At 47.0% G+C, this 230,686-nt stretch carries 167 protein-coding genes, 2 riboswitches and 1 other annotated feature (2 of these 170 running past the window's edge); of the genes, 41 read left to right on the top strand and 126 right to left on the bottom strand.

Features of this window, described 5'->3' with window-relative positions; genetic code table 11:
• The 23 genes from ACM1ND_RS06305 to thpR form a co-directional block, all read right to left on the bottom strand.
• On the bottom strand, nucleotides 1–769 hold the beginning of the coding sequence (locus tag ACM1ND_RS06305) for a glycosyl hydrolase (RefSeq protein ID WP_418027311.1). It extends 806 nt beyond the left edge of the window; 769 of the gene's 1,575 nt are visible here — the first part of the coding sequence; it begins with the start codon at nucleotides 767–769; its stop codon lies beyond the left edge, outside the window.
• A 13-nt stretch (nucleotides 770–782) separates the two neighbouring features.
• Nucleotides 783–863, bottom strand: a riboswitch (cyclic di-GMP riboswitch).
• Between the two features lie 155 nt (nucleotides 864–1,018).
• Nucleotides 1,019–2,395 (bottom strand): sugar phosphate nucleotidyltransferase, encoded by a 1,377-nt coding sequence (locus tag ACM1ND_RS06300; protein WP_013309163.1) that lies wholly within the window; start codon nucleotides 2,393–2,395, stop codon nucleotides 1,019–1,021.
• Nucleotides 2,396–2,650: 255 nt separating this feature from the next.
• Nucleotides 2,651–2,797, bottom strand: a complete 147-nt coding sequence (locus ACM1ND_RS06295) for a hypothetical protein (protein WP_155613653.1) — start codon at nucleotides 2,795–2,797, stop codon at nucleotides 2,651–2,653.
• A gap of 257 nt (nucleotides 2,798–3,054) precedes the next feature.
• Nucleotides 3,055–4,383 carry a UDP-glucose dehydrogenase family protein gene (locus tag ACM1ND_RS06290; RefSeq protein ID WP_023987425.1) on the bottom strand — a complete coding sequence of 443 codons (1,329 nt, stop codon included), beginning with the start codon at nucleotides 4,381–4,383 and terminating at the stop codon, nucleotides 3,055–3,057.
• A gap of 5 nt (nucleotides 4,384–4,388) precedes the next feature.
• Entirely contained in the window at nucleotides 4,389–5,489 is a 1,101-nt protein-coding gene (locus ACM1ND_RS06285) for a glycosyltransferase (RefSeq protein ID WP_076264387.1), read from the bottom strand.
• A gap of 28 nt (nucleotides 5,490–5,517) precedes the next feature.
• Nucleotides 5,518–6,666 (bottom strand): glycosyltransferase family 4 protein, encoded by a 1,149-nt coding sequence (locus ACM1ND_RS06280; RefSeq protein ID WP_023987423.1) that lies wholly within the window; start codon nucleotides 6,664–6,666, stop codon nucleotides 5,518–5,520.
• Nucleotides 6,663–7,850 carry a glycosyltransferase family 4 protein gene (locus ACM1ND_RS06275; RefSeq protein WP_076264388.1) on the bottom strand — a complete coding sequence of 396 codons (1,188 nt, stop codon included), beginning with the start codon at nucleotides 7,848–7,850 and terminating at the stop codon, nucleotides 6,663–6,665. Before ACM1ND_RS06275 ends, ACM1ND_RS06280 begins: the two co-directional genes overlap by 4 nt.
• Nucleotides 7,837–8,676, bottom strand: coding sequence for a glycosyltransferase family 2 protein (locus ACM1ND_RS06270; protein WP_023987421.1), 840 nt, complete (start codon nucleotides 8,674–8,676; stop codon nucleotides 7,837–7,839). Before ACM1ND_RS06270 ends, ACM1ND_RS06275 begins: the two co-directional genes overlap by 14 nt.
• Nucleotides 8,677–8,698: 22 nt before the next feature.
• Entirely contained in the window at nucleotides 8,699–10,078 is a 1,380-nt protein-coding gene (locus tag ACM1ND_RS06265; protein WP_013309157.1) for a lipopolysaccharide biosynthesis protein, read from the bottom strand.
• Nucleotides 10,079–10,083: 5 nt separating this feature from the next.
• On the bottom strand, nucleotides 10,084–11,526 hold the full coding sequence (locus ACM1ND_RS06260) for an O-antigen ligase family protein (protein ID WP_023987420.1): 1,443 nt from the start codon (nucleotides 11,524–11,526) through the stop codon (nucleotides 10,084–10,086).
• A 5-nt stretch (nucleotides 11,527–11,531) separates the two neighbouring features.
• The gene (locus ACM1ND_RS06255; RefSeq protein ID WP_028543109.1) at nucleotides 11,532–12,302 is read right to left on the bottom strand and encodes a WecB/TagA/CpsF family glycosyltransferase; all 771 of its coding nucleotides are present in this window, start codon (nucleotides 12,300–12,302) and stop codon (nucleotides 11,532–11,534) included.
• 4 nt (nucleotides 12,303–12,306) lie between these two features.
• Nucleotides 12,307–13,644 carry an O-antigen ligase family protein gene (locus ACM1ND_RS06250; RefSeq protein ID WP_068938670.1) on the bottom strand — a complete coding sequence of 446 codons (1,338 nt, stop codon included), beginning with the start codon at nucleotides 13,642–13,644 and terminating at the stop codon, nucleotides 12,307–12,309.
• 10 nt (nucleotides 13,645–13,654) lie between these two features.
• The gene (locus ACM1ND_RS06245) at nucleotides 13,655–14,590 is read right to left on the bottom strand and encodes a glycosyltransferase (protein ID WP_013309153.1); all 936 of its coding nucleotides are present in this window, start codon (nucleotides 14,588–14,590) and stop codon (nucleotides 13,655–13,657) included.
• Nucleotides 14,590–15,288 carry a sugar transferase gene (locus ACM1ND_RS06240; RefSeq protein WP_013309152.1) on the bottom strand — a complete coding sequence of 233 codons (699 nt, stop codon included), beginning with the start codon at nucleotides 15,286–15,288 and terminating at the stop codon, nucleotides 14,590–14,592. Before ACM1ND_RS06240 ends, ACM1ND_RS06245 begins: the two co-directional genes overlap by 1 nt.
• A gap of 16 nt (nucleotides 15,289–15,304) precedes the next feature.
• Nucleotides 15,305–16,198 (bottom strand): UTP--glucose-1-phosphate uridylyltransferase GalU, encoded by an 894-nt coding sequence (gene galU, locus ACM1ND_RS06235; RefSeq protein WP_013309151.1) that lies wholly within the window; start codon nucleotides 16,196–16,198, stop codon nucleotides 15,305–15,307.
• A gap of 39 nt (nucleotides 16,199–16,237) precedes the next feature.
• A complete protein-coding gene (locus ACM1ND_RS06230; protein ID WP_418027306.1) occupies nucleotides 16,238–16,876 on the bottom strand; it encodes a CpsD/CapB family tyrosine-protein kinase in 639 nt (212 codons plus the stop codon).
• Nucleotides 16,860–17,603, bottom strand: a complete 744-nt coding sequence (locus tag ACM1ND_RS06225; RefSeq protein ID WP_418027304.1) for a YveK family protein — start codon at nucleotides 17,601–17,603, stop codon at nucleotides 16,860–16,862. The genes ACM1ND_RS06230 and ACM1ND_RS06225 overlap by 17 nt, the downstream gene beginning before the upstream one ends.
• 281 nt (nucleotides 17,604–17,884) lie before the next feature.
• Nucleotides 17,885–18,523, bottom strand: coding sequence for a response regulator (locus ACM1ND_RS06220; RefSeq protein WP_013309148.1), 639 nt, complete (start codon nucleotides 18,521–18,523; stop codon nucleotides 17,885–17,887).
• Nucleotides 18,524–18,639: 116 nt separating this feature from the next.
• On the bottom strand, nucleotides 18,640–20,277 hold the full coding sequence (locus ACM1ND_RS06215) for a sensor histidine kinase (protein WP_028543112.1): 1,638 nt from the start codon (nucleotides 20,275–20,277) through the stop codon (nucleotides 18,640–18,642).
• Between the two features lie 321 nt (nucleotides 20,278–20,598).
• Nucleotides 20,599–25,197 carry a glutamate synthase large subunit gene (gene gltB / locus ACM1ND_RS06210; protein WP_068938671.1) on the bottom strand — a complete coding sequence of 1,533 codons (4,599 nt, stop codon included), beginning with the start codon at nucleotides 25,195–25,197 and terminating at the stop codon, nucleotides 20,599–20,601.
• 463 nt (nucleotides 25,198–25,660) lie between these two features.
• A complete protein-coding gene (locus ACM1ND_RS06205) occupies nucleotides 25,661–26,344 on the bottom strand; it encodes a metal-dependent hydrolase (RefSeq protein ID WP_418027302.1) in 684 nt (227 codons plus the stop codon).
• 217 nt (nucleotides 26,345–26,561) lie between these two features.
• Nucleotides 26,562–27,374, bottom strand: a complete 813-nt coding sequence (locus tag ACM1ND_RS06200) for a cell wall hydrolase (RefSeq protein WP_418027300.1) — start codon at nucleotides 27,372–27,374, stop codon at nucleotides 26,562–26,564.
• A gap of 111 nt (nucleotides 27,375–27,485) precedes the next feature.
• Nucleotides 27,486–28,052 (bottom strand): RNA 2',3'-cyclic phosphodiesterase, encoded by a 567-nt coding sequence (gene thpR / locus ACM1ND_RS06195; protein ID WP_418027298.1) that lies wholly within the window; start codon nucleotides 28,050–28,052, stop codon nucleotides 27,486–27,488.
• Between the two features lie 217 nt (nucleotides 28,053–28,269).
• Here thpR and ACM1ND_RS06190 point away from each other — a divergent pair, with 217 nt between their 5' ends.
• The gene (locus tag ACM1ND_RS06190) at nucleotides 28,270–29,226 is read left to right on the top strand and encodes a D-2-hydroxyacid dehydrogenase (RefSeq protein WP_076157882.1); all 957 of its coding nucleotides are present in this window, start codon (nucleotides 28,270–28,272) and stop codon (nucleotides 29,224–29,226) included.
• A 4-nt stretch (nucleotides 29,227–29,230) separates the two neighbouring features.
• Here the strand turns inward: ACM1ND_RS06190 and ACM1ND_RS06185 are convergent, their stop codons facing one another.
• From ACM1ND_RS06185 to ACM1ND_RS06085, 21 genes are all read right to left on the bottom strand, one after another.
• Nucleotides 29,231–30,217 (bottom strand): RNA methyltransferase, encoded by a 987-nt coding sequence (locus tag ACM1ND_RS06185; RefSeq protein WP_418027296.1) that lies wholly within the window; start codon nucleotides 30,215–30,217, stop codon nucleotides 29,231–29,233.
• Nucleotides 30,218–30,230: 13 nt separating this feature from the next.
• Nucleotides 30,231–31,175 carry an MsnO8 family LLM class oxidoreductase gene (locus tag ACM1ND_RS06180; RefSeq protein WP_418028013.1) on the bottom strand — a complete coding sequence of 315 codons (945 nt, stop codon included), beginning with the start codon at nucleotides 31,173–31,175 and terminating at the stop codon, nucleotides 30,231–30,233.
• A gap of 69 nt (nucleotides 31,176–31,244) precedes the next feature.
• Complete coding sequence (locus ACM1ND_RS06175; RefSeq protein ID WP_053324845.1) at nucleotides 31,245–32,660, bottom strand: deoxyguanosinetriphosphate triphosphohydrolase family protein; 1,416 nt, start codon at nucleotides 32,658–32,660, stop codon at nucleotides 31,245–31,247.
• Between the two features lie 242 nt (nucleotides 32,661–32,902).
• On the bottom strand, nucleotides 32,903–33,814 hold the full coding sequence (nikC, locus tag ACM1ND_RS06170; protein ID WP_023987407.1) for a nickel transporter permease: 912 nt from the start codon (nucleotides 33,812–33,814) through the stop codon (nucleotides 32,903–32,905).
• 35 nt (nucleotides 33,815–33,849) lie between these two features.
• Nucleotides 33,850–34,854, bottom strand: a complete 1,005-nt coding sequence (locus ACM1ND_RS06165) for an ABC transporter permease (RefSeq protein ID WP_023987406.1) — start codon at nucleotides 34,852–34,854, stop codon at nucleotides 33,850–33,852.
• A 29-nt stretch (nucleotides 34,855–34,883) separates the two neighbouring features.
• Nucleotides 34,884–36,539: an ABC transporter substrate-binding protein gene (locus ACM1ND_RS06160; protein ID WP_023987405.1), complete on the bottom strand. Its 1,656-nt coding sequence runs from the start codon at nucleotides 36,537–36,539 to the stop codon at nucleotides 34,884–34,886.
• A 452-nt stretch (nucleotides 36,540–36,991) separates the two neighbouring features.
• Nucleotides 36,992–40,861 carry a non-ribosomal peptide synthetase gene (locus tag ACM1ND_RS06155; RefSeq protein WP_418027293.1) on the bottom strand — a complete coding sequence of 1,290 codons (3,870 nt, stop codon included), beginning with the start codon at nucleotides 40,859–40,861 and terminating at the stop codon, nucleotides 36,992–36,994.
• Between the two features lie 4 nt (nucleotides 40,862–40,865).
• Entirely contained in the window at nucleotides 40,866–52,184 is an 11,319-nt protein-coding gene (locus ACM1ND_RS06150) for an amino acid adenylation domain-containing protein (RefSeq protein WP_418027291.1), read from the bottom strand.
• Between the two features lie 33 nt (nucleotides 52,185–52,217).
• Nucleotides 52,218–53,465, bottom strand: a complete 1,248-nt coding sequence (fabD, locus tag ACM1ND_RS06145) for an ACP S-malonyltransferase (protein WP_418027289.1) — start codon at nucleotides 53,463–53,465, stop codon at nucleotides 52,218–52,220.
• A 13-nt stretch (nucleotides 53,466–53,478) separates the two neighbouring features.
• Nucleotides 53,479–60,612 (bottom strand): amino acid adenylation domain-containing protein, encoded by a 7,134-nt coding sequence (locus ACM1ND_RS06140; protein WP_418027287.1) that lies wholly within the window; start codon nucleotides 60,610–60,612, stop codon nucleotides 53,479–53,481.
• Between the two features lie 36 nt (nucleotides 60,613–60,648).
• Nucleotides 60,649–62,283 (bottom strand): carbamoyltransferase N-terminal domain-containing protein, encoded by a 1,635-nt coding sequence (locus ACM1ND_RS06135; RefSeq protein ID WP_338533343.1) that lies wholly within the window; start codon nucleotides 62,281–62,283, stop codon nucleotides 60,649–60,651.
• 41 nt (nucleotides 62,284–62,324) lie between these two features.
• Entirely contained in the window at nucleotides 62,325–66,359 is a 4,035-nt protein-coding gene (locus ACM1ND_RS06130) for an SDR family NAD(P)-dependent oxidoreductase (protein ID WP_418027285.1), read from the bottom strand.
• Between the two features lie 3 nt (nucleotides 66,360–66,362).
• Complete coding sequence (locus ACM1ND_RS06125) at nucleotides 66,363–68,387, bottom strand: non-ribosomal peptide synthetase (protein ID WP_418027283.1); 2,025 nt, start codon at nucleotides 68,385–68,387, stop codon at nucleotides 66,363–66,365.
• 5 nt (nucleotides 68,388–68,392) lie between these two features.
• Nucleotides 68,393–69,604, bottom strand: a complete 1,212-nt coding sequence (locus ACM1ND_RS06120; protein WP_028543127.1) for a pyridoxal phosphate-dependent aminotransferase — start codon at nucleotides 69,602–69,604, stop codon at nucleotides 68,393–68,395.
• A gap of 31 nt (nucleotides 69,605–69,635) precedes the next feature.
• Entirely contained in the window at nucleotides 69,636–74,555 is a 4,920-nt protein-coding gene (locus ACM1ND_RS06115) for a condensation domain-containing protein (protein ID WP_418027281.1), read from the bottom strand.
• Nucleotides 74,552–82,165, bottom strand: a complete 7,614-nt coding sequence (locus ACM1ND_RS06110) for an amino acid adenylation domain-containing protein (RefSeq protein WP_418027279.1) — start codon at nucleotides 82,163–82,165, stop codon at nucleotides 74,552–74,554. Before ACM1ND_RS06110 ends, ACM1ND_RS06115 begins: the two co-directional genes overlap by 4 nt.
• 83 nt (nucleotides 82,166–82,248) lie before the next feature.
• Nucleotides 82,249–83,397, bottom strand: coding sequence for an archaeosine biosynthesis radical SAM protein RaSEA (locus tag ACM1ND_RS06105; protein ID WP_028543130.1), 1,149 nt, complete (start codon nucleotides 83,395–83,397; stop codon nucleotides 82,249–82,251).
• 2 nt (nucleotides 83,398–83,399) lie between these two features.
• Entirely contained in the window at nucleotides 83,400–84,806 is a 1,407-nt protein-coding gene (locus ACM1ND_RS06100; RefSeq protein ID WP_418027277.1) for a condensation domain-containing protein, read from the bottom strand.
• A gap of 14 nt (nucleotides 84,807–84,820) precedes the next feature.
• On the bottom strand, nucleotides 84,821–85,852 hold the full coding sequence (locus tag ACM1ND_RS06095; protein ID WP_069081230.1) for a class I SAM-dependent methyltransferase: 1,032 nt from the start codon (nucleotides 85,850–85,852) through the stop codon (nucleotides 84,821–84,823).
• A complete protein-coding gene (gene uvrA / locus ACM1ND_RS06090) occupies nucleotides 85,849–88,764 on the bottom strand; it encodes an excinuclease ABC subunit UvrA (protein WP_418027275.1) in 2,916 nt (971 codons plus the stop codon). The genes ACM1ND_RS06095 and uvrA overlap by 4 nt, the downstream gene beginning before the upstream one ends.
• Nucleotides 88,765–88,802: 38 nt before the next feature.
• Nucleotides 88,803–91,898, bottom strand: coding sequence for a cyclic peptide export ABC transporter (locus tag ACM1ND_RS06085; RefSeq protein ID WP_418027273.1), 3,096 nt, complete (start codon nucleotides 91,896–91,898; stop codon nucleotides 88,803–88,805).
• Nucleotides 91,899–92,475: 577 nt separating this feature from the next.
• Here ACM1ND_RS06085 and ACM1ND_RS06080 point away from each other — a divergent pair.
• The gene (locus ACM1ND_RS06080; protein ID WP_418027271.1) at nucleotides 92,476–96,969 is read left to right on the top strand and encodes an amino acid adenylation domain-containing protein; all 4,494 of its coding nucleotides are present in this window, start codon (nucleotides 92,476–92,478) and stop codon (nucleotides 96,967–96,969) included.
• A 117-nt stretch (nucleotides 96,970–97,086) separates the two neighbouring features.
• Here the strand turns inward: ACM1ND_RS06080 and ACM1ND_RS06075 are convergent, their stop codons facing one another.
• From ACM1ND_RS06075 to ACM1ND_RS05990, 18 genes are all read right to left on the bottom strand, one after another.
• Nucleotides 97,087–98,052: a glycoside hydrolase family 25 protein gene (locus tag ACM1ND_RS06075; protein WP_028543136.1), complete on the bottom strand. Its 966-nt coding sequence runs from the start codon at nucleotides 98,050–98,052 to the stop codon at nucleotides 97,087–97,089.
• 158 nt (nucleotides 98,053–98,210) lie between these two features.
• Complete coding sequence (locus ACM1ND_RS06070; protein WP_023987387.1) at nucleotides 98,211–98,657, bottom strand: phage holin family protein; 447 nt, start codon at nucleotides 98,655–98,657, stop codon at nucleotides 98,211–98,213.
• 87 nt (nucleotides 98,658–98,744) lie between these two features.
• Nucleotides 98,745–99,011: a hypothetical protein gene (locus tag ACM1ND_RS06065; protein ID WP_069081224.1), complete on the bottom strand. Its 267-nt coding sequence runs from the start codon at nucleotides 99,009–99,011 to the stop codon at nucleotides 98,745–98,747.
• 59 nt (nucleotides 99,012–99,070) lie between these two features.
• The gene (locus ACM1ND_RS06060; protein ID WP_418027268.1) at nucleotides 99,071–99,682 is read right to left on the bottom strand and encodes a hypothetical protein; all 612 of its coding nucleotides are present in this window, start codon (nucleotides 99,680–99,682) and stop codon (nucleotides 99,071–99,073) included.
• A 14-nt stretch (nucleotides 99,683–99,696) separates the two neighbouring features.
• Nucleotides 99,697–102,246, bottom strand: a complete 2,550-nt coding sequence (locus ACM1ND_RS06055; protein ID WP_418027266.1) for a hypothetical protein — start codon at nucleotides 102,244–102,246, stop codon at nucleotides 99,697–99,699.
• A gap of 1 nt (nucleotide 102,247) precedes the next feature.
• The gene (locus tag ACM1ND_RS06050) at nucleotides 102,248–102,922 is read right to left on the bottom strand and encodes a YmfQ family protein (protein WP_418027264.1); all 675 of its coding nucleotides are present in this window, start codon (nucleotides 102,920–102,922) and stop codon (nucleotides 102,248–102,250) included.
• Nucleotides 102,915–104,066 carry a baseplate J/gp47 family protein gene (locus ACM1ND_RS06045; RefSeq protein ID WP_418027263.1) on the bottom strand — a complete coding sequence of 384 codons (1,152 nt, stop codon included), beginning with the start codon at nucleotides 104,064–104,066 and terminating at the stop codon, nucleotides 102,915–102,917. Before ACM1ND_RS06045 ends, ACM1ND_RS06050 begins: the two co-directional genes overlap by 8 nt.
• Entirely contained in the window at nucleotides 104,066–104,536 is a 471-nt protein-coding gene (locus ACM1ND_RS06040; RefSeq protein ID WP_081047455.1) for a DUF2634 domain-containing protein, read from the bottom strand. Before ACM1ND_RS06040 ends, ACM1ND_RS06045 begins: the two co-directional genes overlap by 1 nt.
• The gene (locus ACM1ND_RS06035; RefSeq protein WP_418027261.1) at nucleotides 104,523–104,930 is read right to left on the bottom strand and encodes a hypothetical protein; all 408 of its coding nucleotides are present in this window, start codon (nucleotides 104,928–104,930) and stop codon (nucleotides 104,523–104,525) included. Before ACM1ND_RS06035 ends, ACM1ND_RS06040 begins: the two co-directional genes overlap by 14 nt.
• On the bottom strand, nucleotides 104,923–105,900 hold the full coding sequence (locus tag ACM1ND_RS06030) for a phage portal protein (RefSeq protein WP_418027259.1): 978 nt from the start codon (nucleotides 105,898–105,900) through the stop codon (nucleotides 104,923–104,925). The genes ACM1ND_RS06035 and ACM1ND_RS06030 overlap by 8 nt, the downstream gene beginning before the upstream one ends.
• Nucleotides 105,897–106,541, bottom strand: a complete 645-nt coding sequence (locus ACM1ND_RS06025; protein WP_028543147.1) for a LysM peptidoglycan-binding domain-containing protein — start codon at nucleotides 106,539–106,541, stop codon at nucleotides 105,897–105,899. Before ACM1ND_RS06025 ends, ACM1ND_RS06030 begins: the two co-directional genes overlap by 4 nt.
• 36 nt (nucleotides 106,542–106,577) lie before the next feature.
• Nucleotides 106,578–108,608: a hypothetical protein gene (locus tag ACM1ND_RS06020; RefSeq protein ID WP_418027257.1), complete on the bottom strand. Its 2,031-nt coding sequence runs from the start codon at nucleotides 108,606–108,608 to the stop codon at nucleotides 106,578–106,580.
• A gap of 176 nt (nucleotides 108,609–108,784) precedes the next feature.
• A complete protein-coding gene (locus ACM1ND_RS06015; RefSeq protein WP_007429164.1) occupies nucleotides 108,785–109,219 on the bottom strand; it encodes a phage tail assembly chaperone in 435 nt (144 codons plus the stop codon).
• Nucleotides 109,220–109,295: 76 nt separating this feature from the next.
• Complete coding sequence (locus tag ACM1ND_RS06010; RefSeq protein WP_013309122.1) at nucleotides 109,296–109,703, bottom strand: phage tail tube protein; 408 nt, start codon at nucleotides 109,701–109,703, stop codon at nucleotides 109,296–109,298.
• Between the two features lie 122 nt (nucleotides 109,704–109,825).
• Nucleotides 109,826–111,292, bottom strand: a complete 1,467-nt coding sequence (locus ACM1ND_RS06005) for a phage tail sheath family protein (RefSeq protein ID WP_160789420.1) — start codon at nucleotides 111,290–111,292, stop codon at nucleotides 109,826–109,828.
• A gap of 2 nt (nucleotides 111,293–111,294) precedes the next feature.
• A complete protein-coding gene (locus ACM1ND_RS06000) occupies nucleotides 111,295–111,513 on the bottom strand; it encodes a hypothetical protein (RefSeq protein WP_160789421.1) in 219 nt (72 codons plus the stop codon).
• A gap of 10 nt (nucleotides 111,514–111,523) precedes the next feature.
• Nucleotides 111,524–112,384, bottom strand: coding sequence for a hypothetical protein (locus ACM1ND_RS05995; protein WP_418027254.1), 861 nt, complete (start codon nucleotides 112,382–112,384; stop codon nucleotides 111,524–111,526).
• Nucleotides 112,385–112,854: 470 nt separating this feature from the next.
• Nucleotides 112,855–113,331 carry an ArpU family phage packaging/lysis transcriptional regulator gene (locus ACM1ND_RS05990; RefSeq protein ID WP_013309118.1) on the bottom strand — a complete coding sequence of 159 codons (477 nt, stop codon included), beginning with the start codon at nucleotides 113,329–113,331 and terminating at the stop codon, nucleotides 112,855–112,857.
• Between the two features lie 332 nt (nucleotides 113,332–113,663).
• Here ACM1ND_RS05990 and ACM1ND_RS05985 point away from each other — a divergent pair, with 332 nt between their 5' ends.
• From ACM1ND_RS05985 to ACM1ND_RS05970, 4 genes are all read left to right on the top strand, one after another.
• Nucleotides 113,664–114,137 carry a helix-turn-helix domain-containing protein gene (locus ACM1ND_RS05985; RefSeq protein WP_028543151.1) on the top strand — a complete coding sequence of 158 codons (474 nt, stop codon included), beginning with the start codon at nucleotides 113,664–113,666 and terminating at the stop codon, nucleotides 114,135–114,137.
• An 11-nt stretch (nucleotides 114,138–114,148) separates the two neighbouring features.
• Nucleotides 114,149–114,574 carry an ImmA/IrrE family metallo-endopeptidase gene (locus ACM1ND_RS05980; RefSeq protein ID WP_013309116.1) on the top strand — a complete coding sequence of 142 codons (426 nt, stop codon included), beginning with the start codon at nucleotides 114,149–114,151 and terminating at the stop codon, nucleotides 114,572–114,574.
• 194 nt (nucleotides 114,575–114,768) lie between these two features.
• Entirely contained in the window at nucleotides 114,769–116,670 is a 1,902-nt protein-coding gene (locus ACM1ND_RS05975; protein WP_209941200.1) for a 5'-nucleotidase C-terminal domain-containing protein, read from the top strand.
• A 243-nt stretch (nucleotides 116,671–116,913) separates the two neighbouring features.
• Nucleotides 116,914–117,585 (top strand): 3'-5' exonuclease, encoded by a 672-nt coding sequence (locus ACM1ND_RS05970; protein ID WP_023987369.1) that lies wholly within the window; start codon nucleotides 116,914–116,916, stop codon nucleotides 117,583–117,585.
• A gap of 40 nt (nucleotides 117,586–117,625) precedes the next feature.
• Here ACM1ND_RS05970 and ACM1ND_RS05965 read toward each other — a convergent pair whose 3' ends face one another.
• The 3 genes from ACM1ND_RS05965 to ACM1ND_RS05955 form a co-directional block, all read right to left on the bottom strand.
• A complete protein-coding gene (locus tag ACM1ND_RS05965; protein ID WP_023987368.1) occupies nucleotides 117,626–118,609 on the bottom strand; it encodes a helix-turn-helix transcriptional regulator in 984 nt (327 codons plus the stop codon).
• Between the two features lie 71 nt (nucleotides 118,610–118,680).
• The gene (locus ACM1ND_RS05960) at nucleotides 118,681–119,448 is read right to left on the bottom strand and encodes a hypothetical protein (RefSeq protein WP_028543153.1); all 768 of its coding nucleotides are present in this window, start codon (nucleotides 119,446–119,448) and stop codon (nucleotides 118,681–118,683) included.
• A 223-nt stretch (nucleotides 119,449–119,671) separates the two neighbouring features.
• Nucleotides 119,672–119,827: a hypothetical protein gene (locus ACM1ND_RS05955; RefSeq protein ID WP_023987366.1), complete on the bottom strand. Its 156-nt coding sequence runs from the start codon at nucleotides 119,825–119,827 to the stop codon at nucleotides 119,672–119,674.
• 313 nt (nucleotides 119,828–120,140) lie between these two features.
• Here ACM1ND_RS05955 and ACM1ND_RS05950 point away from each other — a divergent pair, with 313 nt between their 5' ends.
• From ACM1ND_RS05950 to ACM1ND_RS05920, 7 genes are all read left to right on the top strand, one after another.
• Nucleotides 120,141–120,581, top strand: coding sequence for a hypothetical protein (locus ACM1ND_RS05950; RefSeq protein WP_023987365.1), 441 nt, complete (start codon nucleotides 120,141–120,143; stop codon nucleotides 120,579–120,581).
• Nucleotides 120,582–120,606: 25 nt separating this feature from the next.
• On the top strand, nucleotides 120,607–121,311 hold the full coding sequence (locus ACM1ND_RS05945; RefSeq protein ID WP_013309110.1) for an AIM24 family protein: 705 nt from the start codon (nucleotides 120,607–120,609) through the stop codon (nucleotides 121,309–121,311).
• Nucleotides 121,312–121,390: 79 nt separating this feature from the next.
• Nucleotides 121,391–121,434: riboswitch (PreQ1 riboswitch) on the top strand.
• A gap of 134 nt (nucleotides 121,435–121,568) precedes the next feature.
• A complete protein-coding gene (gene queC, locus ACM1ND_RS05940) occupies nucleotides 121,569–122,252 on the top strand; it encodes a 7-cyano-7-deazaguanine synthase QueC (protein ID WP_340958551.1) in 684 nt (227 codons plus the stop codon).
• On the top strand, nucleotides 122,245–122,736 hold the full coding sequence (gene queD / locus ACM1ND_RS05935) for a 6-carboxytetrahydropterin synthase QueD (RefSeq protein ID WP_023987364.1): 492 nt from the start codon (nucleotides 122,245–122,247) through the stop codon (nucleotides 122,734–122,736). The genes queC and queD overlap by 8 nt, the downstream gene beginning before the upstream one ends.
• On the top strand, nucleotides 122,729–123,592 hold the full coding sequence (gene queE / locus ACM1ND_RS05930; RefSeq protein ID WP_028543154.1) for a 7-carboxy-7-deazaguanine synthase QueE: 864 nt from the start codon (nucleotides 122,729–122,731) through the stop codon (nucleotides 123,590–123,592). Before queD ends, queE begins: the two co-directional genes overlap by 8 nt.
• Before the next feature lie 318 nt (nucleotides 123,593–123,910).
• Nucleotides 123,911–124,408, top strand: a complete 498-nt coding sequence (gene queF / locus ACM1ND_RS05925; protein ID WP_013309106.1) for a preQ(1) synthase — start codon at nucleotides 123,911–123,913, stop codon at nucleotides 124,406–124,408.
• A gap of 403 nt (nucleotides 124,409–124,811) precedes the next feature.
• Nucleotides 124,812–126,545, top strand: coding sequence for a hypothetical protein (locus ACM1ND_RS05920; RefSeq protein WP_418027249.1), 1,734 nt, complete (start codon nucleotides 124,812–124,814; stop codon nucleotides 126,543–126,545).
• Nucleotides 126,546–126,805: 260 nt separating this feature from the next.
• Here the strand turns inward: ACM1ND_RS05920 and ACM1ND_RS05915 are convergent, their stop codons facing one another.
• Nucleotides 126,806–128,575 (bottom strand): phosphatase PAP2 family protein, encoded by a 1,770-nt coding sequence (locus tag ACM1ND_RS05915; protein ID WP_418028011.1) that lies wholly within the window; start codon nucleotides 128,573–128,575, stop codon nucleotides 126,806–126,808.
• Between the two features lie 210 nt (nucleotides 128,576–128,785).
• Nucleotides 128,786–130,777 (bottom strand): copper amine oxidase N-terminal domain-containing protein, encoded by a 1,992-nt coding sequence (locus ACM1ND_RS05910; RefSeq protein ID WP_053324807.1) that lies wholly within the window; start codon nucleotides 130,775–130,777, stop codon nucleotides 128,786–128,788.
• Between the two features lie 355 nt (nucleotides 130,778–131,132).
• Between ACM1ND_RS05910 and ACM1ND_RS05905 the strand changes: the two genes are divergently transcribed.
• On the top strand, nucleotides 131,133–132,401 hold the full coding sequence (locus tag ACM1ND_RS05905) for an MFS transporter (RefSeq protein ID WP_053324806.1): 1,269 nt from the start codon (nucleotides 131,133–131,135) through the stop codon (nucleotides 132,399–132,401).
• A 103-nt stretch (nucleotides 132,402–132,504) separates the two neighbouring features.
• Here the strand turns inward: ACM1ND_RS05905 and ACM1ND_RS05900 are convergent, their stop codons facing one another.
• Entirely contained in the window at nucleotides 132,505–133,419 is a 915-nt protein-coding gene (locus ACM1ND_RS05900; RefSeq protein WP_069081212.1) for an EcsC family protein, read from the bottom strand.
• Nucleotides 133,420–133,551: 132 nt separating this feature from the next.
• Between ACM1ND_RS05900 and ACM1ND_RS05895 the strand changes: the two genes are divergently transcribed.
• The gene (locus ACM1ND_RS05895) at nucleotides 133,552–134,028 is read left to right on the top strand and encodes a GNAT family N-acetyltransferase (protein WP_418028009.1); all 477 of its coding nucleotides are present in this window, start codon (nucleotides 133,552–133,554) and stop codon (nucleotides 134,026–134,028) included.
• A 66-nt stretch (nucleotides 134,029–134,094) separates the two neighbouring features.
• Here the strand turns inward: ACM1ND_RS05895 and ACM1ND_RS05890 are convergent, their stop codons facing one another.
• Nucleotides 134,095–134,520 carry an Lrp/AsnC family transcriptional regulator gene (locus tag ACM1ND_RS05890; protein WP_023987353.1) on the bottom strand — a complete coding sequence of 142 codons (426 nt, stop codon included), beginning with the start codon at nucleotides 134,518–134,520 and terminating at the stop codon, nucleotides 134,095–134,097.
• A 158-nt stretch (nucleotides 134,521–134,678) separates the two neighbouring features.
• On the opposite strand from ACM1ND_RS05890, the gene ACM1ND_RS05885 reads away from it, so the two are divergent.
• Complete coding sequence (locus tag ACM1ND_RS05885; protein WP_076264424.1) at nucleotides 134,679–135,431, top strand: MBL fold metallo-hydrolase; 753 nt, start codon at nucleotides 134,679–134,681, stop codon at nucleotides 135,429–135,431.
• Between the two features lie 119 nt (nucleotides 135,432–135,550).
• Here the strand turns inward: ACM1ND_RS05885 and mmsB are convergent, their stop codons facing one another.
• The 8 genes from mmsB to ACM1ND_RS05845 form a co-directional block, all read right to left on the bottom strand.
• Nucleotides 135,551–136,714 (bottom strand): multiple monosaccharide ABC transporter permease, encoded by a 1,164-nt coding sequence (gene mmsB / locus ACM1ND_RS05880; RefSeq protein WP_023987351.1) that lies wholly within the window; start codon nucleotides 136,712–136,714, stop codon nucleotides 135,551–135,553.
• Nucleotides 136,698–138,248: a multiple monosaccharide ABC transporter ATP-binding protein gene (gene mmsA, locus ACM1ND_RS05875; protein ID WP_209941190.1), complete on the bottom strand. Its 1,551-nt coding sequence runs from the start codon at nucleotides 138,246–138,248 to the stop codon at nucleotides 136,698–136,700. Before mmsA ends, mmsB begins: the two co-directional genes overlap by 17 nt.
• A 32-nt stretch (nucleotides 138,249–138,280) precedes the next feature.
• Nucleotides 138,281–139,366 (bottom strand): multiple monosaccharide ABC transporter substrate-binding protein, encoded by a 1,086-nt coding sequence (gene chvE, locus ACM1ND_RS05870; protein WP_061831190.1) that lies wholly within the window; start codon nucleotides 139,364–139,366, stop codon nucleotides 138,281–138,283.
• 499 nt (nucleotides 139,367–139,865) lie between these two features.
• Nucleotides 139,866–141,671, bottom strand: coding sequence for a hypothetical protein (locus ACM1ND_RS05865; RefSeq protein ID WP_272640053.1), 1,806 nt, complete (start codon nucleotides 141,669–141,671; stop codon nucleotides 139,866–139,868).
• Between the two features lie 299 nt (nucleotides 141,672–141,970).
• Nucleotides 141,971–146,533 (bottom strand): hypothetical protein, encoded by a 4,563-nt coding sequence (locus tag ACM1ND_RS05860; protein WP_418027244.1) that lies wholly within the window; start codon nucleotides 146,531–146,533, stop codon nucleotides 141,971–141,973.
• Nucleotides 146,534–146,777: 244 nt separating this feature from the next.
• Nucleotides 146,778–147,086 (bottom strand): hypothetical protein, encoded by a 309-nt coding sequence (locus ACM1ND_RS05855; protein ID WP_272640051.1) that lies wholly within the window; start codon nucleotides 147,084–147,086, stop codon nucleotides 146,778–146,780.
• The gene (locus ACM1ND_RS05850; protein WP_272640050.1) at nucleotides 147,061–147,294 is read right to left on the bottom strand and encodes a hypothetical protein; all 234 of its coding nucleotides are present in this window, start codon (nucleotides 147,292–147,294) and stop codon (nucleotides 147,061–147,063) included. Before ACM1ND_RS05850 ends, ACM1ND_RS05855 begins: the two co-directional genes overlap by 26 nt.
• Nucleotides 147,295–147,492: 198 nt before the next feature.
• Nucleotides 147,493–147,696: a helix-turn-helix domain-containing protein gene (locus ACM1ND_RS05845; RefSeq protein ID WP_010345194.1), complete on the bottom strand. Its 204-nt coding sequence runs from the start codon at nucleotides 147,694–147,696 to the stop codon at nucleotides 147,493–147,495.
• Between the two features lie 171 nt (nucleotides 147,697–147,867).
• Here ACM1ND_RS05845 and ACM1ND_RS05840 point away from each other — a divergent pair, with 171 nt between their 5' ends.
• Nucleotides 147,868–148,155 carry a hypothetical protein gene (locus tag ACM1ND_RS05840; RefSeq protein ID WP_340858953.1) on the top strand — a complete coding sequence of 96 codons (288 nt, stop codon included), beginning with the start codon at nucleotides 147,868–147,870 and terminating at the stop codon, nucleotides 148,153–148,155.
• 469 nt (nucleotides 148,156–148,624) lie between these two features.
• Here the strand turns inward: ACM1ND_RS05840 and ACM1ND_RS05835 are convergent, their stop codons facing one another.
• Nucleotides 148,625–148,951, bottom strand: a complete 327-nt coding sequence (locus ACM1ND_RS05835; protein WP_340858954.1) for a nucleoside triphosphate pyrophosphohydrolase — start codon at nucleotides 148,949–148,951, stop codon at nucleotides 148,625–148,627.
• A gap of 75 nt (nucleotides 148,952–149,026) precedes the next feature.
• Complete coding sequence (locus tag ACM1ND_RS05830) at nucleotides 149,027–149,566, bottom strand: hypothetical protein (protein ID WP_418027242.1); 540 nt, start codon at nucleotides 149,564–149,566, stop codon at nucleotides 149,027–149,029.
• Nucleotides 149,567–150,018: 452 nt separating this feature from the next.
• Between ACM1ND_RS05830 and ACM1ND_RS05825 the strand changes: the two genes are divergently transcribed.
• Entirely contained in the window at nucleotides 150,019–150,366 is a 348-nt protein-coding gene (locus tag ACM1ND_RS05825; RefSeq protein ID WP_023987345.1) for a helix-turn-helix domain-containing protein, read from the top strand.
• Between the two features lie 41 nt (nucleotides 150,367–150,407).
• On the opposite strand, the gene hcp is transcribed toward ACM1ND_RS05825, so the two are convergent.
• The 4 genes from hcp to ACM1ND_RS05805 form a co-directional block, all read right to left on the bottom strand.
• On the bottom strand, nucleotides 150,408–151,700 hold the full coding sequence (hcp, locus tag ACM1ND_RS05820) for a hydroxylamine reductase (protein WP_071559084.1): 1,293 nt from the start codon (nucleotides 151,698–151,700) through the stop codon (nucleotides 150,408–150,410).
• 145 nt (nucleotides 151,701–151,845) lie between these two features.
• On the bottom strand, nucleotides 151,846–153,147 hold the full coding sequence (locus tag ACM1ND_RS05815) for a response regulator (RefSeq protein ID WP_071559085.1): 1,302 nt from the start codon (nucleotides 153,145–153,147) through the stop codon (nucleotides 151,846–151,848).
• Nucleotides 153,107–155,089, bottom strand: a complete 1,983-nt coding sequence (locus ACM1ND_RS05810) for a cache domain-containing sensor histidine kinase (RefSeq protein ID WP_418027239.1) — start codon at nucleotides 155,087–155,089, stop codon at nucleotides 153,107–153,109. The genes ACM1ND_RS05815 and ACM1ND_RS05810 overlap by 41 nt, the downstream gene beginning before the upstream one ends.
• 37 nt (nucleotides 155,090–155,126) lie before the next feature.
• Complete coding sequence (locus ACM1ND_RS05805) at nucleotides 155,127–156,134, bottom strand: substrate-binding domain-containing protein (RefSeq protein ID WP_316243395.1); 1,008 nt, start codon at nucleotides 156,132–156,134, stop codon at nucleotides 155,127–155,129.
• 218 nt (nucleotides 156,135–156,352) lie between these two features.
• Here ACM1ND_RS05805 and ACM1ND_RS05800 point away from each other — a divergent pair, with 218 nt between their 5' ends.
• Nucleotides 156,353–157,579: an acyltransferase gene (locus tag ACM1ND_RS05800; protein WP_418027237.1), complete on the top strand. Its 1,227-nt coding sequence runs from the start codon at nucleotides 156,353–156,355 to the stop codon at nucleotides 157,577–157,579.
• Between the two features lie 265 nt (nucleotides 157,580–157,844).
• On the opposite strand, the gene ACM1ND_RS05795 is transcribed toward ACM1ND_RS05800, so the two are convergent.
• Nucleotides 157,845–158,030: an aspartyl-phosphate phosphatase Spo0E family protein gene (locus tag ACM1ND_RS05795; RefSeq protein WP_069079717.1), complete on the bottom strand. Its 186-nt coding sequence runs from the start codon at nucleotides 158,028–158,030 to the stop codon at nucleotides 157,845–157,847.
• A gap of 226 nt (nucleotides 158,031–158,256) precedes the next feature.
• Nucleotides 158,257–159,654, bottom strand: a complete 1,398-nt coding sequence (locus ACM1ND_RS05790) for a helix-turn-helix domain-containing protein (protein ID WP_069079716.1) — start codon at nucleotides 159,652–159,654, stop codon at nucleotides 158,257–158,259.
• Between the two features lie 198 nt (nucleotides 159,655–159,852).
• Here ACM1ND_RS05790 and ACM1ND_RS05785 point away from each other — a divergent pair, with 198 nt between their 5' ends.
• The 3 genes from ACM1ND_RS05785 (at nucleotide 159,853) to ACM1ND_RS05775 (ending at nucleotide 162,015) form a co-directional block, all read left to right on the top strand.
• Nucleotides 159,853–160,299 carry an AbrB/MazE/SpoVT family DNA-binding domain-containing protein gene (locus ACM1ND_RS05785; protein WP_226887788.1) on the top strand — a complete coding sequence of 149 codons (447 nt, stop codon included), beginning with the start codon at nucleotides 159,853–159,855 and terminating at the stop codon, nucleotides 160,297–160,299.
• Between the two features lie 214 nt (nucleotides 160,300–160,513).
• Nucleotides 160,514–160,969 (top strand): MarR family winged helix-turn-helix transcriptional regulator, encoded by a 456-nt coding sequence (locus ACM1ND_RS05780; protein WP_418027234.1) that lies wholly within the window; start codon nucleotides 160,514–160,516, stop codon nucleotides 160,967–160,969.
• A gap of 167 nt (nucleotides 160,970–161,136) precedes the next feature.
• Nucleotides 161,137–162,015 carry a hypothetical protein gene (locus ACM1ND_RS05775; RefSeq protein ID WP_028543180.1) on the top strand — a complete coding sequence of 293 codons (879 nt, stop codon included), beginning with the start codon at nucleotides 161,137–161,139 and terminating at the stop codon, nucleotides 162,013–162,015.
• Between the two features lie 56 nt (nucleotides 162,016–162,071).
• Here the strand turns inward: ACM1ND_RS05775 and ACM1ND_RS05770 are convergent, their stop codons facing one another.
• Entirely contained in the window at nucleotides 162,072–162,584 is a 513-nt protein-coding gene (locus ACM1ND_RS05770; RefSeq protein ID WP_025723192.1) for a hypothetical protein, read from the bottom strand.
• Nucleotides 162,585–163,032: 448 nt separating this feature from the next.
• Between ACM1ND_RS05770 and ACM1ND_RS05765 the strand changes: the two genes are divergently transcribed.
• From ACM1ND_RS05765 to ACM1ND_RS05750, 4 genes are all read left to right on the top strand, one after another.
• Nucleotides 163,033–163,218 (top strand): hypothetical protein, encoded by a 186-nt coding sequence (locus tag ACM1ND_RS05765; protein WP_418028047.1) that lies wholly within the window; start codon nucleotides 163,033–163,035, stop codon nucleotides 163,216–163,218.
• 82 nt (nucleotides 163,219–163,300) lie between these two features.
• A complete protein-coding gene (locus ACM1ND_RS05760) occupies nucleotides 163,301–164,374 on the top strand; it encodes a polysaccharide deacetylase family protein (RefSeq protein WP_418027232.1) in 1,074 nt (357 codons plus the stop codon).
• A gap of 177 nt (nucleotides 164,375–164,551) precedes the next feature.
• Nucleotides 164,552–165,487 (top strand): hypothetical protein, encoded by a 936-nt coding sequence (locus ACM1ND_RS05755; protein WP_418027230.1) that lies wholly within the window; start codon nucleotides 164,552–164,554, stop codon nucleotides 165,485–165,487.
• A 75-nt stretch (nucleotides 165,488–165,562) separates the two neighbouring features.
• A complete protein-coding gene (locus ACM1ND_RS05750; protein ID WP_013309068.1) occupies nucleotides 165,563–165,799 on the top strand; it encodes an NHLP leader peptide family RiPP precursor in 237 nt (78 codons plus the stop codon).
• A gap of 99 nt (nucleotides 165,800–165,898) precedes the next feature.
• On the opposite strand, the gene ACM1ND_RS05745 is transcribed toward ACM1ND_RS05750, so the two are convergent.
• A complete protein-coding gene (locus tag ACM1ND_RS05745; protein WP_028543185.1) occupies nucleotides 165,899–167,788 on the bottom strand; it encodes a sensor histidine kinase in 1,890 nt (629 codons plus the stop codon).
• A 132-nt stretch (nucleotides 167,789–167,920) separates the two neighbouring features.
• Complete coding sequence (locus tag ACM1ND_RS05740; protein WP_023987328.1) at nucleotides 167,921–168,208, bottom strand: hypothetical protein; 288 nt, start codon at nucleotides 168,206–168,208, stop codon at nucleotides 167,921–167,923.
• A 183-nt stretch (nucleotides 168,209–168,391) separates the two neighbouring features.
• Here ACM1ND_RS05740 and ACM1ND_RS05735 point away from each other — a divergent pair, with 183 nt between their 5' ends.
• Nucleotides 168,392–168,652 carry a hypothetical protein gene (locus ACM1ND_RS05735; protein WP_069079713.1) on the top strand — a complete coding sequence of 87 codons (261 nt, stop codon included), beginning with the start codon at nucleotides 168,392–168,394 and terminating at the stop codon, nucleotides 168,650–168,652.
• A 360-nt stretch (nucleotides 168,653–169,012) separates the two neighbouring features.
• On the opposite strand, the gene ACM1ND_RS05730 is transcribed toward ACM1ND_RS05735, so the two are convergent.
• From ACM1ND_RS05730 to ACM1ND_RS05720, 3 genes are read right to left on the bottom strand one after another with little or no spacing between them, the layout of a single operon-like run.
• Nucleotides 169,013–169,684: a GNAT family acetyltransferase gene (locus ACM1ND_RS05730; RefSeq protein ID WP_076264440.1), complete on the bottom strand. Its 672-nt coding sequence runs from the start codon at nucleotides 169,682–169,684 to the stop codon at nucleotides 169,013–169,015.
• Between the two features lie 24 nt (nucleotides 169,685–169,708).
• Complete coding sequence (locus tag ACM1ND_RS05725) at nucleotides 169,709–170,380, bottom strand: GNAT family N-acetyltransferase (RefSeq protein WP_023987324.1); 672 nt, start codon at nucleotides 170,378–170,380, stop codon at nucleotides 169,709–169,711.
• Between the two features lie 16 nt (nucleotides 170,381–170,396).
• Entirely contained in the window at nucleotides 170,397–171,257 is an 861-nt protein-coding gene (locus tag ACM1ND_RS05720; RefSeq protein ID WP_076264441.1) for a carbon-nitrogen hydrolase family protein, read from the bottom strand.
• A gap of 161 nt (nucleotides 171,258–171,418) precedes the next feature.
• Nucleotides 171,419–171,690: a binding site (T-box leader), on the top strand.
• Nucleotides 171,691–171,780: 90 nt separating this feature from the next.
• Here ACM1ND_RS05720 and ACM1ND_RS05715 point away from each other — a divergent pair.
• Nucleotides 171,781–172,863 (top strand): bifunctional 3-deoxy-7-phosphoheptulonate synthase/chorismate mutase, encoded by a 1,083-nt coding sequence (locus ACM1ND_RS05715; RefSeq protein ID WP_013309063.1) that lies wholly within the window; start codon nucleotides 171,781–171,783, stop codon nucleotides 172,861–172,863.
• Nucleotides 172,864–173,099: 236 nt separating this feature from the next.
• Nucleotides 173,100–174,722, top strand: coding sequence for a DUF1593 domain-containing protein (locus ACM1ND_RS05710; RefSeq protein ID WP_071559094.1), 1,623 nt, complete (start codon nucleotides 173,100–173,102; stop codon nucleotides 174,720–174,722).
• Nucleotides 174,723–174,808: 86 nt separating this feature from the next.
• On the opposite strand, the gene ACM1ND_RS05705 is transcribed toward ACM1ND_RS05710, so the two are convergent.
• Nucleotides 174,809–175,669, bottom strand: a complete 861-nt coding sequence (locus ACM1ND_RS05705) for a TrmB family transcriptional regulator (protein WP_028543189.1) — start codon at nucleotides 175,667–175,669, stop codon at nucleotides 174,809–174,811.
• Between the two features lie 155 nt (nucleotides 175,670–175,824).
• Between ACM1ND_RS05705 and ACM1ND_RS05700 the strand changes: the two genes are divergently transcribed.
• Entirely contained in the window at nucleotides 175,825–176,727 is a 903-nt protein-coding gene (locus ACM1ND_RS05700; RefSeq protein ID WP_028543190.1) for a DMT family transporter, read from the top strand.
• Nucleotides 176,728–176,843: 116 nt separating this feature from the next.
• Here the strand turns inward: ACM1ND_RS05700 and ACM1ND_RS05695 are convergent, their stop codons facing one another.
• Both ACM1ND_RS05695 and ACM1ND_RS05690 read right to left on the bottom strand, forming a co-directional pair.
• Entirely contained in the window at nucleotides 176,844–177,023 is a 180-nt protein-coding gene (locus tag ACM1ND_RS05695) for an aspartyl-phosphate phosphatase Spo0E family protein (RefSeq protein WP_025723205.1), read from the bottom strand.
• A 150-nt stretch (nucleotides 177,024–177,173) separates the two neighbouring features.
• Nucleotides 177,174–178,406, bottom strand: coding sequence for an MFS transporter (locus ACM1ND_RS05690; protein WP_023987318.1), 1,233 nt, complete (start codon nucleotides 178,404–178,406; stop codon nucleotides 177,174–177,176).
• Nucleotides 178,407–178,537: 131 nt separating this feature from the next.
• Between ACM1ND_RS05690 and ACM1ND_RS05685 the strand changes: the two genes are divergently transcribed.
• A complete protein-coding gene (locus ACM1ND_RS05685; protein WP_023987317.1) occupies nucleotides 178,538–178,795 on the top strand; it encodes a YqkE family protein in 258 nt (85 codons plus the stop codon).
• Nucleotides 178,796–179,125: 330 nt separating this feature from the next.
• Entirely contained in the window at nucleotides 179,126–179,803 is a 678-nt protein-coding gene (locus tag ACM1ND_RS05680) for a peptidylprolyl isomerase (protein WP_023987315.1), read from the top strand.
• 226 nt (nucleotides 179,804–180,029) lie between these two features.
• On the opposite strand, the gene ACM1ND_RS05675 is transcribed toward ACM1ND_RS05680, so the two are convergent.
• Together ACM1ND_RS05675 and ACM1ND_RS05670 are read right to left on the bottom strand one after the other, a co-directional pair.
• The gene (locus ACM1ND_RS05675; RefSeq protein WP_053324781.1) at nucleotides 180,030–180,701 is read right to left on the bottom strand and encodes an MgtC/SapB family protein; all 672 of its coding nucleotides are present in this window, start codon (nucleotides 180,699–180,701) and stop codon (nucleotides 180,030–180,032) included.
• A 122-nt stretch (nucleotides 180,702–180,823) separates the two neighbouring features.
• A complete protein-coding gene (locus ACM1ND_RS05670) occupies nucleotides 180,824–182,197 on the bottom strand; it encodes an N-acyl-D-glucosamine 2-epimerase (RefSeq protein ID WP_418028007.1) in 1,374 nt (457 codons plus the stop codon).
• A 258-nt stretch (nucleotides 182,198–182,455) separates the two neighbouring features.
• Here ACM1ND_RS05670 and ACM1ND_RS05665 point away from each other — a divergent pair, with 258 nt between their 5' ends.
• Entirely contained in the window at nucleotides 182,456–183,247 is a 792-nt protein-coding gene (locus tag ACM1ND_RS05665) for an SDR family oxidoreductase (protein WP_023987312.1), read from the top strand.
• A gap of 112 nt (nucleotides 183,248–183,359) precedes the next feature.
• Here ACM1ND_RS05665 and ACM1ND_RS05660 read toward each other — a convergent pair whose 3' ends face one another.
• Nucleotides 183,360–184,142 (bottom strand): TIGR02206 family membrane protein, encoded by a 783-nt coding sequence (locus tag ACM1ND_RS05660; protein ID WP_264454085.1) that lies wholly within the window; start codon nucleotides 184,140–184,142, stop codon nucleotides 183,360–183,362.
• A gap of 140 nt (nucleotides 184,143–184,282) precedes the next feature.
• Here ACM1ND_RS05660 and ACM1ND_RS05655 point away from each other — a divergent pair, with 140 nt between their 5' ends.
• Complete coding sequence (locus ACM1ND_RS05655) at nucleotides 184,283–184,495, top strand: hypothetical protein (RefSeq protein ID WP_013309048.1); 213 nt, start codon at nucleotides 184,283–184,285, stop codon at nucleotides 184,493–184,495.
• Nucleotides 184,496–184,588: 93 nt separating this feature from the next.
• Here the strand turns inward: ACM1ND_RS05655 and ACM1ND_RS05650 are convergent, their stop codons facing one another.
• The 7 genes from ACM1ND_RS05650 to ACM1ND_RS05620 form a co-directional block, all read right to left on the bottom strand.
• A complete protein-coding gene (locus ACM1ND_RS05650) occupies nucleotides 184,589–185,860 on the bottom strand; it encodes a methyl-accepting chemotaxis protein (protein WP_023987309.1) in 1,272 nt (423 codons plus the stop codon).
• Between the two features lie 263 nt (nucleotides 185,861–186,123).
• Nucleotides 186,124–187,464 (bottom strand): hemolysin family protein, encoded by a 1,341-nt coding sequence (locus ACM1ND_RS05645; protein ID WP_023987308.1) that lies wholly within the window; start codon nucleotides 187,462–187,464, stop codon nucleotides 186,124–186,126.
• 141 nt (nucleotides 187,465–187,605) lie between these two features.
• A complete protein-coding gene (locus tag ACM1ND_RS05640) occupies nucleotides 187,606–188,265 on the bottom strand; it encodes an SGNH/GDSL hydrolase family protein (RefSeq protein WP_179085432.1) in 660 nt (219 codons plus the stop codon).
• A gap of 168 nt (nucleotides 188,266–188,433) precedes the next feature.
• On the bottom strand, nucleotides 188,434–189,351 hold the full coding sequence (locus tag ACM1ND_RS05635; RefSeq protein WP_023987306.1) for a PD-(D/E)XK nuclease family protein: 918 nt from the start codon (nucleotides 189,349–189,351) through the stop codon (nucleotides 188,434–188,436).
• A 131-nt stretch (nucleotides 189,352–189,482) separates the two neighbouring features.
• On the bottom strand, nucleotides 189,483–190,778 hold the full coding sequence (locus ACM1ND_RS05630; RefSeq protein ID WP_418027223.1) for a galactokinase: 1,296 nt from the start codon (nucleotides 190,776–190,778) through the stop codon (nucleotides 189,483–189,485).
• A gap of 189 nt (nucleotides 190,779–190,967) precedes the next feature.
• On the bottom strand, nucleotides 190,968–192,491 hold the full coding sequence (locus ACM1ND_RS05625; protein WP_418027221.1) for a copper amine oxidase N-terminal domain-containing protein: 1,524 nt from the start codon (nucleotides 192,489–192,491) through the stop codon (nucleotides 190,968–190,970).
• Nucleotides 192,492–192,592: 101 nt separating this feature from the next.
• Complete coding sequence (locus ACM1ND_RS05620; RefSeq protein WP_418027219.1) at nucleotides 192,593–194,257, bottom strand: PucR family transcriptional regulator; 1,665 nt, start codon at nucleotides 194,255–194,257, stop codon at nucleotides 192,593–192,595.
• 244 nt (nucleotides 194,258–194,501) lie between these two features.
• Between ACM1ND_RS05620 and ald the strand changes: the two genes are divergently transcribed.
• Nucleotides 194,502–195,632, top strand: coding sequence for an alanine dehydrogenase (gene ald / locus ACM1ND_RS05615; RefSeq protein WP_023987303.1), 1,131 nt, complete (start codon nucleotides 194,502–194,504; stop codon nucleotides 195,630–195,632).
• A 91-nt stretch (nucleotides 195,633–195,723) separates the two neighbouring features.
• Here ald and ACM1ND_RS05610 read toward each other — a convergent pair whose 3' ends face one another.
• The 4 genes from ACM1ND_RS05610 to ACM1ND_RS05595 all read right to left on the bottom strand — a co-directional run bounded on the left by ACM1ND_RS05610 (nucleotide 195,724) and on the right by ACM1ND_RS05595 (nucleotide 199,992).
• Nucleotides 195,724–196,260 (bottom strand): mismatch-specific DNA-glycosylase, encoded by a 537-nt coding sequence (locus tag ACM1ND_RS05610; RefSeq protein ID WP_028543200.1) that lies wholly within the window; start codon nucleotides 196,258–196,260, stop codon nucleotides 195,724–195,726.
• Between the two features lie 14 nt (nucleotides 196,261–196,274).
• Nucleotides 196,275–197,138 carry an aldo/keto reductase gene (locus tag ACM1ND_RS05605; protein WP_028543201.1) on the bottom strand — a complete coding sequence of 288 codons (864 nt, stop codon included), beginning with the start codon at nucleotides 197,136–197,138 and terminating at the stop codon, nucleotides 196,275–196,277.
• A 12-nt stretch (nucleotides 197,139–197,150) separates the two neighbouring features.
• Nucleotides 197,151–198,392: a hypothetical protein gene (locus tag ACM1ND_RS05600; protein WP_341058038.1), complete on the bottom strand. Its 1,242-nt coding sequence runs from the start codon at nucleotides 198,390–198,392 to the stop codon at nucleotides 197,151–197,153.
• Between the two features lie 145 nt (nucleotides 198,393–198,537).
• A complete protein-coding gene (locus ACM1ND_RS05595) occupies nucleotides 198,538–199,992 on the bottom strand; it encodes a PstS family phosphate ABC transporter substrate-binding protein (RefSeq protein WP_068938477.1) in 1,455 nt (484 codons plus the stop codon).
• Between the two features lie 99 nt (nucleotides 199,993–200,091).
• On the opposite strand from ACM1ND_RS05595, the gene ACM1ND_RS05590 reads away from it, so the two are divergent.
• A complete protein-coding gene (locus ACM1ND_RS05590) occupies nucleotides 200,092–200,364 on the top strand; it encodes a hypothetical protein (RefSeq protein WP_023987298.1) in 273 nt (90 codons plus the stop codon).
• 58 nt (nucleotides 200,365–200,422) lie between these two features.
• Here the strand turns inward: ACM1ND_RS05590 and ACM1ND_RS05585 are convergent, their stop codons facing one another.
• The 8 genes from ACM1ND_RS05585 to ACM1ND_RS05550 all read right to left on the bottom strand — a co-directional run bounded on the left by ACM1ND_RS05585 (nucleotide 200,423) and on the right by ACM1ND_RS05550 (nucleotide 213,059).
• Complete coding sequence (locus ACM1ND_RS05585) at nucleotides 200,423–201,187, bottom strand: methyltransferase domain-containing protein (RefSeq protein ID WP_418027215.1); 765 nt, start codon at nucleotides 201,185–201,187, stop codon at nucleotides 200,423–200,425.
• Nucleotides 201,188–201,394: 207 nt separating this feature from the next.
• Complete coding sequence (locus tag ACM1ND_RS05580; protein WP_068938476.1) at nucleotides 201,395–203,491, bottom strand: multidrug ABC transporter permease; 2,097 nt, start codon at nucleotides 203,489–203,491, stop codon at nucleotides 201,395–201,397.
• Nucleotides 203,466–204,368 (bottom strand): ABC transporter ATP-binding protein, encoded by a 903-nt coding sequence (locus ACM1ND_RS05575; RefSeq protein WP_279832059.1) that lies wholly within the window; start codon nucleotides 204,366–204,368, stop codon nucleotides 203,466–203,468. Before ACM1ND_RS05575 ends, ACM1ND_RS05580 begins: the two co-directional genes overlap by 26 nt.
• Nucleotides 204,361–204,750 (bottom strand): GntR family transcriptional regulator, encoded by a 390-nt coding sequence (locus ACM1ND_RS05570; RefSeq protein ID WP_418027213.1) that lies wholly within the window; start codon nucleotides 204,748–204,750, stop codon nucleotides 204,361–204,363. The genes ACM1ND_RS05575 and ACM1ND_RS05570 overlap by 8 nt, the downstream gene beginning before the upstream one ends.
• A gap of 161 nt (nucleotides 204,751–204,911) precedes the next feature.
• Nucleotides 204,912–207,587, bottom strand: a complete 2,676-nt coding sequence (locus ACM1ND_RS05565; RefSeq protein ID WP_023987293.1) for a PAS domain S-box protein — start codon at nucleotides 207,585–207,587, stop codon at nucleotides 204,912–204,914.
• 164 nt (nucleotides 207,588–207,751) lie between these two features.
• Entirely contained in the window at nucleotides 207,752–208,687 is a 936-nt protein-coding gene (locus ACM1ND_RS05560) for a nucleoside hydrolase (RefSeq protein WP_053324774.1), read from the bottom strand.
• 174 nt (nucleotides 208,688–208,861) lie between these two features.
• The gene (locus ACM1ND_RS05555; RefSeq protein WP_081047454.1) at nucleotides 208,862–211,015 is read right to left on the bottom strand and encodes a glycoside hydrolase family 6 protein; all 2,154 of its coding nucleotides are present in this window, start codon (nucleotides 211,013–211,015) and stop codon (nucleotides 208,862–208,864) included.
• Nucleotides 211,016–211,559: 544 nt separating this feature from the next.
• Nucleotides 211,560–213,059 carry an alpha-glucosidase/alpha-galactosidase gene (locus ACM1ND_RS05550; protein ID WP_418028005.1) on the bottom strand — a complete coding sequence of 500 codons (1,500 nt, stop codon included), beginning with the start codon at nucleotides 213,057–213,059 and terminating at the stop codon, nucleotides 211,560–211,562.
• Between the two features lie 263 nt (nucleotides 213,060–213,322).
• On the opposite strand from ACM1ND_RS05550, the gene ACM1ND_RS05545 reads away from it, so the two are divergent.
• The 5 genes from ACM1ND_RS05545 to ACM1ND_RS05525 all read left to right on the top strand — a co-directional run bounded on the left by ACM1ND_RS05545 (nucleotide 213,323) and on the right by ACM1ND_RS05525 (nucleotide 219,883).
• Entirely contained in the window at nucleotides 213,323–214,168 is an 846-nt protein-coding gene (locus ACM1ND_RS05545; RefSeq protein WP_023987289.1) for a Cof-type HAD-IIB family hydrolase, read from the top strand.
• A gap of 334 nt (nucleotides 214,169–214,502) precedes the next feature.
• On the top strand, nucleotides 214,503–215,501 hold the full coding sequence (locus tag ACM1ND_RS05540; protein WP_279832069.1) for a sugar-binding protein: 999 nt from the start codon (nucleotides 214,503–214,505) through the stop codon (nucleotides 215,499–215,501).
• A complete protein-coding gene (locus tag ACM1ND_RS05535) occupies nucleotides 215,498–216,943 on the top strand; it encodes a sensor histidine kinase (protein WP_209941087.1) in 1,446 nt (481 codons plus the stop codon). The genes ACM1ND_RS05540 and ACM1ND_RS05535 overlap by 4 nt, the downstream gene beginning before the upstream one ends.
• Nucleotides 216,918–218,255: an AraC family transcriptional regulator gene (locus ACM1ND_RS05530; protein WP_071559104.1), complete on the top strand. Its 1,338-nt coding sequence runs from the start codon at nucleotides 216,918–216,920 to the stop codon at nucleotides 218,253–218,255. Before ACM1ND_RS05535 ends, ACM1ND_RS05530 begins: the two co-directional genes overlap by 26 nt.
• Before the next feature lie 227 nt (nucleotides 218,256–218,482).
• Nucleotides 218,483–219,883 (top strand): sugar porter family MFS transporter, encoded by a 1,401-nt coding sequence (locus tag ACM1ND_RS05525; protein WP_023987284.1) that lies wholly within the window; start codon nucleotides 218,483–218,485, stop codon nucleotides 219,881–219,883.
• A 108-nt stretch (nucleotides 219,884–219,991) separates the two neighbouring features.
• On the opposite strand, the gene ACM1ND_RS05520 is transcribed toward ACM1ND_RS05525, so the two are convergent.
• The 10 genes from ACM1ND_RS05520 to nifN form a co-directional block, all read right to left on the bottom strand.
• Nucleotides 219,992–220,903, bottom strand: a complete 912-nt coding sequence (locus tag ACM1ND_RS05520) for an AraC family transcriptional regulator (protein ID WP_068938471.1) — start codon at nucleotides 220,901–220,903, stop codon at nucleotides 219,992–219,994.
• A gap of 149 nt (nucleotides 220,904–221,052) precedes the next feature.
• Nucleotides 221,053–221,712 (bottom strand): TetR/AcrR family transcriptional regulator, encoded by a 660-nt coding sequence (locus tag ACM1ND_RS05515; RefSeq protein WP_053324767.1) that lies wholly within the window; start codon nucleotides 221,710–221,712, stop codon nucleotides 221,053–221,055.
• Nucleotides 221,705–222,904, bottom strand: coding sequence for an MFS transporter (locus ACM1ND_RS05510; protein ID WP_028543215.1), 1,200 nt, complete (start codon nucleotides 222,902–222,904; stop codon nucleotides 221,705–221,707). Before ACM1ND_RS05510 ends, ACM1ND_RS05515 begins: the two co-directional genes overlap by 8 nt.
• Nucleotides 222,905–223,047: 143 nt before the next feature.
• Entirely contained in the window at nucleotides 223,048–223,704 is a 657-nt protein-coding gene (locus tag ACM1ND_RS05505) for a DJ-1/PfpI family protein (RefSeq protein WP_023987280.1), read from the bottom strand.
• A gap of 212 nt (nucleotides 223,705–223,916) precedes the next feature.
• The gene (locus tag ACM1ND_RS05500) at nucleotides 223,917–225,755 is read right to left on the bottom strand and encodes an ABC transporter ATP-binding protein (protein ID WP_069079697.1); all 1,839 of its coding nucleotides are present in this window, start codon (nucleotides 225,753–225,755) and stop codon (nucleotides 223,917–223,919) included.
• Nucleotides 225,736–227,472: an ABC transporter ATP-binding protein gene (locus tag ACM1ND_RS05495; protein WP_080751604.1), complete on the bottom strand. Its 1,737-nt coding sequence runs from the start codon at nucleotides 227,470–227,472 to the stop codon at nucleotides 225,736–225,738. The genes ACM1ND_RS05500 and ACM1ND_RS05495 overlap by 20 nt, the downstream gene beginning before the upstream one ends.
• 244 nt (nucleotides 227,473–227,716) lie before the next feature.
• Complete coding sequence (locus tag ACM1ND_RS05490) at nucleotides 227,717–228,853, bottom strand: homocysteine methyltransferase (RefSeq protein ID WP_076264452.1); 1,137 nt, start codon at nucleotides 228,851–228,853, stop codon at nucleotides 227,717–227,719.
• Nucleotides 228,831–229,595 carry a HesA/MoeB/ThiF family protein gene (locus ACM1ND_RS05485; RefSeq protein ID WP_023987276.1) on the bottom strand — a complete coding sequence of 255 codons (765 nt, stop codon included), beginning with the start codon at nucleotides 229,593–229,595 and terminating at the stop codon, nucleotides 228,831–228,833. Before ACM1ND_RS05485 ends, ACM1ND_RS05490 begins: the two co-directional genes overlap by 23 nt.
• A 92-nt stretch (nucleotides 229,596–229,687) precedes the next feature.
• Complete coding sequence (locus ACM1ND_RS05480; protein ID WP_028543220.1) at nucleotides 229,688–230,077, bottom strand: NifB/NifX family molybdenum-iron cluster-binding protein; 390 nt, start codon at nucleotides 230,075–230,077, stop codon at nucleotides 229,688–229,690.
• Nucleotides 230,074–230,686 carry the final stretch of a nitrogenase iron-molybdenum cofactor biosynthesis protein NifN gene (gene nifN / locus ACM1ND_RS05475; protein WP_053324762.1) on the bottom strand. 695 nt of this gene lie beyond the right edge of the window, so 613 of the gene's 1,308 nt are visible here — the last part of the coding sequence; its start codon lies off the right edge, out of view; the stop codon is at nucleotides 230,074–230,076. Before nifN ends, ACM1ND_RS05480 begins: the two co-directional genes overlap by 4 nt.

Below are 230,686 nucleotides of genomic sequence, written 5' to 3'. Positions count from 1 at the left end.
CCGGGTATTTTGGGGTATACGGGACAGTATACGAATTGGGCGCATTCGGACTCCATACCCACAGCAGATTGTTCAATTGATGTGTGTTTGTAAAACGGTCATACATGATATTCCATAGCTGATTGAAATTAGTTTTGTTTCCCCACCAGAACCAGTCACCATTCATTTCGTGGTAAGGTCTCCACAAAACCGGAACCCCTGCATCACGAAGCTGCTTTAACGATACAGCGACCTTATCCAGATCGGCAATGAGGAGGTTATACTGCGTAGTACCTGGGGTCACGTATTTGTTGAACTCCGCCTGACTTACTTTCGCCTGTACATTGGCCCAAGTCAGTGGCCTACCTGGTAGCGCTTCATGAAAAGTCATCGTCACAATTCCACCGGATCTGTCCCAACGGATAGCACTATCGACGACATTTTTACGTTGTGCTGCTTCCGTAGCGTCAGATTGACCAGAGATAGCTCCCATCTCATAGCCGTGTACACCAACATATGCCTGACTGATTTTTTGGACCTTGTTACTTAATTCATCTGGACTTTCCAAATAATCATGCTGACCGGTGACTATTTTTTTCCCTGAGATGTTGAGTAAATAATTGTATAGTTCACGGGCCTGAGTAGAAGCGTCCGAATTAACAGGTTGTAATGAAGCGGCATTCGCCACCGACAGAGAATCTCCAAAACCGACGGGCAACAATGAAAAAAGCATAACAACGGGGAGTACATGACGTATCAGTCGATACAGAGGAATAAAATTGAATCTCACTTTCGCTCTTCCTTTCGGTAGCCAGGCTGCCATCCTTGTGGAAGGCCCTTTAGCTTTGCGTACCTGCCTTTCGACAGGGCTGCGTTTATCGTTGGAAGGAGTTTGGATTCCTTCTTACCCTAAGTATCGACTTTTTTTTACCAAAATTTAATAGGTCATGTTCATGAATTTACAGGTTTTCGCCCAATTTCGACAGTTTAGGCTATGAATTTTCATGAATTCGTCTTTTTTTCGTTTTCACGAAAATAATTAGGAGATAAATTGGTGACGGGAAATTTCATTCCAATCCATACAAAAGCGGACAATATCCTCTTCAACCAACTCAGAGCCAGTCTGCACCTCAATAAAATCCACATCGGTCACTGCCAAAATGCTATGCTTCGTCCCTTCAGGGATACGTACTACGTCACCAGCCTTCACTTTGTGCAGCTTCTCATTCAAAATAATTTCCGCTTCACCGCTAATAATGGTCCAGATTTCACTTCGTTTGAAATGAAGCTGGTAGCTGATATTTTTGCCTTTCCGTACGCGGATTCGTTTGGTCAATACCTCGTTACCCTCGTCATACTTGACATAATCCACAACCCGATACTGTCCCCAACGACGTTCTTCATACATTGGACGCTGATCATGAGCCTTGAGCACTTCCTTAATGCGAGGACTTTCTGCCTTATTGGTCACAAGAATGCCATCCGGGCTAGCGGCTACGATCAGATCATTCGTTCCAATGATCGCCACAGGAATGTCTAACTCGTTAATAAGGCTCGTATTGACGCAATCCTCCGTTACTACACCTCTGCCCACTTGTTGATTAGACATTTCTTCTGTGAGCGTATTCCAGGTACCCAAATCCTTCCAAAAACCATCATACGGAAGAACTACGATGTCCTTTTCCTTCTCGACTACTTCATAGTCAAAGCTGATTTTTTCCAGAGATGCGTATTGCTTTTGCATTTCTTCATAATTAAGCGGCAACCCCTTGGATGCCAAGATATCCAGCAAATAACTTAATTTGAATGCAAAAACCCCGCAGTTCCATAGAGCATTGCGTTCAATCAGACGCTCCGCCTGCTCCCGGTCGGGTTTCTCTTGAAAATGGCTCACTTCACGGTAGCCTGTGCTACCTTGAGTGGCATCGTTTTTCGGAATAATGTAACCATATTTCTCTGAAGGATAGGAAGGGACAACCCCGATTAAAGCAAGCTTGCCTTCACTCTCCTGAAGCGTATGTTCCAGCTGGGCTACGGAAGCGAAGAAAGCATCCTCAACATAAGGATCTACAGGCAATATTGCTATAATTTCATCAGGTGAAACACCTGCAATGGAATATAGATAAGTCGCTGTCAGCGCAATCGCAGGAAAGGTGTCTCTGCGTTCCGGCTCAACAATAATGCGCGTATTCGGCCCGACCTGACTCTGGATCATTTCGACCTGTGCTCTCCCTGTCGCAATAAACGAAGATTCTGATAATCCGTTGTCTCCCAATTGTCTCCATACCCGCTGTACCATGGATTCCGAAATCCCCTCCGGGCTCTCCAGCACCTTCAAAAATTGTTTGGAACGGGAATCGTTGGACAAAGGCCATAATCTTTTACCGGAACCACCAGACAAAAGTACGAGCTTCATAACTCTCCACTTCCTCTCTATATTGGTTGGATGATCGTTCTGATGATGAGTTGACTACCCGCTACGGTATGAATTTAATCTTATGATCGCTGTTGGACCGGGATTCATTCGATTGTATAAAATCGTATAAAGGTTTGAATCCCGGTCCAAAGGCGAACACTATCGCTTCTCCAGATTCAAATCCAACCCTTCGCTACTCAAAAAATGTATCATATCGATCATACCTTGTGGTGCAAAAGGCACGACCGGACATTATTAAGTCCGGTCAGCCTGTAAAAATCTCACGCCTTCGGCAACAGCAATGGCGTCTTTGCGTCGCAGGAGCAGCATAGCGTATCCGCATGGTAGTGCTTGCTCCACAGGGGCGGCGCAGCGCCGCTTGATCGGAAGGAGCGGCATCAACCGCGCCGCTCCTTCCGATACGCCCTTCCTACTCCCACCCCATAAGGTGGGAGATTAAAAACCGTGACTCTATGCGGGAAAAGCAGCGGAGCGGTCCATTTGAATCTGGAGAAGCGCTAGCGTTCGCCTTTGCAGTGGGATTCTTACCTTGGAATGTTTTATATAATCCAAAGAATCCCACTGCAACAGCGATCGGAAGATCGAATGGAACGCGCAGCGCCTCCAACCCGCCACAGTCACTTTTTAATCTGTCACTTTTAAACCTCTACCTTATCCCGATTCCACCCACTCATCCGCGGACGACCCACGGAGTAGTATTCCAGCCCGGAGCCTTGGATCTGTTCCTCAGCGAATACGTTACGACCGTCAATGAGAACCGGTTTGTGCAGAATGGAGGCCAGTTGTACGAGATCAACTTTTTTGAACTCTTCCCAATCAGTCAACAGGCACACAGCGTCGCTACCTTCAGCGGCTTGCTGTGGGGATGAGCACCACATAATATTCGGGTGATCCACGCGCTCCTTGAATTTATCCATCGCAATGGGATCATACAGCTTGACAATAGCGCCTGCCTGAATGAGCGTTTCTACGATTTCCAGTGCTGGAGCTTCGCGGATGTCATCTGTATTTGGCTTGAAGGCGAGGCCCCAAATGCCAATCGACACACCGTTCAGTTGACCCAGCGATTCGCGCAGCTTGGATACAATCATAAAGCGCTGGTCGGTATTCACCTCGACCACCGATTTCAACAACTTAAATTCATAGTCTACATTACCTGCAATTTGGATAAGCGCATTTGTGTCTTTTGGAAAGCAAGAGCCACCATACCCGATCCCTGCTTGTAGAAAAGAGGAGCCAATCCGTTTGTCCATACCCATACCGTCAGCCACACAGGTTACATCGGCGCCAACCTTTTCGCAAATATTAGCGATTTCGTTAATGAACGAAATTTTAGTTGCCAGAAACGCATTGGACGCGTATTTGATCATTTCAGCACTACGGATATCCGTCACATAGATTTTATCCGTGAAGACCTGATGCAGAGTGACCATGGTTTCACGCAATCCTGTATTGTCCAAACCAATAATGATGCGATCCGGATGAAGCGTATCATTGATGGCTGAGCCTTCTCTCAGGAACTCCGGCGCGGAGACGATATCGAAAGACAAGCTCGTGTGACGAGCCAACACGTCCTTAATCTTTTCGTTCGTTCCGACAGGTACAGTACTCTTGGTCATAATAATCTTATACCCGTTCATGGCTTTCCCAACATCAGCGGCCGCCTGTTCAATGTACGACAAATTCGCCTCGCCGTTAGCCAGAGAAGGCGTACCTACCGCCAAAATTACGATATCCGAGCGGCGTACCGCATCGGCCAAATCCGAGGTGAACTCCAACCGGCCCGCTTCCAGATTCAACGCGATCAATTCCTCAATACCCGGTTCATAAATCGGAGATTCTGCCCGGTTCAACATGTCGATTTTGTGCTGCTCCAGATCGACACAAATCACCTCATTACCTTTTTGCGCAAAACATACACCCGAGACGAGCCCAACGTATCCAGTACCGATTACAGCCAGCTTCATTCCGTTCATCCTCCTTTTAGAAAGTTCACATAGGCTTGTTCTACATACTTTTTTAATTGATCCTTGAAGTTTTCTTCATCAAATTTGCGGGCATGGGTAATGATATCGTCCACATTCCATGCATGTTGCTCAACCTTTTCGACGGCCTCCAGCACATCCTCTACTTGATGCTTGCGGAAAAATACGCCGTTCACATGAGGAACAATCGTATCCAGCGCTCCCCCACCCTGAAAAGCGATGACAGGCCGTCCGGCCGCATTCGCCTCCAAAGGCGTAATACCGAAGTCCTCTTCACCCGGAAAAACGAGCGCTCGGCATTCTGCCATCAGCTTGTTAACCTCTTCATCCTCAAGCCTGCCGAGGAACTCAATGTTCGGGGCAGCCATACCTTCGAGTCGTTTACGGTCTGGTCCTTCACCCACAATGCGCAGCTTGAGACCGTTACGTTTGAATGCTTCGATCGCGAGATCGATGCGCTTGTAGGACACCAATCGGGATACGATCAGGTAATAGTCACCGATGTTTGTAGCGCGTTTAAAACGGGATGTATTAATAGGTGGGAAAATCACATCCGAATCCCTTTGGTAATAGTGCAAAATTCTTCGTTTAACAACCGAAGAGTTGGCAACAAACTGGTCTACGTTGCGAGAAGTTTTGGCATCCCATGTTTTCAACCGGTTCATGTACAGCTTGAGCATGTTTTTGAGCAGGTTGGATTTGGACTGCCGGGCCATATATGTATCGTAATCCCAGGCAAACCGCATCGGTGTGTGACAATAACAAATGTGAAACGTATGTTTGGGTACCTGGATGCTTTTCATAAATGCACTACTGGAGCTTAAAACAATGTCGAAATCCCTAAAATCAAAATCACGGATAGCAATGGGATACAGCGGCAGCACTCCTTTGAAGTTGTCCTTCACCCCTGGGACTTTTTGTAGCCAAGTGGCTCTAATATCCGCATCCTTCAAGTTATGCGACAGGCGGTCGTCGCTGAACACCGTTGTGAAGATAGGAGCCTCCGGATACATATCGTGGAATACCTCTACTACCCTTTCCGCTCCGCCCATTTGGATTAAGTAATCGTGTGCTATCGCTATTTTCATCTGAATCATCCTTTAACGCGAATGTCGGTCAGACTCCTGCCAACAAACCCTTATAGTAATGAACTATATCCTTAACTGTGTTCTCGATGACAAAATGCTTTTTGACCCGTTCCATCCCTCTCTCACCCATCTGCTGACGTTCTTGTGGATGCTCCAACATCCAGCGGATGGCTTCTTCCAGCTTAGCCGGATCACCCGGTTCAATAAGCAGCCCGGTTTCATGGGGTACCACCGTTTCCTTGGGTCCACCCTCATTGGAAGCAATCACTGGGAGACCCGCAGCCATGCCTTCAATAATGACCTGACCGAATGGTTCTGGTGTAATAGAAGTATGAATCAGCAAATCACAACGCTGCATCAGGCCTTGAATGTCATCGACGTGTCCCAGCAGATTGACGTTAGCCAACCCGTATTCGCGCATCGTGGACTCTAATCGTTGCTTGTATTCCTCTTCTCCGAACAACGCATCTCCAGCCAGCCAGAATTTCACGCGCTGATCCGGTAAAAAGGAGCGTGCTGCTTCCAGTAAAATATGCTGTCCCTTCCATTCCGCCAATCTGCCGACCAATACGACGTTAAACGAGTCATCACCACGTACATGGGCAGCCGTGTCACGTGCTGTAATTGCTTTGGCAAAAGCGGAATAAACGACAAGCGTCTTTTTGTCCGGGGGTAACTCCAACGCACTCAGCGTGGACTTGGAATTAGCAATCACTCCGTTGGGCAAAAAGCGGGACATCAGCCGAATCCCTTTGGCCACAATCGGCTTCAGATACGGCGGACCGATGTGGTCACGGATATGCCAGATCAAGGGCAGCTTCGCCGATTTGGCGGCTACTGTACCATACAGTGCAGACTTGAGCGAGTTCGTGTGAACGCACACGACCTTTTCCTCACGCAGCAAGGGCGCAAGTTTTCTACCGTAAGCCAGCAAACGAAAAGCTGCTGCAGGCGCACCTAGATTCACGGCATTCCGTCCCCGATTGCGAATCGAATCGTCCAATGGAACGATGCGCACATCAATATCACGCTGCCGAAGCCGATCTGCTAAATCGCCCTCCTCTGCCAAAATAACGAGCGGGTCGATATGTTCCCCGATATTCGTCAGTATGTTGTACAAAGCGACTTCGCCGCCGCTCCATCTTGCCGTATGGTCAATATAAGCTACTCTCATCATTTCGCCGCCGCCTTTCTATCAAGGACCTGTCGGAACACCTCTTCCACCTGCTCCGCTACATGTCCCCATGTATATCTGCTCAGGACATGGTCCCGGCATTCCCTTGCATTCGGTAGAAGTTCACGATGATCCAGCACACGCAGCAACCCTTCAGCAATGGCTTCACTATCCGTTCCCTTGAACAAAAGCTCGGGACGGAATCCTCTTAAAATCTCCTTATTGCCACCCACAGGAGTCGCCAGCACCGGCAGTCCCGAGGCCATCGCCTCCACTGTGATCAGACCGAAACCTTCCAGTGCCTGTGTAGGTACAACGAACAAATTCGATGCTTGGTGGTACAGTGGAAGCTCCTCATCTGACACATAACCGAGCAGCCTTACATGGTTATGAAGATTGTATTCCGCCACCTTGGAAGCCAATTCCTCCATCAAGGGACCCTTCCCTCCAATCAGCAACACATGATCAGGATGACGCTCGGTGACTCGTCTCCATGCTTCCAGTAGCTGTAGCAGTCCCATTCGATTAACAAGACGACGAACGGTGAGCACAATCGTCGCATTTTGCGGCAAATTCAGGCGCTTCCGCACCGCTTCTTGATCCTCTGCCGGGTGGAACCTTTCTACATTCGCCGCACCAGGAATAACATGAATTTTGCTGAGTGGAACCTTATAGTGCTCATGCAAAATATCCCGAAAGGTTTCGCTTAGCACTATAAATTTATCCGCCAATCCGTAGGCCTTCATTTCAATGGATTTGGCCAACGTCGTTTTTAGCAAATGCTTGATGCCCTGTCCTTCAATCTTCATTTCCTCCGTCCACGGTCCGTGAAAGGTGGTAACTACCGGGATTCCTCTTTTTTTCGCCTCCAGCGCCGGTCCGACACCATAGGGAGCAAAATGGGAATACAGTACATCCATCGGTTGCTTATCGAACAGCTCTGCTGCATATTTTTGCATTAGCTCTCGACGCTTCCACATGGATTGCTGCTTGCTGCCAATCGAATGAATTCGAATACGGTCGGGCGCCTGCGGCTGCTCTTCACTACAGATTAGAGCATCCAGCGTATTGCGCTCTAACGTAAGCTGCTCGCAGATGGATTTGAAATATGTGTTGAGGCCTCCTGGCTGCAAGGACGGCCAGCTAAGCCCCGTTGCCGCAATACGAAATCCGTTATTGTACGACATAGCTGGTTTCTCCTTTCTGCTCGGTATGTCCGTCATCCACGATTTCTATCTTTTTTCGCCGCTTGGTTAGCTCATAATGCTTGAAGCAGACGAGAAACTCATACATCACCCAGAATACTGCTACGGCAAAACCCGCCAATCCCTTGCGGTATAAGCCTTGGACAAAATACTTCTGCACAAAGCGGGCAGGAGGCCGCCACAACAGTCTGGTAATCCGAAAGGATCTTCCTTTGTTAAATGCCGTCTCTGCTTCCAGATCTGTATATTTGTTAAAACGGGTCATATGATCACTGATGCTGCGGAAGCCGTAGTGCCATAACACGCCCTCCAGATTGACAATCTGGGAAGAGGCTACATCCGGCATTTCATGAACAAGACTATTCGTAATGCCATAAATACGCCGATTGTACAAACGAACCAGGTATTCGCCTTTGTTCATCCATTTGCCGAGAAAATCTCCAATCCGGAATACGGAATATGCTTTGGCCGGATCGTGGAGCGTTTCCTTTACTTTCAACAAGTCTCCAAGCAACTCTGCATCCACTACTTCGTCCGTATCAATCAGGAATATCCAATCAAATTCCGCTTTTTCAACACCAAACATGCGCTGTTTGGCATAACCGGGCCACGGGTTAGAAAACACCCGACAGCCCAAGGATTCAGCTACCTGAATCGTATTGTCCTTGCTCCCTCCGTCAATGACGACGATATCGTCCGCAAAGGGCTTGCAGGATTTAATGGCGGCTGTGATTCGAGTGCCATCATCCTGAGCGATAATAACTACGGATATCCGGTTGTCCGCGGGAACGCTAGACATGTGGTTCATTAGCGGGTGCCTCCTTCTTTATCTAACCGTTAACTGGCTTTTTCCGGATGTAGTGTGACATCGTTGATCGGAGCCATTGAAAATCTTGTTTGGAAATAAGCAGTCTTGGAATCTTCATTTTTAGAACGAATTTAACATTACATAAAATGAAAATGAACCGTAGAATCCCCGAAGACAGCATTGCTATCCCTGCACCCGTCAATCCATATTTCGGTACGAGTATGGACAGCAATGGAATGACGAGCGCCAATCCGACACCCTGTAGAATGGTAACCAGTTTGGGCTTACCCAACGCCATAAATTGTTGTGCCAGCACCATGGTTCCCCCACTGATAGCAACCTCAAGCACCAGGAACCGGAATACCGTAAGCGCTTGTTTAAACTCTTGACCATATAACAATGTAAATACGAACGGAGCAATCAGCATCAGCATCACCGCAGCCAGAAAGGTTGCCGTTGATGTCACTCGAAATGCCCGAAATGTTATGGCCACCGCCTCTTCCTTATTCAGACCGGAGGCTTTGGGAAACAGCACGACAATAATCGAGGTAGAAAATACATTCACCATCCTGGCCAAGCTGACCGCTACTGCATATAAACCGAGATCAGCGGGTCTGAGCAGACCCGCAATCAAAATCTGATCAATATAAGTGGAAACCTGCCCCATGAGATCATTTCCGTATGAACCCATACCGTAGGTAAAGAGATTTTTAAATTGCGTCCAGCTGTTCTTTACCTTTGGTTTGTACAGCCGAATCATTCGTATCGTGACACCAATATAAATCGGCAAGCCCGGCAGTAAATAGGCCAATGCCGAGGTGTACGGATTCATATTTCCGGTTAAGATCAGAATCGCCAGACCCAGCAGTGTACTTAGCGGTACCAGATACCGGAATAAATTGTACTGCTTATATTCCGAGCGAACTTGAAGCAATGCATTATTGATCTGTGAAATCGCTATGAGCGGACACATCATCATGGAGCACTGCGCGAAAAGTATGACCGATGAAGAAAAAGAGCGCAGCCAATAAGGAATTAGAAAAACTCCGACGAGTGTCGCCAAGCCCCCGAACATGGTAGCCAGCAGCAAGGCCAGACCATACAGCTTGCCCGTTTCCTCCGGTTTCCTTTTCGCATTGTAAATTAATGCAGATGGGACACCGAAGCTCATGCAGAAGGCGAGAAATTGGGACCAGTTCACCATCGCTGTCTGTTCCCCGCGTCCAGTAGGACCCAGGAATCGTGCCGTTAGCACACCAGTCAGCATATTCACGACGAGAATCAGCATACTGAATATCATCGTTTTTACTGCTGCAGAGCTGTTATCCTTGCTTTTGGCAAACCGAATCACCGTGGACCATAGTGTCCGGACAGGTGCGGATAATGCTTGTAAGTTTTGCACAGCCTTTACCTTCTTTCCGCGATGACATCTTTTGCCCATAGTCCTATCCCGATCATCATCCAGATCAGATAGCCGCGCATACCGGGGAAACCATTATCTGATATGAGACTGGCTACAGCTCCGGCCCACGTAGCCAACGCCAGTCTGATATAAGGCTGACTGGCATCTCGTGCGGCAATACGGGCGAGAAGGCGCTTGATGATAACGAAGAGACCACCGAAGAAAAAGAATGCCCCGAAAATACCGAAGGTGAGGAAAATGGCGATATATCCATTATCCATAATCCCAAGTTCGCCGAGATCGCCGCCGTTATCAAGCTTGGTTCCGATTCCTACACTCCCAATCCCCTGCCCGACCGGATTGCCAGCAATCGCCGGAAGCATCGTATGCAGTAAATCCAAACGTTCATTGTACGAATGATCCTGCTGAATATCCGTCAGCGTCTGCATGCGAGCCACCAAACCTTCTGCCCCTGGAAGTTTTGGAACAATGATGTAGAGAAGAAGGCCAACTATAGCTAGTTGAAACAAGGTTTTCCACTTTCCCTTGGAAGATGAACTGAGAATGTAAGCCAGTAACATGACGAATGCAATTAGCCAGGCTGAACGTACCAGCGTGATTAAGAGACAAACGACCGTCAGCAGGATTCCGATCCATCCCAAAGTGCCACGCCAACGTTTTTCCATTAGCATGGGTACAAGTGCCATCGCCAGGAAAATAGCGCAGGGACCAGGCGAGTTCATGGAAGAAAATACTCTGATTTGAAGTGGTTCTGGAACACCAATGGAATTCATTTCTACATGATTCATCCAAAATGCATCCCACGGAGGCACCGTCAAGTACTGGATAATGCCGTAAATTGCCACAAGAACAGCAATGTTGGCATATGAATACAGCAGTCGGTCCAGCTCCTTCGCCTTCATGGGCTTAATCGCAAGATAAGGCAACAGGATCAAAGGAACCACATAATTGGCTAAATCATAAGCAAAAACAATACCATTTTTGAATAACCCGACCACACTTCCGTAGGCCAATTCTATGCCGAAAAATACAGCAATTCGGGTCAAGGGTTTTTCGGCCTGATGAATGCCTCGCAACACAGGAATAATCAACATACTGCTTACCAGCAGCGGTGCCACGCTCAACAAGGAAACCGAGTGATACGTTCCCTCCATCCAATCCGCAATGCGGCGGATTTCCGGGCCTACTGCCCACACTGCCAGTGTGTAAGGAATCAGTAGCCGCGATTGCAAGATCGCCAGCAGGAAGGCCGGAAAAACGAGCGCCAGCAATATGGCTCCCTGCTGGCTCATGGTGGGATTCATCTTGGCGCTGACAAATCCGATGGCGAGTGGCAGCATACAAGCCAGCAATCCCATGCCGATCATGCTGATTCCACGCCGATTTCCTAGCCAAACGGAAATCTGCTGATCTGCCAACCGACTCATGTTTCTCACCCCTGACCTCCCTTCATCCGCTTCCGCTTGAACATCTCCTTAAACAGCAGAACGAGAAATTGGGAATCCTCAATCAAATATCTTTTCCACAATCGTTTAGGCTCCTGAGACAACCTCCAGAACCATTCAAATCCCGTCTTCTGCATCAGCTCCGGTGCTCTTTTCACATTTCCCGACAGGAAATCAAAGGTCGCTCCCACCCCAATCGAAATCGGAGCGCGGTAAGTCTCGTAATATCTGTAGATCCATTTTTCCTGTTTAGGGGCGCCTACACCTACAAAAACGATGTCCGGGCGAGCCTCTTGAAGCAGTTGGATAATGTGCCTATTCTCCTCCTCGTTTTTCTCAAAACCATAAGAAGGAGAGTAACAGCCCACCACATTCATGTTCGGATAAGATTCCTGGAGATTGAGCATAGCCTTCTCAGGAATACCGTCAGCTGCACCCAGAAAAAATAAACGATAGCCTCGATCCTCAAAAGCCTCTCCCAGCCGAGTGAACAAATCTGACCCGGACACCTTTTGTTTGAGGGGTTTTTTCAGTAACTTGGACGCCCATATGATAGGCATCCCATCGGCCACTACAGCTCCGGCATCCGAATACACCTTGCGGAATTCATCATCCTTGCGAAGCTTGATCACATGATCGACATTACAGGTCAAAATGTAGGAATGACGCTGATGTTCAATAGAAGTATCTATAAATTCGAGTAGATCATTAAAATCGTAATTATCAAAGTTGACATCGAACATGTTCACTCTGCTCATCGTATCACTTCTCTTTGCGAAAATCGGTTTGAGTAGATGTCTGGTATAACGCGTTCAAATACCAGCAAAATGGAATAATCATCTGAACCGTCGACAACGTATTATCTGAAAACGAGTAGATCAGAAAGCCTGCAATTAAGCTTACAAAATAAGGTTTGATAGACTTGGCAAGCGACCGGTAAATGAGAGCGAACACGATCAGCAATGAAAGCATTAATAGCCCGCAACCGATATATCCCGTGTCAAAATAAAAGCGTATATACTCGTTATGCGGTACAACAAAGCCATTGAATAATGTCCCATCGTTCGCGACCGTTACCGCGCCAAGACCTCTCCCTGACCAAGGGTAATCATGTACTCTGTTCAAAAAATATTCCCATGCCTCCGAGCGTCCCGACAGGTCAATGCCTGTATCGGTCTCCCGTTCGAAGGAGCGTTTTTTTAAATTGTTCCATTGCAGGGCCACCGCCCCCAGAGCAACCAAAAACGATCCGGCCAGCGGTAGCAAATAATTGACTTTCCCCTTGAGGTACTGACGGGCAATATCAAACAGATATACAGCAAACATTAATAACAAAGCCAGAATCGGTCCACGTGTACCGGTAGCGATCAGAATCAGAAAGTTCAGTGCCAACACAGTGTAATAAAAAGCGGCTTGCTTGGGTCTGCGCTTGACCTCAATTAGAGAGACGGCAATTCCGAGAAAGGAGAGCATTGCCAGATGCGGCGGTATATTCGCTCCTTGTACTCTGACTGCGCCCGTAAATTCTACATCCGTAAACGAATGCAGCCCTAGAACCTGCAAACCCAATCCAATGACCACACTAATAATTGGCAACAGACTGATCAGTCGGATATGCTTTTCTGCTACATCCTTTTTCCACTGGATCAGTAAAAAAAAGAAAGGGAGTGATAAACCGACGAACGCCTTAACGGCAATCGAGGTCGTTAACAAAGGCAGCCATGCTGAAAATCCAAATGTGATCCCCAGCATGATCACCAATGCCCAGACCGGATAGCTGAACTTGAGACGTATGCCATACACGAGCATGCACGGCACCAGCAGAGCCAAAATGCCCAATTTGTACAATGACAAAATCTCAATACCGAACACGCCACCCTGATACAGAGAATCGACTGAGACTGCTGTACTTAGCAAAACAGCGTAGCTGATGCGCTCTGGATGATGGATAGAAACAGCCAGCAAGAGCAGTAAACATACCGCCGCAATACTGACCACCGGCTGATAGGTAGCCGCAATTCCTACAGCAAGAGCGCCCAGTAGAAAAATAAAAACATGCTGTATGGTGTTTATTCTAGTAGTCCAAGGATAGTTACTCATGTTCCATCTTTCACCCCGCAGCTGACTCGCTTTTCCGGTTGCGCAGTGTATCCAGTGTCCCACGGATACTTTCAAGCCTGCACCGGTTCAACAGCTTCCTGCCCTCACTACGTGCCAGCAGGGAATCCAAAGTGATGTATAACACTTTGGCTGCCGTCTTCGCCATCAGCATCGCGTTGCCGCGCAGACCTACGGCCTGAGCAGCGTTAGACATGCCCTGACAATAGTAGCGGTTCATGATCCATTCTTTCGTTAACCGTGAAGCCGGCACAAAATGTTCCACAGACATGTGTGGATGATACATAATCGTTCCACCATTTTTACGGATTTGCTCGAATACCCACGATTCTTCACCTGATAGAAGGATATCTCCCTTTCTGCCTAGATGAAGCGGGAACATAACGGCGGCAAAAGCCGTTTTGCGCATCGCCATATTCGCTCCAAATGGATTCAGTCCAGACGGATATTCACGAACGGCTTTGCCCAGATCAATAATCGTGTAAGGCAGTTCAAGCGGGCCTGTTAGCCAACCCGGTCGTTCCGTCTCAAACATAGGGTCAATTTTCCCACCCATAGCCGTCAGCTCAGGATTGTTCCCGAATGCTGACATAATCGTTTGCAACCATGTAACACACGGAATTGCATCATCATCGAGAAAAGCAATGACTTCCGCTCTTGATAACGTAATGCCTGCATTGCGAGCAGCAGACAGTCCTTGTTCGCGCTCATAATGATATCGGAGATGGATATTCTGACCATGGGCGACGGTGAACCTTTTGATCGTCGCTGCTGTATGATCGGTGGATCGGTTATCGACCACAATGATCTCAGCCAGTGCAAGGTCTTCCAGCTCCAGCAGGGACATTAACGTTTTCTCCAGCAGGTCCGCCCGGTTATAGGTGCAAATAACGACGGACACTGCGGGACATCGCTTGAATGCATCCATCAGTAAGCATCCTTGGAGAACAGCATTTTAACGCCTGTTTTCATGATGATTTTCAAATCGAGCCACGTATTGCGAACATGAATATACTTCAAATCCATTTGCACCATTTCTTCGAAGCCTACACTGTTACGTGCGCTCACCTGCCAGTAACCCGTACATCCCGGTGTTACAATCAGGCGTTGCTTATCATAATCAGAATATTGCTCGACCTCGCTGGGCAACGGCGGACGCGGACCGACTAAAGTCATGTCGCCGACCAACACGTTCCACAGCTGCGGAATCTCATCAATACTCGTCTTGCGCAGAAAACTGCCAATTTTCGTGATCCGAGGATCGTTTTTAATTTTAAACATGGCGCCGCTCACTTCATTCAGCTCCATCAAGTCCTTTTTCAGTTCCTCTGCATTGGACACCATTGAACGGAATTTATACATATCGAATAACTTCTCATTCTTGCCCACCCGAGTTTGCTTGAAAAACACGCTTCCCTTTGGGTCTTCAAGCTTAATCAAAACGCCTACCACTACAAAAAGCGGAAGCAAGACGATCAAGCCCACAAACGACAGCAGCATATCAAGGAGGCGTTTTGTGACCAGGTAGGACGTTTTATCCTGAATTTGTGTATTTCCGTATGGCATGTAAAACGCTTTACCTGACATGACAGCCTCGCCGTCCTCCGGTAAATTTTCCATGCTCATGCTGACGTACCCCCTCTCAACCTGCCGTGGTTGCTTTCTCGGTCTTTTTCAACCATTCATTCATGGCCTCCATAACCGGATACTTCAAATCATCGCTGGCAAGTGCAAATTCAAGTGTGGTTAAAATATATCCAAGACGCTCACCCACGTCATAACGTGTGCCTTCAAAATCATAGGCGTACACACGCTCACTCTGATTCAGCTTTTGGATCGCATCCGTCAGCTGAATTTCGCCGCCAGCTCCTTTTTCCTGAAGATCAAGATATTTGAAAATTTTCGGCGAGAACACGTAGCGACCCATAATAGCCAAATCGGATGGCGCTGTGCCTGGAGCCGGTTTTTCTATAAAATTATTCACTCGGTACAAGCGTCCGTCCTGCTGATCCGGTTCAATGATGCCGTACCGGTTCGTAAATTCCTGCGGTACCCGTTGCACACCGATAACCGAATTTTGAGTTTCCTCATACTGATCCATCAGCTGGCGCAGGCAAGGTTTCTGACCTGTTACGATATCATCGCCCAGCAGCACACCAAACGGCTCGTCCCCGATAAAGCGTCTTGCGCACCATACCGCATGTCCAAGACCTTTGGGTTCTTTTTGGCGAATGTAGTGAATTTCCACTCCCGAAGAACGCTGTACTTCCTCCAGAAGTTTCAGCTTACCGTCCTCGAGCAGTTTGGATTCCAGCTCAAATGCGTTGTCAAAGTGGTCCTCAATGGCACGTTTGCCTTTACCCGTAACGATAATAATGTCCTCAATACCCGAAGCAATCGCTTCTTCCACGATATATTGAATCGTAGGCTTATTGATAATTGGAAGCATTTCCTTAGGCATCGCTTTTGTGGCAGGGAGGAAGCGCGTACCTAACCCTGCTGCTGGAATAATGGCCTTTTTCACTCTTTTCGTCATCGCACTCATTCTCCTTGCTTCATCGAATTTTGGTGTTGCTTACTTCACCTGATTCATCACAATTCCAACCAGCGTCGCATTGGCCTGCTCCATGAGTTGCTTTGTTTTGCGTAGATCTTCCCGTTTGGTACGACCATGTCTAGCAACGAGAATCACACCATCCGTCAAGCCTGCAATCAAGCGAGCATCCGTATAATTCAACGCCGGAGCCGAATCAAGCAAGATGATGTCATATTCACGTTTGAGCTCTTCCAGCAGCTCAGCCATACGTTCGCTACCGAGCAGATCTGCTGCGTTGTACAGGGTGTCTCCACCGGGAACAACCGATAGCTCCAGCCCACCATGCCTAACGATAGACTTGGAAGAAGCCCCACCGCGCAAATAAGCCGATAGACCTCCGGTATTCTCCATTCCGAATATCTCGTGCAGCGCTGGTTTATGCAGATTGCAATCCACCAGAGCCACCTTCTTGCCTTCTTGTGCAAAGGAAACTCCGATGTTGGCGAGCAGTGTAGTTTTACCCGCTCCGCTTTCCGGCGAGGTCAACAATAGAACCGTTCCACGGTCCTTTTGCCCAATCACCTGCTGCCGGATGTATGTACGGAGGGATCGAAATGATTCCGAGATATACGATGATGGATTACTTTCTGTAATCAACATGTCATTCAATCGCAGCATATTTACGCTCCCCTACCCGTTCTTTGGAATTTCCGGCTGCTCCATCGACGTCTTTCTTGCGAATGACTGGAATCGATGCGATTACCGGAATGCCGATGTCCGCGTCCGCTTCTTTCTCCGAGCGCAGCGTGTCGTTAATGCTTTCCAGGAACACAATCGTGCCCAATGCAATCATCAGCGATACGAGAAAACTAATCGCAATATTCATGAGCGGGTTCCCATTAATCGGGTCAGGATTGGCCTGAGGGTCCGCTTCATTTAAAATTTTCACATTATTCAATTCCATCAATCCCGGAACCGTCTGTACGAATTTCTGGGTTACCGCGTTTACAACCGCTGCGGCCTGTGGATAGCTCCCTGCCTCAAACGTCAAACCGATAACCTGACTTTTATCCGAGGATTTAATCTGCAGCTTCTCTGCCAACTTCTGCTGCGTCAAACCGAACTCGGGATGAGCCGCTACAACAGCGTCCATAATTTTAGGTGAAGTAAGAATTTGCTTGTAGCTTTCCACCAAATTAAGACTTGTGTTGACGTCGTTCAGATTGTTACTCCCCTGCTTGGCGGAAATATGATTAACCAGCAGTTGGCTTGAAGCGGAATAGACTGGCTTCACAACATTGTCGCTCACAAAGTATGTTGTTACACATGAGAGAATGACAAAAATTGCGATCAGCCACAATCTTCTTTTGATCAGGACTAGATAATCCAAAATGGTTTTCTCCACAAAAATCCTCCCTCCTATACAATTTCTCTTCATATTTAAGTATGACTTTATTGTAACAATTGGCTCTGTGAACGACATGGAACCGAATGGCACTTTCTCCCTCACTATGGGGGGAGGGAAATGTATACTTTCGGATACGGCATGGTATACTTTTGTACCATGCTTTGTCGATTATGGAAAAAGAAATCGAAAAAAGCCTCAAAATCACAAAGCTTGGTGATTTTGAGGCTTTTCTTTCCACTCGCATATAAAAGTGCAGCGCAGCTTATAGAGTCAGCGCATCATACCATGTTTGTTGGCTCGTACTTCGCCAGACCAATGGCATTGGCATACAATGCTGCCTGCGTACGATCCGCCAGCCGCAGCTTGGCCAAGATCTGACTGACATGCTTTTTGACTGTGAACTCACTGATAAATAACCGCGATGCAATTTCACGATTGCAGGCTCCTTGTCCCAGCTCGACCAGCACTTCCTTTTCCTTTGGCGTCAGGTCGTCCGACAGATTGCCCGCATCTTCACGCAGCTTGTTTTCGAGAATAGCCGGATCATAATATTTGCGTCCTTTGTTGACAAGATGAATCGCGTAAATTAATTCCTCAGGCAATGCTTCCTTAAGCACATAACCATCCACGGAAGCTTCCTCTGCTTTCAGAAAATCTTCACGTGTTGCGGAAGAGGTCAGCAAAATAAATTTGCTTCTGAAACCACGTCCGCGCGCTATCTTGATAATATCCAGCCCCGATTCATCAGCTAGTTTCAAATCCAGCAGCACCAGATCCGGATCTGTTTCCTCGATCACCACAAGTGCTTCCTGTTGATTCTGGGCCTCTCCCGCAAACTGAACATTGGGCTGCATGGATATAACCGCAGCGAGTCCTTTCCGTACTAAAGGATGATCATCGACAATGACAATTTTCATGATTCGGCCTCCTGTCTACAGTTCAGGATTTGCATAATCCCTATGTATCCGATTGTTACCGCAGATTTTGTATTGCAGAATGTTCACGCATTTTATTCGAGGATTTTGCAAAATCCTCATTCATAAGCATTTACCGGAATGGACAATCGGATCTGTGTTCCCTCTCCGATTCGACTTGAAATATCAAATTCGCCTCCCATCGATTGAGCTAAATATTCCATATTCATCATGCCCAGGCCCCCGCCTGCACTGACCGCCTCACCTCCTGCTACCATTCTCGCCGTCTCAAACCCTACTCCGTCGTCATGAATAGACAGTCTAATCACTTGGGGCGTCAATTTTAACTTCACATCAATTCGCTTGGCCAATCCATGACGGATTGCGTTCCCCGCCGCTTCGGAAATGATGCGGAACAAAGCTTTTTGGTACAAATACGGAAGTGAATAATGATCACCATGAATGTCAAAATCAATTTGTACATGGTTCAGCTTGGAGAGTGTATGGAGATGACTTTTCACCGTCCCTAACCAAGTTGAGCCTCCGCTTTTTTTCGAGCTTAGACTATGAATCGCCCCTTTCAGCTCTCTAACCGCTTGGTTAGCAGATTGCTGAATTAGATCAATTTGCTCCTCCACCTGCTCCTTTGGCTGATGACACCAGGTTTGCCGGAGAGAATGCGTTGCGTACACAATACCAAAAAGACTTTGAGAAACATTGTCATGCATTTCATTTGCAATTCGGTTCTGCTCATTCGTCACAATCAGCTGATTTTCAATACGCTCCAGCTCATAGCGCTCCAAGAACACAGCGCTCAGCTCAGCCAAGAATATCAGTTGTTGCACGAGCCAGCGTCTTCCTGTCAGACTTTGATCCGGGCCCAGCTTGAGGCCAATCGTCGCTACAAAACGGGTCGTCATCGGTACTGTGATCATGAGGAAATCGCCCCATTCTGGCAGATGTCTGAAAAATGGTTCACGCTCTTCCCTGAATTCCTCCCGATAATTCCCCAGCTCCTCGAATAGCTGCTCCTCCTCCTCTACCGTCCAGCCTGTCTGGCTGCTTTCCGGTGCATCCTCCTCCTGACTATCTAGCCAGAAAAATGCACGGCTCTGCTTTGTTAGCTTGACAGTATAGTCTGAGATGACCTGACCGAGATTTAAAGCCTCATTGTGGCTGGTCGTCTCCATGATGTGGTAAATCGACTTGATATGATCCATCGTCTCATTGGCTTGTTCTTTAGCCACCTTCAGTTCGTCCTTCATGACGCCGATAACCTGCATTGCCATCGTAGTTACGATCAGTACCAGAAACAAATTGATATTCTGCAATATAAGATCCCACAAAAAATATTGACCTGGTGTAAAAAAGATATAACAAAATGTAAGCACCAAGCCGATATAAGAAAGGAGGAGTGTCCAACTGTATCTCATAGACAGATGAGCACAAGCCACCAGCATGGGGGTAATCACATACCATTTGAACGGGCTATCCATCCCTCCGGTTGGGAATAACAACAAAATGATCCCTGCTGTTTCTAGTGCAATGCTGCATTTCAATACCATATCATGAAGTCTGTATTTACGGTAAATCCAAGTAAATGCTGTAACGGATAAAAATAGAAAACCAATCAGTAATAGCTTCTGCCACACGATTAACCTAGATGATTCGAACAGAAAAACAAGTGACGTTAGAGATAGTGATACATAACGGTATAAAAAAATCATTTTGTCTTCTGCTGACTTCCTCAACTTCATCCTGTCACCCTATTCTGTGTTTTGAAGGGACGATGGGCATATTAGGTTTGTTTGTGTACTCTAAAAAAATCATAACCAATCCAAAAATAAATAACAAGACATAAACTCTTACGTAAACGGTTACATTCCAAAAAATTTGGTACTTTTTATAACATATTTACCGTTTCAGGAAAACATTTTGGGGGTAATGTCAGAATTTATGACGTTTGTCAAGGAAATGAATCACATTTTTAGCAACCTAAAAAAGACTTGCTGGTACCACCGTGATTATAACAGCGGTATTCAGCGAGTCCTTTTTTAGTAAATTTGGTAGTCTACATTTTAGCCCCCGGCACGCGCCAATTCACGCATATTGGCTTCAAATGCTGCCAACAGAGCTTCATCTCCGCTCAAACCAGTTGCCTCTTCTTTTTGGATCTGTTCAACCATACGCTTGTAATCCTTTGGAATCACCCGTACAAACTGCTGAATCGCAGTCTGCCAATCATCCAAAATACGTTGTCCCGCTTCACTACCCGTGTAAGTGACATGGCGTTGAATCAAGCCGCGCAAATCCGCTGCTTCTGCAGGTTCTTCCACACCTTCCAGCAACACCATTTCCAGATTACAACGGCTCAGGAACGTCCCCTCAGGGTCATAGACATATGCAATACCTCCGGACATTCCGGCTCCAAAATTCCGTCCGGTTCCACCCAATACCGCTACACGTCCGCCCGTCATATATTCGCAACCATGATCCCCAACGCCCTCAACTACAATACGTGCGCCGGAGTTCCGAACGGCAAAGCGCTCGCCTGCGATTCCGCTAATGTAAGCTTCACCGCTGGTCGCTCCATACAAGGCTGTATTTCCGATAATAATGTTCTCTTCTGCCTTAAAGGTTGCTTTGTGAGACTTTTTCACTATAACCTTACCGCCAGATAGCCCTTTACCGACATAGTCATTGCTATCGCCTTCCACGCTCAGCGTGATGCCTTTCGGAATAAATGCCCCGAAGCTCTGACCTGCCGATCCAATAAAGTTAAAGCGAATCGTATCCTCTGGCAGACCCGCCGCTCCATACTTACGGGTGACCTCGCTGCCCAGAATCGTTCCTACCGCCCGATTTACGTTTGTAATAGGTAAGGTACCCTCAACAGGCGTTCCGTTCTCCAGCGCTTCCGCAGCCATCGGTACGAGCTGCTGCATGTCGAGTGTTTCTTCCAGACCGTGATTTTGGCGTTGTACGCGGTAACGTACACTACCTTCTTCCAACTCAGGAACATGCAACAGCAAGCTCAGGTCTACGCCCTTCTTCTTCCAATGCGAATCGGCGTTCACGGTATCCAGACAATCCGTACGTCCAATCATTTCCTGAATTGTACGGAAGCCCAATTCCGCCATAATTTCACGGACATCTTCTGCGATGAAACGCATAAAATTCACCACATGGGCAGGATCGCCCATATAATTTTTGCGCAGCTCCGGATTCTGCGTAGCCACACCAACCGGACATGTATCCATTTGGCATACCCGCATCATAATACAGCCCAACGCCACGAGCGGCGCTGTAGAGAAGCCGTATTCTTCCGCGCCCAACAGGGCAGCTACTACCAAATCGCGGCCAGACAGCATCTTGCCGTCTGTCTCCAATACCACGCGGTCGCGCAGGTTGTTTAACATCAGCGTCTGATGCGTCTCCGCCAGACCCAGCTCCCAAGGCATACCTGCATGGCGAATGGAGCCTTGCGGGGAAGCGCCTGTACCACCGTCGTAACCGCTGACCAGAATAATGTCAGCACGGCCTTTTGCTACCCCTGTAGCAATCGTGCCTACGCCTACTTCTGACACCAGTTTCACGTTAATGTCAGCACGCGGATTGGCGTTTTTGAGATCATAGATGAGCTCTGCCAAATCCTCGATAGAATAAATATCGTGATGCGGCGGTGGTGAAATCAAACCTACTCCTGGCGTAGAACCACGTACCTCAGCAACCCAAGGGTATACCTTACGTCCTGGCAGTTGTCCACCTTCACCCGGCTTCGCGCCTTGCGCCATTTTGATCTGAATTTCGTCGGCATTCACCAAGTAATTCGATGTTACACCGAATCGGCCTGACGCTACCTGCTTAATCGAACTGCGACGAGAATCGCCATTGGCATCCGGAATGAAACGTGCAGGGTTCTCCCCACCTTCACCCGTATTGCTCTTGCCACCGATCCGATTCATCGCAATCGCCATATCTTCATGCGCTTCCTGACTGATCGAGCCAAAGGACATGGCTCCTGTCTTGAAGCGACGCATAATGGATGCAGCGGATTCCACTTCTTCCAGCGGCACAGGCTCACCCGTAGGCTTCAACTGAAGCATCGAGCGGATCGTTAAATGCTGTTCCGTTTCGCCCTGCACCAGCTTGGCGTATTTCTTGTATAACTTGTAGTCTCCAGAGCGAACCGACTGCTGGAGCAAATGCACCGTTTGCGGGTTAAACAAATGCTCTTCCCCGTCGTTACGCCATTGATAGTCGCCGCCCGAATCCAGCACTTTGTCGTTGCCGTCCTTGTCGGTGAAAGCACGGTTATGATGAACGAGCGCTTCCGTAGTCACTTCCTCCAGACCGATACCGCCAATGCGGGAAGGTGTCCAGGTGAAATAACGGTCAACAAAATCCTGTTTCAGACCTACAGCCTCAAAAATTTGTGCTCCACGGTACGACTGAATCGTGGAAATACCCATTTTGGACAATATTTTAACGACACCCTTTGTTGCCGCTTTAATATAATTTTTAACTGCCTTTTCGTGCGAGATGCCGCGCAGCAAGCCCTGCTGAATCATGACATCCAGCGTTTCAAAAGCCAGATAAGGATTAACCGCGCTCACACCGTATCCAAGCAGCACCGCATAATGGTGAATATCCCTTGGCTCCCCGGACTCCAGCAAAATGCTCACACGTGTACGTGTACCCTGCTTAATCAGATGGTGATGCAGGCTGGAAACAGCTAGCAACGCCGGAATGGCCGCATTTTCCGCATCCACTCCACGGTCGGACAAAATCAGGATGTTATGACCTTTGTCAATGACACGGTCAGCCGCCTCAAACAATCCTTCCAGCGCCTTGCGTAAGCCCTCAGCACCTTCCTTCGCTTCAAAGAAGATCGGAATTGTCATTGATTTGAAGCCCGGACGGTGTACGTGGCGAATTTTGGCAAACTCCTCATTCGACAACACCGGCGAATCCAAACGAATCTGACGACAGCTTTCCGGTTCTGGATGCAGTAAATTGCGCTCTGGCCCAATCGTAGTTGCGGTTGACGTTACAATCTCTTCACGAATGGCGTCAATCGGCGGGTTCGTGACTTGGGCAAACATTTGTTTAAAGTAATTGTACAAACGTTGCGGACGATCAGACAGCACCGCCAATGGTGCGTCGTACCCCATTGAGCCAATCGGTTCTGCACCTGTAAGTGCCATCGGCTCCAGAATTTTGCGCAGTTCTTCAAACGTATATCCAAAAGCGAGCTGAAGCTGATTTACATTTTCATGTTTAGGCTCCGGCTGTTCTAGTGCTTCTGGCAGCTCATCCAGATCAACCAAGTGCTCATCCAGCCATTGCTGATAAGGTTCCTCGGAAGCGATGCGTTCCTTTAACTCTTCGTCAGAAACGATACGGCCTTCTTGGGTATCAACCAACAGCATACGACCCGGACGGAGACGATCCTTATAGAGCACATTTTCAGGAGCAATATCCAATACACCCGCCTCTGAAGACAGTGCGATCAGATCGTCCTTGGTCACATAGTAACGTGCAGGACGCAGACCGTTGCGGTCGAGAATGGCTCCGATTTGGATACCGTCTGTAAACGCCATCGCAGCAGGTCCGTCCCACGGTTCCATCATGGTGCTGTGATATTCATAAAATGCTCGCTTCTTCGGGTCCATGGTTTCATGCTTGTTCCAAGGCTCCGGCACCATCATCATGGCTACATGAGGAAGGGAACGTCCGCTCAGATACAGAAACTCCAGCGTATTATCAAACATGGCTGTATCGGAGCCATCTGGGTTAATGACTGGTTTTACCTTCTTGATATCTCCACCAAACGCTTCGCTTTCAAACTGCGCCTGGCGAGCATGCATCCAGTTCACGTTGCCGCGCATAGTATTGATTTCACCGTTGTGAATCATAAAACGATAAGGATGCGCACGGTCCCAGCTCGGGAACGTATTCGTGCTAAAACGGGAATGGACCAGCGCGATCGCCGATGTCACCCGCTCATCCTGCAAATCCAGATAAAATTTGCCTACCTGCTCGGTTGTCAGCATTCCTTTGTATACAACCTTGCGACATGACAAACTTGGAATATAGAACGACTCACCGTTCTCATCCTCTTGGTTATAGCGAATAGCAAGCTCTGCACGTTTGCGAATGACATACAGTTTCCGTTCGAAGTCCAGCTCTTCCTTTAGATCGCTACTGCGACCGATGAATACCTGACGCACGCCCGGTTTAGCTGCTTTTGCCGATTTCCCCAGCATTTCGTCATAAGTTGGAACATCGCGAAAACCCAAACAATTTTGACCTTCGTCCACGATGATATCTCTTAGTTTCTGCTCATGTACCTCACGAACTTTGGGATCATTGGATACAAAAAGCATACCAACGCCATAATGTCCGGCCTTTGGCAATTTGAAACCCAATCGCTCCGCTTCCTCTTGAAAAAACAGATGAGGGACCTGAATCATAATCCCTGCTCCGTCACCGGAGTTTGGTTCACTTCCCTGACCGCCCCGATGCTCCATATTCACGAGCATGGTCAAAGCCTGACTTACAATATCGTGCGATGGTTTTCCCTTGATGTGGGCAACAAAGCCCATGCCGCAGGCGTCTTTTTCGAATTGGGGATCATATAGTCCCTGTTTGGGTGGTAAACCTGTCTGTCTCATGGAACGCAACCTTTCTGTTATAAAGTCATGCTGGCCTGAAATACAGGCGGCCGAATAGAAGACAGTGGCAACAAGAGGTAACTCAAAGAACAACTACGAGGAATGGGGGACAAAACATGTGACGTATTCAAGGCGGTACGGTCCGCTGAATGCATATGTTTTTCAATAATTATGCAATGGCTTGACTTGAAAAATACGTCGATTCCACTGATGAATCTAATTAGTTCTATCATTTTATCATTGACCTATCATGTTAGCAATTCAAAGTTTTTATGATTGTGATAATAAATCTTTTACATTATAGCTTCAACGTATCAATGCAAAAATATCTCATTTTTATGTATAAATATTCACTTTTAAAAAACAGCCTTTCCTATTCCTCTAAGGAACAGAAAAGGCTGACAAAGGAGATTTGATGAGTTTATAGACCATCAAGTGTATTCCCGCAAATCAGATATCCGTATTAAAATTCGAGACTTTCGCCGGGCTTCAATGCTTTCCCTTCAATGCCTTCTTTGTGTAGACGATCACAGAAGCCGTCTCCGTCCTGCTCAATACCCGGGAACGTATTGTAATGCACCGGTATTACGCGGCTTGCACGCAGCCATTTTGCTGCCAGCAGTGCATCCTCCGGTCCCATCGTATAACCATCTCCGATCGGCAATACCGCAGCATCGATGGAGTTAGTTTCCCCAATGAGACGCATGTCGCCAAACAGGCCAGTATCCCCTGCATGGAAAAAGGTTTGGCCTCCCATGGTCAATAAAATCCCCGCCGGCTCTCCCATGTAAACGGTTTGTCCGTCCACCGTCAAAGATGAGCTGTGGAACGCAAGCGTGAATTTCACATGGAAACCGTCAAAGTGGTGCCCCCCACCCAGATTCATACCGTGAGCTTTGGCCCCCAAGGATGAACAATATTCAGCCAGTTCCGCGACCGCGATTACTGGACAATCATTGCGCTTGGCAAGTTCAACAGCATCTCCAAAATGATCAGCATGACCGTGTGTCAACAACACGGCATCCACCTGAATATCCTCAGCTTTTACGGTTGCCTTAGGATTTCCCGTCAAAAAAGGATCAATAATAATCCGTTTCCCCTCTGCCTCTACCAGTACAACTGAATGTCCATAATATGTGATTTTCATATCATCTACGCCTCCTTTGTCACTTTCATTATTTTGGTTACTTTCCTTTACCTATTATACCTCTTTTGCATACTGGCTTCACCTGTACCACAAAATCCGTTCACAAAGCTGAACCCTATTGTTTAGAAAGGGCTGTTATTTGTAGAAGGCTGCCAACTAAACCGTTTCAATCTATACATTACTGATTTGAAACGCTCATGGGTTTTATGCCAAATGCTCATTTATAAAAGGTATGATGACCGATAGTTTTCACCTTGGTACGCGAATGATGAACCGTAAGGTCCTGGGCTAACGTAAGCGACAGGAAAAAACAGGTGTTATCAGGCACGGCTTTATGGCCGTTCAAAGCAGCAGTAACCGCACGGATGCTGTCCTGGTTGGGCTGAACACGACGAAGACGCCCGTTCGCGACCGGACTAAATTGCGCTTTTTGATAAATCACTGCCTGAATCGTATCGGGAAATGGGGCTGACCGCAGCCGGTTTAAGACAACGTTGGCAACTGCCACTTTGCCTTCGTACGGTTCGCCTTCTGCTTCTGCCATCACTATTTTTTGCAGCAGGAGCAGTTCTTTAGCGGAGACAGGATAGCTCCAGGTAGACAACGCCTTGTCATCCTGAGTGAGCATTTTTGTCTTCGTAAAGTAGATGGTTGTAGGAGGGGTTAGGATTGCGGACTTGCTATGCTGGACCTCAGGCTTTTTCTTGCCTGTAGCAACGTTATTCCGAGCTTGTTCCGCCTGCTTCATCTGGGAAGCGGGTAACGGTGTCGGCATGATTTCTTTCCAGCTTGGCTGCCCATGAGCAGCGACAAAGATGGGGCTTGTCCTGTTTGACCCGTTATGGGTCCCCATCCTGTCGCCATATGAAGGAGCCGAAGAGTTCCCTGACCAGCTCAGAGATTGCACAGGTGTATTTTTATGATTTTTCTGTGTTTGCTGAACCTCAGCGTAGAGGCCTATCCCCAATATACAAACAAGCAGCACACTCAAAAGAGGTGCAAACCAACGATGTTCTTTAACGATTTCCATAATGTTCCTCCCGTTAACTTTAAGCACATTCCTCAGATATGTAACCCAAAATGCGCCTTTTGAATAACGCTGAAACACTATATCACTAAATTCGCTGATAGATCAAGGCTTTCACCTCATTAATGGGAATGTTTGAATTATTTGGTACATTGGTTTTTGACCCATTCGGGTTGCATATAAAACAAATTCTCCCACTTCCCACGGCTCGCTGCATCGGTCATTTGACTGCCAAATAGACGGTGGAATAGGCTGTTCTCCTGTGTACGAGCGTGCTAGGGTGATATGAGGTCGATAAGGTCGTTCCTCGGGTTTAAAACCCAGCGGTTCCGTAGCCTGGAGTATGGACTGGTACAATTGATCCAGTGACTCACGCTGCCCAGTCACTCCCCTCCACAGTACACGCGGAAATTCTTCACGGCCAAAAAAACCTGCTTCTCCAATGCCGAGTGTGAACGGGCCATGCTCAGCTGCAGCTTGAACTAAAACCTGCTCAAGTTTCGGTATAACCGAGGTCTCCACATCACCCAAAAACTGAAGTGTCACGTGGTAATCTCTAAAATCACTCCAATTGCGAAAAGTCAGGTCTTTTAAATCCTGCTCCACCCAATCATGTAATTTCTTCTTATGCTCATTTGGGAGAGCAATAGCTGTAAAAAGTCTTTGCGATTCATTTTTCATCAATCTATACCTCCTTTCCTAATAGATCTTGGTGGATATCTCAAAGAGTAGCTGTTTGGATTATCCCTAATCAGGGTAAAGCCATTTGTTGTTATATATAGTGACACCGCGAGCTCGCTTTTACCCTAATTATGCAATTTTTTCGGCAATCTGTTATTCTTGAAAGGATGGTTCGCCAGAATATATTGGAAACTCCAAATCGAGGAGGCTATGAACTATGGGAAACATTTTAAGCTTACATCAACTTACGGAAGAGCAAAAAAAACAAGTTCGTGCAACAGCTCCGGGCTACGAGTTGATTATTGGCAAAGCTCAAGAATTGGAGTCTAAACAAATCCGGGAGGCCGAGGTTATTCTAGGCTGGTCAAAGCATATTGCCGAAGAGGCGTTACACCCAGACAGCAAACTGAAGTGGATACAAACCTGGTCGGCTGGAATTGACAAGCTACCGCTTACCGAATTGGAAAAGCGTAACATTTTACTCACGAATACGAGTGGTGTGCATGCAATTCCAATTACAGAGCAGATCTTTGGCATGCTGCTATCGCATACACGTTATTTACAGCAAGCAGCTCTCTTGCAACGTCAGAAAACATGGCAGCCACCGAAAGGCCAACTGACGGAATTACGTGGCAAAACGCTGTTGATTACAGGCGTTGGCGAAATCGGCCGCGAAACAGCGCGGATTGCAGAAGCCTTTGGCATGCGGGTGATTGGCGTCCGACGTTCCGGCAAGGAAGCTCCCCATGTAGAGCACATGTATACTAACGAACAACTACACGAAGCATTGGGAGCAGCGGATATCGTGGTAAATATATTACCATTCACCAAGGAAACCCATCACTTCTTTGACGAAAAAGCATTTGCAGCTATGCGTAAGGGAGCCTTCTTCATTAATGTAGGCCGCGGTGGCACCGTTCATACGGATGCACTTGTACGCTCTTTGGAGCAAAAGCATATTGCCTTTGCCGGACTGGATGTATTCGAGGAAGAACCGCTACCTGCTTCACATCCGCTATGGAGTCTGGACCATGTCTTGATCACACCGCATATTGCAGGCGATACGGACCGATATGCCGAACGGGCGGTAGATATTTTTCTTACTAATTTGAATGCCTATGCCGCTGATCAGGAACTGCCGCTGAATGTGGTTAACTACAAAACTCAGTATTAACACACTACTTACAGATCCAGATTTCCCGACTCATACCTGTCTTATGTATGCGGCATTGCTCCGTAAGGGTCCAACCTGAGTCGGATAACAATGTTTCCATCGGCTCCGTGCTCACGACCACTGCCCGCGCGGCCAAGCGTCTCAGACTGCGCAGCATCTTCTTTTGTTCATCAGCCGGGAGCACGGAGCACAGGTTATAGGGCATATCCAATATGGCCGCATCGTATGTGCCTTCGAGCATATTCATATCCCCCAGCTTCACTAGATCTTCTTCATATCCAAAATGACGCAAATTCACTCGTGCCCCACGCACCGCCAACGGGTTGATATCACAACCGCGAATATCCTTTCCCATACTCAATGCCTCAATCATTACATTGCCCATACCACAACACGGGTCTAGCAGCTTCAATGAGCCTGACTCTCCCTTTGCTGCTGTTAGATCAGTTGCTGCCAAATTCACAAGTGCTCTGGCAACCAGAACGGGTAGTCCAGTAGAATAATTTTGCGGCTTCTGACGACGCTCCTGCCACGATCTGTCGCTATACTGACACGTGCCCAGTAGCCACCGTTCTCCTATCCGAATAACACCAAGGGTGATATCCGGTGTCTTCATTTGCGCCTGCCCATGAATGCGTGCACCCATTCGGCGTTCGATCCCGCGCCGCTCGTCATAGTCAGCCTCATGGTCACCTTCTTTAAGGCACAACACCTTGAAAGTCTTTCCTTCCTCAAGTTGTAACATAGAAGCTGCTTCGCATAGCTCTTCCAGCGTTCCCGCATCTGTCATTACATCCAGCCTAAGATGAATAAACGGGCTCGTCCCCGGCTCCAGACGCCGATGGGACAATAGGATGGAGTCCTGCACGGGCGGCTGACCGAACAAGCATTTTAATTCCAAAAAACACAACTCACGCTCTGTTTCATGACACGCATAGGTATATATGTAGCTTGGTTTCATTTCTTCGATATTCGTTTTCTGTTTATTCATGTCATATCTCTTTTCATTTGGAATCAAGGTTAGAATTTACAGCCTCCGCTATTAGACGGTAGGAGTGAAGCCGCTGCTCATAATCGGGAATCGGTGTGACCAACAGAAACTCATCATTATCATATTTAATCTGCAAGCCACGTAACCGTTCGGCAATATCCGACGGCGTTCCCACCAGCCAGCTGGCTCGCATTGCCGGGTCGCCCAATGAAATCTGACCAGCCCATTGCTGCGCCAGTTCATTCGTCAAGGCACATACTGCTCCTACAGCAACCATGGTACGTGGCTTGTCCATCCGGTTGGATGGCTGAAAGCTGGAGCGGTAAATGCTTAGCATTTCTTCCGTTTGCTGTTCACTCATAAACTGACCGAATACATAGCCTGTTGAATACTGGGCGGCATATTCGGCACTTTTTCGGTTTGTACCCAGCATCCACACTGCTGGCGGCTGTTCAGGCATCGGCCGGGCAAACACAGGCACCTGTTCATATTCGTATGTACCTTCCAGCAAAGCCAATAGAGCTTCCATCGCCTGTGGCAGCTCCGTCACATGTTGAAGAAAATTACCGCTCAGTGCCATTGAAGCATGAGGTCCACCACCAGGTGCTCTCCCCAGGCCCAATTCGACTCTGCCAGGATATAGAGCAGCCAGCAAATGAAACCATTCCGCGACCTTGACTGGACTATAATGCGGGAGCAAAATAGCACCCGCACCCAGTTTGATTGTCTTCGTCACCGCCCCGATATGAGACAGCAGCACTTCCGGGCTGGAGGAAGCCAGCCCCTTCATATCATGGTGCTCCGAGGTCCAGTAGCGTGTATATCCCCATGCTTCTGCCTGTCTTGCTAGTTCACCAGCTCGTTGAACCGCCTGCTCCGGACGGTTACCGGGCAGCAACGGCACCATATCGAGCACACCGAGATTCAACCTTTTCGTAGATAAAGACTGAGATTGCATAGACACATTCCTCCCTCCTGCTATCCATTACAAACCAGTTCCTTCTACTATATAGGGGTAATTTAAAGGTCAATCCAGATCATAAATCGAACCCACCTTCAGGCCGTATAACTCATTATAGATTTTTTCAGCAAAAGCATCGGTCATGCCTGCAATATAGTCTATGACCATATGCTCCCATGTCCAGATCGGTTTCGCCTTGGCTTGGTCGCGCTCATAGCGCTGGAGCCAGTCGCTTGGAATAATAGATTTGGACGTTTCCGGGTCTAGAAAAGCTAACCACAGCCGTCTGAGCATCCACTCACTCCGTTTTTGCAGTCGCTGTACGCGCAGATCGCGGATCATCGTAACCCAAGCAAAGCTTTTCAACACACTCACAGTGCGCAGCATATCCAAATCTTCGCTTCCATCTCGTACGAAGGTCACCTTTTTCCAATTTCCATCCTCAATTACACCCAAGCTGCTGACAAACAGGCTGACCCAGTATGCCTTCACTTCACGGCGGGTACGGGAATAATCGTGTTCACACATCGGCATCTTGCCGTTCCACACCTTCAAAAATTCGCTCAGCACAGCCGCTACCTTCTGCTCAATCTGAGCCAGTTGCCAGCCTTGCCAGAAGCTATCCTCCAACGTGGTGATTTTCTCCGTAATCAGACGAATTAAATACGGATCATATAAGAAGTGCTCATGTACCTCGATTTTCCCAGCCTTAATCCCGTCCTCCAGATCATGCGCAGAATAAGCGATATCGTCGCACAGGTCCATAAGCTGGGCTTCCAACGTTTTTTTACCATCAGGGATACCCCAATCCTCGCGGATGGAACGTATGTATTCCCACTCATGCAGGTACAACCCTTTTTTGTTCAGAATCCCCGGGTACGGGTATTTGTTGATCCCCAGTAACACAGCGTCCGACAAATTCAAACCATCCACGTTCTCACGCTTCTCCAAAAACATAATCAGCCGGAAATTGTGCGCGTTCCCTTCAAAATGCTCATAAATTTGTCGCTCACGCGCATAGGCCTCCTGTCCACGCTTGGACTCCGGTGTGAAGCCTCCGGCAGAGGATATCTTTTCTACCTTTGTTTCAATCAGTTGATCCAAAATCCCGTCCAGCACCTCTTCTCCCTTGTGTCCGAACGGGGGATGCCCAAAGTCATGTGCAATGGAAGCACATTCTACCACCTCAGGGTCAATGATCAGTCCTGCGTTATCTGCCTGTTCCAGCTCTACTTCGGGATGGCGGCGCAGCAAGCTTCGGGATGCTTCACGTGCAATTTGCGCTACCTCCAAAGAATGCGTCAGTCGTGTGCGGTAATAATCGCCCGTGCCTGCGCCAAATACCTGTGATTTACCCTGCAACCGACGGAAAGTCGGTGAATGGATTAAACGGGAGTAGTCCCGTTCATATGCGGCCCGTGAAGCGTCGCTTCGTGTCTGTTCCGCAAATTGCCGATGCTCTCTCTTGTCCTGCCATGTCATAAAGCCCACTCCCTACGTACTCAATTGGAGTGATTATACATTTTTTTCGCGCCTCAGGAAAGTTCACATGACTTTCAGCTGTAAAAGTTACTTTTAGCGTCACTGCGCAGTCGGATTGTGCTTTCGAAGCGAGTATCCTACGGAAAGCTCTTAATGTCATATAAAAAAGGTGTTCCCCAGCCATTTGATTCAGGCCAGAGAACACCCCTTTACTCAACTTTATATACCTCACCACTTTTGCTCTAACGCTTCGCCCTCGGGTCAAGCACATCCCGCAGGCCGTCCCCCATTAGGTTAAAGCCCAATACGGTCAGCATGATAGATACCCCCGGAAAAATAACTGTCCACGGCGCGTTCTGGATATATTGCCGCGAATCGGACAACATTTTACCCCACTCTGGCTCAGGAGGTTGTGCACCCAAGCCCAGAAATCCAAGCGCTGCCGCTTCAATAATGGCCGTTCCGATCCCCAACGTTCCCTGTACGATGATCGGTGTCAGGCTGTTAGGCAAAATATAACGGAGGATGATTCGTGTATTATTGGCCCCAAGCGCTCTGGCAGAAGTGATATACTCCTCCGTTTTGACACTCAGCACCTTAGATCGAACCAACCGTCCATATGTTGGCACATTGACAATGGCAATGGCATACAACGCATTTTCCAATGAAGGTCCTAGAATGGCCACAATGGCAATGGCCAGCAAAATCCCCGGAAATGCCAGTAAAATGTCGAATAGCCGCGAGATGACCATATCTGCCCATTTTCCGTAAAATCCTGCAATTAAACCTAAGGCTGTTCCTACAATCATTGAACCAATAACAGACAAGAAACCGACCCACAACGAGATTCTGGCTCCATACAGCGTGCGAGTCAGTAAATCTCGACCGAGATCATCCGTACCGAACCAATGCTCCGCAGAAGGAGGCTGCAAACGGCTCACCAAATTTTGCTCTTTATAGTCAAAAGGAGCAATCCACGGCGCGATCAAAGCAATGATGACAAAGAAGATAATAATGCTCAGGCCGACGAACGCCATTTTATTGTGACGGAAAGCCCTCCATGCGTCTCTCCAAGGGCCAGTCACAACAGGCAAATGCGCCAATGTGCTGCGTGTCGTCGGTATGTTGTTGGGTTCCATTGAAAATTGTGACATCGGACAAGCTCCCCCTTGAACAATTGGCGACTTGATTACTGATAACGGATACGCCGGTCGAGCACCGCGTACAGCAAATCGACAATCAGATTAATGATGACGAACAGGAACGCAATGATCAGAATTCCGCTTTGAATAACCGGATAGTCGCGCGAGCTGATCGCTTCAAAAATGTACCGTCCGATGCCAGGCCAGGCAAAAATGGTTTCTGTCAGTACCGCGCCTCCCAGTAGTGAGCCAGTCTGAAGACCGATGACAGTAAGTACGGGGATCGCAGCATTTTTAAGCGCATGTTTGTATACGACTTGAAAAGATGCCAGCCCCTTCGCCCGAGCTGTACGGATATAGTCCGCATCCATAACCTCCAGCATGCTGGAACGGGTAATGCGCGCAATGACCGCCATTGGAATCGTTCCCAGTGCGATACTGGGCAGGATCAAATGCTTGATGACGGTCCACACCTGATCCATACGTCCACCTATGATCGCATCAATCACGGCTAAATGTGTCACAGCTTCCACCGGATCACGAGAATTCATGCGTCCGATGGAAGGAAGCCAATGCAGTTTATTTGCAAAGATCCATTGCTCCATCAAGCCCAGCCAAAAAATCGGCATCGATACTCCGACCAGGGCAATGACCATACTGACATAGTCAAACCAGGAATTTCGCTTCCAGGCACTCACGATGCCGGCGTTCATTCCGACTACTACAGCAAAAAACATGCTTGCTACTGTCAACTCCAGCGTAGCCGCCAGATAAGGAAGCATTTCCCGGGCAATCGGCTGCCTGGTGCGAATGGAATCGCCCAAGTCCCCTTGTGCCAGCTCACCTAAATAGGTCCCATATTGCTGTAACCACGGCTTATCCAGCCCCAATTGCTCACGTAGCGCCTGCTTGGACTGTTCCGTAGCCTTATCTCCCAGTATGGTTTCCGCCGGATCTCCCGGAATGGCATGAATAATGGAAAAAACGATGAGCGTCATGCCCAGTAATACAGGAATCAATATAGCCAGTCTTTTTACAATATATGAGTTCATATCCTATTCACCGCCTGCTTGCGTTTGGGCTATTCAAAATAAATATTTCCGTACGCTTCAATACCTGCCGGAGAAGGTACAAAACCCTTGAGGTTCGCTTTACCTGCCATCAGCGGTGTGCTATGAACCAATGGAATCCACGGCGCATCCTGTTTAATAATCACTTGTGCTTGTTTATACAGTTCCCCACGCTTGTTCTGGTCGACCTCAACCTGAGCCTTCACCAATATTTTATGAAGTTCCTCATTCACATAAAAACTGCGGTTATTGCCTGGAATCGTATCCTTGTCCAGCAATGTATAAAGAAAATTATCCGGGTCACCATTGTCCCCGTTCCATCCCAGCATATACAGATCATCCTTTTCCCCCGCCTTAACATCATCCAGATACGTAGCCCATTCCGGGGATTGGATGTTTACTTTGACGCCTATTTTTTCAAAATCGGCTTGAATGGCCTCTGCCACCTTTTTGCCGTCAGGCATATAAGGACGAGATACGGGCATTGCATAGAAGGTTAACGGCTCGGGAAGCCCGTTAGGAAAGCCCGCTTCCGCTAGCAAAGATTTAGCCTTATCCAGATCATAGGCGTAGTCCTGAATACTATCGTTGTACCCCCATAACGTAGGTGGCATCGGATTGACCGCAGGCTTAGCCTGCCCTGCAAACAATGCATCAATAATGGCCTGCTTGTTCACTGCGTGATTCAGTGCCTGCCGCACCTTGGGATTATTGAAGGTTTTTTTCTTTAAATTAAAGCCAATGTACGCCACATTAAAGGAGGGACGTTCAATTTTCACCAACTCGCTATTACCGTCTAACTGCTTTGCATCATCCGGGTTCAAATCCTCCATCAGGTCAATTTCCCCGTTTTGCAGAGCATTAAATCTCGCGGTATTGTCGGGTATGGAACGAACAATGATCTTAGCCAGCTTCGGCTGCCCCTCTTTCCAATAGTTTGGATTCTTCTCCAGCGTGATGGTATCGTTCCGTTTCCATTCCTTAAATACAAAAGGACCCGTGCCGACCGGATTACTCTTGAAATCAGCCTTTTTCTCCTGAATAGCCTTGGGACTTGAAATACTAAAGGATGGCATAGCGATATTTTGTAAAAACGGCGCCTGCGGCTTGTTTAGTGTAAACTGGACGCTGTTCGCATCTACCGCTTTAACCTCCTTAATCACCCTACTTCCTTCAGGACCGAACATAGAATCATAATAGTCAAACGAGTCACCTTCAAATTTGTATGGACTTTTCGGATCAGCCCAGCGGTCAAAGTTAAACACAACCGCTTCTGCGTTAAAATCACTTCCGTCATGGAATTTTACACCCTGACGCAGCTTGAACGTATAGACCAGTCCATCCGGTGATACTTCCCAGCTCTCTGCAAGCCCCGGTTGGATCTCCGTTGTGTTTTGCTTATATTCCAGCAGTGTGTCGAACACTTGCATTCCGATTTTTAGCGACTCGCTTTCAGTCACAATGGCAGGATCTAGCGCCACGGAATCTCCGCCGCGTCCATAAATGAGTGTGTCCTGCACGCCCTCTCCTGCTCCGCTTGGTGTTTTCCCTGCCTCTGGCTTTGCTCCTTCACCTGATCCCCCACAACCGGAAAGCGCCAAAACAGCTCCTAGCGCAAGCACCAGCAGAACGGTCCAGATTTTGTGTTTTGCATACTTTTTGCTCATGCAGCAAACCCCTTTCACACCTTATATATTGTTAATTCGTTGATACCGGATGAATGCCAATTCCTTTGGATTGACATGACAAGCTTGTCCTCAAGCTGTGGTCCCAAGTTCCGAGTTCATCAAATAGGTGTAGTAGGACAGAAGTTTTCATAATCTAGTGGTGTAAGAGATGCTGTAGGGTAATGAATAGATGTGATGTAATAAATAGAAAGAGGAGTATGTGAGGTCGTGGTGAAAGTGTGATATATACTCACAAACAGTGAATATTATGCTCAAACAAAGTTGATTATTGGATACTTTACTATAAAATCTGGAAGCATACAAGGGGGTTTTTCATACATTACGATATGTTTTTATACATCATGTCAATTAATATTACAAACCAACTTACACGATCATATCAAATAAATACTCCTGCTTGGGGTCTTCAACCTCCAAGCAGGAGCATAATCTTACCTCAAAAATGTATTCAGCACCAAACCTACAGACACGGCTTGGGCTCCTTTTACGATAGAGAAATGATCGCCAGGCACTTTATGCGTGAACATTTCCCCCTTACAATACAATTCCCATCCTTTATATCCTAATTCCCAGGTATGTTCTGAAATAAACAAACATACAGGGGCCTTTACAGCTCGATCGGGCTGGTAGACATGCTGCATTTTCACCCAATGATTCACACTTTTAAAGCGTTCTAGTAATTCACTTCGTCCCAACTCATTAAATTCTGGTAGCAAGGGGAGTACACTGGCTGGAAATGCTCGCTTCCACTGCGAAAAATCCAACGTTTCTTCCATCCTCTCCAGTTCCTGAATATGGTGGTCCCAGTGATCTTCCTTGCCATACTTCAAAGGTGGCAGTGTGTCCAGAATGGCCAAAAGTTCGACACGTTCTTCTTGTTCTTCCAATTGTCGCGTCATTTCGAAAGCAAGCGTTCCCCCCATACTCCACCCCGCAACATAATACGGGCCTGTTTTCTGAATACTTTTCAATTGATTCACATATCGGTGTGCCGCTTCCTTCATCCCGGCTGTTTTATTTTCAGCAAGAATCGAAGCATCCATTTTTATGCCCCAATAATTCCAAGTAGCTGTAAGTCCGTTGACCAATTCCATGTAGCAACTGACATCCAAGCTTCCATCATGGATGAAAAAAAGGTGCTTATCCTGCGCTGTGCCGGGCTTTAAGAGAACAAGCGTGTCTGCTCTGGCTGGAAACACACTTCTTTCCTTTCCCTGCAATGCACTTGCCAGTAGGCGGATAGTAGGAAAAGTAAATAATTTGGTGAGCGGCAGGTCTATCCCTAACTCACGCAAAACTAGTGAAACCAGCTTGGTAGCCTTGAGCGAGCTTCCTCCCAGGGTGAAAAAATTGTCCGTTACACCAATGCGTTCCGTCGGCAGGTTCGTGGGCAGAACCATCGACCAGATGCGAACCAGCTCCTGTTCCAGTTCATTGCAAGGAGGGACATATTCATTCTCCCGCAGTGCTTCAAGATCAGGCTCTGGCAACGCGTTCCGATCAACTTTGCCATTCACATTCAGTGGCAAACGCGGAAGTCGGATCAGACAGGCAGGAATCATATAATCCGGCAAATATGTAGCCAGCTCCAGCCGGACTTCTGCCTGTGACATTTCAACGTCGGAAACAAAGTAAGCACAGAGGTATTTGATCCCGTCGCTGTGCTGACGAACAAGCACGACTGCTTCCTGAATCCCCTCTATATGTGCAAGCCGTGCCTCAACTTCGCCGGTTTCAATACGAAAGCCCCGAATTTTGACCTGGTGATCCATGCGACCCAAAAATTCAAGCGTTCCGTCAGCCAGCCATCGGGCACAATCTCCAGAACGGTACATACGCTCTTCTGGGAGCCAGGGATGAGAAACAAATTGGGCTGCCGTTAATTCCTCCCGAGCCAAATAGCCACGCGCCAATCCTTCACCTCCAATGCACAGCTCACCCGGTACTCCAATGGGCTGAAGTTGATTGGACGCGCTCAGGATATAGACCTGTGTATTGGCGACAGGCTTGCCAATCGGCACGTTATGGTCATAGTCCTCCTGAATCGTATGGAACGACGTAAAAATAGTATTCTCCGAAGGACCGTAGGCATTGACAATCGTTAAATCCGGCTGGGCGGCGCGAAGGAGCTTCATATGCTGCGGAGACAAGGCGTCTCCCCCGGTCATGATCAATCGAAGTCCAGTAAAGATGGAAGGTTTCTCATCAATCAGCTGATTTAGCAAAGGAGCCGTGAACCATGCCATCGTGATTCCATACTGTGCCATCCTCTTGCCGAGTATGTCGGCAGATAAAAGCTCTTCTTTTTCAATGAGATACAAGGTTGCCCCGCTCAGCAGTGTTCCCCACAGTTCAAAAACCGACACATCAAAGGCCAGGGAACACGTCTGCAATATTCGATCCTCTTGCGTAATAGCCAACGGCCCTGGCTCTAACACTAGGCGAGCAAAGGATTGATGCTCAATCATTACACCCTTTGGTTGTCCTGTAGACCCTGAAGTATAAATGATGTACATCACATTGTGCGCCTGATTGCTGTCCTCCAGATTACGGGGTTCTCCCGTATAGAGACTCGGGTCTGTGAGCAGTAACATGTCCACCCCAGGAAAGCGTCTGGTGCTGGCAGTCGGTAGAAGGCATATTTTCGCCTGACTATCCTGTAATAGATATTGAATCCGTTCATCTGGGGAGAGCGGATCAATCGGTAAATAAGCGGCCCCGGCCTTCAAAATAGCTAAAATACCAACAATCATCTCCAACGCAGGCGTAGCTAAAATACCGACGACATCTTCTGCCTGAACTCCCTTTTGCCGTAAAACCCGCGCCAATTGATTGGCACGTTCATTTAATTCATCATACGTTAGTTGCTTTTCTTTCCACCTCACGGCTGGATGGTCAGGCGTCCGTATCACTTGCTGTTCGAACAGTCGATGGATGGTTACCCCATGCGAATTTTTTTCGTATGCATTTTTGCTGTGGGTCTGATTAAAAGTATGAAGTAAAACGGTGCGCTCTTCTTCTGTAACCATATCAATGTCTTCAATCCGAATATCGGGTTGTTCGCCAATGATTTCGACAATTCTGGCAAAATGTCGTAGCATCCGGCGGGCGCTTTCCTCCGTAAACAACGCTTTGCGATATTCCAGTTCCAGCCCGATACCCTCCTGCATTTCGTATGCATACAAGGTGATATCAAATTTAGCGATTTTATGTTCAAAAGTATAAGGAGAAAACGTGACCTCTGTTGCCTGCACGACAGGCTGCGGTACATTTTCCAATACAAAGCAAGCATCAAATAAAGGATTACGACCACTGATTCGTTCAGGATTGACCTGCTCCACCAGCATATCAAAGGGGTAGTCCTGATGCTCAAACGCAGCAAAAGTTCGGTCTGCCACTTCTTCCAGAAAATCAGAGAACCGCTTGGTTCTCTGCGGTTTCTGACGCAAGGCGAGCGTGTTCACGAACATGCCCACAATCCCTTCAAACTCGGAATGAGTCCTTCCGGCGACAGGTGTTCCGATGACCAGATCCTCCTGTCCGGCATATTTGGACAGAAGGATGCTGTACGCGGCGAGTAGAACCATATACAACGTAACATTGTGCTGCAAGCATAATGCACGCAAGGAGTGAGCCGTGTTAGCTTCAATCGAGTACGATACGATCCCACCGCTGTAATCAGACCTTAAGCCTTTTTCATCCGTAGGCAACGACAGCAGAGGAACATCCTCTGTAAATTGGTTCAGCCAAAATTCACCCTGTTTCTGAATATGAATATCGCTTAATTGATCGTTTTGCCAGATCGTATAATCGACATACTGAAACTCTAATGGAGCAAGCTCCTGTCCCTGATATAGAGCCATCAGCTCTTCAAATATAATGTTGATGGTTACCGCATCCGCGATGATATGGTGGATATCAAACAGGAACAGAATCTCCCCATCAACCAAAGGTACAAGCTCAGCCCGCCATAGAGGGGCCTCGTTCAGATTGAACGGACGGATAAACTCGTTAACAAGCTTATCCGTACTCTGATCCGAAAGTTCTCTATAGGGAATCGATACATCGATGGATTCATGGACGAGTTGTAAAACCTCGCCGTCCTTTTGAATAAAGGACGTTCGCAAGCCCTCATGACGTTCTGTCAGCCTACACCATGCTCTGTACAGCCGCTCTGGCTCCAGCGCTCCTTTGATGATTCGAATGCTGGGCATGTTATAGATGATGTTAGGTCCGAGAAGATCATGAATCAGATATAGCCGTTTTTGCGCCGAAGATGTTTCATATCCTTCATAATGCATGATGCTAAATCTCCCTCCGTCGGCGTTCTTTTTTCTCTACTTTTACTGATGACAGTGCATGCTGCTGAACTGGGATGACTTCTCTCATAAGCTTTCCATCGCCCCGAAGTATGTTGCTAATCTCGGTTTCCTCTGTTCTGAAAAACTCAATGGCAAACGGAACAGATTCATGAATAAGCTGAACAATCTCGCCGTTGATCACATCAAATGTGGTCCTAAAAGCGTCGTGACGCTGAATAAGCGCTTGGAAGGCTCCCTCAAGTCTGGCCAGGTCCAGTTCTCCTTCCAGCATCATGGCGCCCGGTAGATTATAGCTTAGATCCTCTGGATTCAGCTCGTGCATCATAAAAAGACGCATTTGAGCAGACGAGGCCGGATAATGGGCGCTTGGAGTCGCAGCAGGGATCAAGGAACGGACTGTCGCTTCATCCTCGTGATGACACTCAACTCTTCTGGAGCTTATGTGATCTGAAAGTTGTCGAATAGTCGGAGCTGCAAAAAGTTCCTTTAAAGTAATCTCGATGGCCAACATTTGACGCACACGCAAAATGAACTGGTAAGCGAGCAACGAATCTCCGCCAAACTCAAAGAAATGATCATCTATACCTACTGCGCCTGTTTTGAAAATGTCCGCCCACAACAGGAGCAGTTGCTGTTCCATTTCGTTGCGGGGCGGTGTATGTTCTTTGCCGGAAGGCAACTCTACCCCCAAGGTATTTAACGCCTTACGGTCCAGCTTTCCGCTTGAACCTAGAGGCATCGTCTCCACCTTCACAAAACGTAAAGGAATCATATATTCCGGTAATCGTTCCAGCAAAAATGCCCGCAGTTCTCGAACTGTACAGTCGGTTTGCACAACCAGATAAGCACACAAATACTTGTTGCCCTGCTCATCTGTCAAATCAAGTACAGCCGCCTGCTGTATGTCGTTATTTTGCAAGAGGGCTGTTTCAATTTCACCTATCTCAATTCGGTAGCCCCCGATTTTCACCATTTGATCCAACCGTCCCAAGTAAACAATCTCGCCGCTAGGCAACATCCGGGCAAGATCGCCTGTCCGATAGATTCGCTCACCTGGTACAAAAGGATTGGGGATAAAACGCTCTGCCGTAAGTCCATCCAGATGTACATACCCGCGTGCCAGATGGCACCCTCCCAGACAAAGCTCTCCTACCTGCCCCAAACCAACCAACGCCAGCTCCTGATTTAAAATATACGCCCGGGTGTTGCCCACAGGCCGTCCGATCGGAATCGGACCTTCGGAAGATACAGACGTACACGTATAGGCTGTTGCAAACACACTGGCTTCAGTAGGCCCATACAGATTAAGTAATCTCGCTTCCGGGAACTTCAGATTAAAACTTCGCACCTGCTCCTGGCCTATCTGTTCGCCACCCGACATGACCCAACGCAAAGTGGCTGCTTGGATCGTATCCTCGACTGAAAGCTCTGACAAAAACATTTGCAGCACGGTAGGAATGAAGAAAGCCACTGTAACCTGATGCCTGTGAATGGTATCCAGCATTTGACGGGTATCCGTTTCTGCACCTGCCTCCAATAACACCAATCGTCCTCCGCCCATGAACCAGCTGAAAAGCTCGACGATGGAACCATCAAAGGTATAGGATGCTTTTTGCAGCACCGTATCCTGCTCCCTTAAACCAAGCTGTTGTGCCAGCCATACCACTCGCGCACTAAAGGCGTGATGCTCCACCATCACCCCTTTGGGCTGCCCGGTTGAGCCGGAGGTGAAGATGACATAAGCCAGATGATCAGGCTGGATGACAAGCTCTGGATTGTCTCGTTCTTGCTGATCCTGACACAGTAAGTCGACGTCGATGACCTGCTGGATTTCTTCATCTATCCAGTTGGCGTGGCATTGCTGATGGGTCAGAATCCATTCGGCCCCAGCGTCTGCCAGGATGTAGCGAATCCGTTCCTTTGGATCGGCTGGATGAATGGGGAGGTACGCCGCCCCTGCTTTTAACACACCCAATAAAGCAACAATCATTTCCGGTGAGCGCTCCATGACAATAGCTACTACTTGCTCTGGCCGGGTACCGGAGTCCAGTAGGCTATGTGCGACCAGATTCGCCCTTCGATTTACTTCTCCGTAGCTGATCTCCTGTTGACCGGAAATGAGAGCGATCTGCTCAGGGTTACGGCTTGCTTGATCCTCGAAATATTGATGTAACAGCTTTACGGACCCCGGGTCCATATCTGTTTGATTGAAATCATGGACGAGTGTCTTCCATTCCGCCTCGTTCACCGATTCCGAAGCTGCTATAGCAAGCTCACTCACCCAGTCCTCTTCCTTATGGACGCTTGCTGACTCAGGTACTTCCTCTCTGTCCCGCTGATTCGGGTCAACTGCCACCTTTTCTATCCGAAGCTCTCCAATCTTTTGCTGTGGATTGACAAGGACAGTGTGTAAGATTTGAAGGAATTCCCGGCTCAAGCGTTCCACCGTCTCCCCGGTAAAGAGATCTACATCGTATTGAAAAATACATTCGATATGCTCGTCGGTCATGGCTGCGGTAAATGTTAAATCGAATTGTGCTCCTGTATACTCCGCTTCATCACATGGAGTCAGTTTCAGGCCGGGTAATTCTACGATGGTACGGGAAGATTCGTTCAATAATGCAAACATGGTATCGAACAGCGGATTGCGGCTTGTTTTGCCAGCCAAATTCAACTTCTCAACCAGTTGCTCAAATGGATAGTCCTGATGCTCAAAAGCCTGGAGAGAGCGTTCCTTTACCTGCATTAAAAATTCGTGCACTGTCATGTCCTTCTTCGGCGTGTTGCGAAGGGCCAACGTATTGACGAACATGCCGACAAGAGGACTCAGGCTCGCATGAGTTCTGCCGGATACCGGAATGCCGACGATAATATCTTCCTGCCCACTGGCTTTGGCCAGCAATAGGTTATAGGCCGCCAGTAGAACCATAAATACCGTGACATTTTGTTGCAGGGCAAAGCGTTTTAACTTCCACGTCCATTCCTGATCCAGCTCAAAATGAACGGCTTGCCCTTCACCTCTTCTCACATCGGGACGTGCATAATCCGTAGGCAATTCCAGCTCTGTAATTTCCCCTTGAAAAAGCTCCAGCCAAAACTGCTCCTGCTGACGGAATTCCACACTGTTCAAAAACTCACGCTGCCACACGGCATAGTCTTTATACTGGATCGTCAATTCCGGTAAGCTCATGCCCCCGTATAAACGAGCAAATTCCTCGACGATTATCTCCTGGGAAAGACCGTCCGTAATAATATGATGCATATCAATGAACAGCAAATGACGGTTGGCAGGCTGATGAATAACCTGAACGCGGAACAATGGCTTTTGCCGGAGATTAAAGGGCTTGATTAATCCGTCCTGTTCCACTAATATTCCACGTTCACGGCCCGATTGAATTTCTTCTATCCAGGTCGCTAACCCTTGAACCGTACCTGCCCGGAAGAAATCGCGCAGTGTCAGATTTACATTCCATTCCTTGTTAATAAGGTAGACCAGCTTGGTTGCCAGCAAGGATTGACCGCCCAGCAGGAAGAAGTCATCCTGTGTGCCAATCTGCTCCCGGTGCAGGATTTCCGACCAAAGCTCAACCAAGCGCTCTTCCAGGGGTGAAGCTGGATGTACATAGGCCGTACCGACCTTGATACTTTCATTAACCTGCGGTAAAGCATGACGGTCGATTTTTCCGTGATGTGTTAACGGGATCTCATCGACTCGAACAAAGTAAGACGGAATCATATATTCAGGCAAGGTTACCGACAGATGGGTCTTCAGTTCTGCCACCGACAATTCCTGATCTGTAACGATATAGGCGCATAGCTCATGCATACCAGGCTGGACTTCCTGAACCAACACCACTCCATCCTGTATACGCGGGTGCTGGAGCAACGATTTTTCAACCTCGCCCGGCTCAATGCGGTAACCCCGCACTTTAACCTGCTGATCGACTCTTCCTAAAAATTGAATTTGCCCATCTTCAAGATATCTGCCCAGATCACCTGTTTTGTACATCCGCTCGCCCGGTATCCACGGATTTGCTACAAACTGCTGCTGCGTCAGTTCGGGGCGGTTCATATAGCCGCGTGCAACACCCCAGCCTGAAATGCATATTTCACCGGGTACCCCGATAGGCATAACATCCGTACCCCTGCGATTCATGATGTATACCTCAGCATTGGCTACAGGCCGTCCGACAGGCAATGGATGGACAGCTGGAATATCCGGCACACAATAATAGGTAGCACAGACAGTCGCTTCTGTCGGTCCGTACGTATTGTAGACCTTTGCGGAACGCAACAACTGGGTGACATATTCGCTTTTCAGCACATCCCCCCCGCTAATGTAAGTGCGAATATGCGGGAAAGGGGGCAGTTGATTTAGCTCATTTAAAATAAACGGCGAGGCGCTGACCACGGTCACTTGCTGCTGGCGAATGAATTGGTTCAGCAATTGGATGTCCTTCAGTTCATCCCGTGAAACCATAGCCAGCGTTCCCCCTGCTGCCAATGTAGGGTATATTTCCTCCACGGATGCATCAAAGGTAATGGCTGCCTGCTGGAGCACTACGTCCTCAGCCGTTAAGTGGAATTTATGCTGGAAAGCCGTGATGTAATTCGTTACATTTCTATGCTCAACCATGACTCCTTTGGGCTTACCGGATGATCCTGACGTGTACAAAATATAAGCCAAATGGTGAGATGCCAGAGACTCCTTGCCTGCAAATGCAAAAGCTAGATTATCAGCATCTACGCTGTACAAGGCCGGATCACTTACATCCATGACAGATCCTGTAAAGCGCAGCGTGTCGATGCTGGCGGTACCCGTAGAAGTTAGGAGCAGAGACACGCCGCTGTCCTCCAGCATGTAGGCCACCCGCTCCGTCGGATGTTCCGGGTCCATAGGGACATAGGCTGCTCCTACTTTGAGTACGGCAAGCATGCTGGTCAGCATATCCAGCGAACGGGGAACCAGGATACCGACAGCTTGGTCCGGTACCAAATGATAAGTTAGCAAGTGCCGGGCAAGCTGATTAGCTCTGATATTCAATTGGCTGTAAGTCAGCGAATGCTCTCCGTAGACGGCAGCAATCCGCTCAGGATGCTGTTCGGCCTGTTCTTCAAACCACTGGTGAACCAGCTTTTCCTGTGGGTAATTCACCCGGGTTTCATTCCACTCGTACAGGGTTCGCTGCTGTTCTTCCGCCTGATTCATGGAAATGAGGCCAATCGGCCGCAAAGCATCAGCACAAACTTCTTGTAAAAGATTCTTGTAATAGCTCGCAAGCCGACGTATGGTCTCTCCCTTGAACAGTTGGGTCGCATACTCAAAGTGAAAACGCAGCTTGCCTTCATTTTCAACCCATATGACTGTCAGATCGACTTGTACAGCCTCCATCTTAGCTTCCAACGGAGTAAAGCGAAGCCCGTTGATGCTCATCGGCTCCCCCCGAAAGTTCTGGGAAATAAACTGAACATCAAAAAGTGGGTTCCGGCTTCGGTCTCTCGGTACGTCAAGCTGATTCAGCAGCATTTCAAAGGGATAATCCTCATGCTTATAGGCTTCAAGCGCGTGCTTCTTAACCTCCTGCAAATATGCTGCGAAAGGCTTATCTTCAGCTGGCGCAGTTCGCAGGGCCAGCGTATTGATGAACAGCCCAATCATGTGCTGGACCTCTTCCGACTGGCGACCTGCGCTTGGAATGCCAATAATGATATCTTCCTGATTCGCATATTTGGCCAATAAAGTACTATAGACAGCGTACAGAAGCATAAAGAGCGTAACCCCATGCTGTACCGCTGTTTTTTTAGCCAAAGCTGTTAATTCCTCACTCAGATCAAATGTATAGACATCCCCGGCATTGCTCATTTGCGCTGCCCGCGGCTCATCTGTAGGCAAATCAAGTACAGGCAGCGTCCCCTTAAATACGTCCAGCCAGTATGCCTCCTGCTTTTTCATTTCGGCACTGTCCAAACGCTGATTTTGCCACAATGTAAAATCGGTATATTGCATAGGCAGTTGCGGTAGATCCTGTCCAGAATAGCCCTGTATCATTTCACTTAATAAAATACCAATCGAGGCTCCATCGGCTGCAATATGGTCAACATCGCACAGAAAGAGGTGGGAATCGTCCTTCAGCCGGATCAGCTTCGCCTTTAACAGCGGCGCACGATTCAGGTCAAAGGGACGGATAAATTCATCCACATACGCTTCCAGCTCGCGCCCGTCCCCTTCGCTATATTCCAGCGAAAAATCTACCTCCGGGTACACTCTCTGTACCAGTTCGTTATCCCGCAACTCAAAAGCGGTGCGCAGCGAGCTATGACGACGAATTACCGCATATATGGCTTTCTCCAACCGATGATGATCCAGATTACCAGTGATGGTCATCGCACTGCATAGATTGTTCAAGGTGCTATATCCTGCCATTTGACGCATCATATAAAATCGACGCTGCGTCGAGGAAGCTGGGTACACCTCACGTTGTTCCACCGGATGAATGATCAGATTTTTGTCAGCTGATTGGGGTGCAGGCAGCTCCGTTTCCGTCAGAAGAGGTTGCTTCGCTTCTCCATCCGTATACAGGGCTAATTCGCTGACCGTCATATAGTTGAAGATATCGCTCATATCTACTTTTTTGGACAAGCTTTGATTCATCTGCCCCACCATTTTACTAGCAATCAGGGAGTCTCCTCCCAGCTCATAAAAGCTGTCATAGATGTTCAGCTCATCAAGCCCCAACACTTCCGCCCATATGCTTGCGATCACCTTTTCAGATGAGCTATATTGTTCTGTTGCCCGACCACGCAACTGCACAGGACGGCGCACGGCAGCAGATGACGTGACCGCATGGTCATGCAGAAGCCGACGATGACGGTCCAGAATAGCCCGCATTTCATGAGAAAATCCGAAAGGAATGGCAGCGGAATCCAGCGCGGCCACCTGAGCGTAATTCAAGCCACCCACAATGACACGCGGAACGGGATGAAGCAATAATTGTTCAAGAGCGGCCAGTCCCTCTTGTGTGGATAGAGCCTGAAATAAGCTCTCTTGGAAATCAACCTTATGCTCAAAAGCCATCCCAACTTCCTGCCAAGGAGCCCAGTTGATGGCAAGCGTACGTCGGCCGGAGTGATTCCGCCACTCGGCAAAGGCATCCAGATAGGCGTTGGCTGCCGTGTAGTCGCTTTGGCCTGGTCCACCCATCAGTGAAGTCACAGATGAAAAAAGAATAAAAAAGTCCAGTGTATCCGCAGTGGTGATTCGGTCAAGCACATGTGTGCCTATTACCTTCGGAGCCAGTACCTCGGTAAAGCGGTCCTGGCTCTTGAGAGCCATAAAACCGTCTCCAGCCACACCCGCAGCATGGATGATACCGTGAATAGCCCCATACTTGTGGCGAAGTTCATTCAAGGCTTGCTTCATAGCGGTCTCGTCAGCTACATCGACAGCATAATATTCTACCTGCGCTCCCTGCTGCTCCAATTCCAGTAAGGCGGTAACCGTATTCTGCATCCTTGTATTCATGTCTGGATTTGAGTTCTGTCTTATGTTTTTTGGGCTCCCGTTGGAATCGGCGTTTGCAATGGCCTCCCATTGCTCCTTGGGTGGCAAAGGCTTGCGACCTATCAATCCCAGTGTGACCTGACCTTTAGAAGCAAGCCATTTACCGATTGCCAATCCCAGCCCGCCAGTACCACCAGTTATGACATAGGTTCCCTGCGGTCTGATCGTAATCGGGTCAACTTCGCTTTCCGTCAGATCCACAGGTTCAATCTGCTCTACATAACGTTCGCCGTTACGCCAAGCGACCAGAAATGTATCATCATCGTGCCGTAGGGAATGAATGAGTTCTGAAGGCTGGGTGCTTGTATCTATATCGAGGCAACGGCAGCTCAGATCAGGGTATTCCTGACCGATGACACGGGCCAGCCCAAACAAGCCCGCATGTTCTGGTTTTAATTCATTTTCCAATTCATTCACTTTATAAGCCTGCTCAGCGATCACCGTCAGTTCCTTAACAGCTGACTTGGTCTCTGCGATTGCCTTAGCCAGATGAAATAGCTGAACCATAGACTGCCCGTTCCAGAGGTATATCAGTTTCTTAGCATTCTGACATCGCATCTCTGTTAACAAGCGTCTATGATCTTCCTCGGAACCCGTAGAGAAGTAAGCATGGTCTGACATTTTAGTAAAGGTGACTCCCCGCTTCACTTCAACCACATCATACCCTTCGTGCGCTAACAATCCACGCAGCGTTACACCGATCGGACGGTTATCTGTGAATAATAAAACTGTTTCCAGCGGTGTGGATAACACTGAATCATTTGCGGTCCGGGTTACTGTATCTTCTTCATATTCGGAGGGTGCTTGTTCTTGCTTTTTCCATACAATCTGATGATATTTATGATGTTCTGTATAGCGGGTTCGTTTAAGATCCGCCTCGTGTACACGTTTGACTGCATAATCTTCAATTTCTACCAGTACCTGACCTTCGGCACCCAGAATGAGCACATCTACCGTTAAAATTTCTCCACTTTCCCTGACCTTGCTTTTTTTGCGCAGATAGCTGTAGCAAAGCCGTGGAAGGGAGTCGTAAATGCGCAGCTTGTGATATGAAAATGGCAGGAACAGGCCATTTCCTAAACTCTGGCTTGCTACCCCGACGGCCACATCCAACAAAGCGGGATGCAGCACGTATTGACTTACATCCATTTGATAGGCTGCGGGCAGCTCCAGCTTAGCCAACACTTGATCTGTTCCAATTGCAATCGTCCGTAGCGTCTCCCACCGCGGCCCGAATGAAAATGCAGCAGCAGCTTCGGCATGATTCTCACCGACTACTACTTCCTGATCGTTGCACTCAGTCCGAATATCGCCCAGACTCATAACAGGATGGGCTGCCTTTACAAATACCGCGCGCCCCTGTGCATGCCTTACCCAATTCTGCTCCCACGGCTGAACTGAGGGTCCCGTCCGGCTTAATACCTTAAACGAAAACGTCTCACCCTCCCGTTGCAAAACGGTGTGTACTTCTCTTTCTTCCTCTGCATCCACGATGAGCGGAGAAATAAACTGGATATCATATAGCTCCAGCACCTTGCCTGGACGCTTGTATTTTTCCAACCCTGCCCTAACCATTTCCAGATAAGTGGTTCCTGGTACAATACAGTTTTCCATAATCTTATGCTCGCTTAGTACCCAATGACGCCCAACAGAGAAACGGGTCAGGTAAATATCCTGATCCTCGGTTTCTGCCAAACAATAGTCCAAAAGCGGATGTGTCTTTTCCATCTCTGTGAAATCTCGAACTTGGGAAGCCTGAGAAACGACTTCTGCCTTCTCCTCTACCTCCACCCAGCATCGCTTAGGCTCAAAAGGATAGGTGGGAAGGCTTCGTCTGCGGCACGCTTTGCCTTCATACAAGCTCTCCCATTCCACATCTGCTCCCTCAACATACATACGGCACAGAGAATCCAGCGTATCGAACTCGAATGAAGACTGGGTCAGTTTCTCTTTGGCTGATGCTGTCAGTCTTCTGGATTCCTCCAGCGTAAGCTCCCCTGCTTCTTTTTCCTTCTGCGCAGATACAACCTTATGACATCCAAAATACACACCCGGTATGAACTCTTCTTGTTTCGCTTGTCCGCTGAAGCCTGAGGTCTGAATTTGAGTCAGCTTTGCTCCTAGATCATCCCAATCCCGGCACAAAATCGCTAGACGAAAGCCGTACTGCCCTCGTCCGGTATTGGCGGTATAACAAAGATCGCGTAACGGATAGGTTTTGGGTTCCATGACATATTGCTGATATTGCTTCACATAGGCTGCAAGCACTGTTTCATTTTTAGCAGATAACGTAAAAAGCTGAACCGTTTCCGGTGTTTCCTGCTCCAACTGGCCACCATCCTGCATTTCAGCCCACACCGGGGCCTCTTCCAGAACGACATGGCAGTTCGTACCGCTGAGCCCGAAGGAACTGACTCCGCAGCGTCGCGGAAAATCCTCCTTGGGCCAAGGCTGCAGCTTGTCATTCACATATACAGGCGAATCAATAAAGCTAATATCCGGGTTTGGGCAGGTAAAATGTAGGCTCGCCGGAATTTCTGCATGCTCCAAAGCGAGCACTGCCTTTAAAAAGCCCGTGATTCCCGCACTGTTATCCAGGTGACCTACATTGGTTTTGACCGAGCCTATGGCACAAAATTGATTCCGGTCGGTATACTGCCGAAAGGCTCTCCGTATACCATCAATCTCCACTGGATCACCCAGCTTGGTGCCTGTCCCATGAGCTTCAATATATGTAATGGTATCCGGGTCAATCCCAGCATCCTTCCAGGCCCGTACAATGACATCCTCTCCTGCCAGCGAATTGGGAGCCGTAATCCCGGCTGAAGTCCCGTCATTGTTCACAGCACTGCCTTTAATGACAGCATAAATATGGTCCTGATCCTGAATGGCCCGCTTCAAGGGTTTGAGCAGAACAGCGGCTACACCTTCTCCTCCGCCTGTGCCATCTGAAACGCTATCGAACGTTCTCGTCCGGTCATCCGAGGAGCCTACACCCAGCCCCCCGCCCTTTCCCTCTTTTATAGGTACGAGTGTGACCTTTACCCCGCCGGCAATCGCCGTATCGCAATCGCCGTGCCGCAAATCCCGGCAGGCCAGGTGAATGGCCACCAAAGATGAAGAACATGCGGTATCCACCAACAGACTGGGCCCTTTTAAATCCAGCAGATAGGCGATCCGACTGGCAATCATGGAATGAATATTACCTGGAATCGCCGAAGAAGCTGATGAAGGAGCCATTTCTGCTATAAACCGCTTGTACTCCTCACCAAAATCACTGCTGTAGCCGACATAGACTCCTGTCCGACTACCGGAAAGCTTTTTACCACCGTACCCCGCATCTTCAACTGCCGCCCAGGCAGACTCCAAAAACAGTCGCTGGTTTGGGTCCATCAATCGCGCTTCAGCCGGAGAAAGTTGAAAAAAGGGATAGTCGAACTTATCAATTTCTTCTAGAAATCCACCTTCATTTAATGCCGTTTGTTCATTCAACAGCCCGGCTTGGAAGAGGCTCTCCAGCTCCCTTTTTCGTCGGGCAGGAAAAGGGCGTATAGCGTCCTGCCCCGCCCGCAGAAGATCCCAAAACTGAGCCGCATTTTCACTTTCGGCAATTTCACAGCTAATCCCGATGACTGCAATATCCGAATCTCGCAGCTCATTAACCGCGATCGGACCCGCGTCCTGAAAATCCTGTTCATTGAATTGAAGAGCCGCCAGATTGAATCCTGTTTTTGTCATCATCGTACTCCCTTCCGTTCCTCGTGTTCGCTGCGATTAGCTGACCTGAAACGCGGGAAATAATTCGCGTGTATGCGTATTGCTGAAAATCTGCTCAAACCGTTCAGCCCGTAGTTCCGTTGGTGTTAATTTGGTTGCAAAAATGGACTTTAGCTTGTCCAGAGCTTGCTGCATTTGTTCCAACGTTGGTTCTGTTCCGGTTGTGATCAATTGTTCGCGCAGGTTTTGCAATTCTTTGTATGGAACGACTACACCCTGCTCATACTCATCGTTATTCCAGTTCCGGTTCTGGGTTGAAACCGCAATCGCAATACAGGAGGTCACCAGACCCAAACCATCTGGTTTGCTCTCGATATCAGCATTCCGCAGCAATTCCAGAGTGGTGGGATGCTCAAAAGCAAAGGAATGAGCCGTAGAGGTGATACCAGCCATTAAATTTCTCAATACGGTTTTGGGGCCGATTTCTATAAAATGATTCACACCCTGATTCAGCATGTATTGAACGCTTCTGTGCCATTGCACAGGCCGTGCCATCTGGGACGTCAGGTTAAATAGGATATAACGACGATCCGCATAGGGTGTCGCTGTAACATTAGAGAGCACAGGCCATTGAAAACGGCCATAATCATATTTCTCCAGCTCCTCCCGAAATTTGCCCGCAGCGCTCCGCATTAAATTCGTATGGAACGGAAAGCCCACCTTGAGGCGAATCGTCTTGATTCCTCTATGGTTCAGTTCCTCTTCTGCCTTCTCCAGTGCAGGAGTATGACCCGAAATGACGAGCTGCTCAGAGGAATTATAATTCGCAATGCCGACCGATACGCCGGCTGTCGAGGCTTTCTGGCACACCTCATCCACCTCACGCTCATGACTCCCGACTACCGCCAGCATCGCTCCTGTACCGGGAGCAACAGCTTCCTGCATCAGAATGCCCCGCTGACGTACTATTTTCACCGCATCCGAAAAAGCAAGCGCTCCTGTACTGACCAATGCCGAGAATTCTCCCAGACTGTGACCCGCTACCAGAGATGGAGCAAGCTTCAATTCCTGCATCAGCACACGAAAAGCTGCGATGCTCACGGTCAAAATGGCAGGCTGGGCATTAGCGGTCAGAGTCAGCTCATCCATGGAACCTGTGAAACAAAGCGTCTTTAGATCAAACCCTAGCGCATCCTCGGCCTCTTCAAAGGTTTCTCTTGCTACTGAATATTCATCGTATAAGCTTTGACCCATGCCTACATATTGAGAGCCTTGCCCCGGGAATAAAAATCCTAATTTTTTCATCGTTCCATCCTCCTTATAGTAGGTCTGCAATCTTGTGCAGTACGTGGACATAGGCCTTCATCATCTGTTCCGCCCAAGTCTTCTTCAGTTTTCCAGCTTGATATTCGCATAGGAACCGTACCTGCTCCGCGCGCACATCCATATGAAGCACCCAGTCAAATTGTCGGGTCACCTCATGTCCCGCCGGCGTATGATTCAAAAACACACAAGGGAGAAAAGCAGATGGATTGGCGTTTCCTGTCCCATTTGGCAACATAACTGGGATCGGGTAAAGGTCGGTCTCTTTCGCTTTTTGACGATGACCAGCAACCTCTATGCACAGGGCGCTAAAATCATCATTTTCCGTCAATCGTACACGCAGCGGATACAAGCTCTCCCCTGTCAGTTGTGATGCGAGGAAAGAGGACTGTCCATGGTGTATGAACTGTTTATGTGGTAATGGGTGTCCTTCACCGATGAGCAATACCAGTTCGGACTGACCTGTCATTTGTGACAAAACATACGTATAAACGGCTAGTAACAAGTCTGTTAGGGCAAAATCCTGACTCCAGACTGCTTTCTGTAACGTGGTCAGCAGGTCCGCAGGTAAGGTAAAGGTGAACGTAGCCTGCCCTTCGGCTCCTCCATCTGTCCGCATCGCCTCATTCCACGGAATAAAAGATAGCGATTCAGCCAAGTAAAGACGCCAGTATTGCTCCTGACGCTCATATCGTTCCTGTTCCGCATCCGTCCATGCTTGTTCTCCTTGCTGCTGCTCCAGAAAACCGGAAAGTCTCGCAATCGTCGGATAGGCAAAGCAGTCTGCAACGCTGATTTTCCCTGGAAAGATTTGCTGAAGACGAACATTCATTTGAATGAGCAGAACCGAATTGCCCCCCAGCTCAAAGAAATTATCGTGAATGCCAAGCTCACTTCTGTGCAATACCTCTTCCCAAATTTGGCTGACCTGCATTTCCACCTCTGTAGCAGGTGCTGTATACTCCACTCCAAGAAGAGGACGACTATGATCCGGCTTGGGCAGCATTCGACGGTTTACTTTTCCGTTCGGCGTTAAGGGCATCTCCGACAAGGTAATAAAATGCGAGGGAACCATATATTCTGGCAGTCGGGCAAGCAAATGATTACGTAGCTCACTCACTGATAAAGTCTGCTGGCCTACCCAATAGGCACAAAGGGAGTGGTTCTCCTGTTCATCTGATCGGTCCTGTACCACCACAGCTTCCCGAATGGCAGGATGAGCCAGCAGCGCCTGTTCAATTTCCCCCAGTTCCACCCGATAGCCACGGACCTTGATCTGATCATCCATCCGGCCCAACACTTCAATCTCGCCGTTATGCAGCCACCGTGCCAAATCTCCGGTCTTAAACATTCGCTCACCGGACCGGAACGGATTGGCTTTGAACTTCTCGGATGTTAGCTCAGGGCGCTTGTCATAACCGGATGCAAGTCCCTTGCCTCCAATCCAGAGATCACCCGCTACAAGATCCGGTACAGGCTGGAGCTGCCCATCCAGAATATATACTTGTGTATTCGCTATCGGCGTACCTACTGTCACCCGCTCGTGCTGGGTAAGCTCCTGCACAGTTGACCAGACTGTAGTTTCGGTTGGGCCGTACATATTAAAAATACGCGCAGTGGTCATCTCCTGCGTCTGACGAAGCAATGGTTCTGGTAAAGCCTCGCCTCCCACCATCACGACCTGCAACGTGCGCATACTCTCTTTTGCTTCCGGGTGCATAAGCAAAAGCTGAAGCCGCGAGGGTGTCATTTGCAGCAAGTGCGGACCTGTTCGGCAAATGGCTTCCAACAGCAGTTCAGCATTCGCCTGCTCTTCTCCCGTAGATAACACTACCCGTAGCCCCTTCGCCAAAGGCAGTAGCGTTTCCAATACAAAAATATCAAATGCAGCAGTAGTTACCGAGAAGAAGGTCTGACCTTCAAGAAACGGAATTCGCTCGGTAATCCCGTAGATCAGGTTAACGATGGCTTCCTGACGGATCATCACGCCTTTTGGATGTCCGGTCGAGCCTGAGGTGAAAATCATATACGCCAAATCATGGGGTCTCGGCTGTGTGATCTCCAGCCTTTTTCCATCCTGAAGGTATATACTCTCGTCATTCAACGAAATGACTTCGCCTCTAAAATCCAGTCCATCCAGCAGTGTGTCCCGACTAATCAGCCATTGCGCTTCACTCTCTTCCAGCATGTAGGAAATACGCGCCGCAGGATAGTCGGGGTCGATCGGCAAATAGGCAGCACCTGCCTTTAAAATGCCGAGCATCGCCGTCAGCAAATCTACCGACCGTTCCAGCAGCAAGGCAACCACCGTATTCACGTCCGCACCTTTGCTGCGCAATGTTCTCGCCACCCGATTGGACAGGACATCCAGCTCGCCATAGGTCAAACACTGGCTCCCACATTCTACCGCTATGGCGTCCGGCATCCGTGCAGCCTGTTCTTCGAACAGGTGATGCATCAGCTTGTCAGCCGGAAACGCAAGCTCAGTCGCATTGCGGTCGACAAGGATGCGTGATTGCTCCGCAGGAGTCAGCAGGCTGGCAGCATACAGGGGGCGGTCTGGCTGCGAAGTCAGTTGGGCCACCAGCTCTATGAAATGCTGCGCCATCTGGCGAACCGTATGCTCGCGGAACAGTTCCGTGCTGTATTCAAAGGTACAATGCAGCCCATTACGGCTAATATTACTTGCACCTTTCTCAGTCGGCATCTCAACCACGGTCAGCATCAAATCAAATGAAGCAAAAGAATTTTCCAACGGATAAGGCTTCACCTGTAAACCCGGCACTTCCCTGCTGCCATCCATAAAATTTTGCAGCCGAAACATCGTGTCAAACAGCGGATTACGACTCAAATCCCGCTGGAGATGCAAGCGATTGACGAGCATATCAAAGGGGTAATCCTGATGCTCAAACGCATTCAACGCATTGTCTTTGACCTCGTCCAGAAACTGTCGGAAGGTCTTCTCCTGTACGGGAGCATTTCGTAACGTAAGTGTATTTACGAACATACCGAGCATCCGCTCCAGCTGAACATGCGATCTTCCGGCTACTGGCGTACCCACCACGATGTCCTCCTGCCCACTGTAGCGTGACAAGAATACATTGTATGCTGCAAGCAAAACCATGAATAACGTGGCACAACTATCCGTTGCCAGCTTCCGCAAACTTGTTGCACAGTCTGACGACAGACTAAATTCCAGCGAGCCCCCGGCAAAGCTCCGTTGTCTTGGTCTTGGATAATCTCCCGGCAGATTCAGAAGTGGAATTTCCTTTCCAGTGTGCTGTTCGTCGAACATCTTCAGCCAGAACGCTTCCTGTTCTTTCAGATGTTCCCCGCTGAGCTGTGTATGCTGCCAGGCGGCAAAGTCTTTATACTGAATGTGCAATTTTTCCAGAGTGCTTCCTTCCATTAGGGAGATAAACTCATCAATAAGCACTGTCGCAGAAATTCCATCAAAAATAATATGATGCACGTCCAGCAGCAGAACATGGCTCTGCTCCGCTAATCGAACCAGCATTACCCGTAAAAGCGGTGGCTGTTGCAAATCAAAAGGACGCAAAAATGATTGCTGAATCTGCGGCATATCGGCCGCCGTCCCTTCGGTATATTCCATTTTCCAAGCTACATCCGAATGAATCTGCTGTACTACCTCATCCTCCAGTAGGGTAAAGCCCGTTCGAAATACTTCATGCCGGAGCAGTAATGTTCGAAACAGACGTTCAAGCTGCTCTCGTTGGACACTGCCTTCCAAATGCCATGCAGTGAACACGTGATTGCTCAGGCTTTCTCCTTCCAATTGATGCAAAACAAATAATCGTCTTTGAGCGGCGGAAACTGGGTAATACTCCTGCTCAGGCAACGGTTCGATAGAAGCTGCATGAACAGAGGTCTTTTGACGAAGCAAATCTGCCAGCTCACGAATGGTTTGATGATCAAAGAGTTCTTTGAACGTCACTTTCACCTGCAAGCGTTCCTGAATCCGGTAAATCATTTTTGCCATCTTGAGTGAATGTCCACCCAACGCAAAAAAGGGGTCCTGTACACCCACTTGCGCTATATCCAAAATTTCTGCCCAAATAGTCGATAGCTCCTGCTCCATACCGTCCCTTGGAGGTACATATTCTGTTCCTGCAAGACTTCTTCCCTCAGGTTTTGGCATATGTTTACGGTCGATTTTACCGTGTGGGGTCAAAGGCATGGCTTCGAGCGGGACCAACAGACCGGGAACCATATAGTCGGGAAGCCGTTCTTTTAGATGTTGGCGTACCCCTTCTGACGTCATTTCTGGCGACTGTAATGTGTAATAGCCGATCAGCCCGGTTAATCCCGTTTCCTCCACATGTGCAATCACCGCTGCCTCACGAATAGATGGAAGACTGACCAGCGCCTGCTCAACTTCCTTCATTTCGACGCGAAATCCCCGCACCTGAACCTGATCGTCCTTTCGCCCAAGATACTGAAATTGCCCGTCCGGGGTCTGACAGCCTAAGTCTCCCGTTCGATAAAGCCTTTCTCCAGTCAACGGATGCGTAGTGAAGGCTCTGGCTGTCAAATCCGGCTTGGCCCAATATCCGCTCGCCAGTCCTGTCCCGCCGATACAAATTTCGCCTTGCACTTGGAATCCGGCAAGCTGTCCATCCTGATCCAGCACATACACATGAGTATTCGCAATCGGCAGCCCCAGAGGAATACGTAATGTTCCTGCATCCGGCTTGTGCTGAATGATATGCTGGGTCGCATAGATGGCCGATTCGGTCATGCCGTATAGATTGGCGATTTTCGCTGTGCGAAAAAGAGTGTACCATTCCTGCACGATATTCACCGGAAGCGCTTCGCCCCCGTTAAAAATCCACTTTAGATCAGGCAATGGATGAGATTCCCCCGCATTTCGTACAGCACTTAGGAAAACATTCATGAGCGCAGGAACAAATTGAGTAACCGTCACTTTTTCCCGCTCCATAAATGGGTATAGCTGTGCAGGGTCTTTGACGATATCCGCAGGTACAATCGTTAATTTGGCTCCCTCCATCAGCGGCCAGAACCATTCCCACACCGAGTCTGTAAAGCTGGTAGACGTCTTCTGCGCGATGACATCGTCTGCTCCCAGAGCAAAGGTATCCTGCAACCAAAATAACGTATTCAGCACAGCCTTATGGGTCATCATCACCCCTTTGGGCTGTCCCGTGGAGCCAGATGTGTACATGATATACGCCAGGTCTTTTTCATTAGGAATATTTTGCAGACTCAGATCATCCGTAGACATCCCTTGTGCTTTAACAGGAATAAAATAAGACTCATCCCCTCGCATCTCCCGCAGTCTAACGATCCACTCCGACTCTCCCCATACCGTTTCATCCAGACAAATGACAGTTTTAATACAGTCTGGCAAATGATCTAACGTCCGCCCGAAATAACGTGAATTCGTAACAAGCACGCGGCACGAACTGTCGTCAAGCATATATTGGATTCGGGATTGCGGATAATCAGGATCAATCGGTACATAGGCACCACCAGCCTTCATAATCCCTAAAATAGCGGTAAGCAATGGGACATTCCTATCCCCCATAATGGCAACCAGCGAGTTCGGACGAACTCCATAGCGACTGAAAAGCTGTCCCAATTGGTTGGAGCGAAGGTGCAGCTCCTTATAGGTGACAGCCATGTCGCCGTCCAGAACCCCCACTGCATCAGGGGTACGGAGCGTCTGCTCCTGAATACGAGACGTAATTGTGACTCCAGCCGGATAAACCTTCTGCGTATCATTAACACGATGGATGACCGCGCGTTCCTCTACCCCCATGTAATCCATTTTCCACACAGACTGCTCCGGGTCCTGAATGGCACCCGCAATAATGTTACGGAAATACGCTCCGATCCTGGACATCGTTAAGGCTGTAAACAAATCTGTTCCATAGCTAAGCGATATGACCAATTCGTCATTTACGGATTCCACAATTACGGTCAAGTCAAACTCGTTCGCGTCGGCACCATTTCCCAGCTTGATTCTTTCCATCGGGATTCCCCCGAAGTTCTCCTCATTTTTGGAGCCGGCTGCAAAATTAATTAGAACGTCAAACAGTGGGGCACGATTTAGGCGGCGCGGACGGTTCAATACCTGCAATAGCTTGTCAAAAGGATAGTCCTGATGGGCGTATGCTCCTGCGCACTCATCTTTAACTTGTTGTAACAATCGGGAAAAAGAAACGTCTCGGGAAAGTCGATTCCGCAGCACGAGAGTATTCACAAAAAAACCCATCAGGTTTCGAACCTGCTTTTGATTCCGTCCCGCCACAGGAGTACCCATAATAATGTCCTCTTGCTGAGTAAGCCGGGCTAATAACACATTCAGACTGGCAACGATCGACATGAACATGGTGGTTCCGTACGTGCGGTTCAACCGCTCCAAGCCCGCGCATAATTCCGCATCCAGAATGACCTTTTCCACCGCCGCCGGAGCATTTCGGATGGTCGGACGCGGAAAATCCAAAGGCAATTGAAGACTTGGCAATTCACCATCCAATCGGGATTTCCAGTATTGCTCCTGCGAGCTTAGTTTTCCAGTAAGCACCTGCTGATTTTGCCAATGTGCATAATCAATATACTGGATCGGCAATTCTGGCAAATGGGGGCTTGTTCCTTGCTCCAACGCCTGATAAATATGAAACAGTTCTTGAAAAAACAGATCCATAGACCAACCATCTTCAATGATGTGGTGCATACAAATATGAAAAACATAGTCGTTTGCCGCCAGCATGTAGATCTGTGCCCGCCATAATGGACTCTGCTCCAGATCAAAAGGCTGATTCATCACAGTCTGTATTTCTTTTTGTACCTCTGCCCACGCTGTTTCTTCCCCTGTATCCGATACATCCACAACAGGCACGTTTAAGGTCAATTGCTCCAGCACCACTTGCTTCGGTACACCTTCGACCACCGTGAACACTGTACGAAGGATAAAATGTCTTTCAACGATGGTATGGAGGGCCTGCTGTAAATACGCGGTATTCACAGCTTGTCTGATTCGAACGGCTACCGACTGATTTAAGGCGCTGCTCTGAGCGTCCAGCTGGGACTGAACCCAGAACCGTTTCTGCCCATGAGACAGATCATAGGTCTGCTTCTCTCCCATGTGTAAACCTCCATCTGTACATTATTCGAGGATATGCTACTGCTTTTCGTATAACGTTTCATTGCACCAGACATACCGGGTTCCGTTCCATTCGGTTGCAGAACGTACATCCGGGAAAAAGCCGCTGCCGAGCAGATTGGCGCTAGTATTGCACAGCACTGGAATACCGCTCAAATTCTCGTACGCATGCAGCAATTCATAGATCAGCGGATTATCCTCCCGACTCACCGTCTGCAGGCGTGCCGTTCCATCGAGATGACGGATCGCAGGAATGCGTTCCACCCATTCATCACGCAACATATGATCAAAAAGCATATACGGATCACGTGTTCCCGGTGAAAAAATAGCAGGTGCATGCTCCTCCATACAAATCGGTGAGACCGGACGATAGTCTTCCCGCTGCTTGATGGCATTCAGGCGGTCTTTCATATCCGGTTGAACGGCAGCTGCCAGTATACTCCGGTTGCCCAAAGCACGTGGTCCCAGTTCCGCCCGATCATGCAGCACCACGACAGGTTCATCTGTCGTATGCAGCAGCTCCGCGAGCTGTGCTACCGTACAAGCACGTGATTCCCAACCTTCTGCTGGCTCATTTTGAATGACCATGGGTCCGCTGTACACAGACCAATTCAAATGAGGATGACCTGTCTGATGAATCATTTCACAACAGGCAGCACCAATAGCCGAACCTGTATCATTGGTAAACGGAGAAACAAACACATCGTCAAATAATCCGCTTTCCCGAATCGCACTGTTCCATTTGATATTCAGAGAACAGCCTCCTATAAAGCAAAAGTTTCGTGTTTTCCGTCCATGCTTGGTCACACTCGCCTCCAGCGAGGTTACGAGAAGCTGCTCCAAATACTGATGGAAAGACGCCATGGCGTCTGCATGCGGAATATGATGCTCATCTACATATCGCTTGATTTCCTGGGAAAAGGTCCAGTTAAACTCCAGCGAGGGTGAAAAATGCCGTGCATACGTTAATTCAAACTGTTCGAGCAGCTCTGGACGTACCTGTCCCTTGGCAATGTAGGCCATGACCTTGCCCGCTACCGAAAGATCATCCACACGTGGTCCTTGCCCTCCGCGCAGAAATGGCTCAAAGTGCAGCGAAAACAGTGAATAAATGTTGCCAATGTACATGAAGAGAGGACCCAGATTTTCTAATTTTCCGTTCGCTGGATCAAAGTAATAAAAACGCGGATACATGCCGCCATCGTACACAAGCGCGTAAGACGGCTCCTTGGTCACCGCATAAGGACTTGCACAATAGGTGCTGGCGATATGTGTGGTTGAATGCATATAGCTGGTATAGTCGTAGGTTCTTCCGCCAATGGCAAGACCACTGCCCGAATAGGCTTGGAGCGCGTCGGCTGATAGCGATACTTCGCGGTAAGGTGCAACCGTGAGAGACAGCTCCTGTCCATGGGAACGCGTGTCCACCTTGCTTTCCTTCAATCCGGCCCAGCCGTCGATGACAAACCGATCCACATCTGCCGAGGTATAGCCATGCAGGTTAAGCACTTCCTCGACAAAATCCAAATCAGGAATTTCGCTGTAGCGTTTGTTGTTATTGAATTTTTCAACCTCGTAGCTGAAAATAAGCTTGTTATCCTCAATCAAGGCCACACTACCATCATGCGTTAATTTCAGTCCGCAGAATAACATGTTCCTTCACTCCTCACCTGTTAGCCCAACACAAAGCCGCTTTATTGTTCAGCCTCAGCAAAATGACGTGGTAATACCGGAATGATATCGGATTCCTCGAAATCGACACGATTGGATTCATCTATCCAGCTTCCCAGCCCGGCCACCGTTGGCTCCTGAAAAAAGACCTGAATCGGTACATCTATGGCCAGCTGGTCTTTAATTTTAGCAATGACACTCATCAGCATCAGCGAATCTCCATTTTCAAAAAAGTCCTGGTGTATGCTAATTTCCTCATGCCCCAGTACCTCGCCCCAAATCTGACCTAGCTGCCGTTCTGTTTTCGAATACGCATCTCCATCACGGCCGATCAAGGTCACTTGAATGTGAGAGTTCATGTGCACTCCAGTGTCCGTAGCCTCCGACTTGGGCTGTAGCGTACGAAACAGCTCTTCCTCGAAGGAGACAAATTTAGCACCCAGCTTCACATTTCGCTGGATCATATCGTTCAGTGCCTCATTAGAGGTAATGAACTGCTTCAGCTCTTGATAGGACTCCAGCAGATGACTGTAGGCTTCAGACTCTTGATCGTTGTGTCCCTGCGCTTGCTCTGTAATTTCCTTTGTTAAGTCTGGGGAAAAGCGAACCTTGAGCAGCGTCAACACTTGAGCCAGCTCCTGGCTGCGAATGTTGGCAATGACCGTTTGGGTCAGTTTATATTGCAAAAGCCGATCAAACAGCTTGCCATAGTCCTCCGACGAAATCGGCTGAGATAACATCCGTTGATCCATCAGCTCGTCCGATGTAGCCCCCATCTCCAGATGCGACCAGTTGATCGCCATCATCTCCATGCCACGACGGCTCTGATAGTGGGCATACTGATCCAGAAATGCATTTGCAGCAGCGTAGCTACCCAAGCCTACACCTCCCAGCTGCGAAGCCACTGACGAGAAAAGAATCCAGAAGTCCAGCGTCTGATCCTTAGTCACCTCGTTTAACACCCATGTTCCTATTACCTTGGCTCCCATGGTTCGCTGGAACCCCGCTGCATCCATCTGCTCCAGACGAATTTCCTCCAAATGCATCGCGGCATTCATGACCCCATGAATCGGGCCATAACGTGCATGTACATCATCCACGACCTTCTTCATTGCATCCAGATCCGTGATATCTGCCGCATAGTAGCTCACCTCGGAGCCGAGCTTTTCAATCTCCAACAGTCCACGGATTTTCTTCGTAATTTCAGAGGTATCCAGCCCCGCAGCTGGTTCCTGCCAGCTTTCCCGGTCCGGAAGCACAGTACGGTTCACCAGCACGAGCTTAACCTTCGCCTGCCGGGCAAGATAGCGGCAGGTTTCCAGTCCAACTGAACCGGCTCCCCCGGCAATCAGATAGACGCCACCCTCACGGATTGTAATCTTCCGATGTGGATGAGCTGTAAGCTGCATCCGTTCCAGCTGCTGCGTATACCGCTGACCGCTTCGCCATGCTGAACTTTGATCTGCTTCGTCCCGATCCAATTCCAGCATGATTTCCTGAGCAATGTCGGAATTGTCGCGTCCGATCGTTTCTACATCCATACAGCTACAACGATGCTGACTATATTCCTGCGAGATGACCTTCATCAATCCCCACAGAGGCGCTTTTTCCGGGAACACATATGTATCCTCCGCTACGACCAGCTGTGCGTAGTTCGAGACGACTTTGATTTCCAACAGGCGATGAATCGAGCTTGCCTGAACAGCCTTCATCAAATAAAAAAGACTTAAAGCCCCTTGCTCCTGACTTTCATTCAAATCATCGAGTTGTCGCATGCGACTGCGAATTTCGGTGCAGGTCCACAAGTGGACGATACCGGAAAGCTCTGCTCCCCCTCGCGTCTCAACCTCGGTCACGGCTGCAAGCAGCCTGTTATAATCCTCCGCATAGCCGGGACGAATCTGATAATGGCTCGGATCTATGGCAGCATAATCAGATGCAGCCTCTACGATAATAGGTGTGAGTCCTTGATCCTTCATAAACTCGCTTAGTGAAGCAGCTACGCCTTCTTCATCCGCCAGAATAAGCCATGACTTGCTGGTAACCGACCGTTCTTGGGAGGCAGAAGCCGTCAACGGACTGGCTACCCAATTCAGTTCATAGAACCACTGGTCAACCTGCTTCTCCGGTACCGATCTCAAGGCTGGGGAATCTGCTACACGCTCCATCGCATGCTCCGGGATATAATTCACCCAATGTCGTTTGCCTGCAAATGGATATACAGGTAAAGTAACACGATGTCTTTGATCCAAATCATGCAGAGCTGTCCAATTGATCTCGCTACCTTGCATATATTCATCCACAACCCGATCTAGGCTGGTGTCAGGCTGTACCTTGAAGCTTTTCTCCTCACGGGTCGTTAGGCGGGTATAATATATCCCCTCTCCCGCTAAAGCTGGACGTGCAGCTTCATCTGCATTTGCAAAACGCTCCAGCCCTTCCTTCAATTCTTCAAGACTTGTAGCTACAATCGCAAGCCGATAAGCATAGTGCCCCCGTCCCTGATTGCTTGTAAAACAAATATCTGGCAGCGCATGAGCGGTGCGATCCAAAAACGTACGATAACGGTCAACCAAAGCATCAAAGGAAGCTTTACTCTTGGCAGACAACGTAAATACATACGGTACGTTTTCTCCACTGGCGGACTGGCTCTGCTCGTCCTGCTCATATTCCTCCAATATGACATGACAGTTAGTTCCTGCTAGACCAAAAGCACTTACTCCTGCCCGCCGTAGCACTCCTGCCTCCGTCTCCCATGGAACCAGCTCTGTATTCACATACACAGGCGATTCAATGAAATTAATGTGCGGATTCGGCTCGTTAAAATGGAGGGTTGCCGGAATCTCCTTCTTTTGCAATAACAGCACTGTTTTGATCAGACCTGCAATACCGGCTGCGGTGTCCAGATGACCTATGTTCGTTTTCACCGCGCCCAAGGCACAAAAATGCCGCTTGTCCGTGTAGCTGCGGAAGGCGTTGGTAATGCCTTCAATCTCAATCGGATCGCCTAGGCGGGTTCCTGTACCGTGAGCCTCAATATAGGTTACCGTTTCCGGGGAGATGCCCGCATTTCGCCAAGCTTCCTTCATCAGCTCCGTCTGAGCCAAGGCACTTGGCGCGGTAATTCCATTTGATTTTCCGTCCGAATTCATGGAGCTGCCTTTAATGACAGCGTAGATATGATCCCGATCCTTTTTAGCCTTTTCCAGCGTCTTCAGTACGATGACCCCGAATCCCTCGCCCCATACCGTCCCATTCGCTGCGGCATCGAAGGTGCGCGCAACAGAGTCGGGAGAAGCAATGCCGATATCGACCAGCCCTTCATCTACAGGAAACAGGGTCAGGTTCAGCCCGCCGGCTACAGCCATGTCACAATCGCCAGTAATCAGTCCTTTGACCGCATGATGCACAGCAGCCAAAGATGCCGAGCAGGCGGTATCAATCAGATGGCTGCCGCTGGCGAGATTCAGCAAGTAGGCCACCCGACTGGCTACGACTGAAATGGTATTGCCGGGTAAGGCATACGGTTCCATGTTCTGAATCAGTTGCAAGTAATCGGCATCCGTATCCCCTACGTATACCCCGGTTCGTGAGCCGTACAATTCCTTTTCGGCATAGCCGGCATCCTCCAGTGCTTCCCAGGTAACTTCAAGGAAAATGCGCTGCAAAGGGTCCATACACCGGGCTTCTGCGGGAGTAATGTTAAAATATTCTGCATCAAAACGATCAATATGGTCCAAATATGCTCCTCTGCGATACTTGATCTCCGGCGCATATCGTTTACCTTTAAAATAGTCCCGAATAGGCTGGTCCACGTCTGCCTTGCGGCTTTCTGGGAAGTCCCTCACGGCATCCATGCCGTTCACGAGATTATCCCAAAACTCATCTGTTCCATTTGCGCCCGGAAAACGACAGGCCATCCCAACCACGGCAATATCATCAACCTTCACCGTTTTGGCCTCATTTTCGAATAGCTCTTTTAGCATCGGCAGAGCTTCTATCTTGGAGAGATGTTTTGCGGCAACCTGAGCTAGCAAATAATTCTGAACCCGTTTCATATGTTATCCCTCCTTCAGATGGTCCAGCGCCCGTATAGACTCGCTTACATCCAGTGAGCCATCTTCAATTTGATCCAGCAGGCTCATAAGATCCTGATCCAGCTGTTCGTCATCCTTCGACTGATTTTCAAAGTGATTCATATACGCCGCAATCGTAGGATAGGAAAACAGCTCGGCTACTGTTGCCTCACTGCCCAGTGCGTGCTTCATCTTTCGATGAAGCCGAACAATCGAGATGGAATTGCCGCCGATTTCAAAAAAGCTGTCATGGATGCCGACGTCCTCCGGGCTTATATTTAAAATTCCGGCCCAGATTTTCGTCAGCATATGCTCTCTTTCATTGCGAGGCGCCACATATGCGGTTGAACGATGAACTCGGCCCTCCGGCTGTGGCAGATTTTTGCGATCAATCTTCCCGTTCGGAGTTAACGGCATCTCCAGCAGTTCCATGAAAAATCCCGGAATCATATACTCAGGTAATATTTCACGCAGGTGTGTTGTCAGATCATCCACTTCGAGCCCTTTTTCCAGCGAAGTAAAATAACATAAGAGATTGGTTACACCAAACTCATCCGTTTGGGCAATCACAGCGGTTTCCTTGATCCCTGGAAAAACGGATACGGCCCGCTCCACTTCTTTGAGTTCTACGCGATACCCCCGCACCTGTACCTGATCATCCTTGCGGCCGCTATACTCTAGAATGCCATCCGGCCGTAACAGGCCCAAATCACCTGTACGATATAGCCTTTCTCCTGTTTTGGGATGCTGAGTAAAAGCCTTGGCAGTTGCCTCTGCCTTATTCCAGTACCCCTCCGTCAGACCAATCCCGCCGATGCATATTTCGCCTTTGACCTCAAAGGGGCACAACTGCCCCTCCTTGTCCAAAATATAAACATGCGTGTTCGCAAGGGGCCTTCCCAACGGAATGCTCAATTCTCCCTCTGCCGGAGATGCGTCAATCAGGTAACAGGTTGCATAAATAGCCGACTCGGTCATACCGTAAATGTTGGCAATCTTGGCTTGCTGGAATGTGCTGTACCAGTCCCGCACCCCATTGACGAGCAAGGCTTCGCCTCCATTGAATACCCATTTAAGTTCCGGTAGCGGATGATCCGTCTCTTCGGTCGGAACCGCATCCAGAAAGAGACTCATCTGGGCCGGAACGAACTGGGTAATGGTAATCTTGTCATCCCGGAGCTGTTCATATAGCCGTTGAGGATCTTTGACCGTATCCGAGCTGAATATAGACAGCTTGGCTCCGTATATCAGAGGCCAGAAGAATTCCCATACCGAATCGGTAAAACTGGCAGAAGTCTTCTGCGCAATCACATCTTCTGCGGTCAAACAAAAGGTGTCCTGCAACCAAAAGAGCGTATTCAGCACAGCTTTATGCGTCATCATGACTCCTTTGGGATCTCCCGTAGAGCCTGAGGTGTAAATCAAATACGCAAGATCATTTTCACCGGCAGGACACGCCCATGAGCCCTGCTCCTGGCGCTCCCAATCCGACCGCTGATACACCGTCAGACGATCTGCTCGCATCTTCGTTTCGTCAAGACAAACAACCGTCGTCATGCTCTCCGGCAAATCTCCCAGCATCGTTTGCAGCTTGGCAGACTCGGTGATCAGCACACCGCAAGCACTGTCGCGCAGCATATATTGAATCCGCTTTTTCGGGTAGTCCGGGTCAATAGGCACGTAGGCTGCACCTGCTTTTAATACGCCGAAAACAGCCACTAAAAGCTCAATTCCCCGTTCCGCTACCACTGCTACCCGCTGGTTAGGCCGCACACCTGCTGCGTGCAGCAGGCGGGCCATTCGGTTCGCTTGTTCCTCCAATTGGGCATACGTAATGGAGGAGCCGTATTCATAAATAGCGGTTTGCTGTGGTGTGATTGCGACCTGACGGGCAAACAAATCAGGAATCGTAACATAATCGTCATAAAGTTTTGCAGTCTGATTCATCTCCGCAATGACGCGTTCCTCTTCTGCCGATAGAATTTCAAATGCATCAAAATCCAGATCCATAGGGTCTACTCCCGAACCGGAATTGCAGCAGATACAGCCGATTGACCTACCAAGCTGTTTGTGAAAAAGTCCACTAAGCGATCTATGCCTTCGTTGTATCGCGTTGTAGAGTAGGACAGGCGCAGCATTTTCGGCAATCCAAAATCAGAACCTGGCACAGTCGCCACTTGTTTGGCTCTCATAATTTGTTCAGCCAGCTCCAAACTCGTTTCGATGCCGTGCTCGTCCATGTACTTTTCACAATCGAGTGTGAAGTAAAAGCTACCTTGTGCAGGGATAGCACGTACGAGCGGAACCTCATTGAATCGCTCCACCGTATAATCCCGTCTTGCTTTATACAGGCTGACCAGCTGCTCAATCTCTTCGGGATGTGCCAATGCTTCCAGTGCGCCAAATTGCACGACAGGGTCGGCTGTCAGCAATGTATGATGCTGTATGACCGTGAGCGGTGTGACTAGCTCGTCAGGAACGATACAGTAGCCCACGCGCCGACTGTACATCCGGTACCCTTTGGAGAAAGCATTCGTTGTAATAAAGGCTGATTTGGTATCCTTCAGCTCCAGTACCGAAGTGCTTCGTTCATCAAAGCAAACATTGGCATAAATCTCATCATTAATGACCACTGCCTGACCGTTGATAATTTCATCAATGGCATACAGCTCGTCTTTCGTTAAGATGTTGCCTAGCGGATTACCAGGCGAATTAATGACTACAATTCTGGTTTTATCCGTGAAATTTTCCTTAAAGGAATCCAGATCCAGTGCCAACGTCTCCAAATTGATATCATAGTAGCGAACATTCGCCCCTACCAATTGGGCGCAAAAATGATACAGAGAATAGTACGGACGCGGTAAAAGAACCTCATCCCCCTCTTTTGCCAGCAAATAAAACAGATTTCGGAATAAGGCGCTGGTGCCTACATTAATCAGGATATTGTTAGGGTTAATGTCCAGATCATATGTTTTCTTGTATTCCTCCGCGAGCGCTTCCTTTAATTCCGGCAAGCCCGGCGGAAATACAAGCGAGCTTTTTTCAAAGGTGTCCAACGCATCCTTCATCGACTGAATGATATCCTCATGCAAAGGTAGCTCGGATTTTCCCAAGGTCATTCGAATGACCTCTTTGGAGCCGTTTTTCTCAAATTCATAAGCCATTTGATCCAGAACGAACATTAAAAACCGATTGTCATAAAATTCAATAGATGATCTTAATTCCATTTGTAATTGCCTCCTTTGAATGAACCGCACGTTAATGGGATACCTTAGACAGGTTGGACACACTACTAGCAATGGTCTTGATTATTTTGTGATACCTTTCCAGCATAGAGTGGACATAGGAAGATTCCAGCAAAGCGGTATTCCACCTCAGGGAACAGGTCAGTCCGGTTGTTGATTTCACGACTGACAGTTGCAGTGCTGCTGGCTCTGAGAGGTATACACGCAATCCCACTTCCCCTCCCTCGGGTAAAGATCTCGTTCCATCCTCTGTGCAAAAGACGACGTTATAACGTGATGAACCCTCCCTCCCGCTCTTCAACTCATTAGGGTCCAGCAGCAAATGAAACGGATATAAAACAGCTTGAAGCGCAGCTTGATGTTTGTCCTTCACTTTTTCTAGCAAAGGATTAAACGACGAAAGCCCCTCCATCGAAACTCTGACTGGCACAGGATGCTGGATACATAAAGGTACTCCGCTGCCCTGAACTGGATGTCCTTCGGGATGCATGACATAGATCAAAAGCTCCTCCGCATGCGTTAATTGCCGCAGCAGCAGGAAATAACAGGCGAATAGAACGTCCGTAACAGAACCTTCATGACTGGAGGCAAAAGCTTTTAGAGCTTCAGTCTCCTCTGTGGCGAGAGGCACTTCAATAGAAGTCCACTCGGGTGTTACAAAAGCTTCTTCCCCGCGTTTGAACGGCAATCCGATCGGAGGAAGCGGCTTTTGCAGTGCCTCAGTCCAATACGCCTTTTGAGGCTCCAAATATCCTTCCTGCAGCAACCGTTGTTGCCAATAAGTAAAATCAATCTGCGAGATGGACTGAAATATGTGGTCTGTATCCACTGCCGAATCCGTAACAGCAGCGGAATAGCGAATAAACAGTTGTTCCAGCCAACCTTTCAGATCGAGGCACTCCGTTAGTAATGGATGAACAGCGACGATCAATTGGCATCGTTCGTTGCTGTCACAACCCAAGCGTATCCGGTACAGCGGACCTTGTCGTAACTCGAACGGGTTTTGATACTCCACAGCCACACGGTGTTCCGCCCAAGAAGCTGCATCCCCCTCTATTACATCTGTGAATTTGTAATCCAACGGAAGATACGCCTGCACCTGCTGAGTCGGCCCAGCTGTCTCTTCCCTGAAGGTTGTTCTGAGCGTGCTGTGTTCGGCTTGCAGTTCTTCCAGCACTCTGACAAATAACGTCTGATCCACCTTGCCTTTCCACGTTGCATGAACGATCACATTATTAGTTGATCCTCGATGTCGCCATATCTGCTTTTGGTAAAAAGACAAAGGGTGCTGCTCAGCCTCCGGTGCCGGGCAGATCGCAGGAAGCGCAAAAGTAGAGTCCTTTCCCTGCCGTTTCTGTTTCATCTTCTCCGCTTCCTCAGGTGAAAAAATCCGGTACTCCGCTAAAGCTTGCTCAGGCTGGTCCACAATCTGGTCGATCAGGCTGAGCAAATGTCCTGCCAGCGCAGTGATCGTCTGTTCGTGAAACAAACGGGAATAATACTCAAAGGTACATTTCAGTTCCCCTTGCATTCCCTGAAAAATGTCGAGCTTTAAATCCATGGTTGAACTGTGCTTGGCCCAGTCCAACATGTTCAGCTTCAAATCTCCCATCGTAAATTGGGTTCTCTGCATCCCCTGATTATGTAAAATAAGCATGGTGTCAAAAATAGGGTTGCGTGAAAGATCGCGCTTCTGATCCAGATGCTCCACCATTTTTTCAAATGGATAATCCTGATGATCATACGCGGCTATGGTGCGATGAGCCACCTCCTTTAAGAAGTCCGCAAAGCGCCGCTCACCCGCTGGAGTATTACGAATAGGCAAGTAGTTGGTAAAAAGTCCTATCGTATGCTCTACACCCGCATAACGTCTGCCAGCAATGAGGGAGCCTACAATGACATCCTCCTGCCCTGTGTATTGATAAAGCAGCACATTGTATACAGCAAGAAGCGTCATATACAGCGTAGCGCCATGCTCCTGTCCCATCGCTCGCAAGCGTTCAGCGACCACTTTGTCAATCGTGAACGAGTACACCCCCCCTTCAAAAGTCATCACAGGCGGCCGGGGATAGTCACTTGGCATTTTCAGAACAGGCAATCCTGACTCCAGTCCTTCCGTTAACGTCCTCAGCCAAAATTGCTCCTGCTGCAGCATCTGCTCACTTTGCAGAAAAGCATTTTGCCATACCGCATAGTCCTTATATTGGATACGCAGCGGCGGCAGGTCCTGTCCGGCATAAAGACTGGTAAATTCCCGAATGAGGATCTCCATGGAAACGCCATCCGAAACAATATGATGCATATCAAACATCAGCAAATGCTTGTCCTCTTCATCACATTCCTCCGTTAGTCGCAGCAAGCGTACCCGAAGTAAAGGAGCCTCTCCCAGGGAAAACGGCTGGACAAATTCCTCCATCAGCTTTTGCACATCTGCTCCCTTTGGAGCCACTCCCAGTGATATAGCAAGCTCAGCCTGCGGAAGAACACTTTGCACAATTTCATCCTCCGCAACATCAAACACCGTCCGAAAGGATTCATGGCGACGAATGATCGCAGCAAAAGCAGCTTTAAAGCGTTCCACATCCAGGCGTCCCGTGATCGTAGCCGTTCCGGGCATGTTGTAGCTCAAATTACCTTCTGCCAGCTGTTTCAAAATAAACTGACGGCGCTGCGCATTGGATACGGGATAAAATGCTTGTGGAGACACAGGTTCGATGGACTGGTAATCCGATTTTTTTTCGCCTGAAATAAGCTTGGCCAGCTCACGAATGCAGGGATGTCCAAACAAATCAACCAATGTAATTCGTGTATGGAATACCTGGCTTATGGCAGTAATCAGATCTGTTGCCAGCAGAGAATCCCCGCCAAGTTCGAAGAAATCCGCATCCACAGACAGTTCGTCAATGCCTAAAATTCGGCCCCAGATACGTGCCAGCCTGTCTTCTGTTTCCGTCGGAACATATCCGTCACCAAAGGAAATGCGTGCTTCGCTATAAGCTGACACCTGTCCATCGCGTTTGCTGCTTCTACGTTGGATCGGCGGCTCCACCCAATATCGTTGCTTCTCCCAAGCGTATGCAGGCAAGGGTACTTTGGCACACCCACCTGCCGGATAATCCTCCGACCAGCGCCTGTTCTCCCCAGCAACATATCGCCGGGCAATCATCAGGGCATCATCTGTATCCAGCGCCATTTCTACCAGGGACTCGCTGCACATGGAACAGAAAATCCCCTGCTGCTCCAGCCCTGTTCCATCCTGACGAACCAAAGCATCATAAGCCTGTTTGAGCTTTGTCCAAAGGCTGCGTCGATCCGTGACCGGAATCGCCAGCCGATAAGCATGATGCTCTCTGCCCGTATTCAGGACGTAACAGATATTTTCCAAAGGCGGAATATCGTCATTCTCCAAAAAATCAATATATCGGGCAGTCAATCTTCGCAGTGAATCCTCACTGTATGCCGAAAGGGTAAATACACGCTCCCCACCGCAGGGTAGATCGGAGGACGAAGAAAGGGAGGGCCTGCTTCCCTGATAATCCTCCAGCACCACATGACAATTTGTACCGCTTAACCCCCATGAACTGATACCCGCCCTCAGTGGTATTCCGTCCTCACTTCGCCATTCGGTTAGCTTCGTATGGATATAGACCGGAGAGCTATGCAGGTTCATCAACGGATTCGGATAAGCAAAATGCAGGGTGGGCGGAAGCTGCTTATGCTGTAAAGCCATGATCATTTTGATTAATCCTGCCATGCCTGAAGCGGAATCAAGATGACCGATATTGCTTTTAACCGAGCCGATTCCGCAAAATTGTCTGTTTTGCGTATACCTGCGAAAGGCATTCGTAATCCCCTTAATTTCAATCGGATCTCCAATTTTGGTCCCCGTTCCATGAGCCTCGATGTAAGAGATCGTCGAAGGGTCAATGCCCGCACGCTTCCACGCCTCTACAATCACTTCTTCCTGAGCTCGGGCATTCGGGGAGGCCAATCCGTTGGAGGCACCGTCCTGATTGATGGCACTTGCTTTAATCACAGAGTAAATATAATCGTGATCCCTCTCGGCTTGCTCCAGTGGCTTGATCAGAACAACGCCACAACCTTCGCCCCATCCCGTACCGTCGGCATCCGCGTCGAAGCTGCGTGATTGTCCTTGCGGAGAAGTAATCCCCAGCCCGCCCGGCTCCATCCTGGTGGGTAACGCACCAATGGCTACCCCACCCACCAAAGCCATGCTGCAATCTCCAGCGCGTAATCCCTCACATGCAAGATGCAAGGCAACCAGGGAAGACGAGCAGGCGGTGGCTACACTCAATGCAGGACCGGACAGATTCAGCGCATAAGCGAGACGGCTTGCGATAACTGGCGGGAAATTCCCGACAAAGGCGGTGGACGACTCGCTTTCGATCAGCTCCTTGTATCGCGCTTCACTATAGCCGACATATACCCCCACTCGTGAGCCACGAATGCGTTCCCCGCCATACCCTGCGTCCTCAATGGCCTCATAACCGGTTTCCATGAACATACGCTGCTGCGGGTCCATGTATTTGGCTTCACCCGGAAGAATATTAAAAAATGCCGCGTCAAACGTATCAACTTCCTCCAAATAGCCTGCCGGCATATATGGCCCTTGATTCTGTTCATCCAAAAAGGGACGAATCTGCTCCAAACGTGAGCTTGGAAACGTTCGTATCCCATTCAAACCGTTGACCAGATTACTCCAATATTGTTCCTTGTTATCTGCTTGCGGGAACCGTCCGGCTACGCCGATGATGGCTATATCCCTGTTGCGGTTTATTCCATCGTGGGCTGCGGACGATGAAGCAGTTTTGAGCCGAACCTGATATTGCTTGATCAGAGAATACGCATGCTCTTCGGATAATTCCTGTTTGGCTACAAGCTGCAAAATGGCTTCAACAAACGTATCCCTCATATGCTTTCATATCCTTTCATAGCTTCATCCACTGAAATAGCGTCCTCCTTTACACGCTTGATCAGGCTTCGTAAATCCTCGTCCGCGCCGGAAACTTCGACCTGTAAGTGCGGTGCTACGTCCGTCACTTCTCTTGTGCTGGCGGCATGCCTGTTTTCCATAAATTGCGCCAGCTGTGCAACTGTACCGTACGAGAACAAATCCCCAGCCTCCACTTCGGGATCAATCCGTTCATTCAGAAGACTCAGCACTTTCAAAATAAGCAAGGAATCCCCGCCGATTTCAAAAAAATGTTGACCTACATCAATTTCCTCGTATCCCAGCACCTCTGCCCATATTTGAGCGATCTGCTGTTCCAGCTCTGTGTAAGGCTCTGTTGTTTTCCCTTTCAGACTGACCTTCACATCTGTCACCAAACGGTTAGGCTCGACAGATGGCAGAGCTCCTGTTTCCTTGGTGGATTTAGCTACAGCTCGGCGTCGACTCGTCAACATATCCGGCGCAAGCTGAATTTTCATCATCGGCGCCCATTCACGCAACTTCTGTGTATCAAACTTGCCGATGGCCACCTGATCCAGCGGATAAGACAAACTCATGCGGAAAGCAGCTAGAGCATCTGATACAGGCATATAGTCCATGCACCCTGGTCCAGTGAGTCCCTCCCACGCATACCAGTTGATCGCAAGCGTCGTTTGCCCCCGCATGTTACGCTGTGCGCTGAAAGCATCCATAAACACATTGGCAGCCGCATAATCTCCACCGCCAGCTCCGCCCCATAGCGAGGCTACCGAGGAGTACAGAACAAAGAAATCTGTCTCTTGCTCCGCCAGAAGCTTATCCAATACCAGCGTTCCGTGAATTTTGGGGCGAAGCACCTTGCCAAAATCGTCCAAATTCTGAATCTCCAGCGGACGGCTGGTGTCGCCGCTAGCTGCCGCACAATGAACCACTCCCTTAACGGGGCCATAACGAGCTTGTACATCGTCAAAAATGTGTTGCATCTGCCTATAATCAGCCACATCTCCCGCGTAATAATGCACCTTTGAGCCGTGTTTTTCCATGTCTGCAAAGGCCGAAAGCTTACGGTAAATTACGGTATCAGCCTTCCTTTGCACCGGATCATTTATGATGTGTGACCATTGCGATTTTTCCGGCAGCTCCGTTCGGTTCAGGATGACTAGATGGATCGGAGCTTGCTCGGATAAATACCGGCTAACCTCCAGTCCTAATCCCCCTGCGCCTCCAGTCACGATATATACGGCACCCGGACGAACGGTGATGGAACGCCGGGGTGGAATACCCGGATGATTCCGATTATCTGGAGTGCTTACCGTATCCGATTCGAGACGAGACATACCTTGGATGTAACGCTCCTGACGGATGACAACGAATGAATCCGTTTTGTTTTCTTGCAGCTCGGTCATGATCAGATCCGCCACTTGCTCGTTGGTGTGGTGGAGCGTTTCGACATCCAGTCCGAAGCATTGCAATTGTGGATGCTCCTGAGAAATAACTTTGACCAAACCGTGAATCGCCGCTTTTTCAGGTGATACTTGTTGCTCGTCCGATATCCGCTGGGTAAAGTTCGAAACCACCCGCAAGTCCAGCGTTTCATGCAGACCCTGATGAAGTAATGCTTTAGTCAGAAAATAAAGACTATAGACACCTGACTCCAAACCTGCATCCACTGTTTCAATGTTCACTTGGGTTGACGGGGTGGCTGTGCAGGTCCAGAGATGAACGATACCGTTCAAGCGCTGATTACGTTGTCCCAGTTCATTCATGAGTTGAATATAATCTGCTTCTACACCCGGCTGGATGGTGTACTGATGATCGTTCCGTTTTTCAAACCTTTGCCCAGCCTCTACAGTCACCACATGATGACCGGAGCGCGTCAAGCGTTGCACCAGTTCCTCACCAATCCCCAGCTTGTCTTGGAAGATTAACCAGTTTCCTTGAGCTAGCACGCCTTCTCTTGTCTTCTTCAGTTCTTTTTTAATCCACCGAACACGGTACATTAAATCTTCAACCCTGCTCACTTGTTCTTGCTCGCTCATTCGACCGATAATCAGCGCGGTTTCAGCCTCGGCACGGTTTGGCAAATGCATAGGAAAGGTTCGTACCTCCGTGAATCGCTCCTCCTTCAACAACTGCCCCCATGTTTCCGTCGGAACCAGCGGAGAATCCTTCCGTATGTCCTGATCCTCGAACAGCCACCATCCCTCCGTCATGCCCCAGACGAGATTTTCCGCAGGCTCGTTCTGCACTTTTTCGATCATAAACAGGGCTCCACCAGGAGCAAGCACCTTTTTCAACTGGGACAAGGACGTTCGTAAACGGCTCGTGGCATGAACTACATTCAGGCCAATAATGATATCAAACTGTTCTGGCGCAAAGCCTTGTGCCAAAGGATCTTCTTCAATATTAAAAGTCTGATATCGAACAAACGGGTAGGCTGCAAACTGCTTTTGCGCTTCCAAAATGATGCCCCGGCCCAAATCGGTGTAGCAATACTCGACTTGACGATTTGCTATGGCTGGGAAAAGAACCTTGCCCACCGTTCCCGAGCCAGCCCCGACTTCCAGAATGCGGAGCCGTTTTCCCGCTTGCGCTAAAATATGCTGCTTTAATGCGTCCAGCGCCATCGTCTCACACAGATCGCCCAGCGTACGTCCCTGATTGGCAAAGCCCGCCAGGAATTGCGATGTACCATCGGGAAACAGCACACTCAGGGGTGACCTTTTCCCGGTCAGCACAGCCGGATAGGCGTCCAGACAATACTTCAACACCTTGAATGTTCCCGTAAATGCCGGATATTGTTCCACGTATTGGTTACATAAGGCCGACAGATCGGGAGCTAACCCTTCAAGGGTTAGCGTGATATTATCACCGTCAATGCAGATGTAGCCCTGTTCTTCTACGAAACACAGCATGAACCGAAATAGACGCTGATATGTGGAAGTAATCCCTATCGTATGCAACATTTCTGACTCTTTATATACTTTTCCGGGTTCCGTGAGCGTCCCCCATTGTCTGAATAATCCGATAATAAGCTGGGCCGCAAATTCATCAACCGCCTTTTTATAGCCCTGTACTACCGCAAAGCCGCTCTCTTCCAATAACCGTTCACCAAATTGGAAAACCGCCTCGGTAGCCTGCCAGAAGTCAGGAGCTTCCTCCTGCGTGTCAGGGGTCAATTCCGCACTGTTTCGTACATGCGGTGGTTGCTGAACTTTGGGTTCAACCCAGTAGCGCTTCTCTTCAAACGGGTAGCCTGGAAGAGGGACTCGCACCCGGTTTTGTCCGTGATAATAGTCCTCCCACTCCAGCTCCCTTCCTTGCATATACGCCTTTGCCATATGCTCCAGCGATTCCGCAGGCTGTACCCTATACGGCTCAGGGCTGTTCCCTGTTTTTGCTGTCGTATTTACGTATATTCGTTCGCGATCCGGTAATGCCGAAGCTGCATCATGATCGCTCTGCTCCACGAACAGCATGAGCTTACGCCGTAATTCTTCCTGCGAGTTGACGACGGTAGCCAAACGGCAGGTGTCGTTTCCACGGCTGATATTGGTACAGTAACAAATGTCTGCCAAAGCTTCGTTGGTATTTCCCAGATAAGCTGCAAACCTGTCGGCATAAGCGTAGAGCGCTTGTTCAGTCCGAGCTGACAAGGTGAATACATATTCCTCGCCCAGAGAAGGAACTTCTCTTTGGATCGCATATTCCTCCAGCACAACATGGCAGTTCGTTCCGCTCAAGCCAAAGGAGCTTACCCCCGCACGACGAATTCCGCAGTCTGGCGTCCATTCCTGAAGTGACCGAGCAAAATAAACCGGAGAATTTGCAAAATCAATATGTGGGTTAGGCACTTTAAAATGAAGGGATGCCGGAATCTCACGCTTGGTGATGGCCAGCACTGCTTTTATAAACCCGGCAATCCCTGCCGCTGAATCCAGATGCCCGATATTGCTTTTGACGGAGCCTACCGCACAGAACTGCTTACGATCTGTATACCGTCCAAAAGCCCGTGTAATGCCCTCCATTTCAATAGGATCACCTAGCTTGGTGCCTGTTCCGTGCGTTTCGATATAAGAAACCGTCTGCGGATCAATCTCCGCACGCTTCCAGGCCTCTTCAATCACTTCAGCCTGCGCTGCCGCATTGGGAGCTGTGATCCCGTTGGAGCGACCATCCGAGTTAGCTGCGCTTCCTTTGATTACTGCGTAAATATAATCACCATCAGCCACCGCCTGCTCCAGTGACTTCAGTACAACAGCGCCAACCCCTTCGCCACCGCCTGTACCATCTGCCGATGCGTCGTACGCCTTCGTCTTTCCATCAGGTGAGGCGATTCCCATATTGAAGAGATTTTCATCCACCATCGACAGATACAGATTGACACCACCAGCTACAGCCATTTCACAACCGCCGGACGTTATCTCCTGTACCGCATGATGCACGGCGATGAGTGAAGAGGAACAGGCTGTATCAACAACCTCCGCCGGGCCTGTCCAATTGAAGGCATAAGCAATCCGTCCGGCAATCACAGCCTGCAAATTCCCCGGAATTGCGGAAGGCTCTACCTGTGGCATAAGGTCCACATATTGCGGTGTGCCTGTCCCTACGAACACTCCTGTCTTCGAGCCATACACCTCTTTTTCCGAGTATCCCGCATTCACCATCGCTTCCCATACAACCTGCAACAGTAGACGCTGCTGCGGGTCCATCATCCGTGCTTCATTAGGGGATATTTGAAAAAACGATGCATCAAAGCCATCAATTCGATCCAGATATGCCCCTTGCGGCAACGATCTTGACTGCCCGACTACATCATCTGAACTCTGAGCAATATCCTGTAACCGATGGGCCGGAATGTTGCGGACGGCATCCACCTCGCGACACAGATTGTCCCAGAAGTCATCGCAATTGTCCGCCATAGGGAAACGGCAAGCCATGCCAATCACAGCAACATCACCGTTTCGCCCCTTGCTTCCAAGCTCAGGTCTGTGGGTATGTAGTCGTTTTGTTTCCGTTTTGCGAAGGGCTTCGGTAGGTTGCTCTACACCGCCGAACTGAATGATTTTAGCCTGCATGGCGATCGTATGATGTGTAAAGAGCTGCGGAATCGTCAGCTGAACTTTCAGCAGATGGTGGATTCTGCTTTGCAGTCGCACGATAGACAACGAATTTCCACCTGCTTCAAAAAAACTTTCCTCCACACTAACGACAGGTACGACCAGCAGCTTCTTCCAGATCTCCGCCAGCTGTTCTTCCAGCTCATTACGTGGTGCCACATATGCACGGGTTTCGGTAATTACAATCTGGTGCAGAGGCAACGCTTTTTTATCCACCTTGCCGTTCACTGTGACGGGCATGGACTCCAAGCAGACGATATGAGTCGGGACCATATAGCCCGGTACATGCTGCTTCAAGTACGACTGGACATCGCTCGTTCCGACCGGAGATTCTTGCCTGGCTCCCGATTTTTTCAAGGTATAAAAGGCAGCAAGATCCTCGGTTCGTTCCTCTGATCCATGCGGAATGACCACGGCTTCTTTGATGGACGGATGACTTCTGAGAACAGACTCAATCTCCCCCAGCTCCACACGCATCCCCCGGATCTTAACCTGATCATCGGACCTGCCGACAAACTCCAGATTGCCGTCAGACAGCCATCTCACCAGATCGCCTGTTTTATACATCCGTTCTGTTTCGGTCCCAAACGGATTCGGCACAAAGCGTTCTGCCGTCAAGCGTGGATTGTATAAGTATCCGCGCGCCAGTCCAGCGCCAGCGATGAACAGCTCTCCAGTAGCTCCGAAGGGCAGCAAGCGTTGCTGTGGATCCAGAACGTATACCTGATAATTCAGCAGAGGCTTACCTATGGGTAATGTTGCTCGCTGCTCTACAGGCAGGCATTCATACAGAGTTGTATTAATAGCCGCTTCCGTCGGGCCGTAAATGTTGAGCAGCTTGTCTATGTTCAGCTTATCGCGTAATTGCTGTACCAGCTCGCCGCTGCAAACCTCACCTGCCACCATGATAAAAGCAAAGTGATGTTCGATATCTGTCACCTGTTCCAACAGCACTTCCATCAGTGAAGGTACGGTATTCAACACGTTAATCCGTTCCTTCCGTACCAGTCCCCAAAAGGCGCTTGGATCGGTTTTGGCTTCTTTTGGAATCAGATACAGTGTCCCGCCTGTAGCTAACGGTAAAAAAATCTGCTGCACAGAGGGATCGAATGTGAACGGAGCCATCAAAACATGTCTCAACTGTTCATGGAAGTCATAGATGCGTTTCAGTCCAGCCAATTGATTGACAATATGACGATGCTCTATCACCACCCCTTTGGGCGCTCCCGTCGAGCCTGATGTGTATATGACATACGCTGTATGATCAGGTCTACCCTCAAACGGTAGATTGGACGGCTCACCCGCATATAATGCAGGATTGGATAGATCGAGCACTGTTCCTTGAAAAGCATGGGTATCCACATGCTGTGGAGGTGAGATCAACAACTCCATCCGACTATCCGTTAAAAGCTGCTGTACCCGCTCTACTGGAAACGTCGGATCTATCGGACAATACGCCGCTCCAGCCTTTAATACCGCTAAGATGGCAATGATGACCTCCGTCGTCGACTCAGCCATGATGCCCACGATATCATCCGATCCCACTCCGTGACGTTGTAAAGTACGGGCCAACTGATTTGCCTTCGCATTTAGCTCTCTATAGCTAATGCGATACCCTGCCTCGACCACAGCAGCTTGTTCAGGCGTTGTCATCACCTGTTCTTCGAACAATTGATGCAGCAAGGTCACACCCGGCAGCTCTACAGCCGTCTGGTTTAATCCATGTACCAGAAGCTCTCGTTGCTGTGGAGCCAGCATATTTGCCGCATCATCCTCCAGAGAGACCGCCGATTTCTCAGGCCATTGAGCCAGAACATACAGCAAATTTGCAGCAAAGGATTGGACTAGGGACAACGAATACACCTCAGGCCGATAAACCAGTTGCAGCATTCGACCTTCTTCGTTTGGTACAAGCTTGATCATCAGATCGAACCGATCCAGGTCCTCAGTCACCGTTTGTAATCCCTCATCCACACATGCCAGTTGCCACAGTTCTTGCAGTTCTCTCCCGTGAAGAGATGTCCATTTGTTATAGAGAAGGGGCACAGAAACATCCTGATGATTCATCGTTCGAGAAAACTCGGCCTTCATGTCTTCGTTAAGCTCACGCCAGGTTCGGCTTTCCTGAACCCGCGGCTTGAGAAAAAGCACATTTCCCCGCTTGGGTTCGGACTGTATAAGCGTCGTCGTGCCGATACAAATATCCTCTGACTGCGAATAGCGATAGACCAGCCCTGACAGCGCCGTCAGGAACAAAATAAAACGTCCCAATTCCGAGCCCTTCGACATTTGATCCAATTGACGAATCGTTTCCCTGGGAATAACCATTTCGAGCGTTTCCTTGCGAGCCTCCAGCTGATGGTTAGACTTGCTTCTGCTTGCAGGCAGTAACTCCCTCGGCAGGTCTTGAGACCATTTTTCCATCCAATATTCTTCAATGATCCGGCCTTTCAAATGTGTACTTTTGTCCATACACACTCCCCTCTCTGTCAACCGTTCCAGGCCTTCATGAGCTGACGAATCTACCATATCTTCCAGTTGATAATCTCAATGAATCACTTAATTAATTCACTATTCAAAATGCTCAGTCTTTCCTCAAAAGGAGGATGCACGTGATTCAGTTCCTTCTTCCATTCAGCCTTGCAGCTGCAATCCAGATGGTCCAGAACGCTCGGATCAAGAGTGTGATTATACTCCTTCAACGCCTCCATTACTCGATCACTGCAATGCGGACAATTGTAAGGCACCCCGACAGGAGAAGGATAGAATTGGAACAAACCGACGATGATCTTACCCAAATGCGCCGTCCGTTTTACCACCTCAACGATGCTCCAGAGCCATGCCGGTTTATAGGCGCCCTGGTCACTTAAATATTGCACAAGTGTATAATCCTGTACGGTACAGCTTTCCAGTGAAACGGTCGTCGTACCGAGCTCAAAAGCATGCTCAATCGTTTGTACGGCATGTTCGATAGCCTCTTGTTCCGTAATAAAGGGCGGCTTCAGCAACACATAGCTACGTAAATTCAGCTCCTGGGTCACCAAGCGGGCGGCCTTATCAAATTGCTTTAAGGAAAAGCCTTTGTTTATGCATACATACCGCAAAAAGTCGTCAATCATTTCGAGCCCCATGGCGACTTCCACATGCTTATCCGGTAAAAGGCGCTTAATTTCCGCCATATTTTCTTTCGTTACAAATTCGGGTCTGGTTTCGATGACCAGCATTTTGATCTCAGGCTTTTCTCCAACCATGCGTATGATTTCCCACAGCGCTTCAGCCGGAACTTCATTGTCGTTGAGAATGGAGCCGTTATTATACAGATTGAGTAAAGGATATTTGCTAAAATCAATCCGCTTAAATTCCTCACTAAATTGCTCCAAATAATAATGGGCAGAGAGAGGGCCGTCTTTACGTGTTTGCTTGGCCAAATGACCGCACATGGTGCAGCCATTTCCGTTTTTCAAGGCCCACTCACATCCGTTAGACATTAAATACATGACTGCGCGTTGATAGTTTTTTCCCTGAAAGTTTTCCTCACGAATATCCGTTTCTGTCGCTACTTTGTCCAAATGATACTGTTCATCTGGAATTTTAGCGTGAATCTCCTTCATTAGATTGGCGATGAGTCGGTAATAGTGGGCGGTTTCTTTCGTGGTCATCCATTGATAGGAATCCATTTGTTCCCAAGCTTTCGGCTTCTTCATCTTCATACACTCCTTTTCAAAGTATCCGGGCTATAGTCAAATTCAATCGCCCAAACCTCTTCCAGTCTCTTTTCCATCTCCGTCAAGGAGTGAATATTCTGAATGGCATAATCTCTTTCTGTAACGATCAGCCTGAGCAAAGCAACATAACGTTCACATAACAGTTCAATCGCGGACGGCTCATATTTTGAGGGCTGATACATGATTTGGATGGCAGTTTGCTCCATTTGATGAATGCTCACCAGAAGTGAATAATCCGTTACGCTATGGCCAGAAAAGGATTCCAAGGTCAATTCACTCTGTCGATTGATCTCCAGCGGATAATTTTCAATCACAAGCAACGTATCAAAAAGACGCTCTGTGCTTCTGAAATTGCCGTAAGACTGTATATCCACAAGCGGTGTTGTTTCGTAGGGCTGTCTCGCTACGCTGGCTTGCTGAATATCGAGCAAGGCTTGTTGCAGCGTATCTCCATTGCCTGACTGTAACCGTACAGGAACCGTGTTCATCAAAAGCCCCACTACCCGTTCAATTCCAGGCAGGCTGCTAGAGCGACCAGATACCGTCGTGCCGAAAAGCACATCCTGACGTCTGCTGACCTTTTGCAGCAGAATACCCCAGGCCGCTGTAAAAAGGGTACCTACTGTCACGGATTCTTCCTTCGCAACAGCTTCAAGCCCCCTCACCAGCTCCGATTGCAAAACATACGATTCGCAAGCCGTATCGCTTATTTCTGAGCTAGAAATTGTATCGGGTAAACACAGGGGCTGAACCTCATATCCAGTCAGGTAAGCTTGCCAAAATGCCTTGCTTCCGCTTCTATCCTGCGTACCAAGCCATTTCACGTACTCTCCAAAACGCGGCTTGGCTAATCGTTCTGGCTCCCGGCCTGCACGCAGCGCATCATATGCCCGGATAAACTCACCCAGCACAATGCCATTACTCCAGCCATCCATCACAATATGGTGGTTGCTGACCATCATGATATGACGATCATGTGCCAGCCTAAACACCGTAATCCGCAGTAGGGGGCCCTCGGACAGGTCAAATCCTACAGCACGGTCTGCCTCGCGCAGCTCCTGTAGTACCGTCTCTTGCTCCACCTCTTCCATTTCTATGAGGTCATGGAAAGTGAAAGATAGGACGCGTCCTTTCAGGACAATCTGAACCGGGTTCTGGATCTTTTCCCAGCGGAATACGCTTCTCAGCACTTCATGCTGTTGAATCGTCCATTTCCACGCCTCATAGCAGACAGATAGATCAAGCTGACCCTGCAGCGTATAGCTGTATTGCTCAAAATAAGCTCCTGTATCCTTGTCCCGTAAATAGTGGTAAAGCATTCCTTCCTGCATGGGAGTCAAACCAATGACATCCTCCACACGTGTTTTGTTCAATGGACGGTGGCTCATGGTTTCTCTCCCCCTTACAATTGAATGATGGTGCCAATCCCATATGCGAACAGTCCCTCTTGCGGGTGACGAATAAATGGCTCTCGACAGCCCGTTGGGTCTACAAACTCCTCAAAGGAGGGATAACTTTGTTTCACTTCATCCCAGAAAACGCCAACATCATAACCTCTTCCCCACGTTTCAGGCCGCATACTGATATCATGAAAAGCAATCATGCCGCCCGGTGCCACCAGCTCTTGATACATACGAAAATCCGAACTCACTCCACCGTAGGAATGATCACCATCGATAAACAGAAGATCAATCTGCCGTTCTCCTAAAACCTTTTTCAAGTCCTGTTTGGTGGAGCAGTGAAATGAACGGTCTCGAATAAAAGAAAACTGCTGCCCCGTGCTGCCAAAGCTGGAATAGAGCTGCACCTCACTGTCATCCTGACCCCCTCCATACGGTCCACCCGGATAATCAATACTGACGAGCAACGCGTCCGGATCGGCCAGTTGACTCAGGCAATAAAATACACCGCCGCTGGCTGTCCCGATCTCAACGACTGTTTTAGGCTTTTGGCTCTTCACGACCTCCAGAAAACGACGCAGCTCATAGGGATTCTGAATGGCTGGAAAAACAGGTACATGCTCGGCGACACGCTCCAAAATAGCTCTTAACCGGATAGATTGCGGACTGGTCACGTCTTCTTGAAGATTTTCCGGGGAAAGCAGTTCGAATAACTCGGGCACGATGACCTTAGCCAAGAGTCCTTCCACATCAGGTTCATCTTCTCCGTCCAGTAGCCATGCTTCCGGTAACCGTGGAAGCTTGTCCTCTGGGTTTTCGCCTTTTTCAATGGCTGCTTTGAGAAGATTCGCCTGTTCCCGTGTTAGCTTCACATACCCAGGCTTCCATGCATGAATGAGTATAAAATCCCCCTTTACCTTGATGTGATCCAAGCCAAACTTGTGCACCCATGGCAGATCGTTGTATCGCTTTTGCAGATAATAATTTAGGGGGCCTGTCGGGAGAATGCGTAAATGTTCCAATCTGTTGCTCATGCTCTCACCTCGTTCTCGTCGTAATCCATTCCTAAGTTACGTAAAAAAGCTCCGGTATGGGAGTGCTCACAGGTCGCAACCTGCTCAGGCGTTCCAGCTGCCACTAGCTGTCCACCTCGGGTGCCCCCTTCAGGGCCAAGGTCTATCACATAATCTGCTGTTTTGATCAGATGCAGGTTATGTTCAATGATGAGTACGGTGTTGCCCTCATCCACGAGCTGTTGAAGGATAGTTAGCAGTCGCTGAATGTCGTCGGGATGCAAGCCTGTGGTCGGTTCATCCAAAATGTACAACAGGCTGCGCCCTTTTTTTAACTGACTTAGCTCCTCTACCAGCTTAATACGCTGGGCTTCCCCGCCAGATAATGTCGTGGCAGACTGACCCAGCTTCATATAACCAAGACCCAATTCGTTCATGAGCTTCAACTTGCCGTAAATATCCGGTTGGTCAGCGAAGAAAACAGCAGCTTCTTCAATGCTCATCTCCAATACATCCGCGATATTCTTCTCGTGATATGTAATTGCCAGTATATCCTCGCTGTAGCGTCTGCCCCGGCACGTTTCGCAAACCATTTCAACGTCAGACATAAACTGCATTTCAGTGACGATCACCCCGAGTCCTGAACAAACTTCACAGCGTCCACCCGGTGAATTGAAGCTAAAATGTGCACTCTTTCGTTGGAGTTGCTTAGCTATTTCTGTCCTGGCAAACAGCTTTCGAATGGCGTCAAACACCCCCACATAAGTAGCCGGAGTGGATCGCGATGTCCGTCCAATTGGCTTCTGATCGATACAGATCACCTGATCAATCGACGCTTCTCCTTTCAGCTCTACATCGTGCTTCAGATATGCAGATTTACCCTCCAGGCGAGAACGTAATTTCCCATATATAACGTTATGAACCAGCGTGGTTTTCCCTGATCCTGATACCCCTGTAACACAAACTAAACAACCCAGTGGAATTCGTATATTCAGGTTCTGTAGATTGTTCTCCCTGGCTCCCAGCACCTCAAGATATTTCCCGTCACAGGCCTTTCTTCGTTGGGTGGGAACAGGAATACCTTGCTTGCCACTCAAATATTGTCCTGTCAAAGACTTCGAATTGCTCATGACTTCTTCCACCGTACCCTGTGCTACAATTTCACCACCGAGCAATCCTGCGCCAGGCCCAATATCTACAAGATAATCCGCTTGGGCCATAATCTCTTCATCATGTTCGACGACCAAGATGGTATTTCCCAAATCCCGTAGTCTGTGAAGCATAGCTATCATTTTCCCGGTATCCTTCGGGTGTAATCCAACACTGGGTTCATCCAAAATGTAGATCATGCCCATCAGCCCAGAGCTTAATTGGGTCGTCAAGCGTACGCGCTGGGATTCACCACCCGAGAGCAGGGTCACCGGACGGTTCAGATTTAAATAGTCCAGTCCCATATCCAGCAGCAGCGTCAAACGAGTCTTGATTTCCTGTAAAATGGGCTGGGCCACAGCCGCAAGACTCTCGAAAACTTGAGGTGCCATTCGCAGTAGTTCATCACAGCCTGCATACAGCTCAACCAACGGCATGTTCGAAAAATCGCGGATCGTTTTGTCCCCCACACGATATAGCAGTCGTTCTGCCTTCAAACGTGCTCCTCCGCAGCTCGGACATACTTGTTCCCACATCACTTCCTTGTCTTCCGCTTTCATGGCGCTCATTTCATCCTTGGCATTAGCGTTAAAGCGCTCATAAATAAGATTCACAATCCCTGCAAATCTTTCGTGCATCAGCTTGCCACCTGTAGCAGGATTCTCAATTGCAATCTTTTCCCCTTGAGTACCGTATAGCACAGCGTATAACGCCTCATCTGGCAGATCCTTTACCGCCGTGCTCAGTTCAAAATGATATCGGGTCGCTAGTCCCTCCAAAATTTTTCGATTTTTATGAAATTTCTCTTGCTCACATTGCCAGCCAAGTAGCTGAATCGCTCCTTCAGCTAGACTTTTGGATCGATCAGGAATCACACGTTCCAGATCTACTTCATAATGAGTGCCCAGTCCTGTACAAGTCGGACAAGCACCCAAAGGACTATTCGACGAGAAAGCCCCTGCCGAAATTTCACTCGCCACCATACCACAACAGGAGCAGCCAAAATTCAGATTACATACGAATCGTTTATCAACCACAGGTCGAATTTGAATCCAGCCATCTCCTAAATCCAGTGCTTTATCCACCATAGCTTGAATATCTTTGCGTTGCTCCACGGAAGCTGAAATCGTAATTCTGCCAACCAGTACCTCCAGCTGACTGTCTCCTTTTCCTAGACGTACTGCCTGTGGAGACATACTGGAAAACAAAACCTCAGCTTGCTCTACATCCAGCATTTTTTGATTCCAGCTTAATTGGGTGTAGCCTTTTTTTTGTATTTCCTTCAGCAACGCGACAGGCCCTTCATGTGGCATGGAAAGGATCGGCGCATAGATTTCTATTGAAGCATCAGGTGAGCATTGGAGTACCTGCTCCGTGATTTTTTTCCTTGTCTGCACAGGCAGTGCTTCCTGACAGTAGGGACAAACCGCCCGACTTGTTCGTGAAAACAACAACCGGACAAAAGAGGAGATTTCGGTCAATGTACCCACGGTTGACCTCGGGTTGCGCGACACCGTCTTTTGCTCCATCGCGATTGCCGGAGACAACCCTTCGATCAAGTCCACATCCGCCTCTTCCGTTTTTCGCAAGCCCATTCGTTCATATGCGGACAGCGACTCCATTAAGCGTCGTCGCCCTTCCGCATATAGTGTATTGAAGACAAGCGATGATTTACCCGAGCCGCTAACTCCCGTGAAAACAACCAGTTGATCTCGCGGAATCCGCAAGGAGATATTTTTCAGGTTGTGCTGTCTTGCACCTTTGACAACAATGTAGTTTTCCATGTTAAGCCCACACTTTTTCATGAATTTTAATGGATTGGTTATGAGCCACTGACTTCAGCACTCAGCACCTCCAGCTCCTTCATCTGCCCCATTTCCATCTTCAGCAGTCGGTCTGCGGTATGGAAATAATGGTCATCATGCGTAATGGCGAAAATAATTTTACCCGCCGCCTTCATTTCAGGCAGAAGTGTATGGTAAAAGAACTTGCGGAATTCCGGATCTTGATCGGCAGCCCATTCGTCAAACAAATATACGGGTCGATCTTCCAGATAACAGATCAAAAGCGCAAGCCGCTTCCGTTGTCCACCTGATAGCTTGAGCGTACTGAAATATCCATCCTTGACCGTTACTTTTTCCTCCAGTCCCAGTCTTTTCAGATAACGCTCAATGTCGGACTGCTTTTCCTTATAATCAATGTCGTACAAGCGCTCAAACAAATGAAAATCAGAGAAGACGGTGGAAAAATACTCGCCCGACGTGCGGGCATCAATGACCTCTCCATTGATCGTGATGTATCCCGTTTGTGGAGGATAGAGAGCAGTCATTAATTTAGCAAGCGTCGTTTTACCACTGCCATTGCCACCTGTGATGAAAATAATCTGTCCTTTAGCCGCTTCCAGTGTAATAGGTCCGACCAGAAAGCTGGACTCTCCAGTCACGTTGCTGTACTCGAAGCTAAGATTATGAAAACCAATTCGTTCCACAGCCACTTCTTCATCCACAAAACTCGCAGTATCATACACTTCTCCGCTGTCATCAGTCGGCATTTCCGCAATAAAGGCTTTAATTCTTCGCCAGGAGGTCCGAATCTGGAACAGCTCCGGCACAGCCTGCAACAATCCGTTGATGGGTCCGATCAAGTAGAGGAACACGACAACAAATTGAATTAATGTGTAATCCTTAATGTTCGGGAAAATCGTCGGGAACACAAAGGTAACTACACCTAAAATTAAAATCAGCAGCGTCTCGCCCAGCACCAGTGCATTGGTAAATTTAATGCGGGACACGGAGCGTTTTTGACGATACTGTTCACAGCTATCCTGAATATCGCTGCTAAACTCCGTCTTTTTGCGTCCATGCATACTAAGCTCTTTAAAGCCCTTGAGCATGTGGTCGATGAACCCCAAATACACGTTTTGGGTATCCCTCGCCTCTTCCCAATAGCGGTTAGCCGTACCGCTGACGATGCTATAAAATGCGGCAATCACCGCAATGACAGCAAGGGAAAGTATCGTGCCCCAAAATGAAATTGTACCGAGATAAACAAAGCAGCAGATGACTGTCAGTAGACTGGTCGCGAACCCCACCGCCACATTGGCCGAGAAGCCCACCATCTCTGTATCATTATTTAAAGTGGCTAAAATTTTGCCATTGTCCATGCGTTCTAATTTGTCATAAGAGCTGTGTAGCACACGTTGAATCAGTTCCATTCGTTTTCGATAAATCATGTTGTAGGTAATCTTCACTAATTTGGTTTCAATCAGCTTGCGACCGAAAATATAAACCGCCAGCGCTAATCCGAAATAATACAGCAGATATTTGAGCGGTATTTCGCTGCCAATTGAGAAATTGACGATAAAAATGACAAAGGCATTCGCCGCCCCGCTTAGCAAGCTCATCATTACCAGTAAAGGAATCGAGCGTTTATTTTCGTCTGTGTTCGGAAAAAGCGTACCCAACACCAGGTAGCCAAAGCTCAAGAGCAATCCCAGCCCCAAGGCTGCAATCGCAAACGGAAAGCTAAACGGAGACCAGACGATCGCAGTTGTCCAAGAAACGCCCTGCATGGCTGTAGGAACCAGATAAACTCCATACAAAAATGGTGTACTGCAAAGTAAAAATAGCAGCCATGTGAGCAGCTTTTTTGGATTCAAAGGCTTCAAAACACGTTGTTTGCGGATGATATCCCGTACCACCGTACTCAACAGGACCCCTACCGCCAGCACATAACATGCCAGCATGATCGTAATAACGGACCACGCATTGTCTGTTTTCTGATCTGGCTCATACGGAGACACAGGCTGCCGATCTCGTAAAATGTCCATAAGACCATGCCCGGTGATATACGTTAACGTGGTACCGTTGTTCGCCATAATCCCTACAGCCAGCTGATCCTGAGGGCGAAAAACCATATAAGCAGAAAAATTCGGATTTAATCCAGCCTTGGACACCTCTCCATTTCCGCTTTGATAATCAGCCCAGCCCATAGCATAAGACGACATATCAAACTTGCTGGGGGTAACGGTGCGGTCAGGCGCATGAGTTTCCATAATTAATGGAGTCATGGGAGATTTCAGGCTGCCCAACTGATATTTGAGCCAAGTGGCGAGGTCATTTCCGTCCATCATGATATAACCAGCGGGACGGTTTCCTCTAAAGACAGGGGATTGATATTCACGTGCTTGAAAAAAGCCGTTCTTGTAGCCTGTTGCCATCGTGGGTGCGGCTTCTGTGGGATAAAGAGTAGTTTTATTCAGACCTAAAGGCTGAAAAATATGGGTCTTCATATAATCTTCGTAAGGTTGCCCTGTGACCTTTTGAATGACAGCCCCCACGATTGCGTAGTTAATGGTGGCATATTCAAAGCGTTCGCCAGGACGATTATGTAATTCCAGGCCATTCACATTTCGTACAACCTGTTCCAGTGAATCGGGACGGTTGGAGATCGGGATGTCGGTAATTGTGTACCATGGAATGCCACTGGAGTGATGTAACAGCTGCCGCAGTGTAATCTCGACATTTTGGTGCTTATACTTGGCTTGAAACCATGGAAAAAACTTTGAAACGGGATCATCCAGCTTCAACAACCCCTGCTGCTGTAGTTGCAGCACGGCAAGTGCTGTAAATCCTTTGGAGCAAGAGGCAATTTCAAAGCTTGTCTCGGGTGTTACAGGAATCTGCTTGTCCACATTGGCGTACCCAAAACTTTTGAGATAGGCCGTTTCCTTTCCACGAACCACAATAACTGTCATTCCAGGGATATGACCTTCCTGCATCTTCTCATGAATAAATGCTTCCAAACGCTGAGTGGTGTTTTCATCCAATCCTGCTGCGGCCTCCGCACGACTGGGCGGAATACATGTAGCCACTAAAGCGAAAATCAGGATAACCGCTGCCATTTTTCTCATGATCATCTTTTTACATTCCATAATCGCTCCAGCTTTCTTTGTAATATGTAATCAAAGCTTGCTTGACCAATATATGTAAGACTATTTATCTAGTAATTACATAAAAAAACTAGGATAAATAGTATTCAACATCATGAATAAATATACACAATTTGTATATTTAATTTATGGATAATTAAATAGTTTAAGGGTAAATATTTGTTAAATAGGAATGGATTTATTTAAAGGAAAATTAAGGAAGAATGCCAGGATATTGATTGCGAAATCGGAGAGTCAATTACCAGAAATACTTAATAAATTAATATTTATCAATATTATCGAAATTGTATTAACACCTTAACATTTCATCCATATCGGATGTAGTGAGCTAATTCACACTTTTTTAAAAATTCCATTGTAAACCTACGGAAACCTTTTAAAGGGAACTCGCCTTTTTAAATTGGAATAAAATTGTCGAAAATCCGTTTTATTTTTTGTTTAAAAATACATTTTTTCTGCTTGATTGTTTTTATTGGGTGGGCTAGGATCATTTTTATGTAGACTCTATGTTTTTCAATATCTGCATGTATAAGGAGGCTAATGGATGTTCTATGCACTAACACATTCTCAAAAAAGAGTTTGGTATAACGAGAAAATATATGGTACGACAGCCATGCACAATCTGACCGGACTTGTACGCATTCAAAAGGAACTAGAGTTTGACGCGCTGGAGAAAGCGATTCAACTCTTCATTTCCAAAACGGAAGGCCTCCGCATCCAGATCGAAGAGCAAAATGGAGAACCCGTACAGTACGTGAAGCCCTATGAAAAGGAGCAGATCGCATGTATTGATTTTAGTCATGAGCCTGATCCGTTACTTCATTTTGAACAATGGCTGAAGGCTGTGAGTGGACAGGTTATGCCTCTGTTGAATGCCAAACTGTATTCTTTTGTTATTTTTAAACTTGGGCCTGCTGATGTTGGTTATTTGGGTCAATTTCATCATATTATTGCAGACGGTTGGGCCTTACATATCGTGTCTGAACGAATTTCGCAGTATTATACACTACTGGTTAACCACAGCCCCCTGCCTGCTGATGAAGAATATTCCTACATACCTATCATTGATCAAGAACAAGCCTATTTAACATCTGAGCGTTTTATTAAAAATAAAATATTCTGGCATGAAAAATTCCAAACCTTACCCGACATGATACCTATCAACAAAAGCAAAGATATTTCGGCCGTTCGAACATCCTTTGCCATCGATAGTGAAACTTCACGCATCATTCAGACCTTTATCCAAAGCTCCAAACTTTCTGTAAACGTATTATTCGTATCCGCCCTTCTGCTTTACATCTACCGGACGACTCAAGAAACCGATGTGGTGATCGGGACTCCAGTCCTGAACAGATCGGGAAAAAAACAAAAAAATACGTTTGGCATGTTCACCAGCACCATGCCGTTTCGCATCCAACTGGATGAAGCTTTAGATGCCTGCTCTTTGATGAAGCATGTGGGGGCAGAGCTGATGAATTTTTATTTTCATCAAAAATATCCATATGATCTTCTAGCTAGTGACCTGGAGCTTGCTCAAAAAGGATATAACAGTCTGTTTGATATGTGTGTTAATTATTACAATATGAAATTTAGTCCCCAATTTGATGGGTGCCCCTATGAAGTTCAGGAGGTTTTCAGTGGTTATCAACCTTATGCGCTGCAACTGGTTATTCGTGACTGGGAGGGGAGCGGAAGAATTACGCTGGACTTTGACTATAAAGTGAATTCTTACAGTGAGACGCAGATCGCAAAAATGTTTGAGTATATCATTCATATCGTTCGCGAGATGATCGAGCAGCCACAGACCCCGATTGCGGAAATTGAAATGCTATCTCCGCAGGAACAAAATGAGCTGATCTATGGGCTGAATCAAACACGTTCTTCCTATCCCTCGTCCCTAACCATTACTCAGTTATTTGAGCAGCAAGCCGTTGAAAAAGCTACTAATATTGCCTGTTACTTTGAAGAGCACACGTTAACCTATCGTGAGTTAAATGAACAAGCTAACCAACTGGCGAGGTTTTTAAAAAGCCGTGGTATTGGGCAAGAGAGTATCGTGGGGATCATGGCTGGGCATTCATTTGAGCTTATCATTTCGATCTTAGCTGTGTTGAAATCAGGTGGGGCCTATCTGCCTATAGATCCTCACTATCCAGCTGACCGTGTTAGCTATATGCTGGAGGATTCCGGGGCTGCTTTGCTTCTTACCGATGCACCTTTGAATGATGATATTTCATTTTCCAGAGGAGTTTATCGTATAGACGATGCATCCCTGTACCATGGAGATTGCTCGAATTTGAAGCCACAAAGCGGACCGAACCAGCTCGCTTATGTAATTTACACCTCCGGTTCCACAGGCAAACCTAAAGGAGTGGCAGTTCCGCACAAGGGACTTGTGAATTACATATGGTGGGCGAATAAAACCTACTTGTCCGCAGCTCACGAGGTCTTTGCTTGTTATTCGTCAATAGCCTTTGATCTGACTGTCACTTCCATATTCACCCCATTAATCAGCGGACATGCCATCAACCTCTACAGAGATGATGATCCCGGCGAATTTGTATTGTTCCGCATTATGAAAGACCAACGTACAACCATTGTAAAGCTAACTCCCGCTCACTTGTCCCTTCTACAAGAGTCGGACATTCGTACATCGAGCGTCCGCAAATACATTGTAGGAGGAGAAGATCTCAAAGTCAGTCTTGCTCACAACATTCATGACAAGTTTGGCGGAAGTATTGCCCTGTTCAATGAGTACGGACCTACGGAAACCGTTGTAGGCTGCATGATCCATATGTATGATGCAGACCGGGATAGCAGAAGATCCGTTCCCATCGGCGTGCCTTCCGATAACGTGGCTGTATATTTGCTGGATGCGCATTTAAAGCCTGTTCCTATGCAGGTAAAAGGAGAAATCTACATTTCCGGTCATGGAGTGGCAAGAGGATATCTGAACAGACCGGAACTCACAAAAGAAAGGTTTCTCGATAATCCTTTTGTTCCTGGCGAACGAATGTATAAAACCGGTGACATGGGGATACGGCTGGAAAATGGCCTGATCGAATACCTTGGCCGAAATGATCATCAGGTTAAAATCAGAGGCTTTCGTATCGAGCTAGGTGAAATTGAAGGAGCTTTATCCTCCTATCCTGACATTCAGCATGCTGTCGTAAACGTTGTGGAAACAGGCGATGTGAATAGATATCCCGTTTTGTGTGCCTATTATGTATCTGATCGTGTTATCTCTCCCAAGCTTCTCAAAGATTATTTACATGCTTGTCTTCCCCATTATATGGTACCAAGCCACATACTCCAGCTGGAAATCATTCCGCTTACATCCAATGGCAAGGTGGACAAGCAAAAGCTTCCTGTGCCAGACGTGTCCTCTGGATTAACTGACATATATGAGGAAGCCCATAATACGGTGGAAAGCATTCTCGTGCAGGTTTGGGAAGAGCTGTTCCATACGTCTAACATAGGTATCCACGATAATTTCTTCGCACTGGGCGGAGACTCTATTAAAGCGATCCAGATGACATCCAAATTAAATAACTATGATTTGGAAGTGGGTGTACAGGATGTTTTAGCGCATCCCAGTATAGCAGAGCTTGCTCATTACACACGCCAAAAGAGCCGACTGTACGATTCTTCAGCTCCCGTCAGCGGAGAAATTCAGCCTACACCGATCTCCTTGTGGTTTATGGAGCAGTCATTTCATAATCCTCATCACTATAATCAATCGGTCTTGCTTCTGCTGAAAAATGAAATGGATCGTTCTGCTCTAGAAAAGGCATTTCACAAAGTAATTGAACATCACGATGCTTTAAGGATGAGCATACACCCGGATGGCAAGTTATTTTATAACCCGGAACTCACTGCAATCCCGTTCAAGCTGGATTGTTATGACATGACGCCTATTTCAGCAGAGGCTTGGCAGCATGAATTCAATAAGCTGGTGCATAGCTTGCAATCCGGTTTCGATCTGTCCCACCGTCTTCCTATTCGAGCAGCTATATTCGATCACGGACAAGGAACCTGGGAATTGTTCATCACTGCGCATCATCTGGTTGTAGATGGAGTTTCCTGGAGAATTATATTGGAGGATGTATTGGAGGCTTATCATGCCTTAGAAGAAGGCAAGGAGGTACATTTTTCAAGAAAAACAGCCTCTGTTCAAACCTTTGCCAAGGAGCTTCATCATTATTCCACTACTGCGGATCTACGGGAGGAGCTTGATTTTTGGAATGAAATGGAGGGCGGCAACGACCATTTTCCAGCATTCATCACAAGCCAGCCATCCACTGCCGTAAACTATGCTTCATGTACAGTCGTCGAAGGAGAACTTTCCCCTGCCCATACGCACAAACTGCTCACCAAGGCGAATCAGGTCTATCATACCGAACCTGTGGATTTACTGCTGGCTGCCCTGGCGTTAAGTGTAAAGGAATGGATTGGATTGGACGATTTCACTTATGAGGTTGAGCATCACGGAAGGAGCCTGGATCACGTAGACGTATCCAGAACGGTTGGCTGGTTTACGGCGTTACATCCCTTACGTATTCAAGTGCCAGGTACAGAAATAGGCAGTGTCATTGCATATGTCAAGGAACTGCGCCGACGCATTCCCCAACAGGGTATCGGTTATGGCATTTTAAAATACATGCTAGGAGCTATTGAAAAAAGTAAAAAGATTCGTCCCCTACGCTTCAATTATCTGGGACAGTTCGATCACGAAATTCAGAGTTCAGACTATGTATATAAGCATACTCCAGGCCTTCAAGATGTGGACTACGCCAATCATCTAACGGCTGGCATCGAAATCAACAGCCTGATTGTTAACGACCAGTTGGTGGTCCATATGATGTATAGCACAACAATGTTTGAAAAAGAAAGTATAACCGAATTTATGCATATGTATGTCCAAACTCTACACCGTGTGATTGATTTTACACTTAGTCAGCAGAATGTTCACTTCACTCCTTCGGACTTTGAATCTGCTCGGATTAGCCAAGAGGATATTGAATTGCTTTTCGAATAAGGGTGCAATAAGGGCAGGCGGTTGCCTTCAACCGCCTGTCTATTTAGACTTCGGGCGTAACTGCTTTACTCATTTCATATAAAAGTGGGATTGGCAGTGAATGAGTTCTTTCGAAGATCATTTGGTTGTTTTAAACACACCCAGACGGTTCAGTACGACCAGTAAGCGATAAAAATCGTAACTGCTTGGCAGTTTCGCATCCACAATCGGGCTTGCCGGATTAAATGCAACAGCGGCAGCCATCGCTTCCTTCGCCCAGGTCGGTACAGGCATAGCCTGACGCGCCTCCAGTTCAGCTACCCGCTGATCCACCTTTTTAATATAAGCGCTTTGTTCATTCAACGTCTGCTTAAGCACATCTTTGCTGTTTTCAAGGGCGGCGACCTGCTGCTGCAGGGCCTTAAATGCCGCTTTTTCCTCTGCTGTCATTGGCTCATCCCCCTTTTCTCCTACAAATGCTTGGCGTAGCTCGGCCTCTGTTCCGACGTATACATTCAGGTCAACCGGCCCTTGAATTCCATCAACCCGTCCACTATCGCTGTATTGCCAAAAGTCCCAGCGCTTCCATGCCGTGGTGTCGCCGGGCACTCGTGTACTATAACGCGCAATCCACAGCTTATAACTACCCAATGGGGCTTTGAAATGGGCAGCAAAAGCATTCCCTGTATATACCATCGGCTTGCGGCCGCTTACTCGTTCAAATTCCGTTATAAATGCCAACGCAACCTCATGAATCGCGGCCGAGCTAAGCCCTCCCGGATTATTTTCGTAATCCATCACCGCTGGCAAGTCCAGCGCTTTCGCACCCCCCACCTGATCCAGCACCTCGGCGAAATGCCTGGCTTCCGCTTTTGCTGCGTTTACACTAGTTGCATCTACAAAATGGTAAGCTCCCAGGAGAATCCCGGCTGCCTTGATCCCTTTTGCATTCGTGATAAATGTCGGATCGACGTAACGCTGTCCTTGACTCGCTTTAATAAAGGCAAACGATTTACCATCGGCTCGTACACGCTTCCAATCAATCGTTCCCTGATATCGGGATACGTCAATGCCTTCGGCAGCGTTAGGGCTGCGATTCTGCATAAGGCGTTCCCTCCTTATCATTCATAATGTTGTAGCTCACTTTGTCTCTGTTATCCATATGCTTGGACCATCCATACGGTCTGGGCTTTTCCACTTTTACACCGAAAAAAGGGCGAAAAGGTAGTCTGCCTATTTTGGTAGTGGCCACTAGTGGCACTTTATGAAGCTTTATTTTCTTTGTCGGAAGGGTCGGTTGGCTTTATTTTTTCTCCACTCGACTTGGACTCAAAAATAGCTACCGCATTCCGCAAAATATCCGGCATCGGCACTCCCATTCTGCCCACATTTTCAATAATGGACAACAGCTCGTTCGCTAAATAAAAGAAAACGACGGCATCCCGGAAGTAATGTGCATCCCCGAGAATACCGTCGATTAGATGAGCTACCGTAATGAGCAAAAACACGGTAACCTTGCGAAAAATACCGTAATACCCCTGGCGGCTTTTTAGCTCCCCATTAATCCAGGCCGCTGCCCATCCGGTGAAAAAGTCGATCACGACCATCCACCACAGCAACGTCAACATTGTGGTCCACCCCCCAAAAAAATAACCGATCAAGGTCCCCGTGGATAGCCCCAGCCAAATCTGATCGATCTTTTCATGCATATTTGTTCCCCCTTTTGAACCAAGGTGTAAAATGAATGCCCTTGAACTGATCCAAGGGCATTTAAACAATTATTTTTGTTTTGTTCTCTATACTGTTTTTTTACGGAAAATAGAGTTATACCATTTAACCGTTTCTTCCTGTTCATTCAGAGCATCAGTTGATGATGAATCACCTACGTTGCCCGTTACCAGATCAGAACGCTTGGATAAAATAATCTTCATTACTTGTTCACGTTGTTCTTCATCTAAAATGTAGCTTCCCATGATCGTTGCTATATCGCCCTCTCCCCGCTCATAGCGGGTGATGCAAGCATGAGCACAAATACGCAATTGAGCCTCTGTTAAAGCGGTCATAGTTATGACTTCACCTCTTTTATATAAAAATTTTTGCTATATATAATAGTCAGTACACGTTATTTTCCTGTGCTACCAAGCATGAGCTGAGTCAGCATTACTTCGAGATCTGCAATACGCTGCTTCAATTGATCTGTCTCACTTGGCTGTTGCTCTGCTTTTTGTGTTAGTTCCTTAATCGCTTCGGCACTTAATCCTTCACTCCAGAACGTCGTTGGGTCTCTTCGTTCTGGAGCCGTGAATGTCTGAGCAAAATATACAGGTTCATCCCCGCGTTCGTTTTCCGGCTTGTTTTGCCATTCATCATGCAGCTTCTGAAATGCTGCCTGAGATTCCTTGTTCAACTGCTCATACGCGCCCTGTGCTTCTATCATTTTTTGGTTATATTCCGCTTCATAAGTCAGCCAGCCTTGGATATCAAAACGAGGATGATATAAGCCTGGCGGCACTGGAATTGCTATCGTATAACCAGCAAGGATGCTTTCTGAACTTGTTCCATTTATGGTACTAGAGCTGCTGTTAGTATGCTGATAGGTGTCTAGCTGCTGGTTTGTATCAGATAGCGTGGGCGAAGATGGAGTATAAAAAGGGACGACACCTGAAAAGGCATCGTCCACCAACTCGTCCTCCAGATAGAGTCCGTCTGTATTTACTTTAGGAACTGCTTTCATGTGTTGCCCTCCTTTTATTGTTCGGCTATGAATTGAATGGCATTTAGTCGTATCCACGCAAGAGGACTGCTGGACGTAGATATGAGCGTAACCTCGCCATTTGACGCAATAATCGCGCGTACAAGTATATCTACACCGTCAGCTAGTCCCGCGCATAAAAATACTGCCCCTTGGCTGGAAGGCCTGTACCCGCTAGGTAATACAAAAGCTTTAAATGATCCAGGAGCTGTCGGAAGCTTGACCGATCCTTGTACTGTCACAACCCCATTCGACGACTTGCGATACCCCACTGGGGTCGATGGTGTCTCAAGCACAACACCGTTGATTAATGTCGGTGCGATCCATGTAGGGCTATCTTTGTCAGCCTTCTTATTCTCCAGCACCGACACACGCGCCGTGTTCTGTTGTACGCTGTCTACCAAGTCTGACAGCAGCGTCTTTTCATTCGCCGCATATGAGCCTGTGAACGGTACGACTGGCGACTTGTCCAGCATCAGGTAGGTGACGCTGTAGGCTGCTGATTGATCATAGTTTGCAGTCAGCTTATCGGCATAGTAATTACCGTTGCCGCCCCCACTCTTTACCGTCCATGTTGTATCTATTTTGTTATTTGAATATATGCCAAGAAAAGCGCCCAACTTGTAGCGCGTTCCGATACTTCCTGCATAATTAACTGAATCGGGCGCGTTAATCGCTGTATAGGCTACGGTTGTTGACGTTGCGGGCTTAGCTGCTTCCCGCAACACAATCCCCGTACCTACTTCAACCTGATTGTCTCCCTCAACAAAGGCGAGCTGCCCCTCGGATACAATTGGCTCCACGGTAGGCGTTGCAAGTTGGTATACGAGTTGGTACGGCGTGTACCCTGCATAGGATGTTTGTGGAACGGTTTGCGTGAAATTAGCTGAGCCCACACGTTGTACCCAATACTTAGTACCCGTACCTGTCCATGTCGCCGTTGTTGCCGCTTGTGCCTGTGCTGGCGTTATGGTATTAGCGTCATACGCCTTGTAGCCGTGAAAGTAGGCTTTGATGTCGTCCAACGTCGGTGCGTAACTGTCGCCCCACCCACTGTCCGCGACAGAGACGGAAATAGCAAAATTGGGTGCGCTCCCGTCTATAGCCCATCTGTCTGCCACAGAATCTTGCCCGCCCCACAACAGTATTTTCCCATCGAATTTTACTGCGGCGGTACCTGTGCCAACAAATTGATAATTGACATCGGGCACTACAGGGTAGAGGGCTTTGAACCCCGTTCCCGACACTACGTTATTCACTTTGGATATTCTACCGCCATCTAACAGGATGCTTTCAAACCTTTTCGTTTTGAAGTATTGCCCGTCTCGTTCAAAAACTGTATCCGCATTCGCACCTGTGATTGGATCGGCGTACAGATCCGTTCGCAGCGCAAGCATGGAATCCTCGCGCGGTTTGAATGGTTTGGCTGTGCTGCCGATGTTGAGCATTGGATCGGAAATAGTTACTGCTGTGGATGACGTACCAAGTAATCTGATATTCACCGCCTGATTAGCCGTAAACGTGGCGGTCAACAAACCAACGCCCACCGCCTCGGCTAACACTTTTGTCTCGGGTTCATCCGTTACCGTGATCCTACCAGTCGCACCACCAGATTGAACTGAGACAGTATATTTTTGTCCAGGAACCAGAGGTAATACGGTGTGTACTATTTTGTTATCCACCGTGACAGAAACGCTATTCCTATCCGTTATGTTAGGCGCACCCTGTTTAGCTGACCATTCGTAAAAGCTAGGTAATATGTTTTCTCCGTACCGTATCGCATATGGATTACGAACGGGCATTACACTGTCTACATATGGGTATTTAGCCGCGATCTGTGCTGGCGTAAGGCTTGCAACTGCTACATAATCTGCTTCGCTGATTTCATACACGCGCACACTGTCCATATTAAATGTATTACCGGCCACACCCGTGCCTGTGACCGTAACAATGTGAAAATAGTCCGTCGCTGCGAACCGCACAACAGATGGCGCAAAAGCAGAGACCGAAGTTACCTCGTTACCTTTTGCGGCAGCTACCCCATTTATAGATATTGCTACCTTACTGGTATTACCACTTTTCACGTCCGCTATTGCGATATATTTTCGTCCAGGCGTGGTCAAAAAACTTGCAGACGCCGTTGCCGGGACACTGCCTAGTGTAATTTTAAATGAACTGCTGCCGTTGGTTTTGTTGTTAGAGTCTATTGCAATAGCTACATTCGAGGACCATTCGCTTACTATCTCGCAGTTCCCCATTCGCCCCAACAAATTCACCAACGTACGCCCGTTCAGCCCCGTCAGCAAAAATGGAGCAGCCTTTTCCGCATGAACAATCTGTACTCCAGGTTCCAAAGTTACCGCTTTACGCTCTGTCGTATCCAGACGTTTCTTGATCTCATTTACACCATCATTCACGTCACCTGCGAAATCATCTACAGCGCGCCAGTTTTGATCCAAATACTTTTCCAGATCAAAATACGTGGTTTTGGGCGATGTGCGGTCAATTTGATTTAAGCCAAGATTTGGTGTTTTTTCGCTTGCCATGTTATGCGCCACCTCCTAAATATCTATCCTGTGTTGTATGTTCATTTTCATAGAGGGTCATAGACTCAACTTCAGCAATGGTCAGGTAGCGTAATTTGTACTCTACTGCCATGTGAGCGGGCTTGATCTCCTCAATGGCTGCTTTAAGATCCTCCACGTTGGGCGGAATCCCAATGGTATCCATAAATTTGACCGTAAATCCCCATTCGGCGGGATGAAAAGTGACATCTACCGTGCCTCCGTCATACGCTTCAGCTACATTTTTGACAAGCCGGCCGGAAAAAGTTCCTGCCCCTCGCAGCTTCGATTCCACCACCGCACGTCGTTGATCCAATGGCTTCGCCAGGTCGGTTTCGATACCCAGCTCCATTTCCCAGCGTTCCAACCCCCATGTGGCGGTACGTACGAAAAACTGTCCCACCGTTGCATCCATTGCAAGATACAAGGCGTCCAATTCGCTTCCTTTAGCATCCATATCGGAACGCATCACACGTGAGGTTTCATAATAGGCAGGCAAATAGGAAAGCAGCTCGCGTCCCCGCTCGCTGCTCATTTGGCCCAATGTATCTCCCGCTATAGTTACCCGATTAACAAAAGTGTCACTACGGTTTGCACGTTTTCCCTGGTCTGAATTATTCAATAAATCTTCAAAACTGTTCGTTCCATTGTTACTCACTGACGCTCACCGTCCCCAGCACTGCCACCTGACCTGATCCAATCTCAATATTCTGATTGCTCTGTCCATTGATTTTCAGTTCAGAGAAATCAATAATAATCGGAATGTCGAGCAGCACAGCAGAAATCCGGGTATACCGTACCAACGGGTCTTCTTTGTAAAAAGCAAGCTGCTTCAAATACGTCCGCACACCGCTTTCGATCAGCTTTTTGATTTCATCCAGTGTGGACGGCTTCTCTTTGGTACGCTGTACCTTGACTGAGATGTTAATTTCCACTTCTGTCGCTGGCATGATCGTCACCACAGGACCCGCTGGTGCCAGCCCTTCTCCTTGCCCATCCTGCGTCGGATCAATATACTTTTGCACCGCAGCCACGATATCCGGGCTGGCTGCTCGTTTGTCCGTATCCAGTACATATAACCCTACGGTTCCCGGCCCTTTCCAGAGCGGAACAACTTCTACGCCACCAACTCCAGCAATCTCATTCGCCCACTGGGTATACTGCGCCTTGTTGCCACTGGTACCCTGGTTCCGCACCTTGGCATAAAAACGCTCCAGCAACAACTGGTCGCTCTCAACGTCTGTACCGCTTTTTGTTTCCTCCGTATTGATCACAGAGGCGACCCCGCTAACCGGGGTTGCCATCACTTGGATGACACCCGCAGGCACATTACCGCTGCGCCCGGGATTCACCGCCCGAATAGCCGCTTCCCCGGCACCTTGTTCATCCAGCGTGACCGATGCCGTGATCGCATACTCAATGGAGGCTTCCCCGGATACATCATCTGCCGGGGTCGCCACCAACGTTCCCGCCGGGACGGTCGTTCCCGCTGTGCCCGTGAACGTGACCATACCTGAGGCAGCAACTGCTTCTCGCCGTGTCACTCCATGCTCTGCTGTCCGCAAATCCAGCTCCGGCGAGCGAAAATCCGGGTTGTCGCTGGCTGCGGTGCTGGCAAAGCCACGCCGCAGTAGCTCCTGCGCCCAGATTGCCGCTTCGGATAGCATAAACGCTACCGGCGCCTGTGCATCCCAAATAAAAGAGCCCTCGGACTTATCCATGTCCGAAGGCACTTTTTCCAGCATCCGATTTAAAATTTCCTCTTCCGTCTGGTCTACCAAATATTCCGGCAAGTCTGCCATTAGATCACCACACTTTCCACAATTTCTGTTTCATCTCGCACGTTCGTAATCTGGCAGCTAAAATGGCACGCTTCACCTTCCCAGCGAAACGTGAACTGATCCACACTAGCCGTACGTGCATCTGCTAGTAATGCCTCTGTGACCATGCGTTTAATTTCACTTTCCTGCACACCGTGCCCATAGCTGCTGCCAATCAGCTCCTCCAGCTCGCTCCCATAGTCAGGTGAATAGATCACATGCCGGTAGCGAGGAGTGCGAATCGCTTTTTCACACCATTGTACCCAGGCTTCTTTCTCGCCTGTAGTCACGATTTTACGGCTAGGGCTCATTACAAACTCGCCAGCTTCAAAATCAAACCGCCAGCTTCGCCCAAATACCGCACGGTTATCCTCCAGTACATCCGGGTCGGTCATATCCGTGTCTGTCCAGATCATATCATCTGTTTCGGGAAACAAATTAGCCACGTCCATTCACCACCTTGCACACGACTACCACATCATTGCCGCTATTCACCCGAACCGCCAGTACACGATCTCCGGGCTTGAGTCCTTCGTTCAAACTGAGATTCACATCCTCCAGCTCGTCTTCCCCGATATAAAAGGAAGTTTTCAGCTCTTTGCCTTCCCAATTTTCCGATTCCACTGCGGTTAAGGTGCCTTTATACATATGACGTGGTATAGATAGCAGTCCCGGCAGCTCCGCGACCAGATAATCCTGAAGCTCATGTTTAAAATCGTCCAGCTTGAGTCCCGTGGAGGTGATTGTGCCTAGTACCGCGCCTACTCCACTCAGCGCTTGCTTGGTATGCTTATGAAATGAAGATTGCAGCGCAGTAGCCAAATGCCCGTAGGGGTCCTTATTCAAGGTAAAACCTCCTTTTTACATCGTCATACGTCCCCAGTTCCAGCGACATACTGCCAGGGTTGCCCAATTCCCTGCTCACTGAAATGACCAACAGCTTTATGGAACCTAACATTACCGCGTCTCCTGCTCGAATCGTGTTCATATCCGGTGCATTTACCGATATCGTTTGCTGTATGCCTCTCAGCTTACTTTTGGCCAACTCACGTGCTGCTGCACCAGACTTGACTTCGTCATCCTGCACGATCACCTGAAGTGTCCCATATTTGGCAATGTCTTTCTCCTCAAGCGCCATCACCTTGGAGGGAACCTCATTGCCTGTTTCACTGGCGGCCGTAGCCAGCACCTTCACCCTCGTGGCCACACCTTCCAGCGTACGGGACTGTGTCGTATCAGTCACTCTCTCCAAAACATACACATCTTTGTTCGTTCCCAGCTCGTACAGCTCTAACCCAGAAGAAATCATCCGTGGATGATACAGCTTCCCCCCCGCCTTTGCCGTTTCGCGCAGATCTCCCAGCATCATAGAATAGATGGACTGTGTGCGGTATACGGCGCGTCCCAGCGTTTTTTTCGTATCTGGCAATGAAGCGATTTTCAGCTTCCAGTCCCTAGCATACTTCTGAAAACGCTGAGTAGCCGTCTGCTTAGCAGGGAGTAGATATTCATCCTCGGACTTGTCCAAATACACCGTACGGTCATATAACGTCAGCGTCATACGTTTGAGCCCGTTGTTAGAGGTTTCCACTTCCCAGATCACCGCTGGAGACAGCAAGGGGACATAATCCTTTTTGCCATAAGGAATCCCACTAACTCGGATCGACATCCCTGGAGAAATGGGCGGCATATCCGACGTAACGACCAGATTGACCGTGCCCTGATAGGCGATTTGCTCCAGCGAATCCCTCAAATTAATGTTCTCCACGAGAGGAGATAAATCATATTTATCCTGTAAAATGACTTTGTAACTCATGACAGCACCAGCTTTTGCCCCGGTTTAATTGCATTCGGATTTTGTCCAATGACCTTTTTATTAAGCTGATAAATACGACTCCATTGCGAGCTGTCCCCCAACTCCAGCTTGGCAATTTTGGACAAGGAATCCCCCGACTTAACCGTATATGTTTTTTTCTTTTCTTTCATATCTGTGCGAGGTTTTTTGTTGACCGCAGCCGCCTTACTTCCCGTGACGCCAGCTTTTTTGGCAACTTTCATATCACTCCAGGTCCGCAGTGACAGATCAAAATTCACATCCCCATACTCGCCGCCGCGAAAGGTGGAATTATGAGATGCCACAATTACTGGCACATTCACGGCTGTCTCCGTAATAATAAAACGTAGCGGGTTCTTGGATAACAAAAAGCCATTCAACGTGTTCATGGCCTCCTGCGGATCAGGGATATCTTCATATGTGCAATACGCTGGATTGTATTCTTTCGGAAAAAAAGAAGAGAAGGAGATTTCCTTCACCTTCTCCCCTTGTGGGAAGTCAAACTCCCCATAGGATAAAATCGTCGTTGTATCAAATCCTTTTTGCCGTGAGATCGTCACTTCCTCAGGATTTACTGGAAACTGAAACTTTTTTCCTTTACCATCCGTCAAACTAAATTCCATCTCTTTCCTCCTTCCCCATTGCTACCATCTACTGCACTACATAGCTCCAGCGCTCGCTGGCTTGGTGTTCTGCGTTGCACGCAAAATTTCAGCTTTGAGACGGTAGCCAATTTGCGTAATAAGCCCATCCACATCCAGCTTGTTCTCATGTACAGTGACCTGTACAGCCCCCGCAGGAAGATTGAATTGGTTGGTGGTTTCCGTTTTAAAATCCTTCAAAAAGCCAGACAGGGTTCCCATCTGTTCAGGACTGATCTGTACTACTTGAGGTGTCGGATTACCATTACCTTTGCCTTTAGCTTTGGCTCCATTGTTCGCATGAGCTGCAGTATTCAGTAGTGGGTTTGGATTGACTCCCTGGTTAGCTATAGCCATCGGTCCATAAGGATTAGGGACGCCTTTTGCACCTGGTTGCGGAGGTCCATACATCACTTGAGAGCCGGGTGGTAACCCCGGAAATGGTGGCATAGGTGTTAACGGTTTGGTAGCCACAGCTACAGCTGGTTGAGGTGGTATAGCAGGTTTAGGTACTTCAGGCGGCTTAGCTGGGGCTTTCTTGGGTTCATCTTTTTTACCAAAAGAGAAGAAGTTAGAGATGCTATCACCAAAGGCTTCGCTCTTCTCAGAAAGCCATCCGGTTACTTTGGATGCCTTTTCCTTTATTTCAGAGCCATGGTCTGAAATCCAACCGCCCACTTTGCCCCCTAAAAAGTCACCTGCTAAACCGCCTACATATGAGCCAACAGCAGTGCCGACACCTGGAAGCAAAAATGTTCCAATTGCTCCGCCTACCGTACTCCCAACCGCCCCACCTACGGTGGAACCAATCGCTTGTGCGCGTTCCTTGCCCGGAGCTGCTGTAGCTATGCTTGCTGCATCTGCCAGAACCCCCAAAGGCCCACTAATGAACTTTTTGCTTACGCCCAGGCCCTTACTCACTTTTTCAACTAATCCGCTATCGCTCACCATATCTAGGACAGAAGAAGCATCTATATCTGTTCCACCCGTTAGCAAGTCGCCGGCAAAGCTAAGAATCCCACCCGACTTGGAAGAGCGGCGATTACCAGGATTTCTCGGATGATTTCTTGGACTTGGAACTCTTCGGGCAGGGTTAATCCGAGGATTGGATTCTGCTGAACCTCCAGCGTTTTGTCGTCCACTTCTGTTTCCTCGTATCGAGTTCCGATCTCTAATATTAATTCTTGCTATCTCTCCGGCTCTTGAATTAAAATCTCTTTGACCACTCGAAGACCGACGACTACCGCCTCTATTACCAGATCTTCTACCCCCTGAACGTTTGTTCCTTCTTCTCGGGCTATTTGCGCCGCCACCGCCAAACCCGCCAGTAGATTTATCAGAGGTAACTTGAATTAATTTCTGAATTAATTCTTTAATCTCCGAAAGGTCTTTATTGCCTGACGTACCTTCCGTGTTGCCTTCAGCAGCCTCTTCTTTTTTTGTTGAAAAGAGAGTTTTAAGTCCGCTTAATGCGCCGCCTTCTTTCCAGGCGTCTTTTGTTGCCGTCCATTTTTCTTTTCCTTTTGAAATTGTATCAGGAATTTTCAGAATGGTTTGAGCACTTAAATCCTCACCTGTAACCCCTTTGTATACTTCCTGGACAACCTTAGCAGGTTCATTATACTTTTGCAGTGCCTCAGCCCAAGCAGGAAGCTTTTTGTCTTCTTTCTTAGGAGGCTCATCTTTTTGAAATATATTTGAACGGGAGTTGCCTTTAACTGCTTCTGTATTCTTATCAAGAGCTGCAACAAGACTACTGACTTTGTCAATGGACACATTACTGCTACTTTTTACCTTTAAATCCACATTCCCCGAGGCGTTAATAATCTGGGATTTGACCCGGTTAATCTTGTTCAACAGATTATCAAGCCCTTTGGAGGCCATATCGTTCAGTACAATTTCCGGGGCCATGCGGGTACGTCCAATTTTCAACACACGTCCTTGAATCCGCTCAAAATAACGTTCCATTGCACGTAATTCTCTGTTCGCCTTAATGACGTTTTTAGGATCGATCACAAGGTTCATGCGGTAATTTAATGCTTCTGCCATCTATCATGTTCACCTCCTTGTTTATGCTTTTGAAGCTGCTATGCTATCCATTTCCTGTTCGGCAAACGCCAGCAGCAGCATGCGCTCACCACGGGGAAGCCGCCAAAAGTCTCCGGGGCGGAGGTGGTGCCGGACCCACAAGTGGTACAGCATCGTCGTCATTCCCCCGGAGCTGATTAGTTTTTTAGATCAGCAATCTCAACACCAAAACCGGACAGTTCCAGCACCTTATCCCCTACTGCATCCAGTTCACCCGCCAGCAGCATACGGCGGACAGACTGTTCGCCACCGGACAGCTTCAAGCGGCTTGTAATCCGGGGATCGCCCCAACCGTTAAGGGACAGGCCCTTCACTTCCAGCTTTCCAGTAGCTTCCGAAATCAACAAGGCGTTGAACGTTTCAGTATCTACCTTCTCATCCACTGCACCTTTCACAGTCCGTCGAATCGTGCAGCGTTCACGAATGCTGTCCACCTTACTGGAGGTCAGGCCGTGCAGCACAATTTTCATGTCGAGGCGCTTGATGCGGACCGTTTCCTCAGGTAGTTTTTCAGCAGCTTCAAACAGGCTGTCCAAAATTTGTTCTTCTGTCATATTCTCATTCAAGCTCATAAGTCATTCTCCCTTATTGTTCATTTGTATTTGGGGAACAGAACGCTTGACAGCATCCCATCCCCCGTCTTCCAATTTAGTTTGCTACAATCGGATCAAGCAGCTCATAACCTTCAAAGGTGAAGGTCGTTTCTTCCTGTACTTCTTCTCCTGCTGTCCAGTTGGCCAGTTGGATTTTGTCAGCAGTGCAACGAATGAGACGAATACTTTCATGTCCGAAGGCTTCTGGATCATCCAATTTAGTAATAATCTCAAAACGGTTAAAACCGCGACGAATCATATCGGATGTGACCTTGTAGCCACTCATTGTTCCCGTTCCCTTTTTGATACCGCGCTTGTGCACCTTCCACTCATTGCCCACGAGATTCAGCTCGCGTTTTTCCATTTCCACGCTGGCTTCCAGCTTGTTGATATTCGTCTGCCACACCCCGTCCACATGCGCCTGACCATACGTACCTAAAATGACTCTTGAAGCATCCAACATTTCTTTTTCCTCCTCAAAATGATTCATAATATAGTTCGGGATTTCACAAAATCCTCGTTGTTAACAAGCTACACCATTTCTGCTGATTGCCTGCGAATTGCTTATACACGTAAAATGCTTATTTATTGCACGTAAAATGTGCCGAACAGTTGTTCCATCACGTCGGTGAGCTTCACGTTCCATTGCAGGAACACTTGATCCGGCTCCGGTTTGATAACTGGCGCATCTCCGTAGTAAGCTGGGTCGAGAATGACATCGTAGCCGTCTGCTTCGATGACGTTGCTCAGCGACAGCTGTGCCAGGTATTCTTTGATCGCACCGATAAGCGCCAGACGACCTTCCACCGTGTTGTTGATTTTGCCAATGTAAGTCTCTTCGGCTGCACGCTGCAAGTCAGCATTAATAGCATCCATGACACGGATGGAACGAATTTTCTTCCATGCATTGTTTTGTCCAGCAGCCGGGTTCACCAAGCTGTTGATGCCACGCAGCGCTTTGACCTGACGACCATCGAAGAACAATAGGAAGACACCATTACGGACTGCCTGCTCCTGCTCGGAACGTGTCCAGCGACGGGTCACATCCTCAAAAGGTGTAACCGCATACGTCGCCGATTGATTCAGACGTTGGCCTGCGATCAGCCCGGCTACATAAGCAGCCGTTTGGGCGGAACTGTAGTCCGTACCTGCCAGACGTACACCTGTACCGACGTTCACGATGCCTTCGTGGTTCAGCGCCAGGGAACGTGCAGAGGCCAAGCTGACGGCTGTTTTGGACACATCATCTGCCGCAGAACCGCCGAATACAGCGATAACGCCTTTACCTTCGTTGCGAACACGCTTGATCCAGGCAGCAAAGCTTTGCAGCAATGCCAGATCAGCTGCATAATCCAGGGCCAAGACATTAAATTCCTGTCCTTCAAGTGCCTCCTGCATCGCGATGTAATCGGCATTAACCAGCTTGCTATTGCCGCTGTTGCCGCCAGTGAGGTGTACGCCGCTGACATCCACCGGAATGCCGCCGTCGCCAACAACCTCGGCCTTCACCCATACGTTTTCGCTGTTCTCGTTCATGGCCTTGGCAATAGAGGCTGCTGTACCGTCACTGCCTTTGTACGTGCCGAGTAGCTTGGTTCCTTCATAGAGGCGCACCTCACGAGCTTGGTCATCACCCAAAGTTGGCTGTACAGTTACAGCGAAACCATTACCGCGGCTACCTGTGTACAAAGCCTTCAGGCGCAGCACATCCGCCGGGGTCGCACCGCCGCTTTTCAGCGTCACAGATGCTTCAGCAGCTGTATCATCTGCCAAACGGTAGGCTAGCAGCTTTTTCGGACCCCCCAGCAAAGCCAGATACAGCGTCGAATACGCGGTCGCACCGTCCAGACTGTCACCGGAAAAGATTTGGCTGATTGCCGTTTCACTGCCGATCTCTACAAACTCACGTACAGGGCCCCAATTCGCCTTAACGGGTACAACGACCGTACCACGTGACCCACCTTGAATTGCTGAAGCTGCTGCTGCCTGAAAATTCATATACAAACCCGGCAATACCGGTTTATTCGTGTTTTCCCATGTTCCGCCTGCCATAATTAGTCCACCTTCGCTTTCATAAATTGTTCGATTTTAGTGTGTGCTTCTGCTACCGTAAACAGCTTGTCCTGTGTGCCAAAAAATGCGCCTGCCAGCACTTCTTCTTTCACGGAAAACAATTGTTCTGCGTGCTCCTTTAGCTCCTCCAGCGTATAGCGGGGGCCACTTGCTTCCTGCTCGGCATATACCGGGGCCTTCTCATGGTTTTCCAAGGTCACTCGGACCACCTCATTTCAAAATAGGATGAATTTCCACTCTGCGAATCAACGCTGCTTCCTCAGCTGGGCGCATACGCCGCTGTACCAGCATCAGCCGAAGCTGACCGTCTAAAATGGCATCTGCCTGCAAATCAGCTGAAGCTTCAGCTGTAGACATATAACGGCCCTTGTCCTGATCCAGAGGAAGCTGGATTTGAGCGGCAAAGCCCTCGATCAGTGCGGAAGCTGCGCGGTTTTCTTCAGTGGTGTCTGGGGCGGTAATATGCCCGATGAACCGTTTGCGCAGCTCATACATGGAGGCTCCCGCCATCCTAGTTTCGCAGCCGCTCATCCGCCACAGTACCGCGTGCCGTCCCGGCTGTGCGGGCCAAGCGTTGGCGTATATCGACCACGTTTCGCCCAGTTGCTTCTGCGTCCAGCGGACCAGCGCGGCCAGCCACTCTTCCGGCTGTGTAGCACCGTTTGCTGGAACGGCCGAATCACCTTCCGTCTCAGGCACATACACGCCAAAACGCAGCGTTCTATAGGCCTTGCCCGTAACAGTGTCCAGCTTTTCTGCATCCCGCACACCCAAATAGTGCGCGGTAAAAGCCGATGTGTCCTCACCTGCACCTGTCACTGGTTCCCGGTGCAGCCCGGAAATCAGGGCATTCGCCCATACATCAGCCTGCGCCAGCCCGGCTTGTCCTGCGTACAGTTTGATGCGAACAACCTGCCGATAGCCGGCCCAGGAAGACTTCCAAATTTCCTCGCCCAGCGCCATAACAGCATACGGCTCCTCTGCCGTCTGCGACGGTGGCTGAACATCGTATACACGCCCTTGCAGCGCTGGAATAATTTCAATGAGCTTTTGCTTAAAGGCTTGTCTCATCCTGCGGCATGCCACCTTTGCGTCCCCTGCGTTCGCATGTTGTGGCTATTCAGCCAGGCTTTTTTCCACTTTCGTGTTCTCATCCGGCGCAGCCTCGTACTCATGCATTGCAGCATCCCTTGCTTAGGCAACACGACTCCTCCTTTCTGTACAACGAATTCCCGGGAACCGACAGAGACGATCACCGCATGAAAAAACCGGCCCTAATGGCCGGCTAACGTTTGACTGTGTGTGTCTTCGGTATGTCCTCTTGTCTTGATTCCCGATGATATAATCTTACACCCTAATAACGAATGCGTTGCCGGGGAAATGGACGATAAAAGCAGAGACTAGGGATGATGTTGGGAGGTTTTTAGAGAACATATGTTCCTATTATAAAAAAAGGCCTTGATCCCTGTTATTACAGGAAATCAAGGCCTTTTAGGAAACCATTTTAAAATAGAAATGAGAACAAGTGGATAATTATTACATTAACCCAGTTTTCGATCCGCGCCCTTCTGCAAGCCTGCCAAATTTAAAACGCCTTGGTCCGCCAGTGCAAGCGCCATTTTGTAAAAAGCACGCGTACGAAGCTTCGTGTACGTATCCTTGCTGACCGGAGGGTCCAGTACGTAATTGTAAACCTTGTAATCAAACACATCGTCATCCTTTAAATAACGTTCACGGATGAGCAGCTGTTCGCGTTCATTCAAGCGACTCACTACGGCATCCACCATTTCGCAGTAGGCCAAGCGGGCGGCAGGAGCATCTACATTATATACGGCTGTCCGGGCCGTTGGATCGCTTGTCACATTCGTTGGGCCGTTCGGGCGATCCGTATAGCCAGCCGTAATAAAGCTCTCCCGATCCATAAAAGTAATCGTTTTATAAATTCGGTATTTCTCAAACACACCCTCCAATGCATTCTGCGTTTTGCGACGGTCCAATTCGGGTAAGTTATTTCTCATGTAAAGCAACACTCCTTATCTTATGCCTTTTGACAATGATGTATTTTTAAATGAGGATTTTGCACTTCGAAGCGATTGGAATCGAATTTTGCAAAATCCTGAAATAGAAAAACGTTCGTGTTTACATTGTGTTCCCCTTTTGTTCGTATCTTGAGTATAACATAACATTATTTAGGATAGGTATCCATCGTCAAAAAAAGCAGTATAGCTCTAAAAACAGGATATTCGCTTTATTTTCCTATGCCTTTTGGCATATTACGTGCTTTTACTATTTACCTAATGGTATAATAAAACTAGTATCTATGATTCTCTTGCAGAAAGGAGCCCCCATTGTGGAACAGCCAGCATTCGGAACTTACTTAAAACAGCAGCGTGAGCACAAGCAATGGAGCATCAACCAGTTGGCAGATGCTGCAGGTATAAGCAATTCACAAATTTCCCGCATTGAAAATGGACTGCGCGGAATCCCCAAACCCTCCACTCTCCGCAAAATAGCGGACGCGCTTAGCGTATCCTATACCGAAATGATGAAGGCCGCCGGATATTGGGGAGATGATGATTCAATGGAGCAAAATCCACATGAACTTTATCGTTCTACTGTGCCGGAATGGGCAACCTCCAAAGACCGCCGGGATTTTAAAAAAATGCTGGAGGAAGACGACGAATTAATGTTCGATGGCATTCCGCTGGATGAAAAAGACCGTCAACGGATCAAGGACGTGCTGACAGGTCTGTTCTGGGAAGCCAAGCAGATGAACAAACATAAAAAGCCCAAAGAGCCCCAAGCGGGCAAAGATCAGGGATAGTAGGTGAGCGCATGAACGAACTCATTCACAAACTTGTCCGAAAATACCGTACCAACTGCCCCTTCGATATTGCGAAAGCTTTGGGTATCCATATCCGATACTGCGATCTAGGCCCCACAACCAAAGGGCTTTATTACCACAAGCTGCGTAGAAGATTTATCGTTATCCACAATGGCCTCACACCCGAATGGGAACGGTTCGTCTGTGCGCATGAATTGGGACATGACCGACTGCATAAAGGCATTAGCCGCTTTTTTATGGAGGAGCACTCCTACTTTTCTCCAGGAAAATTTGAACAACAGGCCAATCGGTTTGCCGTGCTTTTGCTCAGTGAAGGAAAACCGCCACTAGCTGACGAAACGTTGGATCACTATTTACCCCGTATCGGGCTGCCCAAAGAGACTGCCCTTTTTTTTGACTACAAAACAGAACGTTAGTTCTCATTACATGAGTTACTGTTTATTACTTCCTCTACAATATAGGTAACTAGACGGTGGATTTAACAACCGATATCTCAAAAAATTTTAGTGCTTTGATATAAAATAGAAGTTATTTTTACAATCATCTGATAAAATGTGGTCGTAAGCGGTTTCTCTAATTCATTTATTTTATGGGAGGTTGAAGGAACAACATGAACTCATGGAAAAAACTCTCGTCGATCCTGACGACTGCCGCGCTTCTACTTGGTTGTCTCGGTACAGCAGCAGCAGACCCAGCAACCAATGTGGGAACAGCTGGAACGGCAACGGCTCCAGTCAGCGGTAAACACATCACCATCCTACATACGAACGATACCCATGCCCACGTGGTCGCAAACGACAAGGAAATGGGATTCGCCAAGCTGGCGGGTATCATTGATCAGTATCGGGCTTCCAATCCCAATACACTGCTGCTAGATGACGGGGATACCGTTCATGGAACGACCTTCGCTACTTTGGTTAACGGCGAGAGCATTGTGAAAGTGATTAACAAGCTGCGTTATGATGCTATGGTTCCGGGTAACCACGAGTTTAATTATGGTTGGAAGCATCTTGTTGAGCTAAGTAAGGAGATTCAGTTCCCTGTGCTCAGCGCCAATATTAAACAAACAGACGGAACACGTTTGTTCAAACCCTATGTTATTAAAGAAGTGGACGGCGTTAAAATCGGTATTATCGGTTTGACTACGCCAGAAACAGCATATAAGACTAATCCCAAAAATGTTGAGGGTATTCAATTCACCGACCCTGCGGCTGAGGCCAAAGCGGCTGTTGATGAAATCCGCAGCAAAGTAGATGTCGTTGTTGTTCTTGGTCACCTGGGGCAGGATGCGTCTAGTAAGGACACCAGCCTTAAGGTAGTTAAGGAAGTGCCTGGCATTGATATTTTCATCGATGGACACAGCCATACCGTTCTGGAAAAAGGCTTGATTAGTGACAATGGTACATTGATCGCTAGCGCAGGTGAATACACCAAGTATCTGGGTGTTGTGGACTTATGGGTCGACGGCGGTAAGGTTACGCAAAAGCAAGCCAAGCTGATTGATTCGACTCAAGCAGTCGACGTTCAGCCCAACGCTGAAATTGCTGCATTGATCGCCTCCATTCAAAAGGACCAGGAACCTATTCTTAAAGAGGTTGTAACGCAAACAAGTGTGGATCTGGAAGGAGCACGCGAAAAGGTACGTGCAAGTGAAACCAATCTTGGCGACCTGCTCACCGATGCTATGCGTGATGTTTCGGGAGCAGACGTGGCTTTAACGAACGGTGGCGGCATACGGGCTTCCATCAAGACGGGGACAGTAACCAAGGGAGACATCATCACTGTGCTGCCCTTCGGCAACCAGATCGTTACCCTGAAAGTGAAGGGCTCTGACATTCAGGCCGCACTGGAAAATGGTACAGCCTCCTATCCAGAGCCAAGCGGAGGTTTCCCACAGGTATCAGGTATCTCGTTCAAAATAGACACATCAGCAGCCAAAGGGAGCCGTGTTCATTCCATCCTGATCGGCGGGAAGACACTTGATCCTGAGGCAACATACACACTGGCCACCAATGATTTTACTGCCGTAGGTGGTGACCAATATACGATGTTCGCTAAATATCCACAGGCAGGTATGTTCGGCTCGCTTGACGAAGCGTTAATTCGCTACATGCAAAAGGTGGGCTCCGCTAGCCTGCAAGTACAAGCGGACGGTCGCATTCAAGAAGCCAAGGCTGATGGTAAAACTTCTGTCCCTGCCACACAAGCTGCGCCATCTGCTTCAACGGCAACACCCGCACCTGTGCAGGAAAAGCCGCAATCCGTCCCTACACCGGCTGCGAAACCAGCACCCGCAAAACCGGCACCGGCAAAGTCTCAAACAGCCAAGCCACAGCAGACATCCGCCTCTGCACAAGTTACAAATAGCCATGTATATGTTGTGAAATCCGGGGATACGCTGTATGACATTTCCCGCAAACATGGTACCACCTGGCAACAGCTTCAGCAGTTGAATAAGTTGAAGAATCCTCACCGCATTTATCCGGGACAAAAGTTAGACCTCCCGGCCTAATTCAATAGCTAGCAAAAACAGCGTCCGGAATCCTAGTGGTTTCGGATGCTGCTGTATGTCAGGCGTTTTTAGATATGCGATAGTCCAAGCTCATTTGGACATCGCATATTTTTTTTAAAAGCAAACCTTTTAACCGCTGACAAGTTGTGAACCGAGAGGTATGATGGAGAAGAGTCATTCGGGCAGAGAACATTCGTCCCGATACCCATCGGGATCAGTTATATGTGTGGAAGGAGTCCAGAAATGCAATACATTATTTACGATCTTGAATTTACCGTTAGCCGTAACGCCAGATATTCCTCCGAAATCATTGATATCGGTGCCGTCAAAGTTGTTCAGGGAGACGATGGCCTATACGTTGCGGATACGTTTCACAGTTTTGTAAGGCCCTCGAATCGGCCTGTACTCTCTACAGATACCGTTCAGTTCACGGGTATTACTCAACGAGACATTGATGCCGCCCCACTATTCCCTGAAGCTGTGAAGCAATTCATAGCCTGGCTCGGTACGGATTCCCCTTATTATTTATGCGCATGGGGCCCGGATGACCGTCAGAAGCTGGTATCCCATTGTCGTACCCATCATGTAGATCTCGGATGGATTCATAATACAAATGATATACAGAAGCAGATTTCCCGTCTGTTTAGTTCCAATGGAAAGTACCGTCAGTTGAGCCTGTCTCAGGCGCTGGAATTGTGCAACATTGACTTTGACGGTCAACAACACCGGGCACTGGATGATGCCGTGAACACCGCACAGGTTTTCATGTACCATTTTGATCGTATTACATTAGTTCATAATGCTGCTGACGATGAGGAAAGCCGCGGCTCGAAGCTCGTCTACTCCTCACCAGAAGAAGAACAGGAGCAGTACAGTCCTTTTGGCAATCTCGCCAACCTGTTTAAAGACCGTTAAACGGATAGCTCCCCGGCCCGTTCCGGGGGATCTCCCCCTGTTATTCTTGATTTCCTGCCTTTTTATCGAAATAGAATGCTCCCCAGGTCCGCAGCATTTCTTGCATTCGTTTGCGGTACCGTAAAGGCTCCAGGATCTCGGCCTCAGCTCCATAGGAAGTGAGCCAATCCAAAAATTCACGGTCATGATTGACCGTCACCTCAAACAACAAACTTCCATCCGGCAAATCCTTAAGAAAAGGCTTGATGAACAGCTCCTCTTCTTTGACCCGATATACAGACTCGGCAGAAAAACGTACCACAAACCGGATATTCTGATTTCCTTTGGTCACCGACCAGGTCCCTTTAAAAAACATTTCCATTTCAGTTGTATTTTTTTGAAACGTATACGGCAAAATTCTCATGTTCCGAAAGCGGCTGATCCGAAAGGTTCTCATAGCGGAGTGCTTGTGACAAAAACCAAGCATATAGAATCGCCGATCCTGCGGAACCAAACAATAAGGATCTACCTGAACTAGGGATACATTTTCATTTTGAGGCGAGCTGTATTCCGCTTCAATCGTCTGCTGCGTAAGACTCGCCAAAACAATCAGCCTGAGCAGATAGGGCTGGTTTTCCCGATCAAGTGTCGAGCCGAGCCGGATGATATTTTTCATTTCCTGCGCGAAGCTCGTCTGGTCCATCTTTTTTTTCTGACTAGATGCCATCACTTTCTCATAAGCACTTTCAAAAGCTGGCGGTAAAAGAGGCTTTACCGTTTCCATAATCTCTCCCAGCTTGGTAAAAGCCTCTACCTCTTCTTCCGTCCAATTCAGAGGATACAAAGCAAAATTACTAATAAAAATGTACCCTTTTCCATGCCCCATATTCGTAATCGGAATATGCATAGCGCTTAACGCCTCCATATCCCGGTATATAGTACGTTCTGATGTTTCACAACGTTCGGCAAGCTCTCTTGCCAATATCCCCGGATTTGCCTGAACAATAGTAATAATCCGCATTAAACGTATCAACCGATCAGTCAAGGAAGTCTCTCCTTTACAAAAAGATAGTAAATTAGACTCACTATATTACACAAATAAACTAGCATAATTGCCTATCTTAAAATATCATTTTCAGTAAAATGAACATCTCCTACCGATATTGCTTTATTAAAAATGACCTTAGAACTATACGCTGTGAATGAGACAAAAGTACCACTCCATTTATTGCGTATGGCCAGAATTAACTCGGCTTCCTGCAGGTAGTCCATGTCATCGCTTCTTGCTGCACGTATAAGTAATTCATCTGCTTGTCTGGTAAGGATGAACGCCCCTCGCTCATATTCCCCTTTCTCGTACATACGCAATGCTTTTTTTACAATAGGGGACGTCTCATTCAGCTTTATGTATTTTTCCACCTTCGGGTTGGATGGAATGCTCAGCAGACCAAGATGATGCGTGAAATGGATATAGAGCTGGTCTGTCCGGATCAGCGTTCGCTTTTCCTGCGATGGCTTGCGCCAGCTCCACTCCATCATTCCAATCGTATGTCTTCCGGACGAGTGAGCCGGTATAGAAAACGTTAAAATAGCCTGTCTATATTTTCCCCGTCGTACATCACCACAGTGAACAAACATGCTATCTCCGTTTTCTGAGCGTTTAAAACCGAGCCTCACCCCTTCAGCTTTTAATAGACTTACCCCGTTTTCTGGAATGAACTGGAGTTGAAGGTCACATCCCGCTGCTTTCGGTATTAGATTTCCTTTTCGTTTACGTATAGCTCCATAGCCCCATTCTATCAGTAGATTTACTTGTTTGGACCCATTCGCAGATATAGACTCTTTGTCCCATGTGCACGTTACATTGAGCATTGACTTCACCACTGGTAAATTCCCCCTAAAAGAACATGTAACTCTAAATTAACAGTGTTATCTGACACTATATTGTCAGGGAACGTATGTTTGATTGTGAAAATTATACATGGGAATCTTTATGAAGGGGGACCTAGTTTGGTAAATAACATTTTAAACCATTTTAATTACATAAATGCGCAAAAATAGCCCGGCATATGCCGGGCTATATTATAGTCTACTTCTATATTTATACTTATGAGATTGTAGTTTCTGTTAAAGAAACTTTCGTTTTTGTGCAAATATCAGATATAGGAGCAAAAGTAGTGCTATCTACAACGAGATCCTTTGATAACGGCTTTCCATTTACAGTGATTTTTAAAGTTTTATAGTTTTGTTCTCTCTCATTCATCTTGCAAAATCTCCTTCTATATCAATTTTTAATATATTTCAGTTCATATATTCAACTTAAGCCCTGATCAGGTGCGGATCGTTCTTTACTCGTATGCTGGAAAAAATGCCGGAATGTTGCCGCTTCCTTGATATACCCGTTTTAAGGTACACTTAAACTAATATATCGACTTTTTTTGAGAACATTTTCTCCGTATTTGTCGTCCATTTATTCTAAAATCTGCATCCGAATCGTTATATTATACGTAACCATGTCATATGGGTAATGATCCGTATCACCTAACATCTTGGTTTATCAAAAGGGGGAACATCTCTTGGCACGACCAACTTGTCGTTTTGCTTTGTACCGCCGCATTGTCTGCGCTGCTATAGCACTTTTGTTTATTTTTGGGATAACTCGTGTACCCGAAGTACATGCTGCTTATTGGGATGATGTGTATCAAGGCTTCGAGCAATTTTCGCGGTTGCCCGGTGATGTGTACCAGCTCAAGGAAAGCTACCGACAAACACAGGAAGATCTGGAAAAGGCTCGTAACAGCTTAGAGGCCTATCAAGAGCAAAATGCCCAATTGCTGGAGCAAAACCGCAAGCTGACTGACACTGTCACAGAATTAAAAAATCTTCAAACCCAGCGCGATCAGGCTTCACACCGAAATAAAATGCTCATCATCACAGCTATAATTCTGCTGGCCGGTTATTTTATCGGTATCCGACTGTTGCGTTACGGGATGCGTCGACGTTCGGGAAGATACTAACTGTCTGAAAGGATGAAAGGTCTGAATGGACATACAAGCAGGACAACACCATGATGAAAGCGTCGGTTCGGTCGTAACGCTCGATCTGGCGGAAGGAGAAAAGCTGCATGTTCTGCATCCGCAGCAAATCATCGCATACCGCGGACCCAGCTCAGGCCGTAGTGATAAACTGATGAATATTAAGGGCATGTATCGCAAACACAAACTGATTCAAGCCGATTTCACAGGAGCTTGTCGCCTAATTGCCGCACTTCCGCCTGGCTTTAGTCTAAAAATGATTAAGCTTGAAGGGAGCGATGATCTGTTATACGATTTTCGCAACCTGTTCTGGTACAGCTCCGGTATCCAAATGCGTACCAAGCTGCTAAGCATGAAAAACATGTTGTTTAGCCGCGATGTTATAAAAATGAAATTCGATGGTGTTGGTCAAATCGGTCTTTTGACGCAGGGATTGGTATGTCAAGAACAGCTTCATCCGACAGAGCCGATATATGTGGATGCAAGCAGCGTCATTGCCTATCCCGAAAACGCCAAACTGGAGTTGACCGTGTACGGCAACCATCTGGCCAGCCAGCATATGAACTATCATTTTAAAATGACCGGACAGGGTACCGTACTATTTCATGCTGGGGAACATCATCGGCGGCTTCAACAGGATATGAACGACGATGGCGTGATCAAGCGATTTTTACGGGAAGTCATTCCATTTGGTGGAGTGTTTATCAAATAGCCCTGCCATGCTATAATGACAATGCTATAGCCGTCTGTCCTCATGGCAGATACTAATGGAGAAAATCCATGCGTCATGCATGGGAGAGGTTCGCGAACTCCCTCTATAAAAAACTAACGATGCTTTGTCCTCCGCAAGAAAAATGAATTCGCGGGGCAAGGCCTGTTTTTTGTTGAAGTCGGTTCAAGAACTCTCCTTCTTCCAAGTGACAAGACTCCATGTCTTGCACCATTCCAAGAAGATCGAGAGGTTTTTTTATGTTTACAAACGAAAAAGCAGTCGTCGTATTCAGCGGCGGCCAAGACAGCACAACCTGTTTATTCTGGGCAAAAAAACATTTTGCTGAAGTAGAAACCGTGACGTTCGATTACGGTCAACGCCACAAGCAGGAAATCGAAGTAGCCGCTGGAATCGCCCGCGAACTGGGTGTTCCGCAAACGGTACTGGATATGAGCCTGCTTAATCAACTAGCCCCTAATGCCCTCACACGCACCGACATTGACATTACTCAACAGGAAGGCGAACTGCCTAGCACCTTTGTAGACGGTCGCAACCTACTGTTCCTGAGCTTCGCGGGAGTTCTCGCTAAGCAAAAAGGAGCGCGCCACATGATTACAGGCGTTTGTGAGACGGATTTCAGCGGCTATCCCGATTGCCGGGATTCCTTTATCAAATCGCTGAACGTCACACTGAACCTTTCGATGGACTATCCCTTTGTGATTCATACTCCGCTCATGTGGTTGAACAAGGCCGAAACCTGGCACATGGCCGATGAGCTGAAAGCTTTTGAATTTGTAAGAACACGTACACTAACGTGCTATAACGGCGTCATTGGCGATGGCTGTGGCGAATGCCCTGCTTGCAAACTTCGCCGTGCTGGACTCGAGCAGTATCTCGCGGTGCGCGGAGCTTCATCCCAAGGAGTTGAAGGTCATGCGTGAGCCAGGTACTTTTCGCATTGTCGACAAGCTCCAGCAGTTCGGGACAGACATTGAGCACTCTCAGCTGCGTTATCACCGCAAACGTGTACTAGTCAGCAAACAATTTACATTCGATGCAGCACATCATTTGCACTGCTACGAAGGCAAATGCAAAAATCTGCACGGACATACCTATATCGTCGTGTTTGGCATAAGCGGTATACCGGGCGAAACGGGTCTAACGCTGGATTTTGGTGACATCAAAACGATCTGGAAAGAGCGGCTTGAGCCTTTTCTGGACCACCGTTACTTGAATGAGACGCTTCCTCCAATGAATACAACGGCGGAAAATATGGTCGTCTGGATCTTTGAACAAATGGAGTCAGCCTTGACCTCGGATGCATACTGCAACCGTGTCGCAGGTGGACGTACCGAGTTTGTACGGTTGTTCGAGACACCTACCAGCTACGCCGAGTTCCGACGGGAGTGGATGCTCGATGAGTAATACCGTGACGACTCACCAACCCATGACAGCCTCCCACGGCACCAAACTAGCCCCTATTCCCGTACTAGAGGTGTTTGGTCCTACCGTTCAGGGCGAAGGTATGGTCATTGGTCGTAAAACGATGTTTGTTCGCACCGCAGGCTGCGATTACCATTGCTCGTGGTGCGACTCCGCCTTTACCTGGGACGGCAGCGCCAAGGACCAGATCCGTCGTCTGAGTGCCACTGACATTTGGCAGGAGCTGAAGGCCATCGGTGGCGAACGGTTTTCGCATGTGACACTTTCTGGAGGCAATCCTGCTCTGCTACCGCAGATTGGGGAGCTAATCACCCTGCTGCGCAGCCAAGGCATTGCCACCGCTGTCGAAACACAAGGCTCCCGTTGGCAGGAATGGCTATACGATATCGATGAGGTAACCCTATCCCCGAAGCCGCCCAGCTCTGGTATGACGACCAACTGGGACGTGCTGGATGATATCGTCGCCCGTCTATCGAACCGGAAGATGGCTAGTGAGTCCCGAGCTACGTCCAACGTCCCAACCGCACCAGGCTTGAAGGAACCCGCTAATGAATCTGCGCGGCTCTATACCGGAGCTTGCAGCTTGAAGGTCGTCATCTTCGATGACACCGATCTTGCCTATGCCCGCATCGTTCACGAGCGCTATCCACACGTACCGCTGTTCCTCCAGACGGGTAATCCAGATGTGAACACGGAGAACACCGGACAGATTGCGGAGTCCCTACTCCATCGTTATGAATGGCTTATCGACCGTGTCATGGACGATTCCCGACTAAACGACGTAAGAGTACTCCCGCAGCTCCACACCCTCGTATGGGGCAATAAACGCGGCGTATAACACTTATATGTAATATATTCCGTATGGGCTGTATGTGATACACAAGATACGCCAAATTAGTCGAAGTACACCCTCGACACCCAAGTTACAAAACAAGAGAAACCCTCGTCCATAAGGACGGGGTTTCTCATAAAATAACGCTCCTTTTATAAAGGAGCGAGCACTATTCACTTCTGCCCCAACCAATATGCAAACGGGTAGGGACTTTATGGTGTTGACGGCGGTCGGAAGATCAAATCATTCGCGGAGCGACCTCCCCACCACCATAACTCCCTATCTAGTTTACCAAACCAAACCAAACTTAAGGAGCCCCATCCAATGACCGGAAGAACACCCGAAGAAATGACCGACGTTACCCTGCTTGGCAATCAAGGCACACAATACACGTTTGCCTATGATCCCGCCATTCTCGAAAGCTTTGATAATAAACATCCGTATCGGGATTATTTTGTAAAGTTCAATTGCCCGGAGTTCACCAGCCTGTGCCCGATTACAGGACAGCCTGATTTTGCAACCATCTACATCAGCTACATTCCTGATATTAAAATGGTAGAAAGCAAGTCCCTTAAGCTGTACCTGTTCAGCTTCCGTAACCACGGCGATTTCCATGAAGACTGCGTCAATATCATCATGAATGACTTAATTAAGCTGATGGACCCTCGCTACATTGAAGTATGGGGCAAATTCACGCCACGCGGCGGCATCTCTATCGACCCGTACACCAACTACGGCAAGCCAGGAACGAAGTACGAACAGATAGCGGAGCACCGCATGATGAACCATGATATGTACCCGGAAAAGATCGATAACCGTTAAGCTGATACTTTCCTTGCATTTGCATACAAATAAAAAACGTACATTCAAAGGTCCTGCTCATTAAAAATGAAGCAGGACCTTTATATTTTATTAATATTAATTATTGTGTTACGGAAGAATAAACGGAATTTAACCTATTTAACTTATAAAAATATGATATTTATTAACGAAATTCAATAATGTGGTATTATTCAGTTAGGACAATAGACATGGGCTAAAATAACTATTTAAAAATTGAATGGGTTCTAATCAAGTTTTTATTAAAAGATATAATATCAATCTGATTGAATTCTATATAAGTCGGGTCACAGTGCTCATGTAATCTCTTCGCCCAGCAGTCAGCATGTCTATTCTACTTGAGCTCAACTTATATAGAATTGATTTACTGGAGACTTTATGCAACATGATTCAGACCACAAAACCAAATTTAAATTCAGGAAGGACCTGTGTATCAACTATGACATTGACCAAATCATTCAAATTACTATTAGCACTATTAATGATAGGGCTGGCACTACCGACAACATCACTTTCTCAAGCATACGCCTTGAATGTAACGGCACAAGAAGAAGTCATACCTCCTTTATCCTCATCCTATCGCCTGAATGCAGACCTTAAGTGGACAACAAATGAGAGCCAGCAGAAATTTATTCCACAAATTATAGTACATAAAACTGATTACAGCTCCGGGTTGCAGTATAATGAGGCTTTTGATTTTCCGGGATTAGCACTCAATATTCCCAAAAACGCCATTCCTATAGAGCAGGCCAGAGAAGAAAAGCATCCGGGTGTTACTCAACACGTATATAGTATATATACTTCGGGGAGTATGATCTACAAAAACAAAGTGTACTTTTCTGCAATTATAGACCAATTGGACTATAAGTTTTTCGATACGGATAACGGAGCTGCAAATTTTGAAATTAACAAAGACCAGTACACGAAGGAAAGCTTTGTATATGTTTATGACCTTTCTTCCGAAAGCCTAAAGTTAATTACAAACCTGTCCAGTAAAGATAAATACATCTCTCATCTTTACCCACATCTGCAATACTATCAAATAGAATACAATTGGGAATGGATTTCAGGAAATGCCCCAAATGAATACAGAATTTATTCTTTAAAAGATAATAGTTTTGTTTCCCAGAGCAAAATTCCTATAAGCATATACACAAACTCTGAATACAATCACTTATGGTTTTCACCGGAGGTCACTCCAGGTCATCTAATTCTCAATTATGATTCCGTTTATAGAGAAAACAACAAAAATATTATAGCACTGGGCCCAGACAAAAAAATAACACCGCTTCATGATGAAAATTTGGCTATAAGAAAGAAAAAAAATGCAATTATAGGATTTGGCGATAACCGTAAGGTTAAAATCGGGAATATAATATATCACAAAAAATGGATAGACAAAAGAGGCTGGACTTCTACAATTACTCAAAATGGAAAAATACAAATACTTAACGATATCAACACTTCATCTGATGATTATTTTTCACCAAACAATCGCTATCTATTATTGGTCGAGAGAAGTTATGATTATAAAGCAAGAAAATATCTTCCTCGTACAAAAATAAAAGTATATGATTTGAAACATAACACATGGTCACAAAAAATAGATGCACTCAGGGATACAGCTGCCAATGATTATCCTTCCGTCACTTGGATTAGTGATGAGTTCTTCTTAATTCGGGATTTGAAACACTACTATTTGCATATTCCTACCGGTACAATTAGCAGTGGCGGAGATTCGTATTACCTAGGTGGAGCTTTTGATTTTGAATATTATTTTTCATTTGACTTAAGTAACTATATTTCACCAGTTGAGCCTCGAGCGATAAAGTATAATAATACTTACATCAGATACAGTGGGCAGGGAACTTTTTACAATTCGGAAAAAAAACCCTATGTTCCTATTGAAGATTTTGTAAATTCATTTGGCGGCAATTACAATGCAAAGACAAGAACTTTGCAATGGAAGGATCAAAGCATTACCCTTTCTTCAAAAGATACAATGGTCATTAAAGGTTGCACTTATTATTCTCTTGAAAAGTTAGCAGTTCAAATTGACAAAAAGTTAAAACCTATTAAAAGATCCTCTTCGTTTATTTATGGTTATGAGTTGATCTGATCAAGTTGATGATACAAGCGATGGAATCTCTATCTATCTCACTTTAAAAAACACGACAAGCCTAACACCAAGTTTAAGGGAATTGCGCAATAACGCATGTTCAACCATAATATGTTCCTGGAAAGTCGATAACCGATAACTTAATACTTCCATCATGAAACAATACAGTGCACACTAGAATACACTGGAATAACCTTCTGGTTTATCCCCATGTATTTTAAAGGTGCACTTCAATTGTTGTATAGAGAGTTACTTACGTTTTACTTAGTGACTTTCAACTGAGCACTGTCAGCTGAATAGATAACCTTCACTTTATAATTGCTTGGTAAACCTACTGTTTCAATCGAAGAAAATGCTCCATTCCGTTTACCATAAGTTAAGACCGTAGCACCATTAGCCAGTACATATTTGTTAGAAAAATTCAGACGTAATTTTCCGTTGAGTATAGCTGTTCCTTTTATTTTGAGCACATCATTTTTACTGCGCAGGTTAAGCTCAAGTGTTCCCTTGGCAGATTGTCTGTAATTTCCGCCAATAATCAGCTTTCCAGAAGCATTTTTAAGAAGAGTTCCCCCGTTATTCGTAATTCCACCACTTCCGAAAGCCGTTTCCGAAGTTCCTTCCAGAGTACCTTGTTCGATCTGTGTACCGCCGGAATACGTATTGTTCCCCATTAGCTTCAACGTACCTGTTCCCTTTTTAGTCAGCTTTCCAACGCCGGAGATATTGTTGCGCCAGCGATCCAGTGCATTGAAACCGCCTTTGGAAGCGTCCATATCTACCGTAACATTATTGGTGAAAGCACCGTAGCCATCCGCAGCGGAAAACAAGTTCAATCGTCCCCATCCCTCAGCATCATCAAGTACAGGATAGCCGGAAGGAATCCCTGTAGTAGCCAAAACCCAACGACGTTGTGTGCTATCCAGGTAAGGCAAACGTGTCTCCAACAGTACCTCAGCTCCCTTAGGCACTGTCATTGGCGTCGTAGTTGGATTAACCTGGCTGAATCCGTATGTTAATCGTTGATTATAATTTTTTTTGTTTGTGGCATAATTGCTGAATCGATCTGGAGCTGTGCCTTTTTGAGACAGCAGTTGTTTACGAGCATCCTGATAAGCCGCTTTCTTCAAACTGCTATTGGCCGGATCAGACAGGATAGCAGCAGCCATCGCCGTTGCCATGACACGTCCTCCCATAACATCAAGCGGGGAGTGCATACCGGCAACAACACGGTTATTGCCCAGCTCCGAAGCTCGTGTCAGCAGTTCCTGATAACGCTCCGGCACGGCATAGGCCATAGCAATAGAACTGAGATACGCAGCATTGGTATGACCGCTAGGAAAGCCGCCATCGCTAGTAGCATCGGCCTTGAGAGCAGGAATAAGGCTCGGAACAACCACTGAGTTATCGCTCCAGCGAAACGGACGAGGATAGCTAAAGTAAGACTTAGCCGGGTTCGTCGTAGAGTATTCCCCACGCAAGGTATTTACCAGATTTACAATGTTGCCGAGATTGGAGCTTGTACTCCCTGCATTCGTTCCCTCATCTTCGTATTTCTTAGTCAGGGCATCTGCCGGAATGTCGTTGATCGTTGTCGTGGCACCTGCATTCTTTCGATATACATCAGTGAGCGAACCCAGACCGTCGATCACACTGTAGCTCTGGTTTCTGCGATCATCCAAATAAGCCGCATCAGCCTCACTAGAAGTGCGACGGGCAGCTATATCAATCACTTTTTGAATATTGGCGTCCAGCACGCTGCTGTTTAGCTTGGTACCTGTATCCCAAGTAGCGCCGGGAGTCCAAAGCTTATTAAATTCGGAGAGCAACCCGAGGGTCGGATTAGAGCTTTCCGTCTTATTGGCAGAACTATTATTTTTATAATGATCTACGAAATATCCCCACGATGGTTCTGTTGGAGTTACCGTTGTTGGTAGGGTTGCCGCACTCGCATAACTTCCACCCAGGGAACCTAGAAGTAATGGTAAAGATAGTAATGCAACTGATAATGGTTTCCTTAGCGATTTCATTCTCAAATCAGATCCTCTCTTCTCTTGTGCTCTTCATACTTTCTCTACGAAGCTATCACCTATACAGCAAGTTGTATGACATAAAGAATCATAGCTTAAGTTTGTTAAATAAAGAGCTTAGTTTTGTTAAATGAAAAAAAGGCACCCCAAGAGCCGTATATACGACTCTGGAGACACCTCGTTCAAACCGTTATAGAAAAACCAGCTACCCTACAGCCATACTTCTATGACTTTGCCATTCACGAAAGCTACCGCCTTGAAATAAAGACTACGGTTGCCGTATACCCAGGCTTCGACTTGAGTTCCGTTTGAAGCAGCCCCCTTTTCTCTGACTGTTGGGTTTCCCCATGCGAACTGCACCTGCGTCGTATTCATGCCCAAGCTTACCTCATTATTTTTAATCTTGTTCCAGATGGCTTGCGACCATTGGTATTTCTTGTACGGATCGTAAGTCAGAAATTGATCGGAATCAGACAGCATTTGTGGAATGCGTGAAGCTCCGATGATGGAATACGTGTCATAAGTTTCGCCATTGGCCCCCTGGAAAATAACTTCGTAAGATTTAACACCGTTCGGATCCGTGCTGACTTCGATATCTTTAACTGTTACCTTGCCAAATCGCTCTCCAGCGCTATAGAAGTTATTGACCCAATAGGTTTTGCCAATTAATTTGGACAGACTACCCAGATCAATGGCTCTGATAATTTTTGCCGTTTCTGGCGTCTCAATGACCAGCTTGGTAGCGCCCAAAGATAATTCTCCTTGCTGGCGGTCACGATTCCATTTGAATCCGCCCAACTTCAGATCGGTCAGTAATGTTCCCGGGAATACAACCTGTCCGTTAACCGTTTGAACCTTGCCCTTCAGTGCAACAGGTTTACCATTCACCATCGCGGTGGAGCTCCCTTTTTGGAGTACGATATTGTTTTTACCCAGCTTGATCGTAAAGGTCTGGTTCGCCACGGTAACAGATCCACCCAGCGTCTTGAACACAGACTGCACAGGCAAATACACATTGCCGTTCAGTATAGCCGCCCCGGTCAAGGTTTGATCGGACGATACCTTTAGTGTAAAAGAAGATGGTATTCCTTCGGTCCGCAGAGCTACGGATGTGCTTCCAATGCCCCTTACTTTGAGTGTACCGGAACCATTCTGCTGTAGCTCGGCAACCTGCGGTTTCTCCACTTCAATCTCACTAGCTTCGGGATGACGTGTTAGTCGATAACCGTTCGAATACGTCTCTTGTACATTTAATTGAATCGTATCGCCGATGGCAGCCTCTTTGGAGGTCGTCAACAAGGACATACCCGTTAATGTAGGCAAGCTCAGCGCAGTCGTGATTCCGTCCTTATAGCCGACCCAAGAGCCATCCTTTAATTGTGCAAAAAGCTCGTCAGGCGAATCAACCAACCGTGCAACATTAGATAACCCGCTAAGCTGCACAGCTGGATATTTCTTCATTCGGTCATAGCTCCATACAGTCCCGTCATGATGTACAGTAATCAAGACATGTGTACCTTTTTTCCATAAAATTGAAGCAATATCACTTCCCACTTCGCGCGGTGGTTCATTGGTCAGCATATCCAGCATCGTGACATGGCCATCTTCCTTAAGTACTGCAGCATACGCCGTACTCATTTTGATATCAAGCGCACCATCTACATGACCTATCTTGCGGGGCTTAGATTCTGCGTACCCTGTGGAATACCATACATCACCGGATCGAGTAAGAACCGTAAAATAGGTACTTACCTTATCACCATCTATAGCATCCGATATTCCCTCAACCTGTTCTCTTCCCCAGGAGATCGTCCCATCGGTTTTAATAGCCAAACCCTCACCTGTAATTTCTTTAACTCCTGAGGATTGAGCCGTCACTTTTGGGTCGGAGTTATCATCCCAGATGGCTACCTTCCCGTCCTCAGTCCAGCCATAATAACCTTGGCTCTCGTTTTTGCTGCCTGTAATGCCTTTCAAATTCAATTTCTCAATAACCGGGCCATCTATACTCTTTCTCCATAAAGAACCGTCATCCAGTATGTAGTTATTCCGGTCGATCACGTCTATAATTTTAGCGTTTTTCCAAGTGTTGTTCGTCGTTACATTTGCCGCTACTGCTGTTTCTCCAGTGTTTAACGTAGTTCCCACCACCGCTCCACATACCATGGATACTGCCAGCAAAATCTTCGCTGCTTTTCTCATCGTGGTTCCCCTTTTCTATCTATATTTCCATATTAGTATTTTGCATAATTCCATTCCCAACGCTCAAAAATATAATATATAGACGAACTGGATCACTTCGATCTCTATTTTGCTGATTTGAAAAGCGCTCTTGGGACTTATGCAAAATACTCACATATATATCGGTTTTGAGGATGATAAACGTTTGAATTTCGATGTACCATTTTAGAAACCAACTAAATCGAGTAATAAAGAGTATCCAGCAGAATGGGCAAGCAGCGATGAGTAAAGGGGGACTTTATCCCACTTTCAGCCATTTGCTGCAAACGGATCGCTTCCTATATCTTAAAATATACATACATATTCGGAGGTTGCCATGACTAGTAAATCTGCTGCAAAAAATGAAACGGGCCAATCGCTTCCCCTCCCGGGGCCGCAAGCGAAAAGCACCGTTTTTGCGATTCTGATTGCGATCAGTTTCGTCCATCTGTTCAATGACTCGATTCAATCGGTCATTCCAGCGATCTTTCCGATCTTAAAGGAATCTATGAGCCTGAGCTACACGCAGATCGGCTGGATTTCATTCGCGATCAATTTTACAGCTTCAATCATGCAGCCCGTGATTGGCTTGTTTTCAGACAAACGGCCTACGCCCGCTATCCTTCCCATCGGCATGGGCTTTACGCTGACTGGCATGCTGCTGCTCGCCTATGCTGCCGATTATAAAGCGGTGCTGATCGCAGTCATCTTTGTGGGTCTGGGCTCGGCTGCCTTTCACCCTGAAGGCTCGCGCGTATCCCATATGGCGGCCGGGCCGCGTCGGGGATTGGCACAATCCATTTTTCAAGTTGGCGGCAATGCGGGCCAATCGCTGGCGCCGATGCTCACGAGCTGGATTTTTATCCCGTTAGGACAATTCGGTGCGATCTGGTTCACAGGTATTGCGGCAGCAGGAATTGTGGTGCAATCGTTCATCGCCCGCTGGTACGGTAACGTCCTGCGTACAGAAGGCATTGCACGCAAAAAAGCGGTGGCACGCCGCATGAAGCCCGAAGTGCGTAACCGCGTTATGTTTGCCATGATTGTCCTCATTCTACTGGTATTCGTCCGTTCGTGGTACTCAACCTCGGTCGGAAGCTACTATTCGTTTTACCTGATGGAAGTATTTAAAATGCCATTGGCTGATGCACAGCTCTATATTTTCCTGTTCCTCGGGGCTGGAGCGCTGGGCACCTTCTTTGGCGGTCCACTGGCGGACCGTTTTGGTAAACGCAATATGATTTTTCTGTCCATGGTATTAGCTGCACCACTCGCGTTGCTGCTGCCTTATGCCAACCAATTCTGGACGGCAATCCTGCTGGCGATTATCGGGTTTATTATGCTGTCTAGCTTTTCGGTCACAGTCGTATATGCACAGATGCTCGTGCCTGGCAAAATCGGGACCGTGTCTGGTCTCATTACGGGCCTCGCTTTTGGCCTTGGCGGTGTGGGCGCACTCGTGCTCGGCAACTGGATCGACAAAGTAGGCATCACCCACATCATGTTCTTGTGTGGCTTTTTGCCACTGCTCGGCATCTTAACCTTCCTGCTTCCTACAGATAAAACCCTGAACCGCTGGGCGGAAGAAAATGGAGCCGAAGTGTAACAGGCAAACGTGTGGCGGCCATCTTGGCCGCTGCACAACTTTATAGCCAACTCACGTGTTTCCTCACGAAAAAAATATCCCCTTTTACGCCTAAGTGTTGCAATCAGTTCTCTACTTCTGCCAAACGCATCAAAATACGACGCTTCCGATACAACATTTTCCCTGCTTCTGCTACGTCACTAATAGCGCTTCGATTCGCGATGGAGCCGAACAAAATGCCCGCAATCGGGACCATTTGAAGCAGCTTTTTCCATCCAAACTGATCACGATAGGTGTTAATGACCTCTCTCCATCCCTGCATCTGGGAAAAAACCTGTGCCTGACGTGAAGGATCATCGAACAAAGCCAACTCCTCTAATACAGCCTTTTTACCCACAATATCAGATGAAGCAAATTGCATACATTTAATAATAAAAATGCGTTCCTGCTTATCATGGGGATTAAAGCCATAACACAAGGCTATTTCCTGAAGCACTTTGAGTGACAAGCCGAGCAAAAGAGGAATATCCGCCGCAATCGTAAATACACCCCCAATCCCCGTTGTTGCTCCCTGAGCGGTGGCAAAGGTAATGCGACCCGCCGTCATCTCGTCAGCAGTCCGATCCATGATTGTTAGCGGGAGCTCAGCCGCCTGCTTCAACTCCCACCTAGGTTCGGCACTATGTTCCGAATCAGCGTTTTCCCCGGCACGAGGCAGGTCCTGCGTATCCGACACGGAATCTGTGCCATTTTGCTGAATTACATGTTCATGGGCCGTCTTTTTCAGCCTGTTCAGAACCGTTTCTTCCTTCACCAAATATTTGCCGCCGTTCTGAATGAAACTGCCCATCTCATTAAGCAGTTGCTCTAGCTTGTCTTTAATGATTTTGGGCGTCAGCCGATCCAGCAGCATAAATGGCCATCTGCCGATTTTTTCCCAGAAAAAAATGTCCTTCTGTTCCTTTTCCCATTTTTCAATATTCTTCAGCTCATGACGCAATACGTCCTGGCTTTCCCGATATTCTGCAAGCTGCTTCATAACCGTAGACGTCTCCTTTTGACTATGCTAGTTTATGTATGGGTAATACGTAAGCAAGGCGAGTTCAGGTTTCTTTTTTTAGCAAACTAGATGATATAGAAAGTTAAAATCCGTACAGATCGGAGTGTAATGATGAATAATGTAGAGCTTGTCCCTTACCATTGTGGGCATGATGCCATTTTACATACCTTCTACTTACCTGAGGAGCAGAAGCAGTTTACTGGAATGCCGGATGAAATGTTGACACTGGCCAAGGAAGATCCGCACCGCCATCCTGTCGTGATTACGGCTACTAGAACACCCGTTGGATTTTTCATTTTATACGATGGGGAAGAATTAGCGGACTATACGAATATTTCTGAGGCACTACTGCTGCGCGCGTTCTCTATTCATTACGCTGATCAGGGACAAGGATTCGCTAAAAAAGGGCTGCTTCTACTACCACAGTTCATCGCCAGACACTTCCCACATATTCGCGAGATTGTACTGGGCGTCAATGCCCGTAATCTGCCTGCCCAAAATCTGTATCGCAAATGCGGCTTTATCGATGAAGGCAACACTAAAATGGGACAACACGGCTTGCAGCATATTTTTAAAATGAGCCTATAACGTTGACCTCGATAGCCCTCGCCCACATAAAAAAGCTTTCGGCACAAACGCCGAAAGCTTTTATCGTTAAATCTCACCAATGGAAAAACTCAATTTGTAATTACCAAACTTCGTAAGCTCATCCAGCATGGTATTTAACTCTGCCTGTGATGACATGCGCAAGCGCATCCAATAACAGCCTTCCCCACTCACTCGATGGATTTCGACAATATAGGGATGCTCCCGTGCAAAAGCCTGGAAAGCACTGTGAGTCGTTCCTGAATTCAAAAAAACCGTAATAAAGGCATGAATCGTCTGTCCAATTTTTTCAGGGTTCCAGCGCAGCGTATAACCCTCGATAATGCCCGCATCCTGCATTTTTCGAACACGTGCCCCTACGGCTTGGCCCGTCAAATGAACAAGCTGACCAATCTCCTTGTTCGATAAAGAGCTGTCTTCAATTAAATGATGAAGAATGCGCAGATCGGTGTCATCAGGTACGAATAGTTCCATAGTTATTTTTCCTTTCATGATGAAACGAGAATGCTGGTTTTCCTTTCAGCAGGCTGTAGCCTGTAGCTCCTTGCGTCAGATATGATTGTAACAGAAACAAAGAACCACCGAAAATATACTCGGTCCAAAAACATTCACTACCAAAGGAGCTTCCATATATGAAAATCACACTAATCCGCAACGCAACCTTATGGTTGGAATACGCTGGAGTAAAATTTCTGATTGATCCGATGTTAAGCGATGCTGGCGCAAATCCGCCAGTTCCCAATACGGAAAATGCCCGCCGTAATCCGCTGGTTCCCTTGCCGCCGCAATGGCAGGCACTCGGACAGCCTGACGTTGTGATCGTCACACATTTACATCCGGATCATTGGGACCCGGCAGCAGTACGCTGGTTGGACAAACAAATTCCCGTCTTCTGCCAGCCCGGAAATGAAGAACAGATCGCTGCTGACGGTTTTACACAGGTTACTCCGATTTGGGTAGCTGGTTCTGTGGGAGAAATTGAGATTATCCGTACAGCCGGGCATCACGGCACCGGAGAAATCGGGGAACAGATGGGACCCGTATCCGGCTTTGTGTTTCAGGCTCCAGGTGAACCTGTCGTCTATTTGGCTGGGGATACGATCTGGTGCAGTGAAGTCGCGGAAACACTGGATAAATACCGTCCTGAGTGGACAATTGTGAACGCTGGAGGAGCACGGTTTACGGTAGGTGATCCTATTATTATGACTGCCCAAGATGTAACAGCTGTTGCACAGCATGCCTCTTATACACAAATCGTGGCTGTCCACATGGAGGCAATCAACCATTGTCTACTAACTCGCTCTGAGCTTACAGAACATATCAACCGTGAAGGTTTGGAGGGACGCGTCCATATTCCGGCAGATGGAGCGACGGTTTCAGGATAATATGTGTGCTGGCTTCGGATGATGGTTCCTACATTCCAGGCCTAACAAACAAGACACCTCCAGCATCCACATTTTAAGTGGGACTGGAGGTGTCTTGTTTTACGATATCGAATCTGAGCTTAAGCTGATCTTTTGTTTTTGTTGTAAATATCGAAGGCAACCGCCAGCAGCAGCACCAAGCCCTTAATGCCTTGCTGCCAGTCAATACCCAGACCGATCAGAGACATTCCGTTATTCAGTACACCCATGACCAAACCACCGATAATGGCTCCAAAAACGGTTCCGATCCCGCCGGATGCCGAAGCACCGCCGATAAAGCAAGCCGCGATGGCATCCAGCTCAAAGTTCGTACCTGCTCTCGGCGTAGCCGCATTCAGACGTGCAGCAAAGATCAGACCGGAAATGGCGGCCAGCACGCCCATGTTGACGAATACCCAGAACGTTACTTTTTTCGTTTTGACACCGGACAGACCCGCTGCCTTTTCATTTCCACCCAACGCATACACATGACGGCCCATAATCGTGCGGTTCATGACGAAGGAGTATACAACGATCAGTATGAACAGCAGCACGAGAATGTTAGGTATCCCCGCGTAGCTCGCGAGCATGAAGGTGAACAGATTGATAACCGCAGCTACCACAATCAACTTGAGTACAAATAAAGTCTGTGACGGAACCTCGAATCCATATTTAAGCTGAGAACGGCGTTCGCGAAGTTCGTTCACGATAAACCATACCGTGAGTGCAATACCGACAATGATGGATACCAGGTTATACCCGGTAGATGAAAAATCCGGCAGGAAGCCTGAACTGATTTTCTGGAATCCCCCTGGAAATGGAGAGATAGATTGGCCTTCCAGCACGATCATTGTCAATCCGCGAAAGAGCAGCATTCCCGCCAATGTAACGATAAATGCCGGAATCCGTACATAAGCGACCCAGAACCCTTGCCATGCGCCGATTAACGCCCCGACCAGCAAAGATGCAATCACAGCGATCCATGCTGGAAGCTGCCAGTCGACCATCATTATGGCGGCAACCGCACCGACAAAAGCGGCTATGGAGCCGACGGACAGATCAATATGTCCAGTGATGATGACCAGCACCATCCCGATAGCCAGCACGAGAATATAGCTGTTTTGCAGAATCAGATTTGTAATATTAATCGGCTTCAACAGCAGGCCGCCTGTCAGTACCTCGAACAAAATCATAATGACGACCAGCGCAATCATCATGCCATATTGGCGGATGTTATTTTTAAATAGTTTAGTTATGGTTTCCATGCTTCACGCCTCCTGACTTGGTCATATATCTCATCAACGTTTCCTGCGACGCGTCCTCACGGCTAACCTCTCCAGTGATCCGCCCAGCATTCATGACATAAATCCGGTCACACAAGCCTAGTACCTCTGGTAGCTCGGACGAAATGACCAGCACTCCCTTGCCTTCAGCGGCAAGTCGATGAATAATCGTATAAATTTCATATTTGGCGCCCACATCAATGCCGCGTGTCGGCTCATCCAGAATCAGAATATCCGGCCCGGCAAAAATCCATTTGCTCAGCACCACCTTCTGCTGATTGCCGCCACTCAGATTACCCGTTTTCTGTAAAATGCTCGGCGCTTTGATGTTCATGCTTTTTTTCATTTCCTCTGCAATAACGACTTCCTCCTGCTCATTGACGACAGCGCCCTTCGTCAGCTTGTTCAGGCCAGTCAGCGAAATATTACGCTTGATGTCATCCATCAGAATGAGGCCATACTCCTTGCGATCCTCTGTCACATAGGCAAAGCCGTTGTTGATCGCGTCCGTAACCGTGTTGTTCTGGATCGGCTTGCCGTCTTTAATCAGCTGACCGGAAATGTTGCGTCCATACGACTTGCCAAAAATGCTCATCGCCAGCTCGGTCCGTCCCGCTCCCATCAGCCCGGCAATACCAACAATCTCACCGCGACGGATGTTCAAATTCACCTGATCCAGCACCTTGCGGTCTGCATGGTGCTCGTGATACACCGTCCAATCCTTCACTTCCAAAACGACTTTGCCAATCTCGGCATGACGCTCTGGATAACGGCTGGTCAGATCACGTCCAACCATCCCGCTAATGATCCGATCCTCCGTGACCTCATCCTTTTTCATATCCAGTGTCTCAATCGTCTTCCCATCCCGCAAAATCGTAATCGAATCCGACACCTTTGCGACTTCATTCAGCTTGTGGGAGATGAGAATGCAGGAAATGCCCTGCTTTTTAAATTCCAGCATCAAATTAAGCAGATTTTCACTATCATCCTCATTCAACGCCGCTGTCGGTTCATCGAGAATAAGCAGCTTCACCTTTTTAGAGAGCGCTTTCGCAATTTCAACTAGTTGTTGCTTCCCGACCCCGATGTTCGTAACTAATGTATTGGGATTTTCACTCAAACCGACCTTAGACAGCAGCTCGCGTGTCCCTACAAAAGTCTCTTTCCAATCAATCACGCCGCCACTGGCGCGTTCGTTGCCCAGATAAATATTTTCTGCAATCGAGAGATACGGGATCAGTGCCAGCTCCTGATGGATAATGACAATGCCCAATTCCTCGCTCTGCTTGATATCCTTGAACTCACACGTTTTGCCCTGGAAAACAATATCCCCTTCATAGGTTCCATGCGGATATACACCGCTTAGTACCTTCATCAGCGTCGATTTGCCTGCACCGTTCTCACCGCACAGGGAATGGATTTCGCCTTCCTTGACCTTGAGATTTACATTTTCCAATGCCTTCACGCCGGGAAAGGTTTTGGTAATTCCCTTCATTTCCAAAATGATTCCAGTCATGGGATACGCTCCTTTCGGTTGGATTCTTACTCTTATTTCAGTCCGATTTGCTCCTTGGTGTAATAGTGACTGCCGACAATATCCTTTTCCACATTCGTCCGATCCACCGAGATTGGATCAAGTAAGTAAGCAGGAATGATCTTTTTACCGTTGTTATAGGATTCGGTGTCATTCACTTCCGCTTGTTTGCCCTGTAAAATGCTGTTGGCCATCACGACCGTTTGCTCAGCCAGCTTGCGAGTATCCTTAAATACAGTTTGCGTCTGCTCCCCAGCCACAATGGACTTGATGGAAGCCAGCTCCGCATCCTGCCCTGTAATGATCGGCAGCGGCTTGTTCGCTGATCCATATCCGACCCCTTTTAGGGATGAAATGATACCGATACTGATTCCGTCATAAGGGGATAGTACCGCGTCCAGATTAGCCCCCGAATAGTACGCACTCAGCAGGTTATCCATTCTCGACTGGGCCAATGCTCCGTCCCACCGCAGTGTAGCGATCTGCGCCATCGTCATCTGCTTGCTGCGCACGACCAGTTTGCCGGAATCGATGTATGGTTTAAGTACAGACATCGCACCATTAAAGAAGAAATAGGCGTTATTGTCATCCGGTGAACCACCGAACAGCTCGATATTGAAAGGGCCTTTGCCTTCCTTGAGTCCCAGCTTTTTCTCAATATATGCCGCCTGTAGCACGCCCACCTTAAAGTTATCGAAGGTCGCATAATACGTCAGATACGGTGTGTTGCGAATCAGCCGGTCGTAAGAAATGACCTGAATGCCTCGGTCGTGTGCCTTCTGAATCACATCCGTCAGCGTGTTTCCGTCGACCGAAGCGATCACCATAACATTGACACCCTTGGTGATCATATTTTCGATTTGGGAGATTTGGTTTTCCACCACGTCCTCGGCGTACTGTAAATCCGTTTTATAGCCTTGCTCCTGAAACAACCGAACCATATTCTCCCCGTCCCCTACCCAACGCTCGGACGATTTGGTCGGCATGGAAATGCCCACATAGCCTTTTTCCTTGCTACCCGTTCCACTCTCCGCCAAATTACAGGCCGAAAGCATCAGGGCCAAAACCAGAAGCCATACGACAACAGCTCCTTTTTTCATATGAAGTTCCCCTTTCCTCATGTGATGCGGGTCATTTGAAGGTAAGTGCTGATTAGAGTTGAAACGAGATAGCGCTTACATAAGTGAGGCAATGAGCGCCTCTCCTTTTTTTATGTGCAAACACATGGTATCATTCCAGGCCGGGAAAGGTCTTTGCTGGTTTTGAACTTTTTTTATAAAATTTTAACCTTTGTGATGGAGGGAGGAGACGGGATTGGATTTGAGGAGAATGGAGATTGTCGGGAGAGCGGTCATATATTTTGAAATGAAAAAAAAGACTTAGCCTTCTTACGATTGGCAAAGTCTCGATTTGTTGAATCATTAAATCGGCTATCTAAAGAGTTCACACTTTTATTGACAATTCACCAATGACATGTACGTGTGAATCGATAAGTAGCTATATCCAACAGATAAGAAGACATGTTTATTTCTCCTGTTTCACATTGGCAAAAATCTTTTTTCGATCAAGGAAACAGTTCACCGGATTATGTGCGTGTAGTTATTCTGACACCCATCTATCGAATAGCATTTGAATTTCTATTTTTTCTTTTACGGGTTTTATATCTTTTACTATTTTTTGGAGATCAAGTTGAGTAAGGTACTTTCCAAAATCCTGTTCTAGACCCTCTACAATGCATCCAAACAATAATTGGAGCGAACGATTAGTCATTTTTTTATCTGTATGTTCACATTGATCGATGAACATAATTATGTCTTCACGTTCTTTTAAATGACGGCATCCAAGTTCTCTTGAAATGTATTCATAACTATAATCTTTCAAAGGAATCCTTTTTAAACAAATACTTATCGAATCATATATTTGCCCTATCTCTGAGTTATTTAAAAAAAATGAATTCGAATTTGAAAGATAAGATTGCATACTTTTTAACACTTGTATAAGATCACTAACCCCAGATATGTGATCATTATTCAACTCCAAGCTACTTGGATAAAACAAATACTCCTTGTTTAGCGAAGTCTTGTAGTCTTCGAATGAAGGCTTCTTTAAACTCCATTTGTTCCTCTTTACAAATTTATAATTATAATGTGCAATGACATAAGGAATAAATTTATCTGCAAGCCATTCAAAAGCAGTTACCGCATCCCAATATCCATTCCGCTGTATAAGATCCGGATCATTTTCAAAATGTCCAATATCCCATACAATCCATACTTTACTGTTGCCTTGATTAAAAGGGACCAGCTTATCATCACACCGTTCCGCAACGAGACGCAAATGCAGATCTATGTTTTTTTTCAGATGTTGCTTTTGGATTTGAACTTGTATAAACATATTATTCCTATTAAAAATATGCCATTCCGTGTCACCATTCAGATAATCAAATTCGTTACTAAATCGCAATAGATTATTCCATAAAGCATGATCGACTTTCATCAAACGGTACCCTTTTGACCAATATTTTGCTTTCTCAAAAGTTGTTATTCCAAGCATAATCTCAAGTCTTTGTAAGGCATTAATATAATCCAAAACAAAATCATCAATCAGGTTGCATAATTGTTGAACCTCATCAATTGAAATAAAGAAACGATTATTGGGAAATTGAAGACATACCATCTCATTTTGAATTCCAACTATAAACCTTCTCATTCCTAAAGAAATATTCGTATGCAATCCTTGAAATAGTATATTGATAATCTGATTGTGACTAAATGTGATCATGCAATCTCGAATTTTTAAACTTTTGAATGTGATTAAACAAGTGCCATCAATTTGTTTTAGTGTTGGCATCAAAGAATAAATATGGACATTTGGAGTAGCGTTCTTGTATATAAATGCATCTTCCCCATACCTTACTACCTGTTTTCCTCCTTCAAAATACGAATCTTCTTCAGTTATTAAATCAAACACCTGTTTTGCATATTGTTCACGGTTACTATTCTCGTTTGCATGTGCAAGCAATTCCAATAAAGCCTTTTCTTCATCTTTTTTCTTGTTGAATTTATCTATTTCTTTTAGAATATAGGGGATTTTACTTTCTGCTCTCTTTAGATATGGCCAAGCAACAACAGGTGGTAATAAATCATCTCTTTTAACTCTAGTGTTGAATAAACGCTCAGCTGGTACCAAGTTTTCTAAACTATTAACATGAAAAGTTTCTGTGTATCCTAATTCTCCTAGGTATTGGGCCAACGCTTCCGGTTGTTTTTTGTATTTTTCTGGAATGATATGATCCAGTGTATAAAAATTTTTATCTAAAGGTCGATCCAGATAAAAACATTTTTCTCCGTATGCTTTATAAATCGCATATCTTACTGCTGGATCATCTGGATTAGCTTCGTGCATATAATTTACCACCTTATAAACTTAGTTGACCTGTAAACCAGAGATGTTTTTAATTCTATTAGTTTAATAAGATTCTATTGTCAAGCTCTTAATTTCGTCAAAAGTGTCTTCTGACCAAGAGAAGCATTTGTGATGTGCGTGTTGCAGCAAATACGGTGACTTTCCCTTGGCTAATCTATTGGGTACGTTTTGATTTATCATGGAGACATCACCTCGTTTTAGTGTTGGATTTGGGTAGAGATATACTTAGTGTTAATTTACCCAAAAACGGTGGTGATACTCCCATGTAAATCTTCTCGCTATCTCTCCATCATCTCTCTGCTCAACCTTCTAACTGGTCCAATTTGCTTTTCAAACATCAAATCCCAGATATCTAGACATTCCTGTGCAATATACTTCAGCTCAGAAAGCTTGCTTCCAGAAGTTTCATCATACAATCCGATGACTAACTTGGAGATTTCATCTTGAACTCCCCATAAACCTTCATATCTCTCAACTTGATTGTCAATTAGATGCCTACTCATTGACAAAATAATATCTTTGTATTTTATTATTGACTTCGATTGCTTCTCCAAATAGTGAACAAAAGCATGCAATATTCTACGACTTAAGTTAGAGTTCATTATCTCTATTAAAAAATCCTTATCTCTATCTAAATTTATCAAATTATCATAAAACAATCTTGAAATAGACATTTCTAAATCTAAAGTACTTGTTTTAAATCTACGTATAATATTTTTAGCTAACGGATTATATTGATCATTATTAAAATATAACATGACCATGTATAGAACCTTTTCAGCTTGTAATTTACTCATATTATCCACATCTGCCATTTCAACCTCGAAATTTTCTTTAAGAATAAACATTTCTGATAAACAATAAGCTCCTATCTGAATTAATTCCTTATCCTCAGAAGCATAACATTGCTTAATAATTTCTAATACACTTTGACGATATTGAGGGTACAATAAAAAGAGCATATCTTTTGTTCCACGAAATCCTGCTAGGCGATAATCTTGTTTTAATAAGTTTATAATCTTTTTAGATGCCCATTCTCTATCAATATTATATGATGGCCATAACGCAAATAAACTTGCCAATCTGACTGCTGGATTTTGATCCATCACCAATTTCTCAAGCACATCTTTAAACACTCCAAAAAAACTATTATCTTTCCATAACAAATGTGCAATTGAGCGAGCTGCTTTTCCTCTTACACAATTTAATGCATTACTTTGTAACATATCGAAAGTACGCATATCATTGTCTTCATTACTGGTCACATTCGGTTTGCCAATTTCTGGATTCTTATGTTTGATCGCAATATCTTTAAGAATATCTAATATCTCCTGTGACCAGTCCACTTCTTCTCGATTTTCAATAATAGTACAAATGTAACTTGCCCTATATGATGTATGATCATATAAATATTTTAGTATCATTGCTTCTAGCAATTTTAGAGGTACATTCGCCAAGTTACTGCTATGTGCTACTCCACTAAATAATGAATCAATATAAATGTCCATAATAATTTTGTCATGTGAAAGCATCAACTTTATCATTCTTACAGGTTCTTTAGAAACAGCATCACTAAAACTGCTTGAAAATGATTCAATCGAGTTTTCCAAAAAACCTCCTGAAACTTCTTTCCAATTATGATGTCCACGTTTATCATTTAGCTTCTGGTTAGTTAATATACCTAGCCATTTTTTATTACTTAGTGTTTTACCTGCTATGGAAGATGTTACCCATCCACTATGTCCATTCGAATACCTATATAAGGTTGTTTCATTATTAAATTTACGGTTTAAAACGCGAATCAAATCTTTCGCTTTGTTACTCAGTCGATTGTATGGAAGAACCTCTAGTATTTCTTTTTGAAGGTCTCCCCAAAAACTCCAATAAAGTTTATAACCTTTATATTCTTGATTGTATTGAATTCTACGTTGATATATATCTGTCGCTCGTGGTGATACGTAACCAATCACCTTTTTTTCTAACATATCAAATACATCTTGTTTGCAATGTTCGGAGTGTTTTTTCAAAACTTGTTTAGCTAAGAGCAATTCATCACCATTACCACTTGTTTTTTCAAAAATATTATTATCAAAGTTACTATATAAATATTCAATTATAAAATCACTGTATAAATACGGAAATTTATATAGTGCATCTAATATGATTTCATTAAAGATTACTTTACCTGTTCCAATATATTCTTTGTATCGTTCTAGGAACACCTTCGGACTCGCATTAATAATTGCTGCATTAGCTTTCTTAAGAATCTCAATACTTGTCCTTTCTAAATTTCTTCTATGAGCGCTTCTTCCAGACCAATCACCATAATATAAGATCTCATCATTTGAAACTGGAATATATGGTAACAATATATCGATTACCTCTTGTCCATTTTTTATGAACACTTCAGAATCTTCTTGCAAAAATTCCTCTGCATACCTATAGATACTTTGGCCATTTTTTCCAAGCTTGTTCTCCAATAAAAATGCAAACACTCTTATTGTTCTTATTTCACATTTTTCAAGCATTGCCTTAATATCAAGATACGTATCAGCCATTTGTGGATATTTTTTATAAAATTCCATCCGTAATTCAAACATCTCATCACTATCTTGGTTGATATCATGTAAAAAACATCGAGAAAATTTATCATCATCTTCTTGAGATTGAAATGCATGCTTCAAAATAAATTCAACATCTTTTGTTTCATAATTTGGTGCTAAACTTATAAAAAGATTTATTGCAATATTCTTCTTCTGAGGAGCACTAAACCATTTTTCTAAAAAGCCGTAATCTCTAAGTAGTCTGATGTATTGTGGTCTTGAGTATACAACATTGTTTATTATATGCTCACCATATAATTCGTTTTCACAATTTTCTACTATGTAACTCTGGATATTTCCATCTAAAATATCCAACTGATTTAATATTTCGAAAAAGACAAATTTCACACTATATCTAATTTGATTAGAAGCCAACATTTTCTGACCTGCATCTAGAAAATCATCGCTATCAAGCTCAATTAAATTTTGAAGGAGCATTTGCACCTGATATCTTCTTCCAGGAGTTTGCTTCTCTTTATTTCCAATAACCTCTAATATATCTCCAATTTCGTAATATTTAATTAACATCTTTTCAACTAAAAAACAATCTAGTATAGATTGATGAGCGAATGAAACCTTATCATCTTGTATTACCAGGAAACCATTGGAAGACAAGAATTCAAGGCATGAATTATTGACGTTTAAAATCTTTATGGGAACACATATCCGTCCGGATTTATCAAAATTGTTTATTAAATCTTCCTTTGACCTATTCATATCTGTTTCACTTAGTCCTAACTCAAAACATTTCCTTGTTAACTGTCTCCACCATTCAGTGACTAAATGATTTGCAGTCGAACATTCATTATACGCGTTCCCCTTGTCTAATTTATCCCAAATATATATATTGCTTGGAATACGAAGTATTTCCTTTAATTTACCTGTTAAGTTTGAATATCCCGATCCTACAACAATTTTTACTGTTTCATCATCTAATTCATTCACTTGAATTTTATTCCATTGAATAATTTCGCTAATTTTTCCAGAAGTTTTAAACAAAGATTTAATATTATTATCATTTTCCAGATCATATGTTCTACATACAAAAACCACTGAAATTTTATCTTTTCTTTCAATATTTAATCTCTCAACTTGATTTATAACTTGAGCGCACACTAATAAAGCATCTTTAGAGTGTGCTTGAGTCCAACGTAGTGCATCTAATTGATCCAAAATAATTACTGCTTTTTCAGTTCTAGATACACTATGAATACAATGAACTATCGATGCGGGCAACCCTAAATCGTTCCCCCATTTTTCTGCATTTCCACTTGGAGTACGTTTATCTAATTTTATTGCTAAATATGGTATAGCATTTTCTCGACAATAACTAATAACATCCTCTGTACAACCGCTTTTTCCTCTTCCAGCTTTTCCGTGTATCAATAATGAATTTCCTAATTTAATTTCATTTCTACATAGCAAGAATTCAGTCCTATCAATCAACTCATCGTTAAACGGAATAAATGAAGAACTGAATTCTCTATTTAATTCTTCTATTCTAGGTACAAGGCGGGAATCATTAGCAAGTTGTTTGAGTTTAATGCCTTTTTCGCTGAATAGTTTATATAATACAAATTGGCTAATCTTACTTCCCCAAATACTACCTTCTACTATCCAAGAAACCAAAGTATCATAAATTTCTTCTTCATTCCCAATGAATAATAAACCAATTTTTAACATAATTATTTCTTTAAGTTCTTTGTCCGGGAATTGACGATAAGTTATCCTTTTTAAATAGGAAATACATCTAATAAGATCATTATCTTGTTCAGGGTTTAGATCCATCACCTTGCAAAAGTTTTTGAAGAAATCTCTAACCTCTTTGCTAGCAGTAAGTATTTGATTATCATAAAAATCTTTAGGAATATCACTAGTTTTCATTGCTCCATCTATTGTGTCCTCTAACAACGTGAACACTAAAGGAGATACCAGAGATACCGTATTTGTAATATCTCTGTCTAAATGAAATTTCCAATTTTTAAAAATGCCTTTAGCATTAGCAGTCCCAAATTCCCAATATTCCTTACTCCCGCTTCTTCCTTTACATTGTTGTCCTTCTCTAATACCATCTTTTCTACCAATCCATATATCAATACCTTGCTCATCATCACCGAGAGCTTCTAGAATAAAATAATCAATTTTTTCATCCATTACCTGAAGTATTTGGTATACTGCCCATCTAAATTCAAATCTATTGCCGAGTTTGTCTGCTCTACCCCCGGATGGATATGGCATATATTAATACCTCCAAATTAAATTTATTTATATTTTAAAATAAATTCTATATAACTATCTAATTAATACAAAAAATTCCCATGAACCTATTCTACCATTTGGGATATACATTTTAAAGAACGTTTGTTTGTATCTAAATCAAATCAATTCTTAATTATAACTTTGTACTCCCAATGATTAAGTCTCTGGAACTATTTCCAGAGGCACTCTTTTCTATTTATTAAATAAACCTAGTAAAACGATTTCACCTGTAACAAACCGCCAACTCCACCCGATTCCCTTCCCGATCATACACAATTCGCTCCACCAACTTCTTCAAAGCACGATTTTTCTCTTCACTTGTCACCGCGGCGCTCCACAACCCTCTAAACTCACATACCCGTTTATTTATCTGCTCCACAGTCGGGTAATTCCCTTCATCTACTACAACCTTCCGCAAATCCTCCAACTCTTCCCCCTGCTTCTGTATCTGCCGTGACCGAACAGCTTTATGCTCTAAAAATACTTGCTTCGTTATCATGTCCTCTTCATACGATTCCTGCAGCTTGTCCAACGCTCGCTCCCTGCTTACAACCACTTACATGTTTAGCAAAAAAGCAAGCTTGTTTACCATCCTTAGTTTTTCTTCTATAAAAGGCTTGAACCCTACACTCTAAGCACACTAAATTTCTTTTTACAATTTCCTTTTCTGTAGTTGAGAGACTCTCAAATTTTAAAATAGATAATTTTTCGTTGTTAATCGAATTTATTACTAGTTCCATTTCATATCACCTTGACCTTTTGAATACTTTCGCCTAACGTTCCTGTATTCATGAACCCCAAAGGGGTTGTCTGCTGGAATGCTTCCCTGAAATCCTTCTAGCAGATCAAGGCTCCGAAAGGAGCCGCTGCTTGAATACTATGTTATATGACGGAATCACTTCTTCGATTAACCAACATTCATTCTTGATTCTAATCTTTCATTGTTCTGCTATATGTTCCAATAAATCTCCTGGCTGACAACCTAAAGCCGCACATAATTTATCAATCACTTCTAATGACACATATTCGTTCGTATTGAGTTTCGCCATTGTAGCAGACGAAATACCTGTCATTTTCAATAAATCTTGCTTCTTGATCTCCCTGTCGATCAATAATTTTTGAAAAGGTTTATAACTAATCATCTGATATTCCTTTCACACATCAAGTGAATTTTTCTTTAATTATATGAAAGTATATTTTCTTTATCAAAAACATCTTCAACATGTATTGACTTAATTATTTGACATGGTAAAATTATATTTAATAAGTTGAACTTTTGTTCATAAAATCAAATGCATTGGATGGTGTTTAGTATGCATAATTCTTTAGAAGTCTTACTTGATTCACTCATTCATACTCGAATTGAATCTTTATATGGCGAGCTTACCAAAAACAACTCCAGCTACAACCAGTTCTCATCCGAACGGAATCTCTACTTCAAGCAGTTACATGAGGGAGTACCGGAGAATATACAGAAGACCCTATTCCTTTACGACGATGCTGAGCTTTCTGTTCAAGCTATTTTAGAACGTGAAATTTATTTGCAAGGTTTTAAGGACGCTCTTCACCTGCAAAACGAATTACATATATCTTTAGATTGAGAGCCTTCTGCCTCTTTTTCATTTTTGATTCTGTTGTATAACGTAATATTTACGAAATTCGTCAATCTACAGAATACAATTAAATAAACGAACAAGCCGGACTATAGACTATGCTCTTATTATACTATGAAATGGAAAAATATGACGAACGGTATTCTTTTTACTTCCAAACAAAAAAACTCCTGCCAATTCCAATGGCAGAAGCTCCTATAATTATTGATTCACACGAACATCCCATCAATGACATGTACGTAAGAATCACCGAACGTTAACTATGCATAATATATAAGAAAATAGGTTTATTCCATGTGTACTATTTGGCTAGACTTTAAGCGTACTGGAGCAAATAAGTCAATTTCTCAGCAATTCACCCCGAACTGCATAATAAAAGAAGTTAATGGAAATTCCAGAAGCATATCGTATCTTCGCGATAAGTCCATCTGCTAAATTATCCGTAATGAACCTGACATTAAACTTCATCGACATCTATTAAAAACACTCGCTCCTGGAATCCGCCCCGTGCCTCGGCTTTGTCTGCCCGCAGCTTGTCCAGCTCTTCTGCATTCGCCCCATATTCTTCTGCCAACGCTCGGATGACTTCCAGCATATCCGCCAGCTCTTCCAGCGCATCCTGATCTTTGTCCGCTTCAAAATATTCCTCAGCCTCTTCACGAAGCTTGGTTCTCAGCTCCTGCTTATATTCCTCTGGGTCCAAAATGCGTGTCCGACACTCCTTGCCTTGAGACATAATGATATGCGGAATCCGATCTCGTACCAGCTTGTTGTATGTAGGCATATGAAATACACCCTTTCTGTTATAGAACTTTAAGTCGTAATCCAACATCTTCCTTTTCCTCATTATATCATTAGCTCAAAATGAACCGGGTATTATTGATAAAAGATCTACCGATTCATTGAACGAATTTTCTTTATAAATAGATGGATACCGCTTAGACGGATCAGCTACGATCCGCTGTGACAGAGACTCTAGAATAGAGTCCGTTTTATAAAGCAACTTGTCTACTTCCCCCAGCTTCATCGGCTCTTTAGATACATCATCTTCTCCCGAAACCAGATAATGTACCGTACCGATAAACAGCACCATATCTAAATTGGGCTCAGCCTCTGTGTGAATTAAAGGGAACAGGTCAGTCACGGATAAACGAATATACAATGGAATGATTTTGTTTCGATGAACATAAATGGCCTTAGCCATAGAAAACATCGCTCGATCACAAAGAATGAGGCAGTTGTGAAACTGATGATGGTCGCGCATCATCTGTGCAAGCTTGATCTGGTATTCGGCAAGCTTTTGAAAATCCATCATGCAATTGAATATGTAGGTATCGCTGTACTTAGGCAATTTGAAATCGGAATCACTATGTAGGGGACTTAAGGAGTAATGTTTCAAGGGGAATCAACTCCTGAATTAAAATTTCATAAACGAGGATTTTGCAAAAATCCCATAAGCGAATTCCAATGAACAAAATATAGATGGAAATAGTTTAGTTCGTCTATATCTTGCACTTCGGAGCGACTGGTATCGAATTTTGCAAAATCCTGAAACAATGTGAGCAACGTAGCACAATTATGTAACCATCAAGATGTATAATTTTCTAGCTACCGGACAAGCTTCATAATAAATATTACTATATAGTAGTTTTTAATTCAATTTACTTACTAACACTTATTAATTAGATGTAACTCTTTCTCTACACTTCTAACTAGAGGATTTTGCAAAATCCAATAAGCGACTTCCAATTAATAATATATAGATTGAGATGATCTAGTCCGTCTATATATTGCACTTTGGAGCGATTGGAATCGAATTTTGTGAAATTCTTACTATAGAGAGGTGTAATCATGTCAGAACTTTTAGAATTAGTCGGTACACGTATTCGAGATATTCGAAAGTCTAAAGGGCTTTCCCAAGAAGCTTTAGCCGAAAAAGCAGGATTCAATTCGAGTTATATTGGTTTCATTGAGCGAGCGGAGAGAAATATATCTTTGAAAAATCTGGAGAAAATAGCGAAGGCATTGAACGTGGGCGTCTATCAGTTGCTTACATATGTGAAGGACAATGATGAGCTTACCGAAGAAGATTCGAGTATAAAAACCATTTTGACTCTCCTAAGGACTCGTGAATCCAAAGATACTGAGCTGGCATTAAAGATTCTTACGGACATCTTTATAAGAATCGATGAACGATGAAACAAAAAAGGAACTGCGCTTTGCAGTTCCCCACCAACCCCTTACGACAACGCCAACATCGCTTTCATATCTTCCTCTGCGGTAGTAATTAGCTTCAAGCCAAACATCTCCACCAGTACATCCAGTACGCCAGAAGAAATGAACTCAGGCGGCTTCGGCCCAATGCGAATATCTTGGATGCCAAGGCTGAACAAGCCTAGCAGGATGGCGACCGCTTTTTGCTCAAACCAGGACAGAACAATGCTGACAGGTAGCTCGTTCACCGTACAGCCGAAAGCATCCGCTAATGCCAGAGCGATTTTAACAGTAGAACCCGAATTGTTGCATTGTCCCAAATCAATATAACGCGGAATGCCGGTATCTCCAACGGTGCCATAATCCACGTCATTAAAACGGAATTTACCACAGGACGTGGTCAGAATGACCGTATCATTCGGTAAGGATGTAGCTAGCTCGCGGTAATAGTTGCCACCTTTGCCCGGTGCGTCGCAGCCTGCAATGACGAAGAAACGGCGGATATGCCCGTCTTTAACCGCCTGAATAATCTCAGGAGCCAGCCCGATAACCGTCTCGTGATGATATCCTGTCGTAAGCACCTGCTCCGAATCTACATCTGCGGCTGGCAGGGCTAACGCGCGCTCGATCAGTGGAGCAAAATCGTCGTTCACAATTTTGGCAACACCCTCTAGTCCAGCTACTTCATAAGAGAAGAAGCGGTCTGCATACGTGCCTTTAATCGGCATAACACAATTCGTCGTGGCGAGAATCGCACCTGGGAACTCCTCGAACAGTCTACGCTGATCGTACCAGGCTTTACCGATATTCCCTTTGAGATGTGCATATTTCTTCAATGCCGGATAACCGTGGGCAGGCAGCATTTCTGAGTGGGTATAGATGTTGATGCCTTTACCCTCCGTCTGCCGCAGCAATTCCTCCAGCGCATACAAATTATGTCCGGTCACGACGATGCATTGGCCTTCGATTTTATTTTGGCTGACCGTAATCGGCTGCGGAATGCCAAAACGATCCGTATGCGCACGATCCAGCACATCCATGATCCGTACAGCCGCATTTCCGACCTTCATCGCCATTTCCAAATGCTCTTGTACATTAAAGTTAGAATTGGTTAAGGTCATATATAACGCTTCATGCGTGATCCGATCTACCTCAGGATCGCTATATCCCAACTGACGAGCATGTGTCGCATAGGCAGCAATCCCTTTTAATGCAAAAATCATCGTATCCTGCAAGCTCGCTACCGTCTCATCCTTCCCGCACACCCCAACTACTTTACACCCGCCACTCGGCGTCTGTTCACACTGATAACAAAACATATCGTTTTCCTCCAAATATTGATAGATATTTGTTCGTTATCCCCAGCGTAACAAACCCCTGAATGCGTAGGTGTGATTACACACACATTTTTTCTTACAGTTTATTATTAGACAGTGTGAGACTCATCCCCCATTCCAATCCTTCCTACTCTACCGTGCTTTCTTGAATTCCACCGCCTTTACGATACTGCACAGGGGACACGCCCATAGTCTTTTTAAAAGCGGTGCTAAAATAGTGCTGACTGTCGTAACCCGTACGTTCTGCTATATCATAGATAGACAACGTCGTGGAATCCAGCAGTTGCACCGCTTTACGGATACGGGCACGCGTGACGAGGGTCACGAAGCTGTCGTTGAGCTCTTTTTTGAGCACACGGCTGAGATATACGGCGGATACCTGTAGCCGCGAAGCAAGGGCTTCCAACGTCAGCTCCCGATCGGCGTAACCTTCCTGAATAAGCTGCCGGGCCCGGCGTACAATGGGAGACAGCTGCGATTCGCCATACACTCGATCCCGACTCACCCGGTACGCGTCAATTGCGCCTTCCAGTCCACCCGCGTTGGACTCCACATGCGTATGAACCGCTATATTCAGGTAGCGTCCAATCGCCTGCTCCATGGAAGCGCCTATCGTCTCGGGTGCCTCCTGCCATAGGCATATGCCGATCAGTCCGTTCGCATCGCGGAACAACACATGCGGGCAGTCCTCCAGCAGTTCGCCAATAATATTTTCAGCGGCAAAAAGAAATAGCTGGCGGTCATTCTCGCGCATAATCGTCTGCCGGGCCTCTGCCGCAGGCCACCGTACGACACCAATCTGAGCAGGCGGCCGCGATGGAAGCCGTAAAAACGCCAACTGCTCCATGACGTCTTTTCCCGTGTGTTGCCCTTCCAGCCATTCTAGGCAAAACCGCTGGCGCAGCAGCGGAATATTCCGTTCAATCTGTCCGGCGGCTTGTTCTACATAGGCAGCACGCTTGTACTCTTCGTCCATTCGCTGACGAAGCCGCAACAACGCAGCATGAAGCTGATCCGCATCTACCGGCTTCAAGATATAATCCTCTACACCAAGTCGGACAGCCTCCTGCGCATAAGCAAACTCATCATGCCCAGAAATGATCAGACAGCGGCACTCCGGACGTTCTTCCCGCAGCCGCCGAATCAGTTCAATGCCGTCCATGAACGGCATATTCATATCGACCAGCACGATGTCGATATGAAGCTGACCCACCAGCTCCAGCGCTTCTTCTCCGTCCTCCGCCTCTGCTGCCACCTCCATGCCCAGAGCCGCCCAGTCTATGCAATCTCGTATCCCCTCTCGGATGATCGGCTCATCATCTGCGATCAATACTTGATAACGTTTTGCCGTCCCTATGGTCACTTCCGTTATGGCCTGGTCAATCAGACTATCCGTTGTCGAGTTGTCTGTGGCCTGTGATTTCGTCATCCTGACCCTCTCCTTTTTCATAAGGCTTCTTCAGTTGCGCCATATCCAGCAGCAATGGTTGAGTGATCGTAACGCAGGTACCTGTCCCTTCTGTGCTCTCCAGTACAATTCCATATTCCTCACCAAAAGACAGCCGGATACGCGCTTGTACATTCAGCATGCCATAGCTTCTGCCATGGGTACTAACTCCCTTTTGCTTCTGCTTTCCTTCCATCGCCTCCAGGGGTATTTCCAGCCATTCACGCAGTTCACGCAGCCGGTCCGCCGTCATCCCTGCGCCATCGTCACGTACCGTCAGCAGCAGCTTGTCGCCCTCGGCTTTAGCTTCTATCCAAATCGTGCCTGGGCCTCGTCTGGCCTTGATGCCGTGATAAATCGCATTTTCCACTACAGGCTGAAGCATTAACTTCAACACGAACAGATCCTTTAGCTCGTCGGGTACATTCAATTCCCAGCGAAGTCGGTCACGATAGCGGGTTTGCTGGATTTGCATATAGCTAGATATATGCTCAATCTCGGAGCGCAGCGGAATAAAGTCATCCCCCTTGCTCAGCCCGAGACGGAACAATCTCGATAGGGCCCCCACCATGTCGGACACGTCGTCTGCTCCATTTTTTCGAGCCATCCAGTGAATGGTATCTAGCGTATTGTATAAAAAATGCGGCTTAATATGCTCCTGAAGGCTGCGCAGCTCGGCATCCCGTTTTTGTCGTTCCCTCAGTTCGCTAAGTGACATGAGACGGCGAATTTGCTCCAGCATCCGGTTAAAACTCCGCCCCAGCATTCCAACTTCATCCCCACGGTCACTCCATTGGCGAACTGTAAGATCTCCTGTCTCTGCTGCCCGCATATAGGACATCAGCCGGAAAATCGGCTGCGCAATGGAACTCGACAATCGCAAGGATGCCGTTAAGCCAAATAGACATACAATAAAAACAAAACAGACGACATAGAACTTAATTTGCCGAACTTCCAGTGTAGATTCGCGTGCCGGGAATACCCCCACTGTTCTCCAGCCCGTGAATTCGGAAGCCCTGAACATGAACAGCAATTCTCTGCCCCCAGCTTCACGGGTAAACATCCCGCTGTCACCTGCCCCGAACCATTGCGACGGAATGCGCTCAATCAAAGGCATATCCGGCCTGTACACGCTGCGCCCCTCAGCGTCTGTCACCATTAAATACCCGCTTTTGCCCAAGGTTACATCTCTGGCAGCCTGCGACACAGCCCGCAGCTTGAGGTCAATCATAATCACGCCTAACACGTGTCCGGTTTCCGGATCCGTAACCGAACGAACGACGGAGACAATTTCGCTGTCCTTGTACCGGACATGAGTAGTCACATTACGGTGGCTCGGCTGTCCTAGCACAGTGAATATGCCTGCATGCTGCGCCGCCTGTTGGTACCAGCCTTCTTCCGTCAGGCTACGCGTGCTTCGAGCATACATTTCATTGCTGATATAGTCGCCTTTTTCGTTTACGATCAGAATCCCTGCAATCTCAGGATATAACGTAGTATATCCCTGCAAAAATTGCTTCATTTCATATAGCGTATCCTGCTCCTGTACAGAACTTAATGCCTGCTTGGAGCTGAGAGCCTGATTTTGCACCGAGTTCTGTGTGCGCTCCCCCTGGTTTTCCGGCGTTACTATACTCGCATGACCCACGTGGCCGTCTGCCAGCGTCCGCCCTTTCCAGAACTCCCCGATATCGGGGTTAAAAGCAATCAGATACGTCATGTTTTGCAAATTTTCCATTTTGGTGTCCAGTGCTTCGTTCACCTTGCCAATCAATTGCATCGTATGGTCTTCCACCTGTCGCTCAATAATCCGTTCCACCGTCCAATTGACCAGTAGACCTAATCCCAGCGAAGGCACAATGCCAAACAACAGGAACAGCAGCATGAGCTGATAGCGTAAAGGCATATTGCGTAAGCGAGGCATCGTTTGGTGCACCCTTAAGTGGATACGCTTCCAAAATTTATTTCGCATAATAATCATCTACATTCGCCCGGGTGACCACGGAAATCCCAGTATCTACCCGCACGGGCAGCGGAGTGTTGTCTCCAGTGGAAGAAGGTGCAGGAATCGTTAAATGATGATGCAGATGGAACAGATATTGAAGCGACCAATAGCCCATATTCCATGTTCCCTGGGCAATCGTTGCCGAGATCGTCCCACCACGAATCATATCCAGTGTCGCTTTATTCGTATCAAAAGAAATGATTTTCAGCGGATGGCTGTTTTTTTGACTCAGTACCGCTTCACCCACACCTGTTCCTCCCGTTGCATCGGTCACAAAAATTCCCGCTAGTTTCGGATAAGCTTTCATCAGCCTTTGCGACTCATCCCGGGAGACCATCGCGTCTGCACGGCCATCTGCGACTTCCACCACCTTCATCGCAGGATACTGCCGTTGAATGGTATCGCGAAAGCCACGCGAGCGTTCTTCATGATTTTGCTGTCCAGGTAGTGTCAGAACAGCGACTTGGCCTTCTCGTCCCAACAGCTCTGCCATTTTATCTGCAGCAGTCACGCCCGCCTTATAATTATCCGTGCCCAAAAAGGAATACGCACGACTCCCCGGCGCTCCGGCATCAAACAGTACCACAGGAATGCCCGCATCCAGCGCCTTATTAATCACCGGAATCAGGGAGTGAGGATCAATCGCTGATATGGCAATCCCTGCGGGCTTACGAGCAATCGCCTGCTCAATAACGGTCATCTGCTCCTGCGCATCATAACGGGTAGCTCCCCGATACTCCACAGTCACCCCCAGCGCATCCCCAGCATCCTCGAAGCCCTTGAGCCCGCTTTTCCAATACTCCAAACCAGACTGGAAGGTAATCATCATATAGGTTTCTCCAATGCTGCCTCGTAGCCCCTTATCCTCCCAAGTGCCATTCAACGGGCCAGATTGTTCATACCTGAACACATAGAGAGCAAAGGCCGCAATCAACAGCATATATACCAGCAGCGTTTTTTTCATCCTTCCTCTCCTCTTCCTGTGTGTATCCTTAAGTTATAAATTCACTTTAATTTATTCTGGTTTTACTTAGATTGTAAACGCAATCATATCAAATTGGAACTACTTCACTCTTCTTACTTTCAGGTGGCGTTAATCCTGCACTAATGTTTCTACGTTACAATACCTACAATTGTGCTAGGGAAAACATGTGCGTATCTTGAGGAAAAGGAGTGATATGGATGAGCAAGCCGCGTATCGCGGAGTGGACAGAACTACGGGGCCTTGCCTACCTCGCTGTCGTGCTTCAGCATTGCATTGGCGAATATATTTATCGCAGCGACATCCAACAGCCAGATTCTGTTATGCTCGCGATGCTGTATCATTTGACACGTTTTGGCACACCGACGTTCGTTTTCCTGTCTGCGGCGCTGCTTTTTTATAACGGCAACAAACCGATTGGCTATCCTCGCTATATTGGCAGGCGGTTTCGAGATATTTATGTTCCTTTCCTTTGCTGGACTGTTATTTATTGGGTATGTACTCAAAACTGGTCAACGGCGCAGTGGGGAAATATTTACTTTTACAAAGGTATGTTCGAGGAAATGATCATCCCCGTCAGCGGATATCATCTATGGTTTGTAGTGATGATCTTTCAGTTTTATATTTTGTTTCCTTTATTTTCAAAAGCAGCCGGGCAGGTTCAAGCGTTTCTACGTCGTTACAGCACGAAAAGACGCAAACAGCTTGTTTTGGCTATTATGCTGATTTCCGCTGCGGTTTATGCTTTGCTGTTACAATGGTCCTACTATGACATGTCTGCATGGAGCACTGGGTTGCCGTCCTTTTGGCAGACTCTGCTGGATTATCGCACCTACAACTTTGTCATGTACTTTTTCTATTTTATGCTGGGCGCAGTATGTGCTTACATGACAGACACCTGGCGTGGACTGGCCAAACAGACGTTGCCGTGGAATGTATTTGTCTTTATTGGTTTGTTCATGCTCATGGGTCACACGATGCTGATCCAGTCGGGTGGTACGATCAATCTTAATATTTCCACCTATTTGAAGCCAAGCACCTTTGTTCTAATCGTGTCGCAGTTGCTTTTATTGTACGGACTGCTGCTCCATTTGCAAAAAGATACGCGATCCGAGCCGTTTCGCCGTATGCTGAACTGGATCGGACGTTATTCTTTTGGAGGATATCTGGCCCATGCGCTCGTACTGGCCTTCATATCCTACTACACCCGCCCGCTTGCACTGGGCGATCATCATTTTACAGCTACGCTCATTACGTTTATCGTCGTAGCAAGTGTTTCTCTAGGCATAAGCTGGCTCTTTGCCCATCTGCCTGGAGGCAACTGGATTGTTGGTTCCAAAGGCAGACAGCGGTTGAAGTGGCACTCGTTTCGCTTCCAGTTCCTTTCCTCCAAACGTGCTTCCAAAAGCACGCAGGAGCTTGGCTAATCTTGTGTGTCTGTGTTTCAGCATGGGGTTATAATTCCAATGGACTTTGGCAGGGCTCACTTATTGAGCTCTGCTTTTTTTGTTGCCTTAGTATGCCGTCCCCTCAAAAAAGTGATTAACATTTTATGACATGAATATGTATTTTATTTTAAAATAAGTCATTATATAGAATAATAATAAACATTACGCGGGAGAAGTCATAGTTTTGCATAAAAAGAAGGGGGAATGAACCGAACATAACATCGTCGTTGTTAATGATCTAGCTCTAAACATAGTGAGGCAGCGTCTTGGTCTGAAACATACGGTTGTACTGATTAATCAGTTCATCCAAAAGCATAGACTGCTCAAGTACACAAGCATGTCCGAAGCCATACTCTTCGTAAAGATCATGCAATTGTTGTCTGGCGTGTTCCATCTGTTGAATTAACGGCACCGTTTCATACCTGTTCATCCTGCATACCTCCTAATGAATTTTATTTTAAGGAGGGATGTACAAATACGTCATAATCTTTTTTGAACCAAAAAATTACAAAATAATACAAAAAGAGACCAGCAATAAGCTGGTCCATAGTAATGAATTAGTGCTTGGTCAAGATCCACCAACGTGTCCTTGTGTTTGGATCGTGCCGGAGCTTGGATTTCCGGCTTGCACTGGTACTGTGAATACCAGCAATAAGCTAGTTACCGCCAAGTAGAAAGCCATCCTTTTGATCATTTTTTTCCCACACCTCCTCATAAATAGATTGGAACTGTGTCTGTGTTTCAGGAGCCGCATGTGTTTTGAAATGAGAAAATAATCCAAAACAATTGGCAATAAGTAGTACATGATTAATTGTAACAGCTTTTTCAAACGCGTTTATTAAACATTTGAAACCATATGGATATCTACCTTTATTTAGGCTGTACTTAGCCATTTTGTACCAGAAGCGTACGTACTCTTCCGGTAAAACTTGTTGTGTATACATGTCAGAAGACAACGGTTCCTGATAAGCTGCAATTTGAGATTCAAAACGCTGAAGGATATGGTCTACATCTACATTGTACCGATTAGCAACTTCAAGAACGTTTAGTAGCTCGGCAAAAATCTCATTTTCGGCAGCCATGTGTTCTACGTAATCGGGGAGAACACTAATATCCCCGGACATAAGCCTGTTGACGTACGTATTAATTTTCGCCCATTGCTGATATTGTTTCTTCCAATAAAGTGAATCAGGGTCCTTCTCTTTTACCCAACTTAGATCGGCATAACCTCGAATATGTTCTAATGCCTGTTCATGATCTCCTTTCGCATCGCAAGCATTAGCACACAGCAATTCGGAGTAAACTATGTATACAAACAGTGGCCTGCTTAGCTTTTTTCGTGGCTCTGTTCCTTTTCGCTTAGAGTTATGAACCAAATTATATTGGATCTGTCCTAATTGACCCATTTGATGTGCAAATTCATACACCTTGTCCCACATACTTAATGATCTATACACGTTTGCTAAATCTTTTAGAGCATCTAATTGCTCTATCTCGTCTAAACGATCAACAAAAGGGGCAAATTCAATGGCAGCCTGAAGATTTACAGCTCTATCTTGTCCAATATTGATTTGGAACAAACGATACTGGCAGACCGCCAATCGCTCTGAATGCTGCTGCTTCTCACTTTCAGCCACCTTTTTGTAAAGGTAAGCCGCTGCTTCATTATAACCGTCTTTGTATACATTTTCGGCGACTTCAAAGAGCGATGGCGGATAATTAGGGTTATCCAATAACAGAATTACAACTCGCTGCAAGCAATCCAGTCGTCCTAGCTCAATGCATCGGTATAGGAAAGGGCTGATTTTTTTCCAGTTGAGCGGAGATTCTTCAATACATTCTTCAATATAACGCTCGTAAAAATAATCCGGTGGTAAATTCATTCCCGCAGTAATACTATCCAGTTGGTGAACAGAAATAGATCGGTTACCGGTCACAATGCTACTAACTGTACCTACATTCAAATCAATCGTGTGACCAAACTTGGTCATCGTTAAGCCTTTTCGTTTTAAATAGGTTTGAATTTCTGCCTGTATCGTAGGTGTGATTTCCATGGATAAACCACCCTTTCAGCATTTTCATAGAATTTCAATTTCAATAAACAATATAGTTTGGAAACTAATAGTATAATTATAGATTTTCCTTCACGATAATACCATCTTTTGGAACAAACATAAATGCTTTTACTTTATTGATTTTTATATTTTTATTAGGAGATCATTGGATGTTGGACAATGGAAGGAGAGGATCATTTGAAAAATACAGGTATGACACGTCCCTTGGATACGTTAGGCCGGATTGTTATCCCTAAGGAGTTGCGAACCTCTATGGGTATTCAAGCTGGTGAGTCTTTAGAATTTTATTTAGATGTTGAAACAGGATTATTGAGTATGCGGAAGTATATTGGAGTCTGCTGTCACTTATGTTATTCGGTTCATGATTTAAGCTATTTCAGGGATTCATTTTTATGTAAAAAATGCATAAACGATCTGAAGGGAAATATAGGTGTAAGTCAAATACCTGTTCCTGTTGTTAAGGAACCATACAAAGAAAAACGAGCACATCGGTCGCCTTCACAACATTTGGTTGAAAAGCTAAGAAGACTTATGCGTGAGCATCCAGCAGCCAAGCAAGGTGAATATGCTGAATGGCTTGGCGTATCCCAAGGCCGTATTTCCCAGCTTAAAAAGCTATTATAGGTATCGCTCAGCTCATATTCTAGCAAAGCTAAATAACCAGTCGCTGGTTGATTTCGTGCGACTGGTTATTTAAACTTTTCATTATTAGGAAGGACTACAGGGGATAAATCATGATAGACCGACAAAGCTGACTGCTGTGACAAACATCTCTGACAAAACCTGTTATTTTTGAGATAGTGTAGATACACGAAACAGTACAAAGAATGGGGAACTTATGACAACGACAAGGAAGAATAAGAAATCTTCGCAGGAGCAACCAGCCTCAGTCTGTACCTGCATTAATCTGCGCCGTTCCTCGATGGCTGTTACGGGACTGTATGACCGGTATCTGGCCCCGAGCGGACTCAATATTAGCCAATTCTCGCTGCTCAAACACTTAACTGCGCTGGGACCGGCAAGTGTAAGCGAATTGGCGCTGGAGATGCGGCTCGACCGGACAACGATTGTGCGCAATTTGAAGGCGCTGGAGCATAGCGGATATGTGGAGGATACATCTGCTGAGGGCAGTCGCAACCGCTGCCTTACTCTGACGGAGAGTGGAAGAACGGTATACAACGACGCAGCAGAGCTTTGGGAGGAGGCGCAACGTTTTTTGCAGGAGTCATTGGGAAACGGGAATCTGCAGATACTGACCTCACTCTTATCCAAAATTGAACATTTGGGTTTGTGATTAGCCGCCTACTCATACATGAAGTGTTACTCAATTCGTGTATATACACGAAAAAAAGAAATGTTTCGCGGTATCAAGGCTGGTCAGTAATATATGTTAGCCCGCCACAAGACTTCTGAAAGGAAGCTTTGCTGTGAACAATAACCACGGAGAGGGATGTGGATAGGATGGTTGAATCCGTACCGGATATGAGAGAAAACATCGTAGCCGAGATGAAAACCTATGTGAGCGAAGACAAAGGCAATGTTTGTGAAGAACTACAGAGTCCTTATTACGAGGAGCCGATTATTCAATTTGCCGCGGGCAATGATCCTTTGTTTGAGGAGTACAAAAGAGTGGTCGGGCCCGACCACGCCACGCCGCAGGAAGCATTTGAACGTTCCTTTGGAATGGGGAGTTTTGATGGAGGTACCGTTATCAGCGTTGTGCTGCCGATCAGCGAGACGATCCGCAAGGCTAATCGTGCGCAAAAAGATAGAGCCTCAAGGGAATGGGCGCTGCTGCGGACCTTTGGCGATGAATATTTTGTACAGTCTGCAAGGCGGCATTTGGCGGGATACTTAACAGGCCTTGGTTACCGTGCAGTTGCACCGCTGGATACGGATTGGTACAGCATCTATGGTGCCACAGGGGGGCCGATCTCCAACTGGTCGGAGCGCCACATTGCATATGCTGCGGGTCTTGGCACCTTCAGTATCAACGACGGCTTCATCACCGAAAAAGGAATTGCCATCCGCCTGCTGTCCGTGGTGACCGATCTCAAGGTGCCGCCTGATGCCAGAGCATCTTCAGTCACAGGCCATACCGGAAACTGCCTGCTGTGTAGCAAGGGCATCTGCGGTGTGTGCATTACCCGCTGCCCTGTGCAAGCCATCAGCAAGGAAGGCGGACATGACAAGATTGCCTGCATGAAATTTGTGTACGGCCAGGCATCACGGGACTTTGCGGTTCTAAACGGCGGCGAGGCCAAATCAGGTGCCGGCTGCGGACTGTGCCAGACCAAGGTGCCCTGCGAGAGCAGGAATCCGATGCGGACCGCCCGGTGAATATGGAAACCTTGAGGACCGCCATTCTCAAGGTTTTTTAGTGCAAAAAGATACATTTAGTTTTCGTTAGTCGAGGTTGAGGGCGTCCCTGCCTCATGTTTTAATTGAGCTTCATTCGAAGCCCCGGACTTACGATCGAATGTAATCGGGCCTTTACGGTTCACAAGCCGTTTCAAATCCACGGTCATTTCATTCTTCAATTTATCAATGAGCTGGTCTTCTTGGATGCCTTTGCTTTTAGCAACCTCGGCCAATGACTTCCCTTGTCCCAGTTCTTTCTCTAATTGGACAGGAGTGATGCCCAGCAGCTTGGCTACTTTCTCGTTGAGATGGTGATTCAAGCCGCCAGGCCGTTTGCCGTGTCTATGTCTGTGAACATGCCCATGCCCGTGGTCGTCCTGTGGTTCAGCATTCCATTGGCGGGCTGCCCCTTGGATAGAGTCGTTGGGAGTGAGAGTTTGCAACGAATTACTCGGTTCCGTCCCGGAAGCTCCAGCTGCACCCGCAGTGCCATACATCATCACTCCTCCATACAGAATAGCAGCGGTCAATTTCCATTGTTTTTTCATGTTGCAGACCCTTCTTTCATCCTTTTTAAAATAATATTTTCTTTTCCCGCTATTTTTATTCATATTTTCGCCTGTTAAGTAACCATAAGACGGGAAAAAGAAATTATGAACATTGCTATCACAATTACACCCAACCTTCGATCTACACGCGCTCCTTGGGAACCCTATCCTGTAGAGTGAGCAAGAATGAATAACTATACTTTCTACAATATAACTTGAAATTTTTCAAGTTATATATTAAGGAAAATATGATAAAATCAAATTGTAAACGTTTACAATTTGATTTTTGGAAAGACATGTTGCATCAAGCTACTACAGAATGCACTGCATCATAGTGAGGCTCAGGAGGAAAGTCCAATGAAACAAAAAAATAAGGTTATTTTTATGGACATCCAAACGCACGAGCAAAACCATATCGGTCAGCGAGCACTTCAAAAAGTGGGAAGACATGGACAAGATGTATGAATTTTTACTTACTGTAGAGGGATACCAAAGCAGTCGGAGTGCCAATGTAACTAGTAATACAATTACGATTGGCGGCAATAATGGCACCAGAAACCAAGAGATCGAGCTCGTTGTAACAGCCGATGACGGGACATGGGATGATTATATTGACTATTTGGAGATCGACTAAAATTTCAAATCTAGTAAAGAGTTGAATCGGTTCGGAGTATCGGAACATCCATACTATATTAAAATAGCTAGGAGGTAGATCCATGTTTATAGCTAAAGCAGGAAAATGGACGGCGATTATGTCAATCACCTTGTCTTTATTCACAGGCTCCCTGGTGATCTCGAGCAACCAGGCGCTTGCGGCTGATTGCTCGAGCGGTTATGTAGCGTTAACCTTCGACGATGGTCCCAATCCCTCTAACACCAAATCGCTGCTTAGTGCTTTGAAGCAAAACGGTTTACGGGCGACGCTCTTTAATCTTGGACAAAACGTGCAGAATAATCCTTCGCTTGTACGTGACCAGCAAGCAGCAGGCATGTGGATCGGTAACCATTCATGGTCACATCCGCATATGACACAACTGAGCACATCGCAGATGTCATCGGAAATTACACGCACGCAGCAAACGATACAGTCCATTACTGGCACGGTACCAAAGTTATTCCGTCCTCCGTATGGCGAGACCAACGCAACCCTCAAATCCATTGAGACCCAAAACGGTCTTACCGAAGTATTGTGGAACGTTGACTCCCAAGACTGGAACGGCGCCTCCACCGCACAGATCGTAGCTGCTGCGGGCAAACTTAAAAACGGCGATGTGATCCTGATGCATGATCAGTACCAGACTACACTCCAAGCTATTCCACAAATTGCACAGAACCTCAAAAACCGTAACCTTTGCTCTGGTATGATCTCACCAAGCAATGGCCGGGCGGTAGCGCCTGATGGCGGAAACGGCGAAACGCCTCCAAACAAAGGCACAAAAGTGGAAGCAGAGAATATGACCAAAGGCGGTCAGTACACTTCAAATATCAGCTCGCCGTTCAACGGAGTGGCTTTATACTCCAACAATGATTCAGTGAAATTCACACAGAATTTTACCAGTGGCACCCATAGTTTTTCACTCCGTGGTGCTTCAAATAATTCCAACATGGCCAAAGTTGACTTGAAAATTGGTGGACAAACGAAGGGTACCTTCTATTTCGGCGGGAGCAGTCCTGCGGTCTATACTTTAAACAATGTCAGCCATGGAACCGGAAATCAAGAGATTGAGCTTGTTGTAACAGCCGATGATGGGACATGGGATGCTTATATTGACTATTTAGAGATCATCTAATTTTAAAAAAACAAAATCCCGGCGGGATCTTCCCAGCCGGGATTTTTGTCGATATCCTTTTTACAACATTCTCAATGTAAAAATAACAAAATCTTGAAAATTGCAATCTGTTGTATAATGGCGGTTAACAACTAGAAATCGCTATAAAAATATTCATAAGAGATGCAGGTGATAGCGATGGAATGGTATTTTGCATACAAAGACGAATTGGAAAAAGTATTTCGTCAAGCGGAGGAACGGACGTCCACGTTTCCAGCTCCCTTTCAGCAAGAGGGTTTGGACTATCTGGCGCGTTTTAATCCGTTGAGGGAAGACAGCACGCGTAATTACATATGCTATTTGCTTCCATTTTGGCTGCAAGAACTCACCGGACTCCCCCCCGAAACATGCCGCAAGCTGTCACTTGGCAACGTGTTCGTCATGGCTCACTATTTAATTCAAGATGATGTGATGGACACAGCAGCAGACAACCGTAAAACGCAACTCGCGTTAAGCCAGCTATTCTATACCGAGTGTCTAAGCGTATATCGGGACCTTTTTCCGGCAACCTCTCCTTTTTGGTCATATGCCCGAACGTATATTGATGAATGGGCCGTTAGTGTGACATCCGAAGGAACAGAGGACTATTTTCAAGGGGAAAGAAATAAGGTCGCGCTGAAAGCAAGTCCATTAAAAATGGCCGGAACGGGTACTTTACTGCTTGCAGGCCGTGCCGATCTGATCCAGATCATTACAGATATGACGGACTTGGCGCTACTCGTGCTTCAAATGTCGGATGATTGGGCGGATTGGTCAGAAGATTTGGTCGAACATAGCTATAACTGTCTTTTGTCCCATATCAGTGCCGAGCAGAAGACGGCTTACTGTGAAGGATTGGGACCCAAACAGATTCAGGAAGCGATTTATGTACGCGGTGCGCTCGCCAACTATGTGAACATTGCCGATCAAGCAGTCCAACAGTTAGAGACCCTGGAGCCTTCTATCCACGGCCTACGTAGCTTTGCACATTCTATCGCAGCGGAGCTGGGCGAAGTGGCGGCGGAAATTGAAGGCGGACGCTCGCATTTGAGAAGAGGCGGACTTGATTACTGGCTCTCCAAAAATATGAAATAATGCTAGATTTTTCTGAGTCTTTCGTGGTATACTGACTAGGTAAATATAACCAATTGAATGAGAGGGTGATTTTTGATGGCTACTGAAGTTCTTCAAACACAAGTCATTCAAAAAGCTTGGGAGGATGCCAGTTTCAGAGAGAAACTGATGACAGATCCCAAATCTGCAATTCGTGATGTGTTAGGAGTCGTGATCCCCGATCATATCCAAATCAAAACGTTAGAGGAAACGCCTGATCAGTTTTTTCTGGTAATTCCTCCAGACCCCTCCGGTGTACTCGCTGCATCCCAGAAACCTCGCTCGATGTGGTAAATTGGTTGTTAATGCTTATTTAATCTATATTCCTTAATCTCATGTGGGTGGGCTCAGCAAGCTTCCCTCCGTTTTCTCCGAATGCAAAAAAGCCGGATATTATCCGGCTACGGGGAAGCGGATGGTCGCTTCCGTTCCCACCCCTTTTGCACTTGTAAAAGTTATTTTTCCATTCATCGTTTCAATAATCCGAAAAGTCACCATCATCCCCAAACCCGTGCCTTTTGTCTTATTCGAGAAATAAGGCTCACCTAGTCTGGATAAAGTCTGAGCATCCATCCCTTCACCATTATCCCGAATATGAATGACAGCTTCTCCGTTGTCCACATAAGCCCATATATGAATATGACCCTGGTCTCGCAGCGCTTCAATGCTGTTTTTGATAATATTGATGAACGCCTGCTTGAACTTGGAGGAATTCCCGCGTACTTTGATTTCCTGGGGAATATCCAGTGAAATTTTTCCACCTTGCAAATTAGCCATTGGACTGATGATTCCTTCAATATGTTTGAATTCGTCCAATATGGTCAACGTTTTGGTTTGGTCAAACTCTGGCTTGGCAAAAGTCAGAAAATCAGTAATAATCGCGGAAGCTCGATCCAGCTCCTCCAGAGCGATATGTAGATAGTCTTTGTTTTTACCATCCTCCTGCTTGCTCATCAACTGAAGAAATCCACGTGTAACCTGAAGGGGATTACGTACCTCATGAGCTACAGATGCAGCCAGATCGCTAATAATCTCCATTTTCTCCGAACGTTGAAGCTCATTATTGAACATCTCCAGTTCTCTGGAATACCGAACCACCTGCTTGTGCTTTTCTGCCAGTCTTCTGCCCAAAATCGCGATCAACGCCAGTACAAAACCGAACACGCCCCATTTCCACAAAAACATATTGTAGTGTCCGTCCAGAATAAAGAACCAGCTCAGTTCCCCGATAGAGATGACTGCAAAAAATGCAAAGCCTGTGGATAAAATGATCGCTTCGTGATCACCCTTAAGTGCCATGCGAACCGAAGCAAATACCAGCAGTATCATTAAGGCGACGAGTAATATACCCAGGATGACTACACTAAAAAAATAATATATATCGTTCAACCGCTCCTGTGCTCCTAAATTAACAATCATCATGGTAAAGCAGAACAAAGAGTAGGCGGTTAACACCTTTCTGAATTTGCGAATCAGTATAATCGAATTGATATTTTGCTCAAAAAAGTAGGCTAATGAAGGTAGCAGAATAAATAGTGCCACATCAAAAAGTTGTAAGTACAGCTTGCCATAGCCGCGATAGAATGTATACAAGAATGGTGAATACGTTACGATCATCAGACCAATAGACAATACAATCGCACTTAGGGACAGCCACATGGCCATACTCGGACGGAACAGAAAAAACGAGCAGATCAGTAATACCAGGGCGATAAAGATAAACGTACTGCCCAGTACAATATCTAAAACATCCATTCTGACCAAGGTTCCCAATAAATCACGATAATCACCGGTCATCACATTGCCGATAATGCCCAGTCTATTCTTACTGCTTTCCGTCCATATGTATAATGTTTTACCGCTGTCTTCCGGCTTCAGCGGAATCAGAATACGATTATTCTCATAATTGTACCCACGGTAGGATTCGTAAAAATTGGTCCCATCTTTATACAGCGTAATATGCCTGCCATAAATATTTTCAAAAAGTACCGCTGGCGTTTCATCATTTAACGAAGGTAACTTAATACGAATCCAGGCGGAGCCTATATTACCGGGCTGCCTAAGCAGTTGTGTATCATCTTCAATATGCATCCAGACCTTGCTGCGATCCTTTACCTCATCTAAAGAGCCATCCTCGTCTACCGCTCCCCATCTCATATCCCAGGAGGGTATTTTATAATCCCTTTCCGGGGTCATTTTGGCCGCATAGGCGGAGTGGCCCAGCGACAACAGCAACACAATGACCGCTAGCAGGGTGGCGACAGCTTTGGGCACATGCCTCATGTTAAGCACCTCAAAGTTACATAGTAGGATTTACAAGTTTGTATACGTTTTAACATTTTTTACGTCCTGAAATTATATTATTCTATACGATGATGTGCATACCTTCTTCATAAGAAGGGTATCATGTTCTTTTTACTCATTTTTTGTAAAATCTTCATATTGATTAATGATCATTTCCTGTTCGCGCCGCTCTTTCTGCTCTCTAAGCCCCAACCACGGTTCACAATCTTCATCTTCATAGATCGTCCAAATATCGGAAAATAAATAATCGCGTATTTCTACTATTTTTCCCGCTTGTCCGCCATCTGTCCAGTATAAGCCTTCCGGGCGCCGAATGAGGGTGCGGGAAAATCCCGGGGTAGATGCCTTTTGACCTACTCGGATACGACTAATCATCGGACCAAACATGTACCATTCCAATTCATATCCCTCCCTATCTTCTTTATCATATCACAGCAGTTACCAAAAAAACGCTAATTGAGAATGGGCATATCCCTATTCGCATGATTTTAACTTCCTACAGACACACTAACTTAAGGTTTATCCGTTCTTCTGTTTGGGTAAGGTCGGAATAAGCAACAAAAAGTAAAGGAGCTGAGCAACATGGTCAATCGTGATGATCGAACTACTGAGCTACATGACAATGATTTTGAGCCTTCTCTGCAAAATGCAGAAACCAACTGGGAGAATCTGACGGAAGGGCCGGATACTCCTCTGGAGGACGTTCCAGATGCCGATGAACTGACACCGAACAGTCCTGTCGATCCTTCTGCTCCTGCTGAATTCCTGCATGGTACCGATTTGCTGAATGGTACCGATGGGGACGAAGAAGAGCAACTGGACAGCGACGATATGCTGGATTAACCACTTCATTTTATCGGGTGAAAGAAAACGGTTACCCATTCTGCTATGCGGGTAATGAAGTGTATTACAGAAAGGAGTTGACTGATCTCCTATGTATAAAGATCCGATGTCTCAGGCCGATATGGAGTATAAGCGCTACAAAACCTTGAATCCTGTGGAAGCAGACGAACGTAGGACCGCGGACAAGACAACTACAGATGATATTTCGGCCGAAGATAACCCACGAGGAGTCGCATCTGCGAAGCCCGAACCCAGGGATCAAGGAAAATGAAAGGGTCAATTAGAGAATGCAAAAAGGGTGCAACCTAAGCCACGCAGATGATACATGGCTTGAGTGCACCCTTTTTGTACTTCATATGTTTACAATGGCAGCAATGCTACTGTCGATTTAGCTTCCAATCCATCTACCATTTCGTTCCAGAAAGCAGGCTTGTTCGGCAATACTGTATAGTACCGACGTATAAAAGCTGCCACCAATTTGGCGCTCACTTCTTCCACGCTATCATCCTCAGGCATAAAGCCTAAATTCAGCCCTTCTACTGCTACACCATCGTTATTCCAGGACGGATGTACGTAGTCCAGATCCAAACGCTTATAGCCCAGATGAGATAGCACCTCACGTCGCACGTACGGGTCCATTGGCTTGACACCACCAAAGGGATGCTCGTTGCCACGGTAAGGGTCATAGATTTCAGCAAACATCCCCTGTAACTGCTGTCCGCTGGCCTGAGCAAGCGCGTGCAAGTCATTCTGGCGTCGTGTCCAAAGAAAACGTCCAATGCCCAGTCCCGGTTGTCCGATGATCGTAAAATCTGTCATAGCTACATTAAAGTCCTCATAATAACGATACTCTGTTCCACCAACTACCTTATCATCCTGTACCGCAACAAAGACACGAATACCCGGGTCTTCCAGCGGTTCCTTCCACAGACTGTACTCCAGCACTTCCTCTGGTGGAAATACTTCCTGCATTAGCTGATGCATGCTCGCAAACAAGGGGTCTTCAATATGAGTAATGCGATGATATTCCATAGGATAGGACACGCTCCTCTACAATTAGTGATGGGTATGAAACGGATTTCGCCATTCCATGAGGGCAGCATAATTACGCGATTGTTCATCATCCAAATAATTCGGCAGGATACAAACAGGCACCCGTCCGCAACGAAGCAGAAAAGTTAATACCGGGTCCTTCAGCTCACCAGACACTACGGCATCCACATACGCTTCTGCGCTCAATTGGTCGGCATGATGCTGATAACTAGGCATACGCCCCGCGCCCAGCAAACGATCCAGTCTCCGTTCAATCACAAGATGATATAAGGAAAAAATCAGCCATTTGCCCAGACCCAATCTGCGGTAAGCAGGACGTACCGCCAAATCAATCACATACAGCGCCTTGCCGTCCTCACAGTGCGTACGAATATAACCGTCATCTGCTACTTCCTCCCATGTATGCTGGGGATGTTCGGGGTTATAATGCATCAGTAGGCTGGTTACCGAACCCGCCAGTTCCCCCTCAATTTCCACACACAGCGCTCCATCTGCAAAATGCTCTGTCTGGCTGGCAATCTGCTCCCGGCTCCATAACAGCTCCTGCGGATAAGGTGGGGGGAAGCTCTCCTGCTGAATACGCAGCAATCCCTCATAATCGGCTGTAGAATAATTACGAATCACCGCCCGTAGCGGCCGATCGCCGTCAAAGATGAACCATTCTTTGCGATACATGGCTTATTTCCTTTCATTAGCTCCAGTCTGTGTATAAATCTGTTCTACGGTCACGCCAGGTTGTAACCGAGCCCCGCTCGCGCACATCGTACAACAGCTGCAAATCGAGATCTGCTGTCACAATCATATCGTTGTTCAGTTCACCCTCCACCATAATGCCGCGTGGCGGAAAAGGAATGTCATTGGGTGTAATGACTGCGGCTTGTCCATAATTGGCACGCATAAAATCAACCGTAGGCAAAGCGCCGACAGTTCCCGTTAAAACGACATACACCTGATTTTCAACCGCTCTGGCGTGGCTTGTATATCGTACCCGGTAAAATCCGTGACGATCGTCCGTACAGGAAGGACAGAAAATAATATCTGCTCCCTTGGCCTTCGCCATGCGAACGATTTCGGGAAATTCAATATCATAGCAGGTCAGCATCGCTATGGTGCCCTTGGACGTCTCAAACACATTCAGCCCCTCACCGGGAGCCATATTCCATTCATGCACCTCTGTCGGTGTAATGTGAATTTTGTCCTGAGTGGCCACACGCCCGTCCGGGTAAAACAAATGTGCCGTATTATATAAACGTTCGTTTCTCCTAACTACATGAGTGCCACCGATAATATGCATCCCGGTTCGACGTGCGAACGAAGTGAATAATTCAAGGTACAGGTCCGTAAAATCCGGCAGGTAGTTGATCGTCAGAGCTTTGCCTTTACTATCACCAATCGACATAAGCTGGGTCGTAAAAAACTCGGGAAACAGAACAAATTCCGCGCCAAATTCCTCCGCTGTTTTGATATAATGCTCCGATTGCAGGGCAAATTGCTCGAATGAGTCAATCGTATGCAGATGATATTGAACCGCCGATACTCTGATTTTGCTCATAATTCCTCCTCGGACATCACGTCTTTTAGATTGCAAGGGGGTCCCGTTGCTGTTCACATTATAACCGATTCAAAACGGTGCGAAAACTGAACCTGATAATCAGGGCTTGCCTTCTGCACCTACTTTGTTTAAAATAAGGTCAAATCTTTTGAATACCATGAACAAAGACAGTGACGGAGACAAGTAAACGTCTAACGGATTCCCACAGAAAGGTACGAATTGCTGAGAGCGTACCGCAATCCCGCGTTGAAATTCACTCCCGAGTCGAGCCTTGAACCAACAGAAGGATTCATTCCTTTGTCCGCAGTAGAGGTTTCCGGAAGCCCCCGTTACGGGCATCAAGCTCAGAAGTTACTGCCGTCGACTGAACGACGTTGACGATTCGTATGTATACTTCTGTAATTAGGGTGGTACCACGGCATTCGTCCCTTGCGACGAGTGCCTTTTTGTGTTATTTTCTGCAAGAAAAGTCTATGGTCTGACAGAAAAAACAAATTTAAATTCGGGAAGGATGTAGTACTGTATGTCTACAAATGAAAATTCTTTGGAGCTGCTGCGTGAACAGCTCGATGCTACAAATTTGCAATTGCTGGAGTTGCTGTCCCAACGCGCTGAACTGGCGGGACAACTTGGAAAATTGAAGGAAGCTCAAGGGGTACCTGACTTTGATCCGGTACGTGAGCAACAAATGCTGGACAAGCTGATCGCGGCTAACCGTGGGCCTTTTGACGATGCTACGATTCGCCAGCTGTTCAAAAATATTTTCAAGGCTTCTTTGAACTATCAAAAAGAAGAACACAAAAAACATCTGATCGTCAGCCGCAAAAATCAACCGGATAGCACAGTTATCAAGGTTAAAGATACGCTGGTGGGCGGCAAAGCCTCCATCATGGTTGCAGGTCCCTGCTCGGTCGAAAGCTACCAGCAAACTCGCGAAGTAGGTGCGGCTCTCAAGGAAGCCGGTGTGCCGATTCTGCGTGGTGGTGCGTTCAAACCACGTACGTCCCCGTATGATTTCCAAGGACTGGGCGTGGAAGGACTGCAAATTCTCAAACGTGTAGGCGACGAGTTCGGGCTGGCTACAATCAGTGAAATCGTCGATCCAAGACATTTGGAGGAAGCCATCCAATACATCGATATTATCCAAATTGGCGCGCGCAACATGCACAACTTTGAATTGCTCAAAGCTGCGGGTGAAACCAGAACTCCGGTTCTGCTCAAACGCGGACTGGCTGCCACAATGGAAGAGTTCCTTCATGCTGCTGAATACATCGTTTCCCGTGGTAACACGCAAGTCATGCTGATTGAACGCGGTATCCGTACGTACGAAAAATGGACGCGTAACACGCTGGATATTTCCGCTGTTCCGATTTTGAAAAAGGAAAGCCATCTGCCTGTATTGGTGGACGTGACTCACTCCACAGGACGTAAGGACATCCTGGCTCCTTGCGCCAAAGCTGCCTTGGCTGCTGGAGCCGACGGTATCATGGTGGAAGTCCATCCAAACCCAGCAGTCGCTTTGTCCGATGCTCAGCAACAGCTGAACATTCCTGAGTTCCACAACTTCCTGTCTGAAGTTAAAGAATCCGGTTTATTCAAAGCGTAAAACTAATTTTATGCCGGGATTCATAAACCGCTTTCATTTTCTCGGACAATGATGTAAAATTGAATCAGGATTGTGACTGATCATGCAGGCAAAACCTAAATGTATGTATGCTCGACTTTTGTTGAGGCATATATATGTTTAGGTTTTTTTTATGCCTAATTCTTGAATAAAAAGAATACCTACATGGTTATAATCCTAAAAAAACATCATAGGAACGTTCAGAGAGGGGAACAGAAATGAGAGAAAGAAAAGGGTTAAGCATTTTTTTATTAGCCATGATTTGTATTTTGATCATCAGTGGCTGTAGTAGTAAGGCTCCCGCCGTTGTGAAGGATGAAAGCGCTGCTCCAACAGAAAAACAAACGGAAAATAAAGTAGAAAATAAAGCAACCAAGGCCAGAACGGTAATCACTACCGATGGAGAAGTAGATGATATGAACTCTGTCATTCGCTTTCTTCTTTACTCCAATGAAATGGATTTGTCGGGGATTGTACTGACTAGCTCCGTATATCATTATGCAGGTGATGAAAAGGCTGGCATCAAGCCATTTAGATGGACCGGAACGCAATGGGTAACGGACATGATTGATGCCTACGGAGAGATTTACCCCAACTTAATCAAACATGCCGAGGGATATCCAAAGCCTGAATATATCAAGAGCGTTACCAAAATAGGTAACATTTCAAATAAAGGTGAAATGGACAAAGAAACGGAAGGCTCCAATTTCCTTAAAACACTTTTCCTGGACGATGACAAAAGAGATTTGTACGTACAAACTTGGGGTGGAACCAATACCACGGCCAGAGCTTTAAAGTCCATTGAAGACGAATATAAAAATACAGATCAATGGGAAACGATTCGAAAAAAAGTAAGTGATAAACTCGTACTGTACATCATTCTGGACCAGGACGATAGCTACAATAATTACATCGCTAAAAATTGGCCTGACATCAGAATTATTAATGATCAATCTAACTTCTGGCATTTCGCTTATGCTTGGAAAATGCACACAGAAGAAGTAAACAGCAAGTTGCACGGGGAATGGAACTTCAAAAATATTAAAGATGGTCATGGCAAGTTGCTCAATATGTATGCCTTGATGGGCGATGGCAATATCATCAAAGGCGAGTTGGATGAAGAACAAAGAGGCAGTGAAGCCTACTTAAAGAAAAATCCACAATACGACAAGTATGACTTTATTTCTGAAGGTGATTCTCCATCCTTCTTCTATTTAATTGATAACGGATTGCGGAGTATGGAAAACCCAACCTATGGTGGCTGGGGAGGTCGTTTCGGTGTCGTTAACGATAAATTATTTAGAAATACCGTGTTAGATTATGATGTGCATACGAAAAAATTCGAAGCAGAGTATTCTCTGATGCGTTGGTTTGATGATATTCAAAATGACTTTGCTGCTCGTGCAGATTGGGCTATTGCATCCGACTACAAAGATGCCAACCACAATCCAACGTTGACCATTAAAGAAGGATTAGACCTAACCGCTAGTCCAGGGGAGAAAATAACCCTGCATGCAGAAGGTTCAGATCCCGACGGTAATCAATTGACCTATAAATGGTGGAGATATTTTGAAGCAGACACGTATGAGGATTCTAAAGTAAAACCAGCACAAGTTAAACCTGAATTGCTGGGGGAAATGCAGCTTGGGCTTCATCGAGAAGTAGCTAAAGGCGAGAAAGTAAACACGATTGACTTGCAAGGTAGTGATACGAATGCAGTTAGTTTCACAGTTCCTGCAGATGCTAAGTCAGGGAATACGCTTCATATCATTGCAGAAGTACAGGACAATGGAAAACATCCTTTAAAGCATTATCAACGTGTGATTGTAACCGTAAAATAATTGAACACAACACCCAATAAAATTAGGCTCATGGAATAACACTCCATGGGCCTGTTTATTTTTGCACATCGGAACTCAGACAATCTCTATACACGTTTAATGCTTTTTTCAGTCAAAGGAACATAATATCCTTTGCCATTCGGACCCATAGCAAATTTATTGCGAAGATGAATTAGATTAGGGCCGAATTTCGCCTCTAATTGTTCACGGAACTCATATAGGATTTCCATGATATAAATATCATGAATAATCACTTCTGTAATCGGCATCACCAGACCCGGATGCAACGTCCATGCAGCGCGGCTGTCATCTCCAAGTGAAAGTATGCCAGCTACGACCTCCCTGTCGTCTACGCTAAGTACAATCCACCGACCACCAATTTCAGACGTAATCTCCTCACTCATATCATGGCGGTAAACAGTAGCGAAATCAAAATTAAGCTCCCCATACGCTACAATGATCACTTCAATTCCTTGTTGAGCGACTTGCTCTAAGGCATCTCGGAACACCTCGGCATCCTCTTTCCAAATTTCCAATAAAATTCGGTGTTTTGCTCCCTTTACCCCTTCATTTATGCGATTGATAATGGCTTCATACCCCGAAATATTCCAAATATTCTCTCTATTTTGAAATGATGCTGTGTACTGCTCCAAACTCTCTTGCGCCACATTGAAAATCTGCTCTGCTTTGCGTTTTCTCTGGGCAATCAATTCATGTGGCGGGAGCGGCACATACAGAGGCGTATTTTCTTGACTGACCATGATATCCCCACGGCTGACCATTCCAGACAAAACCTCGTAAATTTTGGATCTCGGTACCCCGGAATTCAATGAAACGGCGTATCCCGAAAGTGGAGAGCTTTCCAATAAGGTCACATAAGCCTTGGCTTCATATTCACTAAAATTCAAATCCCGTAGAATTTCTAATATATTTGGTTTTGGTTTCATGACGTCTTCTCCTCAATTCGTGTTCATCCTTACTATATCACTTCCCCTTGACAAAAACTGATATACACACTATCTTTTTAGTAACGTTTTTATAGTAGTCACTTTAGTAGCTACTATTATCATTTCACAGGGAATTACCTCAGGGAGGATTTAACTTGAACAAAGTCATAGCTCATCACAGCGAAAGCAGCCGGATTTACTACGGTTCTACGATTCTGGCCCTATTGATCTGGAGTACATCGTTTATTGCCACCAAAGCAGCCTACACGACGTTCCCCCCTCTTACCTTGGGTCTATCCAGATTTATTATAGCTTCCGTTGTGCTAGGTATCGTTTTGCTGATTAAAAAAGAACATATCAAAGTAAAGCCAAAAGATTTGGCTACGATTTCGTTTAGTGGTGTTTTGGGAATCACTCTCTATTTTTCAATGGAGAATATAGGGGTTAGCTTGACTACCGCTTCCAACGCAGCATTAATTGTTGCATCATATCCCGCAATTACATCGCTGCTTGAACTTATTTTGTATAAAGTGAAAATATCCAAATATAAAATTTGCGGCATAGCACTGGCCATGATCGGGGTATATTTCTTGACTTCAGTTGGCGAAAGTTCGGCTAATAAGAATCAACTAATCGGAAATTTAATATTGATTGGAACGGGTTTTGCGTGGGCGTTTTACACTTTCATGACGCGCAAGGTAGTGGACAAATATCCGCCTGTGACGTTATCTTTTTATCAAACTGTTGCAGGAAGTATCTTTTTTATACCGTTGGCTCTATTAGAAAAGGATAGTTGGCAGGCTCCGACAACAGGATCGTTTATGTTGTTAGTATATCTGGGCGTATTCTGCTCCGTTATCGCATTTTTGCTTTACAATTACGGATTAATCAAGCTGTCACCGAGCAGTTCCGTTTCTCTGATGAATTTGGTTCCGATATTTGGAGTCTTATTTTCTGTGTTGCTTTTGCAAGAAACGATTACATGGCGCCAAATCATTGGTGGTTTGGTCGTCATTATAGGTGTCCTACTGAGTGCTCATCAAACGAACCGTACCTAAAATGATAGATTGCACACTAGTTATAGAAGTTAAGATAAGCATCGTTGTATAGGTATTAGCGCTACAGTACAAGGGCGAGTGACCTCACCAAAAGTTTCTCGCCCAGTCGGTTGCATTTATGCAGTCGGCTTTTTTTCTTTTATATAAAAAAGGTGGTTATATTGATTGATGAGGTTATCCATAATTACAGACTGTCTGAGCACACTGGCATGATTAAAGCCATGTTTTGCTTGCAAAATATACAGCTTTTGACGAGCTTTCTCAAGCTGTTGACGCAAAATGTCGTCTCTTATCATAATATATCCCTCCTTGTCATATTATCAGTGTAGAGGGTTATGAATAAGTATACTAAAAGTAAAGGTTTGGGATAATTATCTAATCGCACAAAAAAAGACCTGCTCTATGAGCTCTAAGGTTGTCCTCTTAGACAATCCTGTGTGATTCGCTTATCCGGCAGAATGAATATCCTGATCCGTCACGTTCTTCCTGGCTGAAACCGGGAACACGTTTTTTCCCTTCGCCCATAGCAACAACGCTGCAAGCAGCAGTATGCCACCGTTTAACACAAAGATCCAGCGGATTGGCATCCAGCTGCCAAGCATACCGCCAATCAACGGCCCCGCCATGGTCGCGAGTTGAGTAGCTGATTGGCTCAAGCTAAAGGCTCGTCCGCGAAACTCCGGCTTGGTGACCTCCACAGTCATTGCGTTGATAGCCGGCATGACGGACGCATAAAACAATCCATATCCAAACCGAAGCGCACCAAAACCAACAAAGTTGGTTACAAAAAATTGTAAGATGTTCCCGATTCCCGAACCGATCAGTCCAATCAGCAGCACGTGTGCAAATCCGGTCCGGCCTCCAATCCGTCCCCATCGGGGAGCCATGAGCACCGCCGCAATACCAACGGCTGAGAATACAATCCCGGAACTTAAAGACGCCCGGCTACGGTCAACTCCCATTTCAAGCACATATACCGTAATTAACGGTTCCAATATCATGACGGAAAAGGTACTTAATCCCGCCAGAATAAGCAAAAAGCACAAAGGCCGATTAGCAATAGCCTCCTTGATATCATCACGAACATGCGAGCGGGTACTGGTTCCCTTGAAGCTGTCCTCTCTAGCGCCAAAAGTCGCGATTAACGCAGATACCAGCACAAGAGCTGCAGAGAAAAAAAAGGCATTTCGATTGCCATAATAATGGCTCACTACACCGCCAATCAGCGGACCTATAATGCTGCCTGTCGCCCCAGCGGTCGCCATAATACCGAGTGCATAGCCGGTTTTCTCCTCAGGCGAGCCCGTTCCGACCAGCGCAATCGCAGCAGGAATAAACCCGGATAGAAGGCCTTGAAACAACCGTACTCCTACGAACACATACGGATCTGTCACAAAAGCACATATCAGGTACAACACCGCCAGGCTAAAGCCTGAACGAATCAACATCGGCTTACGTCCATACTTATCTGCAAGCGAACCCCAAAATGGGGCAATCAGCGCGCTGGCTAAAAAAGTGACTCCAAAGGCAATCCCCGACCACAGTTCCAGATGATCATTTACGCCCATTTCCGTATTCAGAAAAATAGGTAAAAACGGAATAGACACGGAATAGGCCATGCTGCAAAACAATACTCCAATCCACAAAATGACCAGGTTTCGCTTCCAATATAGATGCATGATGCCACACGTCCCTTCTGCTCATTCCATTATTACCCTCTAAATTAGAAAAGTCTACCGCCCAGCTCATCCTTCAATCGTGGAACAACCGTGCAGAAGCTGATATAATCGAATGGAATGGAGATGATGACATGGCTAAGAAGAGAAATTCGTCTTCCCCTGCTCCTGCGGCTCAGGACAAACCTGCTACGTTAAAAGATCTGTTGAGTCAGGATGTGCTGAATAAGCTTAAGGCTCAAGCCAATGAAGCCCAAGCAGAACAGGACAAGCGTAAAGAAGACGAACGGCAGCGTGCCGTCGAAGCAAAAAAAGCTGAACAGAAGAAGCTGGATAACAACTTCGAGCATCTACTGAATAACAGCAATTTGGACTGGCACAAATATAAATAAGCCAAAACCACAACGGTTTTGGCCTATCTTTACGCTTTATGTTATAGCCAGTCACGAATATGTTGTACTGAGTACAGCACCCCTACCCAAACCGGCAGACTGAACGCCATACCCCATATGAGACCTTTCGCCAGCTTTTTGTCTACCTCCATCATGATCCTGCCCCTTTCCTTGGGAATAGCAGCAGTATGGGTCAAGAATACGGCTTTCAAACCCGTATTTCCTTATCCCCAGCAAAAAAGGTATGATAGAAAATGGAAAAGTGTTCTGCGCTGCCCCCAAACTATAATTTAGGATGTTACACCATCCAACCTTTCAGGAGGAATATCAATGAACCGAAAAACGATACGCCCATGGTACACGCTGTGCCTGCTGGCCATCATGCTCGTGCTGGTTGCTGGATGCGGCACAAAAGCGGCCGATGTGGAAGCTGCCAGCCGGACAAGCACTACAACTCCTGCTGCGACTAAAGACAAAAGCAAGGCTGTTTCCCATCCGATTGTCACGATTGTCATGAATGATGGCAAGAAAATTAAGCTTGAGCTGTATCCGGAAGTAGCACCGAACACGGTTAACAACTTCATTTCTTTGGTGCAAAAGGGAGCCTATAACGGTACCATTTTCCACCGTGTCATCCCAGGCTTTATGATTCAGGGTGGTGATCCGCAAGGTAACGGTACAGGTGGCCCCGGCTACAGTATCAAAGGCGAATTCAAGAGCAATGGTGTTAACAATACACTCAAACATACACGTGGCGTATTATCCATGGCCCGCTCAGCGGATCTGGATTCGGCCGGATCGCAATTTTTCATCATGGTTGCCGATGCGGACTACCTCGACGGTCAATATGCCGCTTTCGGTAAAGTAACGTCCGGGTTGGATGTGGTCGATGCTATCGTCAATTCCAAACGAGATAGCAATGACAAACCGATCAAACCGGCTACGATGAAAAAAGTCACTGTGGATACGCTGGGTAAAAAATATCCAGCTCCAGTCAAAGTAAAGTAAGACATCAAATCAGTCTTTCAAAACGGGATAACAGCAACGACCTTGTGCATACGCATGAGGTCGTTTTTGCTTATCCCCTGATGCTTTCTAAGCTGCTGTCTCTGTGATGTAGTAAGAGTATATACACAAAAGGAAGCGTTTTCAATCATTATTTTTAAAGTTTTTTACTGTTAAATGGGTCTGTCAGCGTTCGACAAAAAAGCTACTGTATGAGCAGTAAATTCGTCTAATTGGACTTAGTCTCGACTGAACGAATACCTTCCATCTCTTGCAGCAGTGACAGCAGTTCCTCCACTCCCTCTGACCGGGACAGCTTTACAAGCATATGAATAACCAACTGCTCACCATTATTGATGCGCTCGACGTGAAAGCTGTGAATCGTCAGCTTCTTGTGCTCCAGCAGTTCTTTGATCCGATTCAGCACGCCCGGCTCATTGTCGACCTGAACAACTACTTGTCGCGTGGACGGAGTAGCCATCTGATAAAAACGACTATGGAGCAAGGACTGAGCCGCTAAAATAAACAGCGTTACACCTGCACCAAGCCCATACATCCCTGCACCTACGGCAATACCGATTCCGGCGGTAGTCCAGATGCCTGCGGCAGTGGTCAGCCCTTTGATTCTATTTTTTTGTGTAAAAATCATCCCTGCGCCAATAAAGCCGACTCCACTTATAACCTGTGCTGCTATTCTGGAAGGGTCCAGCGACAGGTTCGACCAGACGGTTTGATCCTGAAAACCATATTTGGATACCACCATCATGAGCGCTGCGCCAATACCGACAATGAAATGGGTGCGAATGCCCGCTTCTTTCATGCGACTTTTGCGCTCATAGCCAATTAAGGCGCCGCATAGTCCGGCAAACATGACCCGAATCAGGTAATCCCAATCCCACATACTTTTTTCACTCCACTATCGTTTATGTTTTGAAAAGATGCTGCTCCTCAAATATATACAATTCGAAAATGCTATGGCAAATGAGCCGTTTATACAGCTGTTATTTTGTTATTACCCAAATTTTAAGGAACCCTCACTTCATTCTCCGGCAGATTGCGATGTGCCTTCCTTCCCTTGAGCAGCCATAGCTCCGGTGTATCCTGCACACCATCAAGGCGCAAGCTGAACGCCTCTGCTGGTAAATTGCGTATACGCAGCAATAGACGGTTTCCGTCTGCTACGGCATCCACAAGCTCCAGCAACGTTAGTGAATCGCTCCTTAGATGGCGGCTCAGGTCGCGTGTTGTACCTGCTCTGTCCTCCCGGCTCCAAATACGCAGCTCATCTACAGACGGTGTGGCAATCCGCTTGCTGAAAGAAATAACTACCTCATCTTCTGCTGAACGTTCCGCCTTAAGCGGTTTGGGCGGCTCATCGTACATGTAACCACCCAAATGGTATTCATAGGCGGTCCAGGCGTCGTAGCCGCCCTCAAGGGCGGTAGCCCCAAACCGCTGCGTCCACTCGCGGTCACGTACCATACGCGCGAGGGAGCCAATATCCGCCTGCACCCCGAGGGGCAGGCCCGGATAAGCGGCCCGTATCGACTGCGCGATGCGAGCATAGCCCCGGGTATACTGTGGCGGTAGACGGCGGCGCATCCAGTCCGGCCAATGGGTCTGGAGTACGTGCATATCCGGGGCGACGCACCCGATCATAGCTACCGCGTCCAGACCCTGCCATTCCCGCAGCTGGCCTGGGACATCGCCGCGTCCGCTCACAGCAAGCGACCATGTCGCCACGCAGATGTCCGGCCGGACATCACGTACACCGCCCGCGCCGTTCACCAGCTCGCTGATCAGGCCGTTCACGGCGTCCACACGCAGATCAACCCACTGCGCGTACAGCTTCGGAACCTTCCGGTAATAATTCCGCGCATGCTTGTCGCGGAAATCCGGAATGTCCTCACCGCTACGCTCGCGAAAGGCACGCTGTGCATGCGGCCCAACATCCCCGTACACTCCACTGCGCAGCCCGTTCCATTCGGGGAAATAAGGCTCCGCCACCTCGAACCCGTCGAACGGAATGTCGGTGACGAGCCGGGCAGCGGCTTTCTTTTTCCATTCCACATACTCCTGAGCAAAATGCGAAAGCCGCTGAAATCCGTCGTTCGGTTCGCGCAGCAGCTCCATGCGCCATTCTCTCCACTCCGGCGGCAGCTGGGACACGCCAAAAGAACCGTTGCCTAGCACCATTGCCCACACCGCTATGCCTCTGCGTTGAAAAGCAGCAACAAGCGCTCCATCCACTTCATTTTCACGCACGACAAAATAATGAACGGTCTGGTAGCCCGCAAGGGCGATCTCATCTGCTATACTGTCCCGCGAACGGTTGGCGTAATAGGGAAACAACGGATCGATTTGAATACTGGGGCCGCTCAGTGCCCACGGTTTCATTTTTCCGGTCAGTGCTATAGCGTCTGTCGATTCGGGTCGGTCATTTGCGTTATAGCTCAATTCGATCCACCTCCGTCACTCGGTCTTCTCCATACTTGTTCCTGCTATATGTTTTTGCTATAAGTTCCTGCTGGTTCGCCTATGTTACCATATTTCGCAAATGGGATGAAATCCAGTGTGACTGTTTCACCATCAACGTACAGAGGTATGGAATAACGAGTCAGGTTTAGTTTATGAACGGAATGGGAGGAATAGTCAATGGCAGAGCAGAGATTGCAAGGGAAGATAGCAGTGGTCAGTGGTGGAGGTTCAGGGATCGGCAAGGCAACCGCGATCCGTTTTGCAGAACAAGGCGCCAAGGTGGTCATGCTGGATCGGACACCCAAGCATGCAGAGGAGACCAAAGCAATCATTGAGCAGGCTGGCGGCGAGGCGCTTGTGCTGGAATGTGATATTTCCAAGCCGGACATGATTCAGCAGGGGTTCGCTAAAGTCGTGGAAACGTACGGAAAGCTGGACATAGTATTCGCCAATGCAGGCATTAACGGCACGATGGCCCCTATCGAGACACTGGAACTGGAGGAATGGGACCGCACGATGAACATTAATCTTCGCGGCACCTTTGCTACCGTTAAATATGCCGTCCCTTACCTGAAAGAACGCGGCGGCAGCATTATCATTACCAGCTCCATCAACGGTAATCGAACCTTTTCAGGTATTGGATTCTCAGCCTACGCCTCCACCAAGGCAGCTCAGGTTGCTTTTATGAAAATGGCAGCACTGGAGCTGGCACGTTACAAAATCCGGGTCAACGCGATATGCCCGGGAGCCATCGACACGGAAATTGACGATAACACGTACCCTTCGGAAGACTTGAAGAAGGTACAAATTCCAGTCGAATTTCCGAAGGGCGGAGAGCATCCGCTAGAGGATGCCCCTGGTGAGCCAGAGCAGGTTGCCAATCTGGTCCTGTTTCTCGCCTCAGACGAGTCATCTCATGTATCGGGTACGGAAATTTATGTAGACGGAGCAGAATCACTACTGCGTTAAGTATTAGAATGGGGAACGTTATACCCATACTACTGTTTTGGCATTCTTAGCAGCCTTATCCCTAGTCATATACTTGTGGAATAGGCTGCTTTTGTATGGCTTTACAACGGCTTTATATCGACCTGTCAGCACCATGCAGAGCTCCTTTGCGAAAGCGGACATACAGCCTGCCTCCTGGAAGCACCTCGAACAACAGCATCAGAAGCGAAAAGAACAGCAGTGCAATGGCTTCTTCTGCCAGAATGTACAGAGGATATGGCCCCAAAACATCCAATATCGACGGTGTCGACGGCTTTCCAGCTAGAAACATGTAGTTAGCACCGAGAGCATCGTCTACGATCCACACCATCAGCGCCAAGCCATTCAGAAAAAGCATAACTCCCCCCACACTCTTCCATGTCGGTTTGAGTCCTTCTATCCAGGTCATATACAAGGCTGCCAAAATAATAGCACTATGAGCTACGAAAAAATGGATAAAACGATAATGCGGAAATGTGTATGCCAAATTAGGCGTCAGTACGGCTTGGAGCGCCCCTCCAATTCCAGCAAAAAGGATGATCGGATATAACCAGCGGCTTCGAAAAATAAGCATCAGGATAGACAGCAGCAGTGTCACACTGCACAGTTCTAATGGCAATGAGGTCTGGACATCCCAAATATGCTGCATCACATACCAAATATTCAGAGTCACCTCTGACAGAATGAGAACTGTAATTAACAACCAGCGAATTCCCTCGCTTACAGGCTTGTTCGATCGAATCCATCCCCGAGTCAGCCACAGCATCAAAGCGCATACAATGAGTCCCAATATAGCCAACCCATGTGACGGAGTAAAAGCCTCGAACCCTTCTGGCGCATTGGCATCAAACCAAGGCCCTGACCACGACCTATCCATAGCTAGCCCCCTTTGATCTCTTTCTCTCTTCGTTGCATTCTATTTTATACCCAATAGCCGATTATGTTCTAGCCGTGTTTCTTGCTTGTTCAATACCTTACCTTTATGATAAAAGATATTATATTTAAAGGAGAACCCTCATGGCCATTAATCGCCGATTAATTACAGATCAGGATTTCAATGAGGCACTGGAACGTCATCTTCGTGTCCGAGTATTTCAGGATGACCAATTGATTGGCTCTGGCGGAATCATAATCCGTTTCGACGATCAAACCATCGTCGTGCAATCCAGCGTCAGTGATCTGGCTTACCACCCCAGAAAACAATGTGAGTTTTTTGAAATTAAAAAATAGCCACTACACACCGGGGAACCATTTTGCTTCGTTTTCCGGTGTGTAGCGGCTATATTTTGTTTGTATATATCATGCCTCACATGACGGCTTCTGTTATAGTTGCATTCCCCGTGTTTTCATCATGAGTTTATTCGTAAGCACTTTCAAATCCTCGGAAGAAGACGAAATTTCCTGCATAATTGCTGTCTCCTCATGAGCAGCTGTATAAATTTTGTGAGCTCCTTCAGAGAAGGCCCCTGACATTTGCTGAATACGATGGATCTGCTCAAAGGTTTGATCTACCCGGTTCGTCTGCTCCGTCACGGCTTCTTCCATTAAACGGATGCTCTCGACAAATTCACGTACAATAGCGTTCAAACGGTTCAGCGTCTGATCCACAGAGCTTGTCCGTTCCGCCTCAGCACTGACCAATGACGTCTGCTGATGCATCAACTGCACTGTCTCTACGATTTGTGACTGGACACGGCTAACGATGGCATTTATTTGCTGCACAGACTCCGTACTTTGGGCAGCAAGTGCGCGAATTTGGTGAGCCACTACAGCAAACCCGTTCCCTTCTTCTCCCGCACGCGCCGCTTCTATGGAAGCATTTAACGCCAGCAAATGGGTCTGTTCCGCAATATCCTTCACGGTGCTTGTAATCGCTTCAATTTGGGAAGCTTCTTTTTCCAGTCGGGCAATTACCTGCTGCGAACGACCATGTGATGCTGTCAGCTCTCCCATTCCATCCATCAGGGATGAAAATACGGTCTGCGTCGAATCTACTGAATGCTCCATATGGCCTGACAGTTCCAGCATATGCCCCGATTTGCTACGCATCATTTTAAAATCGCCCAGCATTCGGTCTGCTGTTTTAATAGATTGGGCAGATGCTTGCTTTTGCTGCTCCACGCCATTCAAAATATCTTCTACCACCGAAGACATGGACTCAATTTGTGTGGTAGCCTGCACAATAGCCAAGCTCAGATTTTCCGCACTTTGCGAAGTTGTTCTGGTGCTGTACGAGATCTCATTGAACATATCTTTAATGTTCAGCATCATATGCCGAAATGCATCATACAGAACTTTAATTTCATCCTCCGAACGACGTTCAGGAATCACAACAGACAGGTTCCCCGCCGAAGCTTCCTCTGCCGCCTTTGCCAACCTAACAATTGGCCGTGTGAGTAATTTTGAGATCAACCAGCCCAAAATGCCACTCCACAGAACACCCAATAACAGAATGATCGAAGTGTACACCCATTCTTGTGTACCTTGAGCAAGCCAGTCCTTGAGTACAAAAATAAAAAAAGCGCTTGTTCCATAGGTTATTGCAGAAATTGAGACAAATGCAGTAACCATTTTCGTACCTAGTGACATCTTCATGTACTGTAGCCCACCCCAAAAAACTCAAATTTGATTCCATTTTACCATAAAATTGCTACATTTCTAGTAGTATTTTTCATAGACAGATATATTCATGAGCATAAAGATACAGAGTCTTAAGTCCCCTACGCTAATTACCAAAAACAATATGTTACCAGGCAGCAGCTTGCATCTTAAAATGGACGAATCGCGCTGCTACAAGCTTTACAGGCCATTCGTCACATTTTAAGCGAGCTGTTACTCGACAAAGTCATTTTCCATTATTAAGAATCATTGTCATTTTTCCGTTCAACGACTGCTTTCTTAATCGCTTCAATTGTGTCTATTTGGTGACTGCTTTTTTCCAGTACGGTAAACTCCCATAAACCGATGGTCAGCTTCTCTCCTTGCTGGATATCAAAACGCTCTGAAAGCATCCATCCCCCAATTGTATATACGTCCCCGGCCTCAATATCCGTCTCCAAGCGTCGATTGACCTCATGAATGAGCGCCTGTGATTTGAGTATGTAACGATGATCATCTGTTTTTGTAATGAGTGGAGTTAACGCTGCGGGGGTTTCGGTGTCGGTATAGGAAGGAATGTCTCCAACAATCTCCTCCATAATGTCCTCCAGTGTGACAAGTCCAGATGTTCCACCATATTCGTCCACCAGCACCGCTACTGGAATGCGTCGTTTTTGCATCTGAATCAGCAGATCCCGAGCCTGAACCGTCTCGATAACCTGAAGCACCGGGTGAATATAAGAAGCCATCGTCGTATTCCCTGTGCTGTGCCCACGTGCCAAATCATGCAGGGCTTCCTTGACGCGAATCATCCCGATAATACGATCCCGGTCGCCATGTTCAGCTACAGGTAGAAAATTATAAACTTTGTCCTCGATCAGCTCCATAAACTCGGCCACTGTTGCCTGGTGGGAGATGGAACGGATGTGGATGCGCGGTACCATAATTTCCTGCGCCGCACGGTCGTCAAAATCAAATACATTGTTCAGATATCGATATTCTGTCGGTGTAATTTCACCACTACGAAAGCCTTCAGATAACGCCAAACGAAGCTCGGCTTCACTGAGTGCCGCATCTTCTTCAGATACCCTTTTGAGCCCGAAGAGACCCGTAATGACACGCGATGAACGACTGAGCACCCAATTCAGGGGATAGGTCATTTTATAGAATATCGTGATCGGACGGGCAAAAAACAATGCCATTGGTTCAGCAATCTGTATGGCGAATGTTTTCGGTACCAACTCCCCAATGACCACCTCGAAATAGGTCAAGATTAGAAAAGCCAGCAAAAAGGAGAGCACTCCCGTCAGGCCTGCTGGAATATGAGCCAACACAAACAGGGGATGTAGCAGATGTTCAACAGTAGATTCCCCTAGCCAGCCTAGCGCCATTGAGGTTAATGTGGTTCCGAGCTGACAAGCAGATAAATACTCGTCCAGCCGAGACAGAATGTTTTTAACGGCTTTCGCATTTTTGTTGCCTTCAGAGGCCAATTGATTGATGCGAGATACTCGCACACGAATAATGGAATACTCCGAGGCCACAAAAAAAGCAGTTAATGCGATAAGCAATATAACCAGAATGATATTTATCGTTTCCATAGCCCTCTCTTGCTCCGTTCATGACGAAGCAAGAAGCCCCCCCTTTGACATTCATTTTTGGATGGAACCATAACATAAGTAATGATGTCCATAATCGTGTATTACCCAAAAATGACAAGGAGTAGACTATGTATGCCCCTGTTAGCGAATCGCCAGCGGACTCTTTTGCACAATATCTATCCATTGATCAGCTATCAATTGATGCCCAACCGCTGTCGGATGAACCCCGTCATGCAGCCAATAGGAGGCGTCCGCCTGGATAGCGGCTTCGTTCAACATGCTCTGGAGCGGCACAAATACGGCCCCAAATTCGTCCGCAAGCTGACGTACAATACGCTGGTATCCCGTTATTTTTTCTTGCCAAATGTCCCATCGCGCCTCGGTAGCTCCCGTTTTCAAAATAAACGGCTCGCACAGCACGAGTCCCAGATCAGGCATCACTTCACGCGTTTCTTCCAGAAGGTGGCGATAGGCTCGTTCAAATCGGTCCGTCACCCCGGACGGCTCCTGCTCCACGATCCGCCAGGCGTCGTTCACTCCGATTAGAATACTGAGCAGGTCCGGCTTCAGGCTAAACGTGTCCTCATTCCAACGTGCATACAAATCCGAAACTCGATCCCCCGAAATTCCCCGGTTCACAAACTCTGGCTGCGTGGTAGTCAAACGGCTCCCCAACGCACCTGCGATCAGATACACATAGCTCTGACCCAGCCAATGGTTCGCGTCCTCATTTCGTCCCCTTCCTCCGTCTGTTATAGAATCTCCCTGAAAAAGAATACGTGCGTGTTCTATACTCGTCATCTTCCTAACTTCCTCCTTCGCATTTTCCAATAATACCCTTATCATACCTCGCAGCTTCTAAATTATAAAGCGGTTTCAAAACATAGAAGAATTATAGATTTGCCATATGGCCGGATTCACTAGCTTTAATTAGGGTAGGAATCCGGTGGCAAAGGCGATCAAGTCATTTCACATCGCTCGGTACTTACACACCTCACGAAAATTACAGCCTCCGCACGCTCTGCGTGAAGGCATCGGAGTGAAGAAAGATTCAGGCTTGGGGCGATTATAGTAATCGTCATCGAGACAGGACTTCATTTCCTCGATGTATCGTCCGACATTACCAACCACTTTGTCGATATCCTCTTGCGCGGGACGATACACCTCATGCTCTCCTGTCATCAGATACTCCACACGTACCTCGATCTTCTCCAATGGAAGCTGATAGTGCTCCTGCACATAGGAAGCATACAAAAAAAGTTGGTCGGAAAAATCGCCTTCCTTGCCTGTTTTCCAATCCACGATGACCAAGTCTCCATTGTCTCTACGGTAGAGCAAATCCATTTTGACATACACTTTCGTCTCGTGAAGGAGCATCGTATCCCACTTCTCCACTTCTACAATTTGGGCCTTTCCCTGTTGCAGTTCATGCCAAACCGCAGTACGGTATAAATTGTGTATCACCGCGTGCTGTCGCTCCTTAATAAGGGCGATCCGTTCCGAAAGCACCTCGTCGTCGTAATAAACCTCCGCCAGCATGACGCGATTTTTCGGATCTTGTAGCCATAGCTCACGGTGTAGCGATTCCTTGTAGCTGTCATTCAACATGTTCTTCATAGCTGTCTCGAGGTATGCTGTACGCGGGATAGCCCCTTTTTCCATCCATCCACGTATGACTGATTCACACATTTGATGCGTGATATTCCCGAATAAAATATATAAGTTGCTCAGTTGCTTGAGCCGATACAACGTAACTTGCTCTTCAGTGCCCTGTGCCGAATTCCAGCCATTATGCGAGCCGTAATAATGATAATAGTATTTGCGTAAGCATTCATCGAACGTTTGAGCCCTCGATTGCGAATAGGACCAGGACGGGTATATAGCCATGACAGGCCCTCCTTCATTAAAACTATCATCTCTTTATTATAACGCAAACCTAAGCTGTATCGGCGATAAAAAGGACAAAGACTTTAACCCATGGGTTAAAGTCTTCTACTGACTGACTAGTTTGTAAACTCTCAATGAGTCCGTTCAACATTTATCAAATCACTAACATTAACGGCACCGTCCTCACGGACGTTGACAACAAGTACCGGAGTTCCCAGCATTCCGCTGATCCACTCCTTATAATTATCCACATGATCATTCGGAAGAATCGTCAAGATGACACCAGCAAAGCCACCCCCATGTACCCTGCATGCGCTGTTATCTATTGATTGTAAATACATTTCGGTTAAAGCCAGTGCAACCGATACGTCTTGTTCCCGCGCAACCCCACTTCTATATACGTTTTGGAGCCATTTCCATGAGGAATTACCAGATTCGGTAATGAGCCTCAGGAAATCAGTAAAGCGCCCCTCCTCCAGTGATTTCACTTGTTCATCCACACGCCTATTTTCTTCAAAAAAATGCAACGCCCGCAGTACTGCACGGTCTCCTGCTTTTTCCCTGACCATTTTAAGGTTGGCATATAGATTCTCTGGCAATAAGTCACGACAAACCGAAGCGTCTAAAGACTGAGCCACTGCAAACATTTCGTTGGGCACCGCCGCGTAATCGTCCGTTAAATCAGCATGATTTCCGCCTGTATTTACAATAACGAGGGAATATCCGTTTTGTTCAAAATTCCAATGAACAGGATTTATGATCGGTTCCTTGGGATTTTCAAAGTCAATGGAAATCAAGCCGCCATACGCGCAAGCCATCTGATCGAGCAGTCCCGACGGCTTATTCCAATAGCTATTTTCCGCATACTGACCAATTTTGGATTTAGCAACTGCATCTAACGCTCCCTCGTTATAAAAATGATTTAATATCGTGCATATCAACATTTCAAAAGAAGCGGAAGAGCTTAAACCTGAGGCAGAGAATACATTACTTGATATATAAGCTTGGAATCCCCCGATACGGTATCCGAATTCAAGTAGACCAGCGGCAATACCACGGACCAGCAGCATCGTACTGTCATCCTCCGGTTTTGGCGACAAGTCTGTTAAATCGATGACGTACTTCGTCTTATAGCCTTCAGAAAAGAATGTAATTACAGACTCCTCCACCTTAGAAGCTGCAGCGATGGTATCGAGTGTTATACTGCCTGCCAGCACCTTCCCGTGATTGTGGTCTGTATGATTTCCACCAATTTCGCAACGTCCCGGAGCACTAAACAATTCAATATCCCCTACACCAAAATGCTCCCGATACGCCTGTATAAGTGATTCATATCGAGTCGTTTGCTCAGAGATTTGCTGTTGACCGTACATTCGGGCAAGCACCATTTGTCCCTCTCTGGAATTCAATAGTTCCATATCTTTCATCGTATATCCCCCTAATTGTATGTGTTTTCCTATGCTGGAATGATACTATAATTATCTCAATTTTCCCTGTATAAAAGTATGGCACTTTTAAAATTTGTAAGCGCTTATTTTAATCGCTTTACTGAGCATTTTACCAATTTAACTAAAAAAGAACCAGCCCTAATTGGGCCGGTTCCTTGAATATCTTTTTTAGTCGCGTTTCAGTACATATTCCCCATCATTGTTACGAGTTACTGTGGCGCCAAGCGCCTCGGCAACTGATTTGAAAGGAACATACAATGTGCCATATTCATCCGTATATGGAGCTTGTGGCAGCGTCAATGTGCTTCCTTCCAATACAGCCTGTTTGGAGCCACTTTTCAGCTTAATCGTCTTACCTGTAATATCATCAATTACAGTAGTTTGTTTAGCAGCTGCATCCCATTTTAACTCGGAGTTCAGTTCGCTCGTCAGTTCACGCAATGGAATAAAGGCAGTGCCACCACGATTCTCCAAGACGTAGTAATCGTCTTTAGGATCGAAAATGGTTTCTACTTTTGTAATTTCCAAATCATTTTTTAAAATGTTGTAGATCGGAGAATTCGCTTCAAAATTGCGCAGCGTCGCTCCCGGAGTTAATTCAGCTTGTTTATTCAAGTCAATAACACCGTTAGAAATATCCACTTTATCAGCCGTCACACTACCATTGACGTTCCAAGATTGAGTTTCGGTCAGAATTGTGAAGGACTTCACCGGAAGACCGTCCACATCTGGCAAAGCAACCGTCAGGTCTGTCGCCGCTTTGCGAACATTTCCTTTTTCATCAAAATACATGTCGCTTTTCAGAACCGTGTTAGCACTCAGAACCGTTTTGATTTCAGGGGACTGTGCATACATGGTGCTAACGCCTACATCATACTGATCAACGGCCAGATCCAAATACTTTTTAACTTCGGTATAAGCCTCATTGACCATTTTTTCTTTGTTAGCACTCAGTTCCGTTGTTACTTTATCACTACCTTCAATATTCATGCCGGAAGCAATCGTTTTAGTCATATCAATGGCTTGCCCGATCAGCTCTTTCAAGCCTGCTTCGTCCTTCGCCAGATTCGCCAGGAACGGTTTTACCAATGTTACCAGCTCATCACCACGAAGTTCAGCATGCAGATGGGTCAGTTTCACTTTGTCTTTTTCACCGTATACTTCCTCGGTTACAGACGTTGCAGAAATGGTAGAAGGGTTAGGCGCATGCTTGAGCATAAGTGCAGCGGCTGTTTTCGTCAGTTCTCTCACGTCTTTGGAATATACATATGGATCAAATCCAGTAGGCAGACCGCTCAAACTCTCTTGCGAGTTCAAAGATATGTAATAAGGTTTTTTGGCACCTTCCAGTTGAATAGCCAAACCTTGGCGGTCTAAAGCAAGTTCAAACGGCAAATTATACTTATCGATGTGCAATGTACCTTTGGCAGAAGCAAGTTCCTCCGATTGTACCTTGGCTTCATCCACAGTGACGGAAATCGAATTAATCAAATCTACGATTTCTTTATCTCCTTGCGTGATTCCTTCTTTTGGAGTCAATTTAAGAGAGATTTTCTCCGTTGTTTGCTGGGATTTCACATCAAGTGTTCCCAATAAATTTTTACTTACATCAAATCCACCTACTGCCTGGCAACCTGTCAAAGCTACCATTAACAGAATAAGAGGGACGGCGATCCATTTTTTTATATTCATATTAATCCCCTTTCAAGATATTTCCGTTATCTCTTCTATTATCTCAGTGTTAACACGCATTGTAAATGAGTAGAATGGAAAATAGAACTAGTCATTTAGGATCAATTTTCAGCCTGAAGCATTCGGTAAGCCAGTAGCGCCATCTCTAGGCAACGACGTTTGTCAGGGTCTGCCAGATTTCCCTCTATGATTTCATTAATTTTATCCAGCCGATTATAAAGGGTCTGTCTGTGAATGTACAAAATTCCGGCGGTATCACGCTTGGAGCCATGGGATTGAAAATAGGCATCCAGTGTATCCAGAAGCTGCATATGGTGCTCACGATCATGCGCAATCAGCCCGCCCAAATGGTCCTCTACGAACTCTTGTAGAAAAGGAATGCGGGGCACCGCCTTCAACAACTGATAGATTCCGATGCTGTCGTAAAACAACCGATCCTTCATGACTGGGACGCTTCGTGCCACTTCAATGACCTCATATGCCTCTTCAAAACTGCGATCCGTCCCCGTCATGCGATGCCTTACTTTACCAAAGCCTGCATGAATGCGCACCTTATCAAGCTGTCCTGCGGCATAGTTCTGAATATATTGAACAGTATGGGCAAGCACTTTTTTCATTTGCGCTGCGGAACGCAGTGTTAATTCCTCCTTGGCACAAAGGATGTAGCATTGACTCCCCTTCATCATCAGCAGATTGTGCAACGCTTCTTTTTTCAACAATGAACGAAGCAGCACTAGCACATCCTGATTGATGGATTCCTTGCGTACCTGACTGGCATCCTTGTCCTGATGTTCCACCTCGATGACCCCTGCCCAAAATAAATACTGTCCCTTCGATAACAATCGCAGGCCCATCCGGGTCTGGGCCTGTTCTTCACTGGGAAGCTGTCCGCTCAATACATCCTGAATCAATTCATTTTGATTACGCAGCAATCGGTCTTCAAGAAACTGTGTTCTCAGCACCAATGTAGCGGCTGCCTTGGCAGTGTAATCGAGTAACAGCGACATTTCTTCCGTTGGCATTTCACTATGCAGCACCAAACCTACTGCGGAAAACACCTGACCGAAGCATACAACGGGCTGGAACAAGACGGCGGTGGATTCATTCAGGTGAAACAGCAGATGCCCCTCCCGATCGGCTGTCATACTAGATTCCACTTCATTGGCATAAAAATCTGCAATACGGTCCGCTAGATCCGGCTGGACGGAAGGTACGAATCGATTGGTTTCAATGGAAGACATGTAGATGACCTGCCGGGCTGCATAGTCATGAAGCACACGCAAGAGGGCGTTCATATCAGTGCTGCGCAGGGTCTCCTGCTGAAGCTGACGTGAAAATCGCTCCAGATCTTTTAGGAGTTCATGATGTCGGTTAATAAGTAGGGAATGAATATCTTGTGTAATTTCAACAAAACGCACTGGCTGCTCAAATACGATGACCGGGAAGTGATGTCGTTCCGCCAACTCCAGAATTTCAGAGGGGATTTCATGAATGCTCGTGCCCAGCTCCACGCACAATCCCGCAGCTTCCGAGCGGATCAGTTGCTCCATATACTCGGCACGCTCTTCCCCCTTCCGTGTGAGCCACAGGCCGGTCGTCAAAATCAAGTCATGACGGCTCACAAACGGAGAAACATTTGTGATTTCTAGTACATGTACCCAACCCACACGGCGATTTACGCCCTGTTCCCCCGCAGCCAGTTTCGCCCGCCGGAAAACGGGACGTTCCAGCACATCCGCAATGGTAAATGTTTTTTTACCGTTCATCGGCATTCTCCTTATGTATATGTCTTTATGTCATTTTATATGACATATATTCATCAAAAAGTCGAGCCTTTAAGTCAGATAATCCGACAAAATGTATGATGTCAAGGAGCTTCCCCCCTTGTAAACTGTACCTAATCTAACATGAATTGCATTTATCGGCTTGAGTCCATGTAACTAATCGGCAAACTGCACAAAAATGATAGTGTAATTTTCTTAACAATTATTTTTAGGAGAGGTGAATGAAATGAAAATTGGGATTCCGAAAGAGATTAAAAACAACGAAAATCGTGTCGCTCTAACGCCTGCAGGTGCAGCTCAAATGATTCAACACGGACATCACGTATTTGTGGAAAGCCATGCAGGTGTTGAAAGCGGCTTTACGGATGGAGATTATGCCACTGCGGGTGCGACTCTTGTGCAACAAGCTGCGGACGTGTGGTCCCAGGCGGATCTGATTATCAAGGTAAAAGAGCCGCTCCCCTCTGAATACGGGTATTTTCGACCAGGATTGATTTTATTCACCTATCTGCATTTGGCTGCCGAGCCAGCACTGGCCCGCGCTTTAACAGACAACGGCGTAGCCGCCATTTCCTATGAGACGCTAGATGTTGAAGGCAGCCTCCCGCTGCTTACCCCGATGAGTGAGGTTGCCGGACGAATGGCTGTACAAATTGGAGCACAACTGCTGGAAAAACCAAAGGGTGGCAAAGGCATCCTGCTGGCAGGTGTGCCGGGGGTCAAACGCGGTAAAGTGACCATTATTGGCGGAGGGGTGGTCGGCACCAATGCTGCCAAGGTCGCCATCGGTCTCGGGGCAGATGTGACACTGATCGACCTGAGCCTGCAAAGACTGCGCCAACTGGACGATATTTTTGGCAATCAGCTCCATACGCTGGTGTCCACCCCGTCCAACATTGCTGAAGCCGTGGCGCAAAGTGATTTGCTGATCGGTGCTGTCCTGATCACTGGTGCCAAAGCCCCGCGGCTCGTAACGGAAGCCATGGTACAGACGATGCAGCCCGGCTCTGTGATTGTGGATGTCGCCATCGACCAAGGCGGCATAGTCGAGACGATTGACCACATCACGACACACGACCAGCCTACCTATGTGAAGCATGGCGTCATTCACTATGCGGTAGCAAACATGCCGGGCGCGGTACCGCAAACCTCGACGCTCGCTCTGACGAACGCGACGCTCCCCTTTGCTCTCCAGCTCGCAGATTTGGGTGTGCAGGAGGCGCTTCGCAGAAGCAAGCCACTGCTTAGCGGCACCAATGTCCTGAACGGACATATTACCTACGAAGCAGTCGCACGTGATCTGGGATATCCTTATGTTCCCGTGGAACAGGCATGGCAGGCGAAAGCCTTACAATAGAAACAGCTCAAAGAACCACACGCTCTTCCCAGCAGGGACTGGAGCGTGTGGTTCTTTTTGTGCTAGCTGTATTCACCATACTTACTGCATTTCAGACGATTTCTGACGAAAGGAACGTTTGAAGATGGCGATAAATATCTGTGATTTCTTCCAGCGACATGCGTACCAGTCCGCTAGACGAAGGTGCCACAAATTCATGCATCTCGGGAATTAGCGGTTCAGGCTGAAATCCCCAATCTACTTTGGATTTTTTACTGTATTCGGTGTACACGCCTTTGCCGACAAAGCAAGCAACCCTCGGGCGGTATTCCTTTAGCTTCTCGTATAGCTTCAGACGTCCTTCGGCGTATTCCTCGCGTGCAATGTCCTCTACTCCCCTCGTAGGACGGGAAACAATGTTCGTAAAGCCGAAGCCCAGCTTCAGCAGCTCCCGATCTTCCGATGGATCGTACAAGCGAGGTGTCAAGCCTGCTCCCTCCAGTATGCGCCAAAAGCGGTTGCGCGGATTCGCATAATGATGTCCTACCTCGCCTGATTTCAAGCTGGGATTAAAGCCGATGAATACAACGGATAATCCATAATCCAGATGATCATCTACCTCATGCAGTTCTGTCTCTCGCTCTGTCATGGGCTCCTTCTTTCTCAAACAATATCCAGCGGCTGCTTCCGCGTTGGCGGAGAAAAAGCTTCGTCTATTTGTTGAAGTTGTTCAGGAGTGAGCCGAATACTTGCTGCCGCTGCATTTTCTCGTACATGCGATTCCTGCACCGCCTTCGGAATTGCCCAGACATCACCGTCCCGTATGACCCACGCGAGCGCAATTTGGGATGGAGTTACCCCGTGGCTGGCAGCAATGTCTACCATAACAGGATGCTCCAGCAGACCCCGTCGCAAGCGGCCACCTTGGGCAATCGGGCAATAGGCCATCACAGGCACTCCATGCGTACGGCTCCAAGGTAGCAGATCATATTCGATGCCCCGCGAAGCCGCGTGATACAGCACTTGATTGACAGTGCAGGCTTCGCCTCCACCCAGGCTCCATAGCTCCTCCATGTCGGATTTGTCCAGATTGGACACTCCCCAGCTACGGATTTTGCCCTGCTCACGCAGTTTTTCCATGCCTTGTACCGTTTCTTCCAGCGGAATATTCCCGCGCCAATGCAACAGATACATGTCCATGTACTCTGTTCCCATTCGTGTTAGGCTCGCTTCGCACGCTTGAGCCAGTCCTTGGCGGTCCGCATGATGAGGATACGCCTTGCTAACAAGATAGACATCGTCCCGGCGACCCCGAATGGCCTCTCCGACGATCTCTTCTGCGCCGCCCTCCGCATACATTTCAGCCGTGTCCACCAGCGTCATACCCAGCTCCAAGCCTAGTTGAAGCGCGCGCACCTCTTCCTGCCGGAGTGACGCTTTTTCCCCCATATGCCACGTGCCCTGCCCGATTAGTGGTACTTCACGACCGTCAGTCCATCTAATCACACTTTTCTTATGTTGGCTCATATTCATCCCTCCTTAGGATCCTGATGCCACAGGCTTGTCAAATACATGGCTCTGCGTCCAATGCTGTCCACCATCCGAGGTGGTATACATAACTGGGGCCTGCTCTGAATCTGAGAAAATAGCCCAGCCTTCCTTGGCATTTGCCATCCCGATTTGCTGACCGCCATAACCGTCAAAGCCTTGCTTGCCATTGTTCCACGTCTTGCCGCCGTCAGTCGTCCAGCCGATGGTATTGGGCTTGTCGCACGGTGCGCAGTAGCCACCCATCCATGCGGTACTGCTATTAACCGGATAGAGCATACCTGGTGCCGTCCCTTCATTTTTGGCAACCTGGTTGTCTTGCTGGCTAATACCTGGTGCCGGACCGCCGCCAGCAGTGGCATTCGCCAGCACAGCACGCCAGCTTTGTCCGCTATCGGCAGTATGCCAAAGCGAATACGACGTCTGATTCATCCCCGTATCTCCAACCAGCTCGATCCATGCGTTGCCACGTTCTACCGAACGAATAATGGCTCCATTTAGAGGCGCCTCCGTTGTCCGTGACATGACAGTAGTCCACTTTTGGCCCCCGTTAACCGTGTGTAAAATCTGAAACGAACGGTCTGTGTCCTGCGTAACTGCCCAGCCGTTTTGCTGATCATGGTAATATGGCTGTCCTACCAAGTGGCCAGGCACGGGGAGCGAGGACCAGCTTTGCCCGCCATCCTTCGTATATTGGTTGCCACTGAACCCTTCCTTGGATGATACAAAGTGTAAAAAGCCCGCTTGCCCTTGCTCAGGTACAGTCCCGACAACCTCCCAGCGTTTGCCGCCATCGCGAGTGGCCAGCAGCGATCCGCTGTCTGCCATAACAGCCCAAGCCTGCTGTCCGTTCAAGGCAAAAATCTGCTGAACCGTACCTTGGCCCTGATATTGCACATTCCACGTCGATCCGACTGAATCGGATGCAATCGCGTCCGTACGGGCAATCCAGCCATTTCCGCCGATCCAGCCGGATTGGCCGTCGATCAAACGCAGCGCGGTAATATTGTCCATGCGGACCTTCGCTATCGTAGTGTCTGTGGTTGCTTGTCCTCCTGTTTTCGGTGTATCTACAGTGGTTCCTGAACCATTCGCTTGTGCCGAGGTGACACCCTTTTGCTCATTTTGAGCTGTTTGTCCTGTTTCCGAACTTGTTTGTGAGCCTGTTTCACACCCCGCTGTCACTATGGCTACGGCGAGTAAAAGCACCCAGACCGATGTTTTTTTCTTCATTTTCGTTCATCCCCTTATGTTGGTGATATACATGCTGTGCGGGTATTGTATTCACAGCAAAGCATATTCTATGTATTACCCTGCTGTCTTCGTTTCACTCTTAAGGTGAATATACGGTGACTGTATGCGAATCATCGTTACAGGATTACGAGTTTACAGGAACAAAGCCACCCTTTTCGATGGCCCGGGCTCCTGCTTCGCTTTGCAGCCATTCGAGTAATCGTTGCATCGAAGGGCTTGGTTTCTCGCCTTCCCGTGTGACCACGAACAGTTGAGCTGTGAATGGATATTGTTTCGAGCGAATGTGCTCTTTGTTCGGCTTCACTCCATCAATAGACAAAAATTTGACCTCTTGACGATTATGCATCACATTTGCAAAATAATAAAATGAATATCCGAGCGCGTTGTAATCCTTGTTAAAATCTGCGACCGCATTAATCATACCACCCATAATGCCAATTTGTAGTTCACGTGGCGGGTCAGCCATTTCATGGCCTCCCATCACTTTCTTTTGCATATATGTCTGACTGCCTGAATTTTCTTCTCGCTGGTAAGCAATAATCGGCTGATCCTTGCCCCCTACTTCATTCCAATTATGGATAGCCCCTTCATATATACGACGAACCTGCTCCGAAGAAAGTCCCTTAACCGGATTGTCTTGATGCACGAGAAAAATAAACGCATCCCACCCAATGGGCGTGAGCCTCATTTGTATTCCCCGACTTTTCGCCAGACGCAGTTCCTCATCGGAAGGACCGGCCACCAGAATCAGATCCGCCTTCTTTTCGATTAAATTGACATATGCCTGATGAGTCGTGTTGAATCTCAGCTCGTGCGCCGCTCGCGCCTTGCTCATTCCAGTCAGTTCATGCAGCATATCCTGCGCAAACGGAATGGCCGCCGTAGCCCCGTCAACTACCGGAAAATCCTTCTCTGCAATGTACGGGCGTTGAGGAAGCATCAGTGTAATCGTCAGCACAATGACGAGCGCAGCAGATATCGCGGCAACAATCCATTGCCATCTATGATCCACCTTACCATTCTTGTCGGTTAGCGCTGGATAACGATTCACCCCAACTCCTACTACCATGCCAGCTATCGGCAGCAGTGCTGCCAGTAGAAACCAGATTTCACCATGCTGTGTATATGGCCCCAGTACCTCCAACACAGGCTCTGCCCAGGCGTGATAGAGTGAAAAAAGTTCCCACGCCCCTCCCCACACTTCAGCAGGTTGACCACCAGACCCTTGTATTCCTATAATCCACAACCACAGCCCACATATTAATGATAATAGCCCGGTCAGCATCAGCGGAAGCTTGCCCATGCTGGACATACGTGCACTCAAGGCACCATAAGCTGCAAAGATGAGACCGATAATCCATGCATATAGAAGCAGTATTACAATCACAGTTGTATCCGTCACACCTTCATGCCTCAGCAAAAGCTGCACTTGGGGTGCCACAACCATACTCCAAACTACATTAAACATGACTGAAAACAATCCAAACATAAACGTACCGCCCAGCCATGGCCAAAACCATGCTATCCGCACAGACTCGTCCTTTTCCGGCTTGGTTATAACTCCCTTTGGATCAGACATGTACATCCCCCTATATCTAATGAATGAAATGAGACTGTAAGCCATTGCTTCTTCATTGTACAATTATGGTAAAGATTAGTATACGAGAGGAGGATAAAAATGTCCTTATCCGATCATCCGAATCATACATCTGATGTAACCTTGCTCCGAAAAGCACATGATGATCTATGGCATTCCTTACAGCACATTCCCAGCGATGAAGCACTCAAGCTACTTCACAGCTTTGCAAGCCAGGTAGCGTTCTATCACGAGAAAAAGGACAAGGAGGCGGACTGTAAAAACTACTTCCGAACTCCCTTGCCCTATATAGCGATAGCCGTTGGTATTTCACTGCCAACCGCCATGTGGCTTCTGATATTGTTCTTACCTTAATGCTTATGGCAAAAAAGGCCTCCCCCACGGGAAAGACCTTTTTGGTATCGAATCTTCTTTATATTGCTCTGGCATGGATCAAAAAACGGTGCTGCTTCACGTCCCAGTACCCATCACGTTGGATATCCAAATACAGACCATACAGCTGTTCTATATATTTCTCTGGCTGAAAGTCTGCAATCTGCCATTCAATGGCTTTTAAATAGTAGACAAATGCTCCAATATCGTAAAACCGCTGTACTGGAAACTGCTCCTGCTGCTCTACAATTTCGAAACCATTGCTTTTCAAACCTGCAAGTGCTTGAGAGAGGGTCCAGTCCGCATACTCGTAATCAGGCGCTCCCAAACGGTCGTTGATGCCCGCACAATCCAGGCCCCCTACCTGTTGAGTCAAAAACGTCCCACCTGGTCGTAAAATACGTCGTACCTCCGTTGGCGAAAATGACTCATGCTTATTCAGCACAAGATCGAACCCGGCATCGCCAAACGGAAGGGAATTGTCATCCTGTATAGCCATAACGCGCACGCCCAGCGGCTCCAACCTTTCCTTGGCGATAGGAACATTCGGTGCATATGCTTCTGTCGCACATACGATCTCTGGAAAAGGGCGTAGCCGAGATAATAGCTCTCCCCCGCCTGTTCCCATATCCAGCATCGCCTTGGATGAATGAATAAACTTCATAGCCTTGCTGACATAAGACCAGTCCAAAGGCTCGCTCGCCACACGTCCCGTAACCGAGATGAATGAAAAATCCCATCCAGAAAATGACTGCTTATGATGCTCCAAGAACTGTAGAAATTCACGATCTTCTGTATATTTCATATTGTATTGCTCCTCCATCATTGAACTGTACGTTATTGATCTCTTCTCTCTGTTTGTTCTATGTTGTATCTCTCTATGCCTCTATTTACGTCAGTTCTAATGTGGAGGGGCTCTTGCCCGTCGATGAGGTTGTTATATGTCGTGTCGGAACCTTCCCATGTTCATCTACCTCCGTCCATATACCATCCAAACCAGACGCTGTCCCACTTAAGGAGCTGTCAGTAATGCCTTCGCAAGCTCTGGTGTGATGTCTTTTGAGGTTAATAAGTAATAAATTGTACGAAAGCCGGAACCGCTGATGGACTTGATTTTAACTTGGAACAGATAAGTGCCTTTCTCCACTTGTGGATCATAGCTGTAGTTATTTCGGTTATCCAGCACAGTATTCCAAAGTTTTGCATCTTTAATTGTGGTGACTTTATACTTCTGCTGCAATATCCTGAATAAATTCGCTGCTTCAATATACTCACCAGGCTGATACGGCTCCTTCTCTTGAGAAACCATTGGAATAGCTCGAACCGATATAATGTCTTTCGACGTGACAATCACCTTGTCGGCGTATCCTTTGCGTTCCAGCCAAGCATTCAGCTTGTGGAAGGATATGCGCCAATTAAAGGAGACGCTGCGAGCCCAATCTGGTTCTTCTACTAAAACAGATGAAGGTTTGTTCACAATATCAATATTCCCCAACGCGTAAGAACCTGCCTGCATTTCACTATAGCTCATGCCCAAAACTTCTTCTTTAAGTATAGCTTCAAATTCACGAATATCTTCCGGATCGGTCAGAACAACTCGCCGTTCATTATCATCTGCCGATTGAATGCTGATCGTCTCCGCTTTACCATTCAGCTTATCAAGTGAGTAGCTTACTGTTTTGTACGGCTCAGACATCATCACTTTTGCCAGCGCTGCCCGGAAAGGTTGCTCAGGAAATGTATAGCTACGAGTCATAATGGTACCATCATCCAAACGATAAGCAATGGATATCATTTGTTGAGGTTCTTTATTGGACCCGGACGTCTTTCCAGCTGAATGTACTCTTACAAGCTCACGCTGTAAATTCAGCACAGCAGCGATAAAAGCTTTATCTTGCGAAAAATAGAGATTTTTCTGTGTCGCTCCCCCGTCCAGATACAAATATTGCCCAGCATAGACTTGCTCGACTGAATGCGCGGTTGGAATCCGTTCCTCGTAGCCTATCCAACTAGACGTGGGGATGTACATTGCCAGACCCAAAACTGCCCCGTATGTAACCAGCTCCAGCAAAGCACGAATACGTACAATTTGCCATGTCTTGCGGATTACCATCTCCACAGCAATATAACCCAAAATAGCTCCAAGCACATACCCGAAGATCGACCAGTCCCTCCCCTGGCCTCCTGTGCTATAAAAATATTCTCCTATCAGCAGCATGGCACATAACATGACTCCTGCCTTAAAAAGGGGTTGGAAGAAAGTAAAAGCCATGGCCTGCGTTGCCTTCTCTACGAGCCGTTTGCGATATAACACATAGCTTAAAATCACAAACAGCAAGGAAACACCCATATAAATAAGCAGTTCCACATATGAAAATGCGCTACTCGACAAATCCATAATGCGGACGAACGGCGATAAACTATACCAAATATTATTGCTGCTGCGCAACTCCACGCCATTACTATTTTGAACAATGGTTCCAATAATCTGAGAGTAACCATATAGATTGTGCCCCAGAAAACGACTAATCATGGAATACAAAAAAAAGGGCAACAACAGCAAAGCATACACTACAACGGATTGTAACAGCGATTGTCCTACACAGATACCTACAAACACGGTAAAAGCAAACAGGAAAATCGTAAGAACCGATACGACCAAAGCCCATGATCCAATATCATTGATATGAAAAATAAAAGGCAGTTCAACCGACGTGTTTAGCAGGGCAGTTACTCCCGCGGTCAGCCATATAGGTACGAGTAAAAGGATAAGACCGCTAATTAAATGTGCCGTTAACAGATGCTCTCTGCGTAAGGGCAGACTGTGATATAAATCCGAGGAGCCCTGACGCTGAATAAAACGAAGCAGCACCACACCCGCCAGCACAGGTACGGCCAATAAAATGATATTTTGCATTCCATCGCCTGAGTTTGTACTATCGAACAGGCTTCTCAAAACCGTGGGCACTCGCTCGTTTCCAGTACTCATAAATAGTGGCAGTGGCACCGTAAACAATAATCCTACCAAGTACAATAGACCGATCCAGCCATGCTGTCTCAGGCTTTGGCGAATTACGCCGCCGCTACAGAAGAATCGGTTGGATGTCATAACCTGCGTCCTCCATTTCATAAATGAAAATTTCTTCAAGCGTCAACGGTAGCAAATCGAACACATGCGGCTCATACGCTTCAATCGTCTCTGCAATCCGCTCTCGCTCACCCCGGATAATAAGCAGTAGAACACTGCCCCTCCGCTCCTTATGTACAACCGAAAGTTGTCCACATACGGCTTCCTCATGCGTGCTGTCACGAAAGGCAACCTGTACCTTATGCGTATCAGACTTGAGGTCGTCGACCTCTTTTTCCAGCAGCATCCGACCCTGGTGCATAATGCCGACGTGATCACACATGTCTTCTATTTCACGCAAGTTATGAGATGAGATCACGACGGTCATCTCGCGTGCAGCGGTTTCCTGGAACAGTAAATTTTTGATCATTCTACGCATCACCGGGTCCAGTCCATCAATCGGCTCATCCAAAATGAGCAGCTCAGGCATACAGCTTAAGGCAAGCAAAAAAGCAGCCTGACGCTTCATCCCCTTGGAAAAACGGTGAAGCTTTCGTTTAGGATCTAGCTTAAAAATCTCCGTAAGCTGTATGTAGCGTTCCTCGCTCCAGCTCGGATAAATGGAGCGGTAAAACCGGGCCATCTGACGAATTGTCGCTTGCGGAAAAAAATAGGGGGTGTCTGGCATAAACAGAATGTGCTGCTTGACTTCAGGCTGCTCATATACGGACTGTCCGCCAATCAGTACCTTTCCTGCATCCGGTCGGTAAATCCCGGCGATGATTTTGAGCAGTGTTGTTTTCCCCGCCCCGTTTGAGCCCAGTAGTCCAAAAATGGAACCTTTTTTCACTCTAAGGGCGAGCTGATCGACAGCCTTTTCTTCTGTAAATGTCTTTGTGACTTCCCTTAATTCAATCAAGGGACACCCCCCTTTCCTTTGTTTGTATAGCTTCCACGTATATGTCGTCCACTTCCTGCTGTGTAAAACCAAAATGGACGGCTTCGATCATCTGTTTTAACAATGCCGCCCGAATCTCATCCCGCTTGATTTGCTGCGGCTGATGCTCGGCAGGTGTGACAAAGCTGCCTTTGCCTTGAACGGAATAAATGTATCCTTCTCGTTCCAACTCTCGATACGCCTTCTGAATCGTATTCGGATTCACCGTAAGCTGAGCGGACAATGTCCGTACGGAAGGCAATTGCTCATCCGGCTGAAGTGATCCGTACACGATCATTTCCTTTACCCTGTCCATAAGCTGTTCGTAGATCGGCTTGCGGCTGCGGATATCCAGCTCGAACATGGACTTCCTCCTTTCAAGACTTATTCTGATTCACTTGTATATACTGAACTGTTCTAACTGTACTATCATTAATAGTACAGTTAGAACAGTTTGTCAATCTTTTCTTTGGTTATTCCTTACAAAAATAGCCGTGATGCATCACGCATCACGGCTATCTCTTTTTAGCCTTCCTTTGACTCATAAGGTTCATCACGGCTTATATTCGCAAGCGTTGAACCTTCCGGCAGCTTAAGATCCAGCTGGAACCGGAACGTCGCTCCTCTGGCCTCATCGCTATCTACACCAATAGCCCCCCCCATCAGCTTGACCAAGTTTTTACAGATGGACAATCCTAGTCCCGTCCCTCCATATTTTCGGTTCAGTGCCGGATGAAGCTGGGAAAAAGGCTGAAACAATAGATGCTGGCGGTCTGCTGGGATACCGATTCCAGTATCCGTTACACTGAACTCAATCAGGCATCTATTTTTACGACGGCTGTAAGCCTTTCTCTCCACAAAGATATTTACACGCCCTCGCTCCGTAAATTTGATCGCATTGCTCACCAAATTCACCAGCACCTGTCGAATACGCACATGATCGCCGACCAGCATCCCCGGCATTTCCTGATCCACATGCCATTCCAGCTCAATGCCTTTTTCCATAGCCTGCGTCATGAATAGGTCAGCCACACTGCCCACCACATCATCTAGCACAAAGGACTCGTGCAGCAAAGACATTTTGCCAGCTTCGATTTTGCTCAAATCCAGTATCTCGTTCAATATCTGCATTAATGCACCGCTGCTACTGGTAATAATGTCTATATAGCTACGCTGCTCCTCATCCAATTCAGTATCTGCCAGTAACCCCGCCATGCCTATAATGCCGTTCATCGGTGTACGGAGCTCATGACTCATCACAGAAAGAAACTCTGACTTGGCCCGATCGGCGCGTTCGGCAGACTCCTTGGCCCGAATGATCTCCTTTTCATTCGTCCTGTCTACAAAAACCATCACAGCCCCTTTTCGCTCGCCATTATCCATCAAAGGGCTGATTCGATAGGAGGCCAGAAAGCTGGACCCGCCTTTTTTCCAAAATACAGCTTCCTCTGCCTGATAAGAGGCTCCGCTTCGAATCGCTTGAAGAATAGAGGACTGTTCGTCCGGAAAATGACTGCCAATTTCGTCAGCATGGAGGATCATGTCTATGCAAGCGCCATTCAGCGGATTGGCCGATCCTACGCCAAACATCTCAACAGCTGCCGGGTTCATAAAGCGGACATGTCCTTCGGTACTTAAACCTACAATTCCTTCGGATACGGCATTCAAAATAAGCGAATGCTCATTACTGAGCTTTTCAATTTGAGCAATGTAGCTTTTAAGAGGGGTAACATTTTCTATAATCCCGTAGCAGCCTACAATTTCCTCTTGCACGAAAATCGGGATATTCGTCATCTTGATGAATAGACGCTCCCCCTCCTTATGTATAAATTCCGATTCATAGGTTTGCGTCTCACCCTGCTTGGCCAGCTCCATGTGACGCTTGATTTTGTCCTGTTCCTCAGAGGAAGCCATGATGAGTATGTCAGCCCCAAGCAGCTTATCCTTCGTATAACCCGTAAGCTCCTCCAAGCTCGGATTCACGCTCAAGATATGACCTTCCATATTCACGGCGCATATCCCGAGTGGATTATGCTGAAACAGTGACCTATAACGGTTTTCACTTTCGCGCAGACGCTGCTCCATTTCCCGGTGCTCTGTAACATCCTGGATCATTCCAACCACTTGAACGGGCTTGCCTGCATGCTCGTCCATTTCAGCTTCCCAGATTGAACGCAGTACCTTTTGTTCCCCATTCGGCAATACAATCCGGTAAAAGGTTTCTTCGTGAACTCCCTTTAATATAACGTTGGTGATAATCTGTTTCATGCGCTCTGTATCTTCTGGATGAACAGCCGCCATGAACGCGTCAATACTTGTTTCAACCGACTTGACACGATAACCAAAAATGCTGCGAAATTCCTTGGAGAAATGCATAACATTGTTGACCAGATCCCAGTCCCATGAGCCGAACATCGCCAACCGTTGAGCTTTTGCCAAATTCTCCTCGCTCTTCTGGCGCTCTGTGATGTTGCGTCCGATGGACAGTACTCGCTTGATTCTGCCCTGTTCATCCCGAATAATGCGGTACGATACTTCCAGCCACAAATAGTGCCCGTCCTTATGACGAACACGCCGCTTCATGATGCCTGTTTCCTTGAAGAGTCCATGTACACGCATATAATCGGCATCTTCAACATGGTAGAATTGGAGCCGCTTTTTGCCGAGCATTTCCTGCTTTGTATAGCCTAGGAGTTTTTCCACCGAAGGAGAAATATATTGGAGTATGCCGTCCGCCGTGCTATATGAGATAACATCCGGCGTATTTTCCGTAATCAGCATGTACAAATCCTCATTATCCGAGAGCACCTGCTCCATATCTTTTTTCTCCGTGATATCCATTGCATATGCAATCAAATAAGATTGTTCGGTAGCCTCATCATCAAATATGGTTAATTCCAGCGATAGCCAGACGGATGTTCCCCTTTTATGTTTCAAACGCAGCTCTGTCTTATAGACTTGATCCGTAGCCTTTAGCCAACCTGCGTAAGCCTCCCTCAACCCTCGCTGATCCTGAGCCTCTTTATACAAGAGATGGTAATATCGGATATCCAGTAATTCCTCCTGCTCATATCCGACCATTTTGCAAAAGGCGGGATTGACGTACAGGCACTTCCCCTCCCTCGACAAAATCACGATTCCTGTCGGGGCATGATTATACATATGTTCCAGCAAAGGCAGTCGTCGAGCAGCAGAAAACACAATGAATCTCCTCCTTTGTGGTCCGGCAGTTTTTCTAACTACACCTATTCTAACATGATATGGGATTTTATAGCAGTGAGTCCACCTTTAGATAAAGGCCCTTAAAACATGTATGCACAAAAGATTGCCGATGCAGGTTCATCGGCAATCTTCGAATTATTTTTTTATACCACCCGGCTAAGAAAATGACGCAAAAATCGCTCCGCATCGACTTTAAGTGCCACATCAACCGTAGTCAGGGCTTGAGCTTCGTTCTCATTTTGCACCTCACGGGTGCGACCAACCTCGGCGGAATCCCCCACCTCAACGGCAATGTGCATTGGACGCGTCTCCACAAAGCTAGAATCTATCGCTAATCCTACAGCCAGTGGATCATGCAAAGCACAGCCTGCAATACCAGGTCTGAAATTGCGATAGGCTTCCATATAAAAGTCTGTCATATCTGCCATAAACGCGCCCAGCTCGGTCCCTTGCTCACGCCATTTGTCCACATCCTGCTGGGGAAGCAGTGTTTGCATCGTGACGTCCAGCCCAACCAGCGTAAGCGGAAAGCCCGCTCCCAGCACATAGGCTGCGGCTTCTGGATCGGCATAAATATTCGCTTCAGCCGTCGGAGTTACATTCCCTTTCACTGTAACCGCGCCGCCCATGATGATCAGGCGGTCAAGCAATTGGGGAAATTCGGGGCAGCGATCCAATGCAATCGCAAGATTGGTTAGCGGTCCCACAGCTACCAGGGTAAGTTTGCCTTCATAGCGACGAGCCTGTCCGATAATAAAGTCAGCGGCATCCCCAGACGCAGCCTGACGGGAGGGAGCTCCTTTCAACTGATTGCCAATACCGTCTTCACCGTGAATATGCCGGGAATATGGTTTGAACAGCTCACGAGCATACGGCTTGTGAGCGCCAGACACGACCGGAGCCTCTACCCCTAGTTTTTCCAGCAGAATCAGTGAGTTACGTGTTGCCTCCTCCACCGAGATATTACCAAAGGTGGTTGTAATACCGAGTAGCTCCAATTCCGGCGAATGGACCGCGTACGCAATAGCAAGCGCGTCGTCAATGCCAGTATCTACATCTAAGATTAACTTTTTGCTCATGATGACCCTCCACAGTAGAACAGCATTCTTTTTTTCATTATACACAATTTCAATGCTTATTCCCTTGGTCATCAAATTCTTTATTCGAAGACGTAAAAAAAGACTACGACAGCTATGCCGTAGCCTTCTTTTAATACTTTTCAATCACTCAAGGGCACTTGTTCTGGCTAAATCCTAAGGCTCGATTCCCCACACCAGCTTATCATTGTGGAACAACGTTACTTTGTTCCATTCTGCATAAGAGGTTTTCGTTGGATCGAAGGAGTAATCATTGGATTCGTTCAGGTTAGACCAGTCACTATTGTTCATGCGGATCTGAATATCACCTGTTTGCGCTCCAGCAGCAAGCGTGCCGGCAGCAGCACTGAAACCAATTTCAATATAGTTGTCTGTAATGGTACGCAGCACGTTATCATTGCCTACTTGCGCATAGTCTACTGCAGATTGCAGCTCTTGGCTGCCATCCTTCGTGAAGTAATAGCGGATTTTCAGCTCACTCAGCTTCACGGGTGTTGTACCTTTATTTTTCAGGTTAAGGAAAGGCTTGACTGCGTTATTAGCTGGGTCGGTGTCACCAGCCCGGTACATTACAACCAGATCACCCGCTGGTTCTGTAGGGTCGGTTGGATCAGTCGGTGTACCTTTAGGTTCAGCGCTTACCGTTGCGGAATCCTTACTTGTTCCTTTCGCATTCGTAGCACTTACAACATAGAAGTAAGTTGTTCCGTTCGTCAGCCCCTTATCCGTGTACTCTCTTTCCGTTACAAGAGGCGCAACGGCTGTAAAAGGACCTGCTTCGCTAGTGGCACGTTTTACCGTGTAGCTATCGGCACCAGTAGACGCATTCCAAGTCAGCGTTACTTGAGCATTGCCCACAACAGCCTTTAAGCCTGACGGTACAGCTGGAGCTGTAGGCGCTGGGTCCACACCACCAGTGGAAGGCACGATTGCAGGGTACGCATTTTGTACCAGCATCACAAACTGATCATGGAACCATGCTCCTGAAATAGGTGCATTCGGTAAAGCATCTGTTAATGTGCCATCCTTGGTTGTATAGGTAGGATCACACATACGGTCAAAGCCTTTACCCTCATCGTTCGGAATGAGTGAGCTGGAACCATCGGAATCACCCGGAGGTTTTGCCCATACATAGGCATCAATATGGCCAGCTGGAGCCGTTTGTGGCGGTGTTCCCATACCTGCTCCGCTGTTATTACACCAGTTACCACGGTGCGAGCGTTTGTCAACACGGCCTGAGTTTACATAGGAGTTAATATCATTGCCGACTGCGGAAGTCGGACGGTTAGGTCCGCCCCATCCGTTACGGCCTGTATCAATTAACATACCGAGTGAGCTCGGCCAGCCTGCGCTGACAAAATCTCTATGCAATGACTCTGCGAAATCCGATTCATCGAAATTAGGATTCCATTCATAGTACTTGGACGATTTGATCGGTTGTCCGCCGACATTCAGATTTGGATCAGGCAAATTAGGTTCTGTCAGCGGTGAAGTATTGGCTGTATTCGTGATAAAGCCATCTACACTGGACAGACCTTTGCTAGTGTCTTTGAAGATAGTTGTAAACAGGGATACCGTTGCTGCACGGTTGTTATCCCAACCTAACCAGCCAGAGTGACCGATATCTACGTATTTGTACACATTCGGAATCTCGTTCAGCTTATTCATTGTGTACTTAACGCCAGCTTCATAAATCCCTGTAGACTTGGCTTGCGCACATTTAGGATCATCCAGATTGGTTACCAGGTTTGGCAAACTATCTGGTTCAATGATCGCTACGATACGAATATCCTTATATTTGGGATTTGCAAAAATAGAAGCAATTTTGTCAACATAATCCTTTTTATATGTTTCCAGCCCTGCCTGAGTCAGCGGTAATTCACCATTGGAAGCCAAGGCATGACAATCCCGTCCGGGCAGATCATACACAATAAATTCCGCCGTAATCGGTGTGCTGCCTTTCTTTTGCGCCAATACTTGGTCCAAATGCGCTTCCAGGCCAAGCTTGCCTCCACCGCCGTTAATAGCAGCGATACGATCAAGCCATACGGCTGTCGGGAATGTTTTGACCGTTTGCATTTTTGCTTTCAGATTGGCATCCGTAATCTTGGCAATCGATGTATCAACACTAGCCGCATAATCAGGACTAACATATTTTGTCGCCCCTTGGTAAGGATTGTCCACATGGGATTCTGCATGTATTTTATCCGTAAATCCTGCACCTGGTAGAAAGCTGCTTGCGACGAGTGATAGCGCAAAAGCATACTTCATGCTTTTACGAAGCACTTGCTTTGTTTTCAATTGCTTCACCTATCTTTCCGTGGATTTTGTTGAATCTTCCTATGTCGGCACCTGATTGTTACATGATTAAATGTGAGTTACGCCTACTCTCTCCAAAAAAAAGCGGCGTTCATAGTTGCGAAAGGTAAGCGCTTTCTATTTGTCCATGCGCTCACATTTTCCCCTTTTTGTCACCTCCTATGTTAGATTATAGTGAGCTGGAAATCTGCTGTAAATTGAATAAATTAAGGACTACATTATTAATTAGGCATATGAATTGCCACTCTAACGGTTCGTTGTGGCACCTCTTTTTCTGAAACCGGTTCCTTCATTTGTTGAACTTCCCTGCTATGACAAGCTCTCAGGAGATTTAGGATCGACAGCAAAAGAGCGAATTCAAAAAAAGCAAGACTGTATTCTTTAATTTCCGTCAGCCTAAATCGACAATGATAAACTCCAGAACGCCAACTATGCCAAATCGTTATATCTATCGACAGCAAAAGGGTGTTTTCAGGCCACATGACCGTGAAAACACCCTTTTATTGTTGTGAAGTCAATCTATGCTCTTGTTGTTCTACACTTTTTCGCGATCCTTGCCCTTGTCAGATTGCCCTGCATTTTTATTGGCGGCATCCCGATCCAGCTGCATTTCTTCAACCGTCTTCACCTTAAGTCGCGCTGCTCCCTCATAAGGTCGGGTTGGAATCAGATCGCCTGCAGCCAGACGTTGACGCGCCTCGACAATTGCTGCTCCGTATTGCGGCAGCCATGCTTCCTGGGCCACCAGCATTTCATCGACCATCTGCCAAATTTCTTTCGGATTACACACCGCGCCCACTAGCGGATCCATCATAAACGCTTGCCGCAGCAGCTTATCATCTCCGTGCACAGCCGCTTCAACAGCCAAACGCTGGACGGAAATACTTACATTGCAGACGGCAGCAAGACCGAGCGGAAGGTCTCCTACATGTGGCATGGAGATACCATTCCGATCCACATATCCAGGCGCTTCAATAATCGCATCGTCCGGCAAATTGGAAATCACACCGTTATTAACGACATTAAAATGCCCCCGGTATACACGTCCGGTTTCCAGACCTTCGATAATGTATGAACCATGCTCTTCACCGCGATTTTCCGCCTTGTAATCCAATGGGTCTTCTTTCATCCAGTTGGGGAAATCTGTTTCAAACCAATTACGTCCTTCTGTACATACACGCAGATAGCCGCCTGTTTCTCCGTTGATCCAGCTGCCTAGATCAATCCAGTCCAGAATTTCATTCGGACGCTTCCGGTACCAAGGTACATATTCACTTAGATGGCCATTCGACTCTGTGCTGTAATAGCCAAAACGACGAAGCATGTCGATGCGTACCTTTTCGGTGCGGCTATATTCGGGATGTTTTTCAAAAGCCTCCAGCAGTCCAGCTGTCAGGTCCTTGCCTTCATGTGACGCCTGAATGTACCACGTCTGGTGATTGATTCCGGCGCATACAATGTCCACATCCTGCTTCTCCAGACCATACACCTCGGCAATTTGGTGATGCCCATGCTGGACGCCGTGACATAGACCGATTGTACGCACACCGCTGTATTTGTTGCAGGCCCACGTAATCATCGCCATCGGGTTCGAGTAGTTCAGCAACAATACATCCGGTGCACTTAGCTCGCGGATATCCTTACAGATGGCCAGCATTTCAGCAATACCACGCTGACCATACATGATCCCTCCTGCACACAATGTATCGCCCACGCATTGATCCACGCCATATTTCAGCGGAATATCCACATCGGTTGCAAAGCCCTCTAGCCCTCCTACCCGGATGGTACAAATGACGTATTTGGCACCCTTTAGAGCTATCTTTCGGTCCGTAGAGGACTGTATCTGTATGGACAAACCATTCTCACGAATATCCCGCTGGCACAGCTCAGTAACCATATCCAGATTGTGCTGACTGATATCCGTAAAAGCCACTTCAATATCGTTAAATTCCGGCACCGATAACAAATCTCGTAAAATTCCACGGGTAAAACCGATGCTTCCTGCTCCAATAAAAGCTACTTTAAATGACACGGCATTCAACCTCCGGTAATTAGAATTGGTATATACCGTCATTGTAGCAATAGCTCTGCGGAAAGCGTTATCAAAATCATGACCAGTTTCGTATTTAGGTGTCAAAAATCCTAACTTTCGCTTTAGCAGAGGGTTGCCAATTTCCATTTCGTTCCATCCGTTTCTCTCTTTCTATCTAGTGTTTTTTCAGTTCAATATGTACTTTAAGTGCGGTAAATGTAGTAACATAAAAGAAAACATTGGAGAGCAAGGAGCAGCCTAAGATGAACAAAAAGATTATCTTTTTAGATATAGATGGAACGCTAGTGGATGATGATGGTATGATTCCCGAATCTGCAAAAACAGCATGTATCGAAGCGAGAAAGAACGGACATCTGATTTATTTATGCACTGGCCGATCCAAAGCGGAGATTTATGATTTTATCATGGAGGTCGGTTTTGACGGGATCATCGGAGCTGGCGGGGGCTTTGTAGAAATCGAAGGCGAGATGTTATATCACCACAAAGTATCGGATGAAGATGTTAAACATATGGTCGATTACTTTGATGAACATGATTTGGACTTTTATTTGGAATCGAACGGGGGACTGTTTGCGAGTAAAAACTTTTTGCCCCATGTGGAACGGCTTATCTATGGTGATGTGGACAATGATCCCGTAGCCAGAGAAAAAAAAGAACAACGCCCGCATCCGTTTATCACTGGCCTAACTATAGGAGAGGACAACCTGTATCGTAGTGACGTGAACAAAGCATGCTTTTTGGAAAACAAAAATGTTCCTTTCGAACAGATCAAAAAGGAATTTGCAGGGAAATTTGAGGTTATTCAATGTACTGTATCTGCTTTCGGGCAAGACAGCGGCGAGCTAATGGTTCCCGGTATTCACAAAGCCGTAGCTATTGAAAAGCTTATTGAGCATTTGGGAAGATCCCAAGAAGACACCATTGCTATCGGAGACGGGATGAACGATGCTGAAATGATTGAATATTGTGCGCTAGGAATTGCTATGGGAAATGCCAAACCGGGCCTCAAAGCCATTGCAGATGACATTACGGATGCTGTCGATGAAGATGGACTGTTTCACAGCTTTAAAAAGCATGGTCTGATTTAGTGAGGTTATTTTTTTATACTTAAGCCCCTGCAGTAGTTTCTGGACTTGAAAATGTCCTAATTCTACTGGTAGGGGCCTATCTCCAATGCTATCTTTCCACGGAATTCACTTAGTACTTGCTCGGCTTCCATCTCCTCACTACTTGTAAGATGGGCAAACCATTCTTCAAATATCTGTTGTTGCTTCCCCTTCAAGATTTCTACTTTGGTCATGTACCTTGATTAAAATATGGAATTCCTCCTCAATAACCGCGCTTATGCTGACGATAGCTGCGTGCGGTTGTTTTGTTGCTGTATAATGAGTGAGTCTGTAAATATTTACAAAGGAGCAAGACATGTCAAACCGTAAATGGACATTTATCCTTATCCCAGTCTTCCTGCTATTTGCCTGGCTGCTCTTCCAGTTCACTCTGTCTTCTTTTCAAATTCACCAATTTGCAGAGTTATTGAAGACGGTTTCTCCAAAAGACGGGGTTTCCGCTACAAAAGTCGTACTGATATCCCAGGAGTTGGATAATTATTACTGGCGGTCAATCGAACAAGGAGCCCGAAAGGAAGCGGAACAGTACGGTATGCGGCTCGATTATATCGGGCCGGACCGCATTAATCCGTCCGAGCAGGTCAAACTGCTGGATAAAGCGATTGCCAGTAAGGCGGATGCAATTCTGGTTCAAGGGATAAATGATCCAGAGTATCGCCGATTAATCGACAAAGCAGCCGGACTTGGCATCCCAGTCATCACGATTGATACGGATGAACCAGATTCCCGTAGACTAGCTTACGTGGGAACGGATAACGAAGGAGCAGGAAAACGGATGGGCGCGCTGTTAGCGAAAGCCTCTGGAGAGCGTGGCGACATTGGAGTTATGATCAGTAGCGAGCGCGTCGAGAATCAGCGACTCAGGCTTGTTGGATTTCGTTCCGTGATCGGTCGCTATCCCAAGCTCCGCATTGTGGAGATTCGCTCCTCAAATATTTCACGGCTTCAGGCAGCACAGCAAGCTCAGAACATGCTCACCCGGTATCCGCAGATCCGCTACATGGTCGGATTCAGTGCGCTGGACGGCCTTGGCATTCTGGAAGCCTCGGAGCGACGCGGAGCGCGGAATTTGCAGATTTTCGCTTTTGACGATATGGCCGAGACGTTGAAAGCCATCAGAGATTGCAAAATCGAACTGACCATTGTTCAACAGCCAGAGGAAATGGGGGCTAAGTCCATAAAATTACTGAATGATTATCTAAAGGGGAATCCCCCCCAGGAATTAACATACACCAGGATATATGAGATGCATGCGGACACTCCCGACAACATGACCGGAGATGACAGACGATGACGATCAGAACGAAGCTGCTTCTGTTCATCCCTCTTCTAGTTGTGTTCGCCAATATCATCGCTTATTTTGTATTCCAAAGCGGAAAGGTCGTACAACAGAGCTACGATGAAATGCTTGGCCGCATTCTTCTCATCGAGCAAACCTCCGAATCGGCGGAGAGCAACTTAAATCTCCTATATGCCTATCTGCTTAATCCAAGAGGCGATAAGGCTGTGCAGGGCCCGACAGAATACCAATTGATGCAGTTGAAAGGCAGAATTCAGGAAGTCTCCTCCTCGACCGACCCTTCTTTCGCCGAGGAGGACTACGTGAATCTGTTGGCTACATTTCTTAAAGAGAAACAAGCCGCAGTTCTGGATGCAAAGGCACAAGATCCTCAATCGGCTTTTGAACATTATATTGAAGCGGAGAAAACCGTCAGCTATATTCATGAGGAGGGTCAGCAACTGATCGATGATGAACTGGCTTATTACCGGCCAATCATTGAGAACATCCGGAACAAGAATGAGCGAATGAACGGATGGGGAGTGGCGTTGTTCGGCATGAACGCGCTGATGGGGGTTTTGCTTGCAATCTGGGTCTCGCGCAGCATTACTGGCCCTGTCGGCAGACTTGTCGGACTGGCGAAGCGAATCGCCACAGGTGATCTGAATATCAAGCCCCAACCGCGACGGGATGACGAGCTAGGCGTACTGTCGGACGCCATTTCGCAAATGTCCGCCGATTTGAGTATCCTCATCGAGAAGGATAAACAGAGTCTGGAAATGCGGCGGCTTGTGAAGGAACTGGAGCTTCTGGCTCTGCAAAATCAAATTAACCCGCACTTTTTATTTAATACCTTAAATGTGCTCTCCAAGCTGGCGATTCTGGAAGGGGCGGAGAAAACCAGCGACCTGATCGTTTCGCTGTCCAATCTGCTACGGTACAGCCTGCAGAAGCTGGACAAACCCGTAACTCTCCAGGAGGAACTGGATCATATCCGCGAATACGTAACCATCCAGCAGGCGCGCTTCAGGGACAGAATTCGCTTTGATCTTCACTTTGACGCTTCCGTACTTCAGCAGCAAATTCCGGCCCTGACGATCCAGCCATTTATTGAAAACGCTTTTCTTCATGGTGTGGCAGATATGGAAGACGGAGCCATTATCATGTTAACGCTATCGAGAGCAAACGAAGATGTACAAATTGAAATTTCGGACAACGGAAAGGGCATGACGGAGGAAACCCGACTGTCCGTACTCCATCTTAAAGGCGAAGTCGAAAGCGGCAGTTCAACAGGACTTGGAATGCAAAATGTGTTTAGGCGGCTGCAGTTGTTCTACGGAAAGGAAGGAATGGTTGAAATCAATAGCAATATCGGACGAGGTACTACCATAACAATACGAATTCCAGTCAAGAAGGAGAGTGAGCAGACTGATGTATCGGTTGTTGATCGCGGATGACGAGGCTTTGGAGAGAGAAGGACTGGAATTGACAGTGGAACGGGCGATGCCGGGGATATTCCGGTTTATTCATGCCGGCAACGGCCGCATGGCGATTGAATGTGCGGAAGAGCACCGTCCCCATATTGCCATTCTGGATATCAATATGCCTGGAATTGACGGGCTTGCGGCGCTTCGTGAATTAAAGGAGCGGCTTCCCGATACCCGATTCGTGCTCGTTACTGCCTATGATTATTTTGCCTATGCCCGGGAGGCGCTCTCTTTGGGTGTGAAAGAATATATTCTGAAGCCAGCGAAGCGAGAACTGATCATCGGTACACTGAAACGACTGATTGAAGAAATTGAGTGCGAGAAGCGGGCACGTACGGAAGAATTGGAGCTTAGGCACAAAATCTCACAGCTGATGCCGCTCGCAGAAAATGAGCTGGCTTTAATGCTTATGGTCGACCAGACCGTGGATTCAAGCGCTTCCCAGCTATCGGAATGGCTGGACTTTCCTCTTGATCAGGGAAGCGCCATCATTGCCGCCTTTGACGGATATACGGACGAGCAGGATAAAAAGAAAATTTACGATCATTTCCGAAGCTATGTAAAAACGCATGGCCCGAATGCCATTGTAAGCTCCTTGATCGACCATCATGTAGCCACTTTTTTACGAAAGCCACCTGTCACCGGCGAAAACGACTGGCGGCAGTTGGTGAATCACCTTGTTCAGCAGCTCTCCGAGCTTGCCCAGCAGCAACTTGGTATAAAGACGGCCATTGGAATCGGATCGCTGCATAGCGGCGAGGAAGGACTTCGCAAGTCCTATTTCGAAGCCGTTTTTGCCTCCACCCTACGCAAGCGGGATGGAGGTTTCTGCCACTTTGACGAACTGAAGTCATCAGAGGCTGGAAACGCTTCTTTGCTTGCCATCAAAGCGGAGAATGGAATGCTTCAGCAGACGTACGTCATGTCAGCACTGCAACGGATACGCGAACAGCGAGAGGTTCAAACACTGACTATGCTGGGTAGGGCGAAAATGTATATCGAGGAACGGTTCAACGATGATCTTTCGCTGGAAGAAGTGGCTGATTTTGTCCATTTGAATCCTCACTACTTCAGCAAAATTTTCAAACAGGAATACGGAGAAACCTTCATCGACTTCTTAACCCGGCTGCGGATTGATAAAGCCATCTCTCTGATTAAGGCCGGCAACCTTACTCTTAAGGAAATCAGCTTTGAAGTGGGTTATAAGGACCCGAACTATTTTAGCCGCGTCTTTAAGAAGATAACGGGCGTTCCTCCCACTGAGTTCAAAGGCCAAAAATAGTAGAGATTCATCCATGCCGACTATCGGCATGGATTTTTTTAAGCTCGAATGACAAGGTAATGCTAGGTTCAGCCCCTCCATCCCCGATTCGGGAATCGAAGCCAAAATCGTGCATGAAAAGGTCCGTTTAATGAAGACGATAACCGGCCTTTCTTTTATAAGCGCATGTTATACTTCTCCTCGAAGAACGGAATGAGGTTCCAGAGATCTGGAGGGGAGATGATCATATGGCAGTAATCATCAATAATGAAAGCGCTCAACAGAAAGCGCTGCAATCAGAAAAACCCAATATGCTTTTTGTGACGTTGGTATCCATCGTAGCTGCGCTCGGAGGTATCCTGTTCGGTTTTGATATCGCGGTTGTTTCGGGAGCCGTTGAATTCCTACAGCAGCGTTTTTCGCTGAGCGAATTTCAGGTTGGTTGGGCCGTGTCAAGTCTGATTGTCGGGAGTGTCACTGGAGCGGCTCTCTCCGGCTACATGAGTGAAAAGATCGGCAGGAAAAAGGTATTGCTGGCCGCCGGATTTTTATTCGTCGTCGGCTCGATCTGCTCTGCGCTTCAAGACACGTTCACCGGGTATGTTATCTTTCGCATGATCGGCGGCATTGGCATAGGAATCACTTCCACCGTTTGTCCGGTGTACAACGCGGAGATCGCTCCCGCCAAATACCGAGGTCGTTTGGTTGCTTTAAATCAGTTGGCGATCGTAACAGGGATTTTCCTGGTTTATTTTCAGAATTCGTGGATCGTCAGCATGGGAGATGAAGCCTGGGGTGTCTCAACAGCCTGGCGCTGGATGTTCGGAGTGGGAGCCGTTCCGGGACTGATCTTTATGCTCTTGATGCTCTTCATACCCGAAAGCCCGAGATGGCTTATTAAACAGAATCGGCCTTATGAAGCGCTGCCGATTTTGCTGAAAATTCACGGTGAAGAAGCCGCTAAGCAGGAAGTGCTTGATATCAAGGAATCATTCAAAAATGAGAACAACTCATTGAAACAATTGTTCGCTCCTGGTATTCGGGTCGCTCTCTTTATCGGTGTTATGCTCGCCATTATGCAGCATATTACCGGCATCAATGCCATTTTGTATTACGCGCCGGTTATCTTTAAAGGAATGGGACTCGGTACGGACGCTTCTTTGACCCAGACCATTTGGATCGGGTTGATCAATGTGTTGTTCACCATCGTATCCGTATGGCTGATCGACAAAGCGGGACGAAAAGTCCTGCTGATAATTGGCACCTCGTTGATGACCCTCTGTTTGGTCATTATTGGAGCCGCATTCAAAATGGGTTTGACCACCGGACCGCTCGTACTCATCATGATATTGATCTACGTGGCCTCCTATGCTATATCGCTTGGGCCGATCGTATGGGTTATGATCTCGGAGATCTTTCCGAACCGCATTCGCGGCAAAGCGGTCGCCATCGCTTCGATGGCATTGTGGGCCGGCGATTATCTGGTATCGCAAGCATTCCCTCCTCTGCTGAGTTCAGCCGGTCCGTCCAACACCTTCTGGTTATTCGGAGCCATCTCGTTGTTCGTCGTGGTCTTTATATGGCGCAAGGTTCCCGAAACCAAGGGGAGATCACTTGAACAGATGGAAAATATGTGGCTTGGGAAATGACCCAACTTTAGCTCTCAAGAAGCCCGGACACATGTTATAATGCTTCAAAACACACGTCCTCTGAGTCATACCGACCTAAATCGGCAATGGTTCAGAGGCTTCTTATTATCAGCTCCCATCCTCCTCCGCATAGTTCCTCACATTGCGCTCTACAGCAGAGCGGTATTCAACAGGCGTCTTGCCTGTGTGCTTTTTGAACAACATATGAAAATACTGCCTGCTGGCCACGCCTACATAATCGGCAATTTCTTGAATGGGAATGTCCGTTTGCTGAAGAAGCATACGGGCCTTGTCCATTCGCAGCATCGTTAAATACGCGGTAAGCGTTTGCCCAGTATGTTTTTTGAAAATACGGTGCAAATAACCTGGGTGCAGATTCACAGCTGCCGCCATGTCCTTAACCACAATATCTCGGTCATAGTTCAGATGGAGAAATTCAATGCATCGTTTGATGTACATATCCGTTTGCTGCGTGTTGCTGCGCTCTGCCTCTTCCCGTAGACGTGCAATTCGTACTAGCAATTGCATAAAAAGCATCTCTGCCATTGCACCCGGCTGTTCCTTTCGTTGGTCCAGCTCCAGCACGAGACTTTTCAGCGCATAATATACCTCTTCTGGGTCCGATAGTACCAGATACGGGAACGGACGTGACATGAGAGTCGTGACCTCCTGCTCCTCTGCTGCCATTTGTCGGATAGACGGCCCTACCCTCACTCCCTCCGTAAAACCAAACTCTACATTTAGCATCCGGCACGGTTGTTCTCCTTCCACCACTAGTCGATGAGGTACACCTGCGTCCAGCATAATAAACTCGCCTTTACGCAGCGTGATGCTTTCTTCCACATTCTCTCCCGTTTGTACATCTACCCTGCAAAAGCCGGAAATCATGTACATAATTTCGGTAGAATGATGATCGTGGTAAGACATGGTGTAGTCATGCCATTGCTTGTAATAGTAAGCAAAAAAACGGGGAATATAATCCCCGTCACGCAGCCGTGGCTCAAACAGACTTCCGTTCATCCCCGCACCTCCACAAAAATAGATAAGGCTAACACGACAACGTATCTGCAACCGCTCTATTTTCACAGTTTAACAGACTGAGTCCTGTACTTCTATTTCACTCCATCGGACGATCTGAAATCCTTTGGAATACGGCAGGCGACTCTTGCCTAAAAGGTTGGGGATTTATCACTTTTTGGACTTAAATACTGAATCAACATTCCCGCAAATCGGTTAGCAATTTCTATATCATCAAGTTCGTTATTCCAATCGTCCTTGGACGTCAGACTCATTTTCTGTAGTATACCCATCATAGACGTGAAGATAAAATGAGCGGTCTTCAAGGGTTCTGTGTCGGACTTTAATGATCCATCTTGGAATCCAACTTCCAGAGCATCCATCAGGAAATGTCGTTCCTTTTCCCGGCTAACAAAATTTTTGTACTGTTCTTTGAGTTCTTGATTTGAATCATAAGCTTCGTAATGCAGATCGAATAGAAGAATAAACTTGATGTATTCTGGATGTTGCCGAGCGTAATCAATCCATGCATCAAGCATCGAAGTAAGCATCTCCTTACCGCTCATTTCGGCTGAAGGTGCCCTTCTAACAAATTCGGTCATGCTCTCAAGGATTTCCATCTGAACCTCAAAGATCAGTTCGTTCATGGACTGAAAGTGCTTATAGAATGTGACCCGACTTACACCAGCCACGTTGCATACATCCTTAATATTAACTTTGAGAAAGCTTTGCTTCATAAAAAGTTCCTTGGCAGCCGCAATGAGTTCTTCCCGATTTTTATTTTTCAAATTCTGGTGCCAGTTCTCAGTCATTAACAACCATCCGTTTCTCATTTTTCGATTTTTGTAAGGTTAAGAAAAGGGCAGATGCAAGGATAAGGGCACCAAAAATATAAGGAATATGAATGTGTTTGTCAAACATCAAACCCGCTAAAATGGGTCCCAATATATTGCCTAGGCTGGTATACGTCGTATTCAATCCGGCGGCATATCCTTGACGATCACCAGCTGAGTTCGCGATCATTGTACTTACGGTTGGCCTTAGGAAGGCATTAAAAGCAAAAAACAGCGCCGATACCGCCAGCAGATAACCTAAATTGATCTTAATTATCATTAACAGTAAAGCGATGGCTGTCATGATCAAAGAAAGACGTATAAGCTTCATCTCACCAAGTCTCTTGATGAGATAATCAAGTAGCCATATCTGTACTACGATGCCTATAATTGCACCAACCGTAATGATCATTGAGATTTTAGTGGCATCAAAACCATATTTTCGTTCCACAAAAAGAGCATACACCGTTTCATAATTCATCAAACCTAATGTCATGATCAGAATGAGGAGAAGATAACGAAAATAGGATGTCCGAAATGAATTTAGGATTTGGTTGCGAATTGGCTCCCGGCGGACCCATTGGCTAGCGGGTTTTCGTTTTTCCTTGGGTAGTGTCTCTGGCATATACAAGCTAAGCAGCGTAGCTACAAGTCCAAGTCCACCAGCAAAAAAATAGGGCACCCTTATGCCAAACTCAGCGATCATACCGCCTAACCCCGGACCAAGCACCATACCCAAATTCATGGAGGCACCCAAGTATCCCATTCCTTTAGCTCGGGTTTCAGAAGTGGTAATATCAGCGACGTAGGCCATATTAGAAGGAACCATTAATCCAATACCTATCCCCCCGATAAATCGGGCTATATATAGAAGAGGCAATGTCGTAGAAACAGCAAACATTAGATCCGAGATGACGGTTAAAAACAGACCGGTGATGATCATGGATTTCCGACCCCATCTATCCGAAAGCTGCCCACCTAGGGGCGAAAAAATAAACTGTGCTGCTCCAAAAGCGGCAATAAGATACCCCGCAGCAGCTCCTGCCGCATTAAATTGTTTCAGATATTCAGGCAGAATGGGAATCACCATACCTTGACCCAATAAAGCAATAAACAAATTCAGCATCAGAATGAAAAGTGGAAATGTAGCAGACTTAGGTAAGCTGCTCATGTTTGTAACCCCCTTCAACCATTTACACTATGTAATCCTTTACTATGTGTAAACTATATTAGTTGAAATAGGGACCCTTGTAAATAAAATTACAAACCTATTATGCCAAGCTAATACCAGAAAGAGATCTTTTTATTCTTGCTTTACACATTAGGTTCCTGTTTTGCAAACTCTTGTAACATACCTCTTATTTGTTCTACCAATATAGCAGGTGCTTTCTTTGGTGAACCCGTGTCAAACGGAGGCTGAGGATCGTATTCCAAAATCAGCTGAACTCCTTTACTCATATCTTCTCCCAATTCCCATGCCAATAGCTGGAGTGCCATATCAATACCAGAGGAGACACCGGCTGCTGTAACGATTTTGCCCTGACGAACCACTCTCTCATCTGTTGGAATGGCTCCAAGAGATTGGAGCAGGTCTAAGGAACCCCAATGACTGGTGGCTACGGTTCCATTTAACAAGCCTGCGGCGCTCAAAATCAAAGAGCCGTTACAAACCGACGTGGTCCATTTCGTAGTTTCATGTATTTGGCGAATCCAATTTAACGTTTCTTCGTCATTCATTGGAGTTTTATAATTTGGCGGACTGCAACCTGGAACAACAAGAATATCAGCTGAACTAACTTCAGAAAAGCTGTAATCGGCATGCAAATAACCCATATTTGAGTCCAGCTTGATTAACCCTTTTTTCTTAGCGACAAACTTCACTTCACATTTCAGTGTAGCAGCAAATACATCGTATGGACCCATTGCATCTAATGCCGTAATTCCATCGAAAAGCATGATTGCGATTTTCATGATGATCTCTCCTTTGAAGTGGGATTTTATTCTTGCACATCCATACTAACATACATATACGGGGTATGGGTATATTTAATGGTGTGAAAGCAGTATCTTCATTTCAAACGCCTCTTTAAGAGTACGTACTTGTAAAAAGGCATACTTAAAAAGGGCCACCCCCGAGGTAGTCCTTTTAAGTATGCCTGTAAATCTGTTAATCGCGAGCCGGCTTAGGAGCTTTGCTTACTCAATTGACCATAATATAAATCACTGTAAAAGCCTTTGTGAGCCAGCAGTTCATCATGAGAACCCTGCTCCTCCAAACGGCCATCCTTTAAGACCAGAATCCGGTCAGCCTGACGAATGGTATTCAGCCGATGCGCGATGACGAAACTTGTTCGCCCCTGCATGAGCCGCTCCAGTCCTTCTTGTATCTTCATCTCGGTAATGGTGTCGATGCTGCTGGTTGCCTCGTCGAGTACAAGGATGGAAGGGTTGGCCAAAATAGCACGGGCAATAGCCAGCAGTTGTTTTTGCCCTTGACTGATGCCACTGCCGTTCGCTTGCAGCACCTTGTCGTATCCGTCCTTCATCCGCATGATAAAGGAATGGGCGTTGGCCAGTTTCGATGCTTGTTCAACCTCCTCATCGGTGGCGTCCAGTCTGCCGAAGCGGATATTTTCACGAATCGTCCCCTGAAACAGGAAGGAGTCCTGTAGCACAAATGCCATGCGGGAGCGCAAGCTTTCACGCTGTATGGTGGTGATTTCGCGCCCGTCCACCGTAATCATTCCCTGGTCGGGGCTATAAAATCTGGAGAGGAGCTGGATCAGTGTCGTTTTTCCTGCCCCGGTCGGGCCGACTAGTGCGATCATTTCACCAGGTTTGGCTTCAAAAGAGATACCTTCCAGCGTAGCGCTTCCCTCATCATAACCGAAGGAAACATCCGTAAACCGCACCGCCCCCTCCACATGCTCTACCTCCACTGCGCCGCGTTCATCCTTGGACTCTTCATCTTCATCCAATATTTCAAATACTCGTTCAGCTCCGGCAATAGCGGACAGAAGGGTGTTCCACTGGTTAGCCAAATCATTCAACGGTCTGGTGAACTGGCGGGCATATTCTACGAATACAATAATTGTACCTATAGTGATGGAGCCGCGAATGGCCAAAATCCCACCGATCCCCGCTACAATAGCAAAGCTGAGATTATTCAGTCCGTTCATCAGCTTCGGTATAAAGCCTGAAATCGTTTGTGCCCAGAAGCCCGATAGCCGAATACGGTCATTACGCTCGCCAAAACCACGGATGACTCTCTTTTCCTGCGAAAATGCTTTAATAATCTGCTGCCCAGACAGTGTTTCTTCGATGTATCCGTTCAGTTCGCCCAAATTCTTCTGGCGTTCCTTATATAAAGGCCCGGTGCGACGTGTAATCCAGCGCATCCCGGCAGCCATTAACGGCACCACGATAAAGGTCAGCAGGGTCATCAGCGGGCTTAACCACAGCATCACCGTGAGTGTACCGATTAGCGTCAATATGCTTGAAAAAATCTGAATGGCGGAGCTGTTAAGCGTAGAACTGACATTTTCGATATCATTGGTCAGACGGCTCATAATCTCTCCCTGCTGACGTTTGCCGTAGAAAGGAATCGGTAGTCGATGCAAATGTGAAAACAGATCGAAACGCATGCGGTACACCGTCTCTTGGGCAATCTCAATCATCCAGATATTTTGCAACCAGGAGGTCAGCGAGTTGAGCAGATATACAGCCCCTAATCCGATGAGAAAATAAATCCACATGCGTCCACCCGGACCTTCGAGAAAATCATCCACCGCTACGCCGACCAGATATGGACCCAGCAAAGCCAGCCCGGAGCTGAGCAGTACCATGAACAGCACCAGCATCAGTTTGGCCTTACGGCGGGCCAAATAAGCCCATATCCGTCCTAACGTGCCAGACCAGTTCTTCGCTTTGGCCTTGCGGCGTCCTTCCGCTCCCACCGGATTTCGCAGCACACCGGACGGCGGTGTAGGCTGACGGAACGGTTCAATGAGTTCCTTGAACATGCGACTCCTCCTTTCCGTATTGTGATTCATAGATACGCCGATACAGATCCGAGCTATCCATGAGATGCTCATGACTTCCACTTGCCATCAGGCGACCCTCATCCAGCAGTAAAATCTGATCTGCTGAGGCAGTCGAGCTGATTTTTTGCGTAATGAGAAATGTCGTGCAGGACAGGCCATCGAGTGCATTCAGTAGTGCTGCTTCTGTCCCTACATCCAATGCACTTGTGCTGTCGTCCAAAATCAGCACTGTCGGCTGGCGCACCAGTGCGCGGGCAATCGAAAGCCGCTGTTTCTGTCCGCCAGACAGATTGACGCCACGCTGCCCGAGCATCGTGTCATAGCCTTGCGGCAAGCGTTCAATCATATTATGGATTTGCGCCATCCGTGCAGCTTCCTTAATTTGCTCCAGGCTGGCATTCTCCAGCCCCCAAGCAATATTATCCCGAATCGAGCCGGTGAATAGCAGTACCTCCTGAGGCACATAGCCAATAGCCTCTCGCAATATGGACGCATCCAGTTCACGAGCGTCCTTTCCGTCAAAGCGCACATAACCTTCATCTTCTTCATACAGACGTGTAATCAACTGCACAAGTGAGGATTTGCCCGAGCCAGTGGCCCCCATAATAGCTATCCGCTCGCCCGATTGCGCCTTAAAAGATATATCCTTTAGGACAGCCAGATCACTGCCCGGATAATGAAAGCTTACCCGGTCCATTTCCACCTGTCCCTCAATCTGTGTATGATGTGTTGAAACAGGCTCCAGCTCTTGCCCATCTTCATTAGATGTTTCCAATATCTCTCGAATCCGCCCCGTAGATGCAGTTGCCCGGGAAAATACAACAACGATACCTGATAAGGCAGACAGGGCTCCAATTGTCCGCAGTGAATAATTGACGACTGCGACCACCTGTCCTACACTGGCATCCCCAGTGGAAATTTGGCCGCGTCCGAACCAAAGTACTGCAATAATCCCTGCATTCATCGTAAACAAAATGAACGGCATCGTCGTTTCTGTCCAGCGTAGAGCGGACACCGTCCCTTTCATCAACTCGCCTCCGTAATGGGCAAAACGTTCGATTTCATGCCGCATCCGCACAAAAACCCGGATGAGACGGATACCTGTCAGATTCTCCTGAATCACTCCGTTAACGTCATCCAAGCGTCGCTGGACACCTTTAAACAAAGTGACCGTCCTCCGCATCATCACCAACACAAACACGAACAGCACTGGGGCCATAACCGCCAATAGCAGCCCAAGCCTGAAATGTACAACCAGTGCCATCACAATACTGCCGATGACTACAAGCGGAACCCGTGTCATAAAACGCAGGCTCATAAACACCGTATCTTGTACTTGCGTGACATCCCCGGTCAGGCGCGTAATCAGCGACGAAGTGGCAAAACGTTTAAACACAGGATACGAAAAAGATTGCACTTTACGGTACAGCTTTTCCCGCAAATCATAGCCGAAGCCCTGACTTGCATGTGAAGCAAAAAAAGAGCTGGATATCCCCGCCATAAAAGCGATAACGGCACTCCCCACCAATACACTGCCCCATAACCAGACGACGGACAAATCCTGCTGTCGGATGCCCTCATCAATGATTTTAGAGATCAAATATGGCTGCGATAGCTCTACCGTCAATTCCAGCAACATCATCACGAGCGCTGCGATGGCTGGAACCCGATATTTTTTTAGAAAAGAAAACATCATTCCCACAAGCATTCCTCCAATTGCCCATAGCCGTCCTTCCAGATCAGCGTGTAATGGTTATAAGATTCGAACCTGTCTGCTGTAAAACCATATATACGCACTTTATACAGCACTATATTTTATTATACCCTTCTGAACGGCTTCGTTTAACCAGCAAATTGGAGACTCCGGTTGTGAAATTAAAAGATATGCAAGAAAGCGTTCCAGTCACGGTCACACTTACCGGACGGGAACGCTTTTTCGATTATTTCGGCAGCTCTGCCGGATAATACTGCAGCCAGCGCCTTAAATCCGCGCTATGAATGACACGCTTGGGATCTTCACCGACTAGGCGAAGTCGCTCCAGCAGGAACTTGATTTCACCGGAGCCCGCCTCGATTCCTTCCTGCTCCAGCATATATTGAACTGCACTTCTGCCCGAATGCTTGCCGAGTACAAACGAATGGTCAGCACCCAGCTCAGTCGGATCAAGGGCCTGATAGGCGGCGCGCTCCTTTAGCAGACCGTTGATATGTATGCCGGATTCATGGGCGAATACCATGTCTCCCACAATTGGCTTACCTTCGGGAATGATTCGGTTGGAGGCTTTGGAGACCAGTGCAGCCAGCGGGTTCAGCAGTTCGGGGCGGACACTGCAGGTTCCTTGATATAGATCCCTCCACGACATCACCACTTCCTCCAACGCCGTATTACCTGCCCTTTCCCCAAGGCCCGACACTGTGGTACTGGCCCAGACAGCTCCCGCCTGCAAAGCTGCCAAAGTATTGGCAAGCGCTAGGCCATAATCATTATGACAGTGAATCTCAAGCTCCACATCCTGCGGCACGCGCGATACAAATCTGTCTATACGGGCAGCTATGGCAGCGGGATGGTGAACGGACAGCGTGTCGGCATATCTGAAGCGCCGGATACCATCCCTATAGAGCTGATTCGCCAACTGCTCAAGGAACAGGTCATCTGCCCTTGAAGCATCCTCAAAGCCTACGGAAACAGTCAATCCTTTACACAGACCGTAATCGACTGACTTGCGGATCAGCTCCGTCACCTGCTCAGGATTCATACCCAGCTTGGCCTTCATCTGCACCGTCGACACGGGAACCGAAATATGGGCCCAGCCGACACCTGTCGATTCAGCTGCATCAATATCCGTGAACACCGCGCGATTCCAGGTCATTAGCTTCATCTGAAGTCCGAGAGCAGCAATCCTGGCAATAGACCTGCACTCCGCCTCTCCCATTGCCGGAATTCCGATCTCAGCCTGCTCCACCCCCGCCGAGTCCAGCATGATGGCAATTTCAGTTTTCTCCTCGGCCGAAAAGGCAACGCCCGGAGCCTGTTCTCCGTCACGAAGTGTCGTATCACAAATATGCAATCGACTCATCTGTATTCCCTCCCGTTCCGCAGCACGGACAACGCGGATTGCGTTTGACCGCTATGGTGCAGCTGCTCATATCCAGCACATTCATACGGTACATGCGGTCAGTGAACAGATTGCCCGCATCTGTAATCCATTTGACCGCTTCCAGTGCAGCCATACAGCCAATCAAGCCAGAGGTGGCTCCCAGGACCGGGAATCCCAGAGGCTCCCAAGGCTGTCCGCCTTCTGGGTAGAGACATTCCAGGCACGCCGTCCTACCGGGATCAATGGTCATCAATGATACTTCATAGGCGTACATGGCCGCCTCTATCATCGGTCTGCCATGTCGAACACATAGTCTGTTCAGCGCATATCTTTCCGGAAAGTCATATCGTGCATCAATCACGATATCTGCCGCTTCTACCCATGGTCGAGAGGATTCTTCCGTGATTCTGTCGGCGTGGCCCTCAAGCTGGGTCTCCGGATTGATACGGTGCAAATGCTGCAATGCCGTTTCCATCCGTTCCTCCCCGATTCGTCCGCTGTCCATCAGCACCTGCCGGTTCATATCGGGCAGATGGATTACACCCTCATGGGCCAATATCAGCTTTCCCACTCCAGCAGCGGCCAGGTACATGGCCGCTGTCCCTCCCAATCCTCCGATGCCTGCAACCATAACAGTAGCCTGCTTTAGCCTGTTCTGACCTTCCACTCCCAGCAGCTTCAACTGGCGTCCGTATCTACTGTCTTCCAGCAGCTGTACCATTCGTCCACCCCTCCATGTGCGGCTCCCGCCTTTAAGATATTCGGTCCGCAGGATCTTGACATCATATACGGTTGCTCTTCCTTACAGAAGGCTCATGATTCGGCTTTGCCGCTGCCCTCCTCAGCGTGCAGGATTTTGGCAAGCCACATGGGCGGATTACGAGCCAGCATATTCTGGAGACGCTGGACCTGCTCCTCAATGGTGCTACCGAAGGCCACCTTCACAGGCATAATGGTCCGTTTGGTAACCTGTGCGGCGGCCGAAGCGCCAATCTGTACCAGGAAGATCAAGGCACAATCCTCGATCAGGCCAATGCGGCTGGCGATCTTGCCCGCCTCGTTCTCATCGCTCCCCAGGGCTATCCGCCGATGCTCCAGGAACTGGACGCCTGAGTGCCGGATTTCGAATACAGTGAACATGGGACTCTGCCCAAAATGAGCATTCACATGCACACCGTCTTCCGTCGCAAATGCAACCTTCATCCTCCCCTCCCCCTCTCGGTAAGCAATACATTACCCACCTTGTTCACCCACTCCATGGTTCCACGGTATCCGACGCTTACCGATGTGTGGGCGCCCAGCTCGTCATACACCGGCAAGCCTGCCGGTACGAATGAGGCCCCGGCCCGTGCCGCTCCCTTTCTTCCATGTGAATTGCTGATCCACAAATCAACGCCCTGCGCGCTCTCCTCTGCATCATCCAGATCACCGATCCAGACTTCCCGTTCTGTCTTTTGCAGTGCGGGCGTGCTGCAGGGTGTAATTAGCCGTTTCAGTTCCACTCCCATCTCCTCCAGCCAGGCTGCGGTCGACAGCATATGATCCGGTTCTAGCGCCACTACAGCGGAAGCGCCGGAATAATAGAAATGGGCATCCAGCATGCTGTCCAACAGATTTTCACGCTGCCAGCGGAAGCGAACAGGGGCTGGCTCGCGGCTGATTTTCTGCAGAAAATGTATGAACGCATCGCTCGCGGCCAAGCCAGACAGACCCGTGAACAAGTGGTAGGGAATGCCTGCGGCATGAGTCAGCCTGCGCGCCGGACGCTCCATGCTCGCGCCAATGGCAATGGTGCAGGAAGACTCCAGCATC

Source organism: Paenibacillus sp. JJ1722 (assembly GCF_048282685.1).
In the GTDB taxonomy this organism is placed as follows: Bacteria; Bacillota; Bacilli; order Paenibacillales; family Paenibacillaceae; genus Paenibacillus; species Paenibacillus polymyxa_B.
The sequence above is the reverse complement of the archived record's forward strand: the minus strand, read 5'-3'. Positions and strand labels throughout refer to the sequence as shown.

Excerpts from the sequence above, each read along its gene's own strand:
- ACM1ND_RS06300 (WP_013309163.1), bottom strand. The coding sequence starts at position 2,395 with ATGAAGCTCGTACTTTTGTCTGGTGGTTCCGGTAAAAGATTATGGCCT.
- ACM1ND_RS06290 (WP_023987425.1), bottom strand. The coding sequence starts at position 4,383 with ATGAAGCTGGCTGTAATCGGTACTGGATACGTTGGGCTCGTCTCGGGT.
- ACM1ND_RS06285 (WP_076264387.1), bottom strand. The coding sequence starts at position 5,489 with ATGAAAATAGCGATAGCACACGATTACTTAATCCAAATGGGCGGAGCG.
- ACM1ND_RS06280 (WP_023987423.1), bottom strand. The coding sequence starts at position 6,666 with ATGATGAGAGTAGCTTATATTGACCATACGGCAAGATGGAGCGGCGGC.
- ACM1ND_RS06275 (WP_076264388.1), bottom strand. The coding sequence starts at position 7,850 with ATGTCGTACAATAACGGATTTCGTATTGCGGCAACGGGGCTTAGCTGG.
- ACM1ND_RS06270 (WP_023987421.1), bottom strand. The coding sequence starts at position 8,676 with ATGAACCACATGTCTAGCGTTCCCGCGGACAACCGGATATCCGTAGTT.
- ACM1ND_RS06260 (WP_023987420.1), bottom strand. The coding sequence starts at position 11,526 with ATGAGTCGGTTGGCAGATCAGCAGATTTCCGTTTGGCTAGGAAATCGG.
- ACM1ND_RS06255 (WP_028543109.1), bottom strand. The coding sequence starts at position 12,302 with ATGAGCAGAGTGAACATGTTCGATGTCAACTTTGATAATTACGATTTT.
- ACM1ND_RS06250 (WP_068938670.1), bottom strand. The coding sequence starts at position 13,644 with ATGAGTAACTATCCTTGGACTACTAGAATAAACACCATACAGCATGTT.
- ACM1ND_RS06245 (WP_013309153.1), bottom strand. The coding sequence starts at position 14,590 with ATGGATGCATTCAAGCGATGTCCCGCAGTGTCCGTCGTTATTTGCACC.
- ACM1ND_RS06240 (WP_013309152.1), bottom strand. The coding sequence starts at position 15,288 with ATGAGCATGGAAAATTTACCGGAGGACGGCGAGGCTGTCATGTCAGGT.
- galU (WP_013309151.1), bottom strand. The coding sequence starts at position 16,198 with ATGACGAAAAGAGTGAAAAAGGCCATTATTCCAGCAGCAGGGTTAGGT.
- ACM1ND_RS06230 (WP_418027306.1), bottom strand. The coding sequence starts at position 16,876 with ATGCTGCGATTGAATGACATGTTGATTACAGAAAGTAATCCATCATCG.
- ACM1ND_RS06220 (WP_013309148.1), bottom strand. The coding sequence starts at position 18,523 with ATGAAAATTGTCATTGTCGATGATCATCCTTTAGTACGGAAAGGACTC.
- ACM1ND_RS06215 (WP_028543112.1), bottom strand. The coding sequence starts at position 20,277 with ATGAAGTTGAGGAAGTCAGCAGAAGACAAAATGATTTTTTTATACCGT.
- gltB (WP_068938671.1), bottom strand. The coding sequence starts at position 25,197 with ATGAGACAGACAGGTTTACCACCCAAACAGGGACTATATGATCCCCAA.
- ACM1ND_RS06205 (WP_418027302.1), bottom strand. The coding sequence starts at position 26,344 with ATGAAAATCACATATTATGGACATTCAGTTGTACTGGTAGAGGCAGAG.
- ACM1ND_RS06200 (WP_418027300.1), bottom strand. The coding sequence starts at position 27,374 with ATGGAAATCGTTAAAGAACATCGTTGGTTTGCACCTCTTTTGAGTGTG.
- thpR (WP_418027298.1), bottom strand. The coding sequence starts at position 28,052 with ATGAAAAATGAATCGCAAAGACTTTTTACAGCTATTGCTCTCCCAAAT.
- ACM1ND_RS06190 (WP_076157882.1), top strand. The coding sequence starts at position 28,270 with ATGGGAAACATTTTAAGCTTACATCAACTTACGGAAGAGCAAAAAAAA.
- ACM1ND_RS06185 (WP_418027296.1), bottom strand. The coding sequence starts at position 30,217 with ATGAATAAACAGAAAACGAATATCGAAGAAATGAAACCAAGCTACATA.
- ACM1ND_RS06180 (WP_418028013.1), bottom strand. The coding sequence starts at position 31,175 with ATGCAATCTCAGTCTTTATCTACGAAAAGGTTGAATCTCGGTGTGCTC.
- ACM1ND_RS06175 (WP_053324845.1), bottom strand. The coding sequence starts at position 32,660 with ATGACATGGCAGGACAAGAGAGAGCATCGGCAATTTGCGGAACAGACA.
- nikC (WP_023987407.1), bottom strand. The coding sequence starts at position 33,814 with ATGTCACAATTTTCAATGGAACCCAACAACATACCGACGACACGCAGC.
- ACM1ND_RS06165 (WP_023987406.1), bottom strand. The coding sequence starts at position 34,854 with ATGAACTCATATATTGTAAAAAGACTGGCTATATTGATTCCTGTATTA.
- ACM1ND_RS06160 (WP_023987405.1), bottom strand. The coding sequence starts at position 36,539 with ATGAGCAAAAAGTATGCAAAACACAAAATCTGGACCGTTCTGCTGGTG.
- ACM1ND_RS06155 (WP_418027293.1), bottom strand. The coding sequence starts at position 40,861 with ATGCATTATGAAGGATATGAAACATCTTCGGCGCAAAAACGGCTATAT.
- ACM1ND_RS06150 (WP_418027291.1), bottom strand. The coding sequence starts at position 52,184 with ATGATGACAAAAACAGGATTCAATCTGGCGGCTCTTCAATTCAATGAA.
- fabD (WP_418027289.1), bottom strand. The coding sequence starts at position 53,465 with ATGAAAAAATTAGGATTTTTATTCCCGGGGCAAGGCTCTCAATATGTA.
- ACM1ND_RS06140 (WP_418027287.1), bottom strand. The coding sequence starts at position 60,612 with ATGGGAGAGAAGCAGACCTATGATCTGTCTCATGGGCAGAAACGGTTC.
- ACM1ND_RS06135 (WP_338533343.1), bottom strand. The coding sequence starts at position 62,283 with ATGTTATTCTGCGGACTGAAATTAACGCATGATGGTAGTGTGGCCTTG.
- ACM1ND_RS06130 (WP_418027285.1), bottom strand. The coding sequence starts at position 66,359 with ATGAAACGGGTTCAGAATTATTTGCTAGCTCAGGTTGCCGCAAAACAT.
- ACM1ND_RS06125 (WP_418027283.1), bottom strand. The coding sequence starts at position 68,387 with ATGGATCTGGATTTTGATGCATTTGAAATTCTATCGGCAGAAGAGGAA.
- ACM1ND_RS06120 (WP_028543127.1), bottom strand. The coding sequence starts at position 69,604 with ATGGAATTAAGATCATCTATTGAATTTTATGACAATCGGTTTTTAATG.
- ACM1ND_RS06115 (WP_418027281.1), bottom strand. The coding sequence starts at position 74,555 with ATGAGGGATACGTTTGTTGAAGCCATTTTGCAGCTTGTAGCCAAACAG.
- ACM1ND_RS06110 (WP_418027279.1), bottom strand. The coding sequence starts at position 82,165 with ATGGACAAAAGTACACATTTGAAAGGCCGGATCATTGAAGAATATTGG.
- ACM1ND_RS06105 (WP_028543130.1), bottom strand. The coding sequence starts at position 83,397 with ATGAAGAAGCCGAAAGCTTGGGAACAAATGGATTCCTATCAATGGATG.
- ACM1ND_RS06100 (WP_418027277.1), bottom strand. The coding sequence starts at position 84,806 with ATGAGCCACCGTCCATTGAACAAAACACGTGTGGAGGATGTCATTGGT.
- ACM1ND_RS06095 (WP_069081230.1), bottom strand. The coding sequence starts at position 85,852 with ATGAGCAACAGATTGGAACATTTACGCATTCTCCCGACAGGCCCCCTA.
- uvrA (WP_418027275.1), bottom strand. The coding sequence starts at position 88,764 with ATGGAAAACTACATTGTTGTCAAAGGTGCAAGACAGCACAACCTGAAA.
- ACM1ND_RS06085 (WP_418027273.1), bottom strand. The coding sequence starts at position 91,898 with ATGATCATGAGAAAAATGGCAGCGGTTATCCTGATTTTCGCTTTAGTG.
- ACM1ND_RS06080 (WP_418027271.1), top strand. The coding sequence starts at position 92,476 with ATGTTCTATGCACTAACACATTCTCAAAAAAGAGTTTGGTATAACGAG.
- ACM1ND_RS06075 (WP_028543136.1), bottom strand. The coding sequence starts at position 98,052 with ATGCAGAATCGCAGCCCTAACGCTGCCGAAGGCATTGACGTATCCCGA.
- ACM1ND_RS06070 (WP_023987387.1), bottom strand. The coding sequence starts at position 98,657 with ATGCATGAAAAGATCGATCAGATTTGGCTGGGGCTATCCACGGGGACC.
- ACM1ND_RS06065 (WP_069081224.1), bottom strand. The coding sequence starts at position 99,011 with ATGACCGCTTTAACAGAGGCTCAATTGCGTATTTGTGCTCATGCTTGC.
- ACM1ND_RS06060 (WP_418027268.1), bottom strand. The coding sequence starts at position 99,682 with ATGAAAGCAGTTCCTAAAGTAAATACAGACGGACTCTATCTGGAGGAC.
- ACM1ND_RS06055 (WP_418027266.1), bottom strand. The coding sequence starts at position 102,246 with ATGGCAAGCGAAAAAACACCAAATCTTGGCTTAAATCAAATTGACCGC.
- ACM1ND_RS06045 (WP_418027263.1), bottom strand. The coding sequence starts at position 104,066 with ATGGCAGACTTGCCGGAATATTTGGTAGACCAGACGGAAGAGGAAATT.
- ACM1ND_RS06040 (WP_081047455.1), bottom strand. The coding sequence starts at position 104,536 with ATGGACGTGGCTAATTTGTTTCCCGAAACAGATGATATGATCTGGACA.
- ACM1ND_RS06030 (WP_418027259.1), bottom strand. The coding sequence starts at position 105,900 with ATGAGTTACAAAGTCATTTTACAGGATAAATATGATTTATCTCCTCTC.
- ACM1ND_RS06025 (WP_028543147.1), bottom strand. The coding sequence starts at position 106,541 with ATGGAATTTAGTTTGACGGATGGTAAAGGAAAAAAGTTTCAGTTTCCA.
- ACM1ND_RS06020 (WP_418027257.1), bottom strand. The coding sequence starts at position 108,608 with ATGGCAGAAGCATTAAATTACCGCATGAACCTTGTGATCGATCCTAAA.
- ACM1ND_RS06015 (WP_007429164.1), bottom strand. The coding sequence starts at position 109,219 with ATGAGCTTGAATGAGAATATGACAGAAGAACAAATTTTGGACAGCCTG.
- ACM1ND_RS06010 (WP_013309122.1), bottom strand. The coding sequence starts at position 109,703 with ATGTTGGATGCTTCAAGAGTCATTTTAGGTACGTATGGTCAGGCGCAT.
- ACM1ND_RS06005 (WP_160789420.1), bottom strand. The coding sequence starts at position 111,292 with ATGGCAGGCGGAACATGGGAAAACACGAATAAACCGGTATTGCCGGGT.
- ACM1ND_RS05995 (WP_418027254.1), bottom strand. The coding sequence starts at position 112,384 with ATGAGACAAGCCTTTAAGCAAAAGCTCATTGAAATTATTCCAGCGCTG.
- ACM1ND_RS05990 (WP_013309118.1), bottom strand. The coding sequence starts at position 113,331 with ATGAGAAATAACTTACCCGAATTGGACCGTCGCAAAACGCAGAATGCA.
- ACM1ND_RS05980 (WP_013309116.1), top strand. The coding sequence starts at position 114,149 with ATGAACGAACTCATTCACAAACTTGTCCGAAAATACCGTACCAACTGC.
- ACM1ND_RS05975 (WP_209941200.1), top strand. The coding sequence starts at position 114,769 with ATGAACTCATGGAAAAAACTCTCGTCGATCCTGACGACTGCCGCGCTT.
- ACM1ND_RS05970 (WP_023987369.1), top strand. The coding sequence starts at position 116,914 with ATGCAATACATTATTTACGATCTTGAATTTACCGTTAGCCGTAACGCC.
- ACM1ND_RS05955 (WP_023987366.1), bottom strand. The coding sequence starts at position 119,827 with ATGAATGAGAGAGAACAAAACTATAAAACTTTAAAAATCACTGTAAAT.
- ACM1ND_RS05945 (WP_013309110.1), top strand. The coding sequence starts at position 120,607 with ATGGACATACAAGCAGGACAACACCATGATGAAAGCGTCGGTTCGGTC.
- queC (WP_340958551.1), top strand. The coding sequence starts at position 121,569 with ATGTTTACAAACGAAAAAGCAGTCGTCGTATTCAGCGGCGGCCAAGAC.
- queD (WP_023987364.1), top strand. The coding sequence starts at position 122,245 with ATGCGTGAGCCAGGTACTTTTCGCATTGTCGACAAGCTCCAGCAGTTC.
- queE (WP_028543154.1), top strand. The coding sequence starts at position 122,729 with ATGAGTAATACCGTGACGACTCACCAACCCATGACAGCCTCCCACGGC.
- queF (WP_013309106.1), top strand. The coding sequence starts at position 123,911 with ATGACCGGAAGAACACCCGAAGAAATGACCGACGTTACCCTGCTTGGC.
- ACM1ND_RS05920 (WP_418027249.1), top strand. The coding sequence starts at position 124,812 with ATGATTCAGACCACAAAACCAAATTTAAATTCAGGAAGGACCTGTGTA.
- ACM1ND_RS05915 (WP_418028011.1), bottom strand. The coding sequence starts at position 128,575 with ATGAAATCGCTAAGGAAACCATTATCAGTTGCATTACTATCTTTACCA.
- ACM1ND_RS05910 (WP_053324807.1), bottom strand. The coding sequence starts at position 130,777 with ATGAGAAAAGCAGCGAAGATTTTGCTGGCAGTATCCATGGTATGTGGA.
- ACM1ND_RS05905 (WP_053324806.1), top strand. The coding sequence starts at position 131,133 with ATGACTAGTAAATCTGCTGCAAAAAATGAAACGGGCCAATCGCTTCCC.
- ACM1ND_RS05900 (WP_069081212.1), bottom strand. The coding sequence starts at position 133,419 with ATGAAGCAGCTTGCAGAATATCGGGAAAGCCAGGACGTATTGCGTCAT.
- ACM1ND_RS05895 (WP_418028009.1), top strand. The coding sequence starts at position 133,552 with ATGAATAATGTAGAGCTTGTCCCTTACCATTGTGGGCATGATGCCATT.
- ACM1ND_RS05890 (WP_023987353.1), bottom strand. The coding sequence starts at position 134,520 with ATGGAACTATTCGTACCTGATGACACCGATCTGCGCATTCTTCATCAT.
- ACM1ND_RS05885 (WP_076264424.1), top strand. The coding sequence starts at position 134,679 with ATGAAAATCACACTAATCCGCAACGCAACCTTATGGTTGGAATACGCT.
- mmsB (WP_023987351.1), bottom strand. The coding sequence starts at position 136,714 with ATGGAAACCATAACTAAACTATTTAAAAATAACATCCGCCAATATGGC.
- mmsA (WP_209941190.1), bottom strand. The coding sequence starts at position 138,248 with ATGACTGGAATCATTTTGGAAATGAAGGGAATTACCAAAACCTTTCCC.
- chvE (WP_061831190.1), bottom strand. The coding sequence starts at position 139,366 with ATGAAAAAAGGAGCTGTTGTCGTATGGCTTCTGGTTTTGGCCCTGATG.
- ACM1ND_RS05865 (WP_272640053.1), bottom strand. The coding sequence starts at position 141,671 with ATGCACGAAGCTAATCCAGATGATCCAGCAGTAAGATATGCGATTTAT.
- ACM1ND_RS05860 (WP_418027244.1), bottom strand. The coding sequence starts at position 146,533 with ATGCCATATCCATCCGGGGGTAGAGCAGACAAACTCGGCAATAGATTT.
- ACM1ND_RS05850 (WP_272640050.1), bottom strand. The coding sequence starts at position 147,294 with ATGGAACTAGTAATAAATTCGATTAACAACGAAAAATTATCTATTTTA.
- ACM1ND_RS05845 (WP_010345194.1), bottom strand. The coding sequence starts at position 147,696 with ATGATTAGTTATAAACCTTTTCAAAAATTATTGATCGACAGGGAGATC.
- ACM1ND_RS05840 (WP_340858953.1), top strand. The coding sequence starts at position 147,868 with ATGCATAATTCTTTAGAAGTCTTACTTGATTCACTCATTCATACTCGA.
- ACM1ND_RS05835 (WP_340858954.1), bottom strand. The coding sequence starts at position 148,951 with ATGCCTACATACAACAAGCTGGTACGAGATCGGATTCCGCATATCATT.
- ACM1ND_RS05825 (WP_023987345.1), top strand. The coding sequence starts at position 150,019 with ATGTCAGAACTTTTAGAATTAGTCGGTACACGTATTCGAGATATTCGA.
- hcp (WP_071559084.1), bottom strand. The coding sequence starts at position 151,700 with ATGTTTTGTTATCAGTGTGAACAGACGCCGAGTGGCGGGTGTAAAGTA.
- ACM1ND_RS05815 (WP_071559085.1), bottom strand. The coding sequence starts at position 153,147 with ATGACGAAATCACAGGCCACAGACAACTCGACAACGGATAGTCTGATT.
- ACM1ND_RS05810 (WP_418027239.1), bottom strand. The coding sequence starts at position 155,089 with ATGCCTCGCTTACGCAATATGCCTTTACGCTATCAGCTCATGCTGCTG.
- ACM1ND_RS05805 (WP_316243395.1), bottom strand. The coding sequence starts at position 156,134 with ATGAAAAAAACGCTGCTGGTATATATGCTGTTGATTGCGGCCTTTGCT.
- ACM1ND_RS05800 (WP_418027237.1), top strand. The coding sequence starts at position 156,353 with ATGAGCAAGCCGCGTATCGCGGAGTGGACAGAACTACGGGGCCTTGCC.
- ACM1ND_RS05795 (WP_069079717.1), bottom strand. The coding sequence starts at position 158,030 with ATGAACAGGTATGAAACGGTGCCGTTAATTCAACAGATGGAACACGCC.
- ACM1ND_RS05790 (WP_069079716.1), bottom strand. The coding sequence starts at position 159,654 with ATGGAAATCACACCTACGATACAGGCAGAAATTCAAACCTATTTAAAA.
- ACM1ND_RS05780 (WP_418027234.1), top strand. The coding sequence starts at position 160,514 with ATGACAACGACAAGGAAGAATAAGAAATCTTCGCAGGAGCAACCAGCC.
- ACM1ND_RS05775 (WP_028543180.1), top strand. The coding sequence starts at position 161,137 with ATGGTTGAATCCGTACCGGATATGAGAGAAAACATCGTAGCCGAGATG.
- ACM1ND_RS05770 (WP_025723192.1), bottom strand. The coding sequence starts at position 162,584 with ATGAAAAAACAATGGAAATTGACCGCTGCTATTCTGTATGGAGGAGTG.
- ACM1ND_RS05765 (WP_418028047.1), top strand. The coding sequence starts at position 163,033 with ATGGACAAGATGTATGAATTTTTACTTACTGTAGAGGGATACCAAAGC.
- ACM1ND_RS05760 (WP_418027232.1), top strand. The coding sequence starts at position 163,301 with ATGTTTATAGCTAAAGCAGGAAAATGGACGGCGATTATGTCAATCACC.
- ACM1ND_RS05755 (WP_418027230.1), top strand. The coding sequence starts at position 164,552 with ATGGAATGGTATTTTGCATACAAAGACGAATTGGAAAAAGTATTTCGT.
- ACM1ND_RS05750 (WP_013309068.1), top strand. The coding sequence starts at position 165,563 with ATGGCTACTGAAGTTCTTCAAACACAAGTCATTCAAAAAGCTTGGGAG.
- ACM1ND_RS05745 (WP_028543185.1), bottom strand. The coding sequence starts at position 167,788 with ATGAGGCATGTGCCCAAAGCTGTCGCCACCCTGCTAGCGGTCATTGTG.
- ACM1ND_RS05735 (WP_069079713.1), top strand. The coding sequence starts at position 168,392 with ATGGTCAATCGTGATGATCGAACTACTGAGCTACATGACAATGATTTT.
- ACM1ND_RS05730 (WP_076264440.1), bottom strand. The coding sequence starts at position 169,684 with ATGGAATATCATCGCATTACTCATATTGAAGACCCCTTGTTTGCGAGC.
- ACM1ND_RS05725 (WP_023987324.1), bottom strand. The coding sequence starts at position 170,380 with ATGTATCGCAAAGAATGGTTCATCTTTGACGGCGATCGGCCGCTACGG.
- ACM1ND_RS05720 (WP_076264441.1), bottom strand. The coding sequence starts at position 171,257 with ATGAGCAAAATCAGAGTATCGGCGGTTCAATATCATCTGCATACGATT.
- ACM1ND_RS05715 (WP_013309063.1), top strand. The coding sequence starts at position 171,781 with ATGTCTACAAATGAAAATTCTTTGGAGCTGCTGCGTGAACAGCTCGAT.
- ACM1ND_RS05710 (WP_071559094.1), top strand. The coding sequence starts at position 173,100 with ATGAGAGAAAGAAAAGGGTTAAGCATTTTTTTATTAGCCATGATTTGT.
- ACM1ND_RS05705 (WP_028543189.1), bottom strand. The coding sequence starts at position 175,669 with ATGAAACCAAAACCAAATATATTAGAAATTCTACGGGATTTGAATTTT.
- ACM1ND_RS05695 (WP_025723205.1), bottom strand. The coding sequence starts at position 177,023 with ATGATAAGAGACGACATTTTGCGTCAACAGCTTGAGAAAGCTCGTCAA.
- ACM1ND_RS05690 (WP_023987318.1), bottom strand. The coding sequence starts at position 178,406 with ATGCATCTATATTGGAAGCGAAACCTGGTCATTTTGTGGATTGGAGTA.
- ACM1ND_RS05685 (WP_023987317.1), top strand. The coding sequence starts at position 178,538 with ATGGCTAAGAAGAGAAATTCGTCTTCCCCTGCTCCTGCGGCTCAGGAC.
- ACM1ND_RS05680 (WP_023987315.1), top strand. The coding sequence starts at position 179,126 with ATGAACCGAAAAACGATACGCCCATGGTACACGCTGTGCCTGCTGGCC.
- ACM1ND_RS05675 (WP_053324781.1), bottom strand. The coding sequence starts at position 180,701 with ATGTGGGATTGGGATTACCTGATTCGGGTCATGTTTGCCGGACTATGC.
- ACM1ND_RS05670 (WP_418028007.1), bottom strand. The coding sequence starts at position 182,197 with ATGAAACCGTGGGCACTGAGCGGCCCCAGTATTCAAATCGATCCGTTG.
- ACM1ND_RS05665 (WP_023987312.1), top strand. The coding sequence starts at position 182,456 with ATGGCAGAGCAGAGATTGCAAGGGAAGATAGCAGTGGTCAGTGGTGGA.
- ACM1ND_RS05660 (WP_264454085.1), bottom strand. The coding sequence starts at position 184,142 with ATGGATAGGTCGTGGTCAGGGCCTTGGTTTGATGCCAATGCGCCAGAA.
- ACM1ND_RS05655 (WP_013309048.1), top strand. The coding sequence starts at position 184,283 with ATGGCCATTAATCGCCGATTAATTACAGATCAGGATTTCAATGAGGCA.
- ACM1ND_RS05650 (WP_023987309.1), bottom strand. The coding sequence starts at position 185,860 with ATGAAGATGTCACTAGGTACGAAAATGGTTACTGCATTTGTCTCAATT.
- ACM1ND_RS05645 (WP_023987308.1), bottom strand. The coding sequence starts at position 187,464 with ATGGAAACGATAAATATCATTCTGGTTATATTGCTTATCGCATTAACT.
- ACM1ND_RS05640 (WP_179085432.1), bottom strand. The coding sequence starts at position 188,265 with ATGACGAGTATAGAACACGCACGTATTCTTTTTCAGGGAGATTCTATA.
- ACM1ND_RS05635 (WP_023987306.1), bottom strand. The coding sequence starts at position 189,351 with ATGGCTATATACCCGTCCTGGTCCTATTCGCAATCGAGGGCTCAAACG.
- ACM1ND_RS05630 (WP_418027223.1), bottom strand. The coding sequence starts at position 190,778 with ATGAAAGATATGGAACTATTGAATTCCAGAGAGGGACAAATGGTGCTT.
- ACM1ND_RS05625 (WP_418027221.1), bottom strand. The coding sequence starts at position 192,491 with ATGAATATAAAAAAATGGATCGCCGTCCCTCTTATTCTGTTAATGGTA.
- ACM1ND_RS05620 (WP_418027219.1), bottom strand. The coding sequence starts at position 194,257 with ATGAACGGTAAAAAAACATTTACCATTGCGGATGTGCTGGAACGTCCC.
- ald (WP_023987303.1), top strand. The coding sequence starts at position 194,502 with ATGAAAATTGGGATTCCGAAAGAGATTAAAAACAACGAAAATCGTGTC.
- ACM1ND_RS05610 (WP_028543200.1), bottom strand. The coding sequence starts at position 196,260 with ATGACAGAGCGAGAGACAGAACTGCATGAGGTAGATGATCATCTGGAT.
- ACM1ND_RS05605 (WP_028543201.1), bottom strand. The coding sequence starts at position 197,138 with ATGAGCCAACATAAGAAAAGTGTGATTAGATGGACTGACGGTCGTGAA.
- ACM1ND_RS05600 (WP_341058038.1), bottom strand. The coding sequence starts at position 198,392 with ATGAAGAAAAAAACATCGGTCTGGGTGCTTTTACTCGCCGTAGCCATA.
- ACM1ND_RS05595 (WP_068938477.1), bottom strand. The coding sequence starts at position 199,992 with ATGTCTGATCCAAAGGGAGTTATAACCAAGCCGGAAAAGGACGAGTCT.
- ACM1ND_RS05590 (WP_023987298.1), top strand. The coding sequence starts at position 200,092 with ATGTCCTTATCCGATCATCCGAATCATACATCTGATGTAACCTTGCTC.
- ACM1ND_RS05585 (WP_418027215.1), bottom strand. The coding sequence starts at position 201,187 with ATGAAATATACAGAAGATCGTGAATTTCTACAGTTCTTGGAGCATCAT.
- ACM1ND_RS05580 (WP_068938476.1), bottom strand. The coding sequence starts at position 203,491 with ATGACATCCAACCGATTCTTCTGTAGCGGCGGCGTAATTCGCCAAAGC.
- ACM1ND_RS05570 (WP_418027213.1), bottom strand. The coding sequence starts at position 204,750 with ATGTTCGAGCTGGATATCCGCAGCCGCAAGCCGATCTACGAACAGCTT.
- ACM1ND_RS05560 (WP_053324774.1), bottom strand. The coding sequence starts at position 208,687 with ATGAGCAAAAAGTTAATCTTAGATGTAGATACTGGCATTGACGACGCG.
- ACM1ND_RS05545 (WP_023987289.1), top strand. The coding sequence starts at position 213,323 with ATGAACAAAAAGATTATCTTTTTAGATATAGATGGAACGCTAGTGGAT.
- ACM1ND_RS05540 (WP_279832069.1), top strand. The coding sequence starts at position 214,503 with ATGTCAAACCGTAAATGGACATTTATCCTTATCCCAGTCTTCCTGCTA.
- ACM1ND_RS05535 (WP_209941087.1), top strand. The coding sequence starts at position 215,498 with ATGACGATCAGAACGAAGCTGCTTCTGTTCATCCCTCTTCTAGTTGTG.
- ACM1ND_RS05530 (WP_071559104.1), top strand. The coding sequence starts at position 216,918 with ATGTATCGGTTGTTGATCGCGGATGACGAGGCTTTGGAGAGAGAAGGA.
- ACM1ND_RS05525 (WP_023987284.1), top strand. The coding sequence starts at position 218,483 with ATGGCAGTAATCATCAATAATGAAAGCGCTCAACAGAAAGCGCTGCAA.
- ACM1ND_RS05520 (WP_068938471.1), bottom strand. The coding sequence starts at position 220,903 with ATGAACGGAAGTCTGTTTGAGCCACGGCTGCGTGACGGGGATTATATT.
- ACM1ND_RS05515 (WP_053324767.1), bottom strand. The coding sequence starts at position 221,712 with ATGACTGAGAACTGGCACCAGAATTTGAAAAATAAAAATCGGGAAGAA.
- ACM1ND_RS05510 (WP_028543215.1), bottom strand. The coding sequence starts at position 222,904 with ATGAGCAGCTTACCTAAGTCTGCTACATTTCCACTTTTCATTCTGATG.
- ACM1ND_RS05505 (WP_023987280.1), bottom strand. The coding sequence starts at position 223,704 with ATGAAAATCGCAATCATGCTTTTCGATGGAATTACGGCATTAGATGCA.
- ACM1ND_RS05500 (WP_069079697.1), bottom strand. The coding sequence starts at position 225,755 with ATGTTCAAGGAACTCATTGAACCGTTCCGTCAGCCTACACCGCCGTCC.
- ACM1ND_RS05495 (WP_080751604.1), bottom strand. The coding sequence starts at position 227,472 with ATGATGTTTTCTTTTCTAAAAAAATATCGGGTTCCAGCCATCGCAGCG.
- ACM1ND_RS05490 (WP_076264452.1), bottom strand. The coding sequence starts at position 228,853 with ATGAGTCGATTGCATATTTGTGATACGACACTTCGTGACGGAGAACAG.
- ACM1ND_RS05485 (WP_023987276.1), bottom strand. The coding sequence starts at position 229,595 with ATGGTACAGCTGCTGGAAGACAGTAGATACGGACGCCAGTTGAAGCTG.
- ACM1ND_RS05480 (WP_028543220.1), bottom strand. The coding sequence starts at position 230,077 with ATGAAGGTTGCATTTGCGACGGAAGACGGTGTGCATGTGAATGCTCAT.